Origin of the sequence: Pleomorphomonas sp. T1.2MG-36 (genome assembly GCF_950100655.1) — a bacterium.
Classification (GTDB): domain Bacteria; phylum Pseudomonadota; class Alphaproteobacteria; order Rhizobiales; family Pleomorphomonadaceae; genus Pleomorphomonas.
In genome coordinates this window covers 1-226455 of the sequence record NZ_CATNLY010000034.1, presented here as the reverse complement: position 1 = coordinate 226455, position 226455 = coordinate 1, and the positions used below count along the sequence as shown (strand labels likewise).

Here is a 226455-nt window from a genome sequence, read left to right as displayed (position 1 = left end):
CTGCTTGCCGGCGGGCCGCTCGATCTCGGAGCGCTCGGGAGGCCGGGGGATGGCCTGATACCGAGTGGGGGGGCGCCGGCCGGCGCTCCGGTCTCTTCCTGCCGGCCGGGCCGTGACGGCCGCTGTATTCCCTGACGATGGCGTCAGCGTTTCGTCGACCCGACCGGTGGCAGCTTCGGCGTCCATTGCGTCAGCAGGCCGGCATTGGTCACCACCGAGACGGAGCTCATGGCCATGGCAGCTCCCGCCAGCGCTGGCGTCAGCAGACCGAAGGCGGCGAGCGGAATGCCGATGACATTGTATATGAAGGCCCAGAACAGGTTCTGGCGGATCTTCAGCGATGTCGCGGCGGCGATGTCGAGGGCGGCGGCAACGAGGCGTGGATCGGGGCGCATCAGCGTGATGCCGGCCGTCTCCATGGCGACATCGGTGCCCGAACCCATGGCGATGCCGACATCGGCGGCGGCGAGGGCCGGCGCGTCGTTGACGCCGTCGCCGACCATGGCGAGGCGCCCGCCCGCGGCACGCAGCCCCTCCACCTCGGCGGCCTTGGCCTCGGGCAGAACGTCGGCGCGCCAGTCGTCGAGACCCGCGGCACCGGCAATGGCGCGCGCAGCGGGCGCGCGATCTCCGGTCAGCAGAAGCGTGCGAATGCCTCGCCGACGCAACTCATCGATGGCGGCTGGCGCTTCCGGGCGCAGGGCGTCGGCATAGCCGAAGAGACCGATGGCCCGCCCGTTCTCGGCGACGTAGGCCAGGGTCATTTCCGGCTGGAGGCGGCCGAGCCCGGCTTTGTCGATGTCGGTGTGGTCGATGCCATGCTCGCTCATCAGGGCGGCGGTTCCGATCAGCACGTCGGCGCCGTCGACGCGCCCCACCAGTCCCTTGCCGGGAACGGCCTTCACGTCTTCGGCGGCGCTTGGCGCTACACCTTCCGCGGCGGCGCGGGCCAGCGTGGCACGGGCCAGCGGATGCTCCGAACCGCCTTGGACCGCCGCCGACAATGCCAGCAGCTGGGCTGGCTCGACACCTTGAGCCGTGACGACCTCCAGAAGCTCTGGATGGCCGACGGTGAGCGTGCCGGTCTTGTCGAACACCACCGCGCCGATGTGCGCGGCGCGCTCGAGAACCTCGATGTCCTTGATGAGGATGCCGGCGCGGGCGGCAGCGCCGGTTCCGGCGACCAGCGCGGTCGGCGTCGCGAGGCCGAGGGCGCAGGGGCAGGCGATGACCAGCACCGCGACGGCGGCGGCGAGAGCCTGTTCGAGGCCGCCGCCCAAGGCGAGCCAGAGCACGAAGGCGATCGCCGCGACGGCGACCACGGTCGGTACGAAGACGGCGGCGATGCGGTCGACGAGGCGTTGCACGGGTGCCTTCCCCGATTGGGCGCTCTCGACGAGGCGGGTGATGCGGCCGAGCGTCGACTCCTCGCCGACGGCGCCGACCTCGACCGTGACGGCGCCCTCGCCATTGACGGCGCCGGTCACCACCGGCTCGCCCGTCTGCCGGCGCACGGGCAGGCTCTCGCCGGTGATCACAGCCTCGTCGAAATGACTCTCGCCGTTGAGAATGGTGCCGTCGACCGGCACGCGCTCGCCGGGCCGGACCAGCACGCGGTCGCCCGGCAAGAGGCCAGTCACGGGCACGACGGTCTGGCTGCCGTCCTCGGCAAGCTTCGTCGCCGTTTCCGGCCGAAGCGCCATAAGAGACCGCACGGCGCGGGTGGTGGAGGCCTTGGCGCGCTCTTCCAGGAACTTCCCGAGAAGAACGAGCGTCAGCACGATGGCCGATGCCTCGAAATAGAGATGCTCCTCCACCATGTGGTGGACGGTCGCCATCATGTAGACCGAGAAGCCCCAGGCGGCCGTGGTGCCGAGCGATACCAGAACGTCCATGTTGGCGCCGCCGCCGCGGAGCGCATTCCAGGCACCACGGTAGAAGCGGCGGCCGGCCAGGACCTGAACCGCCGTGGCGAGCGCGAGCTGGACATAGGTCGGCAGGACATGGCCGAAGCCGGCCATCATCGCCACCATGGCGACGATGAAGGGCAGGGTCAGCAGAGCGCAAACCACAAGCAGCCAGCCGGTAAGGCGGCGGGTGCCGGCGGCCTCGACCTCGCGCGCTTCGCGCTCGGCGCGGGCGATGACGGGGTCGTCGGATCTCAGCGTTGCCGAGAAACCGGCTCCGTCGACAGCGGCAACGACGGCTTCAGGAGTGACCGAAGCCTCCACCGCGACGTCGGCACGCTCGAGGGCCAGATTGACGCGCGCATCGAGAATGCCGGGCGTCTTCTTCAGCACGCGCTCGAGGCGGGCCGAACAGGCCGCGCAGGTCATGCCTCGAATATCGAATGAGCGGACGGAGTTTCCGGCGGTTTCGGTCATGTCACACCTCTGCCGACCCTATAGCAGACGATGGCCGCCGGTCGCGTCCCTCCGATTCACTTTGTCGTTTCCGCTCGCCCGAGGCGCCACTCAGCCGCGCCAGTGCCGTCCGTCGAGACGAAGGCCGAAGGTGTTCGGGCGACGGGCGAAATCGACGAGGCCGGCCAGTGCCGGGCGGTCGTGGACGATGATCGCCGTCGGCAGCGATGCCATCAGCCCCTGGTGCGGATACTTGTCCTCGAAGGCGGCGCGGAAGCCGCCCTGCTGCAACACCTTGACGATGCGCGGTGCGATGCCGCCCGCCAGGTAGACGCCGCCATGGGCGAGGAAGGTCAGGGCAAGGTTGCCGGCGATGCGGCCGAGGTGCTCGGCGAACAGCGCCACCGTTTCGACGGCGAGCGGGTCGCCGGCCTCGGCTGCGGCGGTGACGGCGGCCGGCGTATCGCAGGCGGCAAACGACTTGCCGGCGGCGGCGACGGCCCGGTAGAGGCGCAGCAGGCCGGAGCCACAGATGATGGTCTCGCCGGTGACGCGGCCGCCGGCCCGCTCGATGTGCGGCCAGATGTCGTAGTCGCGGGCCGTCACCGGGGCGAGGTCGATGTGCCCGCCCTCGCCGGGAACCGGCACCCAAAGGCCGGCGGCGTCGACGAGACCGGCTGCGCCGAGGCCGGTACCGGGGCCGATCACCACCTTGGTGCCGCGCTCCGGCGGCAGGGCGCCACCGACGGCGACCAGATCCATCGGCTTGAGGCCGGGCAGGCACAGGCCGAGCGCTTCGAAATCGTTGAACAGGATGACGTGCTCAAGCCTGAAGCGCTCGACGAGACGCTTCGGGGTAACGACCCATGGGCAGTTGGTCAGCTGCGTGCTTTCCTCGCCGATCGGTCCGGCCAGCGCGAATACCAGCGATTTCGGGACCGGGGCACCGGCGTCGATCACCGCGCTCTGGATCGCGTCCTCGACGGTCGGGAACAGCCGCGTCTCGACGGTGTCGAAATGGCGGATGTCGCCCTCGGCATCCACAAGGAGGGCGAAGCGGGCGTTGGTGCCGCCGATGTCGGCGAACAGGACCGGAAAGGTGACGACGCTGGAAACGCTCTGGGACATCGTGATCTTCGCTCAGTCGGAGGAAACGGGGGAGAGGTGGGCGAAATCGTCGGCGCGGATCAACAGCTCCGCCGTTGCGCGGTTGAGGGCCATCGGAATGTCATAGACGACCGACAGGCGGGTGAGCGCCTTGACGTCGACGTCGTGCGGCATGGGCGACAGCGGATCGATGAAGAAGATGAGGCCGCTGAGCCGCTCCTCGGCGATCATGGCGCCGATCTGCTGGTCGCCACCGAGCGGACCGCTCTTCAGGCGGGTCACGTCGAGGGTCGGGCAGGCTTCGAGGATGCGGCCGCCGGTGGTGCCGGTGGCGAACAGGCGGAACTCGGAGAGCCGCCGCTCATGGGCGCGGGCGAAGGCGACCATTGCGTCCTTCCTGGCGTCGTGGGCGACGAGCGCAATGGCCGGGGCGATGGCGGTTGCGATGGGCGCGGTCATCGTGTCCTTCGGGTGCAGCAGGGAACTCGCTGGGCACGCTCTTAGCGCCTTTCCCCCTGAAACGGTATTGGTTTTGCGCCTCGCTCCTCGGAAATTTCGGCTGCCGGGGAGATGTTATCCGACTATTCTAAGGGCAAATACGTAAAGTTGGTATGGATGGTCGGCCCGCCGCGCCGGCTCGGGACGACCGGCGTCGCCACCAAAGCGGCGCGATCCCGCCTTTGCTGGCGCGTGAACCGGCACTCTCTGCCTCCCCCGAAAGCGTTGTGCATCAATATTGTCCATTTGGTCAAAAACAGAAGAAAGACGATGCAAACGCGTAGAAAGCATGCTTAGGTATGCGCCACTCGGGGGAGGGGCATATAGGGATTTCCTCCGCCGACCAGCCCGAACGGGGGCTCCTTCCAAAAGGGGTGAGGAACACGATGATCAACAAACTGATCGGCGCTACCTTTGTCGCAGCCATGATGGCGAGCACCGCTATGGCCGCTGACGTCAAGCCGGCGCTTGTCTATGGCACCGGCGGCAAGTTCGACAAGTCCTTCAACGAGGCGTCATATGCCGGCGCCGAGAAGTTCAAGGCCGAGACCGGTATCGAATACCGCGACTTCGAACCGACCGGCGATACCCAGGGCGAGCAGGCGATCCGCAATTTCGCCTCCAAGGGCTTCAACCCGATCGTAGCCGTCTCCTTCGCCTGGACTTCGGCCATCGAGAAGGTGGCAACCGAGTTCCCCGACACCAAGTTTGTCATCGTCGACGCCGTCGTCGACAAGCCGAACGTCCGTTCGGTTGTCTACAAGGAAGAGGAAGGCTCCTACCTCGTCGGTACGGTTGCCGGCCTGTTCTCGAAGACCGGCAAGGTCGGCTTCGTCGGCGGCATGGACATTCCCCTGATCCGCAAGTTCGAATGCGGCTACGACCAGGGCGCTCGTGCGGCCAAGGCCGGTAACGAGGTGTTCCAGAACTACGTCGGCACCACCGGCGCCGCCTGGAGCGACCCGGTGCGCGCCGGCGAGCTCACCAAGGGCCAGATCGACCAGGGCGCGGACGTCATCTACGCGGCGGCCGGCGCCTCCGGTATCGGCGTACTGCAGACGGCTGCCGACCAGGGCAAGTTCTCGATCGGCGTCGACAGCAACCAGAACTACCTGCATCCGGGTTCGGTGCTGACCTCGATGGTCAAGCGCGTCGACCTCGCGGTCTACAATGCCTTCGCCGATGCCAAGTCCGACAAGTTCACGGCCGGCGTGCAGGCGCTGGGCATCAAGGAAGACGGCGTCTCCTGGGCCTATGACGACAACAACAAGCCTCTGATCACGCCGGAAATCCTGGCGGCGGTCGAGAAGGCCAAGGCCGATATCGTCTCCGGCGCGGTCAAGGTGCACGACTACATGTCGGACAACTCCTGCCCGAAGTGATCTCACCGTCATGAGGGCGCAAGGCATGGCCGATTTTCGGGCGTGCCTTGCGCCTTTTTCGTATCCGGAGCCGTCAAGCCGTGAGCTCAACACCGACCGCAGCGCCCGCCATCGAACTGATCGGCATCGACAAGAAGTTTGGCGCCGTTCACGCCAACAAGAACATCAACCTTACCGTCGCCAAGGGCTCGATCCACGGCATCATCGGCGAAAATGGTGCCGGCAAGTCGACGCTGATGTCGATTCTCTACGGTTTTTACCATGCCGACGGCGGATCGATCCGCATCAACGGCAAGGACACCGTCATCCATGACAGCCAGGCGGCCATTACCGCCGGCATCGGCATGGTCCACCAGCACTTCATGCTGGTCGAGAATTTCTCCGTGCTCGAAAATGTCATTCTCGGCGTCGAGGGAGGAGCGTTGCTCGGCCGCGGCGTGTCCGAGGCACGGTCGGCACTGAAGCGCCTCGAAGCCGACTACGGGCTTGAGGTCGATCCCGACGCCATCATCGAAGAGCTGCCGGTCGGCCTGCAGCAGCGTGTCGAGATCCTGAAGGCGCTCTATCGCGGCGCCGAGATCCTGATCCTGGACGAACCCACCGGCGTACTGACGCCGGCCGAGGCCGACCACCTGTTCAAGATCCTCGGCGTGCTGCGCGACCAGGGCAAGACCATCGTTCTGATCACCCACAAGCTCCGCGAGATCATGGCGATCACCGATACGGTGTCGGTGATGCGGCGCGGCGAGATGGTGGCGACCCGCAAGACCCTAGAGACGACGGTGGAAGAACTGGCCGAGCTGATGGTCGGCCGCCGCGTTCTGCTGCGCGTCGAGAAGGGGCCGGCGGCGCCGAGCGACGTCGTGCTGTCGGTCCGAAACCTCACCGTCAAGGATGGCCGTGGCGTCACCATGGTCGACAACGTCTCCTTCGATGTGAGGGCGGGCGAAGTGGTCGGCATCGCCGGTGTCGCCGGCAACGGCCAATCGGAACTCCTGGAAGCGATCACCGGCATCCGCAAGCCGGCCTCCGGCGAGATTCTGATGCATGGCCAGCCGGTGACGGGGTTCGACTCGGCCCGCCTCAGGCAGCTCGGTCTCGGCCACATTCCCGAGGACAGGCACCACATGGGCCTCGTGCTGGGGTTCGAGGAAAGCGAGAATTCGATCCTCGGCTACCATCGAGACGCCCGCTACGGCCGAGGCCCGATGCTCGACCTCGACGCCTGCCGCGACGACGCCAAGGCCAAGATCGAGAAATACGACATTCGGCCGCCCAACTGCCGGCTGAAGACCGCCAATTTCTCCGGCGGCAACCAGCAGAAGATCGTCGTCGCCCGCGAGATCGAGCGCGATCCGGCACTTCTGGTGGTGGGGCAGCCGACGCGCGGCGTCGATATCGGCGCCATCGAGTTCATCCATCGCCGGCTGATCGCCATGCGCGACGCCGGCAAGGCGGTGCTCCTGGTGTCGGTGGAACTCGACGAGATCCGTTCGCTTTCTGACCGCATTCTCGTGATGTTCGCCGGCCACGTGGTTGGCGAGAAGACGCCGGATACCGGCGAACAGACACTCGGCCTGATGATGGCCGGCATTGCCGCGTGAGGCCGAGATGAGCACCGCGTCCGTTCCGCTTCCCAATTGGATCACCTACGGCCTGATGCCGTTCCTCAACCTTGTGGTCGCCTTCCTGATTTCCGGCGCCGTCGTCTGGTTCATCGGCGAAAGCCCGCTCGATGCCGTGACGCTGCTGCTGCAGGGCGCGCTCGGCAATGGCGAGGGCATAGGCTTCACGCTTTATTACGCCACCAACTTCATCTTCACCGGTCTGTCGGTGGCAGTCGCCTACCACGCCGGCCTGTTCAACATCGGCTCGGAAGGTCAGGCCTATGTCGGCGGCCTCGGCGCGGCACTCGCCTCGCTCGCTCTCGACCATTACGTGCCCTGGTACGTGACGATGCCCTTCGCGGTGGTGGGCGCTGCGATCTTCGGCGCCGCCTGGGCGCTGATCCCGGCCTGGCTGCAGGCCAAGCGGGGCAGCCACATCGTCATCACCACCATCATGTTCAACTTCATCGGCGCGGCGATGATGGTCTATCTGCTCGTGCACGTGCTCATCGTGCCGGGCAAGATGGCGCCGGAAACCCGCGTTTTCCTCGAAGGCGGCCAGTTGCCCAAGCTTGACTGGCTGATCGCCATGTTCGGTGGAAAGCTCGGCGCGGCGCCGTTCAACGCGTCGTTCCTGATCGCGCTCTTCATGTGCTTCGCGGTCTGGATGCTGATCTGGCGGACCAAGCTCGGCTATGAGATCCGCACCCTCGGCGCCAGTCCGACGGCCGCCGTCTACGCCGGCATTCCCTATGTGAAGACGGTGATCATCACCATGCTGATCTCCGGCGGTCTCGCCGGCATGATGGCGCTCAACCCGGTGCTCGGTGCTTCGGCCCGCCTGCAGGTGGAGTTCGTCGGCGGCGCCGGCTTCGTCGGCATCGCCGTGTCGCTGATGGGACGCAGCCACCCGATCGGCATCGTGCTCGCCGCCATCCTGTTCGGCGTGCTCTATCAGGGCGGCGACGCCCTGTCCTTCGACATGCCGAAGATCACTCGCGACATGATCGTCGTCATCCAGGGTCTGGTGATCCTGTTCGCCGGCGCCCTCGAATACCTCTTCCGCCCGGCCATCGTCCGGGTCTGGCAGCGGTTCGGCAAGGCCTGAGGAGGAGATCCATGGAAAACCTCGACCTCATCTCGATCCTCGGCTCGACCATTCGTTTGTCGATTCCGCTGATCTTCACCGCACTGGCGGGTCTGTTCACCGAACGGGCCGGCGTGTTCGACATCGGTCTCGAAGGCAAGATGCTGTTTTCGGCTTTCGCCGCCGCCGTCGCCGCCTTCATGACCGGTTCGCCCTGGCTCGGCCTGCTCTCCGGCATAACCGTGTCGGTGCTGATCTCGCTGATCCACGGCTTCGCCTCGATCACCAATCGCGGCAACCAGATCGTCTCGGGCGTCGCCATCAACTTCCTGGCCTCCGGCCTGACTGCGGTGCTGGGGCAGGCCTGGTTCAGCCAGGGAGGCCGCACGCCACCGCTCGCCGCCTCGGCGCGGTTTACCGAGATCATCTTCCCCTATGCCGCCGAGCTCCGGGACACCGGCTTTCTCGGCCGCTTCTATGCCAACGTCATCTCGGGTCACAACATCCTGACCTATCTTGCCTTCATCGCCGTGCCGGCGTCCTGGTGGGTGCTCTATCGCACCCGCTTCGGCCTGCGTCTCCGCGCTGTGGGCGAAAATCCGGGTGCGGTCGACACCGCCGGCATCTCGGTCACCTGGTTGCGCTACCGCGCGACGATCTGCGCCGGCATCCTCTGCGGCTGCGCCGGCAGCTATCTCGCCATCGCCCAGTCGGCCGGCTTCGTGAAGGACATGTCGGCCGGCAAGGGTTACATCGCGCTCGCCGCGCTGATCTTCGCCAAGTGGCGGCCGGTTCCGGTGATGCTGGCCTGCCTGCTGTTCGGCTTCCTCGATGCCTTTGCCAACTTCATGCAGGGCAAGGACGTGCCGGGCATCGGCGAGGTGCCGGTGCAGATCTTCCAGGCACTGCCCTACGTGCTGACCTGCGTGCTGCTCGCCGGCTTCATCGGTGTGGCCCGGCCGCCGAAGGCCGGTGGCGTGCCCTACGTCAAGGAGCGTTGAGATGGCCGATTTCGACACGCTGTTCGCGGCGGCAAGCGCCGCTCGGGCCAAGGCGCATGCGCCCTATTCCAACTATGCCGTCGGCGCGGCGCTGCTTGCCGACGATGGCAACATCTATGCCGGCTGCAACGTGGAGAACGCCGCCTTCCCCGAGGGTTGGTGTGCCGAGACGACGGCCATCGGCCATCTGGTGATGGGCGGTGCCAAGCGCATCGTCCGCGCCGTGGTGGTGGCGAGCCGCATCGACGGCGAACGCGTCCCGGGCGGTCGCTTCTGCACGCCCTGCGGCGGCTGCCGCCAGCGCCTTTCGGAGTTTGCGGCCTCGCCGTCCATCGAGATCTGGGCCGCCGACCCCGACGGCGCCAGCCAGCGTTTCACCATGGCCGAGCTGTTGCCGGCCGGTTTCGTTCTGGAGGAGTGAACGAACATGTCCGAGATTTCCAACGCTGCCCGCGCGGCGGCGATGATCGCCGCCAAGACGGATCTGAAGCCGGTCGTCGGCATGGTGCTCGGCTCCGGTCTCGGCTCGTTCGCCGATAGCGTCGAGGATGCGGTCCGCTTCTCCTTCGCCGATCTGCCGGGCTTTCCGGTGTCCACCGTCTCCAGCCACAAGGGCGAGCTGGTCATCGGCCGCATCGCCGGTCAGCCGGTGGCGGTGCTGTCCGGCCGCGCTCACTATTACGAGCACGGCGAGGCGGCGATCATGAAGACGCCGATCGAGGTGCTGAAGCTGATCGGCTGCAAGGCGGTGATCCTGACCAATGCTGCCGGTGGCCTGCACCTTGAGGTCGGCCCGGGCGAACTGATGCTGATCACCGACCACATCAACTTCACCGGCTCCAACCCCCTGGTCGGCGAGCTCGGCGACGATCGTTTCGTCGGCATGTCGCAGGCCTACGATCTTCGCCTGCAGGCGCTGTTCCGCGAGGCCGCCGCCGCCGAGGGCATCACGCTGCATTCCGGCGTCTACGTCTGGTTCACCGGCCCGTCCTTCGAGACGCCGGCCGAGATCCGCGCCGCCAAGATTCTGGGTGGCGACGCCGTCGGCATGTCGACGGTGCCGGAGGTGATCCTCGCCCGTTACATGGGGCTGGAAGTCGCCGCCGTATCCACCGTCACCAACCCCGCCGCCGGGCTCACCGATCAGGAGCTCAGCCACGAGGAGGTGAAGGAAGCCGCGCCGAAGGGAGCCGACAAGCTCCGCCGCATGCTGCCGCGCGTCATCGCAGCCTATGGAGCATCCGCATGAGCTTCCTGCCGCAGGAAATCATCCGCCGCAAGCGCGATGGCGCCGTGCTCAGCCGTGAAGAGATCGCCTTCATGGTCCAGGGATTGACGGCTGGCTCAGTCACCGAGGGACAGGTGGCGGCCTTCGCCATGGCGACCTTCTTCCGTGGCATGACCACCGAAGAGCGGGTGGCGCTGACGCTCGCCATGCGCGATTCGGGCACCGTGCTCGACTGGTCCGACCTACCGGGTCCGGCACTCGACAAGCACTCGACCGGCGGTATCGGCGACACCGTGTCGCTGATGCTGGCGCCGGCCATCGCGGCCTGCGGCGGTTATGTGCCGATGATCTCCGGTCGCGGTCTCGGGCATACCGGCGGCACGCTCGACAAGCTCGATGCGGTGCCCGGCTACAGGACGCAGCCGGACAATGCGCTGTTCCGCAAGGTGGTGCGCGAGGTCGGTTGCGCCGTCATCGGCCAGACCGCCGATCTCGCACCGGCCGACAAGCGGGTCTATGCCATCCGCGACGTGACCGGCACGGTGGAGAGCATCGATCTCATCACCGCGTCGATCCTCTCGAAGAAACTCGCCGCCGGGCTTCACGGCCTGGTGCTCGACGTCAAGACCGGTACCGGCGCCTTCATGGCGACGCTCGATGACTCGCGCGCCCTGGCCGAAAGCTTGGTCAGCGTGGCCAACGGTGCCGGCCTGCCGACCGTCGGCCTCATCACCGACATGAACGAGCCGCTCGGCACGGCCGCCGGCAACGCGCTGGAGGTTCAACTCGCCGTCGACTTCCTGACCGGCAAGCGCATCGATCCCCGCATGTGGGACGTGACGGTGGAACTGTCGGCGGAAATGCTGGTGATCGGCGGCCTTCGTCCCGACCTCGCGGAAGCGCGGGTGGCGATCGAGGAAGCGTTCACCTCGGGACGGGCGGCAGAAATCTTCGGCAGCATGATCAGCGCGCTCGGCGGTCCGATCGATTTCGTCACCAAGGCCGACAGCTACCTTGCCAAGGCGCCGGTGGTGAAGCCGGTCCATGCGCCGGAAGCCGGCACCATCGCTGCCGTCGATGCGCGAGCGATCGGCGTTGCCGTCGTCGGGCTCGGCGGTGGCCGTACCCGGCCGCAGGATGCCATCGATCCGTCCGTCGGCTTCTCGTCGCTTGCCGGTCTCGGCGAGGACGTCGGTCCCGACCGGCCGCTCGGATTCGTGCATGCGGCGAACGATGCCGCGGCCGACGCCGCCTCGGCGGCGCTGATTGCCGCTTATCGGCTCGGCGACCGGCCGGAGCGTGGACCGTCGGTGATCGAGCGGGTCGAGGGATAGCCCTTCCCCGGGGCGGTTGCGGACGGCGCCGCCCCAGGACTGACTGATGAGGATGAGGCGCCGCTCGGGCGCCGGGGAGGACATATGAAGCGGGCCATCATCATCGTGCTCGATAGCTTCGGCATCGGCGGTGCGCCGGATGCCGCCCGTTTCGGCGACGAGGGCGCCGATACGCTTGGCCATATCGCCGCCGAATGCGCGGCGGGGCGGGGCGATCAGGATGGCCTGCGGTCAGGGCCGCTTTCTCTTCCCAATCTCGAACGGCTTGGCCTTGGGCTTGCCGCCGAACTTGCCACGGGTCGGAAGCCGGCCGGTTTCGTCCGGACCGCTGCCGAGGGGCGCTATGCCGCACCGGCCGAAGTGTCGAGCGGCAAGGACACGCCGTCCGGCCATTGGGAGATTGCCGGCGTGCCTGTGCCCTTCGAGTGGGGCTATTTCCCGCCGGAGCCGCCGAGCTTCCCGGCCGAACTCATCGATGCCTATGTGCGCGAGACCGGCGTGCCGGGCATCCTCGGCAATTGCCACGCGTCCGGTACGGCGATCATCGACCGTTTCGGCGAGGAGCACATCCGCACCGGCAAGCCGATCGTCTACACCTCGGCCGACTCGGTGTTGCAGATCGCCGCCCACGAGACGCATTTCGGCCTTGCCAAGCTGCTGGCCGACTGCGAGATCGCCCGCAAGCTGGTCGATCGTTACCGCGTCGGGCGGGTCATCGCTCGTCCCTTCGTCGGCGAAAGCCGGGAGACCTTCAAACGGACCAGTAACCGGCGTGACTACGCCGTGCCGCCGCCGGAGCCCACGCTGCTCACCCGCGTAGAAGCGGCTGGCGGCAAGGTCTATGGCATCGGCAAGATCGGCGACATCTTCGCCCATCAGAACATCACCATCACCCGCAAGGGCAAGTCCAACGACGGCAACCTCGATCTCGGCATCGCCGCGCTCGGTGAGGCCGGCGCCGGCGATCTCGTCTTCGTCAACCTTGTCGACTTCGACACCGAATACGGACATCGGCGCGATGTTGCCGGCTATGCCGCCTGCCTCGAAGCCTTCGACCGGCGGCTGCCGGAGGTGGAGGCGGCGATGGGCGAGGGCGACATGCTGTTGATCACCGCCGATCATGGTTGCGATCCGACCTGGCGCGGCAGCGACCATACGCGCGAACGCGTGCCGGCGCTGTTCGCCGGCCAGGGTGTGCTGCCCGGTTCGGCCGGACGGCCGGACACTTTCGCCGACATGGCCGAAACCCTTGCTGCGTGGCTTGGCCTTGCGCCCGGCCTGCATGGCCGCTCACTGCTCTGAAAGACGATCCATGACCGAACCGACCGCCGTGCCTTCGGTGCCGAAGGCCGAACTTCACGTACATCTCGAGGCCGGTGCCGCGCCCGAGCTCGTTCGCCGCAACGCCGCTCGCTATGGAGTGGACGTGTCTCGCCTGTTCGACGACGAAGGACGCTATCTCTGGACCGATTTCTCGGCCTTCCTCGTTGCCTACGATCTCGCCGCCTCGGTGTTCCGCACGCCGGAAGATTTCGCCGAGATCGCCGAGGTCTACCAGCGGCAGGCCGCTGCCGCTGGATCGATCTACACCGAGTTCTTCGTGTCGCCGGATTTCGGCGAACGCTCCGGCCTCGGCTACCGTGCGTACCTCGACGGCATCGTCGAGGGGCTGCGCCGGGCCGAAGCGGCAACCGGCATCGTCGGGCGGGTGATCCCGCTCGTTGAGCGTCACTACGGGCCCGAGCGAGGTGTTGAGGCGGCACGGGCTGCAGTGAACAACCTGGTGCCGGAGGTCGTGGGCTTCGGCATGGCCGGCGAAGAGCGCCTCCATGCGCCGCATGAGTTCGCCGCCGCATTCCAGATCGCTTCCGAGGCAGGGTTGGCGCTCACATGCCATGCCGGCGAGTGGTGCTCCTGGGAAGGGGTGGCGGCGACGATCGACGCCATTCCGGTGAAGCGAATCGGCCATGGCGTGCGCGCCGTCGAGAATGCCGACCTCGTTCGCCGCATTGCCGAGGAGGGCATCCACCTCGAGGTGTGCCCGGTGTCCAACGTCACCCTCGGCGTCTACGAAAGCTACGATCGCCATCCGTTGCGGGCGCTCAGGGCGGCGGGCGTGCGCCACTCGCTCAACACCGACGATCCGCCGTTTTTCTGGACGTCGGTCGGCCACGAATATGGCGTGGCGCGCGACGTCTTCGGCCTGACCGAGGCGGAGCTGACCGCGGTGACGCGTGTCGCGATCGAGGATGCCTTCTGCGACGATGCAACCAAGGCGCGGCTTTTCGCCCGGCTGTAAGCGGAATTCTGGTGGAGATCGGGGAAAATGCCGGTTTCGGAGGCGGCTTCAAGTCTCTATGGTCGCCAAAACCCAAAGCCCGCGAGGAACCAATGAGCGTCAAGGTCATCGATCATCCGCTGGTGCAGCACAAGCTCACCATCATGCGCAAGCAGGAAACCTCGACAGCGAGCTTCCGGCGGCTGTTGCGCGAGATCTCGACTCTGCTCTGCTACGAAGTCACGCGCGATCTGGCGTTGACCGAGGTGGAAATCGAGACGCCGCTCCAGACGATGGTGGCGCCGACGCTTGAAGGCAAGAAGCTGGTGTTCGCCTCGGTGCTGCGCGCCGGCAACGGTTTACTGGAAGGCATGCTCGATCTCGTGCCGGCGGCTCGCGTGTCGCACATCGGCATCTACCGCGACCATGAGACGCTGCAGCCCGTCGAGTATTACTTCAAGGCGCCGGCCGATCTGTCCGACCGTCTCACCATCGTGGTCGACCCGATGCTGGCCACCGGCAATTCGTCGATCGCCGCCGTCGACAAGCTGAAGGAACGCGGCGCCCGCGACATTCGCTTCGTCTGCCTTCTCGCAGCTCCCGAGGGCATCAAGAACTTCACCGATGCCCACCCGGACGTGCCGGTGTTCACGGCGGCGATCGACAGCCACCTCAACGAGAAGGGCTACATCGTGCCCGGTCTCGGCGATGCCGGCGATCGCATGTACGGCACCAAGTAAGCGTCGCACAGGTCAGGACAAGAAAGAGCCCCGGCGGTCTGAACTGACCGCGCCGGGGCTTTTTCGTTTGCGAAGGCACCGCCTCTACAGCGAGCTGATCTTGATGATGGCCGGCGCCATGATGACGGCGAACAGCACCGGCAGGAAGAAGACGATCATCGGCACGGTCAGCTTGGGCGGCAGTGCCGCCGCCTTCTTTTCCGCCTCGTTCATCCGCATGTCGCGGTTTTCCTGGCTGAGGACGCGCAGAGTCTGGCCGAGCGGCGTGCCGTAGCGCTCGGACTGGATGAGCGCGAGGCAAACCGCCTTGACGCCGTCGAGGCCGGTCCGGTTGGCTAGATTTTCGTAGGCCTGCCGGCGATCGGGCAGGAAGGACAGTTCGGCCGTGGTCAGGCTGAGCTCCTCGGCCAGCGCCAGCGACTGGCTGCCGATTTCCTCGGAGACGCGGCGGAAGGCGTGCTCGATCGACATGCCGCTTTCGACGCAGATCAGCAGAAGATCGAGGGAGTCCGGGAAGGCGCGCTTGATCGACTGCTGGCGCTTCTGCAGGGCGTTGGAGACGAAGATGATCGGCAGATAGAAGCCGACGTAGGCGATGACCAGGCAGATGCCGAGCTTGAAGGGCAGGGGGCGATCGATCTTCAGGATGACGAAAACATAGAAGATCGCCAGGATCAGAAAGCCGAAAGGCAGCACGAAACGGGCGAACAGGAAGGTCGTGGTGGCTGCCTCGCTGCGGAAGCCCGCCTGCTTCAGCTTCTCTTCGCCCTTCTCGTCGAGCAAGGCCTTCCTGAGCGACAGCCGTTCGACAAGACTGCGCATGTAGACCCTGGATTCCTTGCTGCGCAGTGAGCCGCGCCCTTCCTCGGCAAGGCGGGCGCGCTCGCGCTGGCGGATCTTTTCGCGTTCGTCGGCCACCGCGCGCATGCGCGCCGGCAGCCGGTCGCTCGACAGGAGCGGCAAGGCAAGGCTGACGATGGTGGCGAAGATGGCGAGCGAGACCAGAATGGCCATCAAGGCCACCGGATCGCGCAGGGTTTCGACGAGCGCGCCCATGATGACCTCTCAGAAATCGAAGGCGATCATGCGCTTCATGACGAAGACGCCGATCAGCATCCAGAGGAGGGAAATGCCGAGGACGATTTGCCCGATCGGCGTGACGAACAGAACCAAGATGTAGTCGGGGCTCGTCAGGTAGACGAGGACGGTGACGATGACGGGAAGCGAACCGATGATGCCGGCCGACGACTTGGCCTCCATGCTCATGGCCTGGATCTTGGCGCGCATCTTCTTGCGCTCGCGCAGCACCTTGGCGAGGTTGCCGAGCGCTTCGGAGAGGTTGCCACCGGCCTTCGATTGGATGGACAGCACGATGCCGAAGAAGTTGGTCTCCGGCAGCGGAACGCGTTCGTACATGCGGGTTACCGCCTCGTCGATCGGCATGCCGAGCTGCATCGCCTCGATGACCAGACGGAACTCGCTCTTAAGCGGTTCCTTGGCCTCGCTGGCGATCATCCTGAGGCAGTCGTTGAGCGGCAGACCGGCCTTGACCCCTCGGACGATCACCTCGACCGCGTTGGCGAGCTCGTCGATGAAAGCGGCGTGGCGGCGCTTGCGGATGAAGTCGACCAGAAAGCGCGGCAGACCGACGACTCCAACGAAGCCGGCGCCCAGCACCAGAAGGATCGGCAGGCCGACGATGAAACAGATCACCATTATGAAAAGGCCCGTCAGGGCGCTGTAGATATAGAAACGGGTGATGGAAAGGTTGAGTCCGGCCTGTTCGAGCCGCAGCTGCATCGGTGGGTTGGTGGACTTCGACGCCTTGTGCTTCTGCTTGATCTCAAGATCCTTCAGCGTCTCCTGAACGTTGCGGCGGCGAGCGCTCGGGGTGGTGGTCGCCTTGGAACGCTCGACATCGACCGATGGCGCCGCCACCAGCGTCCGCCGCCGCTCCGTCGACGCCTGTCGCTGGATCCGACCGTAGAGGAAGCCGTAGAGCAGGGCGGCGATCGAAAAGCCGACGAGGCCCATCATCGCAATGACGCGGATGTCGATCTCCATGCTCTCTCTCCCATGTTGCTGCCGGTTGATCAGCCGTAGGCGCCGGTCGGCGCCTGCGCTTCGGAAGCGTCGAGGGCGGCGGCGAGCCGCCGTTCCTCGCCGTAGTAGCGGGCACGATCCCAGAACCGCGGACGGCCGATCCCGGTGGACCGGTGCCGGCCGATCAGCCGGCCGTCGGCCTCTTCGCCGACGATATCGTAGACAAACAGATCCTGGGTGATGACGACGTCGCCCTCGAGACCCATCACCTCGGTGATGTGGGTGATGCGACGCGAGCCGTCCCTGAGGCGCGCCGCCTGGATGATGACGTCGATCGATGTGACGATCATCTCGCGCACCGTCTTGGACGGCAGTGTGTACCCTCCCATGGAGATCATCGATTCGATGCGGGAGATCGCTTCGCGCGGCGTGTTGGCGTGCAGCGTGCCCATCGAGCCGTCGTGGCCGGTGTTCATCGCCTGCAGGAGGTCGAAGGCCTCGGGTCCACGAACTTCGCCGACGATGATCCGCTCGGGACGCATGCGCAGGCAGTTCTTCACGAGGTCGCGCATGGTCACCTGCCCCTCACCCTCAAGGTTGGGTGGGCGCGTTTCAAGGCGGACGACATGCGGCTGCTGCAGTTGCAGTTCGGCGGCGTCTTCGCAGGTGATGATGCGTTCGGTCGGCTCGATGTAGGCGGTGAGGCAGTTGAGCAATGTCGTCTTGCCCGAGCCGGTACCGCCTGAAATCAGCACGTTGCAGCGGCAGCGACCGATGATCTCGAGAATGGTGGCGCCTTCGGGCGTGATCGAGCCGAACTTGACGAGCTGCGGCAGCGTCAGCTTGTCCTTCTTGAACTTGCGGATGGTCAGCGTCGGACCGTCGATGGCGAGCGGCGGGGCGATGACGTTGACGCGGCTGCCGTCGGGAAGGCGAGCGTCGCAGATGGGCGAGGCTTCGTCGACGCGACGGCCGATCTGGCTGACGATGCGCTGACAGATGTTCATCAGCTGCACGTTGTCGCGGAACCGCACGCCGGTCTTGACCATCTTGCCGGCCACTTCGATGAAGGTGGCGTTGGCCCCGTTGACCATGATGTCGGCGATGTCGTCGCGCGCCAGGAGCGGCTCGAGCGGACCGTAGCCGAGCACGTCGTTGCAGATGTCGTCGAGCAGTTCTTCCTGCTCGGAGATCGACATCACCACGGCCTTCAGCGAGATGATGTCGCCGACGATGTCGCGGATTTCCTCGCGCGCCGTCTCGACGTCGAGCTTGGCGAGCTGACTGAGATCGATGGTCTCGATCAGCGCCGAGAAGATCGAGGACTTGGTGTCGTAGTAGGTATCGGACTTGCGGCGTTCCTGCATCTCCGGCGCCGGAGGCGGCGCGGAGCGGACGGGGGCAGGCGCCGGCTTGGCCGCGGACGCGACGACGGGTGCCGTCTCGACGGCCCGCGTTGCCGGAGCCGCCGGTTTCTCCAGTGCCGTACCGAAAGAGCCACGCTTGCCAAAGGACATTGAACCTCTCCGCGTCCTGACCGTCAGCGCGCCCTGAGGAGCGGCAGGCGGGCGAGCAGGGGAATGAGCGCCGATTTGCGGCCGCCGCGCACGGTGGTGCGCCCGGTGAGCCGCGCGGCGAGCGTTTCGAAGATCTGGGCGATCGGCGATCGGGCATTGATCTCCGAAATCATCTGGCCGTTGTTGGTGGCCGTGCCGAACAGGGCGGCATCGAAGGGGATGATGGCCGCGGGATCGAGTTGCAGGGCCTTCTGAAAGTCGGCCGGCTTGATTTCCGGACGTTTCGGCAATCCCACCTGATTGATGACGAGACGTGGCGCTTCGTCGTTGGGGCGGGCGATCTTCAGTTGGTCGATGAGATTCTTGGCGTTCCTGAGCGAGGCGAGATCGGGCATGGCGGTGATCACCACCTCGTCGGCGGCGCCGAGCAAACGGCGGGCCCAGGCCGTCCAGACGTGCGGCAGATCGAGGATCACTGCCGGCGCGCTGACGCGGGCAGCGTCGAGGATCGCCTCGAAGGCCATTTCGTCGTGATCGAAGGAGCGGTCGAGCGTCGCCGGCGCGGCAAGCAGACTCAGATTGTCGGCGCACTTGGCCAGAAGACGGTCGAGGAAGACGTCGTCGACCCGTTCGCCGGCAGCAAGCGCATCGGCCAGCGTTTGCGTGGGTTCCTGGTTGAAGTCGAGGCTCGCGGTGCCGAACGGCAGGTCGAGGTCGGCCAGAACGACACCCCCGTCGAAGTTTCGCGATAGGGCGAAGGCCACGTTGTGGGCGACGGTGGAGGAGCCGGCGCCGCCGCGCGCACCGACGAAGGCGATGGTCCGTCCCACCGGCTTCACGTCCGGCGCGAGATAGATCTCGCCGATCTCGCGGATGACGTCATAAAGGTCGAACGGCGCGACCATGTATTCCGACACGCCGCGGCGCATCAGGTCTCGATAGAGCGCGACGTCGTTGTGGTGGCCGATCAGCACCACCTTGGTGCCGGCATCGCAGACGGTGGCTAGCTGATCGACCTGCTCAAGCACCTGCTCGTGCCGCTCGCGCGTCTCCACGAACAGAAGATTGGGCGTCGGCGCGGCGGTGTAGAAGTCGAGTGCGGCTGCGACGCCGCCCTGATGGACCTTGACGTGTGCCTTGGCCATGCGGCGGTCGGCGGCCGCCTGTTCCAGCACGTCGGCGATTTCCGGCGTTTCGCAGAACGCCTGGATGGCGATGCGCGGCACGGGCTTCAGCCCATCGGCATTGGAAGATGTGGGAACGAGCGGGTCGTCGGTGGTCATGTCCGTCGATTCCTAGAACGTCGAAGTCGGGTAGGTAGCCGACGGGCTCGATCCCTTGGCTGCCTTCTGCAACATGTCCCAGCGCTGCCAGCCGCGCACCGGCGTTTCGGCTCGGGGCATCAGGAGGTCGTTCGGATTTTCCACCATGGCCGCAAGATTGGCCTGGGTGGAGCAACCGAACTCGGCGCCGTCGTCCCCCTTCTGATTGTCGGGCATGATGCCTGCCGTCCAGCGGCCACAGGGCGGGCTGACCGCCTTGATGCGGGTGAAGCCGAGCCGGATTGGCGCGGGAACGCGCGCATCGGCGACGGCATAGGTTTGTGCTCTCATGTAGGCGGGCGCCACGCCCGACTGCTTGAGCACTGTCCGGATCTGGCGCGCGAGATAATCGGCCGCGGCCTGGTTGATCGACCCGGCCGGCGTCATCACGACCACCGGCCCGGTGGCGTTTCGTGCCGCGTCGGCGCCGAAGTCGGCAACGACTGCCCGGAGTTCGGGGGAAAGACCGCCAGTGCCGGTACCGACGGGAATGTCCAGTGTCTGCGGCGCCTCGGTAACGGCGATCGGGTAGGCGCTCCGGTAACCGTCGGTGGGCAAGCCATCCGTCAGCGCCTGACCCTTCTGGTTGCAGGCGGCCAGCGCGAGCGCCAGGACGATCACCGCCGGCCTGACGGACCGGCGCAAGAGCGTTTCACGGCTGATAAGGGGATTCATCGCCTGCATGGCACTCCTCCGATGCGCCGGCTCATTCATAGGAGAAGCCGTAGCGGCCCTGGTAGGAACCGGAAGCGGCGCCGTTGACGCGGTAGATGCGATTGATCTGGTTCAGGAAATAGCTCTGGGCATCGGCCTGGAAGTTGAGGTTCTGGTCGGGCCGGGTGATCGCGGAAGGGGCGACCGGCTTCACGAGATAGGGCGTCACGAAGACCACCAGCTCGGTCTGCTGGCGCTGATAGGCGTCGCTCTTGAACAGTGCGCCGAGAATCGGCAGGTCGGACAGGCCTGGCGTTCCGTTGATCGTCTTGGAAATGTTGTCGCGCAGAAGACCGCCGATGGCGATGGCGCCGCCCGACGGAACTTCGACCGTGGTCTCGGCGCCGCGTTTCTTGAGCGCGGGCACGCTGGAACTGAGCGAGGTGTCGATGTCGCTCACCTCGGTGTTGATGTTGAGGCTGATGCGCCCCGAACTCAGAACAACCGGCGTGAACTTCAGGATAACGCCGTATTCCTTGAAGTTGACGGTGTTGCCGTTGTCGCTGATGATCGTGTAGGGGATCTCGCCTCCCACCACCACCTTGGCCGGCTGGCCGGAGATGGCAGTGACGTTCGGCTCGGCCAGCGTCCGCACCACGCCCTGCGTCTTCAGGGCGTTGATCATCATGGCGAAGTTGTCCGTGCCGATGTTGACCGCCGAGCTGGCGGCGCCGTCGGCTATTCCGAACAGCTTGGTGGACTTGGCCGACAGCCCCGCCAGATTGTAGGCAAGATTGTTGGGCGAGCTCGCTGCGGCGACGGCGCCCACCGTGCCGGCCATGTCGATGCCAAGCTTCCTGACGGTGTTCTTTTCCACTTCGGCGATGACGACGCGAAGATTGACCTGATCGGAACCGGAGACGTTGATCGAGTTGACGATCTTGTCGGGCGAGCCGATGAACTTGGCCGCGATGTTGGCGGCCGTCGCCGCCGCTTCCGGAGAGGTGACGGTGCCCGACAGCACCAGCGAGTCGCCGAGCGACTGCGCCTTGATATGCGAGTCGGGAATGACCTGGGCGAGCGTGTTCTCGAGGCCGACGGTATCGCGGCCGATTACCAGCTCGAAATGGGCGATCTGACGGTTGCCGTCGCCGAACAGGAAGACGTTGGCCTCGCCGACGCTCATGCCGATCAGGTAGATCTTCCGGTTGTTGCGCACGACCGCGTCCGCCACCGTCGGATTGGAAACCAGAACGTCACGGATGTCCTCCGGCAGGTCGATCACCATCGACTTGTTGAGGCCGAGATTGACGACCCGCCCCTCGATCTCGCTCACCGAACGGATGGAGGCGGGATCGGCGGCCTGGGCCGGCATGCTGGCGAGGCCGGCGGCAAGGAGGCCCGCGAGAGGAAATATCAGCGCTAGGCAGCGGTTCATGACCGGGGTTCCTGAAGTTGCGGTCGGTCGGGGCTTTCGGATCATGGCGCTTGCTGGGCCGTGACGCGGGAGACGACGCCGAATTTCACCACGGCGATGCCGGTCGGCTTGCGTTGGCGCGAGGCGGGCTGGTTGGCATCGACAAGAGGGCGCAGCGCCAGCGAGATCGAGCCGATCTGCTGAGCCTGGGTGACGAGTTCGGTCTGGTCGGGCGTGAGCTCCAGCGTTGCCGTGTTCTGCGCGACCATCGACGGCTGCTTGTCGTCGCCGGTCTGCTGCACCGACTGGTCGATGGCCAGCACCCTCACGTCGGTAAGGATGGTCTCGGCCACCGCCTCGTTGGCGTCCTTCTGGCGCACCAGCAGGATGTCGACGCGATCTTCCGGCAGAATGAAGCCGCCGGCCGTCGAGGCGGCGTTGACGCGGACCGCTACCGCGCGCATTCCCTCGGGCAGGACGGCGGAAAGGAAGCCTCGATCGGACCGCACCAGCTTGGCCTTGCGGATCGGTTCGCCGGCCAGGATGGGGCTGCGCGCCAGCATGCCCTTGAGGTCGGTGACGGCGTCGGGCTCGCCCGATCGCTGGATGTAGCCCTCGTTCAGCCCGTCCTTGGGCCAGGGCTTCCAGGTGAGGCTGTCGGCATCCACACCCTTGCCGATGCCGATATCCTTGGCGGCGACGAGAACGTCCTCAAGGGCCATCGGAGGTTCGGCCGGCTGGACCGCCACTTCCTGCGGCACAACGGCGTCGCGGGTCCCGATCCGGGTCGCGATGAGGCCGGCGCCGGCGGCGGCGGCACCAGCGACAAGCAGGATGACCAGTTGGATCGGGCGCATGATGTTGCCTCGTGACACAGGACGACGAACGGTTCACTCGACGTCCAAGTACACGGGGTAACGTTGAATTTATGGTTAATGAGGTGTTTGAAATCGTCTCAGTTTGTTTCGACCGTTCAGGAATCGTCAGCAATTGGCGTCTGGCGTCACTTCGCTGCGAAGACCGCGAACCAAGGGGTGTCGGGGAAAACCATCAGCGCGGCGGCGGCGATCGCCACGCCATAGGGAATGCCGGCGCCCTTTTCGTGCAGGCGCGAAGCCGGCATCCAGCCGAGCAGGAAGCCGGGCAACGGCATCGAGCGAAAGCCCAATATCACGAGCGACAGTGCGCCGCCGAACAGGGCGGTCAGGATCAGGAAAGGTAGAGCCTGTTCAATGCCCACCCAGAGCGCGATGGCCGAGGCGAGCTTGGCGTCGCCGCCACCGAGGTAGCCGAAGGCGAAGAGCGCGAATGTGGCGACCAGAAGCCCGAGGCCGGCGAGCAGATGGAACCCTATGGCCGGAAGCGGCAGGCCGCTCAGCAGCGCCAGCGCGAGAAAGGCGATCGCAAGCGCGGCAGGAAACCGATTGGGGATTTGCATGGTGAGGAGGTCGTAACAAGCGGCGACCGTGACCACGATGGGAAAGATGGCACTGAGGAGGGTGGCGATGATATGCAAGGCGGCTTGTCTCCGGGTGCCTTTCGGAAGAAGGGGAACAAGCAAGACTAGCCAAACAGGGTAAATGGCGCCTGAACGATGGCCGATACCTCTCCAGAATCGAAAGGGGAGGCCGTCCTGGCCTCCCCTTTGGGATCATAATCTCAGCACGTCAGCTGTGATCGCTGAACACGAGCGCCTTAGGACGCCTTGGCAGCAGGCTTGATCTGCTCGGAGATCGAGTTGAACGTCGCGCTGATGTTGCCGCCGAGGGTGGTGGCCGCGGTGATGATGGCAACGGCGATCAGCGAGGCGATCAGGCCATATTCGATGGCGGTGGCGCCGGACTCATCATTGAGGAAACGCGAAACGAGAGCCTTCATTTGAGGTACTCCTAAGCTCACATATCTGACAGCACAGGTTCGATGGTCTATTTTCGCCTGACCCGTCTGAACCGCCGTCAATCTAGACCGTGAGCTGTTTCCAGCGAGTTAAGGTGATCGTAGAAACTCGCCCCTATCTGCGGAAGTCGCTGGATGGTTAAAGTTAACTGAACCGCCGGGCAAAAAACTCTTCCTTTACCTTCTGCCGGAAGCAGTAAAGGTCAAAGCGGCCCAGAAAAGGTTTCTTTTCACCGCATCGCGAGGGGAAACGCCAGGTTCATTTTGATACGCTCCCGGTGCCCTCGTCGGTCCGTCGCGATCCGGTCCGCGAAGAAGCGCCATAGCGTTGGCGCTTTGTTTACCAACTTTCGGGATGATCGCGGTGAACAGATGGTTACCGGAGCGTCCCATGTCTTCAAGGCTCGTTCGTTCGGCTCTTCTTGCGGCCGTAACGGTCGGCGCGCTCTTTGCGCCGGTCGCAGGCCGCGCCGCCGACATGGTGAAGGTCGAACTCGACCAGGCGCGAATCTATCGTCTCGCCGCCCCGGCGAGCACGATCATCATCGGCAATCCGGCCATCGCCGATGCGACATTGCAGGACGCCCAGACGCTGATCGTCACCGGGCGGGCCTATGGACAAACCAACCTCATCGTTCTCGATGAGCAGGGCGAGACCATCACCGACGTTCAGCTCGCCGTGCTCGCTGCGACGGAAAATCTGATCACGGTCTACAAAGGCCCCAAGCGGCAGTCCCTGAGCTGCCTGCCGGACTGCCAGCCTGCCGCTGTGCCGGGCGACGATTCGCAACACTTCGGCGGCATTCTCGGGCAGGTTTCCCAGCACAACGGTTCGGGCAGTGGCTCCCCCACCACCACGACGACCGGAGCAGCCGGCAGTTCCTCGGGCGCGTCGGTCCCCGCCGCCCCGAACAGCCAATAGTTCACGATCGGTTACACCGCTTGGTAAGGTGTTCGGGGGCACACTCCTTTCTCGCGAGCATCTTCGCAGCGGGAGACGCCTCATTGCACCTGATCTGGCCCTTCCATCGCATCCGCCCCGTCGCCCCGGTCGGCGATCACGTACCGCCGCGCGCGCGGCTTCTTGCCGACCGCCGCGGTGCGGTGGCCGTGGAATTCGCCATCGTCTCGATTCCGTTCTTCCTGCTGCTCTTCGCCATTCTCGAAATGGCGCTGATGTTCTTCGTCGGCCAGGTGCTCGATACCGCCACCGTGTCGGCCTCTCGCCTGATCCGGACGGGTGAGGCCAAAGCGTCGTCGCTTTCCCAGGACAATTTCAAGACCAAGGTCTGCGAGGGCATGGTCAATCTCGTCGACTGCCAGAGACGTCTCTACGTCGACGTGCAATCCTACTCGACCTTCGGGGCCTACGCGCCGACGAGTCCGCTCGACAAGGACGGAAACATCACTTCGACGAGGTACACCAACGGCAACAAGAACGAGATCATCGTGGTTCGCAGCTTCTACGCCTGGCCTGTCCTGTTCAACATGCTGGCGCGCAGCAGCACGAGACTGGCGAACGGCGATCAGTTGCTCGGCGCCGTCGTCGCCTTTCAGACGGAGCCCTTCCCATGGTAGCGCGGTTCGGACAATCGGGCGCGCGCCTTGGCCGGCTCGTTCGCCGCTTCGCGGTCGAGCGCCGGGGCGTGTCGGCGGTTGAATTTGCGCTGATCTTGCCGCTGATGCTGATTATCTATGCCGGTTGCGGCGAAGTGACGACGGCACTGATCGTCGATCGCAAGGTCAGCCGCGCTGCCAGTACCATTTCGGATCTGGTCGCCCAACAGAGCTCGATCAGCGCGGTGGCGATGGAGGGCATATTCGACGCGACGACGGCCATCCTCGAGCCATATGACGTCTCGGTGGCCAAGGTGGTGTTGGTGGTCGTCGACATTACCTCGTCGGGGCAGAAGGTCGCCTGGTCCAAGGCGCGTCGCGACACCGCCGCGACGATCAATGTGGCTCCGCCCGCCGGGCTTGCGGTTCCGAGCACCATTGCGACGGTCGGCGACGAGGTCGTGGTCGGGCGGGTCACCTATACTTTCACATCGCCCTTCGCCAACGTCATGAAGAGCGTCACCGGCAATCCCGTCTACAATCTCCAGCACGTCTTTTATCTGAAACCGCGCCAGGGAAAGACGATCGCATTTACCGGCTAGCGCTGCTGCCGGTGCAACCTTCCCTGGGCGGGGAAGGCGATGCCGCGGTTAACGAGCCGGCAACACGGGACTGCTAGGATCGCCGGGAAAGTGCGGTCTGGCGCCCTTCTCCGAGAGAACATGTTCCGTGGCATCCGCGGCCTTCCACATTTCAACGATTCTGAGGCCGTCGATACTGGCGTTCGGCGCGGTCCTTGCCGCCCTTCTCTCGATCACAAGCGTCGTGCGCGATCACGACGACGAGCGCTACCTCGAACGGCGCTATGCCGACGTCGGCAAGATTCTGTCGGCGGCGATCGACCCCCGTTTCCAGAGCAAGGCTGACGAGATCACCCGCGTCGCCGAACGGCTGGTGGTGATCGGCGCCATCCGCGGCGGCGGCCTTTATGACGGCTCGGGGCACGAACAGCAGGTGTTCGGCGAGCGCGTCGAGGCGAGCTTCAACGCCGTCATGCGCACGGGGCGCACCGTGTTCCGGCCGGCCGGCAGCGCCAAGGCCGACTTCTACTATCCGCCCGAGGCATCGCTTACGCCGTTTCATATCTTCCTGAGGGTGGACGTCGGAGAGATGACCAGCCTCGAGACCGTTCGTGACGATCGTGCGATCACCATCGCATTCGGAGGTGGCGCGGCGGCGGCTCTGATCACCGAACTGGTCATGATGATGATGGTCTGGTGGCCGCTACGTCGGGTCAGGGCGGGGGTCGAGGCCATGCTGCACGATCCCGCCTCGGCCGATCGCGGCCAGCCGCTTCGATCCTGGGGCGGCGAGGTCGGCAAGCTAACCTTCGCCTTCGAGTGCCTGCGCTCGATGCTTGCCGACGTTTGGCGGACGCGTGTCATGGTGGCCGACACCATCATCGAGTCCTCGCCCTTCGCGGTGCTGCAGGTCAACACCGACGGTCATCCCTTCTTCGCCAATCCCTCCTGCGCGCGCCTGTTCGGCCGCGACATTCTGCGGACCAACGAAGTGTCACCGCTGATGTTCCGCGACGTGACGAGCGGCGCTCGCCATGGGCTGAAGGCCTATGTCGAAACCTACAAGAGCGGTATCCGGGCGGTGGAGTTTCCGACGCCGAACGGGCCGAAACAGGCACTGATGGCTTCGCTGGTGCTCGGGGCTGAAACGCGGGCGCCGGTCAACGTCCTGGTCGGCGTCGACATCAGCACGCTCTACGGCGCACGGCTCGCGGCGGAAGCCGCGCTCAAGTCCGGCATGGACGAGGTCAACCGATCCACCGTGCGGGTGTTCGAGTACAAGCAGATGCTGGAGGCATGTCTCGCGCTGATGGGAGGCGCCAAGAAGGGGCGCGAACACGTGCAGGTCGCCAACTTTGCGCAGGAGTGGCTCGACGCGGCGACCGAAGCGGGCGCCGTGCAGATCTCCGAGGTTGAGGGCGATGATCCGGAGTTGGCCGGTGGCACGGACAATCTGCGGTCCGTGGTGCGCTTTGCCGCCTTCGCCGCCTATACCGAACTCGGGACGCTACCGGTCGACATGAAGATCGACGTCAGGGGTGTCGACTTCGAGACCGCCGGCCTGCAGGTTCAGGTGCGAGCCGCCGCCGGTGCCAAGGGAGCTTGCGCCGCCGACAGCAATCTGGCGCTCGCCGCACTCAAGGCCGCTGTCGCGCGTGTTGACGGTCAGCTGTCCGGATTGGAAAAGGACGACAGCGGCACGGTTCTGGTGAGAATCATGCTGCGCGGCGCGGCCGAGCGCATGCAGACGGCGATGAAGGCGAAGGCCGCCGAGCAGTAGCCCTCGCGCTTGCGATGGACCGCTCCCGTCCCGACGGCCGGGGCGTTCCGGTCACTGGCTGAGGACCAGTCGCCCGTTCTCGATGGAAAAGGCCTTGAGACGGCCGAGAAAGCTCATTCCCAGCAGATTGGTGGCGAGCCGCTCATCGGAGAGCACCAAGGCATCGACGTCCCTGATGCGGATGTCGCCGACCTCGATCTCCGAGAGGCGAACGCGCGCGGCCTCGGCGACGCCACCGGCGGTCGACACCTTCGCCGTGTAGTCGCCCGGCAGGACGATCAGCCCGGCAGTCCGGGCGTCGGAGGCGCGCAGGGCCACCAGGGTCGCACCGGTATCGGCGAGCATGGAAAGCGGCCGGCCGTTGACGCGGCCGGTGAAGACGAAGTGGCCGCGCGCGTCGGCGGTGATCTCGGCTCTGCCGAATGTGACTACGGGCTTCGGCTTGGACGCCGGGGCAGAGGTCTCGCTGGCCTCTGGCAGCGTCGCAAATCGCTGCAGCTCCGGGGCGAAGAAGCCGATCACCACCGTTGCCGCCAACACCCACAAAAGGAGACGGAACATCTTGCCCTCCGGCCGGCCGCATCGGCCGCGCGGACAGCCTAGAAGGCGGCCGTTCCCAAAGCCTTAAGCTCCGAGCAGGCAATCACCTCGCGGCGGCCAGGCTTGCCTTGGCCAAGGCCGCCCAAACGGCGGCGCCTGGCGCGATGGCGTCGTCCGCGAAATCGTAGGCGGGGTGGTGAAGGCCGGCCGAAGGACCGTTGCCCATGAAGAAATAGGCACCGGGGACGCGCTCGAGATAGTAGGAGAAATCCTCGGCGGCCATCAGCGGCGCTCCGGCCCGATCGATGGCTTTGCCGCCAAGCAGATCTTCGATGGCATCGCCGACCCGCGCTGCTGGTTCTGCGTGGTTCACGGTCACCGGATAGCCGCGTTCGTAGGCGATGCGGGCCTCGGCGCCGAAGGTTGCGGCCACGGCCGTCACGATGCGACCCACCGACGCTTCGAGATCGGCGCGGACCTTCTCGTCGAGCGCCCGGACCGTACCCGACAGACGGGCGGTCTGCGGAATGACGTTATCCGTGTTGCCGGCGTGGAAAGTGGTCACCGACACCACGCCCGAGGCCAGCGGATCGGTGTTGCGCGCCACGATCGATTGAAGGGCGGTGACCAACTGGGCGCCGACCAGAATGGGATCGATCGTCTCGTGCGGACGGGCGGCATGTCCGCCCCGACCGAGAATGTCGATGTAGAAGCGGTCGGTCGAGGCCATGATGGCGCCGGGCCGCACGGCGAAGCGGCCCACCGGCAGACCCGGCAGATTGTGGATGCCGTAGATCTCGTCCACGGGGAACCGTTCAAACAGGCCATCCTCGATCATTGCCCGGGCACCGGCGCCACCCTCCTCCGCCGGTTGGAACACGAAGACGACGGTGCCGGCAAAGTCGCGCTCGGCGGCGAGATGGCCGGCGGCGGCGAGCAGGGTCGCCGTGTGGCCGTCGTGGCCGCAGGCATGCATGGCACCCGGCTTCATGGAGGCCCAGGGCGCGCCTGTGATTTCCTCGATCGGCAGGGCATCCATGTCGGCGCGCAATGCCACGGCGCGGTTCCCCGACCGCCCTTTCAGTACGCCGACGACGCCGCTGCCACCGACGCCGGTCACCACCTCGTCGAGACCGAAGGCCCTGAGCTTTTCGGCGACAAAGGCCGAGGTCTCGTCGAGAGCGTAGAGCAGTTCGGGACGGCGATGCAGATCGCGGCGCCAGAGCACGGCCTCCCCGGCGATCTCTTCAAGGGCAGACAAGGGTTGACCTCTCTACGGACAATTGCGGAGGAGCTTCAGCCTAGCATGCCGGCAACGACGAAGGCGAGAGCCAATCGGTGGCGTGGATGAGCCCGGGAATTTGCCGAAATTTAACCATCCGTTCGTGTTCTTGGTGGCAAATCCCACTCGCCGATCGGTCAGCCGATCGGGCCATCATGGAGATTTCCCGTGTCCGGACGCGCCTTCGCCCTCTTGCCGCTTTGCGCGGCGCTGTTTCTCGCCGCCTGTCAGAGCGCGCCGCCGCCGCCGGCCAAGCCGGCCTTCTACGAGGACCTTGCCTCGCCGACGGCGCGGGTCGACGAAAACAAGGCGCTGTCCATGCTCAACCAGTATCGCGCGCAGTCGGGCATCGCACCGCTGACGCTCGATCCGCGTCTCAGCCGCATCGCCGAGGACTATGCGAGGAAGATGGCGGCGGCCGACAAGATGGGCCACAACGTGGATGGCCAATCTCTGCTCGGTACCCGCCTCAAGGGTTACGGCTATCCGTTCTCCAACGCCGGCGAGAACGTGGCGGCCGGGTATCACACGCTGGCCGAGGCCTTCTCGGGTTGGCGGCAGTCACCGCCGCACGACCGCGGCATGAAGGATCCGGAGATGAGCCTGATGGGCATCGCCACGGCCTACAACCCGAATTCCAAGTACAAGGTGTTCTGGTGCCTGATCTTCGCCCATCCGCCGGTGGTCACCGCCGGGGGAACGCTGATGGGCGCAACGGGCGGCTTCGCACCGCCGGTCGGCCTGACGATCAGGTGATCGCTGCTGGCGCTGCCGGATCGGCTCAGGCCTCGGCGGCGCCGTCTCCCTTGCCGGAGAAGGCGGTGGCGAGCGCCGCGTAAAGCTCTCGGGGCGTGAAGGGCTTGCGCAGCGTCGCGGTGGCGCGCAGGTCGGTCGGCATACGCGCAGAGGCGCTGACCATGACGACCGGCGGCAGCCCGCCGGAGAAGCGGGTTTCAAGGGCGTCGAGCACGTCGGTGGCCGTCTCGGCGCGCAGCGTCCAGTCGACGATCACCACGTCCGGACGACAGGTGGCGACGACGGCCTGTGCCTCCGCGCTGCCGCCGGCCTCGAACACGTCGACTTCGAAGGATTCGAGTATGCTGGAGATCAGCATGCGGGCGATGGGGCTGTCGTCGATGACGAGCGCCACCGGACGGACTTCGTCGGCCGTGGCGTCGTTGCCGTCGCCGACGTCAGCCGGTGGCGTTGCACGCCGCCCCAGAAGATGCCCGACGATGCGGCGGCCGCCGATGATCGCCTGGGCGCCGCCGGCAGTGGCGAACGGAGAGGCTGAGGACGGTCGCATGGGCATGGGTGCTTTCCTGGCGAATGATAATTTTCAACACTATGCGCCGGACCTTTCCGCCTTGTTAAGCACGGCGCTTGGCTTGCAAAGCTCTTCGAGAAGCGATCTTTTTCCGATCGCCCGTTGACGGCCGACAGCCGGCCGCTATATTCCGCCTCCGCTGCCCCAGTGGCGAAATGGTAGACGCGGCAGACTCAAAATCTGTTGTTCGCGAGAACGTGCTGGTTCGAGTCCGGCCTGGGGCACCAATTTCCTTGATCTTGCGTCTTCTCGGATCGTGCCGGGCGCCCATGGCGAATGTTGGGCGGGAACGTGCCGCCTCCATGACCTCTCGCCGTGTTTCTCTTTCGGACCCGACCTGATACATCGGACGCACACCTCACGATCGCTCCGCAGGCCAATGTCCGACATCGCGCTCAGCCAGACACCCCTCATCCAGTTTCTTCGCGGTGCTCTCGATCGGCATTCGAGCGGCGTCATCTATCGCGATCTCGCCGCCGCGCTCAGGCAGGCGATTACCGAGGGGGTGCTGGGCACCAGCGACGTTCTGCCCGGCGAACGGGATCTCGCCGAGGCGATCGACGTGTCCCGCACCTCGGTGCGCAAGGCCATCGAGGCGCTGGTCGGAGACGGCGTGCTGATTCGCCGCCACGGCGCGCGTACCGCCGTGGCCGAGCGGGTCGAGAAGCCGCTGTCGGCCCTCACGTCCTTCTCCGAGGACATGCGCTCGCGCGGCATCGAGCCGGGCATGATGTGGATCAGCCGCGAGGTCGGGCCCGCCTCTCCATCGGAGATCATGGCGCTGCACCTGTCGGTGGGCGCCCGCGTCTGCCGCCTGAAGCGCCTTAGGACCGGCGACGGCATGCCGATGGCCATCGAGCACGCCGTGGTGCCGGCCGATGTGCTGGACGACCCGGAAGTGGTCACCGGTTCGCTCTACGACGTGCTGGCCGAGCGGGATCGCCGGCCGGTCAGGGCCTTGCAGCGACTGAGGGCCGCCGTGGCTGGGGTCGAGGATGGCCGGCTGCTTCATCTCGACGTCGGCGCCCCGTTGCTGGTGGCCGAGCGGCGCTGCTTCACGGCCGACGGCACGCCGGTGGAGTTCACGCGCACCTATTATTGCGGCGAGCGCTACGATTTCCTCGTCGAGTTGCGCGCGCAGGACTGAACGTGATCACTTTGATACCAGTTGAGCAAATTATAGGCCTTTAGTCCAAACTGGTTGCTAACTGGTTCTGTCGCTGCTACCACTAACCCAGTGAACAGCAGCGAGGAAACCGTGTCCGACTGCCTCCAACGCTTCGCCTCATCACTTGTCGTTTCCTGTCAGCCCGTGCCGGAAGGGCCGCTCGATCATCCCGATCAGGTGGTTGGTTTCGCGCTTGCGGCACTGGCCTCCGGTGGGCGCGGACTTCGCATCGAGGGCATCGCCAACCTCAAGGCGGTCAGGGCGGCGACGGATGCGCCGATCATCGGCCTGATCAAGCGCGACCTCGATACCTCACCGGTGCGCATCACACCCTTCCTGGACGACGTCATCGCGCTGGCCGACGCCGGCGCCGACATCATAGCCTTCGATGCGACCGATCGCGTTCGCCCCGTGTCCGTCGCCGATCTCTGCAAGGCCGTGCATGCCCGCGGCAAGCTCGCCATGGCCGACATCTCGACCATTGAAGAAGCGAAAGCGGCGGTGGCGCTCGGCGTCGACGTCGTGGGCACCACCATGGCAGGCTATACCGGCGGTCCGGAACCGTCGGAGCCCGATTTTCCATTGCTCGCCGCCGCCGTGCGGCTCGGTCGCCCGGTGATCGCCGAAGGGCGCATTCGCGTGCCGGAGCAAGCGGCCGAGGCGATCCGGCTCGGCGCCCATGGCGTCGTCGTCGGTTCGGCGATCACCCGCCCCGAGCACATCACCCACTGGTTTGCCGACGCCATCGGAGCAGCCCGCGCGGCGTCCGCCCAGCCGGCGCTGGCCTTCGATCTCGGCGGCACCAAGACACTGGTGGCGCTGGTCGACGGTGACCGCGTCATCGAGGCGCGCGAGCGGACCACCGACAGGCACCTCGATCCGGATGACTGGTGCGACGCCATCGCCGAACTGGCCGCCCCCTGGCAGGGACGATACGGCGCGGCGGGCGGCGCGGTCACCGGCGTCGTGCATGAGGGCCGATGGTTCGCGCTCAACCCGGGCACGTTGCCTGTGTCGTCGAACTATCCGCTGGCCGACGCGCTGGCGAAGCGCCTCGGCAGGCCGGTGGTGCTTCACAACGACGCGCAGGCCGCCGCCTGGGGCGAATATCGCTTCGGCGCCGGTGCCGGCCGCGACCTTCTGTTCGTGACCGTCTCGACGGGTATCGGCGGCGGCGCCGTCATTGGCGGGCGGTTGCTCGTCGGTCGCGGTGGTGTCGCCGGCTCGGTCGGCCTTACTCAAGAAACGACCGACGTTCCTCTCGAAACGCTGGCGAGCGGCCGTTTTCTGGCCGATGCCGCCGCGGCGCTGGGCCATTCCGTCGATGCACCGGCCGTCTTCGCGGCTGTAGCCCGTGGCGAGGCGTGGGCCTCCGCCGTGGTCGACCGCTCGGTCGAGGTGGTCGCGCGGCTTCTTCAGAACCTGCAACTGCTGTTCGATCCGGCCGTCATGGTCGTCGGCGGTGGCGTCGGCCTCGCCGACGGCTACCGCGCGCGCCTCGAAGCGCGACTGGCGCACTTGCCGCCACACTTGAAGCCCGAGATCCGCGCCGCGGCTCTCGGAAAATCCGCTGGCGTGATCGGTGCCGCCGACCTCGCCCGTCGCACATTATAGAATCCAAGGGGACACAAAATGACGCGACTGAGAACCCTTCTGACCAGTGCCGCCTTGTTCGCGGCGTTGGGCGTGACCGGAGCCATGGCCGAGGTGACCGTGCTCGGGTGGCCGGGCGGGCCGGAGGAGGCCGGTCTTCGCAAGGCGGCCGATGCCTATAACGCCACCGCGGCCGACGCCGACAAGGTGAAGCTGATCTTCTTCAACCGTGACGGCTTCTTCGACAAGCTGGCCGCCGACCTCGCTGCCGGCTCGACCGATTTCGACATCAACCTTCTGGCTACCTATGCCCTCGGCCGCTATGCGCCGTTCATGGACCCGATCACCCTGCCGGACGCTTCCAAGGCGACCTTCCCCGAGAAGGTGCTGGCGACCATGCAGTATGACGGCAAGCAGTATGGCATCCCGACCGACCTGTCGCTGCACTTCATGTACTATCGCAGCGATCTCATCGAGAAGCTGCTGTCCGACGCCGACTGGAAGGCGAAATACGGCGAGATCTCCGAGAAGTACCTCGGCAAGAAGCTCGACCCCAAGGATCCCGACGCCTGGACCTGGGAAGACTGGATGGCGACGGCGCTGTTCTTCACCAAGTCGATCAATTCGGACAGCCCGACCCGCTACGGCACGGTTCTTCAGATGAAGAATCTGTTGTTCAACATGATGGTCTGGCAGTCGGTCGCCCGCGCCCACGGTGGCGACTGGATGAACGACAAGGGCGAGATCACCGTCGACAGCCCCGCCTATCGCACGGCGCTCGACATCTACAAGAAGCTCTATGACGAGGGCACGTCGCCCAAGGACTCGACCACCTACGAGTTTGCCGAGTCCAACGCCGCCTTCGGTGCCGGCCAGGTGGCCACGATGGTGCAGTGGAACGCCGCATTCGGCGACCTCGACAACAAGGACAAGACGCCGGCCGTCGCCGGCAAGATCGGCACCGTCGCGCCGCCCGCCGGTCCGGAAGGCCGCTTCACCCACATCCACGGGCTCGGTCTCGGCATCAACAAGGCCTCCAAGAACAAGGAAGGCGCCGTCAAGTTCCTGAACTGGCTTGGTGCGCCCGACGCCATGGAGATCTATGCCAAGGCCGGCGGTTCGCCGGCGCTCAGCGACGCGGTGGTGGCCAAGGTCAGCGCCGAACGGCCCGACCTCGTCAAGCTCGGTCAGTTCGCCGGCGCCTACGGCTTCGTGATGCATGGCGGAACGGCCGCCAAGGCGTTGCAGGTCTACGAGTTGCAGGCCAAGGAGTTCACTGCCTACTGGGCCGGCGACAAGTCGCTCGATGACGCGCTCGCCGCGACCAAGTCCGGCATGGCCGATCTCCTGAAGCCCTGATCGCATCTGGACGGGGGCGGCGCTGCCGCCCCTGTTCCAACTCCGGCGGATTGCGGTAGACTCGACAGTTGAGCCAGCAGCGCCGCGCCGCCATTCCGCGCGCCGGTCTCTCTCCGGCCGGCGTGCGGCACCTTTCCGCCGTCGCCGATCTTTCGAGGACGAGACCCGTATGCCGCGGACTTCCCGTTTCGAGGGGCGCCTTCTGATCGCCCCGCTCACGGTCTTTCTCATCGCCCTTCTGGGGTTTCCCCTCGTTCTCGACATCATCTATTCGATCTCGCGCGTCGGCTTCGAGAACATCCGCGCGCCGGAACCGATCGGTCTGTCCAACTATGCGAAGGCGGTGGCCGATCCGGAGTTCTGGGGCGCCGCGTGGTTCTCCCTGCGCTTCGGGCTGATCGTTTCCGTCATCCAGGTGGTGGCCGGCCTCGCGCTCGCCGTGTTTCTGGCGCCGCTGTTTGCCAAGCGGCCCTGGCTGATCGCGCTTCTGATGCTGCCGATGATGGTGGCGCCGGCTCTGGTCGGCCTGATGTATCGGCTCATCCTGCATGAGTTCGTCGGGGCCGTGCCCTACTACCTTCTTGAGTGGTACGGCGACTTCCCGGCCTTCCTGGGCCGAGACTGGGCCTTCACGACACTGGTGACCGTCGAGACGCTGCAATGGACGCCCTTCGCGCTCTTGATCCTGCACTCGTCCTACGCGGCGATCTCGCCGGATATCCGCGAGGCGGCGGCGCTTGACGGCGCGCGCGGGCGGCGCCTGTTCGTCAACATCGACTTGCCGCTGATGCTGCCGGCCATCGGCATCACCTTCTTCATCCGCTTCATCGACAGCTTCCGGGTGTTCGACAATCTCTACACCCTGGTCGGGCCGGGCGCCGGTGGCTCCACAACGTCGATGAGCATCTACATCTACCAGGCCTTCTTCAAGGTGGGCGACATCGGCCTCGCCGTTGCCGCCTCGATGCTGCTCCTGGTCGCTTCGTTCGTCGTGCTCTGGGTCATCAACGGTCTGACGGCCAGGAAGGCGCCGCTATGAGGAAAACCCTCGTCAACACCCTGCGCTGGCTGGTGTTCGTTGCCGCCGTCGTCATCCTGAACTTTCCGGTGATCGCCACGCTGGTGACCTCGCTGAAGAGCGAGGCGGAGATCATGACCAACGCCTCGCTGATCATCGAGGCGCCGACGCTCGACAATTACGCGGCCGTGTTCGCCATGGCCGACCGCTTCGATATCCTGCACTTCCTGACCAACAGCCTTGTGGCCTCGCTGATCGGTTCGGTGCTGGCCATCGTGCTGGCCTTCCCCGCCGCCTACGCCATGGCGCGGTTCGGCGTGGGGCGCAACTGGCTGCTGCCGCTCGCCGTCAATCTCCGCGCCGTGCCGCTGATCATCTTCGCCATCCCGATCTACCTGATGTACCAGCAGGTCGGGCTGCTCGACACGCGCTTCGGCCTCGCCCTCATTCTCTGCCTCGTCAACGTGCCGCTGGTCCTGGTGCTGTTTGTCTCGTCGATCGCCGACCTGCCGCTGGAGATCGAGGAAGCCGGCCGCGTCGACGGCGCTGGGACGCTGCGGCTTCTCATCTATGTCGTGGCACCGATGTCGCTTAACGTCGTCGCGGCCTCCTCGGTGTTGGCCTTCATCTACTCGTGGAACGAGTTCCTGTTCGGCCTGATGCTGACCACTAACAACGCGACGCCGGTGTCAGTCGGTGCATCCTTCTTCTTCGCGGCGTCCGGCGGCGGCGTCCGCTGGGGTGTGGCCGCTGCGGTCATGATCCTGGCAACCCTGCCGCCCCTCGTTCTTGGCCTCCTGATGTACCGACAGATCGGCCGGTCGATGACCGCCGGCGCCGTCAAGGGCTGACCCAACCTTTACCGCTCGAGATTTCCGGGAAACGACCATGGCCGAGATCGAATTCAAGTCCGTTGCCAAGTCCTTCGGCAAGGTTGGCGTGATCGCCGGCCTCGACCTCAAGGTCGACGATGGCGAGTTTATCGTCTTCGTGGGGCCATCGGGCTGCGGCAAGTCCACCGCGCTCCGGATGATCGCCGGCCTTGAGGAAACGACATCGGGCGACATCCGCATCGGCGGCCGATCGGTGACCGGCCTTGCGCCCTCGGACCGCAACGTCGCCATGGTGTTTCAGAGCTATGCGCTCTATCCGCACATGACGGTGGCCGGCAACATCGGCTTCCCGCTGAAGATGGCCGGGCGGCCCGCCGCCGAGATCGCCGAGCGGGTCAAGGAAGCCGCCGACATTCTCGACCTCGGCCCCTATCTCGACCGCCGCCCCGCGCAACTCTCGGGCGGGCAGCGCCAGCGCGTCGCCTTGGGGCGGGCGATCGTCCGGCACCCCGAGGTCTTTCTGTTCGACGAGCCCCTGTCGAACCTCGATGCCGATCTCCGGGTGTCGATGCGCGGCGAGATCATGCAGCTTCGCGAGCGCATTCGCGCGACCATGATCTATGTGACGCACGACCAGACCGAAGCGATGACCATGGGGGACCGGATCGCCGTCTTCGCACCGCTCAAGGACGGTCATGGCCGAAACCTGATGCAGGTCGGAACGCCGGAGGAGCTCTACGAGCGGCCTGCCAATCTTTTCGTCGCCCGCTTCCTGGGTTCGCCGAAAATGAACATGATCGAGATTGCCGAAGGGCAGGCACCTGCCTTCGGGACCCTTGATCTCGGAGCGCGTCCGGCCGGTCACGCCGGCAGGCTGCTCCTGGGCGTCCGCCCGGAAGACATCCGCATCGCCGACGCCGGAGCGCCGGGGCTCGCCGGGCGCATAGGCCTGGTCGAGGCCCTCGGCGCCGAGTATTACGTCCACGTCGAGACGGTGGCCGGCGAACTGATCGCGCGCGTGATGGACAAGCGGCTTCGCCCCACGTCCGGCGACGCCGTTGCCCTGCAGCCGGCGCCCGGCGCGTTCCACCTGTTCGACGAGGCGACGGGTAGCCGCATCGCCTGATGCAGCGGCTACTCGGCTACGCCGACCGTGGCGGGGCGCCCGCGCAACATGCGCGTCAGCGTAGGTTCGCGCCAAAGGTAGGCGTGAGCGAGCGCCATGGCGATGTGTCCGAGCGTTAGCGCCAGCAGTGCCCAGCCGAGAAGGCCGTGCGCGGCATTGGCAGGCGCCATCAGCTCTGGAATGCGCTCGCCGCCACCGGCGAGCACTTCGATGCCGAACACCGACAGGCCCCTGCCGCTGCCATAGGCCCGGAGCACGGCGAGCATCGGCACCGCCAGCATCAACAGGTAGAGGGCGAGGTGCCCCAGGCGCGAGGCGAGGCCAAGAAAGCCGGTGGCATGGGGCGGCCGTTTGCCGAGGTTGACGAGCGCCCAGGCGCCGCGGATGACGACGGTGACCAGCAGCAGGAAGCCGATCGACATATGCCAGGACCAGAAGAAGCGGGTCACCGGCAGGTCGCGGTCGACGGCATGCAGAACGGCCGAGAGGAACTGCCAGGCAAACAGCGCCGCCATCAGCCAGTGAAGAGCTCGGCTGACCGCGCCATAGCCCTCGGGGTGGTCGAAGAGCGTCGATTGATCCTTGGTCAAGGCAGGTCTCCCGTCATACAGTGAGGTAGGGCGATCGTTTAGGTGATTATGCGTAGTCCGCCTGCGGCTTGCCAACCGCAAATTCGCTTCCGAAGCGGATCTCGGCGCCACCACCGGCTCAAAATTCCGTGACACGGGAACAAAGCGAGGGGGGCGGATCGGGCGAGACCCCAAGGTTGCCTCGGCCTCCGCCTTCCTCTAGTTTCGGAAAATGCCGGGGTTCAGCGCTACGATGAAGGGCGCCGCCGGTCGTGGCCGGTGGCTGGAGGATTGATGAAGCGCGTTTCCGACCTAAATCACCCCTTCTATAGGCCGCTTTGGCGCCGCGTTTTGCTCGTGGCGGTGACGGGGGCGTGGGCCTGCTACGAGAATTTCGTGATCAAGGATCCCATGTGGATGGTCCTGACCGCCGGCGTCTTCGTCTATGCTGCCTGGGTGTTCCTGATCAAATGGGTCGATCCGGTAGACAAGCCGCTGGAAATCTCCGACGGGCGCGCGTCCGGCGCCGCCGATGAGGATGCCGACAAGCGCTGACTTGCGATTCGTGCTAGGGGTTCCCACGTAGGAAGCGGCATTGCCGCCGCTTGCAGGAGCTCCCGATGACCGTCGAAACTTTTCCTGTCACCCGCACCGACGAGGAGTGGCGGAGCCTGCTCACTCCGGAGCAGTACCGCATCATGCGTGGCCACGGCACCGAGGCGCCGGGCAGTTGCGCGCTGCTTTACGAGAAGCGGCGTGGCGTGTTCCATTGCGCCGGTTGCGATACGCCGCTGTTTGCAGCGCACGACAAATTCGAGAGCGGCACCGGCTGGCCGAGCTTCAACGAGCCGGAGCCGGGCGGCGTCGAGACGTCGGTCGATCGCAGCCATTTCATGGTGCGGACCGAGGTGCATTGCGCTCACTGCGGCTCGCACCTCGGCCATGTGTTCGACGATGGGCCGCCGCCGTCCGGTCTGCGTTACTGCATCAACGGCGTCGCGCTGGTCTTCCGTCCGCAGGAGTGAGGATGGCGGCCGATGGCTGCCATCACTGCTCTACTTCTCAGCGTCGGTCTTACCTTTGGCAATCGCGGCGAGGATCAGCTCCGCCGCTTCACTGACGCCGCCCCAGCCGATCACCTTCACCCATTTGCCGGGTTCCAGATCCTTGTAGTGCTCGAAGAAGTGCTCGATCTGGTGAACCGTGATCTCGGGCAGGTCGTCGATCGTCTTGATCTTGGAGTAGCGGGTGGTCAGCTTGTTGGAGGGAACGGCGATGATCTTCTCGTCGTGGCCGCTCTCGTCCTGCATCTTGAGAACGCCGATCGGGCGGCAGTTCATGATGGCGCCCGGCACGATGGCGCGGGTGTTCACCACCATCACATCGATCGGGTCGCCGTCGTCCGACAGGGTGTGCGGAACGAAGCCGTAATTTCCGGGATAGTGCATCGCCGTGTAGAGGAAGCGGTCGACGTACATGGCGCCGGCTGCCTTGTCCATCTCGTACTTGATCGGCTCACCGCCGAGAGGCACTTCGATAATGACGTTGATGTCCTCGGGCGGATTGTTGCCGATAGGAACGGCGTCGATGCGCATGATTAATCCTTGAAAAGAAACAAAGTCGCGAGCACGTGTTTATCCGTAATGGTGGGGCGAAAGCAAGGCGGAGCGAGCGCGGGCGGGGTGGCGAACTGCCCGATTTTCAGCCTCTTCCGACCGGCGGCCAGGCATAGACGACGACCGGTACCAGACGGCCGGCGATCTCTTCGCTCGAGCCGACCACCTCCTGACCTCCAAGTCGCTCGTAGAAGCCGACCCCAACGGCATTGGCGGCGAGGACGCGAATGACGAGACCGTCGAGGTGCATGTCGGCAAGGGCCGCCCGTGCCTCCTCGAACAGCCGCCGTCCCAGGCCGACGCCGTGCATGTCGGGGTGAAGATAGAGCTCGTAGATTTCGCCCCGGAAGGGAAGGGCGCGCATGCGGCTCGGTCCCAGCGTCGCATAGCCGGCCACTCGCCCCTCGACCTTGACCACCAGCACGGCGACATTGCGAGCGATAGCCTTGGCCCACCAGTGGGGACCGCGCCGTTCGATCATCCGCTCGAGTTCGACGCCGTCGAGAATGCCCCGGTAGGCGTAGCGCCATGCGGCATCATGGACGGCCGCGATTTCCGCGGCATCCTCCACGGCGGCGCGCTGGACGTCGATCGAAAGGGTGCTCATGGAGGGAGCTTAACCCGGTTCCCCCCAAGAGCGGAAGGCAAAAAAGGGCGCACCGAGAACGCCGTTTATCGGCGTTCGCGACGGCCGGCCGCTCAGAACCAGTTGCCGATGCGGTCGAGAATGCTCTTGTCCGCTTCCGTCGGTGCGGCGGCCACGGCCGGGCACGGCGGAGTGCCGGGGGGAACCGCGACGCCGGGCATGGCGCAGACAGGCTGCGGCGCAGCCGAAGGCGCGATCGCGCCGGGCTGGCTCGCTCCGGACGGAGACGGTCGACCGGGCAGTGGGGGAATGGGTGCGGCGACCGTGGGCGCGGATACGACCGGACCGGGCGGCGCCGGCGAGGCAGGTGCTGCCAGGGCGCCGGGCGCCGTGGCCACGGGGGCGGTCGGCGGGGCGACGGGAGCCGCTTCGGTCTTGTCCCCGCCGGTCACGAAGGAGAACAGGCGGGAAATGGCGCCGGCCCGTTCCTGTTCGACGGGCTCGGTCATGGCCACGGCGTGAATCCGAGGACCGCGCGGATCGGCGATCGGCACCGGCGCGCCGGTCGGCGGCACGATCACCGGTCCCACCGTGATGCCCGCGTCCGGGTTGGGTTCGGCGCCGAGCAGGCGGGCGAGAGCACCCGGATTACGCTCGGCTTCGATGCGGGCGGCTTCGGCGTCGGCCTGCGCCTTTTCGGCATCGGCCTTGCGTTTCTCGGCGGCAAGCGCCACCTGAACGCGCTTGTCTTCCTCAGCCTTGCGGTCTTCCTCGAGCTTGGCGAACAGCACCTCGGCCTCGGCATAGTCCGACTTGGCCCTCGTCTGAAGCGAGGCAACGAGTTCCTTGGGCTGTCCCAGGTCGGCGGGACAGGCGGCGACCGTGTCGAGCGGCTGGGCCGGATTGGCGTTGAACACGTACTTGCGACCGCAGACGTCCACCTTCGGCTCCATACGGGTCATCTCGAAGGTGTCGTAGCCCTCCTTCAGCATCTTCCAGAAGGCCATGTTGGGGTCGTTCCAGTGCTTGGCCATGTTCTTGCCGTTGAGGCGGAAAGGGAAGGCTTGCAGCTGGAACGCCTTCTGGCCGCCGCGGAAGGCTTCGCGCGCCAGGGCGTAGATTTCCTGGATCTGCTGGTCGGTCATGGCGTAGCAGCCGCGCGACGAGCAGGAGCCGTGCACCATCAGCGCCGAACCGGTGCGGCCGTTGGCCCGGTCATAGGCATTGGGGAAGCCGGTGTTGAAGGCGAGATACCAGTCCGACTTGGGATTCATCAAGCCGGGCGAAATGGCGTAGAAGCCTTCCGGCGCCTGCCTGTCGCCTTCCCTGACCTTTGGCCCGAGATCGCCCGACCAGCGGCAGATGTCGTAGCTCTTGAGCAGGTCGTAGCGCCCGCTCGCATTCATTTTCCAGACTTCGAACTTGTTCTCCTCCTTGAAGATGCGCATCAGCACCGGGGAGGAGAGTTTCATGTTGAGCTTCTTCATGAGCTCAAGCGTCTTCGCCGACACCGGGCGCTGGTCCTTGGGGCCATAGCCGTAGCCGATCTCGTCGGCCTGGCAGGCGGCCAGAAGCGCGGCGAGACCGAGGGCGACCGCAAGTCGCGCAAGGCGGCCGGCGATGGAAATGCCTGGAGAGGGCTGGTTCGGGCGGAACGAGGTCATGCTCTCCGTTTCACTCATGGTCACCGCGGCACCTTCCGGGTCCTGGCGGGGGCTGTCTGGCCGTCCCCCCGGGCGCCGGACAGCATATCATGGAGCGATCCTCGACGGTCAGGGTTACCGAATGGTTACCACCGCATCAAGGCCGAACCGGTGCGCCGGAGACCGGCGCATCCGTTCATCGAGGCCGCCGGCTTCTCATTTCCAATGGAAACATGAGAAATTCATGGCAAGGCGACCGGAAAAATGCAGGGCGGTCCGGCCTCAGACCTTGAGGTCGCGGCCGATCGCCAGGAACTTGCGGCGCCGATCGGCGCGGATGTCGTCGCGACTCTTGCCGTCGAAGGTGGCAAATGCCGCCTCGACAACGCCGCCGACGGCCTCGATCACCTGGTTCGGCGCACGATGGGCGCCACCGACGGGCTCGTCGATGATGCCGTCGATGATGCCGTAGCGAACGAGATCCTGGGCGGTGATGCGCATGTTCATCGCCGCGTCCTGGGCCTTGGCCGAATCCTTCCACAAAATGGAGGCCGCGCCCTCGGGCGAGATCACCGAGTAGATGGAGTGCTCGAGCATGAAGACGCGGTTGGCGGTGGCGATGGCAATGGCGCCGCCGGAGCCGCCTTCGCCGATGACCACCGAGACGATCGGCACGCCCAAGCGGAGGCAGGCCTGCGTCGAACGGGCGATGGCTTCGGCCTGGCCGCGTTCCTCGGCGCCGATGCCGGGATAGGCGCCAGCGGTGTCGACAAGCGAGATCACCGGCAGATTGAAGCGGTCGGCCAGTTCCATGATGCGGATGGCCTTGCGGTAGCCCTCCGGACGCGCCATGCCGAAATTATGGCGGATGCGCGTCTGGGTGTCGTGGCCCTTCTCCTGACCGATGACGGCCACCGGACGGCCACGGAAACTGCCGAGGCCGGCCAGGATCGCTGCGTCTTCGCCAAAGTTGCGGTCGCCGGCGAGCGGCGTCCAGTCGGAGATCAACCGTTCGATGTAGTGGGCGGCATGCGGCCGGTCGGGATGGCGTGCGACTTGCGCCTTCTGCCAAGGCGTGAGGCGAGCGTAGATGTCGGCCAGCGCCTGGGCGGCGCTCGTCTCGAGTTTGGCGATGTCGTCGTCGATGGGAAGGGCGGCTCCGCCGTCGGCCAGGGCTTTCAGCTCCTGAACCTTGCCCTCAAGGTCGGCGATGGGTTTCTCAAAGTCGAGATAGCTTCTCATCCGGCTCTCTTCATGGTGCCCCGGCCGCCGTCTTAATCCCGAGGGACAACCAAAGGTGCGGCGACCGCGCACACTTGGCTTCCGATCGACGCCTTGTCAACGCCAATCGCCGCAAATGCCGGCAATTCTGTGATCATCTCCGTGCCATTACCAAGGCGATTATCGCTCGGACAGTGGGTGATGATCGGCGACAAGCGCGGCGAGACGGTGCTCGAGAACGTGCGTGTAGATCTCGGTCGTGCCGATGTCGGCGTGGCCGAGCAATTCCTGGACGATGCGAAGGTCGGCTCCGTTCTGGAGCAGATGGCTGGCGAAGGCATGTCGCAGGACGTGCGGCGACACCTTGTCGGGCGATATGCCCAGCCGAGCGGCGGCGTCCTTGAGGTCGCGGGCGAAACTCTGGCGCGTCACGTGGCCGGTTTCGGAGTTGGCCGGAAACAGGAAGGGGCTACCGGCGTGCCGGCCGCTTGCCTTGAGGAGGCTGCGATAGGCGATGACGGCGGCGCGGGCGGTGTCGCCGATCGGCACCAGCCGGTCCTTGGAGCCTTTGCCGCGCACGGTCATGGCGGCCGTGCCCTCGCGGATGGCGCCGGCCGGCAGGCCGACGAGCTCGGAGACGCGCAGGCCGGACGCATAGAGCGTTTCCAGCATGGCCCAGAAGCGGGTACGGCGCAGCGCTTCGGCCCGATCCTCGACGGGCTCGGCGGCCGTGGCGGCGGTCGCGTCCATCAGTCGGCCGACGTCCTCGACGGAAAGTACCTTGGGCAGCGGACGGCGGGTACGGGGGCGGTCGACCCGCGCGGTGGGGTCGTCGGCGCGTCGTCCCTCCGTGTAGAGGAACTTGTGCAACTGGCGGACGGCGGACAGGCGGCGGGCCTGCGTGGCGGCGGCGTAGCCCTCCGCGGCGAGCCCGGCGACGAAATCCTCGACATCGTCCGTCGCCGCGTCGAGGAGGCCGCGCCCCCGACCGGCAAGAAAACCGATGTAGAGATCGAGGTCGGCGCGGTAGGCGGCGAGCGTGTTGTCGGAGGCGGCATTCTCGATGCTTGCCGCCTCGAGATAGGTCTCGACCAGCGTGGCGTCACTGACGCTCATGGGGCGTTGGCCGGTGGGCCGGCAGGGTCGATCTCGACCGATCCGGTCGTGGCCGGATCCGGCATGGGGGCGGCTGGCGGCGGCGACAGGGGGCGGGCGCCCGAGAGTACCGAAGCATCGATCGGGACGGTAAAGGTGCGCGGCTCCGGCGTGACCAGATAGGCCAGCGCCAGCACGGCGGCCATGGCGATGGCGGCCAGAACGAAGAGAAAGCCGAGAAAGCGTGTGACGGTTGGCATGGTTCCACTCGCGGGTGTGGTCCGGCGAGGCCGCTCGGCAGCGCTAACAGCTTGACAGATGCGCCGCCCCAACCCATGAGACTTCTCATGACCGACGTCAAGACCAGCCGCAGCCGCGATCACGACGCCGCCCATCGGCGCGCCAGTGCCAATGCGCGTATCGTCGAACTGCTCGGCGGCCGCTCGGTGGTGCTGGTGGGCATGATGGGGGCTGGCAAGACGTCGGTGGGCAAACGCCTCGCCGGCCGGCTCGGCCTCACCTTCATCGACGCCGACACGGCGATCGAGGAGGCGGCCAAGAAGACGGTGTCCGAGATCTTCGCCGAGCATGGCGAGGACTACTTTCGCCAGGGCGAACGGCGGGTGATCGCCCGCCTGTTGCGCGAGCCGGGCCATATCATCGCTACCGGCGGCGGCGCCTTCATGAACGCTGAGACGCGGGCGGCGATCCGGAGCGCGGGCATATCGATCTGGCTCAGGGCCGACTGGGAGCTGCTCTACGAGCGGGTGCGCCGCCGGCCGACGCGGCCGCTTCTTCAGACGGCCGATCCCGAGGGCACGCTGAGGGCTCTCGTCGAGGCACGTTATCCGGTCTATGCCGAGGCGGATCTGGTCGTCCAGTCGGTCGACGTGCCGCATGAGGCGATGGTCGACGCGGTGGTTGCCGCGCTGGAAGCCTGGCTCATGGAAGACGCTGGACCTGAACGAGAGGCGCCGTGACGGCGCCGGGGCCGAAAAAGGGCGGGGGGACGATATGACGACTGAAGGGGAAACGGACGGCATCGTCAAGGTGCCCGTGTCGCTCGGCGAGCGGTCCTACGACATCCTGATCGGCGAGGGGCTTGTCGCCGACGCCGGCAAGTGGTTCCGTGCCGTGCTGCCGAAGGCGCGCGCCTGCATCATCACCGATTCCAACGTCTCGGGCCGGCATCTCGTCGCGTTCGAGAAGTCGTTGCGACGGGCCGGCGTCACGGCCAGCGCCGTCGTCATTCCGGCGGGCGAAGCCTCCAAATGCTTCGACGTGTTCGAGCAGGTGGTCGACCAGGTGGTTGGCGGCCGCTATGAGCGCGGCGACGCGGTGGTGGCCCTGGGCGGTGGCGTGGTCGGCGACCTCGCCGGCTTCGTGGCCGGCGTCGTCCGGCGCGGCATGCGTTTCGTGCAGGTGCCGACGACGCTTCTTTCGCAGGTGGATTCGTCGGTGGGCGGCAAGACCGGCATCAACAGCCGCCATGGCAAGAACCTCGTCGGCGTGTTTCATCAGCCCGATCTGGTGATGGCCGACACCAGCGTGCTCGACACGCTGCCCGAGCGCGAGTTCCGCGCCGGCTATGCCGAGGTGGTCAAATACGGCCTGATCGACAATGCCGCCTTCTTCGCCTCGCTGGAGAAGACCTGGCGCGACGTGTTCGCCGGCGGGCCCGCGCGGATCGAGGCGATCGCCGTTTCCTGCCGTTCCAAGGCGGCCATCGTCGCCCGCGACGAACGCGAGACCGGTGACCGCGCGCTGCTCAACCTCGGCCATACCTTCGGTCACGCCATCGAGACGGCGGCCGGCTACAACGGCACCGTGGTGCATGGCGAGGCGGTGTCGCTGGGCATGGTGCTCGCCCATGACTTCTCCGTACGCCTCAACCAGATGTCGGCGGACGACGCCGGACGGATCCGCGCCCACCTTGCCGAGGTCGGGCTTCCGACCAAGCTCTCCGACATTCCCGGCGGGGCGCCATCGGTCTCCACCTTCATGGAGCTGATCGGCCAGGACAAGAAGGTGCAGAACGGCGCCCTGACCTTCATCCTGAGCCGGGGCATCGGCGAGGCCTTCATTGCCAAGGACGTGCCGGCCGAAGCCGTGCGCGGCTTCCTCACCGACAAGCTCAGCGAAGGACAGGCCTGATGGGCGGACGGGGCGGGGCGCTGGCCGATCTCGTGTTAGCCGGCGTGCCGGTCGCCCTGTTCGTCGTCATCACCGTGATCCTGTCGGCGGCCGGGTCGGCCTTGCTCGCCTCCAACCGCACCAAGCTGCATCACATGGAGCGGCTTGGCGACCGCCGCATCAAGCGCCTCGTCGAGCTGACCGCCGAGCGGGCGCGGGCGGTGTCGGCCATCCGTCTGGCGCGCCAGGTGTCGACGGTGGCGCTGACCATCTTCGCGACGCGGGCGGTGCTGTCCCTCGAGACCGATCCCGTGCGCCTTGCCGTCTGGGCGGTCGGCGGCGTCATTCTTGCCATCCTGCTCGACGCCGTGCCGCGCGTGATTGTGTCGCTGAGGCCGGAACGATCGGCCTTCGTTCTCCTGTCGGCGATCGAGATTCCGGCCCGTCTGCTGGGGCCGCTGATTGCCGGCATCGAGAAAGCGGTGATCGCCCCCCTGAGGCTGGTCAGCAAGGCGCCGCGCGAGGCGGCCTGGACGGCGCATGAGGAAATTCGCGAGGCGGTCGACCTGCTGCATCGCGAGGGCGGCGTGGTCAAGGACGATCGCGACATGGTCGGCGGCGTGCTCGACCTCAGCGAGCTACCGCTGTCCGACATCATGGTGCATCGCACCAAGATGCGTACCTTCGACATCGACATGCCGGTCGGCGATCTCCTGAAGGCGTTGATCTCAAGCCCGTTCACGCGCCACCCCTTGTGGCGTGACGAGCCGGACAACATCGTCGGCGTCCTGCACTCCAAGGAGCTGATGCGCGCCATCGACCGCGCCGACGGCGATCCCGCCAAGGTTTGCGTCGAGACGCTGATGACGCCGCCCTGGTTCGTGCCCGACACGACGTTGGCCGCCGACCAGCTCAGGGCGTTTCTCAAGCGCAAGGTCCATCTCGCGCTGGTCGTCGACGAGTATGGCGAAGTGCAGGGTCTCGTCACCCTCGAGGATATTCTCGAGGAGATCGTCGGCGAGATCGCCGACGAGCAGGACGTGGTGGTGCAAGGCGTCCGTCCGTATCCCGACGGTTCGGCCTCGGTGGACGGGGCGGTGCCGATCCGCGACCTCAATCGCATGATGGACTGGCGTCTGCCCGACGACGAGGCGACCACCATTGCCGGTCTCGTCATTCACGAGGCGCGGATGATCCCCGACCCCGGCCAGTCCTTCACCTTTCACGGTTTCCGCTTCCGCGTGCTCAGGCGACAGCGGAACCGCATCACGGCGCTGAAGGTCGGACCGGTTGACGACGCGTTCCGCGCCTGAAATCACTCTCCGGGTGCGCGAGCGGTGACGGACAGGGCGTGCAGGCCGGTGTCGAACTCCGCCTTCAGCGCATCCATGACGAGACGCTGGCGGGCGAGGCGGCTCTTGCCCTCGAAAGCCGCCGATACCACCTCTACGACGAAATGGGTCTCGCCGCCCTCGCGCCAGCCGCCATGTCCGCGGTGGCGCTCGCTGTCGTCGATCACGTTCACATAGGACGGCGACAGCTCGGCGAGGAGCGCCGCCTCGATGCGGTTCTTGCGGGCGGAAACGGGCGGGGTCGTCGAAGTCATCGGGCATCCTCGGCGGTTGGCGCGGGCGAAGCAATCTGGCATCTGGCGACCATGCGAGGCGATTGTCAACGCCTTGCCGGCACGCTTTCGAGTGCCCATAATCGGCGGATCATGGATTCCTATTCCAAGCTCTTCGACAAACTCCGGATCAAGCCGGACAAGGAAAGCGTCGCTCGCGACCAGTTCCCGCCTTGCGATTGGGACGGGTGCGAGAGCGCTGGCGCCTATCGCGCGCCGAAAGGCCGGGGTCGCGAGGGGCAGTATCATCACTTCTGCCTGGAGCATGTGCAGCTCTACAACAAGTCCTACAACTACTTCTCGGGCATGGGAGACGACGATGTCATCGCCTTCCAGAAGGACGCGCTGACCGGCCATCGCCCGACCTGGACGGTATCGGTCAACCGCTGGGGGCAGACCGACCCCAACGCCGGCCATCACGGACGGCCTGCCGAGCCGACCTACAACGATCCGTTCGGCGTGTTCCACGGGTCGCGGTCGGGCGGCATGCGGGCCGAGCCCGAGGAGCCGCGCCGGCGCGTGTCGCCGATGACACAGCGCGCCTTCGAAACGTTGCACCTTGAGGTTGGCGTCTCGAAGGAGGAGATCAAGGCGCAGTACAAGGTCATGGTCAAACGCCACCATCCCGACGCCAACGGCGGCGATCGGTCCTCAGAGGAACGGTTGCGGGAGATCATCCAAGCCTATAATTACTTGAAGACTGCCGGTTTCTGTTGATCGGCCGCATTTTCCCGATTCGACGGAGCGACTTTTTCCTCCGCTTGGTCGCTCCAGGAGGTCTTATGGCTCAGCAGACGTATGACGCGCCGCTGCCCGATATCCGGGTCTCGGTCCGCGAGGTGTTCGGTATCGACACCGATATCGAAGTGCCCGCCTATTCCAAGGCTGACGAACACGTTCCCGATCTCGATACGGACTACCTGTTCGATCGTGCCACCACTCTCGCGATCCTGGCCGGCTTCGCGCACAATCGCCGCGTCATGGTGTCGGGCTATCACGGCACTGGCAAATCGACGCATATCGAACAGGTGGCCGCCCGGCTCAACTGGCCGCTGGTGCGCGTCAACCTCGACAGCCACATCAGCCGCATCGACCTCGTCGGCAAGGACGCCATCGTGCTGCGCGATGGCAAGCAGATCACCGAGTTCCGCGACGGCATCCTGCCCTGGGCGCTGCAGAACAACGTGGCGCTGGTGTTCGACGAATATGATGCCGGCCGTCCCGACGTGATGTTCGTCATCCAGCGCGTGCTGGAGGTGGCCGGCAAGCTGACGCTGCTCGACCAGAACCGCGTCATCCGCCCGCATCCGGCCTTCCGCCTGTTTGCGACGGCCAACACCATCGGCCTCGGCGACACGTCCGGCCTCTACCACGGCACGCAGCAGATCAATCAGGGCCAGATGGACCGCTGGTCGATCGTCACCACGCTCAACTATCTGCCGCACGACCACGAGGTCGGCATCATCGCCGCCAAGGCCAAGTCGTTCACCGGTCCGGAAGGCCGCGACACGCTGTCGAAGATGGTGCGCGTCGCCGACATGACGCGCTCGGCCTTCGTCAACGGCGACATATCCACGGTGATGAGCCCGCGTACGGTGCTGACCTGGGCCGAGAACGCCTCGATCTTCGGCGACGTCGGCTTTGCCTTCCGTCTCACCTTCCTCAACAAGTGCGACGAGACCGAGCGGGTGCAGGTCGCCGAGTTCTACCAGCGTTGCTTCGGCAAGGAATTGCCGGAGAGCGCCGCGAACATGGTGCTCACCTGAGGCGACGATGGCCAGCGAGCGGAGCTACAGCGGCAGCTGCCAGTGCGGCAACATCAGGTTCTCGGCCGAACTCGTGCTCGGCGAACTGGTGGCCTGCAACTGCTCCCGCTGCCGCCGCGTTGGCCACCTTCTCGCCTATCTGCCGGAAAGCGATTTCCGGGTGACGATCGGCGAGGCCGGCGTCTCCGAATATCGCTTCCACACCGGACGGATCGCCCATCGCTTCTGTCCGGTGTGCGGCATCCAGCCCTATGCCACCGGTACCGCGCCTGACGGTACGCCGTCCATCGCCGTCAATGCCCGCTGTCTCGACGGGGTCGATCTCGACACTCTGCCGATCAAGCGGTGCGACGGAGCTTCCTACTAGGGAACGGAGCATCGTGTCCTCCTCCAACCAGGCCAAAGGCAAGGAAATCGCCATCGAGCCGCTCAAGAAGGCGGTGACGACGGCGATGCGGGCGATTTCGGGCGACGGCGAGCTGGAAGTGGTGTTCGCCGCCGACCGGCCGTCGCTCAACGGCCACAAGGCGCGCGTGCCCGATCCGCCGCGTCGGCCGTCCGCCTTCGACGTTGCCGTCACCCGTGGCGCCGGCGATGCGCTGGCCCTGCGCCTTGCCTGTCACAACGAGACGGTGCATCGCACCTTCGTGCCGGAGGGACCGCGCGCCAAGGCGGTGTTCGACGCCATGGAGCAGGCGCGGTGCGAGGCGCTCGGCGCCCGCGTCATGCCCGGCGTCGCCGGCAATCTCGCCGCCATGCTCGAGGAGCGCTACCTCCGCGCCAATCTCCAGCACATCGAGAACCGCGACGATGCGCCGCTGTCCGAGGCGGTGGCATTGATGGTGCGCGAGAAGCTGACCGGCGCGCCGCCGCCGAAAAGCGCCCAGGCGCTGATGGACGCTTGGCGAGACTTCATCGAAGAACGCGCCGGTGACGACCTCGCCGACCTCGCCGATGCCATGTCCAGCCAGCAGGCCTTCGCCCGCGCGACGCGCAATCTTCTCGTCAACCTCGAAATGGGCGACGAGCTGGGCAGCGACCCCGATCAGGACGACAACCAGGACGGCGAGCAGCAGGAGGCCGAAGACAGCGAGGCGTCCGCCGAGCCCGCCGACGACGCCGATGCCGACCAGACGGCGGCTCGCGAGCGCGAGGTCGCCGGCGAGGATCAGGAGTCCTCGGAGGGCGACTCCGAATCGGAGATGTCCGACGATCCCGGCGACTTCGATGAGGAAGACGATTCAAGCGACCCCGGCGAGGCCAAGCGTCCGGAACTGCCGTTCACCAACCAGCCGCCGGTCAGCGACTACAAGGTGTTCACCACCAAGTTCGATGAGGTGACACGGCCGGAAGACGTCTGCGACGGTGCCGAACTGGACCGTCTGCGCGGCCTTCTCGACAAGCAGCTCGCCAATTTCGCCGGCGTGGTGGCGCGGCTCGCCAACCGCTTGCAACGTCGCCTGATGGCGCAGCAGAACCGTGCCTGGGACTTCGACATCGAGGAGGGCATCCTCGATACGGCGCGCATCACCCGCGTCGTCACCGACCCGCTGGCGCCGCTCGCCTTCAAGATGGAGCGCGACACCGACTTCCGAGACACGGTGGTGACGCTTCTCATCGACAATTCCGGTTCGATGCGCGGCCGGCCGATCACCGTGGCAGCCGCCTGCGCCGACATCCTCGCCCGCACGCTGGAGCGGTGCGGCGTCAAGGTGGAAATCCTCGGCTTCACCACCAAGGCCTGGAAGGGTGGGCAGGCACGCGAGACCTGGCTTGCCGCCGGCAAACCGGCCGGTCCCGGCCGCCTCAACGATCTGCGTCATATCGTCTACAAGCCGGCCGATGCCCCGTGGCGGCGGGCGCGGCGCAACCTCGGCCTGATGATGCGCGAGGGGCTTCTCAAGGAGAACATCGACGGCGAGGCACTCGATTGGGCGCACCAGCGCCTGCTCGCCCGTTCGGAGAACCGTCGCATCCTGATGATGATCTCCGACGGTGCGCCGGTCGACGACTCGACGCTATCGGTCAACCCTGGCAACTACCTTGAGCGCCACCTGCGCTACGTCATCGAGGAGATCGAGGAGCGTTCGCCGGTGGAGCTGATCGCCATCGGCATCGGTCACGACGTGACGCGTTTCTACAAACGCGCGGTGACCATCGTCGACGTCGAGGAACTGGCCGGTGCGATGACCGACCAACTGGCGGAACTGTTCGAAGAGCAGCCGACCCAGAAGGCGATCCGGGCGGGCAACAAGCCGAGGCCCAGGCGCGTCTCGACGCTGGGGCTTTCATGACGGGCGGGCGGGCGCTTCTCTCCGCCGTGCTTGCCCTGTCCCTACTGGCGATCGACGCCTCCGCAGCAGACATTGCGGCGCGCATCACCGCGCGGCAGCTGCCCGGCTTTGCCGTGAGCGATCCGTCGCGGGTTCGCTTTGGCCGTCTCGACTATGTCGGCGGCTTTGAGGTCCGCGCCGACCGGCGGGAAGTCGGCGGCCTGTCCGGGCTGGTGATCGGCGATGGCGGCCGGCGCTTTCTTTCGCTCAGCGACGATGGCCTGATGGTCAAGGCGCAGATTGAGCGCGACGCGCGCGGGCGGCCGGTCGGGTTGTCGTCGGCGGTGGTCCGGCGTCTGCGGACGTCCAAGGGTGTGCTGTCGCGCGACAAGGCCCAGTCCGACACGGAGTCGCTCGACGTTTACGTCGGCGATGGTGGCCGGTCATTCGGTGTCGTGTCCTTCGAGGGGCGGCCGACGGTGATGGTCGGGCCAATGGATGCCGACGGTTTCGTCGGGCCGATGACGGCCATCGATCTGCCGAAGGAAACTCGGCTGCTCCAGGCCAACCGTGGTCTCGAGTCGGTGGCCGCGTTGCCGGCCGGCAACGGTCTCGGCGGGCGCTTCATCATCCTGGCCGAAGAGGCCGAGCGGGGTGCCAAGACCGACAATCAGCCCGGCTGGGTGGTGGGAGGCAAGTCTCCCTATTCCTTCCGTGTCCGCCGCACCGACGGCTACGACCTTACCGATGCCAAGGTCGGCCCGGACGGGCGTCTCTATGTTCTCGAACGAAGCTTTTCCTTTCTGACGGGGATCCGCTGCCGCATTCGCGTCTTCTCCCTCTCCGACATCCGGCCAGGGGCCGTGATTGATGGCGAGACGCTGCTCGAAGCGAGCATGTCGGAGGAGATCGACAACATGGAGGGGCTGGCAGTCTGGAGGACCGCGGGGGGCGAAACCCGGATATCCCTGATCTCCGACGACAACCGCGCTTTCTTGCAGCGGACGCTCTACCTAGAGTTCCGCCTCGGTAGCCCATGAGCGATCGTCGTCTTCCTTCAGCCCTCTCTGCCGCCGTAGCCGAGCGCGTCCGGCCGGAGCGGCTTGGAGCGGCGGCGGCGCGGTTGTCGGCCGGCTATCGCGCCAATCTGTCCTCCCGCCACGCCGTCCCCGATGCCGCCGGCGTCGCCGCCTACGCGGCGAGCCGCATGCCCGCCACCTATGCGGCGGTAGCGGCCGCGCTCGACCGTCTTGCGGCTGCGCGGCCGGATTTGTCGCCCTTGAGAGTACTCGACCTGGGCGCCGGTCCGGGTACGGCGAGCTGGGCGGTGGCGGCGTTGTGGCCGGCGGTTGCATCGCTGACCATGGTGGAGGCCAGCGCCGATTTTCGGGCGCTTGCGTCCGATCTGGCGCGCGCAGGCCCTCCGGTGCTCAACGCTGCCGATATTCGCGGCGGCGATATCGCGCAGCCGTCGGGTCTGCCGGACGGATCCTTCGATCTCGCGATCATCGCCTATGCGCTGACCGAACTCGATCTCGCGGCCGCCGAGCGGCTTGTTGGCGGCCTGGTCGGCCGGGCAGGCCGTATCGTCATCGTCGAACCGGGGACGCCGCGCGATTATGGGCGGCTGATGGCCGTGCGGCAGGCGGCGCTGGCCGCCGGGGCCCGCATCCTTGCACCCTGTCCGCACGCGGGCGCCTGTCCTCTGCCGGCGGACGATTGGTGCCATGCGTCGGTACGCGTCGAGCGGAGCCGCGCCCACATGCGTCTCAAGGGCGGAACGGTGCCTTTCGAGGACGAGCGCTACGCCTATCTGGTGCTGGAGTCGCCGTCGTTGACCGATCACGCCAACGAGAGCGGCGGCCGCATCCTGCGCCCGCCGCGTGCTTCCAAGCATGAGATCGTCTTCAGCCTCTGCCGCGCCGACGGCACGATGGGCGAGACCGGGATCGCCAGCCGCGACCGGAGTGCCTTCAAGGCGGCCGGCAAGCTCGGCTGGGGCGACTTCCTTCCCGACGACCTTTCGAGCTGACTGGTCAGCTGCGGATCGTCTGATAGGGCTTCACCCAGTTCATCAGGCTGGCGTAGGGCAGGAGCGACGCGATCGCCACCAGCATCTTCACCGAGAAGTCGCCGAGCGCCCAGGTGGTCCATGGCAGGCCAGAACCGGCAAAGGCGATGGAGAAGAAGATCGCGGTATCCAGCGCCGAGCCGATCGAGGAAGATACCAGCGGCGCCCGCCACCAGGAACCGGTCCGCAGCCGATTGAACAGCGTCACGTCGAGAAGCTGGGCGCAGAGAAAGGCCGTTCCCGAGGCGAGCGCGATGCGCGGCTCGGACAGCCAGACCGACAGCAGCACGGCGATGGCGAAGCCGACGTAGACGACGCGGCGAGTCTTCACCGGCCCAAACCAACGGTTGGTGAGGTCGGTCACCAGGAAGGCGAACGGGTAGGTAAAGGCGCCCCATGTGAGCAGGTCGCCAAGCCCGAAGGGCGTGAAGGGATATTGAACGAGGATATTGGATGCGACGACGGTAGCGACCATCGCCAACACCGAAGGGGTGAGGCGTCTATCGAACATTCCAGAAGGTCTCCGGCAGAACAGACCAGGCTTTTGGAGCTATGAAACGAAACCAGACCGCGAGGTCGCGATTTCGCATGTCGTGTACCATTTCCGGCACACATAAATAAAGCCGCGACGCCGTTTTCAGGCGTCGCGGCTGAATTTGAACTGCTCTGCCCGAAACTCAGGCGGCAGCGACCTCGGCGGCCTTCTTGGCGATCTGCTTCTTGATCAGCCGGGCGCGCGTCGACAGCTCGTCGTCGCTCGCCTTGGCGAGGTAGGCATCAAGACCGCCGCGATGCTCGACCGAACGCAGGGCGTTGGCGGAGATGCGCAGGCGCACCGACTGACCGAGCGTATCGGACAGGAGCGTCACAGCCAGGAGATTCGGCAGAAAACGCCGCTTGGTCCTGTTGTTGGCGTGGCTGACGTTATTACCCGTCAGAACGGCCTTGCCGGTAAGTTCGCAGCGCCGGGCCATCGGGATACCCTCTTTTTCTGTTGGCGCGGGATCGAGGCCTTGCGGCCGCTCCTCGCGATGAAATAAGCCAAGGCGCCGCTTGCATCTGCCGACGGCGCCGTTTCAAGTCGCGTTCCTATAGTCGGTCGGCATTGGCCCCGTCAACCCCGGAAGCGAGCGGAAGCCGGCAAAAATGCCGTTGGGCGCCGGGAGGGCTCGGCGGATGTCTGCCGAAATTCCCAAGGTTGGAACAACGAGGCTTTCGTCGCGTTAACCATCCGGTTACCATGACAGTCGATCATTCGGCGGACGGTGATCGGCCGAAGGGTTGCCGGTCTTCCCGCCGGCAGGTGCGTCGCCCGCCGGAATGTTCTTCCAGACGTCGTTCCGGCCGCTTGGTGGCGGCCGAGGGTGAGGACGGCTTGCCGTCCGCAAACGGAGGTTCCGTGGTGGTTCGTGTCGAAACTCTCCCGCGTCGTTTGAAAGGCGCCATGGCCGCAGCGGCCTTTGTCGCAGCGCTGTCCGCCGTGCCGCCTTCCGGTGCGGCCGCCGCGCGCGAGGGCGAGGTGCAGGCGCTCTATTCCGCCTCTTTCATGGGCATCGGCATTGCCAAGGGATCGCTGTCGATCAAGGTGGATCGAGGCGCCTATGCCGCCAAGCTTCATATTTCGACCGCCGGTCTTGCCCGAATCGTGAGCTCGGAAGAGAGCTACATCGACGCCAAGGGCTACGTCGGCCGGTCGCTGGTGCCGTCCACCTACGAGTTGATGAGCCGGGGTGACACGGTGACGCAGGTCTCGATGGCGCTCGGTGGCGGCAATGTCCGCAGCCTCAAGGCCATACCCGAACTCATAGAGCGCGAGGACAGGGTGCCTGTGACGTCGGCGTCCAAGCGCCGCGTCGTCGACCCGCTGTCGGCGGCGATCCTGCCGGTCACCCGCGACGACAAGGATGTCTGCGACCGTACGCTGCCGATCTTCGATGGCTGGACGCGCTACGACATCAAGCTCAGCTACACCAGCACCGACCCCGTCGACATCCCCGGCTACAAGGGCGACGCTGTCCATTGCTCGGCGAGATGGGTGCCGGTGGCCGGTCACCGCGAGGGCACCAAATCCACCGAGTACATGCGCGACAATCGCGACCTCGACGTCTGGTTTGTTCCGATGGCCGAGGGGCGGGTGATGGTGCCGAGCAAGATTTCGGTCAAGACGATGCGGGGCATGCTTCTGGTGGTCGCGACCCAGTTCGGCGAAAACGCCAAGCTCGGCAAGGTGGAACAGGCATCCAACTGAACGGCGGAAATCCCGCACGATGAAAAAGAAGCGCCTTCCGGGGCGCTTTTTTGTTGCCGGTCCTCATGGGGACGGGTACCGGTCGTCTCAATTCGAGACAGATACGTTAACGCTTCGGTGACCGGCGCGCGCGATAAGGTCGGCGGCGGCTGGACATCTAGTGGGTCCGGTTGAAGCGAGCGGAATATCTGGTGAGAGCAAACCGAGAACATCGGCCTGTCAGCGATTCGCCCCACCTTCGTTCCCGCTCCGTTGAAATGATTAACGCAGTTGCCGTTCTACTTTCAGTCTTCAGTATAAATTGTTAACCATGATCCCGCTTTCGAGTCTTGTGCGTGATCTGGTCTTGACATCGATTCTGGCTGAGAATCGAACGACTCGGGGTCCCGAGTCTCCGGATTCAACATAGCGCGGCAAAGACTCTGGTATCCGCCATATCTTGTAGGGAACGAATGCGGAATCTCTTTGAAATTGCGATTCGTCCCGTTTCTGTTCTCGTTTGATTCCTTTTGTAGGGCGATTGCCTTGCTTCCGCCGGTTTTCTCTGGCCTCTCGGCCTGACTTTCGTATAGGGAAAGTCACGGCCTCATCGCGCAATCGAACGGGACCTCATGAATATCGTCCGAGCGGCTCCCATGTTCTCGCCCGCCCGTGCCCGGGCTGTGACGGCGGTGCTGGGGCCGACCAACACCGGCAAGACCCATCTCGCCATCGAGAAGATGCTGAGCCATGGCTCGGGCGCCATCGGCTTGCCGTTGCGTCTTCTCGCGCGCGAGGTCTATGGCCGGATCGTCGCCCGCGTCGGGGCTGGCGCGGTGGCGCTGGTCACTGGCGAGGAGAAGATCGTGCCGCGCGACGCCCGCTACTGGGTGGCGACGGTGGAGGCGATGCCGCGCGATCTCGACGTGGCCTTTGTGGCCATCGACGAGGTACAGCTCGCCGGCGACATCGAACGCGGCCACGTCTTCACCGACCGCCTGCTCAACGTGCGCGGCCGGCAGGAGACCATGCTGCTCGGCTCGGCCACGGCGCGGCCTCTGATCGAACGCCTCTTGCCGGGAGTCGCCGTCACCTCGCGGCCGCGCCTCAGCCATCTCGCCTATACGGGTGCGAAGAAGATCACCCGTCTGCCGCCCCGGTCGGCCATCGTCGCTTTCTCGTCCGAAGAGGTCTACGCCGTTGCCGAACTGATCCGCCGCCAGAGGGGCGGCGCGGCGGTGGTGATGGGCGCGCTGTCCCCCCGCACCCGCAACGCGCAGGTGGCCCTGTTCCAGAACGGCGAGGTCGACTTTCTGGTGGCGACGGACGCTATCGGTATGGGCCTCAACCTCGATGTCGATCACGTCGCCTTCGCCCAGGCGCGCAAGTTCGACGGTTATCAGTATCGTGGCCTGACGGCGGCCGAGCTCGCCCAGATCGCCGGCCGCGCCGGCCGCTATCTCAACGACGGCACCTTCGGCGTCACCGGCCGGGTGATGCCGTTCGACGAGGATATCGTCACGGCTATCGAAGGGCATGATTTCGAACCGGTGCGCGTCTTCCAGTGGCGCACCGGCGACCTCGACTTTTCCTCGGTCGATGCGCTTCGGGCCTCGCTTGAGACCTTGCCGGGCGTCGAGGGACTGACGCGGGCCCTGCCGTCCGATGACCAGCGGGCGCTCGACTTCGCACTGAGGGCGGAGGATGTGGCGGCGGCGGCTCGTGGCCGCGAACGGGTTGAGCTTCTCTGGGACGTCTGCCAGGTTCCCGACTTCCGCAAGATATCACCGGCGCAGCACGGTGATCTCATCGTCGCACTCTATCGATTCCTCATTGCAAAAGGCGTGATTCCAGACGATTGGTTTGCACGGCAGGTCGGGTTGTCTGACAGGACAGATGGCGATATCGATACACTGTCGCGGCGCTTGGCAGACATCAGGACTTGGACCTTTGTCGCCAATCGGCCGGACTGGCTGTTTGCGCCCGGCCATTGGCGGGAGAAGACGCGCGCCATCGAGGACAGGCTGTCGGATGCGTTGCATGACCGGTTGACCCAGCGTTTCGTGGATCGCCGGACATCGGTATTGTTAAAGAGATTGAGAGAGAACACCATGCTCGAAGCTGAAATCACCGGTACCGGCGGCGTGCTCGTCGAAGGGCAGGCGGTCGGGGAGCTGCACGGCTTCCGCTTCGTGCCTGACTCGGCAGTGGGCGGCGACGGTTCCGAGGCCAAGGCTCTGAAAGCCGCGGCGCAGCAGGCGCTCTCCGGCGAGTTCGACAAGCGCGCCGACAAGATTTCCAAGGCCCCCAACGAGGAAATCGTCCTGTCCACGGATGGCAGCCTGCGCTGGCTCGGCGAGCCTGTGGGGCGGTTGGTCGCCGGTGATGACACGCTGGCACCGAAGGTGATGCTGCTCGCCGACGAGCAGCTTGCCGGTGCCGCCCGCGAGAAGGCGCAGGATCGGCTCGACCTCTGGGTCGGAGCCCATATCCAGACGCTTCTGAAGCCGTTGTTCGATCTGCGGACCGCCGCCGATCTCGAAGGTATCGCGCGCGGGGTCGCCTTCCGCATGGTCGAGGCGCTCGGTACCGTCGAACGGCATGACATTGCCGATGACGTCAAGGCGCTCGACCAGACGCAGCGCGCCGTCATGCGCAAGTACGGCGTTCGTTTCGGTGCCTATCACATCTATGTCCCGGCGCTTCTGAAGCCGGCGCCGGCCGCGCTGGTCGCCCAGCTCTGGGCGTTGAAGCATGGTTCGCTCGACATGCCGGGCCTTGCCGAGCTGCCGCAGCTCTCGGCTTCCGGCCGCACCTCGATCAAGGTCGATCCGGCTTTCGACAAGACGCTCTATCGTCTCGTCGGTTTCCGTGTCGCCGGCGAGCGGGCGGTGCGTCTCGACATTCTCGAACGCCTCGCCGACATCATTCGTCCGCTGATCGCCTTCAAGTCGGTCGATGGCGCCACCCCGCCCGAGGGCGCACTGTCGCAAGGCGGCGGCTTCACGGTGACGGTGGCCATGACCTCGCTGTTGGGCTGCTCCGGCGAAGACTTCGCCTCGATCCTGCGCGGGCTCGGCTATCGGTCCGAGAAGCGGACGATCAAGGTGCCGGTCAAGGTGCAGAAGGCCGAGGCGCCGGCCGAAGGCGCCAGCGCCGACGCTGTTCCCGCCGATTTGGGAGCTGTCGAAGCCCCGGCCGAGACGGCATCCACCGAAGCGGTTGCCGTCGATGCGCCGTTCGTCGAGGCCGCGCCCATCGAAACGCCAGCCGCCGAGACGCCATCCGTCGAGACTGCGGCTCCTGAGGCCGGCCCCGAAGTGGCGGCCGACGCTGTCACCGCGGAAGCCGCTGCCGAGCCGGGCGAAGCCCTGGAAGACCGCGAAGTCGATGTCTGGCGGCCCGGTCGTGGCGATCGGCCCCGGCACGGCGAGCATAGGGGCGAGCAGAGGCAGGACCATCGCGGCGAGCGTCGTGGCGGTCAGCATCGCGGCGCATCTCCTCGGGCGGGTGAACCCGGCGAAGTCGTGGCATCCGAAGGGCGGGGCCAGCGTCCGCAGGACGATCGTCGCCAGGATCGGCGCCCGCAGGGCGACCGGCGCGAGGAGCGCCGTTTCGGCGACCGCCGGGATGGCCGTCCCAATGACCGGAACGCCGAACGCTCGGCCGATCGGGCGCCGCGCAAGGAGAAGGTCGCCGACCCCAATTCGCCGTTCGCTGCGCTGGCCGCCCTCAAGGCGTCGCTCGAGCAGCAGAAGAAGAAGTAGGAGCACGGGCGAGCGTGTCCGAGGAACGAGGCTCCGACCGGCAGCGGATAGACAAGTGGCTGGTCTACGCGCGGGTGGTCAAGACGCGAACGCTCGGGCAGGCTCTTGCCGCTTCCGGTCATGTGCGCCTCAACGGGCGCAAGATCGACGACCCCGCCCAGCCCGTCAGGGCTGGGGACGTCCTGACAATCGGCCTGCATGGCGGGGTCAGGGTGCTGAAGGTGCTCGACTTCGCCGAGCGGCGGGGATCCTTCTCGGTCGCATCCGAACTTTACGAGGATATGACCCCGCCACCGGTCGTCGAGGCCGCCCCGCCGACTGTCGGCGCGGGGGAAGGGCGGCCGACAAAGCGCGATCGCCGCCGCTTCGAAAAGCTGACCGATCCAGACCAGAATTGACAGATGATCGGCCTTGAATGGCCGGTGGAAGTCCGCTACGCCAGCAGGCGCCTCGCCTGTGGATATCAGGGTATTCGCTCATGACCTATGTCGTCACCGACAACTGCATCGCCTGCAAGTACACCGACTGTGTGGAAGTCTGTCCGGTCGATTGTTTCTATGAAGGCGAGAATATGCTCGTCATCCATCCCGACGAGTGTATCGATTGCGGCGTTTGCGAACCCGAATGCCCGGCCGAGGCGATCAAGCCGGACACCGAGCCGGGCCTCGACAACTGGCTGAAGCTCAATGCCGAGTATTCGGCGGTTTGGCCCAATCTTGCCGCGCGGCGCGATCCTTTGCCGGATGCCAAGGAAAATGATGGAGTGGAAGGCAAGCTTGCTGCCATGTTCTCTCCCAAGCCGGGCAAAGGCGGCTGAGAAAAACCCGCCATAGAGTCTGCGGAATAGGCAATGCAGCCATGTGACGACGCATTTTGCGGCGCGGCGCGTCTTATTGCTTTGTTTTTTGTGGTTTTTGTGCTATAGCTAAACTTGACAGTCGACGAATTCTTCCGGTCGCCAGCGGGACCCTGCACGGGGTCTTTTTTATGACCTTCATGGAGGCATTGGCCTTTATGTCGGTGTTCGCATGCGTGCAGTCAGTACGCTGTGATCGGAAGCGAAACCCCAGATCGACTGGAAACAACGCGAAAGCGTGCCGGCGGAGCGAACCTGTGGGTTCGCAGTTCTAATCGACCCTTGCTAACTTGCTGCCTCCCGGCAGGAGAGGGTGATTTTGTCGTCGCCGGCACTGAGGAGTGGATGGACTGAATGGCCACTGCGAAGAAACCCGCTGTCCGTAATGGGTTCAAGACCAACGAGCACATCGTCTATCCGGCCCATGGGGTCGGCCAAATCGTCGCCGTCGAGGAGCAGGAAATCGCCGGCATGAAGCTGGAGCTGTACGTCATCGTCTTCGAGAAGGACAAGATGACCCTGCGTGTCCCCATGGCGAAGGCCGAGCAGGTAGGCATGCGCAAGCTTGCCGAGGACGATACCGTCGACAAGGCGCTTGAGATCATCAAGGGCCGTGCTCGCGTCAAGCGCACCATGTGGAGCCGCCGCGCCCAGGAATACGAAGCCAAGATCAACTCTGGCGATCTGGTGGCCATTTCCGAGGTGGTGCGCGATCTGCACCGCGCCTCGAGCCAGCCCGAGCAGTCCTATTCCGAGCGTCAGCTTTACGAAGCCGCGCTCGACCGCATGGCGCGCGAGATCTCGGCGGTGTCACGCATTACCGAGACCGAAGCCATCCGTCGCATCGAGGACAGCCTCAACAAGAGCCCGAAGCGCATCGCCGCGCGTGGCGATGCTGCCGAGGATGTGGCCGACGAGAGCGAGGACGAGGCGGAAGCCGCCTGATAAGCGTCGCCGGCGCTTTAGTCCGTTTCTTTTTCAAGGCCCGGCGGGGAAACCTGCCGGGCCTTTTGCCATTCGCTCGGGGGAGCGCCGAGTGACGGTCCTTGGGGGGAGAATATGATGAGGCGATCTTGCCTGTGGCTGACCTTGGCCATTCCGGCGATGTCACTCCCGACGGCGGGGTCATCTGCCGCTGGAGACAACGGAGCTATCTTTCGCTCGGTGGCGGTGGGGGATTGCGCTTCGGCCGATCAGGATAAGGTTTGCCTGACGGCGCCGCTCGTTTCGGGGGCGACCACGACGGCGCTCGACGTCCTGCACGACATCTATCCGGGCCTCGGGACGGATGGCATCGGGCACCGGTTTGCCGGTGCGGACGCCGTCGAGGCCGCCAGCGATCCCGACGCCGGCCAGCCCGTGGACCGTGGCGTGGAGATCGCCGCCCAGGACTACGCCGAAATCGCGGTGATCGAGGCGGGCAGGAAAGCGTACGCCGCCGCCGTCAGCGGCGGTGTGGTGACCGTGGCGGAGGTCAAGCCAGCCTACAGGCCGCTCGGCCGACTCCTGGTCGCCACCGATCCCGGCGGACCGACCGGCGGCTATCGGCTGCCGCTCGCCGCATCCGACAGTCCGGTGGCGGTGACGCTCAGCAGCCATTTCAATTCCCAGGAGGGCTTCGATTCCTTCCATCTGGTCGGCGTGGTCAGTGGCGAACTCGTCGACCTCTACGACGGACCGTATCTCTATTCGCTGGGCGAGGAGACCGAGCAATGCGAGACTCTCGACCATCGCGAGACGCCCTCGGTCTTCGAGACACGGACGCAGAAGCACCGCGGCCTCGCCGACTTGGACATTGCCATCGATTACACCGCCACCTGTGTCAACGGCGACGCCAGCCAGCAGGTCGAGGCGAAGTCCTTCCCGATGCGGCTCGTCTTTGACGGTGCCCGCTATGAAGGCGATACGTCGGCGCTCGACGATTTCAATGCCAAGTTTGCCGAATGAGCGCCGCCGCCGATGTTGTTGGACGGCGGCGCTTTCCTCTGTCCTCAGCGGGCCATGTCGAACAGCAGGATCTCGGCATCACCCTTGGCGACGACCGACAGGTTGGACAGCCGCTCGATGGCAGCACCGTCGCCCTCTTCCAGGTCCTGACCGTTGATCGTGACGCTGCCGCGCGCCACTTGCAGCCAGCCCAGCCGGCCCGTGGCAAACGCGTGGTTGGCCTCGGTGCCGGCCTTGAGGCGTCCGGCATAGAGATCCACGTCGCGGTGGAGCGTCAGCGCACCGTCTCGGCCGTCGCGGGAAGCGACCAGCCGCAGGCGATCTCCGAGTTCGGCATCGCCAAAGCTCTTCTGCTCGTAGGACGGCGCGAAGCCATCCGCTTCCGGCAGGATCCAGATCTGCAGGAAGTGCACCGGATCGGTTGACGACGCATTGAACTCGCTGTGGCGGATGCCGGTGCCGGCGCTCATGCGCTGAACGTCACCGGGCCGGATCACCGAACCGGTCCCGAGGCTGTCGCGGTGCTGCAGGGCGCCCTCGAGCACGTAGGAGACGATCTCCATGTCGGCATGCGGATGGGGCGGGAAGCCGCCACCGCCGGCGACGCGGTCGTCATTGATGACGCGAAGGGGACCGAAGCCCATGGCGGCGGCATCGAAATAGTGGCCGAAGGAAAAGCTGTGGTGGCTGTCGAGCCAGCCGGCGTCGGTATGGCCGCGCTCGGCGGCCTTGCGGATGGTGATCATCGCGGGTCTCCCTGAACGGGGCGAAGATGTATCGCCCGCTTGGTGACCCGAAGATGGAACCGTGCGCCCGTTTTGTCAGGACCGCGTATTGCCGCCGCACTGTTCTCGAAAGGTGAACAGTGGCGGAATCTCAGCGATCGACGATGATCTTGACGCGCGTACCGGGGCGAGGCTGCTCGCTGGCCGCCAGACCATTGAGCGCCCTGAACAGGACGACACCGCGATCCATCGACACCATGCGCCGCGTGAGCGACTCGGCCGTGTCGCCTGCGGCCACCGTGACGACGCGGATGCGCAACGGGGCAAGCGAGGCTTTCTCGCCTTCCGACAGCGACCGGAAGGAAGCGACCGTGGAGGCGAAGGTACTGTCGAGCGCGGCGGCATCGCCCCGCGTCGCGAACAGGAAGCGGAAGGCCTGGTCGTTGAAACGGATGACGGCGATGCGGTAGGTGAAACCGCGCGCCGCGGCGGAGGCAACGGCGGCCGGGAGGCCGGCGATCGATACGGTGCGCACCGATTGCCTGTCGAGGCCGTTGACCCAGCCCGAGGTGAGATATTCAACGAGGTCGCTGCCGGCGGCGATGGTGGCCCCGTCGAAGCGCATGGCAACGCCGTCGGCATTGGTGGCCAGCACCGCCTTCGACGTGTTGTCGATCATGAACCCTTGGGGGACCTCGAAGCCAAAGCCCAGCTTGGCATGCAGGAACTGGCGGCCGCGCACATAGCCTTCGTTCGGATCGTCGCCATACATGATGCCGTCGATGCGCGAGAGATAGCCGTCGCGGTCGACCTCGCCGTCGGTAACGCCGGTGGCCTTCGCGACTTCCTGTGCCTGAGCGAGGCGCTCGGGGGTCGACGGATGCGAGGACAGGAAGTCGATGGCGCCGGTGTCGTCCTCCGGCAGCCCGTTCTTCCAGGCGGCGAGTCGAGACATCGAGGTCAGGAAGCGTGGCGAGCCGAATGGATCGAAGCCGGCCTTGGCCAGCGTTGCGATGCCTACCCGATCGGCCTCGAGCTCCTGGATCTGGGAGAATCGGGCCAGCGACACCTGGGTGGAGGCGAGGGCCACGCGTTGCACAGCCGGGTCTTGCACGACGTCCTGCACGGCCTGGCTGGCCACGGCGGCGGCCTCGGCCTTCTGGGCGCGCAGGAAGGCGTGGCGCGCGGTGACGTGGGCCATCTCGTGGGAGATGACGGCGGCCACTTCGGCCGTGTCGCTGGCGAGCGCCAGGAGGCCGCGCGTCACGTAGACGTATCCGCCCGGCAGGGCGAAGGCGTTGACGGCGGGCGAATTCAAAATGGTGACGCGATAGCTGCGCCAGGGCTCGGGGCTGGCGGCAACCAACCGCCCGACCACGCTGGCGATTGCCAGCTCGGCTTCGCGATCCTCGTAGGTACCGCCGAAGGCGGCGACGATCTTGGGGTGCTCGCGCTCGGCAATCGCCACCTCGTTGGGGTCGACCTTGCCTTGCGGAACGGTGGCGGACGCCATCTGCTCGGCTGAAATGCCGCCGTCCTCGCCGGACAGCCCCATGCAGCCGGCGAGCGACAGCGCGAGCGCCAGCATGGCGGCTCTCGATGAGAACCAGCAGACAGTGCCTGTCATACCCATCCGTCCGACCATGCTGCCCTAGTCCGTTCCCTTATCCGTCGCCTCGTCCCACAGCCGCAAGGCTGCCGGCGTATCGAGTTCCAAATCGAGGCCGTCGCGCCAGCGAGCCCAGCCGCGAACCTCGATCATCCGTCCGGAGAGACTCTCCGGTGGTCGCCCGGCAGCGACAAGTGACGACGTCAAGGCCTCTCGAAGGCGCACCGTGGCATCCGTCCGGAAGTTGTCGCCGAAATTGATATAGGTGGTTCGGCCCGATCGGCCAACCGAGGCAACCTTGCCGCGGCCGAGCACGAAATCGGGCAGGCCAGTCGCCGCCGCGTTCAAGTCCGTCCATATCCGGCTTTGCCGCCAAACGCCACGTTTTTCCGCGCGCGCCTGGGCTTCGGCGGCAAGAAAGCGGTCCGCGCAGGGCGCAAAGGACACATCGGCAAGGCCTGCTCCGGCGTGAAGAAGCCGCTCACCGAGGCCGTCGCCTCCCTCGAACTGGACGGTGCCGCGCCGCCGTCCGTGACGGTCCGGCGCCTCGTCCGACGCGACGAATGTGGCGGGCGTGTCACGGAGGCCGGCAAGGACACCGGTCTGGATCGCGCGGGCCGCGGCCCCCGCCCTGGCGGGCAGGACGACGCCCTCAAGGACGACCATAAGCGTGGGGGCGTCCGCCTGAAGCGGGATCAGCGTCACCACCGGACGGATGGTCGCCGCCGGCAGCGGGATCGGCGCCCCTATCCGATGGGTCGGCGTCACCGAACCATTGCCGCAGGTCTCCTGCGCCTCTGCCGGCAGGGCGGCCGGCATGGACAGGACAAGGCAGAGCACGATTGATCGGACGCTGGACATGACAGGAACTCTGAGGCATCCGACTCTAGCGAACGCCGCGCCTCTCGCCTATCCGCCCGATGGCAAGGCTGCCTTCCCCTGAGGGCATGCGGTCCGTCGAAAAGGGCTGTCAAAGCCGCCATTGATTTGATAGATGAGCCGAAGCGGCCGGACGCTTGGTCCGGCCGCACCGCGTCCCGGTAGCTCAGCAGGATAGAGCAACGGTTTCCTAAACCGTAGGTCAGGGGTTCGAATCCCTTCCGGGACGCCACTTTCCAACTGTGAGATTCGTTATCTTCTGACGGCCCTGACGACGCCGACCAGAATGCAGGCGCCGACGACGCCGGCGATCAGATAGCCGATCCAGCCGCCGAACGAGATGCCGAGGATCCCGAACAGGAAACTAGCAATGGCGGCACCGATGATGCCGAGCACGACGTTCAGGAAAATGCCCGTGTCGGTTTTCATCAGGCCTGAGGCAATCCAGCCCGCGAGGCCGCCGATAATGATGGCTGCGATCCAGCCGATGCTTGCGTCGTTCATCTTCTCACCTCGCGCGATCCATTCATAGTGAAGGACCCAGCATCGACTGCCGAGGGTTTTGTCCGGCAGCCGAGTCAGGGCGACGAGGAAACAACGAAGTATCGGCGGAGCAGTTCCCGCGAAAGCCGTCGTTGGCGTTCCCGCAGGCTTGCCGCGCTCAGGGGAAGCGGGCGCGGAAGTCCGCAAGTGTCGCGTAGGAGCGCTGGGTACCGCGCCTGGTGATCGAGTCGGCGGCGTATTTGGCCGCTTCCGTCAGGGCTTCGAACACCGGCAGCCCCTCGGTGCAGAAGTGGGCGAACGACCCGATGAAGGCATCGCCGGCGCCGGTGGTGTCCACCGGTTCCACCTTGATCGGTGCGATGCGGCGGGTGCCGCCGGCATCGACCAGGAGGGCGCCACGTCCGCCCATGGTGACGACCACCGTGCCGATGCCGCGGGCGGTGAGCGAGCGTGCAGCCACTTCGGCCTCGTGCTCGTTGCCGACCGGCAGGCCGGTCAGCGTCGCGAGCTCGGTTTCGTTGGGGGTGAGGAAGGCGAGGTCGGCCAGGCGCGCCACGTCGAGGTCGGCGGCGGCGGGCGCGGGGTTGAGCAGCGTCGGCACGCCGAGTTCCTTGGCCTTGCGGACCGTGTAGTAGACGGTCTCGACCGGCACTTCCATCTGCATCAGGATCAGCTTGCAGTCCTTGAGAGCCGGGGTGGCGGCGTCGACGTCGGCCGGCGTCAGGTCGGCGTTGGCGCCCTTGACGATCAGGATGGAGTTCTCGCCCGAGGGCTCGACGAAGATCGGCGCCACGCCCGACGAGCGGCCCGGCGTGCGCAGCACGTGGGTGGTATCGATGCCGTTGCGCTGGAAGTTGGCAATCGTCGCATCGGCGAAGGCGTCGTCGCCGACGCGCGTCACCATCGCCACCTTGGAGCCGAGCCGGGCGGCGGCGATCGCCTGGTTGGCGCCCTTGCCGCCATGACCCATCTCGAAGGTCGGTGCCTCGATGGTCTCACCGCGCAGTGGCATGCGATTCACGTAGGTGATCAGGTCCATCATGTTGGAGCCGACAACGGCGATCTTCGACATCTGTTCCTCCGGTGTCCGCCGCCCGCCAGGGAGCGCGGCCGATTGTTCCTCGCGCGACGTTCAGCCGGCGATGTGCTGAGTTTCCCGCCGGCATTCCTCTGCATCGAGGTGGCCGAGCTCCACGGTGAAGCGAGCCGTCTCTCCGGCCGCAAGGCTGCGGACGTTGCCCTTCTGCTTTTCCGCCGTGTAGCCTTCCGGCTCGCAGGTCGACGGCAGCGCGAAGGCCGCCACCTGCTGGTCGTGCCCGGCGAGGATCCAGCGCACCGTCTTGGGGAAATCGGTGGTGTTGTAGCGGGCGAAGAAGGCGTCGCCCTCCGGCCGGCGCATCATCAGGCGCGTGTCGCCAGCGGCATCGGTGCCGAGACCGCGCAGATAGAACACCTGCTCGGGATCATAGCCGTCGGCCCTGCGAACGATGCGACTGCCGGCGGGATCGGCGGCCAGCGCGGCGACGCGCGCGAGATAGTCGGGGTTGGGGCGGACATGGGCCGGCACCGCACTGCGCGTCACCGTGCGGTCGGGCGTGAAGGGCGCCTGCTGAAGGATCTCGGCGCCTTCGCTGAAGGCGTAGTTGACGTGGCACATGTACATGAGGTCCATCGGATCGCCGGCCGACAGGTTGGTCACCTCCATCGCCATGTCGAAGCGAGCCGAGCCGGCCCGCAGCGTCACCGACGGCCGCGCCTCGTAGTGCGAGCCGAAGCCCATGGCATATTCGTACCTGCCGACGACGCGCAGATAGTCGCCGCGAGCGTCGCTGCCCGTCTCGATGCCGGCCCAGTCCATGGCGGCGCAGGGCATTTCGCCATGCGAGGGGTGGGTGTCGGTGGGGCCGGGGACGCCGTTGCGCAGGAGCCCCGAGTGGAAGGCGAAGCAGCCATAGGTCTCGCCGATGGTCGGCACGCGGCGCGGCGCCTTGAAGATGCTCTTCATGGTGAGGTCGACGCCGTCGAAGGCTGCCTGCCAGATCATCTGTCCGAGATAGGGCAGGACGATGAGGGCGCCACGGGCATTCTCGAGACGGATCGCCTCGACGCCCGTCGGGTAGCGGAACAGGCCGGCCTTGAGGGAGCCGTGCTCGACGGCCGGACGCTCGACTTCGTCGAAGGCGGCGCGAGAGAGGTGGAAAGTGGTCATTTGCCGCGATTCCTCAAAACGTTGATCACCATGACGAGCAGCAGGAAGCCGCCCCAGATGAAATCGATGAGGTGGTTGGAGAAGCGCATCATCTGGAAGCCGGAGGCGAGCAGCATCAGGGCGATGACGGCGATGGAAACGCCGAGCACCGTGCCCTTGCCGCCGGCGGGATTGGTGCCGCCCAGCACCGAGATCAGCACCGCCTGGAGGAGGTAGGAGGTGCCGTAGTCGGACTTGGCGGCGTTGGTGCGGCCCGAGAGCACGATGCCGGCCAGCGCGGCGAGCGTGCCGCTCAGCATGTAGGAGTAGAGCACCATGCGCTCGGTCCTGAGACCGGCGAACACGGCGGCGCGCGGGTTGGTGCCGATCAGGAACAGGTTGAGGCCGAAGGGCGTCCGCGTCAGCATGACAGCGATTGCCACTGCCACCAGCAGGAACAGGACCAGCGGCACGGCGATGCCGAGGATCTTGCCGTTGCCGATGAAGCCCCACCAGGCGGGAAACCCGACGATGGCCGGGCCGCCGGTCAGCACCATGCAGAAGCCGGTGAAGATCTGGCCGGTTCCGAGCGTGGCGAGGATCGGCGTAATCCTCACCTTGGCGATCAGCAGGCCGTTGAGCGTGCCGGCAATCAGTCCGACCCCCAGCGCCAGGGTCACACCGGCAGCCACCCGCATCAGCTCCGCCGCCGTGCCGGCGTCGGGGGAGGCCGGGTAGAGGCGGGTGAAGAACACGCCGGCCAGGATGCCGGCGAGGTTGGCGATGCCGATTACCGACAGGTCGATACCGCCGGTCAGCATGGCCAGCATCATGGCGATGGCGACGATGCCGAGCTCGGGAAAGATGAAGCTGATTGATTCGAAGTTGTAGTAGCGCAGGAACTTGTTCGGCTCCAACGCCGACATCAGCAGGAAGATCACCGCGGTGATGATCAGGAGCTGGACGATGTTGTTGTCGCGGTTGATGAAGCGACGGAGGTCGGTGAGCTTGTTCATGGATCTGGCTTTCACACGAGCGCCTTGCGGTCACGCCAGGCGGTGAGGGCCGTGGCGATGACGATGACACAACCGACGACGACGCCCTGCCAGGTGTTGTCGATGCGCATGATGATCAGGCTGTTCTTGATCAGCGTCAGCATGAAGACGCCAAGGATGGTGCCGAATACCGAGCCTCGGCCGCCGAAGATCGACGCACCGCCCAGCACGACGGCGGCGATGACGTCGAGCTCGTAACCGACGAAATCGCGCGGGTTGGCAAGCCAGATCATCGAGGAATGCAATAGGCCGGCAAACCCCGCGAGCGCTCCGGCGAGCCCGTAGACCAGATAGACCGTGCGGCGGGTGTTGAAGCCGACGCGCTTGGCCGACTCGGCGTCGTCGCCATAGGCGAACACGGCGCGGCCGGCCATGGTGCGCGTCAGGAACAGCCACATCAGCACCGCGATGCCGATGTAGATGAAGATCATCAGCGATAGCTTGCTGCCGCCGATGCCGACGGTGCTGCTGCCGAAGGCGATCAGCGACGGCGGCATGCGATCGATGTTGATGATCGACGTGCCGACGAGGCCGAGCAACAGGCCGCGCACCACCGATGCCGAACCGAGCGTGACGATCAGCGGGATCATGCGGAAGGTGTGGATGAAGAAGGCATTTGCCAGACCGCAGATCAGGCCGATCAGCGTGGCGCCGATGAACGGCAGCACCACCCCCTGATAGCCCATCGCGTTCATGGCGATCACCGTCAGGTACATGGCGGCGACGGCGAAGGCGGGGAAGGAGACGTCGATGCCTCCCGAGATCATGACGATCAGCACGCTGAGCGCCATGATGCCGATGACGACGTTGGCCCTCAAGAGGTTGAACAGGTTGTCGGCCTGCCAGAAGGCCGGATTGATCACGCCGATCACGATCATCACGACGATGAGGATGGCGAGCACCGCCGTTTCGGACCGGCGCAGAAGTTTGGAAACAGAGGTCATCAGCGCAGACCCTTCAGGCGGCCATGGATGTCGTCTTCCTCGACGCTCCGGGCGTCGAGCCGGTCGACGATCTCGCCCCGGTGCATCAGCAGGATGCGGTTGCAGTTCTGAATGAGTTCGGGCACGTCGTCAGAAATCATCAGCACGGCGAGACCGGTGCTGGCGGCCAACTCGCGGATGCGCCGATGGATCTCCGCCTTGGAGCCGACATCGACGCCGACGGTGGGGCCGTTGAGAATCAGAACCTTGGGATTGGTGAGCAGCCAGCGGCCGATGACGACGCGCTGCTGATTGCCGCCGGACAGCTGCCCGGCGTGCTTTTCGATGTCCGGCGTGGCGATGCGCATGTCGGACACGATCTGCTCGGCTAGGCCGTTGAGCCGTTCATGGTCGAGGAACGGACCGCGCGTCGCCCTGCCGATGGCGCTGGCGATGACGTTGCGGGCGATCGGCTGCCGCATGAACAGCCCTTCGGAGAGACGATCCTCGGGCACATAGGCGATACCGGCGGCAACGGCGTCCTGCACGCTCGCCAGACTGAGTGGCGTGCCGTCGAGACGGATGTCGCCGCTGTGCGGCTCCATGCCGAACAGCGCCATGGCAAGTTCGGTGCGACCGGATCCGAGGAGGCCACTGAGGCCGACGATCTCGCCTCGCTGAAGGTCGAGGTCGACGCCACGCACCGTTTCGCCGACAGAGAGTCCGCGCACCGAAAGGCGGGGTGTCGCGCCGTCGTCGCCGGTCCAGACGTGCCGCTCGTGGCCGATGTCGTGGCCGGTCATGGCGCGGGTGATGCGCGCCTCGTTGAACTCGCCGGTGGGGCCTTCCTCAACCTTGCGACCGTTGCGGAAGACGGTGATGCGTTCCGAAATCTCCAGCATCTCGCGCATCTTGTGGCTGACGAACAGCACGGCGATGCCCTTGGCCTGGATCTCGCGGACGATGGAGAACAGGCGATCGACCTCGCGGCCGGTCAGCGCTGTGGTCGGCTCGTCCATGATCAAAAGGCGCGTGTCGCTCATCAGTGCGCGGGCGATGGCGACGATCTGGCGGTCGGCGGTGGAAAGGGTTCCGACCGTGGCGTCGAGATCGATGGCGACGTCGAGCCGGGCCAGCGCCTCGGCGCCAAGCTCACGACGGCGCTTGGGGTCGACGAAGGCCCTGCCTTCGCTGAGCAGCCGGTTGAGGGCAAGGTTCTCGGCCACCGTCAGGCTGGGGAACAGCGAGAAGTCCTGGTAGATGACCTGAATGCCGGCGGCGATGGCGGCGCGCGGGCCGAAGTCGGCGACGGGCTTGCCGTCGACCAGAAGTTCGCCTTCGTCGAAGTCGTAGACTCCGGAGACGATCTTGATGAGGGTGGACTTGCCGGAACCGTTCTCGCCGGCAAGGCAGACGATCTCAGCAGGGAAGATCTGGAAGTCGACGCCGTCGAGCGCCTTCATGCCAGGAAAGCGCTTTGTGACGGCGCGGAGTTCGATCAGGGGGTCGGCCATGGTGTGCGCTTCGATTTCCGAACGGGAACGACCTTTGGGATGGATGACATGACGATCGACCGCGATGGCCGGCCGGATGGGCCGCCCCGTCGATCCGTGATCGTCACGCAAGGTATGGGGAACGGCGGCTTGCCGCCGCTCCCCACATCGTCCGTCAGAAGTTGTAGTCGGCCATGTTGTCCTTGGTGACGCCGACCCAGCCCTGGCCATAAAGCAGGTTGGGGGAGGCACCTTCCGGCGTCGTCAGGCTCTCGTAGCCCTTGAGGCCGAGGTTGAGACCGGCCTTGATCTCATCCTTCTTCTCGTTCAGCGCCATGACGGCGAGAGTGTTCATGGCGTAGGCGGCAACGGCCGGATCCCAGAACTGGATGTACTGGATGTCGCCGTCCTGCAGGTACTTGCCAGCCACCGACGGCAGGCCCGTTCCGGCAAAGAACACCTTGTCCTTGAGGCCGCGTTCGGCGATCAGACGACCGGCGCCGGCCGAGGTCGGCATCGGGCCGCCGACGATGCCGGTGACGTCCGGATAGGTCGTCAGGGCTTCCGACAGGCGGTTGTAGTCGGTGTTGGCGTCGTCGTAGGTCTCGAGGCGCTCGGTGGCGAGCGTCATGTCGGGGAAGTGTTCCTTCTGGTAGGCGATGGCGCCGTCGATCCACTCGTTCTGCGACTGCGAGGTCAGGCTGCCGACGGTGGCGAGGTACTTGCCCTTGCCGCCCATGGACTTGCCGAGCACTTCCATCAGCTTGGCGCCGTAGGCCTTGTTGTCGAAGGCTTCAAGCACGTAGTCGGCGTTCTTGAGGTTGGAGGCCTCGTGGGCGATGACCACGATGCCGCGATCGCGGGCCTTCTGCAGCACCGGCTCGACGGCTTCGACCGAGAAGGGGACGACGCAGATGGCGTCGACGCCCTGGGCGATCAGGTTTTCGATCAGCTGCACCTGGGCAGCCGCGTCGGCCTGGCTCGGACCAACCTGCCAGACGTCATGGCCGGTATCTTCGCCGAACTGCTTGACGCCATCGCGCATGCGGTCGAACCAGGCGATGCCGTCGACCTTGACCACCGTGGCGATCGAGAAGGTCTTGCCGGCGGCGTCGGCGGAGATGTCCTTGCGGGCCTGGCTCACGTCGACCACGCCGGCCGCGAAAGCCGGCAGTGCCAGCAAGGAGAGGCCGGCGGCTAGCGATATCAGTGTCTTCTTCATTGTGTCGTCTCCTCCCAAGAGATCGATTGTCAATGGCCCGTCAGTATCCTGCGGGGCCTCCCTTACCGGCGCCGCCAACAATGGCGATACTGGCGCTGGCACCTATGCGCGTGGCGCCGGCTTCCACCAGGGCCCACGCAGTCTCGGCGGTACGAACACCGCCGGAAGCCTTCACTCCCATGTCCGGCCCCACGACCCGACGCATCAGCGCGATGTCCTCAACTGTCGCGCCACCCGACGAGAAGCCGGTGGATGTCTTCACGAAATCGGCGCCAAGGTCCTTGGAGATCCGGCAGGCCGTCTCCTTCTGGGCGTCGTTCAAGAGGCAGGTCTCGATGATCACCTTCAGCACCTTGCCGGCCGTCGCTCGTCTTACGGCGGCGATGTCGGCGCGGAACCGGTCGAGATCGCCCTCACGCAGGGCGCCGATGTCGATCACCATGTCGATTTCGTCCGCCCCGTCGGCGATGGCGCGCACCGCCTCGTCGGCCTTGGCGGCGGCACCCGAGGCGCCGAGCGGGAATCCGACCACCACGCAGGTCTTCACCGCGCTGTTCTTCAGGCGCCCGGCCACGAAGCCGGCGTGCACGGCGTTGACGCAGACCGAGGCGAAGCCATGAGCGATCGCCTCGTCGCAGAGGCGAGCCACTTCGGCCCTGGTCGCTTCCGGCTTCAGAATCGTATGGTCGATCATCCCCGCGAGAATCTGCGAATTCCTGACAGAATTATGTTTCAATTCTTCCACTTTCAGGCCTCCGTTCGGCCGTTATGTTATGATTCTAACAAGAATTGTTCGGAAGGTTCCATATCCGTCTTGACGAGTCAAGGGGAAAGGTGGATTGAAAGTTCGGGGAACGGCGAGGGTGCTCCGTGAAGAAGGCCGAACGCATAGAACGTCTCGAGGACAGGCTCAAAGAGGCGGGCGTGCTGCATCTCAGCGACGCCGCCGGCCATCTCGGTGTGTCGGAAATGACCGTACGGCGGGATCTCGCCTCGGCGCCGCACCTGTTCAGCTATCTCGGCGGCTATATTCTGCCGGTCGGTGGCGAGCGCACCACCTATCGCTTCGACGCGGAAGCCGACACCCATGCGGAAGCCAAGGAGCTTGCCTGTCGCAACGCCGCGCGCCTCGTCGAGCCGGACGACACCATCTTCATCGATTGCGGCACTACGACGCCGCGGATGACCGAGTACCTGCCGACGTCCGGCAACCTGACGGTCATCACCTATGCGATGAACGTCGCCGAGCGCATCATGAAGCGCCCGAATACCAATCTGGTTCTGCTAGGCGGCCTGTTTCACGCTTCGTCGCAGAGCTTCTCCGGCGATGAGGCGCTGAGATCGGTGGAGCGGCTCGGCATCGGCAAGGCCTTCCTGTCGGCCGGCGGCCTGCATGCCCAGCACGGCGCCACCTGCTCCAACTTTCACGAAGTGCCGATCAAACAGGCCGTGCTGGCCCGCGCCGGCGTGAGCTACCTGGTGATCGACACAAGCAAGCTGGAAAAGATAAAGCCGGCGTTCTTTGCGAGCGCCGGCCAGTTCGATGAAGTCATCACTGAGTGACGGTGGTCCGGCGGTGATGGGCCGCCTGAAACCTGATCAGGCGAGCGCCGCGACGGCGGTCTTCAGCTGATCCAGGGCGGCAACCGCGCGATCCTTGGCCTCTTCGCTCTTCGCCTCGGCGAGAACAGCCTCGGCGGCGGCTACTTCAGACGCGGCGATCGCCGGGCCGAACTCGGCCTCCGGCACCGCCTTCTCGGCCAGAACGCTGAGGCCCGACGCGTTGACGTCGGCAAAGCCGCCGCGAACGTAGATCCGACTCGATACGCCGCCGGTCTTCACGGTGACGATGCCGGTCTTCAGCGTGGTGAGAAACGGCGCGTGGCCGGCAAGCACGCCGAAGTCGCCCTCGCTGCCGGGCAGGTCCACCTGATCGGCGTCGACCGACAGAATCAGGCGCTCGGGGCTGACGAGCTCGAACTTGAAGGTTGCCATCCGGCGCTCCCCACGGTGTTTTTCTGGCAGATCCCGACAAGGACGCGTTCGCCCTCTGGGGATTGCTATGGCCCGTTCGGGCCGGTCACGTCTCAATTCCGGCGTGGCGAACGCCGGAGGCGCGGGCGGCTTGCCGCCCGATCCCGGATTGGCGATCAAGCCGCCTGGGCGGCAAGGCGCTGGGCCTTCTCGACGGCGTCGTCGATGGTGCCGACCATGTAGAAGGCGGCTTCCGGCAGATGGTCGTAGAGACCTTCGCAGAGGCCCTTGAAGCCCTTGATGGTGTCTTCCAGGGCGACGAGCTTGCCGGGCGAGCCGGTGAACACTTCGGCGACGTGGAAGGGCTGGCTCAGGAAGCGCTCGATCTTGCGGGCGCGCGCCACCGTCAGCTTGTCCTCTTCGCTGAGCTCGTCCATGCCGAGAATGGCGATGATGTCCTGCAAACCCTTGTACTTCTGCAGGATCTGCTGCACCAGACGGGCAACGCCATAGTGCTCTTCACCGACGATCTGCGGGTCGAGCATGCGCGAGGTCGAGTCCAGCGGGTCGACGGCCGGGTAGATGCCCTTCTCGGAGATGGCGCGGTTCAGAACCGTCGTCGCGTCGAGGTGGGCGAAGGAGGTGGCCGGCGCCGGGTCGGTCAGATCGTCGGCGGGCACGTAGATGGCCTGCACCGAGGTGATCGAACCCTTGTTGGTGGTCGTGATGCGCTCCTGCATGGCGCCCATGTCGGTGGCGAGCGTCGGCTGATAGCCCACCGCCGAGGGAATGCGCCCGAGCAGAGCCGACACTTCCGAGCCGGCCTGGGTGAAGCGGAAGATATTGTCGACGAAGAACAGCACGTCCTGGCCCTTGTCGCGGAAGTGCTCGGCGACGGTGAGGCCGGCCAGGGCGACGCGGGCACGGGCACCCGGCGGCTCGTTCATCTGGCCGTAGACCAGGGCGCACTTGGAGCCGTCGGTCGAACCGCCGTGCTCGCGCGGGTCCTTGTTGACGCCGGACTCGATCATCTCGTGATAGAGATCGTTGCCTTCGCGGGTGCGCTCGCCGACGCCGGCGAACACCGAGTAACCGCCGTGCGCCTTGGCGACGTTGTTGATCAGCTCCTGGATCAGCACGGTCTTGCCGACGCCGGCGCCGCCGAACAGGCCGATCTTGCCGCCGCGGGCGTAGGGGGCCAGCAGATCGACGACCTTGATGCCGGTGACCAGGATCTCGGCTTCCGTCGACTGATCGGTGTAGTCGGGCGCTTCCTGGTGAATGGCGCGCCTGCTTTCGCCGACGATCGGACCGACTTCGTCGACCGGTTCGCCGATGACGTTCATGATGCGGCCGAGGCAGCCGTCGCCAACCGGTACCGAGATCGGCGCGCCGGTGTCGACCACTTCTTGGCCGCGCACGAGACCTTCGGTGGTATCCATGGCGATCGTGCGGACGGTGTTCTCGCCGAGGTGCTGGGCGACCTCAAGCACGAGGCGGTGCTCGCCGTTCTTCGTCTCGAGCGCGTTCAGGATCGCCGGCAGATGTTCGTCGAACTTGACGTCGACGACGGCGCCGATGACCTGGGTGATCCGTCCGATATGCGTTTCAGCCATCGATGTGGTCCTTGATCGAGTTACGGTCAGAGCGCCTCGGCGCCCGAAATGATTTCAACGAGTTCGGTAGTGATCTTGGCCTGACGCGTGCGGTTGTAGGTGATCGACAGACGGTCGATCATCTCGCCGGCATTGCGCGTCGCGTTGTCCATGGCCGTCATCTTGGCGCCCATCTCTCCGGCCGCGTTCTCCAGAAGGGCGGAGAACAGCGTGACCGAGATATAGCGCGGCAGCATGGTTTCAAGGATTTCGGCCTCGTCGGGCTCGAACTCGTAGTCGGTTTCCAGGGCGGCGGCCGGGGCATCCACCTTGACCGGCAACAACTGCTTGGCCGTGGGGACCTGCTGGATGACCGACTTGAATTCCGAGTAGAACAGCGTGCAGACGTCGAACTCGCCGGCCCCATAGAGATCGACGAGCCGCTTGCCGAGATCGACGGCGATGTCGAACCCGACGGACTTGACGCCACGCAGCTCGACACGGTCGATCATGCGGTCGCTGTGCTCGCGCTTCAGGGCATCGGCGCCCTTCTTGCCGACGGTGAGAATCTTCACCGTCTTGCCTGCGGCGAGCAAGCTGGCGGCGTGTTCGCGCGCCAGACGGACGATCGACGAATTGAAGCCGCCGCAGAGGCCGCGTTCGGCTGTGCAGACGACGAGAAGATGCACTTCGTCGCGGCCGGTGCCGGCGAGCAGCAGCGGTGCGTCGTCGCGGCCGGCCATGGCGCCGGCAAGGTTGGCAACCACGGCGCCAAGGCGGCGAGCGTAGGGACGGGCAGCGATCGCCGCCTCCTGCGCACGACGCAGCTTCGCCGCGGCGACCATCTGCATCGCCTTGGTGATCTTCTGCGTCGCCTTCACCGAAGCGATGCGGTTCTTGAGTTCTTTCAAGCTGGCCATATCGGCTCCTGCCCAGCGGGCATCGGGGCGCGGGAGAGGAGGGCGGATCCCGCCCTCCCGGGTTCATCCGGCGTTGGCGTCAGGCAAAGCTTCTGGCGAAATTGGAAATCGCCTCGTGAAGCTTGCCGCGAAGCTCGTCGGAGAGCTGCTTTTCGGCCCAGATGCGTTCGAGGATGTCGGCGTGCTTCTCGCGCAGGTAGCGCAGCAGCCCTTCCTCGAACGGACGGACCTTGCTGAGCGGCAGCGGATCGAGGAAGCCCGACACGCCGGCGAAGATCACCGCGACCTCTTCCTGCGTCTTCAGCGGCGAGAACTGCGGCTGCTTCAGGAGCTCGGTGAGGCGGGCGCCGCGGTTGAGCAGGCGCTGGGTGGAGGTATCGAGATCGGAGCCGAACTGGGCGAAGGCGGCCATCTCGCGGTACTGGGCAAGCTCGCCCTTGATGGTGCCGGCGACCTGCTTCATCGCCTTGATCTGGGCGGACGAGCCGACGCGGGACACCGAGAGGCCGACGTTCACCGCCGGGCGGATGCCCTGGTAGAACAGCGAGGTCTCAAGGAAGATCTGGCCGTCGGTGATCGAGATGACGTTGGTCGGAATGTAGGCCGACACGTCGTTTGCCTGGGTCTCGATGACCGGCAGGGCGGTGAGGGAGCCGGAACCATTCTCTTCGTTGAGCTTGGCGGCGCGCTCGAGCAGGCGGGAGTGCAGATAGAACACGTCGCCGGGGAAGGCCTCGCGTCCCGGCGGGCGACGCAGCAGCAGCGACATCTGGCGGTAGGCGACGGCCTGCTTGGTCAGGTCGTCGTAGGCGATCAGCGCGTGCATGCCGTTGTCGCGGAAATACTCGCCCATGGCACAGCCGGCGAACGGGGCGATGTACTGCATCGGCGCCGGATCGGAGGCGGTGGCGGCGACGACGATCGAGTACTTGAGCGCGCCGGCGTCTTCCAGCTTCTTGACGAACTGGGCGACGGTGGAGCGTTTCTGGCCGACGGCGACGTAGACGCAGTAGAGCTTGTGCTTCTCGTCGTCACCCTCGTGCAGAGACTTCTGATTGAGGAAGGTGTCGAGGATGATGGCGGTCTTGCCGGTCTGGCGGTCGCCGATCACCAGCTCGCGCTGGCCGCGGCCGATCGGGATCATCGCATCGATGGCCTTGAGGCCGGTCGACATCGGCTCGTGCACCGACTTGCGCGGGATGATGCCGGGCGCCTTGACGTCGACGCGGGCCCGCGTCTCGTACTCGATCGGGCCCTTGCCGTCGATCGGGTTGCCAAGGGCGTCGACGACGCGGCCGAGCAGGCCGCGGCCGATCGGCACGTCGACGATGGCGCCGGTGCGCTTGACCGTGTCGCCTTCCTTGATGTCGCGGTCGGAACCGAAGATCACGACGCCGACGTTGTCGCTTTCGAGATTGAGCGCCATGCCACGGATGCCGCCCGGGAACTCGACCATTTCGCCCGCCTGGACGTTGTCGAGACCGTAGACACGGGCGATGCCGTCACCGACGGAGAGAACCTGGCCGACCTCGGATACCTCGGCATTGCGGCCGAAGTTCTTGATCTGCTCCTTGAGGATTGCGGAAATTTCCGCGGCGCGGATATCCATCAGCCGACCTCTTTCAATGCAATCTTGAGTGCGTCGAGTTTCGTTTTGAGCGACGTGTCGATCATGCGCGAGCCGAGCTTGACGACGAGACCGCCGATCAGCGACGGGTCGACGTCGAGTTCAACATGAACCGACTTGCCGGATATGTCGGCCAGAGCGCGCTTGACGTCGGCGAGCTGGCCGTCGGAAAGGGGGATCGCCGAGACGATGCCGGCCGTCACTTCGCCACGGCGGTCAGCGAGCAGCTGACGGAAGCCGCGGAACATGTCGGCCATCACCGAAAGGCGGTTGTTGGAGGCGACCAGCTTGATGAAATTGCTCACCGTGTGACCGAGGCCGGCAGCCTCGACCACGGCGCCAATGGCCCGGGTCTGATCCTCGTTGCTGAAGACCAGCGACTTCATCAGGCGGCGAAGGTCTGCGCTTTCGCGGCGGAGGGTCTCGAAACGGGCGATGTCCGCCTCGACGATTTCAAGCTCACCGGTCTCGCTCGCCAACTCGAACAGGGCCGTGGCATAACGTTCGGCGACCCCGAAGACCATCGTTTCCGCTTCGCTCACGTAAGAACCCCTCATCGGTGCGAACCATCAAAGGTTCACCCGTTTGAACGCTTTGAAGAAATTCGCAGAAAAGAATACGACGGCGGCACGGCGCACGGCCCCGCAGCGAACTTGGCACCCTCTATCACAGGACTTTCCCTCACGCAACGCGTTCACTGGATTCAGGAATTCCGCGTTTTGCGCGGATATCCTTAGGTAATTGGCCGCTTGGGACATCCCCTTAAAAAAACCTCATCCTAAAGTCGAATAGTTTATCGTTTTAGATGGGGTTTTGCCGATATTTCGGCGGTGCGAGCCACCACAACGTCCGGCTGTCAGAGGAAGTTCTGCGGGTCGACGTCGACATAAGCCTCGACGCCGCGCGTCGGCCGGTCTGCGGCGGCGATCCAGGCGCGCATGTAGGCGGAGAGGTCGGTATCGCGGCCCGAATGGGCGATGAGGCGGAAGCGGTGGCGGCCACGCACCACGGCGAGCGCCGCCTCGGCCGGCCCGAGCACCTCCACGGCCGGATCGCGCGGCGCCATGCGGGCGAGGTGGCGGGCGTGGTCCTCGGCGAGTTCGCGGCTCGGGCCGGACACCAGGATGGCGGCAAGGCGGCCGAAGGGCGGCATGACCGACCGTTCGCGTTCGGCCAGTTCGGTGCGGTAGAAGCGTTCGGCATCGCCCGAAACCAGCGCCTCGATCACCGGACTCTCCGGTGCGTAGGTCTGGAGCAGACCAAGCCCCTTGCCGATGACGCGGCCGGCGCGGCCGGTGACCTGGGCGAGGAGCTGAAAGGTGCGTTCGGCGGCACGCGGATCGCCTTGCGACAGGCCGAGGTCGGCATCGACCACGCCGACCAGGGTCAGCTTGGGAAAGGTGTGTCCCTTCGCCACCATCTGGGTGCCGACGACGATGTCGCACTGGCCCTTGGCGACCGCCTCGAATTCCGCCCTAAGGCGCTGGACGCCGCCGCCGATGTCGGACGACAGAACCACGGTGCGCTTGTCGGGCAACAGCGTCTGCATCTCCTCGGCGATGCGCTCGACGCCCGGTCCGCAGGCGACGAGGCTGTCGAGCGTGCCGCAGGAGGGGCAGGCTTCGGGGCGGGGCACCGTGTGGCCGCAGTGATGGCAGACGAGCCGCCCCCGAAAACGATGCTCCACCAACCAGGCCGAACATTGCGGGCACTGGAAGCGGTGGCCGCAGGACCGACAGAGCGTGAGCGGCGCATAGCCGCGCCGGTTGAGAAACAGCATCGCCTGTTCGCCTCGCTCGGTCACCTCGCGGATGGCGGCGACGAGGCCGGGCGCCAGGAAGCGGCCGCGCGGCGGACCAGCCTTCCGCATGTCGATGGCATAGAGGCTGGGCAGCTCGCGCCCGGTGGCACGGGCCGGTAGAATAACGTGCCGGTAGCGGCCGCGCTCGGCATTGACGCGGCTTTCGAGCGACGGCGTCGCCGAGGCGAGGATGACCGGAATCTTTTCCAGTCGACCGCGCACCACCGCCATGTCGCGAGCGTGATAGCTCGCCCATTCTTCCTGCTTGTAGGCGCCGTCGTGCTCCTCGTCGACGACGATCAGGCCGAGGTCGCGGAAGGGCAGGAACAGGGCCGAGCGGGCGCCGACCACCACGCGGGCCTCGCCGAGAGCGACGGCACGCCAGGCGCGGGCGCGCATCTTCGGGCCGACGTCGGAATGCCATTCGGCCGGCAGGGCTCCGAAACGCTCGGAGAAGCGCTCGAGAAAGGCCCTGGTCAGCGCGATTTCCGGCACCAGGATCAGCGCCTGTCGGCCGGCTCTCAGCGCATCGGCCACAGCTTCGAGATAGACCTCCGTCTTGCCCGAGCCGGTGACGCCGTCGATCAGCGTCACGCCGTCGTCCGGCGCCTCGCGCAGGCGGGCGACGGCGGCGGTCTGGTCGGGCGTGAGCTCGATGGGATTGAAATCGGGATCGGGCGTCCGAAACGGCCGGCCGGGGGGCAGTTGCACTTCGGCCAGCGCACCGGCGGTTACCAGTCCTTCGACCACGGAGGGGGAGACGCCCGCCGCCGCCGCGAGGCCAGCACGCGTCCAGGCTTGCCCCTCGTTCTCGTCGAGCAATGCCAGGACCCGGCGGCGGGCGTCGGTGAGGCGCTCCGGCGGCGCGCTAGTCGCCACAAGGCCGCGAAGCGGCGGCTCCGGTTCCAGCCCATCCGGCGCCCGCAGCACCATGCGCATCACCATGCCGCGTGGCGTCAGCGTGTAGCGGGCGACCCAGTCGACGAAGGTGAGCATCTCCGACGTCAGCGGCGGTGCGTCGAAGGCGATCTCGATGGGGCGCAGCCGGTTCGATGAGGCCTGCAGTTCGGCCGGTTCCGCCGTCACGACCCCCACCACCTTGCGCGGACCGAGCGGCACCTGAACGATCGAGCCCGGTCCCACCCGCATCCCGTGCGGCACGCGATAGGAGTAGGATAGATCGAGACCGACCGGGGTGAGTACCTGCACCACTTCGCTGCCGGACGCCGGGCGGGGCGCGGCTTCTCCGAACAGATCGTGGAGCGAGGAAGTGGGTTTTTCGGTCGGCATCGGCTGATTCGAGATGTACGGAGAACGATCATAGGCTAAACGGAGGACCGCCGCCTCGCCAAGCCATGGCCCATATGGAAACGCCGCCGACCATGAGCCGTCCCGCCGTCATCGTTCTTTCCTCCTTCGTTGCCCGCGGATCGGTGGGTGCTCGTGCCGCCTTCGCGCTGGAGCGGCTCGGCCATCGCGTCTGGACGTTGCCCACGGTCATTCTGCCCTGGCATCCCGGCCATGGCCGCGCCCATCGCATGGTCCTGCCGGAGGACGATTTCGCCGCGCTCTGCGCCGATCTTGCCCGGGCGCCCTGGCTGTCCGAAGTCGGCGGCATCATCACCGGATATCTCGGCTCGCCCGGGCAGGCGGACGCTGCCGCCAACCTGGTCGCCGCCGTCAGGGCGGCCAACCCGGAAGCGCTGCATCTCGCCGACCCGGTCATCGGCGACATGACCACCGGCGGCACGGGCGGTCTCTACGTGCCCGAACCCGTCGCCATCGCCCAGCGCGACCGTCTGATCGCCATCGCCGACATCGCCACGCCCAACCGCTTCGAACTCGGCTGGCTGACCGGCCGGCCAGTCGAAACGCTGACCGAGATTGCCGTGGCAGCCCGGGCGCTCGGGCCAAAGCGGGTCGTCGTCACGTCGGCGCCCGCACTGATGACCGGCAAGATCGCGGCGGCGCTCGTCACCGCAGGCGAGGCCATCGTTGCCGAGAACCAGATGATCGAGGGCGCCCCCAACGGGACGGGCGATCTGTTCGCGGCCCTGTTCCTGTCGCGGCTGATCGGCGGCGCGTCCGAGGAAGCGGCGCTGGCCGCCGCGTCGGCCTCCACCTTCGAGATCATCGCCCGGTCGGTGAAGGCGGGCGGACGCGAGTTGGAACTCGTGGATCAGCAGGAGGCGCTGGTCCGGCCTATGGCCATGGTCGACATTCGCCGGCTCGCCACGCCGCGCCGGCCCGTTGCGCGTCCCTCCGGAATCGAGACCTTGTGAACTGTGCGATGATTGACGTTAATAAGTAGACTTCCTTATAACGCCCCGGCGGGCCCCATCCGCCGCTCCACCCCTCCAGCCGGATATCGCCAATGACCGAACCGAAAGCGCCTCTTCGTCCGAAGCTCCCCGCCTCCTTTCCGGGGCGCCTGACGACTGGCTACGAGGCCTTCCGAGACGGTCGCTATCCAAGCGAGAACGAGCGTTACAAGCGGCTGGCCGCTGAGGGGCAGAAGCCGCAAATCATGATCATCGGCTGCTCGGACAGCCGCGTATCGCCGGAAGTGATCTTCGACGCCGGTCCGGGCGAGATCTTCGTCGTCCGCAACGTCGCCAACATCGTCCCGCCCTATACGCCGGACGGCGAGACGCACGGCACGTCGGCCGCCCTCGAGTTTGCCGTGATGGCGCTTGCCGTCCGGCATATCGTGGTGATGGGACACGGCCGCTGCGGCGGCATCGCGGCGGCGCTGGGCAGCCGCGACCCGCTGACGCCGACGGACTTCATCGGCAAGTGGGTGTCGGTGCTGGACGAGACGGCCGAGCGGGTGCGCTGCGACCATTCCATCGCCCCTGGCCTTCGCTACACCGCGCTCGAGCACGAGGCCGTCAAGTCCTCGCTCAAGAACCTGCTTGCCTATCCCTTCGTGAAGACGCGGGTGGATGCCGGCTCGTTGGCGCTGCACGGCGCCTGGTTCGACGTTGCCGAGGGGGAGCTCCGCGTGCTCGACCCCGACAGTGGCGCCTTCACCGTCCTCTCCGGTACGCTTGCCCCTTGAACCTTGACGGCAAGGCGATTACGGCTAACCGCCGAAGCCGGCCGGATGAGGCCGTGCGCCCTGCTTTCAGTTCTTGAGGATGCGACGATGGCAAAGAATTCGCTGTTCCTGCTGCCCGGCGATGGCATCGGCCCGGAAATCATGGCCGAGGTCGAGACGATCATCGCCTTCCTGAACCGCAAGGGGCTCACCGATTTCTCGCTCGATCGCGGTCTCGTCGGCGGCTCGGCCTATGACGCCCACGGCGCTGCCATTTCGGAAGCCGACATGGCCAAGGCGCTTGCCGCCGATGCGGTGCTGTTCGGCGCGGTCGGCGGTCCCAAGTGGGACAGCGTTCCTTATGACTGCCGGCCGGAAGCCGGTCTCCTGCGCCTTCGCAAGGATCTCGGCCTGTTCGCCAATCTGCGTCCGGCCATCTGCTATCCGGCGCTGGCCGACGCCTCGTCGCTGAAGCGCGAGGTTGTCGAAGGCCTCGACATTCTGATCGTGCGCGAGCTGACCGGTGGTGTCTATTTCGGCGAGCCGAAGGAGATCGTCACGCTGGAGAACGGCGAAAAGCGCGCCGTCGACACGCAGGTCTACACCACGCACGAGATCGAGCGCATCGCCCGCGTCGCCTTCGACCTTGCCAAGGCGCGCAACGGCCGCGTTTCCTCGGCCGAGAAGCGCAACGTCATGAAGTCGGGCGTTCTCTGGAACCAGGTGGTGACGAAGATCGGCAAGGACGAATATGCCGACGTCAAGCTCGACCACATCCTCGCCGACAACTGCGCCATGCAGCTCGTCCGCTACCCCAAGCAGTTCGACGTCATCCTGACCGACAACCTGTTCGGCGACGTTCTCTCCGACATCGGCGCCATGCTGACCGGTTCGCTCGGCATGCTGCCGTCGGCTTCGCTCGGTGCCCCGGATGCCGCCACCGGCAAGCGCAAGGCGCTCTACGAGCCCGTCCACGGTTCGGCGCCGGATATCGCCGGCACCGGCGCGGCCAACCCGATCGCCATGATCGCTTCCTTCGGCATGGCTCTGCGCTACTCCTTCGGTCTGATCGATCTCGCCGGCAAGCTGGACGAGGCGATCGCCCGCGTGCTGGGCAAGGGGCTTCGCACGAAGGACATCGCCCAGAAGGGCGAGGCGACCGTCGACACCCGGGCCATGGGCGCGGCCATCCGGGCCGAGTTCGAGGCGCTGGTCGGCTGACGCATTCGACTTTCGGCGATCGGAGGGCCGCTCACGGGGTTGTTAACTCCGCCGCTCTTGTTTCCGAGGGGTGCCGCACCAAATCATAGTCATGACGGCATCGCCCATCAGGCACTGCCCCCCGTCTCGCCAGCGGCGGTGACCGTCGGTCGGGTTCCCCTCCCGGCTCGCGCTGATCCCTAGCGCCGCGCCCAGCCTTCCCCCGAGGCTGGGCGCTTTCATATTGGTGTTCCAGAGTTGCCGAGACGATCGATGCCGGAAGATCGACGATTGTCGGCGCCCCGGTTTTTCAGTATAGAGCGGGTCATGAACGCGAAGCCGCAGATCACGCGCCTGCCGACGTCGGCCGACTACTTCCCGGCCCACGATCACGCGCGCCTGCCGTGGCGGTTTTTGGCGCGGCAGACCGGCGACAGCCGACTCCGGCCCTGAGATGACGGCCGGCACCGCCGGACCCTTCTACTGTTTTCCAGATAGATCAGGGGCGTGGTTCGCCCGCCCCACGGAATCGAAAGTTCGATCATCATGACCGCCAAGTCCCGCACCCTCTACGACAAGATCTTCGACGACCACGTGGTCGAGACGCAGGCAGACGGCACGTCACTTCTCTACATCGACCGTCATCTCGTGCACGAGGTGACCAGCCCGCAGGCCTTCGAGGGCCTGAGGACGACCGGCCGCAAGGTGCACCAGCCGGGCAAGACGCTTGCCGTGGTCGACCACAACGTGCCGACCACCGACCGCAGCAAGGGCATCGAAGATCCGGAGAGCCGCGAGCAGGTGGCGCAGCTCGCCATCAACGCCGCCGAATTCGGTGTCGAGTATTACAACGAGCTCGACCGCCGGCAGGGCGTCGTTCACGTGGTCGGTCCCGAGCAGGGCTTCACGCTGCCGGGCATGACCATCGTCTGCGGTGACAGCCACACCTCGACCCACGGCGCCTTCGGCGCGCTCGCCCACGGCATCGGCACCTCCGAGGTCGAGCATGTGCTCGCCACGCAGACGCTGATCCAGAAGAAGGCGAAGAACATGCTGGTGCGCGTCGACGGCAAGGCGCCGGCCGGCGTCACCGCCAAGGACATCGTGCTGGCGATCATCGGCGAGATCGGCACGGCCGGCGGCACCGGTCACGTGATCGAATATGCCGGCGAGGCGATCCGCGACCTCAGCATGGAAGGCCGCATGACCGTCTGCAACATGTCGATCGAGGGTGGCGCCCGCGCCGGCCTGATCGCGCCCGACGAGACGACCTATGCCTACATCGCCGGCCGTCCGAAGGCGCCGGCGGGCGAGGCGCTGGAACGCGCCAAGGCCTATTGGCAGACGCTCTTCACCGACGAAGGGGCACATTTCGACAAGGTGGTGACGCTCGACGCCGCCAGCCTGCCGCCGATCGTCACCTGGGGCACGAGCCCCGAGGACGTCGTGTCGATCACCGGCATGGTGCCCGACCCCGATACCATCGCCGACGAGACGAAGCGCACCTCCAAGTGGCGCGCGCTCGACTACATGGGTTTGAAGCCCGGCCAGAAGATGACCGACATCGCCCTCGACAAGGTGTTCGTCGGTTCCTGCACCAACGGCCGCATCGAAGATCTCCGGGCCGCCGCCGCGGTGGCCAAGGGGCGCAAGGTGGCCTCCTCGATCAAGCTCGCGATGATCGTGCCGGGGTCCGGCCTCGTCAAGGAACAGGCGGAAGCCGAGGGCCTCGACAAGATATTCATCGAGGCGGGCTTCGAATGGCGCGAGCCGGGCTGCTCGATGTGCCTTGCCATGAACCCCGACAAGCTGGCCCCGGGCGAGCGCTGCGCGTCCACCTCGAACCGCAACTTCGAGGGGCGGCAGGGATACATGGGCCGCACGCATCTGGTGTCGCCGGCCATGGCGACTGCGGCGGCCATCGCCGGCCACTTCGTGGATATCCGCGACTTCAAGTGACCCGGCGCCCCGGCGCGGAGAGTTCAAGGGCCGGAGCCGATCGCTCCGGCCTTTTTCATGTGTTCCCGAGCCAGCGCAGCCAACGCCCGTGGAAGTCGCCGCGCGCCAGAACGTGGTGCTCGCCAGAAGGAAACAGCGTGACGAGGAGGCCGGCGCCGGGCGTCTGGCCGTCCGCCTCCAGCCGCAGCCAGGCGAGCGGCTCCGTCTCGGCGGCCCTGAGCATGGCCGTCTGGATGCCGAGCCGGGCCGGATCGGCGAGATACTGCCAGAAGATCGAGTGGACGACGACGCGCAGCGTTCCCTCTTCGGGCGGCGCTGCCAGTTCGCGTGCGAGGAACTCCGCGGCGTCGGCGGCCTCGACGCGTTCGGGGCGGGCCGCGGCGTGATCGAGGGCGGCGACGAGCCGGGCTTTGCGGTCGGTCTGGTCGGCCCAGACATAGGACAGCAGCCGCGTGCGGTGCTCGGCATCCGCCGGGTCGAGGGGGGCGAGATCGCAGGCCCTGCGGTGCACCACCTCGACGGTGGTATCGAGCGGTGGCGGCGTATCGCACTCGGGCGCGAGCTCGATGGGCGCTTTGGTCTTCCCCCAGCGGGCGGCTCCATAGCGATAGGCGTACTCGTCCCAGTGAAGGTTGAGCCCGGCGCTGGCGCCGATTTCGAGAATGTCCAGTTTCGGCCCGAAACGCCGAGCCAGCCACAGAAAGCCGGGCAGTAGCATGGCCGACCGGCCGACCTCGTTGGTCTGCGGCGGGCTCATCAGGATGTCGTGCAGTTCGTGGTCGTGCCGGGCGATGGCGGCGCCGACCGCGGCGACGAGCGTGTCGTCCGACACGTCGGTCGGTGGATAGGCAGCGACGAGCCCGGCATCGCGCCGGGTCAGGACCAGCCGATGCAGGCCGCCAAACAGGCGCAGGGGCACGGCATCTTCTCCGGCGTGGCCGTTCCAGGTGAGGATGCGGCGGCCGGTCAGCGTCGTCCGATCGAGAAAGCGCGGCGCGAGGTCGGCAAGTCGGGCGGTGAACGGGGAGCCCATGGTGCGGCAGGCCTCGGCCTGGCGATGGAAGTGGTCGAAGATGTCGCTCATCGCGGCTTGCCCCCCGGCGTTCCCGAATTTGTCGCGACGATAGCGGCGGGGAACGGCAATGACCAGCCCGGAGGCCGTCACGCCGGCGTGAGCGGGTGACGCGCGCTTCCAGATCAAAAATTGCAACTCGCTTCGTCTCAGCCTTGCCCAAGCCGCCGGCATGGGGCAAGTAATGCGGGTGTCACGCGTAAGTGTCGCTTTTCCGGGGGACTTTTGACCATGTCGCTGACGATTGCCGCTGTCACCCAGGCGGACGCCCACAAGCTGGCGCCGATCATCGCCGCCTATGCCCAGGCAATGAAGCGCGGGGCGCCGCGCCGCCCGGACGAGTATTATGCCGAGCTTCTCGCCGTCGATCCGGCAACGGAAGTGCTGGGCGCCTTCGTCGACGAGGAACTAATCGGCTTTGCCGTGTTCTTCGATCTGCCGGACACCATGTCGGGCCACCGGGTCGGCCATCTCGAAGACATCTACGTCCTGCCCGCGTTCCGCAATCGCGGCATCGGCCGCAAGTTCGTCGAAGTGCTGAAAGTCGAGGGGCAGAGCCGCGGCTGGGATCGCCTGCGCTGGGTGGTGCCGCCGCCGGTCGACGCCGCCGCCACCGGCCTGCCGACCGATACCGCGCTCTACGAGGAGATCGCCACGCCGTCGACCTCCAAGCTCTACGACATCATCATCGACCCTCTGTCGCGCAAATCCTGACGGATTGCCTACAAAGCGAGCAGGTATAGCCCAAGCTCAGGGCTTTCCCGGATGGCCGTTTCGCCCTTAAATGCGGTCGCGCTCGACGCGACCGCAGGGAGAGATGATGGCTGTCCTGACCAAGCTGACGCACGTCACCCGCTATGTCTACGACAAGCCGGTCGTTCTCTCTCCGCAACTGGTGCGTCTCAGGCCCGCACCGCACAGCCGGACGGCCGTGCCGGCCTATGCGCTGAAGGTCACGCCGGAGAATCACTTCGTCAACTGGCAGCAGGATCCGCACGGCAACTGGCTGGCCCGGTTCGTCTTCCCCGAGCCGACGTCCGAGTTTTCCGTCAGCGTCGATCTGCTTGCCGAGATGGCGGTCTACAATCCGTTCGACTTCTTCATCGAGGATTACGCCGAGCACTGGCCATTCGCTTACGCGCCGGAGCTCGCCAAGGATCTGGCACCCTTCCTCGAATGCGAGGGGGAGGGAGACCTCTTCGAGGCCTATCTTGCGACGATCCCGCGCGATCGCAAGCAGACCACCGATTTCGTGGTGGCGGTGAATCAGGCACTGCAAGGGCACATCGCCTACGAGATCCGTCTCGAACCCGGCGTGCAGAGCCCGGAGGAGACGCTGTCGCGCCGCGCCGGTTCCTGCCGCGACAGCGGCTGGCTGCTGGTGCAGCTTCTGCGCCGGCTCGGCCTCGCTGCCCGCTTCGTTTCCGGCTACCTCATCCAGCTCAAGCCCGACGTCAAGGCACTCGACGGCCCGTCCGGCACGGAGGTCGATTTCACCGACCTGCACGCCTGGGCGGAGGTCTATATTCCCGGTGCCGGCTGGGTCGGTCTCGACCCCACCTCGGGCCTTCTGACCGGCGAGAGCCACATTCCGCTCGCCGCCACGCCGCATTATCGCTCTGCGGCGCCGATTGTCGGCTCCTACAGCGGGGCGCCCGACACCAAGACCGAATTCTTCTTCGACATGAAGATAGCCCGCATCGACGAGCGACCGCGCGTCACCTGGCCGTTTTCCGAAGAAGCCTGGGCGAGGCTCGACGCAGTGGGGCAGGTGGTGGATGCCGATCTTAGGGACGGCGACGTGCGCCTGACCATGGGCGGCGAGCCGACGTTCGTCTCCATCGACGACTATCAATCGGAGGAGTGGAACACGGCGGCGGTCGGTCCCACGAAACGTGGCATTGCCGACGACCTGATCCGTCGCCTTGCCGCTCGTTTCGCGCCGGGCGGTTTTCTGCATTACGGACAGGGCAAGTGGTATCCCGGCGAGAGCCTGCCACGCTGGACCTTCTCTCTCTACTGGCGCAAGGACGGCAAGCCGATCTGGCGCAATCTCGATCTCGTCGCGCCCGAGCGGCAGCCGACGCCGGCCGACGCCGAAGCGGCCTGCGCGCTGGCGCGCGGCGTCGCCAGACGGCTCGGCGTGTCCGGCAAGTGCGCCGTTCCGGCCTACGAGGACCCGGCCTACTGGATTCTGAAGGAAAGCGGCCTGCCGGACAACGTCACCACGGAAGATAGCAGGTTGGATGACCCGGAAGCGCGTGCTCGCATTGCCCGGGTTTTCGAGCGCGGCCTCGGGACTCCCAGCGCCTATGTGCTTCCCGTGCAGCGCTGGCAGGCCAGCGCAGGCAGGACCTGGGTGTCGGAGGTCTGGAATTTCCGGCGTGGCAAACTCTATCTGGTTCCGGGCGATTCGCCGGCTGGCTTCCGCCTGCCGCTTGCGGCGCTGCCATGGGTGCCGCCGGCCGCTTATCCCTTCCACGTCGACCGCGACCTGATGGGCGACCTGCCCGATCTGCCGGATCCGGATCAGCTCGCCACTGCCTACGAGCATTCGCGCGAACAGGCGGCTGACGATCCGCGTGTCGATCAATGGATGACTGGCGTCGGTGCGGTCCGCACGGCCATGAGCGTCGAACCGAGGAATGGCCGGCTCTGCGTGTTCATGCCGCCGGTCGCCGGTGCCGACGACTATCTGGAGCTGCTCGCCGCCGTGGAATCGACGGCCGAGGATCTCTGCCTGCCCGTCCATATCGAAGGCTATCCGCCGCCGCACGACCCACGCCTCAACGTCATCCGCGTGGCGCCCGACCCTGGCGTCATCGAAGTGAACATCCATCCCGCCGCCGGCTGGAAGGACTGCGTCGCCATCACCTCGGCCGTCTACGAGGAGGCGCGGTTGTCCCGCCTCGGTACCGACAAGTTCATGATCGATGGCCGCCACACCGGTACCGGAGGCGGCAATCACGTCGTGGTGGGTGGCGAAACGCCTGCCGACAGCCCATTTTTGCGCCGTCCCGACCTTCTCAAGAGCCTCGTCCTCTATTGGCAGCGCCACCCGTCGCTGAGCTATCTGTTTTCCGGCCTGTTCATCGGGCCGACCAGCCAGGCACCGCGCATCGACGAGGCGCGGCACGACGGTCTCTACGAACTGGAAATCGCGCTCGCCCAGGTGCCGGCGCCGGGCAAAGGGGGCGCGCCCTTGCCCTGGCTGGTCGATCGCCTGTTCCGCAACCTTCTGACCGATGTCACCGGCAACACGCATCGCTCGGAAATCTGCATCGACAAGCTGTTCTCGCCGGACGGCCCGACCGGTCGGCTGGGCCTCGTGGAGTTCCGGTCCTTCGAGATGCCGCCGGACTCGCGCATGTCGCTCGCCCAGCAGCTCCTGCTCAGGGCGTTGATCGCCTGGTTCTGGAAGGAGTCGCTTGAGGGTGGCTTCACGCGCCATGGTACGGCGCTGTTCGACCGCTTCATGCTGGAGCATTTCGTCTGGCAGGACTTTCTTGAGGTGATCGCCGACCTCAACCGGGCGGGCTTCCCGATGGAATCGGTCTGGTACGATGCCCAGCGCGAGTTCCGCTTCCCCTACTTCGGCACGATCAGCCGGCAGGGCGTCTCGCTGGAGCTCCGCGGCGCGCTGGAGCCATGGCACGTCACCGGCGAGCAAGGCGGGGGCGGCGGCACGGTGCGTTTCGTCGACAGCTCGGTGGAGCGGTTGCAGGCCCGCGTTTCCGGCTTCGATCCGGCGCGCCACGTGCTGGCCTGTAACGGCCGGCGTGTGCCGGTGGCTGCGACCGGCCGCAGAGGCGATTATGTCGGCGGCGTTCGTTTCAAGGCCTGGCAGCCGGCCAGCGGCATTCATCCGGTGTTGCCGGTCAACGCGCCGCTGACCTTCGAGATCGTCGATCGCTGGTCCAAGCGCTCGCTGGGTGGGGCCACCTACTTCGTTGCCCATCCCGGCGGCCGCAACTACGATACCTTCCCCGTCAACGCCTATGAAGCGGAAGCGAGGCGGTTGGCTCGCTTCCAGGACTTCGGCCACTCTCTCGGAATGATGAGCCTGCCGGATGAAGAAACGTCCGGGGAATTTCCCACCACACTCGACCTCCGGCGGCCGGCCGGCATCTGATGCCTTGTCGACTGGCGGACATCTTGGCGATGTCCCGTCTGTCTGCTTAACTCGCGGCGCCCCCGCCCGCCGTCCATGCCGGAACTCCGATGAGTCAGTTGCAGCCCGATCCGATCCCCGCCGGACAGAAAGCCGAGCCCAAAGCCGGACTGGGTTTGCTGACGCGGGGGTATAAGCCGCTCGCGGGCGCCTATGACGAGATGATGGCGCCGGACGGCTCGTTGCGCGGCCCTTGGCCGTCGTTTCTGCAACGGTTGGCGGACCTCGGCGAGGAGGGCGTGCGGGAGGCCTTTGCCGGCGCCGAGCAGCAGCTCAAGAACTCCGGCGTGTTCTTCCGCGTTTACGACGATCCGGCGGGCGCCGAGCGCCCCTGGCCGCTGGCGCCGGTGCCGCTGCTCATTTCTCAGTCGGAATGGACGGCGCTGTCAGCTGGCGCCGTCCAGCGCGCCCGGCTTGCCGAGGCGCTGCTTGCCGATGTCTATGGTTCGGGACGGCTTGCGCGCGACGGGGTTCTGCCCGCCGCCGCCATAGCCGGCAACCCGGATTTCCTGCGGCCGTTGGTGGGCGTCGTGCCGAAGGGCGGCCGCTTCCTGCGCTTTTTTGCCGTCGATCTCGGTCGTGGCCTCGATGGTCGGTGGTGGGTGCTTTCCGATCGTGCCCAGGCCCCCTCGGGTGCCGGCTATGCGCTGGAAAACCGGCTGGCGGTGACGCGGGCGCTGCCGGAAGTGGCGCGTGGCCTCAACGTCGAGCGTCTCGCGCCGTTCTTCCAGGCTTTCCGCGACGATCTCGCCGCCCTCAACGCCGGTGCCGAGGCGCGCGTCGGTCTGCTGACGCCGGGCCGGCTTAACGAGACTTATTTCGAGCACGCCTATCTCGCCCGCTACCTCGGCTTCCTGCTGGTGGAGGGCGGCGATCTGACGGTGCGGGGCGATGCCGTCTACGTGCGCACCGTGTCCGGTCTCAAGCGCATCGACGCGCTGTGGCGCCGCCTCGACGGCGATTTTGCCGATCCCCTGGAACTGCGCACTGCTTCGGCGCTCGGCGTGCCGGGCCTCGTCCAAGCCGTTCGGTCCGGGCGCGTCGATGTCACCAATGCGCTCGGCTCCGGCGTTGCCGAGTCGCGGGCGCTGATGGGCTTCACGCCGGCCCTTTGCCGGCACCTCCTTGGCGAGGAGCTGGAACTGCCGAACCTCGCCACATGGTGGTGCGGACAGGAGGCGGAGCGGCGGGCGGTGCTCGGCGGCTTCGATCGCATGGCCATCGCCTCGGCCTTTTCCGGGCCGTTGCCGGGGCTGCCCTTCTGGAGCAAGCTCGGCGCGGCGATGAACAAGACCGAGCGTCAGGCGGCCCGGACGCTGATCGAGACGCGCGGTCTCGACGTGGTCGGTCAGGAAAATGTCGGTCTTTCCACCATGCCGGTGTGGGACGGCAATCGTCTTGTGCCCAAGCCCTTCGTGCTGCGCCTGTTCGTGGCGGCCGTCGGCGACAGCGACTGGGTGGTGATGCCCGGCGGCTTCTGCCGCATTTCCGGGTCGAGTGACGCGCGCCTCGTGTCCATGCAGCAGGGGGCCGAGACGGCCGACGTCTGGGTTCTGTCCGATGCGCCGGTCAGGGAAGTCTCGTTGCTGCCGCAGCCGGATCGTGCCTCCATTCGGCGCTCCACCGGTACGCTGCCGTCGCGCTCGGCCGACAACCTCTATTGGCTGGCCCGCTATCTGGAACGGTCGGAGGCGACGCTGCGCCTTCTGAGGGCGCTGATCAACCGCCTGGTGGACGCGGGCGGTGACGCCGACCAGCCGATCGTCCGGGCGCTGACCGATCATTTGCGTTTTATTGGCGCCGTCGATCTCGAGCGCAAGGGCACGCCGGTCGAGCTTGTCGCCGCCGCCCTCAGCGATCCGGCCTCGCCCTCGGGCCTGCCGGCGCTGACCGGCGCGGCGCGCGCCGCCGGTTCGGCCATCCGCGATCGTCTGGCGCCGGATGCCTTCCGGGCGGTGACGGAAATCGCCGTTCTGTTCGAAAGCATCGGGCGTCGTCGTCTCACGCCGGCTCAGATGCTCGACGAGGTCAATCACGGCCTGCGCCGCATCGCCGCCTTCGCAGGTCTCGCCGCCGAGAACATGAACCGAGCCATGGGCTGGCGCTTTCTCGACCTCGGTCGTCGGATCGAACGGGCTCTCGCAACGGCGGCCGTGGTCCGCCGCTTCGCACTCGATGCGCCGTCGACCGAGGCGCTCGATCTGGCACTGGAAGCGGGCGACAGCCAGATCACCTATCGTTGGCGCTACGTCATGCGGCCGGCGCCTCTGCCGGTGATCGACCTGTTGATGCTCGACGATGCCAATCCACGTTCCGTCGCCTTCCAGACGGCGCGTATCGTCGAGCATCTGGAAGCCTTGCCGGCCACCCGCCTCGACGGGCGCCCGGTGGAACTCCTGCGCCTTGCCCGCAAGCTCGATGCGCGGCTTGCCAACACGGCGGCCGAGAAGATCGAGGCGCGCGATATCGACAAGATCAACGGCCGGCTGTTGCGGCTGTCCGGGCTCGTTACCGATCGCTTCTTCACCCAGCGGCCGAGTGAAGCGCAGCCGGAGGAGCTGGAATGATCTACGAGCTCCGCCAGCAAACGCGTTATCTCTATACGGCGGCGGTTCCCTATTCGAGCCATGTCGCCCGCCTCCTGCCGGTGGATCGCAAGGGGCAGGTAGTGCGCCGGGCGGCGCTGTCCATATCGCCCGCGCCGGCCGAACGGCGCGAGACCGTGGATTTCTTCGGCAACCGCATCTGCCATTTCGCCCTCGACCGGCCGCACGACGAGTTGGTCGTTCGCCTGGAGGCGGAGGTGGAGGTGGCGCCGACCGAGCCCTACCTCGCCGCGTTGACGCCGCCGGCCGAGGAAATCCGCCTGCTCGCGGTGGCGAGTGGCGACCCCGGCCCCGATTCCCCCGTGCACGGCCTTTTCGCCTCGCCGTCGGTTCCGCTCGATGCCGCCATCACCCGCTATGCCGCGCTGTCCTTTCCGGCCCGGCGACCGGTGCTGGAAGGGTCGATCGAACTCATGAAGCGGATCAAGGGCGACTTCGCCTATGTGCTCGGGGCCACCGATGCCGACACCAGCCCGTCGGATGCCTTCGTGGCGAAGAAGGGCGTCTGCCAGGACTTCGCTCACGTGATGATCGCCGGTCTGCGCGGCCTGGCGCTGCCGGCGCGCTACGTCTCCGGCTATCTTCGCACCGAACCGCCGCCCGGCCGGGAAAGGCTGGAAGGAGCCGACGCGACCCATGCCTGGGTGGAGGTGTGGTGCGGCGGCGAGGCTGGCTGGGTGGGGCTCGACCCCACCAACGGCATCGTGGCGGGCGAGGATCACCTCGTGCTCGCCATCGGTCGCGACTATTCCGACGTCTCGCCTCTCGACGGCGTCATCGTCGCCTCCGGCGCCCACAGCCTGACGGTGGCCGTCGACGTCATTCCCTTGTCAGGAGCATCCGGAAAGCGGCCTCTTCGCGTGGTCGAATGATCCGTCAGCTCCTGGCGAAAGCCAGACAGGCAGCAAGCACGGCCCGAAGCGTTTCCCGCGTCGGCGCGGCGAAGACCGGATCGAAGGCGACCGGCCAGTTGGCCTCGTCGACAGGCCCCAGGCTTTCGCGGATATACCCCCGGCAGGCCAGCTCCATCTGCAGGGCGTGGATGCCCTTCTCGGGCTGACCGTAATGGCGGGTGATGTAGCCGCCCTTGAACCGTCCATCGACCACGTGGCTGCGGCCGGAGCCGGCGATCACGCCGGAGACGCGCTCGACCAGCTCAGGATCGGCCGACGCACCGCTGTTGGTGCCCAGGTTGAAGACAGGTAGTTTGCCGGCAAACAAACGAGGAATGGCGGAACGGATGGAGTGGCAGTCGTAGACGACCACGCGATCCCAACCTTTCCGTAGCCGGCTAATTTCTTTGCTCAACGCCTCATGGTAGGGACGATAGTAGAGCCCGACGCGCGCTTCGATTTCATCGGCACCGGGCTCCTTGCCCTGACGATAGAGCGGCTCGCCGTCGAAGGTTTCGACAGGGCACAGACCGGTGGTGGCCTGTCCCGGATAGAGCGAGACGCCGGTCGGATCGCGATTGAGGTCGATCACCGTGCGCGACCAGTGGGCGCGGACGATGGTGGCGTCGAGCTCGCCTGCGAACGCATAGAGCTGATCGATCCACCAGTCGGCATCCTTTCTCGCCAGCCACGGCGAGACGAGATTCGCCTCGATATCCTCGGAAATGGCCGTGCCGACATGCGGCAGGGAAAGAACGAGTGGCGCCGCGCCGCGCCGGATCACCGGATCGGGTGTCGCTTCGTTCATTCGTGCACCAGGGCCGGCAGGAGGCCGTCTCCGATCGCGGCGGCAAGCCGCCCGGATGTGACGAGGCGGCTGGCGGCGTCGATGTCGGGGGCGAAGTGTCTGTCATCGGCGAGCGGCGGCACGTCGGCGCGCAACAGATCGATGGCGGCGGCCAGAGGCGTGGACGTGCCGAGCGGCGCGTGGAACCCGATGCCCTGCGCGGCGGCGAGATATTCGATGCCGATGACGTGGGCGGCGTTCCTCGCCATGGCCTGGAGGCGACGGGCGCCGTGAGCGGCCATGGACACGTGGTCTTCCTGGTTGGCCGACGTCGGGATGGAGTCGACCGAGGCAGGATGGGCCATCTGCTTGTTTTCGGAAACGAGAGCCGCCGCCGTCACCTGCGGGATCATGAAGCCTGAGTTGAGGCCCGGCTTGGGCGTCAGGAAAGCCGGAAGTCCGCTGAGTGCCGGGTCGACCAGCATGGCGATGCGGCGTTCGGCGATCGAGCCGATCTCGCAGAGGGCGAGGGCGATGATATCGGCAGCAAAGGCAACCGGCTCGGCGTGGAAGTTGCCGCCGGAGATCACCTCGCCGGTGTCGGTGAACACCAGCGGGTTGTCGGACACGCCGTTGGCTTCGTCGTTGAGGGTCACGGCGGCCTGACGCAGCAGGTCGAGGCACGCGCCCATCACCTGCGGTTGGCAGCGCAGGCAGTAGGGGTCCTGCACGCGGCCGTGGTCGTCGAGATGCGAGGCGCGAATGGCCGAGCCGGACAGCAGGGCGCGCAAACCGGCGGCGACGTCGATCTGGCCCTTGTGGCGCCGCAGCAGGTGAATGCGCGGATCGAACGGACCGTCGGAGCCCTTGGCCGCGTCCACCGACAATGCGCCGGTGACGAGCGCCGCCTGGAAGACGCGCTCGGTCTCGAACAATCCAGCCAGCGCCAGCGCCGTCGACACCTGCGTGCCGTTGAGGAGCGCCAGCCCTTCCTTGGGGCCAAGCACGAGCGGCTTGAGGCCGTTCGCTTCCAGCGCGGCGGCGGCATCGACGGGGCGCCCTTCGACGAACACCTGCCCGACGCCCATCAGGGCCGCCGTCATGTGAGCGAGCGGGGCGAGATCGCCAGAGGCGCCAACCGACCCTTGCCCCGGAATGACCGGGATCAGGCCACGCTCGAGACAGGCTGCGAGTTGCTCGAGCGTCGTCCAGCGTACGCCAGAGGCACCCTGAGCAAGGCTCGCGAGCTTCAGCGCCATGATGAGGCGGACGACCGATATGGACAGGGGTTCGCCGACGCCGGCCGCGTGCGACAGCACGATGTTGCGCTGGAGCGTTTCCAGATCGGCGGCGTCGATGCGCACCGAGGCCAGCTTGCCGAAGCCGGTGTTGACGCCGTAGACCGGGTCGCCCTTGCCGATGATCGCCTCGATGGCGGCGGCGGCCTTGTCGACCGGGCCGCGCGCGGCGGCGTCGATGGTTGCGCCGTCACCGAAATAGATGGCGCGCCAGACGGACAGCGGTACCTCGCCGGGGACAAGACGATGGAGGATCGGGGTATCTTTCATTCACCTCTCCAATAGCGGGCGGCGAGCGGGTTGAAGCCGATGCGGTAGACGAGCTCGGCCGGGCGGTCGACGTCCCAGACGGCGAGGTCGCACCATTTGCCGGAAACGATCGATCCGGTGTCCCCGGCAAGGCCGAGGGCGGCGGCGGCGTGGATGGTCATGCCGGCGAGACATTCGGCCACCGTCAGTCGGAACAGCGTCGCCGCCATGTTCATGGTGAGCAGCGGCGAGGTCAGCGGCGACGTGCCGGGGTTGCAGTCGGTGGCGATGGCGATCTTCGTGCCATGCTTGCGGAACAGGTCGACCGGCGGCAGCTTGGTCTCGCGGATGAAGTAGAAGGCGCCGGGCAGCAGCACGGCGACGGTGCCGGCGGCGGCCATGGCAGAGGCGCCTGCCTCGTCGGTATGCTCGAGATGATCGGCCGACAGCGCGCCGTGGCGGGCGGCAAGCGCCGCGCCACCGAGATTGGACAGCTGGTCGGCGTGCAGCCTGAGCTTGAGGCCGAGGTGCCGGGCGGCGGAAAACAGGTCGTCCACCTCATCGGGCGAGAAGGCGATGGTCTCGCAGAAGGCGTCGACGCAGTCGGCCAGTCCTTCCGACGCCATGACCGGCAGCATCTCATCGCGGACGAGCGCCAGATAGCCGGCGCGGTTGTCCTTGAACTCGGGCGGCAAGGCATGGGCGCCGAGGAAACTGGTGCTGACCGTGACCTTTCTTTCGCCCGCAAGGCGGCGGGCGGCGCGCAACTGGGCGCACTCGCCGTCGAGGGTGAGAGCATAGCCCGACTTCACCTCAACGGTGGTGACGCCCTCGGCGATCAGGTGATCGAGCCGGGGCAGGGCGCCGGCCAGAAGGCCCTCCTCGCCGGCCGCCCGCGTGGCGGCAACGGTCGAGACGATGCCGCCGCCGGCACGGGCAATCTCCTCGTAGCTGGCGCCGGCAAGTCGCAACTCGAACTCGTGGGCGCGGTTGCCGCCGTGGACGAGATGGGTATGGCAATCGATGAGCCCCGGCGTGACCAGACGCCCTTCGAGGTCGATAAGCTCGGCGTTCGGCGCGGTCTTCGGCATGTCCGCTTCCGGGCCGGCATAGGCGATGCGGCCGTCCACGGCGAGGATCGCCGCCTTCTCCACCGGATCGATGCAGGCGGGATCGGCCATCGTGACGAGGCGAGCATTGCGGAACAGGCGGGTGGCCATCGCGATACCTGAGGTGGATGTTTCGCTCATATGTATAGACAACCTCGACTGCGATGCAAGCCGTTCGCAAGCCAGACCATCAAGCTGACCGGCAACTTGCGCAAGACAGCTGCGCGAATTCCGAATGAGCTATCGAAATTCGGCATTACGTCTCTGGACATCATAGCCTGGAAATGGTGCATTGCCGGCCGCATTGTCCGACCGCTCCCTGAGAGGGTCGCCGCATCCCGATCACGCCGGAGTTTCCCATGTCGCCGCTCGCTCTCTTCAATCTTGAAGGTCGCAAGGCGCTGGTGACCGGGGCGAGTCGCGGTATCGGCCAGGCCCTGGCCGTGGCGCTGGCCGGTGCCGGCGCCGATGTGGCCGTCACGGCCCGCGATGCGGCCTCGCTCGGCGAGACCGCCGCCGCGATTGCATCGCTGGGACGGCGTGTCGTGCCGCTCGCCCAGGACGTTCGCGACGTGGCCGGCAGCCGGGCCGTGGTGAAGCAGGCGGCGGACGAGTTCGGTGGGCTGGATATCCTGATCAACAACGCCGGCTATGAGGAAGTGACGCCGTCGCTGGATATCGAAGAGGCGGTGTGGGATCGGGTGGTCGACACCAATCTCAAGGGGGCCTTCTTCATGGCGCAGGCGGCGGCGCGACAGATGCAGGCCGCCGGCCGAGGGGGCTCTATCGTCAATCTCGCCTCGCTCACCAGCTATGTCGGCGTACCGACCGCCGTGCCCTATGGTGCCTCGAAGGCCGGCATTCTCGGTATGACGACGGCGCTTGCCACCGAGTGGGCGGGCCTCGGCATTCGCGTCAACGCCGTGGCGCCGGGCTATTTCCGCACCGCGATGACCGATGTTTTCTATCGTGACGACGCCTGGCAGGCGTCGATGCTGGCCAAGATCCCGCTCGGTCGGTTCGGGGCGCTGGGCGATCTTGCCGGCGCGGTGATTTTCCTGTCGTCCGATGCTTCCGCCTATGTCACGGGCCAGTGCATTCCGGTGGATGGAGGGTATCTTGCCTCAATTTAAGGCATGCACATAAGTGATGCGAAAAGCGGATGACGACCTGTCTAGGGATGTATATGGTACTGCGGCGCGTTCATGCGCCCGGGGGAGCGGAAACGCTGGGGTTGTAAGGGGTCAGAGAGTAAGGGGATGACGGAAACGATAGCAGCCGATGCGCCGTTCGCGGTGTCGGTCCGCGACGTCAACATGGTGTTCGACGGCGTGCATGCGGTGCGCGACGCCACGTTCGATCTGGAAAAGGGGCGCTTTCTCACCATTCTCGGGCCGTCGGGCTCGGGCAAGACGACGCTGCTCCGGATGATCGCCGGCTTTGGTCGGCCGACGTCGGGCGAGGTGTTCATCAATGGTCTCGCCGTCGGCAGCGTGCCGCCGCACAAGCGCTCGATCGGCATGGTGTTCCAGAAGCTGGCCCTGTTTCCGCATATGACGGCGGCCGAGAACGTCGCCTTTCCGCTCAGGATGCGCCGGTTCGACGCGCGCACCATTCCCGACCGCGTGCATCGCTATCTCGATCTCGTCAAGCTGGGGAAGCTGGGCGACCGCCGCATTCACGAGCTTTCCGGCGGTCAGCAGCAGCGCGTCGCCATCGCCCGCGCCCTCGTCTTCGAACCGGATCTCCTGCTGCTCGACGAGCCGCTCGCCGCGCTCGACCGCAAGCTGCGCGAGGAGATGCAGCTTGAGTTCCGCCGTATTCAGCGCGAGCTCGACGTCACCACTATCAACGTGACGCACGACCAGCGCGAAGCTCTGGTGGTGTCGGACGAGATCATCGTCATGGATCACGGCCGCATCCAGCAGAAGGCCCGGCCCGAAGCCACCTATCGCCAGCCGAAAAATGCCTTCGTCGCCAACTTCATCGGCGTCACCAACTTCATCGACGGCGTGGTGGCGAGCGTCGACGGCGACCTGATCGCCTTCGAACGGTCCGGACTTGCCGGTCGGACCGGCAACGGTTTCCGTCCGGCGGCCGGTGTTTCGGCACGCGGCGCGCTCCGGGCCGAGCAGATCCGGATCGGCGGTGGCCGCGAAGCGCTCGGGGATGTCGACACGGTGTTCGGCGGGACCGTCACCGATGCGATCTTCGAGGGCGAGCGCGTCGTCTACGAGGTGGCGGTGGCCGATCTCGGGGGAACGACGCTGCGCGTCTTCGACCACGACCCCGTGGCCCACAGCCAGCACGACGTCGGCTCGCCGGTCGCGCTGGGGTGGAACGTGCAGGACGTGCTGGTCTTCGGGGAATGAGCGGACCGGCCCCGAAGAACCGGACCGAAGCTGAAGCCGCTCTTCGAAAATCGAATGCAGTAACAAGAAACTGAGCCAGAGGAGAACGACAATGACTGGACCGACCAAGCCCTTCCTCAATCTCGGCCGTCGCCGTTTCCTGCAGGGCGTCGGCCTTGCCGGTGCCGCCGGCCTCGTCGGTATGCCGTTCGGCCGCGCGTTTGCGGCCGAGCCGGAGAAGCCCAAGGAGATCATCGTCCGCGCCTGGGGCGGCTCCTGGGTCGACAGCCTCAAGAAGGGCGTCTCCGACCCCTTCACCAAGGCCACCGGCATCGCCGTCCGTCACGACCTGACCGAAGACAACGAGATCCAGCCCAAGGTCTGGGCTGCCGTGGCGCAGAAGCGCGTGCCGCCGATCCACATCAACTGGGACACGACGACCAACGCCACCAAGTCGGCGCTGCGCGGGGTGACGGAAGACCTTTCCGATCTGTCCAACCTCGCCAACGTGACCGAACTCGCCAAGCCCGTCGGCCTCGATGGCTATCCGATCGTCAACACCTACGGCTACGTCTACGTTCTGGCCTACCGTCCGAGCGCCTTCCCGAACGGCGCGCCGAAGTCGTGGAAGGACGTGCTCGATCCGAAGTTCAAGGGTCGCATCGCCCTCTACAACGACGGCATCGGCTTCCACTTCCCGGCCCAGGTGGCCGGCGGCGGCAAGCTGGAAGACATTCCCGGCAACATGCAGCCGGCCTGGGACTTCATCGCCAAGGTGAAGGAGCAGTCGCCGCTGCTCGGCGAGGACCCCGACTTTACCGCCTGGTTCCAGAAGGGCGAGATCGACGTGGCCTGCACCATTTCCACCAACGCCCGCGAAGCCAAGGCGAACGGCGTCGACATTGCGTGGACGGTGCCGGAAGAGGGCGCCAAGTACGACACCGATGGCCTGTGGATCCCCAAGGGGCTGCCGGAGAACGAACTCTACTGGGCCAAGCAGTACATCAACTTCGCCATCACCAAGGATGCGCAGCAGGTCTGGCTCGACGGTCTCGGCCTGCCGGGCGTGGTGCCGGGCGTCAATCCGCCGGCCGATCTGGTGGGCGATCCGTCCTACCCGACCACCGAAGCCGACTTCAAGAAGCTGATCCGCATCTCCTCCAAGGTGCAGGTCGAGCACGAGAGCGAGTGGTTCGGCAAGTTCAAGGAAATCATGCAGGGCTGACCGCCGCCGTTCTCGAACAGGTTCGCCGCCCGTCGGCGGCGAGCCTTCCTTTCAGAAGACCAGACAGACAATGCGTCCGAGCCGTACTTCCTATCCTCTCTCCTGGCGCCTGATGGACGCCCTCGAGGCGGTGGCCGCCGCCCTTTGGCCGCGCAGCTTTTCGGCGGCGGTGCCCTGGCTGATGCTGATGCCGGCCGTCGTCCTGGTCGGCCTCCTGGTCCTTGGCCTGTGGGACATGGCCGACGGCTCGTTCCGGACGCTCGACACCGCGACCTTCCTGCCATCCGACGACTATTCGCTTTCCAACTACGATCGCGCCTTCACCGAGAAGCTGTTCTTCACGGTGGCGAGCCGCAGTCTGATCGGCTCGCTGATCGTGACGGTCGTCACGCTCGTCTTCGCCTTCCCCTATTCCTACGTCATGGTGCGGACGCGCTCGGCCGCCTTGCGCAAGTTCCTGCTGATCGCCCTGTTCCTGCCCTTCTTCATCGGCCAGGTGGTGCGCGCCTATGGCTGGCTGATCATCCTGGGCTCGCAGGGCATGGTCAACGAGGCGCTCGGGCTCGTCGGTGTGGCGCCGATCCGCCTCCTCTACAACTATCCGGCCGTCTTGTTCGGCCTCGTGCAGTACATGCTGCCGTTTGCCGTGCTGATGCTGGCGCCGGCGCTCACCGCCATTCCCGAGGAGATGGAATCGGCGGCCGGCTCGCTCGGCGCCAACTGGGTGCGGACCTTCATCCACGTGGTGCTGCCGCTCGCCAAGCCCGGCTTCGTCGGCGCCGGCCTCGTCGTGCTGACGCTGTCGCTGACCGATTTCGCCATTCCGGCCATTCTTGGCGGCGGCTCGCAGGACTTTATCGCCAACGCCATCTACGACCAGTTCTTCCGCACCTCCGACCAGGGCATGGGCGCAACGCTGGCGCTGCTCTTGGTGGCCGTCGGCTCGATCATGGTCGGCGTTGTGTTTGCGTTGTTTGGGGCCGGCACCTTGGCCATGGGGAGGTCGAAATGAAGGGCGACCGTTCCAAGGCCGTGACGCTCTGGGCCTTTGTTATCGTCGCGCTGGTCATGCTGTCGGCGCCGACGCTCGTCGTGCTGGGCGCTTCGTTCACGGCCGGCAACATGCTCACCTTTCCGCCCGAGGGGCTGTCGCTCAAGTGGTATGCGCAGATCGCCGGGGCCACTGACCTGCGCGATGCCTTCCTGCGGTCGCTGATCGTCGCCTCTATCTGCACCGCGATCTCCATACCCACGGGAACGCTGGCCGGCATCGCCCTTGCCAAGTATCGCGTGCGCTTCGCCTGGGGTGTTCAGGTCTATTTGCTGTTGCCGTTCACCGTACCGCTGATCGGCTCGGGCATCGGCCTGATGCTGATCTTCGGCAAGTGGGGGCTGCTCGGCCAGCTCTGGCCGGTGGGCGTCGCCTGCGCGGTGATCAACCTGCCGTTCATGATCTGGGCGGTGACGGCCAGCGCCGCCAGCCTCGATCCCGATCTCGAACTCGCCGCCGCCAACTGCGGCGCGCCGCCGCTCTCCACCTTCCTGGCGGTGACCGTGCCGGCGGTGACGCCCGGCATCATCACCGGCGCGCTTCTGATGTTCATCCTGGCGCTCAACGAGTTCCTGGTGTCGCTGCTCTTGGTCGACGCGCGCATCGTCACGCTGCCGGTGCAGATCTACAACTCCATCCGCTCGATCATCACGCCCGATCTCGCTGCGATTTCCGTGGTGTTCATTGCCGTCGCGGCGATCGCCATCGCGCTGCTCGACTGGCTGGTCGGGCTGGATATCTTCCTGAAATCGAAATGAAGGCGTGAAAAACGCCCTGCCGTTCAAGGACTGCTGCCATGACCGACGTTTCCTTCCACGACTACGCCAAGCTTGATGCCGAGGGCCGCGCCGCCCTGCTCAAGCGCTCGGAAACCGACCTCACCTTCTTCCTCGACAAGGTCGGCCCGATCATCGAGGCGGTGAAGACGGAAGGCGATGCGGCGCTCTACCGCTTCGCTCGTGATCTCGACAAGGCCGAGGTGAAGCCCGGTGCGCTCAAGGCGTCCGAAGCCGAGTTCGACGCCGCCTTCAAGGCGGTGGAGCCTGAGGTGGTAGAGGCGATCCGCTACGGCATCGAGAACATTCGCTCCTTCCACGAGGAGCAGAAGCCTGAGGCGATGTGGCTGAAGGAGATCCGCCCCGGCGCCTTCGCCGGCGACCGGGTGACGCCCATCAAGTCGGTGGCGCTCTACATTCCGCGCGGCAAGGGCGCCTTCCCGTCGGTGACCATGATGACGGCCGTGCCGGCCGTGGTTGCCGGCGTGCCGGATCTCGCCATCGTTACCCCGCCGACGCCGGATGGCTCGGTCGACGCGGCGACGCTGGTTGCCGCCCGCCTCGCCGGTGTCGAGACGGTCTACAAGGTTGGCGGCGCGCAGGCCGTCGCGGCTGTCGCCTTCGGCACGGAGACGGTGAAGCCGGCGCTGAAGATCGTCGGCCCCGGCAGCCCGTGGGTGGTGGCGGCCAAGCGTCTGCTGTCCGGCGTCATCGACGCGGGCCTGCCCGCCGGTCCGTCGGAAGCGATCATCTTCGCCGACGATACGGTGCATGGCGGTCTCGCCGCCCTCGACGTGCTGATCGAAGCGGAGCATGGGCCGGACTCGTCCGCCTATATCGTCACCCACTCGCGCCGGGTTGCCGAGGAGGCATTGGCCGCGCTACCCGAGCACTGGGCGCGCATGACGCCGCAGCGGGTCGAGTTCTCCAAGAAAGTGCTCGGCGGCGCCTTTGGCGGCATCATCCTGACCTCCTCGGTCGAGGAGAGCCATGCCTTCGTCAACGCCTATGCGCCGGAGCACCTTGAGATCCTGTCCACCGACCCCTATGCCCATCTCGGCAAGATCACCGAGGCGGCGGAGATCCTGATGGGTCCGTATACGCCGGTGTCCATCGCCAACTTCGGCCTCGGCCCCAATGCGGTGCTGCCGACCAGTCGTTGGGCGCGCACCTGGGGCCCGCTGTCGGTGTTCGACTTCGTCAAGCGCTCGTCGATCGGCTACGTGACGGCCGGCGCCTATCCGGAACTCGCCCACACCGCCCGGGTGCTTGCCCGCTACGAGGGCTTCTCCTCGCATGAACAGGCGGTGTCGTCGGTGCGCGACGCCTATCTCAAGGGCTGAGCGATGACGGCACCGAGCCGCACCGCCGAGATCCGGCGCCTTGCCGCCAGTGACGAGAGCGCTGCCGAGGCGGCGCTCGCGGCGCTGTTCGCCGACCTGTTCGGCCTTGCAGCCGAGGGCGTCGCCATCAACCGCGATCAGTACAGCCTCAACTCGCTGAACGGCTTCTTCTCGGCGGGCGGCGCCGACTATTTCTTCAAATTCCATCAGGAGGACGGCGAGGAGGCGATGACCGGCGAGTATTATCGCGCCGACATTCTCGCCCGCGCCGGCCTGCCGGTGGACATGCCGGTGTTCGTGTCCAACCTGCCGGGCGAGCAGGTGCTGGTCTATCGCCGCCGCTCCGATCCCCGTTTCTCGGATGTGCTCAGGGCGCTCGACATCGCCACGCTCGATGGTCGTCGCGATCTGGCCGGTGAAGCGGCCGCCGTCGCCGCCGAGCGCGGCCTCGATACGGCGATCGCACGGGTCTATCTCAAAAGCCTGCATCCGGTCACGCCTGTGGAGGCTGCGGCCGAACCGATCCACCGCCTGTTTCACGATCGCCTTGTCGACATGCCGGGGCGGCGCTTTCCCGGTGGCCGTCTTTCGGGCTTCTATCTCGGCAAAACCGTGCGTCTGCCGGGCGTGGAGCTCGGCTGGAACGATTTCGCGACCCGGCGCCTCGTGATCAACGGACGGGCCTACCGCCGGACGATCGGCGAGCTGTTCGAAATGGCCGGTCGGCGCCTGAGCCCCCATATGCTGGCCGATGCCGGCGGCGTGGTGGCGCATGGCGATGCCCATAACGCCAATGTCTGGTGCAGTCAGGGCACGGATGGGCCGATGCTCAGCTTCTACGACCCGGCCTTCGCCGGCGAGCACGTGCCGGCCCTGATCGCCGAAGCCAAGGCCACCTTCCACAATGTGTTCGCCCATCCGCTCTGGCTCTACGATCCGGCGGAGGCGACGCGGCGATTTTCGGCGGTCGCGCGGCTTGGTGACGGCACCCTGGCGATCGAGACCGACTGGGCGCTGACGCCGGTGCGGCAGGCGTTGCTCTCTGCCAAGGCGGAGCTCGTCTGGAAGCCGCTGCTCCTCGATCTCAAGGCGTGTGGCTTACTGCCGGCCGACTGGCGGGAGGTGATCCGCCTTGCGCTGTTCCTCTGCCCGACGCTGGTCATGAACCTGAGGGCAGGGGCGGCGACGCATACCGAGACATCCTCGGCGATCGCCTTTGCCGTTGCCGCCATGGTGGGCGCCGAGCCCGAGGCCGGCGAGGACGAGATGTCCGCCTTCCTTGGCGCCATCGATCCCGACCGCTGATCCCCAAAAGAAAAGGGAGCGGCGCCGATGGCTTCCGCTCCCCCTCGATGTCGTGGGAAGGCGCCGATGGCGGCGCCTTCCGAAAAGCAGCCTCAGGCGGCAGCCTGCATGCAGGAGCCCGACGGGCAGACTTCGGCGCACTGCTGCGTGTCGAAGTGACCTTCGCACTCGGTGCACTTCTTGGCATTGATCGAGTAGACCTTGCCCTTGTGGCTGATCGCCTTGTTCGGGCATTCGTCTTCGCAGGCGCCGCAGGAGGTGCAGGTGGAGGTGTCAATCATAAAGGCCATGGGTGTCACTCCTCTTGGTTGTCCAACGGGGCGCGGTTGTCCGTTTTGTGTGCCGCCCCGATTTCGGTTTGCCGGGAGCAATCGGATTGCATCCTTGCTCTCGGCAGAGTTTTCGCGTTTTTGCGTGATCAGGAAAGTTGGCAACTTCCCTGATGACCGTCCTCAGCGTTCCGTGCAGGAAAGGCAGGGGTCGATGCTGTTGACGATCATGGCGATGTCCGCGATCTTGGCGTCCTGCAGCATGAAGCGCAGGCTGTCCCAGTTCATGAACGTCGGCACGCGCCACTTCACGCGTTCCGGCTGCGGCGTATCGTTGGTGCGGAGATAGTAGATCACTTCGCCGCGCGGCGCTTCGCTGCGGGTCACCGCCTGTCCGGGCGGGATGTCCGGGCGGTCGTTGATGTTGACCGGGCCGCCGGGCAGGTCGCGCAGGCAGACGCGCAGCAGGTCGATCGAGGTCAGGATTTCCTCGAGACGGACCATGGCGCGCGACCAGACGTCGCCGTCGGTCAGCGAGTGCACGACCAGCGGCAGGCGATCGTAGGCGGCGTAGGGCGCTTCGCGACGCACGTCGTAATCGACGCCAGACGCGCGGGCCACCGGGCCGACGACGCCACAGGTGATGGCGTCGGCATGGGTGAGCACGCCCACGCCCTTGGTGCGGCGAAGGATCGAGCCATTGGTCTTGAAGGTCTTGATGATGTCCTTCGTCTCGGCCTCGATCTTGTCGATCGCGCCCTTGATGTAGGCGATCGACTTGTCGTCGAGGTCGTAGCGGACGCCACCGATGCACATAGCGCCGATGTCCTGGCGGTTGCCGAAGATCGACTCCAGCATGTCCTGGCCGATCTCGCGCACCTGCATCATGTGCATGAAGTAGGTTTCATAGCCGACGAGGTGAACCAGGAGCGCCACGTTGAACAGATGCGAGGTGACGCGCTTCAGTTCGTCGGCGACGGTGCGCAGGTAGATGCCACGCTCGGGCACCTCGATGCCGGCGATTTTCTCGGCCGCCATGGCGAAGGTCTGCGGGTGGCTGTTGGAGCACAGCGAGCAGATGCGTTCGGTCAGCACCACGTTCTGGTACATCGAGCGCTTGGTCGTCAGGTACTCGATGCCGCGATGGGCATGGCCGGCATTGATGTCGATGTGGCTGACGGTTTCGCCCTGCACATCGATCTTGAAGTACATCGGCTCCTCGAGGGCCACATGCAGCGGGCCGACGGGAATGCTGAAGGTCTCGGGTACGTTGTGCGTGCTCATGCTGCACCCTTCTTTCCGGCGATGAGGCGTTCCCACAGGCCCTTGGTGCTGGCGGCATTGACCAGCGTCGAGAACGGAATCAGCCGCTCGAGAACGGCGCCGTCGACCGAAGCGTCGAGGAACAGGCGGCGCGGATCGGGATGGTCGGTCACCTTGACGGCGTAGAGTTCCATCATCTCGCGCTCGTGCCAGTCGGCATTGCGGAACAGCGGCGTCAGCGAGGCGATGGAGCCGCCCTGCGGCACGTAGGCGATGATCGTCAGCGCGTCGCCGGCGATGTCGAAGTGATAGTCGATCTCGTAGGAGGTGCCGTCGAGCAGCGTGCCACCGAAGGACTTCGGCGTCTCCTTGGGCTCGGCTTCGGCCTTTTCCTCGCCGTCGTTATCCTCGTCCTCGTCTTCCTCCTCCTCTTCGGGGGCGGAAGGCTGGGTGCAGGTAATCATCGACAGGCGCGCGCCCATATCCTTGAGCAGGGCGGCGACGGGCGACAGATCGGCAGCGCTGGCGAGGCCCAACCAGGCGACGGTAACGCCGTACTGGTCGGTTTCGGCCGAGTACTCGACGCCGGCCGGCGCCGCTGCGGTGAGGCGGGCTTCCAGGTCTTGCGGTAGGCGGCTCATGCTGGGACCTTCCGGTTCTTGAGATACTTGGCGCGGCACTTCGGGCAGCGCGCGCGCAGCTCAGTATATTCCTCGGCGTTGAGCGGCGGCTTGGCATTCTTCACCATCGGTGCGGTATTCAGCGCGGTAGCGCCGCACTCGACACACTTCTGGTTGGGAATGAGGCCATGCTCGACCATGTCGAACTTGTCGGCATTGACATGGGACAGGTCCCAGTCGTTGGTCTGATGGATGGCGTCCGTCGGGCAATAGAACTCGCAATTGCCGCAGAACACGCAGGTGTTGTGCCAGCAGTCGAAGGTCATGCCATCGGGCGTCTTGGCGAAGCGGATGGCATTGGCCGGGCAGACGCGCTCGCAGATGCGGCAGCCTTCGCAGCTCTCCGCCTTGAACTCGATGCGGCCACGCAGGCGCTCGGGCGTGAAGGCCGGTCCCAGGGGGAAGGCCTCGGTCTGGGGACCCTGCCTCAGGTTGCGGGCGAAAATCGTCAGGAAGTTCATCTTGGGACCTTTCCTCAGAGACGCTCGCGCCAGATGGCAATGGCCTTGGCGACGCCGGCGATGATCGCCTGCGGCCGGGGCGGACAGCCGGGCACGTTGACGTCGATCGGAATGTACTGGTCGATCGGCGCCAGCACGGCGTAGCTTTCGCGGAAGATGCCGCCGGAGATCGGGCAGACGCCGACCGCCACCGTCACCTTCGGATCGGGGATCTCTTCGTACATGCGCAGCACCGCATCCTTGACGCGGACGGTGAGCGGACCGGAGATCAGCACGATGTCGGCGTGCTTGGGGCTGCCGCAGTACTGGCAGCCGAGACGCTCGATGTCGTAGCGGGGGATCAGCGCGGTGGTCGCCATCTCCACGTCGCAGCCGTTGCAGGAGCCGGCGTTGATCCGGTAGATCCAGGGCGAGCGCGTGGCGATCTTCTTGAAATCGGGTATCAGGCCCATCTAGCCCTCCTCAGACCACGACGACGACCGCAAGGCTCGCCACGGCGAGCAGCAGGGGCCACTTCAGGAAAAACACAAAGGCCTGGTCGATGCGCATGCGGCCCATGGACAGGCGGACCGCGGTGATGCCGACCAGCATCAGCACCGCCATCTTGATCAGCCACACCAGGAAGCCGCCGACGATGCCCGCGGGGGCCGCCGGGAAGAACAGGGCGATGCCGAGGCTCAGCACGACCACCTTCTTCAGCGCCGACATGATCTTGAACAGCGCCAGCACCGGGCCGGAGTATTCAAGCAGCGGGCCTTCCAGCACTTCGGTCTCGGCCTCCGGAATGTCGAAGGGAACGATGCCGAGATTGGCCGGGTAGAAGAAGCAGAAGGCGGCGACCGCCGGCCACATCACCGGGTCGAACAGGAAGGAGCCGTGGGTCTGCTGATAGGCGATGATGTCGTTCAGCGAGAAGGTGGCCCAGCCGCCCATGCCCATGCCGGTACGGATGGCGACGGCGGCGGCGATCAGCACCAGCGGGCCTTCGTAGGCGATCATCAGGGCCATCTCGCGGGAGAAGCCGATGGCGCCGTAGGGCGAGCCGGAAGCCGAGCCGGCGATCATCAGCACGATGCCGGGGATCATCAGCAGGTAGAGCAGCACCAGAAGGTTGCCGATGGCGGCGTCCGGCGCATAGACCGAGGCGATCGGCACCAGAGCGGCGGCGATCAGCATGGACACGACGCCGACGAGCGGGGTGTAGAGGAACACCGTCTCATTGGCGGCGGCCGGCACCATGGTGCGCTTGAAGCCGAGCTTGATGATGTCGAAGAACGGCTGCAAGAGCGGCGGTCCGACACGGCTCTGGAGGCGGGCGGCGACGCGGCGGTCGACACCCTTCATGGCAAGGCCGAAAGCGAGGGCGAAGACTCCACCTGGGAAGAGGAGCACCGCCAGCAAGATTGCGATCTGGTTGGACATTTTGAGTCTCTCCTCTCCCGTCAGTGCTGTTCTTTGGCCTTGGCGGGCTTGGCCGCCAGGAGGCTGCGGATGGCAGCGGTCGGGGACTCGAACAGGTTGACGGCGCCGACACGGCCGCCGGCTTCCGGCAGGAAGTCAGTGGGCGTGGCGCCGGCGAAGTGCAGGCCGCTCTTCTGGATGCCGCGGTGAGCCAGGCGCATCCAGGGGATGAAGGCCGCCGCGACGATCAGCACCAGGAGGCTGAGGGCGAGCGGGCTCCAGCCACCGGCACCCGGCAGCGGGCCGAAGATCGAGGCGTCGATCGGGGTGAGCCCGAGTTCGGCCTGCATCTTGGCGATCGGCACCAGGGCAAGACCCGGGAAGAAGCCGAGCAGGACGCTGGCGCCCACCAGGATGCCCATCGGCACCAGCATGGACATCGGCGCTTCCTCGGCCTCGAGGGCCTTCGCCGTCGGCGCGCCCATGAAGGCGGCGTGGGCGAACTTCAGCACGGCGGCAAGGGTGAACAGCGACGACACCATGGCACCGGTGGCAAGCGCCCAATGGCCGCTCTCGAAGGCAGCGGAGAAGATCATCCACTTCGAGGAGAAGCCGTTGAGCGGCGGCACGCCAGCCAGCGACAGGCCAGCGAACAGGAAGAAGCCGAAGGTGATGGGCATCTTCCGGCCGAGGCCACCCAGTTCGTCGAGCTGGCTGGCATGGCTCTTCACCATGACGGCGCCGGCCACGAGGAACAGGGTGTCCTTCAGGAACATGTGGTTGACGAAGTGGAACAGGCCGCCGGCGACGCCGAGCGAAGTGCCGAGGCAGAGCGCCATCAGCACGTAACCGAGCTGGCTGACCGTGGAGTAGATCAGCAAGAGCTTGATGCCGTTCTGAACCACCGCCATGGCACCGGCGTAGACGACGGTGATGCCGGCGATGATGGCGATGACGTCCATCAGAGCCGGAACGCCGCCGATCTCGCCACCGAGGCGCAGGAACACCGCGCTGCCGCCGAACAGGCTGAACAGCTTCAGCACGCCCCACGGACCGGACTTCAGCAGAACGGCCGAGATGTAGCCGGAGACCGGCGTCGGGGCGGCGGCGGGATGCATCTGCACGTCGATGCGGACGGGCAGCATGGCAGCCTTCATGACGAGGCCGATGAACACCGGGACGATGCCGATGGCCAGCGTGGCAAGCGGCATGTCGAGCGCCTTCTGGCCGATCTCGACGAGATCGAAGGTGCCGGCATGGGCCGCGAGCACCGCGACGCCGAGGAACATGAAGGAGGCGCCGACGGTGTTGAAGAAGAAGTACTTGAAGCCCTCCTTCCGCGCGACGTCGGATTCCTCATGGATGATGGCCGCCCAGAGCGCCCAGCTCGACATCAACTCCCAGAAACCGAAGAAGGTGAAGATGTCTTTCGCCGCCGTCATGCCCAGGAGGCCGGCGATCATGATGCCGAAGGCAGCAAAGAAGCGCGGCTGGGCGTGGTTGTGGGCGAGATAGGCGGTGGCGTGCAGCATGTTGAGCGCGCCGACGCCGGCGATCAGCACCGCGAACCAGAAGGACAACGTGTCGTAGGCCGGGGCGGTGAAGATTACCGCCAGGAAGGCTGCGACAAGCACCGCCACGGCAAGCCATCCGGCCTGCTGTACCGACTTGCGGCCAACCAGCCAGACCGCCACGGCGCCGAGGAAGGCGATGGTGGCAGGCAGCGTCCAGGTCATGACGAGGCTCGGCAGCGCCGCCGCGGCGAGACCGCTGCGGGCAGCCACCTCAGCGCCGACGGCACCGACGAGGTCGAGCTGGAACGAGGGCACGAAGCCGCCGAAGATGATCGCGGCGGCGAGAACGCCGACGGCGATCAGCATCGGAAGCGGTGCTTCCTTGACGCCGGCTTCGCCCTTCCAGGGACGGAAGAACAGCATGCCGACGACGCGGAGATAGTAGACCACGGCGATGATGCCGCCGACCAGCAGGCCGATGGCCACCTCGTAGTGGCCGGCTTCAGCCGCCGCGTAGACCATCAGGAACTTCGAGACGAAGCCCGAGAAGGGCGGCAGGCCCATGATCGACACGGTGGCGAGCGCGTAGCAGCCGGCCGTGAAGGGCATGACGCGGCCGACACCGGCGAGGTCGGCGATGTTGCGCCGGCCGGTCTGCATGATGAAGGCGCCGGCTGCGAAGAACAGCAGGGTCTTCATGACCGCGTGGTTGGTGACGTGCAGCAGGCTGGCGTCGGTGGCGAGCGCCGTGCCGATGCCGAGAACCGCGACGATCTCGCCAACCTGGGCAAGCGTCGAGAAGGCCAGCATCCGCTTGATCTCGGTTTCGAGAAGAGCGCGGATTTCGCCGTAGAGCAGGGTGATCAGGCCGAGACCGATCAGCACCACTTCGAGGCTGAGGCCCCAACCGGTGAAGGTGGAGAGCGCCGGCACGCCGATGACGATGAACAGCACCTTGACGAGGCCGAACACGCCGGCCTTGGTCAGAATACCGGACAGCGGACCGGAGATGGACGACGGCGCGGCCGGATGGGCGATCGGCAGCCAGCTATGGACCGGCCACACGCCCGCCTTCACCGCGAAACCGGCGAAGAAGCACAGCGCGATGACGAGGCCGGACAGCGGCGAGATCATGCCCACCTTCTCGGCCAGGGTGGCGAATTCGAACGAGCCGATCTCGGCATGCGTCAGCAGGATGCCGAAGTGCATCAGATAGGCGCCGGAGGCGCACATCATGAAATAGATGAGGCCGGCGCGGAGCGACTTCTGGTTCTGCTCGTGAATGACCAGGAAGTAGGAGGTCCAGGTCATCAGCTCCCAGTAGACGTAGAAGTTGCCCATCTCGTGCGCGGTGGTGAGGCCGAGCAGCGAGCCGATCATCAGGAAGGCGAAGAAGTAGTAGCGGTTGGTCCACTCGGCACGGGCCATGTAGCCGATCGAGTAGACGATCATCACGGCGGTGATGCCGGCGAAGACCAGCGCGAAAACGCGGGACGCCGGATCGAGGCTCGTGTCGAACACCACGAGGGCCAGCGTCGCGACGGCGAGGACCACGGCGCCGATATCGCGGGCGCGGGTCGAGACGTGGCCGAGGCCGTAAACGGCGAAGGCGCCGATGTAGGGCACGAGAACCAGCAGCGCCCAGGGCGACTCGAACTCGGGAACGCCACCCACGGCGCCGGCCAGAGCTTCGGCCGCATGCTGGAAGGGCAGCGGGAACACCGAGATCAGCGCGGTGACGGCGGCGAGAGCCCAGGCGATCGGCAAGGCAAGAGCCGGGGCGCTGTTGAGCTCGACGCGGCGCGCCGGATGCTCGAGGCAGACGCGCTGGATCACCACCAGATAGTAGTAGGCGGCGACGATCGAGGCGGCGGTGCCGATGAGCGCGATGGCCCAGTGACCCTGCTCGATGGCGGCATAGAGCACCAGGAACTTGGAGAAGGATCCCTTGAACGGCGACAGCCCCATCACGGAGAACAGGCCGAAGCCGAACAACGTGGCTGCCACCGGCATGCGGTGACCCGAGCCTGCGAGATCGTCGAGGCGCGAAGAGCCGGTGCGGCGGATGATGTACCAGCCGGCGGCGATCACGAGGCCACGCATGATGACCTGATAGCCAAAGTGCATGTAGGCACCGGTCAGGCCGGCTTCGCCGCCGAGACCGACACCGATCAGAATGTAGCCAATCTCGGCGACGGTCGACCAAATGACGACGCGTACCAGACTCGGCAGGCTCATGAGAGCGGCGACTTCACCGAAGAACAGGAAGATCGCGCCCATCCAGGCCAGCGCCATCGGGTCGATCTGAGTGAGGGAGAGCATGAGAGGAGATCCTTCCGCAGGCATGCATCTTGGCTGTCATGGATGACGTTAATCACAGCATCCACTAGGGTATGTCGGCTAGCCGACATATACGCATTCCCACGACGCCAATGCTTTGTCGCTGGAAGTAAAAATGATATTTACATTCATATTATTGTCGGGATATAAACGATAATAAAATCAGTTGTTTGTTTCGTTATCTGCCGTTCGGGCCCGTCTCGAATCGCGCGCTTCAAAAGGATTTAAGTGGCGATTTGAAGGCGCTTTCTAAGTAGTATGTCCGATACAGCTTTGTGCATTCCCGCCATGCAGAATCCAAGGGATTCCCCTTTGTTGCGAGCGGTTTGCAATAAAAGGCCGGAAAATTCGTCATTTCACGCACAAGTATTCCCACCGAGGCATCGATTGGGATAGATGAACCGACAGACTAGAGAGGACGTGTCGATGCATGAAACCGCGGTCGTCGAAGGGCTAATGCGCATCCTGACCGATCACGCCAAGCAAAATGGCGTCGATCGGGTGGTGGCCGTTCGACTGAAGATCGGCAAGCTGCGCGGCATCGACAGCCGGCAGATCCGGCTGGCTTTCGAGATCTTCGCGGAAGGCACCCTGGCGGAGGGCGCGCGGCTCGACATCGATGAGGTCGGCGTGACGGCGAAGTGCCGCACCTGCGGCACCGTGTTCGCGGTGGAGAAGTACCAGTTCGTCTGCTCGGGCTGCGGCGGTTCGGACGCCGATGTGCTGACCGGGCGCGAACTCTATATCGAGAGCTTCGAGGCCGCGAAGGGTTGACGGGTGGTGTTGCACTTGTCCGCAAGGTCGATCTTCACTATATTGCTAGCATGAATAGCAAGCACAAGAGGACTCTGGTCTCGGTTTTCGCCGAACCCGTCTCGGGCACGATCGCTTGGGCCGATATTGAGGGGCTTCTTGTTGCGGTGGGCTGTCGTGTGATCGAGGGTGCCGGCTCACGGGTCAGGTTCGAAAGGGATGGCGTCATCGCCAGCTTTCATCGGCCTCACCCGGAGAAGGAGGCCAAGAGATACCAAGTGCGGGATGCCCGCGAGTTTCTGTCGAAGCTGGGAGTCGAGCCATGAGCGGCATGACCTACAAGGGCTATCATGCCCGTGTCGAATTCGACGCTGCCGATGAGATCTTCGTGGGTCGCGTTGCGGGACTCAGCGATGTCGTCGGGTTCCACGCGGAAACGGTTGAAGACCTCAAGGCAGCGTTCCGAGACGCGGTCGACGACTATCTCGAAACCTGTCGGACGATCGGTAAGGCGCCGCAGAAACCTTATTCCGGTCGGGTGATGTTCCGCATCTCTCCGGAAGTTCATGCCAAGGCGGCCACCGCCGCCGAGCTCTCGGGCAAGAGCCTCAACGAGTGGGCGGAAGCCGCTCTTGCGGAGGCGGCGGCAAAGCTGGTCGCGTGACCGAAACGGAGACTCGCTCAGGAGCGCCCCATCGCCTGCCGCCGCTCGGCAAGGCGATCGACGATCCATTGCGTCCAGGCATCGAGGCCGGCGCCCTTCTTGGCGGAGACTTCCAACACCGGGCCGGGGCCATGGACACGGCCGATGGCGGCGCGGGCGCGCTCCGTCGAGAACTCCTCGATGGCCGGCAGCAGGTCGGTCTTGGTGAGTAGCACCAGGTCGGCCTTGCGGAAGATCACCGGATACTTGTCGGGCTTGTCGTCGCCCTCGGTCACCGAAAGCAGCACGACGTCGTGGTGCTGGCCGACGTCGAAGTCGGCGGGGCAGACGAGGTTGCCGACGTTCTCGACGAACAGCACGTCGATGTCGTCGAGGTCGAGGACGTGCAAGGCGTCGTGGATCATCACCGCGTCGAGATGACAGGTGACGCCGGTGGTGATCTGCACCGCCGGCACGCCGTGGCGGCGGATGCGGTCGGCGTCGTTTTCGGTTTCGAGGTCGCCTTCGACGACGGCGACGCGGATGCCCTTCGGCAGCGCGGCGATCGTCGCTTCGAGAAGCTGCGTCTTGCCCGAGCCGGGCGACGACATCAGGTTGATCGACAGCACGCCGTGGGCATTGAGGTGCTCGCGGATGTGAGCGGCGATCCGGTCGTTCTCCGACAGAAGATTCTCGACGACGGGAATGGTGGTGGTGGCGGCCTTGCTGCCGCAGCCGCAATCGCTGCACATGGTCGGAAACTCCTGAAATAGGGTCGTTAGAGCGGCGGACGCCCGGACATATCCGTGCTGCCACTCTAACCTTTTATTCAAGCACCAGATTTTCCCGAAAAGCGGCCCTACTTTTCGGTCCGATGCTCTAGAGTTTTTCCGGTGAACTCTGGTTCTCCGGAAAAACTCTATTTCTTTGTCAAGACGCCGTTCCGGACGCAAAACCGGTACCCACTTTTGCTGGAACGGCTCTAGCGGACGTCGGCGAGCTCACGGCGCAGGCGGCTGAGATCAGAGATCACCATCGAGCCGCCGCCGAAGCGGTAGAGGATGCCCGAGCGGACCAGCTCGGCGATGACGGTTGAGACCGACTGCCGCGTGGCGCCGATCTGCATGGCAAAATCCTCGGCGTTGGGCAGGTGGTCGATGACGATGCCTTCCTCGGCTGGCCGGCCGATCCGGTCGGCGGTGTCGCACAACACGCGGATGAGACGGTGCTTGACGCCGTGAAAGGCGATGTCCTCGATCATGCGGATCGACTTTTGCGCCAGACGATCGAGGGCGGGCAGCACGGCCAGTGCCAGCTCCGGCTCGGCGAGTGCGAGCTGGCGGAAGACGGCCGGAGAGGCGAGAAGGACGTTGGCGGCGTTGCGCACTTCCAGCATGGCGCCACCACGCAGATAGATGGCATCGCCCGCTTCCAGCATATAGAGCGTCAGCTCCTTGCCCTCGAAGGACGTGAAGCAGCGCAGCCGGCCGGAGCGGACGATCAGGAGATCGCCGTCGGTGCTCTCGTCGCCGCCATAGACGATCTGCCCGGCGCGCAACGACCGCTGGCCGAACAGACGGCCGTGGCCATCCTTCAGGAGTCGTTCGACGATTGCGCTGAGTGGATTGTCGGTCTGCATCTGGGTCCCAGTGGCCGGCCTGAAAGCGCTTCAGGTCGGTATTGCCTGCGAGAAGCTAGGTTCTTCCTATCGCCGAGAATAGGCCAAAGCGAGTCAACTTTTCAAGTTTGACTATATCCTTCAAGACGTTGGTTTTTTATGGTCTGGGTTGCCCTATTTGCATGGTAAGTGTTTCAACGCCTTTATAAGTTCGTTTGGCTTATACTTTGGTCGCTGGCGTCGGCCAGACCGCACCGCGCAGCGTGAACAGAATGTATCCCAGGAAGGCTGCCGCCCAACTCCAGCGGGCAAGCGGGATCAGCGTGTCGTAAAGCTCGACGTCGATGGCGGCACCGACGCGGGCGATGGCGGCGCCGGCAATCGCCACGTAAATGAGATCGGCAAGCAGCGAGGGCATCAGCGATCGCTTGTCCTTCTTGCGGACGATGGAGGTGGCAATGCCGATCGCCAGCGTCGCAAGGCCGCCCACGGCGAAGGCGTGGATGACGGCGAAAGGCGAGATGTTGGCGATGCCGAGGTCCATCAGCGCCAGCATGAGAAAGGCCAGCCGTTTCCAGACGAGGCCGACCGCCAGGATGACGCATCCGGCGTAAGGCTTGATGCGCCAGGGCTCGATATGAATGAGCCAGGCCATGCCGAACAGGAAGGCGGCCAGCGCCGGCCAGCCGGCGTTCCAGCCAAGTCCCCACAAAGCGAGCGCCAGGATGGTGAAGGCGCGTTGCGGCACGGCGATGATGGCCGGGACGGGCTTGAGCTTGGGGTAGCCCGCCCGCTCGCGCGCCACCGCCAGCACGGCGATGCCGATGCGGTTCGACACCTCGATGCAGATCAGCACGATGATCGCGAGGCCGGCCATGGTGGCCTCGGGCCATCCATACAGGAAGGCGGGGATGGCGATGAGGCCATGCAGGGCGGCAAGGCCGAGGATCGGCAGCGTTTCGGCCGTCTTGCCGGCTGGCGTCACCGACAGCAGGAGAATGACGCCGCACAGCGTCACCAACGCCCGCAGCAAGCCGGCCGGTTCCGGGTCGACGCAGCCCCAGAGGAACGTTGCCGCATGGGCGACGAGAACGGCCCAGAGCATGGGAGCCGGCGTGATCGGCCGGCCGATCCAGCGTGGCAGTGCCACGGTCAGGAAGCCGAACAGCTGGATGCCGAAGAAGCCGAAGATCAGTTCGTTCGGGTGGGTGGCAATGTCGCCGATCCCAGGAGCTATATCTGGGCCGATGGCCCTGAGCGCCGTCAGCGCCGCCAGGACGAAGGCGACGCGGAACGGATCCGGCCTCGTCATGCCATCTCCACGCGGGCACTCCCAGGCTGGCCACGCGTGAAACCGTCGACGAGTTCGCCTGGAAGGTTCAGCCCCTTCAGCGCGGCGAGCGTTTCAGCCCGGCTGGCGCGGCCGTCGAGCAGCGCACGGTAGAGACGGCTGACCGCCACCATGTCGACGGTGTGAGGGGAGAGCCGCAGGCGGCGGACGCCGAGCTTGCCGAGTTCGTCCGGCGTCGGGCAGAAGGCCTCGACGCCGTTCGACAGCGTCTGAATGCCGTTGATGGCGAGAAACTGCTGGCCATCCAGCGTGTCGACCGGCAGGCCGTCCGGATCGCGATCGCAGACGAACTGGCAGCCGTCCTTGTGCAGTCCGTGCAGGCGGGCATGGTAGCAGCGGCCGGACAGGGCGAGCGGCAGGCGGCCGAAGGCGAAGAGCTCGAACTCCACCTCGGGCAGTGCGCCGGCAATGATGGAGACCGAAGCGATCGGCAATTCCACCGGCAGGCAGATGCCGGTGGCGCCGCGACCGGCCAGGAAGCGGGCGGCGCCCTCGTTGTAGACGTTGACGAAGGGGCCGACGATGAAGGGCTTGCCGGCGACGCTCGGCAGAGCCGTGAGATCGTTGATCTCGACGATCTCACCCACCTCACAGAAGTCGGTGACGGCTTTGCGTTCGCGCGGGTTATAGGGCAGGGCGAGCGTCGAGAGGACGACTTGCTTGCCTGCCGCCTGCAGGCGCTCGATCAATTCCGGCCAGAGACCGTCGGTGAAAGGCTGACGCTTGCCGCAGATCACTTCGCCGAGGTGGACGCGGTCGACCTCCGCCTCATCGGCGATGCGGGCGTAGAAATCGCGAAGCCGGTCGGGGGACCAGTTGAAGAGAACGGGGCCGAGGGTGAGGCCGGTCTTGGTCATCTTAGTCGACTTCTCTGTTCCGGGTATCAGCGCCATGTCTTCTTGTAGGCGCCCGAGGTCTGCCGGCCGCCTTCGACGAGGCCGGCGAGCAGACGCCCGACCTCGACCTCGGTGCCGCCGGCATCGATCGCATCGACGGCGGCTCGGAAGGTGCGCACCACTTCCGTGACGTAGCCCTTGCCGCGTTGGCGCCCCTCGATCTTCAGCGCCGTGATGCCGGCCTTGGCGAACGCGGCGATCAGGCTGGCTGCGTTGAGACTGACCGGATCCTCGAAGAGATAGGATGTCTTGCCGCCGGCTATGAAGCGTCCCTTGCAAAGCGTCGGGTAGCCCGCCTGCTCGCCGGCGCCGAAGCGGTCGATGGTGAAGCCGTTGAGGCGCGTTGCCGTGCCGTTCTTATCCTCGGAGTAGGCGACGTGCTCCGGCGGCGAACAGACGCCGGTGAGGTTGGGCGACTTGCCGGTGGCATAGGACGACAGCGAACAGCGCCCCTCGGTCATCGGGCAGAGGCCACCGAACACGAAGGCTTCGGTCTCCACGTTGATCGCCGCGTTGAGCTTGGCGATTTCCTCGACGGAGAGGACGCGCGGCATGACGACGCGCTTGACGCCGAAGGTGTCGGCATAGAAAGCGATCGCTTCCGGCGTCGCCGCGGCGGCCTGGACGGAGAGGTGCAGGCGCAGGTTGGGATGGTGCGTCGCGGCGTGATCGAGCACGGCGAGGTCGGCCAGAATCACCGCGTCAGCGCCGGCTTTCTCGGCATTGGCAAGCGCCGCCTTCCAGGCGTCCATGGAGCCGGCCTTGGCGAAGGTGTTGATGGCCACCAGCACCTTGGCGCCATGCGCGTGGGCGAAGCGGACGCCCTCGATCATCTCGTCGGGCGAGAAATTGAGGCCGGGGAAATTGCGGGCGTTGGTCTCGTCGCGGAAGCCGCAATAGACCGAATGGGCGCCAGCCTCGACGGCGGCGCGCAGTGCCGACGGCGTGCCGGCGGGGCAGACCAGTTCGAGACTCATGACGGCTCTCCAGGAATCGGCGAGCCGGTGAAGCGGCGGGCAAGGCCGAGGCCACCGATCACCGAGCGGTCGACCAGCTTGCCAAGGCCGCCGGTGGCGCCGACGAAATCGGCCGGCGTCAGCTCGGCGTCCTCGATGGCGTTGCGCAGCGCGACGAGGGCGTCGGTGCGTCCGGAGACCGAGATTGCACGGTTAAAGAACATGGCGTCGCCGTCGAGGGTGCCGTCGAGCAGGCCGAGCAGAACGAGGAGGGGCGCCCGCACCGTCACGTCCGCCGGTTGGGTGGCCCGGCGGCGCATGCATTTCACTTCGGCGCGCACGCCGTCCGGAACCATCAGGAAGCTGAAATCGAGGTCGGACGGTTCGATCAGGAACGAGCATTTGCCGTAGTCGCCCAGCCGGTCGAAGACCGCCGGCTTGCGGCGTGCGAATCGGCGAACGGCCAGCGTCAGCGCTGGCCCCAGCGGCAGAAAACCGGCCGGCATCGCCAGAATGCGGAGAAGTCTGGGCAGTTCGCCCCGGAAATGTTCGGCCATCACGTTATCCATTTCGAAGACGGTCAGCTTAGGACAGACCGCTGCTCATGTTTTTGTCATAGCTCAAAGACGCACCGGTTTTTCCTGTGGCAATCTGCCCGATTGGCAAAAGGGTGTTATGTGTCGGCTCTGCCCGGTGCCAGTGGGGAACGACCGAAGGCCCCCGGGCAATGCGAACGAAAGGTCGGGAAAATCGAATGTTCAGCCGCAGCCTGCCGCGCTTTCCCGATCTCACGAGCTTTCTCGATTTCCTGGACAAGCAGGGCGATGTCCGCGATGTGGCGGCGCCGGTCGACATGCGGCTGGAGGTCACGGAAATTCATCGGCGGGTGATCGAGGCAGGCGGACCGGTTCTCCGGTTTTCCGCGCCCACCGTTGGCGGCAAACCGTCGGCGATGCCGGTCGTCGCCAATCTGTTCGGCACCCGCGCCCGCGTCGCGGCCGGTCTCGGCACCGATGAGGCCGGTCTTGCCCGGCTCGGCCGGATGATGGCCTTCCTGCGTTCGCCGAAGCCGCCTCGCTCGCTGGGCGAGACGGCCAGTCTGTGGCCGGTCGCGCGCGCGGCGCTCAACGCCCGGCCGAAGATCGTTGGCGATCGCGGCCGCTGGCGCGACCTTCCGGTCGATCTCTCGGCGCTCCCCATCCAGACCTGCTGGCCCGGGGATGCCGGCCCGCTCATCACCTGGCCGCTGGTGGTCACGCGCGCGCCTGGCGCCGACGATCTCGGCAGCTACAATCTTGGCGCCTACCGCATGCAGGTGCTCGATAAGACGAGCGCGATCATGCGCTGGCTGCCGATGCGCGGCGGTGCGCAGCATCATCGGCAATGGTTGAAGGCCGGCGAGAGCATGCCGGTGGCCGTGGTCATTGGCGCCGACCCTGCCACCATTCTCGCCACCGTCATGCCGGCGCCGGAAGGGGTGACGGAACTGTCGCTCGCCGGCCTCATTGCCGGGGCGCGTCTTGCCGTGACGCCTTGCCGCACCATTCCACTGCATGTGCCGGCTTCGGCCGAAATCGTCCTCGAAGGTACGATCACCGCCGGCGACACGGCGATGGAAGGGCCGTTCGGTGATCATACCGGCTACTACAATCCGCCGGAGCGGCATGTGGTCTTCCGTCTCACCGCGATGCGCATGCGCGAGGGCGCGCCCTATCTCACCACCTTCACCGGGCGGGCGCCGGACGAACCGGCAGTGATGGGCGATGCGCTGGCCGACGTGTTCAAACCTCTGCTGATGGAGGCGATACCGGAAATCCGCGACCTCTGGCTGCCGCCGGAGACCTGTTCCTACCGCGTCGCCGTCATCGCCATTGACAAGCGCTTTGCCGGTCAGGCGCGACGGGTGATGATGGGCTTCTGGTCGTTGTTGCCGCAGTTCACCATGACCAAGATGGTGATCGTCGTCGACGACGACATCGACGTGCGCTCATGGTCCGACGTGATGTGGGCGGTGGCAACGCGCGCCGATCCGGCCCGCGACACGCTGGTGCTCAACCGCACGCCCATGGACCATCTCGATTTCGCCTCGCCGCTCGAAGGGCTCGGTGGCAAGATCGGCATCGACGCCACCAACAAGATCGGCGCCGAGACCAGCCGTGAGTGGGGACGGGTGATGACGATGGACGAGGCGGTGAAGACTTCGGTCGACGCCCGTTGGGTAGAGCTGTTCGGAGCGGCGCCATGAAGATCGTCGTCGGTATCAGCGGCGCTTCCGGTGCGACGCTTGGTCGCGAGGTGCTACGCCAGCTCAGTGCGGCCGGCGCCGAGACGCATCTGGTCGTTACCCCCGGCGGCGAGCGGACCATCACCCACGAGCTCGGGCCGGCGGGTATCGACGAAGTGCGCCGGCTTGCCGCCGTCGTGCACGACATCGGCAACCTCGGCGCTTCGATCGCCTCCGGCTCGTTCGGCGCCGAGGCCATGGCTGTCGTTCCCTGCTCTATGCGGACGCTTTCGGCGCTCGCCCATGGCTTCGGCGACAACCTCTTGACGCGGGCCGGCGACGTGATGCTGAAGGAACGGCGTCGGCTGGTGGTTCTGCCGCGCGAGGCGCCGCTAACCGAGGCGCATCTCAATTCGATGCTGATGCTGACCCGCATGGGCGCCGTTGTGGCACCGCCGGTGCCGCCTTTTTACAGCAAGCCGGAGACCATCGACGACATGGTCCGCGAAATGGCGGCGCGCGTTCTTTCCTGGCTGGGTGTCGATCCTGGCGCCGCTTTGACGCGATGGCAGGGTATGTGAGCCCTTGTCAGGTCGCATTTCTACGGGTATAGCCCTTTCTATGACCACGACGCACGACATCTCGCGCCATATCTCCGCCGAGGGCACCGCCCCCGGGGACCGCGCACGGATGCTCGGCTCGCTTCTTCGTCTCGGCCTTATCAGCGGTTGCCGGGTCCAGTGAGGGAGCGCCCGGCGGCCGATAGCCCGCCGCTGGCCATGAGCTCTCTCGTTCTCAACCCAACGTGTGACCAATTGTGCCTGATGCCGTGTTCTGACGTCGATGAGCGACGCGACCGGCCCATGGTGCCAGCCAGAGACGAGTGACGCCATCATGACCGATACATTTCAGAACGGGACGAGCCGCGACAGGGTGGGCATGCCCATCGCTTCCACCAAGTATCGCCCCTTCACGCCCATCAACCTCAGCGATCGCACCTGGCCGGGCAAGGTGATCGACAAGGCGCCGATCTGGTGCTCGGTCGACCTGCGCGACGGCAATCAGGCGCTGGTCGACCCCATGGGTCACGACCGCAAGGCCCACATGTTCCGCCTGCTGCTGGAGATGGGCTTCAAGGAAATCGAGATCGGCTTTCCCTCGGCCTCGCAGACCGACTTCGACTTTGCCCGCTGGTGCGTGGAGGAGGGCGGCGCGCCCGACGACGTGTCTCTGCAGGTGCTGGTGCAATGCCGGCCGGAGCTGATCGTCCGCACCTTCGAGGCGCTGCAGGGCGCCAAGCAGCCGATCGTCCATTTCTACAACTCGACCAGCAGCCTGCAGCGCCGCGTGGTGTTCGGCAAGGACGTCTCGGGCATCAAGCAGATCGCCGTTGACGGCGCCAAGCTGATCGCCGACATGGCGGCCAAGGCCGGCGGCGGCTTCCGCTTCGAGTATTCGCCGGAAAGCTTCACCGGCACCGAGCTGGAAGTGGCTCTGGAAATCTCCAACGCCGTGATCGAGATCATCGATCCGACGCCCGACAACAAGCTGATCCTCAACCTGCCGTCCACCGTCGAGATGGCGACGCCCAACGTCTATGCCGACCAGATCGAGTGGATGAGCCGCAACATCGACCGGCGCGACTCCGTGCTGATCTCGCTGCATCCGCACAACGATCGCGGCACCGGCGTCGCCGCTGCCGAACTGGCGCTGATGGCCGGTGCCGATCGCGTCGAGGGCACCCTGTTCGGCAACGGCGAGCGCACCGGCAACGTCGACGTCGTCACCATGGCGCTCAACATGTTCACGCAAGGGATCGATCCCGGCCTCGACTGCTCGCACATCGAGCACATCCGCGACGTGTTCGAGTATTCCAACCAGATGAAGGTGCCCGAGCGCCATCCTTATGTCGGCGAACTCGTCTACACCGCCTTCTCCGGTTCGCACCAGGATGCCATCAACAAGGGCCTCAAGGCCATGAAGGCGTCGAACACCGGCGTCTGGGAGGTGCCCTATCTGCCGATCGATCCGCAGGACGTTGGCCGCTCCTACGAGGCGATCATTCGCATCAACTCGCAGTCGGGCAAGGGCGGCATCGCCTATCTCATGCAGAACGACCACGGCATCAACCTGCCGCGCGCCCTGCAGGTGGAGTTCCGCGAGGACATCCAGTCGATCACCGACCGCGAGGGCCGCGAGCTCAGTTCGCAGCGCATCTACGAGCGCTTCATGCAGCTCTACGTCGACCAGCCGGAAGGACGGCTCAGGTTCGTCGACCACCACACCTTCCCCGATCCGGACGTGAAGGGGCGGCGCATTTGTGTCGCCGAGATCGTCGACGGCGGCGTTTCGCGTAGCATCGAGGGGCACGGCAATGGTCCGATCGACGGTTTCGTGCATGCGCTGTCGGTCTATATCGGCATTCCCGTGTCGGTGGCCGACTACTCCGAGCACTCGCTCCAGCAGGGCTCCGATGCCTCGGCCATCGCCTATGTCGAGCTGAAGCACCCCGGCGGCAAGCTGCATGGCGTCGGCATCAACACCAACATCGTCACCGCGTCGCTGTCCGCCGTGGTGTCGGCGGTCAACCGGGTACTGGCACTCAACGCCGGCTGACCTGATCTTTCCGTGACGAGAAGAGCCCTCGATCCTGCGGTCGGGGGCTTTTTGCATCTGCCGGTGCCGCTTGACTTCGGCCGCGCGGGGCGTGCAAGCATGGCCCATGTCTTTGCCCGACGATCTTGCGAACTGCCTCGTGCTCAACACCGTTGCGGCGGCGCGCGCGCTGGTTCGGCGCTACGATGCCGAGCTGAAGCCGTTCGGTGTCACGGTGCAGCAATTCTCGCTGCTTGCCGCCATACGCTACAACCCCGGCGCCACGGTTGGGGTGTTGTCGTCCCGCATCCATCTCGATCGCACCAGCCTGATCCGCAACCTCGACCGGCTCGAAGCAAAGGGACTGGTGCGGCGGACGGACAACGGCGGCGGCAACACGCGGGTGAGCGAACTGACCGAGGAGGGGGAGGTTCTGCTCGACCGTTTGATCGTCGAATGGCAGGCGGCGCAGGCGGCTCTCAAGGGGAGCAGCTCACCGGAAGAGACCGAGACCTACCTCAAGATCAGCAAGCGGTTCTCGCGCTGACGATCACGCGACTTGTCTCATACTCCGATAGTGTATATGCACGGTGCTTCTACACATGGAGGCGGACATGCAAGAGCCGATCGTTGTGACGGGTATGGGTGCGGTGTCGCCGCTGGGCGCCGGTGTCGAGACCATCTGGAAGCGACTGATCGCCGGTGACAGCGGCATCCGGCGAAACGACCGGTTCGATACCGATGGCTGGAAGTGCCGCATTGCCGGTCTCGTTCCCGGACGTGACGAGCCAGGCGGCTTCGATCCGGAATCCGCCATGGACCCGCGGGAGCTGCGACGTACCGATCTGTTCATCCACTACGCCATGGCGGCAGCGTCCGAAGCGCTCGCCCAGGCGGGCTGGCATCCTGAAAGCGAAGCCGAGCGGATGCGTACGGCGACGGTGATTGCCACCGGCGTCGGTGGCGTGCCGGCGATCACCGCAGCCAGCGAGACCTTGCGGACGGACGGCGTTCGTCGGCTGTCGCCCTTCGTTGTCCCGTCCTTTCTGCCCAACCTTGCCTCTGGTCAGGTATCGATCCGCTTCGGCTTTCGTGGCCCCTCTGGCGCGCCGGTTACCGCCTGTGCGGCGTCGGCCCAGGCCATCGGCGACGCCATGCGCTTGATCCGGAACGGCGAGGCGGACATCGCGCTCTGCGGCGGGACCGAAGGCTGCGTCGATCCCGTGGCGATCGGCGGTTTCACGGCGGCCAAGGCGTTGTCTTTCAATTTCAACGACGAGCCGACCAGGGCGTCGCGGCCGTTCGATGCCGATCATGACGGCTTCGTTCTGTCCGAAGGCGCAGCGGCGCTGGTCATCGAGAAACTGTCGCATGCCGAGGCGCGCGGGGCGGTGCCTCTCGCCATCGTGTCGGGTTATGGCACGACGACCGACGCTCACCACGTTACCTCCGGTTGGCCGGACGGACGGGAAGCGGCGCGCGCCATGCGGCTGGCGTTGGGAATGGCCGGCCTTGAGCCGGGCGCCATCGGTTATGTCAACGCCCACGCCACCTCGACGCCGGTAGGCGATGCGGCGGAGCTTGCCGCTCTCACATCGGTGTTCGGTGTGGCTGGCGGTGGTGTGCCCGTGAGTTCCACCAAGTCGGCGACTGGTCACATGCTGGGCGCCGCCGGCGCCATCGAGGCGATCTTCTCGATCCTGGCGCTGCGCCACCAGACATTGCCCGCCGGCCTCAACATCGAGCGCCCGATGGCCGAGGCGGAGGGATTCGATCTGGTCGCCGGGGCAGCCCGGCCCGCCGCCATCGATCACGTGCTGTCCAACGCTTTCGGCTTCGGCGGCGTCAACGCGGCCCTGGTGTTTTCGCGGTTTGCTTGAAGCCCAATAAAAAACCGGGCGGCAGGTTGGCCCGCCGCCCGGTCTCGATTGTCTCGGAGCGCCCGATCTCAGTAGATCATGGTGCTCATCTTGATCTCGCCCCAGATCTCCTTGACCGTCAGTTCCAGCTCGGCCTTGCGGTCGTTGTAGAACGTGTGGAGGAGGTGATGCGCCTTCTCGGAGTTCGGCGAACCCAGGAAGTCGCGGTAGAGGGCCTTGACCTGCTCGTTGTTGTGCGACTGGCGCACCTTGGCCTTGCGGTCGATGTTGAACATCGTCTCGCGCCGCTTCAGGGCGTAGGGCAGGTACTGCTTCTTGGAGCGGAGCGTGCCGCCGCCGTCGACGCAGCCACCCGGGCAGGCCATGATCTCGATGAAGTCGAAGTCGGCTTCGCCGGCCTTGATCGCCTCCATCAGGGCGCGCGTCTCGCCGAGGCCATGGGCCATGGCAATCTTCACTTCGCCGATGTTGCCGCCGAGGTCGACGGTGGCGGAGCGAACGCCCTCGAAGCCGCGCAGCTGGGTCAGCTCGATCTTGTCGAGTTCCTTGCCGTTGACGACCTTGTAGACGGTGCGCAGCGCCGCTTCCATGACACCACCGGTGGTGCCGAAGATGACGCCGGCGCCGGTGTACTCGCTCATGTAGGGGTTGTCGAAGGTCGACGGCTCGATCGTGTTGAGATCGAGGCCTTCGCGCTTCAGAAGGCGAGCGAACTCGCGCGTCGTCAGCACCACGTCGACGTTCGGCATGTCATCGTCGGCGAGCTGCGGCCGGACGATCTCGTCCTTCTTGGCCGTGCAGGGCATGATGGAGATGACGCGGATCTTCTTGGGATCCAGGCCCATCTTGACCGGCAGATAGCTCTTGGCGATGGCGCCGACCACTGCCTGCGGCGAGCGGGTGGAGGAGAGCAGCGGCAGCAGCTCGGGGTAATGGACCTCGGCGAAGTTGATCCAGGCCGGGCAGCAGGAGGTGATGGTCGGACGCTTGCGTTCGCCGAGGCGATGCAGCAGTTCGGTGCCTTCCTCCATGATCACCACGTCGGCGCCGAAGTTGGTATCGAGCACGATGTCGATGCCGAGCTTGCGGGAGGCGGCGATGATCTGGCCCTCGACGTTGGTGCCCGGCGCCATGCCGAACTCCTCGCCGAAGCCGACGCGGATGGCCGGCGCGAACTGGAGAACGGTGGTGATCTCCGGATCGTAGATGTAGTCGAGGACGCGATCGGTCTCGTCCTTCTCGGCAAGAGCGCCGGTCGGGCAGACGAGGACGCACTGGCCACAGGTGACGCAGGTGGAGTCCTTCTGGTTCTTGCCGTGACGCAGGCCGATCGCCGTGTCGAGGCCGGTGCCGGTCACGACCAGCGCATCGACTTCCTGGTAGTTGCGGCAGACCGTGACGCACCGCTGGCAGCGGATGCACTTGGTCATGTCGCGAACCATGGCGGGCGACGAACGGTCGATCTCGCGGGTGGCGACGCGGATCGGGTCGAAGAAGCGGTTTTCCTTGAGGCCGACGAACTGGGCGACGTCCTGCAGCTCGCACGAGCCGTGCCGGATGCAGGTGGCGCAGTCCTGAAGATGGTCGGCCATCAGGAGCTCGACCTGCAGCTTCTGCATGTCGCGCACCTTCTTGGTACGCGTCTCGACGGCAAGTCCTTCCTTAACCGGCGTGTTGCAGGCCGTCACCATGTGGGTGCTGGCCTGGCCCTGCATCTGGATCTCGACCAGACACACGCGGCAGGTGCCGGGGGTGTGGTCGATGTCCGCCAGCTCGCACAGCGTCGGAATGTAGAAGTCGTGCCGGCGGGCGGCCGAGAGGATCGTCTCGTTCGGATAGGCCGTCAGGGCCTTGCCGTTGATCTTGAAGCCGATGGTGGCCTCGGCGCCGACGGGGATGAGGGTTTCGACGTTGCACATGGTCTCACGCCGCTCCTTCGGGGATGGAGTGTTCGGTGATCACGGAGTAGATGCGGTAGCAGCGCATGCAGCGCATGGACTCCTTGTAGGCGTCCTCCGAGCTGATGATCTGCTCGACTTCCCCGAACATGGTCTTGCGCACTTCCGGCGACAGTTCCGGATGGTGGACGCGGTACTCGTTCTTGACCGGCACTTCGATGCAGTCGTTGGAGAACAGCTTGTTGTTCTCCAGGATCTTGCGCATGCGGGAGCGCGGGAAGAAGCGGGTCGAACCCCGACGCAGGTAATCGTCGATGTTGCGGGCAGCCTTGAGGCCGTCGGCCATGGCGGCGATCAGCGTCGACGGGCCGAGGTAGCAGTCACCGCCGGCGAACACGCCCGGACGCGACGTGGCGAGCGTCTCCTTGTTGGCGACCACCCAGTTCCACTTGCTCATCTCGACGCCGTCTTCGGGCTTGACCGAACCGGTATCGACCTGCTGGCCGATGGCGGCGATCACCACCGAGCAGGGCATGACATACTCGCTGCCGGGGATCGGCCGCACGTTGCGGCGACCCTTGGCGTCCATTTCCGTCTGCTCCATCTTGGTGAGCTTGACGCCGGTGACCTTGCCGTTCTCGGAGATGATGGAGAGCGGGTTGGTCAGAACATGGAACTCGATGCCTTCTGCATGGGCGGCCACGACTTCCTCGTGGTCGGCCGGCATGTCGGCCTCGGTGCGGCGGTAGACGAGGTGAACCTTCTTGGCACCCATGCGGATGGCCGAGCGGACGCAGTCCATGGCGACGTTGCCGCCGCCGACGACGACCACTTCGCCATCGATGTTGTGCGTCTTGATGCCGGCCACGTGGTCGTGGACCTTGAGCAGGAAGCCGATGCCGGACTCGTAACCTTCAAGGCTGGTGTCTTCGTTCTCGCAGCCCATCTTGGTGCCTTCCTGGCAGCCGAGGGCAAGGAACACCGACTTGTAGCCGCGCTGCATCAGGTCATCGACGGAGAAGTCGGTGCCAAGGCGCTGGTTGAAGAAGAAGCGACCGCCGAGCTTGGTGATGGCGTTCATCTCGTTGAGAAGAACGTCCTTCGGAAGACGGTAGGACGGGATGCCGATGGCGGCCATGCCGCCCATCTCGCCCTGTGCTTCATAGACATCGACGTGGTAGCCGCGCATCAGCAGATGGTAGGCGCAAGAGACGCCCGCCGGGCCGGCGCCGACGACGGCGACGCGCTGGTCTTCCGGCAGGACGTTGGCGATCATCTCCTTGGAGAACACCAGCGGATGCGGGCCGGTCTGATACTCGGCGACGTAGCGCTTCAGGATCTTGATGCCGACCGCCTCGTCGACCATTTTGCGGCGGCAGGCCGCTTCGCAGAAGCGGACGCAGACGCGGCTGCAGGTGGCGGCCATCGGATACTTCTGCAGGATGACGCCGAGCGAGTGCTCGGGCTTGCCGTCGCGGATGTAGTCGATGTAGCGGGGGACGTTGACCTTGGACGGACAGGCCTCGATGCAGGGCGCCGTCATGTAGCTCATGGCGTGCTGCTGGCGGGCCGGCTCCTTCTTGGCGAGTTCGGCCTCGAACTCGTCGCGGAAGGCGGCGATGGCCTTGCCGAGCGCGGTGCCGCAGGATTGGCCGAGACCGCAGAGCGAGGTGGCGCGCATCTGCTCGGCCATGGTTGCGATCTCGTCGAGGCCGAGGTCGGCATCGAGACCGCGACGCATGGCGCCGAGAGCGTCGCGCACCAGCACGGTGCCCATGCGGCAAGGGGTACACTTGCCGCAGGACTCGTCGGCAGCCTTGCTGAGATACTGCCAGAATGTGTCGATGAGGTTGACCTTCTCGTCGAAGACGAAGAAGCCGCGATCGGCCACGAAGGCACGGATCGGGTTGTTGTCGTCAAATACCTCGAAGTCCTTGAGGTCGGGAGGCGTCGCGCCCTCCACGGCCTTTCCCTGGCGATAGTCGTGGACGACGCCGTCCCACACGCCATAAACAACCTGTGCCATGCTCCATCCCCACTTGGTTGGGCGTTCCCCATAAGTCTGTCACAGGCGAGCGACCCTCGGGGAAATGTGTCCGTATCATGCGTTCCATAGGCATCTGCCATGCAAACAGCAATGATGAAAGTCAAACGTCGCGGGCTACGTAGTTGCTTTTTCTCTTTTTCGATTTAGATGCTTATGGTTCTCAGCTTTCGTGTTACGCGTTATCGCGTATGAAGGTGAAGCCCTATCCGTAAATCATCGGAATAACTTGGTTTCCAGTTCGTTGTTCCTCCGGTTCGGAGGCTCGGCTGGCGATTTCCCCGGCGACCAAATTGGTCTAGTGTAATGAGAACTCCTCTCAGGAGGCGGCCATACCGCCGATCTCAGGTTCCGCCATGACAGATTTATCCATGCCTGTCGGCATGAGCCGCCGCCGCTTCATCGAGTGCGCAGCCATCGCAGCCGGTCTTGTCGGGTTACCAGCTCTGGCAAGGGCCGAGGCTGCGGCCCTCGACCGCCTGACGGTCTGGGGCATGCCGGCGTCACCCTCGGTCGTGCTGGCGCGCGCCGTGGCCTCGGGTGCATTGGCGCCGCTGGTTGGCGATGCAAGCTTCGAGGTCTGGCGCACGGCCGACCAGATGCGCGCGGGCGTGGTCTCGGGCGATATCGCCTTGTTCGCGGCGCCGACCTATGCCGCCGCCAACCTCTTCAATCGCGGCGCCGGGGTCCGGCTCGTCAACGTCCTGACATGGGGACTGCTCTACGTCTTTGCCGGCCAGGGCGTGCGCCTTGACACCGTCGAGGATCTCCGCGGCAAGACGCTGCTGGTCGGCGCCAAGAACGACGCGCCGGATCTTCTCACCCGCTTCGTGCTCAAGTCGGCCGGGCTCGATCCGGACCGTGACGTCACTCTTTCCTATGTCGGCACGTCGGCCGAGGCGGTGCCCCTGCTCCTTGCCGGCAAGGCCGACGCCGCCGTACTGCCGGAGCCGGCGGCCAGCGCCGCCGAGATCAAGGCGAAGCAGGCGGGCATTTCCATCGCCCGCGCCCTCGATGTGACCGAACTCTACGCGACCCGCAGCGGCCGGCCGGCTGGCATTCCGCAGGCCGGCCTCGCGGTGACGGAGACCTTTCTCGACGCACACCCCGACGTCGTCTCGGCGCTGCATACCGCGTCGGTCGCAGCGGCGGGCTGGGTCGCCGATAACCGGAAGGCGGCGGCCGCGCTGATCGCCGATCCGCTGAAGCTGCCGGCACCCATCGTCGAGGCCTCGTTGCCTCGCTTTCGGTTGAAAGTCGCGTCGGCGCTCGAAGCCAAGGTCGACCTTGAAGCCTATTTCAGTGCCCTCATGACGCTGTCGCCCGACATCGTCGCCGACCATCTGCCGGCAACCGCCTTCTATTGGGGGCCGTAGAGGATGGCCAGCACCTCCTGGCGCCGGCTTGTCGGCGGCGGCGAACGCCGCTGGGCGGCGTTGGGGCTCGCCGTGGTCGTCGCGCTGTGGGAGGTCGGCCATCGCGTCTATGGCGACTTCGTGCTGCCGTCACCTCTCTCCACGCTGGTCGCCCTTGGGCGCATCGTCGCCAGCGGCGATCTTTGGCCGGCCGTCGTCACGACGGCGCGCGACGCTCTATCGGGGTTTCTCGCGGCAACCTTGGCCGGCTCGCTCCTGGGTGGGATCGCCGGTCGTTCGATGCCGGTCAGGGCCATGCTGCAACCGATCGCCACCATGCTGATCGGCGTACCGGCCATCGCCTGGGTGGTGCTGTCGCTGCTGTGGTTCGGCGGCTCGGGCCTCGCGGCCACCTTCTCGGTGGCGGTCGCCGCGGGACCGGTGGTGTTCGCCGCGGCAACGCAAGGTACGCGGACGGTCGATGGTGGGCTCCGCACCATGGCCCGCGCCTTCCGCGTGCCGCTCGGGGCGATGATCGCCGACGTCTACCTGCCGCACGTACTCTCCTATCTGCTGCCGGCTCTTGGCACGGCGCTCGCCATGAGCTGGAAAGTGGCGGTGATGGCCGAGCTTCTGTCGGGCGCCGGCGGCATCGGTGACGGCCTGGCGGCGGCCCGCGCCGAAGTCGATACCGCCAAGACCATGGCCTGGGTGATCGTGGTGGTGGCGCTGCTGCTCGTCGTCGACCGCCTCGTCATCGAGCCCGTCCGCCGGCATTTCGAGACGTGGCGGCGCGGTTTGCCGGGGGAGGCCACATGAGCCAGGAGGGTGCGCTCGCGGCAAGCGGCATCGGGCACGGCTTTGCCGGCGCGCGGGTGCTCGACGACATCGAGTTTAGGGTGCCGAAGGGGGAGGTCCTTGCCATTCTCGGTCCGTCGGGGACCGGCAAGACAACCTTGCTCCAGATCCTGGGCGGTCTTCTCGTCCCCGATGCCGGCCGCGTCGAACGGCCGTTCGAGCGTTCCGCCTTCGTCTTTCAGGATCCGCTCCTCCTGCCTTGGCGGACGGCGCGCGGCAACGTCGCCTTTGGCCTCGCCGGCACGCGGCTGGCGCGCGCCGACCGGCTCGCGCGGGCGCGCTCGATGCTGGTCAAGGTGGGGCTCGGTCACAGCGAGGCCGGCCTTTATCCGCATCAGTTGTCCGGCGGCATGAAGAAGCGGGTGGCGCTGGCACGGGCTCTCGCCGTCGAGCCGGATCTGCTGCTGCTCGACGAAGCCTTCTCGGCGCTCGACGTCGGCCTGTCGCGCGAGATGCAGCAACTCGTCCGGCTCGATGCGCAGGAGCGCGGTGTGACGGTCGTGCTGGTAACGCACGACCTGTCCGAGGCGGTTCGGTTGGCCGATCACGCCGTGGTTCTGTCCGGCCGTCCGGGCCGGATCGTCGCCCGCCTCGCCATCGAGCGTCCGGCCCGCCTCAGGGACGACGCCTTCGTCGAGGCCGAAATTCGCCGCATCGCCGGTCTGGAGGCGATCCGTGACGCTTTCCGGCCGACGCTGTCGATCTGACGTCGTCGGCTTTGCGCGCCCGCGAGGCGGCTTCGCTTCGGTGGGCGCTTGTCAGCCGCTATTCCAGATTGGCGTGGCGGGTGAACATCTCTTCGCTGATCACGCCGCGCCGCGCCATCAGCTCAAGGATGACGGCATCGAGGAACAGCAGGACTGCCTGTTCGAAGAGCGAGCCCATAGGCTGGACCGACCGGACCGTTTCACCGGCTTTCGCCTTTGGCGACGGTGCCGGCAGAGTCAGGCGCCGGTCGGCGAGCCTGCCGATGCTGGACTCGGGAACGATGGTGACCAGCGCGATCTTGCCGCCGATCCGTCGCGCCTTCTCCGCGATGGACACGAGGCTCCCCGTTTCGCCCGATCCGGAGCAGACAACGAGTAGGTCATCCGCCGAATAGGCCGGGGTAGCGATCTCGCCGATCACGAAGGCATCGAAGCCGAAGTGCATCAGGCGCATGGCGAAGGCGCGTCCGGCGAGGCCGGATCGTCCGGCACCGGCCACGAAGATCCGTCTTGCCGACAGGATGTCGGCGACGAAGGCGTCGGCCTCGGCCGCTGGGACTCTCGACAGGACAGAGCGCAGTTCGTCGAGGATCGTGCCGGTGAAGTCGGCTATGCTCATGATCTCTTCCCTTTCCTCTGTCGTCGTCAGCGCCGCGCCAATCGGGCAAGCTCCTCGGCGGCGCTCACCGGGTCGGGGGCATGCCGGATGCCGCTCCCCACGATGGCGACGTCGGCGCCGAGATCGATGTATCGGGACAGCGTCGCAGGGGTGATGCCACCGGCCACGAACAGCTCGGACTGCCGCGACGCCTGCTTCATCACTGCGAGTTCGTCGGCCGGCGTACGACCGGCGGCCTGCTGGTCGACGCCGGTGTGGACCGCCAGGGCCTTCATGCCGAGGTCCTCCAACTGCCGGACCCGCTTCGGCAGATCCTCGACGCAGATCATGTCGGCGACCACCGTGCCGCCGAACTCGGCCGCCACCTCAAGGCATCCCTTGACGGTCAGGAGATCGGTGACGCCGAGAACCGTCACGTAGGCGGCACCGGCGGCAAAGGCCTGTCGAGCCTCGTAGTGGCCGGCATCCATGATCTTGGCGTCGGCCAGCACGGGCAGGTCCGGATAACGGGACCGGAAGAGCCGTACGGGTCGCAGTCCCTCCTCCAGCAGGAACGGCGTGCCGACCTCGACGATGTCGATGAACGGATGCACGCGATCGAGCAAAGCCAGGGCCTCGTCGGTCGAAATGTCGTCCAGCGCGAGCTGAAGCTTCATGTTGCTTGTCCTCCTGGCTCCGAACCTCCTCCGGAGCTTAAATGTTGCGTGGAACGCGACCCGTGGTCCGCTTCAATGAGCTCGATCCCATTTGTCTCAACGGTCGGTCGTCATCCCTCGCCGAGCCAGGGCCGGCGCCTCATCTCTCGTCCGCTCCGAAAGCTCGACTCGTAGTCTAGCGTACCTCCAAAAGTCGTAGAAGAGGTCGACTACATAGATATTTCATCAGTATTGACAGCGCAGAGTGTCTGTGACAATTTCACTCGCAAATGAGATCGTTCTCATCCGCCGATGCGGGCGGTTTGTCCGTATCAGTCAGGGAGACGAGGGTATGGATGACGGCAAGTCCGGCGATATCGGCGATGGTGCGCGCAAACGGGCGCGGCTGATCGACGTCGCCCAGCGTGCGAACGTGTCGCGCGCGACTGCCGCCCGGGCGCTTGGCAACTACGGCCTGGTCACGAAGGAAACTCGGGCCAAGGTGCTGGCCGCCGCCGAGGCACTCAACTATCGGGTCAACGAGTTGGCCCGTTCCATGCGGTCGGGGCGCACGTTGACCATCGGCGTGGTTGTCGCCGATATCTCCAACTCCTTCTTCAGTACGTCGATCCGCGCCATCATCGATACCGCCGCTTCGTCCGACTACCAGATCCTGGTGCTCAACACCGGCGACGATCTCGAGGCTGAGCGCGACGCCATTCGCGTGCTGGTGGAAAAGCGCGTCGACGGCATGGTGGTGGTTCCCTCCTCCCGTCGGCACTTCAGCCATCTCCAGCCCGAGGAGGGCGGCCTCTCGGTGCCGATCGTCCTGCTCGACCGTTATGTCGAAGGGCTGAAGATCAGCTCGGTCACCACCGACGACTTTGCCGCTTCGCGCGAGGCGGTTCGCCACTTCGTCGCCTGCGGCCATCGCCGCATCGGCCTGATGGTGGCGACGGCGGCGGCCGTTGGTCACACCACCAAAGAGCCTCCGGATATTGTCTGGACGGCGGAAGCACGCATGCATGGCGGTACCGTCGGGCTGGCCGAGGCCGGAATCACTCCCACGCACAAGTGGCTGCGCTACAGCCGGGGCGAGTTCCAGCACGCCAGGGCGGCGGCGATGGCAATCCTCAAGGACGAGCCGCGGCCGACGGCCATTTTGGCGACCAACGAAGAGATGGCGATCGGCTGCATCGCCGCTGCAAGAGAGATCGGTCTCGAAATCGGACGAGATCTGTCGCTGATCCTGTTCGACGACCCGCCATGGGTATCGGTGTTCACGCCGCCTCTGACCGTCATACGGCGCCCAACCTATGAATTGGGCCGTTTGGCGATGAATCTGCTGCTGGCCGAGATCAATGGCGAAGGCTCCTCCCAAGCCGCGATGCTTCGGACGGAGATCGTTCATCGGCAGTCGGTGCGAGCCCTTCAAGGGGCGGAGGACGACGGGCGGTAAATCTCTTTTTATATTGTGTAAACTTGAACAAAACGCGGCCGTAGGTCGCGCTAAACTGATTCTTTGACGTATTGTACTTTAGTTTATTTCAGATTCTTTTTGTTTTTGTATTGCGAATACACAAATTGGTGCTATATGTCTTCGTCGCGTGCCGGGGAGGTTCGGTACGCCGCCAGACGGTGAGGTTCCCGTGAACGGCACGGGACGACCTGTCACTATCCGCGATCTTTGGGAGGTTCTTCGATGAAGAAATTCGTCACGGCGGCGCTTGCTGCCGTCTTCATGCTGCCTGTCGTCGCGCAGGCCGCTGACAAGTTCACGGTTGCCGGTATCGTCTTCCAGGAAGACCAGTTCATGAAGACGACGCTGCTCGGCATGAAGTCGGTGGCCGAGAAGGAAGGCGTCAACCTGTTGACGTCCAACACCTCGAACCAGATCAGCAAGGAAGTCGAGGTGGTCAACACCTACGCCGCGCGCGGCGTCGATGCCATCGCCATCACCTATCTCGATCCGGCTGCCGCCTCGATCCCGGCCGTCAAGGCCGCCAACGACAAGGGCATCAAGATCGTCAGCTTCAACAACAAGCTGGCTGCCGACTTCCCGGTGTCCACCGTAATGTCGGACAACACCCTGCTCGGCGCCGGCAGCGGCAAGGAAGCTGCCGCCTACATCAAGGCGCACTACGGCGACAAGAAGGAGATCAAGGTCGCCATCATCAACTACAAGGCCCAGCTCCCGCCGGAAAGCAACGCGCGCCAGGACGGTTTCTGGAACGAAATCAAGGATATTCCCGGCGTGACGCTTGTGGCCGAGGCTTCTTCGCCCGTCGCGGAGGAGGCCATCAAGAAGGCCGCCGACATTATCACGGCTCATCCTGATATCGATCTCATGTACGGCTGCAACGCCGGCGGCCTGATCGGCGCGGTTCTCGCCGTCAAGAACTCCGGCAAGAAGATCCCGGTGTTCGGCATCGATCTCGACAAGCAGATCGTCGGCTTCCTGAAGTCGGACGACAACATCCTCCAGGCTTCCACCGCCCAGGACCCGTTCAAGATCGGCGCTCTGGCCATGGAAAACGCGATCAAGTCGCTGAAGGGCGAGGCGGTCGACAAGGAGATCATCGTTCCCGGCCTGACGCTCTCTCGCGCCAACCCCGAGGCGGTTGCCGAGTACGCCAAGACCGTCAAGTAACCGAGGTTAGGAACGGATGATGGGACCCGCAAAGCTTGAAATCAGCAATCTGACGAAAGCCTATCCCGGGGTCCTCGCTCTCGACGACTTTTCCGCCGCCTTCGACGGCGGAAAAGTCTACGCCCTCCTGGGCAAGAACGGGTCGGGAAAGAGCACCTTCGTCAAATGCCTGTCGGGAGCGGTCGTCCCGACATCCGGCGAGATCCGGATCGACGGCGTCGAGGCCCGGTTCAAGGGGCCGGCGGATGCCAATGCGGCCGGCATCGCCGTCGTCTATCAGGAACTCAGCCTGATCCTGGACTTCACGGTGGCCGAGAACATCATGCTCGGTCGTTTCCCCACCATGGGGCCGGGCGACATTACCGTCGATTGGAAGAAGACCAACGCTCACGTCCAGGACATCCTGACATCGCTCAGGATCGACATACCCGTCACGCGGAAAATCTCCGAGCTCTCCGTCGGTCAGCGCCAGGTCATCGAGATCGCCAAGGCGATGTCGCTCAATCCGCGCGTCCTGCTTCTGGATGAGCCGACCTCCGCGCTCGCCCGCCATGAGATCAACAGCCTGCTCGAAGTGGTTCGGTCGCTGCGCGAGAAGGGCGTGGCGATCATCTTCATCACCCACAAGCTGAACGAAATTCGCAGCGTTGCCGACTACGTGACGGTGCTGCGCGACGGCCGACTGGTCGGGACCGTGCCGATCGACGTCGCCACGCCGAAAGTCATCGTCGACATGATGTTCGGCGAAACGACCCTCCAGAGCCGGCCGGCCGACCTCAAGGTTGGCGAGGAGATCCGCCTGAAGGTCACGGACCTTCACCGCAAGGATAAGTATGAGGACATCAGCTTCGATCTGCGCGCCGGAGAAATTCTCGGTATCGCCGGCATGCTCGGCGCCGGTCGCAGCGAGTTGCTGCGCGGCATCTTCGGCGCCGACGCCATCGACGGGGGCACCATCGTTCTGAACGGAACCGAGGTGCGGCGACCGACGGTGACCCGCATGAAGAAGCTCGGCCTCGCCATGACGATGGAAAATCGCAAGGAGGAAGGCCTCATCCAGATCATGTCCATCGAGGACAATCTGTGCCTGGCCAGCCTCGACGAAGTCGGCCAGCGAGGCTTCCTCAGCCACTTCCTGCAGGCGCCGGTCGCCGAGAAGTGGATCGGGCGCCTGCAGATCAAGGTGTCGGACGCCTTGCAGGAAGTACAATCCCTGTCGGGCGGCAATCAGCAAAAGGTCGTCGTGGGCAACTGGCTCAACACCAACCCCAAGGTGGTGTTCTTCGACGAGCCGACGCGCGGCATCGACATCGTCGCCAAGCAGCAGATCTTCCAGATCATGTGGGACTTGTCACGCCGCGGGCTGAGCGTCGTCTTCGTATCTTCCGAACTCGAGGAGCTGCTGGAGGTCTGCCATCGCATCCTGATCATGGAGGCGGGGCGCTTCATCGGCGAGGTCCGGGAGCCGGAGAACACGCCGATCGAGACATTGTACGCCATGTGCATGGGAGAGATGGCGAAATGACCACAAGTGATACCACCGGCAAGGCCAAGGGCAGCTTCGCGCCCCTCGCCGCCACGCGCCGGCCCTTCTTCAAGTTGTCCGATTTCGTCCTCGAAGCCATCTTGCTGGTGATCATCCTGCTGCTGGCCTTTACGGCTCCCGGTTTTGCGACCTGGGACAACTGGATGAACATCCTGCGCAACGCGGCCATGACCGGCATCATCGCCTTCGGCATGACGTTCGTGCTGATCCTCGGGGAAATCGACATCTCCGTCGGGTCAGGGCTGGCCTTCTTCGGCTGCCTGCTCGCCGTGGTCACCGACAGCCTGACAACGGCGGGTTGGTCGGCCGAGATCTCCATCGTCATCGGCGTCGTGCTCTGCTTCGGCATCGCCATCCTCGCCGGCATGTTTACCGGCTGGGTGCGCCATGTGCTTTCCGTGCCGACCTTCATCACCACGCTGGCCTGGATGGCCGCCTTCCGCGGCGGCGCCTATCTCCTGACCGGCAGCTTCCCGGTGACGCCCTATCCGGATTGGTTCTTCTTCTTCGGCTCGGGCGCCATCTTCGGCATTCCCTTCCAAGCCTTCGTCTTCCTGCTGGTCTTCATCGTCACCTGGTTCATCTCGCGCTACACGGTCTTCGGCAAGTCGGCCTACGCGGTCGGCGGCAATGCCGAGTCGGCGCGACTCTCGGGCATCAACGTGCTGGGCGTCCGCATGGCGGTGATGTCGATGATCGGCATCTTCACCGTGCTGTCCGCAATCATGGTGTCGAGCCAGATCCAGGCCGGCAACCCGACGGTCGGCGTGACCTGGGAGTTCACCGTGATCACTGCCTGCGTCATCGGCGGCGTCAGCCTGATGGGCGGCAAGGGCCGCGTCTGGGGCACCTTCGTCGGCGTGCTGTTCCTATCGATCATGCTCAACGGCATGACGCTGCTCAACATCGACGAATACTGGCAGTACGTCGCCCGCGCCCTGCTGATCCTCGGCGCCGTGCTGATCTATCAGGTTCAGGCCATGAACGCCCGGCGGGGCTGACCCCGCCGGCGACGGGGCACGGCGCGCCTCTCCTCCGCTCCGCCGTGCCCTCTCCCTTCAAGTCGAACTCCATCGGAGAAACACCGTGCAACCCTATGAAAGCGTGTTCCGCGACACCTCGCATCTGGTGGTCGAGGAGCTTTCCCGGACGCTCGACCGGATCGATCCCGCCCAGGTTCAGGCCTTCGTCGACGCCTTGCTCGCCGCCGACAAGGTCTTCGTGGTGGGTGTCGGGCGCGTGCTCCTGGCGCTGCAGGCCATGACCAAGCGCTTCGCCCATCTCGGCATCGCCATCACCTACGTGGGCGCCATCACCGAACCGGCCATTACGCCGAAGGATCTCCTGATCGTTGGCTCGGGCAGCGGGTCGTCGCTGTTCCCCGTGGCGATCGCGCGCAAGGCCAAGACGGTCGGGGCGAAGGTGGTGCACATCGGCTCCAATCCGCAGTCGGACATGCGGGAGGTCGCCGATTTCATGGTGCGCATTCCCGTCCGCACCAAGCTCTATCTCGATGACGAGATCGATTCCCGGCAACCGATGACCTCGCTGTTCGAGCAATCGCTGCTTCTCTTCGGCGACATCGTCGCCAAAATGATCATCGACGAGCGCAAGCTCGACCTGAAGGGGCTGTGGCAATACCACGCCAACCTCGAATGACCATCCTTTCCAAGCGAGACATGCTGGCTCGGATGGGCAGCATGCAACAGCTGGCGTCCGTCCGCCCTCTGACCTACCGCGAGGGAAAGGCCGACGGCCTCACCGCTTACGCAGTCCGGAATGGACCGCTCGCCTTCGACGTGCTGGCCGACAAGGGGCTGGATATCGGCGACTTCAGCTATCGCGGGGTCGGCTTCAACTTCCTGTCGAAGCCGGGGCTGATCGGCCGGACCGCTTACGACACGCATGGTGCGGAAGCTCAGCGGTCGATCATGGGCGGCATGCTCTTCACGGCCGGCTATGAGAACATCTGTGCGCCTTGTACCTTGGACGGCAAGGACTACCCGATGCACGGGCGCATCCGTACGACGCCGGCCGAGCATCGGTCGGCCGACGCCTTCTGGGATGGCGACGACTATGTAATGCGCGTGTCCGGCGAGATCCGCGAAGCCGAGTTGTTCGGCGAGAATCTCGTGTTGCGGCGGTCGATCGAGACCCGTCTTGGCGAACGCATCGTCCGGATCGTCGACGAAGTCGAGAATCAGGCGTTTCGCCCCGAACCGTTGATGCTGCTCTATCACTTCAATGTCGGCCACCCATTGCTGTCGGAAGCGGCTCGCCTGGTCCTGCCGGCGCTGGACACGCGCCCGCGTGACGAGACCAGCCGGCCGCACCTGGACGATTGGGCATCGGTGGCGGCGCCTTCGGAAAACGAGCCGGAGTACGTGTTCCTGCACGAGCTGGCCGCCGACGCGGCGGGCAACACCTTCGCTGCCCTCGTCAACCCCGAGCTGAAGCTCGGTGTCCGCCTCGACTTCAATCGCAAGGCGCTGCCCTACTTCATGCAATGGAAGTCGATGGCGGCCGGCGATTACGCCATGGGCCTGGAGCCCGCCAACTCGTCGGTCTACGGCCGGCCGCATCATGTCTCCGCCGGCGCTCTGCACATGCTTCCACCGCAGGCCAAGGAAACCTTCGAACTGACCATCACCGTGCTCGACGGCGATGAGGATATCGACCGCGTTCAGAATGAAGCACGTCGGCTGTCGCGCCGATGAACTGGAGGACCTCCCGATGAAAAGATCCGAAATCAACGGCGCAATCCGCCGTATGGAGCAGATGCTCGGCGACTACAGGTTCGCGCTGCCGCCGTTCCTGCATTGGACGCCCGAACAGTGGAAGACGGCCGGACATGAGTATGACGAGATCCGCGACAACATGCTCGGCTGGGACGTCACCGACTATGGTATGGGCAAGTATGCGGAACTCGGCATTGCGCTGATCACGCTGCGCAACGGCAACGTCAAGAACAAGAAGTACACCAAGACCTATGCCGAGAAGATCATCATGATCGAGGAGGGGCAGGTATCCCCGATGCACTTCCATTGGTCGAAGATGGAGGACATCATCAATCGCGGGGGCGGCAACCTGATCTTCCGTCTCTACAACGCCACCAAGGACGGCGCGATGGCCGATACCGATGTCGAGATCAACCGCGACGGTCGCCGTTACACGGTGAAGGCCGGCGAGGACATCCTCATCAAGCCGGGCGAGAGCCTTACCTTCTACCCCTACTACTACCACGAGTTCATCGTCGAGCCAGGTACGGGGTCGGTACTGATCGGCGAAGTCTCCATGTGCAACGATGACAACACCGACAATCGCTTCCTTGAGCAGTACCCGCGCTTCCCGAAGATCGAGGAGGACGAAGCGCCCTATCGGCTGCTGTGCACCGAGTATCCGCCGGCTGCCTGACAATCTTTAGCTGGACCGACCCGACATCATTTTCCCTTGGCCGGTTCCGTGAGGACCCGGCCAGAGGATTAGCATGGCCGTAAGTCCGGCATCCTCAGACGAGTCCGGTTCCGTCCGATCCCGGGACGCGGGGGCTTGTTCAAGAATCTGGCCAAAAGGCCAGAGGAGTGTGGCTTGTGGATCTTCTTTGCATCGGCGAAATGGTCATCGACTTTCTTCCCGGCTCGGAGCCAGGCAGCTATCTGCGCAATGCCGGTGGCGCGCCCGCCAATGTCGCCATCGCCGCGATGCGGAGCGGGGCGTCGGCCGCCTTTCTCGGTTTGATGGGCAATGACGATTTCGGCCGCTTCCTGGTGGCGACGCTCGAAGAGAACGGCGTCGAAGTGGCGCTAAAAAGATTGACCGATGACGCAGTGACGACAATGACCTTCGTCACGCTCGGCAAGGACGGGGAGCGCAGCTTCACCTTCGTTCGAAAGCCGGGCGCCGACATGCTGCTCACCCCCGCCGACATCCGCCCCGAGGTGGTCGACGCAGCGACAATCGTTCACATCGGCTCGTGCTCGCTGTCCCGATCGCCATCCGCCGAAGCGACGCTCGAGGCGCTGCGCCTCGCCCGCGCGCACGGCAAACTCGTATCCTTCGACGTCAACTATCGGGCGCCGCTTTGGGTTTGCGAACGCGATGCCACGGTGAGGATCGGCGAGGCGCTGCCCTTCGTGGACCTCCTCAAGGTGTCCGAGGAAGAGGTCCATCTGGTCGGTGGGGCGGCGGGACTCGCCGATTGCCTGAAAACGCAGGGCATTGCTGTCGCCGTCGAAACGCTGGGTGCGCGCGGCGCGCGCTGCCACTTCGCCGGTGAGACCATCCATGTGCCGCCGGTGCCGGCCGTGGCGGTAGACGCAACCGGCGCCGGCGATGCCTTCTGGGGTGCCTTCCTGTCGCATCTCGTCAATCACGGCGTGTCGCGTGTCGCTGACCTCTCTCTCGATTTGTTGCGCGACGCCGCCGCCTATGGGGCGGCGGCCGGTTCGCTCTGTGTGCGCCGCAAGGGAGCGATCACAGCTTTGCCGACGCGCGACGAAATCCTGTCCCTCATCATAACGGAAGGTGTCCTATGACCTTTTCCTGGCGCAATTCCTGCCTTGTGGCGCCCTCTCTGATCTGTCTCGACCTCTGCAACCTGGAAACCCAGGTGAGGGCCTGCGAGGCGGCCGGCATCGAGGTTCTGCATGTCGACATCATCGATGGTCATTTCAGCCCCAGTCTGCCGCTCGGCCTCGAGACCGTCCGTCGTCTGCGCCAACTCACCAAGCTGAAGTTCGATGTGCATCTGATGGCGACCGACAATGACTATTTTGTCGACGAGCTGATGGACATCGGTGTCGAGCAACTGATCTTCCACCTGGAGTCGGAGCGTCATGTCGACAACCAGCTCAACCGCATCCGCGCCAAGGGCGTCAGGGCCGGCGTGGCGCTCAAGCCCGCGACCCCGGTGAGCATGCTCGATTGCGTCATCGAGAAGTGCGACGCCGTTCTGCTGATGCTGATCAATCCCGGCTATGCCTGGAACAAGGGTGAGAAGCAGGCCGCTTTCGCAGACCGCAAGATCCGCGAGTTGCGCGGGCTGATCGATGCGCGCGGCTGCGACACGGCGATCAGCATCGATGGTCGGGTGTCCACGCAGAACATCTGCGACTATGGCAGCGGTCTTGTCGATATCTTCGTCGGCGGCACAACATGCATCTCGCGCGACGACATCGCCGGCAGCGTCGGCAAGCTCAACGATCTGCGCAAGACGCTGTCGGCCGCCTGACATGCTTGTGAGTGGGATAGGGCCGCTCAAGAGAAAGCGGCCCTAGTAGCTGGGTCTACGTTTCGACAGGGGCGGCCGGCGTCGGCTCGTCGGCCCTTTCCTCGCGGATGCGGAACCAGGTGACGTAGAGCGCCGGCAGGAAGATCAGCGTCAGGGCCGTGCCGACGATGATGCCGCCCATCATGGCAAAGGCCATCGGTTGCCAGAACACCTCGTTGGCGATCGGAATGAGGCCAAGGCTGGCCGCCAGTGCCGTCAGCACGATGGGCCGGAAGCGGTGGCCGGTTGCCTCGACCACGGCGTTCCACGCCGGCATGCCATCGGCCCTTAACCGCTCGATCTGGTCGACCAGGATCACCGAGTTTCGGATGAGGATGCCGATCAGCGCCAGCACGCCGAGAATGGCGACGAAGCCAAGCGGTGCGCCCGTCGGGAGAAGGGCAGCGACCACGCCGATCAATGCCAGCGGCGCCACCGCCACCACCAGCACCAGGCGGCTGAAACTCTGGAGCTGGATCATCAACACCGTGAGCATGATGAAGGCCATCAGCGGCACGACGTCGACGATGGGCGCCATCGCCTTCTGCGACTCCTCGGCCGAGCCGGCCGTTTCCACCTTGTAGCCAGCCGGCAGCGTGGCGGCGAAGGCGTCGATATCAGGCCGAAGCTGGGCAACGATGGTGTCCGCCTGGGTCGCGTCGGCGCGAGCTGCCCGGATGGTGACGGTGGGTAGACGGTTGCGGCTCCACACCACCGGCTGTTCGAGCTCGTAGTGGAGATTGGCGACGGCGGCGAGCGGTACGCTCGATCCGGTCTGCGTGGCGAGCTGCAGGTTCTTCAGGGTCTCGATGGAGTTGCGCTCTTCGGGCACCGCGCGGCCGATGACGTCGATCTGGTAGATGTCGTCGCGGATCTTGGTAACCGTGGCGCCGCCGATGATGCTGTAGAGGGCGTTGGAGATGTCCTGCGAGGAGACGCCGAGCAGCCGCGCCTTGTCCTGCATGACGTCGACCTTGACGACGCGCCCCGGCTCGCCCCAGTCGGCCACGACGTTGTCGACGTGGGGATTGGCGGCGACGATGGCGGCGAGACGGCCGGAGGTTTCGCGCACGCTTTCGATATCCGGCCCTGAAAGACGGTAGGCGACGGGCCGCCCGACTGGCGGGCCGATTTCCAGCAGGCGGACGAAGCTGTCGACGCCGGGGAAGGCGCGGCGAAGATAGTCGGAGAACTCGGCCCTGAGGTGGTTGCGCGTCTCCTCGTCGCGCGTGACCACGACGATCTGGCCTAAATAGGGGGCGGACGGTTCCTGGTCGAAGGTGAGCAGGAAGCGCACCGCGCCGCGCCCGATATAGGATGACCAGTGGTCGACGCCATCCTTGCCGGCCAGCATGTCCGTCTCGAAACGGGAGATCACGCGGGCGGTTTCCTCAATGGCGGCGTTCTGCGGCAATGTGAAATCGACGATCAGCTCGGAACGGTCGCTGTCGGGGAAGAACTGCTGCTGGACACGGGTGAGCCCATAGAGCGACGCGCCGAAAGCGAGCAGCGTCAGAGCGATGACGATGAAGCGGTTGCGGAGGCCGATGACCAACAGGCGCTCGAAGCCGCGGGTGAAGCGCGTCTTCTCAGCTTTCTGATGCTTCAGCTTCGCCGGCAGCACCGTGACGCCGATCAGCGGGGTGAACACGACGGCGACGATCCAGGACACCAGCAAGGATACGGCGATGACGACGAACATGGTGAAGGTGAACTCGCCGGCCATCGACGAGTTGAGACCGACGGGAATGAAGCCGGCCACCGTGACCAGCGTGCCGGTCAGCATCGGAAAGGCGGTGGATGTATAGACGGCGGTGGCCGCCTTCCTGAGCGAGTCGCCCTTCTCGAGACGCGCGACCATCATCTCGACGGCGATCATCGCATCGTCGACCAGGAGACCCAGCGCGATGATCAGCGCGCCGAGCGACACGCGTTGCAGCGAGATGGCCGAGGCCTCCATCACCATGAAGGTGATGGCAAGCACCAGTGGAATGGATAGCGCCACCACCACGCCGGCCCTGAGGCCGAGGCTGAGGAAACTGACCAGCAGGACGATGGCGACCGCCTCGAACAGCGCCTGGGTGAAGCCGGATACCGCCTTCTCAACCAGTTTCGGCTGGTCGGCGACCTGATGCACGGCGATGCCGACCGGAAGCTCGGCCTCGACTTTTGCCATCTCCGCCCGGAGCGCGTCGCCGAACTTCAGGAGGTTGGCGCCAGCCCGCATGCCGATGGCGATGCCGATGGCCGGTTCGCCGTTGTAACGGAACAGCTCGGTCGGCGGATCGGCATAGCCACGGCTGATCTTCGCCACGTCCGACAGGCGGAAGAAGCGCCCGTTGACACGGAGATTGACCGCCTCGATGCTTTTTTCAGAGCGGAACTCGCCGGACACTCGCACCGACACGCGTTCGGAGCCGGTCTCGATGGTGCCTGACGGATTGACGGCGTTCTGTTCGGCCAGCGTGGTCAGCACCGCCTTTTCGTCGACGCCGTAGGCCGCGAGCTGCCGCGGCGAAAACTCGAGGTAGATCACCTCGTCCTCGGCGCCGACGATGTCGACCTTGCCGACATTTTCGACGGAGAGAATGCGGGTGCGAATGGCCTCGGCATAATCGCGGAGCTGGCGCGGCGTGAAGCCGTCTGCCGTCAACGCGTAGATGTTGCCGAAGACGTCGCCGAAATCATCGTTGAAGAAGGGGCCGACCACGCCATCCGGCATCTCGGCCCTGATGTCGGAGACGAGATTTCGCACGCGCACCCAGGTGCCGTCGACCTCGGCGGCCTTGGTGTCGTTGCGCAGGTTGACGAAGACGGTGGTGACGCCGGGCCGCGTCAGGTTGCGCGTGAAGTCGAGGTTCGGCAGCTCCTGCAGCTTCTTCTCGATGCGGTCGGTGACCTGCCGGGTCATTTCGGTGACCGAGGCGCCCGGCCAGTAGGCCTGAACCACCATGGTCTTGATGGTAAAGGAGGGATCTTCTTCCCGGCCGAGATTGATGTAGGAGAACACGCCGAACAGCGTGAAGACGATCATGAAGTACCAGACGAGGGACTTGTGATCGAGCGACCAGTCGGAGAGATTGAACCTCTTCACGATGCGTCTCCCTCGGAGCCCCTAGTGCCGTCCGCCGGCACGAGGACCTTCTGGCCGTCCTGAAGGCTGTGAACGCCGGCGATCGCGACCCGCTCACCGGCCGAAAGACCGGAGACGATGTGAAGACGCCCCTGATCGGCCGGCGCGGTGGTTACCTGCCTCAGGGCCACGGTGCCTTCGCGTTGCGCCGAGCTACCCGTCTCGTTGACCGTTATGACCCACACGAAGGTTCCGCCATCGCGCGTCAGCACGGCAGCCTCGGGCAGGGTGATGGTCGGGCTTGCCCGTCGATCGGTCCTGACCTCGACGGTGGAGCCGAGGCGGAACAGGCTCGGCGGGTCCGTCAGCGCGATCTTGAGGCGGCGGGTCCGGGTGAGGGGGTCGGCGTCCGGTGCGATCTCGCGTAGCTGGCCGACGATGGTTTGGTCGGGCGCGATCTGCGGAGCGATGGCGAAAGACACCGCCGATTTCAGGGTGCCGACCAGCCAGTCGGGTACGTCGATGACGGCGTCGCGGGGATCGGGCTTGGCGATGGTGACGATGCTCTCGCCGGCGGCTACAGTCTGGCCGGGCTCGGCACCCGTTGCGGTGACGATGCCGTTAAAGCCTGCTCTGAGTTCCGCATATCCGAGAGCGTCGCGCGCTTTGGCAAGATCGGCTTCCGCCTGGCGAACGGCGGCATCCGCGGCGTCGTAGGCGGTGCGGGCGTCCTCGAGGCTGGCTTCCGCTGCCGTGCCGGTCGCGCGTAGCGCCTCGACACGCGTGACGGTGGCGGCCGCATTCTCGCGTTCGGCTCGCCTGTTGCCGAGTGCAGCCTCGGCGGAGCGGACGGTGAGATCGAGCGTGGTGGGGTCGATGGTGGCGACAACTTCGCCGGACCGGACCACATCGCCGACATCGACGGTTCTCGTCAACAACCGGCCGAGCAGCTGGAAGCCCAGATCGACCTTGTCGCGTGCCTCGACCGTTCCCACGAAGGATTGCGGACCGGCCTCATCGACGGCCACACGGGCCGACAGGACGGGCCGCACCGCTGTTGGAGGCGCCGTCTCCTCCTGGCAGGCGGCGAGCAGGAGGCCGGCGAAGGCTGCAAACACCAGATGGCGGTTCATGGTGCCTCCTCCCCGACGATCTCCACGGTGGCTCCGGGGCGAAGAAGCTTGCCGCCGTCGATGACGACGCGATCACCGTCGGCGATACCGGTGCCGATCACGATGTCCTTGGTCGTATAGCCGGCAATGCCGACCGGGCGAAGTTCCGCGCTCGTGCCGTTGGCCGTCACCACCCAGACCGCGGCGGCGTCGTTCTTTTCCGCCAGCGCACTGGACGGCAGCAATACCGCCGGCATTTTTCGCCCATCGATGCGACCGGTGACCGGTGCGCCGAGGCTCATGACGACAGGCGGCGTGCCGATGTCGACCTTGACGCGCACCGTGCCCGTTCGCGTTTCGACGGTGGGCGATATCTCCCGCACCTTGCCCGATACCGAGACGGACGGATCCTTGACGAGGCCGACCGTGATGTCCGGAAGCTCGGTGAGAGACAGGAACAACTGCTCGTAGACATCGAAGACGGCATCACGCGGACCATCGACGGCGACCACGAAGACCGGGCGAACGGCGGCGACGATCTCTCCGGCATCGGCTGTGCGGGCGGTAACGGCGCCATCGGTGTCGGCGTGCAGCTCTGTGTAGGCGAGATTGGCGCGAGCGATATCGAGAGCCGCCTTGGCCGCATCGACGGTGCCGGCGGTCGTCCGTACCGCCTTCGTGGCGGCGTCAAAGGCCGATTGCGTGGTGAAGCCCTTGTCAAGCAGGGCCTTCTGGCGGTCGAAGGCCGACGCGGCCTGGCGCGCGCCGGCTTCCGCGGCCGCGAGAGCTGCCTCCGCGTTGGCGACGTCCGCCTGCTGCTGGCTGGGATCGAGACGGGCGAGAAGTTGTCCCGCCTTGACGTGGTCGCCAACGTCGACGAAGCGTTCGGCAATCCGTCCCGAGACACGGAAGGACAGCTGAGACGAGGTGCGCGCGCGAACTTCACCGGTCAGAACCAGTGTTTCGGCGTACGGCTCGAGCTTGGCGGTGGTTGTGCGGACGGCGATCGGGCGGCTTCCGGGGCTCGGCGGATCGCCGGCAAGAGCGGACGACGAAACGATGGAGCACGCGACGATCAGGGGCAGCAGAAGCTTCACGGGAGGCTCCGTCAAGCGTGGGGATGCCAAGCTCTAGTCTCGACAGTCCCCGAGGTCAACGAAGGACGGTGAGGCGCGGCATTCGGGCAAGGCCATGGCAAACGGACTCTCAAGGAATCCGCTGCCAGAACCGGTGGTCGAAGCTCCTTGGCTGAGCGCCATCAGCTTTCGGGAGCGTAATAGTAGTAGCTGTTGTACTTGTTCCGATAGGACCCGACGCCAAGCTCGGCCTTGGATAGCACGGCGGCGATGGGGAGGTCCTCGCCGGCGGTCGTCCTGAGGTCGTTGATGGCGGAACGGACGTCGCGTTGCGAGGTGGAGGCCCAGTGAACGACCAGCGTCACGATGTCGGCGCGGGTGGCAAGATACTGGGCATCGACCACCGGCAGGATCGGCGGCGTGTCGAGCACGATGATTTCGAAGCGCTCCTTGGCAAGTTCCATCAGGAGATTGAACTGAGCCGTTTCGATCAGGCTGTCGGTCGACGTCCTGTGGGTGTTCTTGCCGACGATCATGTCGAGGCCCGGCACCTTGTCCTTGGTGACGAACTGACGAATGGACTGGGAATCGAGCGAGAGCGTCAGGTAGTCGGAAAGGCCGTTTTCCGGCGTCAAGCTCAGTGCCGGGGCGATCGACGGCCGCCGGAGATCGCAATCGACGAGCAGGACGCGCTTGCCCGACAGCGCGAAGGCGCGGGCGATGGCAATGGCCGTGGTGGTCTTGCCCTCGCCGGGGATGGCAGAGCCGACCATGACGATCAGGCCGCCTTCGCGAGACTTGTCCTGCAACTTGCGTCTCAGCATGTTCTCAAGGCCGAGGCGAATCCGCCGGATCGACTCGCTGTAGGCAGTGAGAGGGTGGTCGAGAAGCTCGCTTGCCACCTGCGATCGTTCCGTTATCGAGCGCCCAGCTCGCGACAGAAGCGGAATCGACGAGATGACGGGCACGCCGAGCACCGCCTCGAACTGCTGGTCGGAGGTGAAGCCGCCGATGAAGTTCTCGTTGAGGAAGGCCAGTCCCAAGCCCAGGCCCAGGCCGGCGACAAGAGCCAGCATCAGGATCAGCTTGGTCTTCGGGGCGCTGGGCGCGTCAGGGGGCAATGCCGAGGATACGATACGGCTGTCGGCAAGCTGAAGGTCGGCCTGCGTTTCCACGCCGCGCAGGCGCTGCAGCAGGTCCTGATAGAGCGTCTTGGCAACCGACGACTCCTGCTGGAGTTCGTAGATCTTGACCATGACGTCGTTGGTAAGGTTGCTGGACAGTACGGTGTCGCGGATGGACGTGCGCAGGCGGTCCTGTTCCTGTTGCGCCGTCTTGACACGATCGGACAGCGTGCCGAGCTCGACGTTCACCTGATCGGCAAGGCGCTTGTCGAGTTGGGAGAGGCTGGCGCGCAGGTTGCTCTCGCGATTCGAGCCGGCGGCGGCATTGCCGATGTCGGCCAGCACCTTGTCGCGTTCGGCCTTGATCTGGCTGACCGTATCCGACCGCAGTTGGGCGGCGATGCCGTCCCAGTCCTTGTTGGCGGCAAGGGTGGAAACGCTCGCCTGCAGCGACTGCGCCGATATGCTCTCGGCCTTGAGCGATTCAAGACTGGATCGCATGGCCGAGATGTCGGCGCGGGTGCTCTCGTTCGAAACCTTCTCGATGTTCTCGTTGACGAAAGCGTCGATGCGGTTCTCGTTTTCGTTGATGGTTGTCGAGGCCTGGACGAGGCGGCGGTTGAGGGCGTCGCGCACGCTCAGCGCATTGGAGATCTTGGCGTCGACCTGGGCGTCGATATAGGTCGACGACAGTGTGTTGGCGATCAGTGCCGCCTTGGCGGGATCGGAAGAGGTGGCGGATACGCTGATGACGTAGGTCAGGCCACGCCGTGCGATGGTGACGTTGTTGGAGAAGCGGGTCAACACCGCGCGCAATTGAGCGTCGGTATCGGCCAGCAAGTTCTCCGTCGACTTGATCTTGAAGAAAACCATCAAGCGGTCGACTGTGCTGAGTTTGACGCCGAATTCTGGATCCTTGACCAGCCCAAGGCGGGAAATCGCTCCGATCTGGGTCGAGGGGGACTTCAGGATTTCGACTTCGCTTTCCACCCGCGCGTTGTCGGTGGGAAGAAGTGACATCTGGCTTTCCGGGTCGAGGGCGTTCTTCTGCCGGGGATCGACCAGGATCAGCGTCGAGGCGGTATAGGTTGGCGTCTGCAGGAAAACGTAGACGGCTGCCAACCCGACGATAATCAGAACTGTTGAAAGAATGAGCCAGATCTGGCGACGGACGAGACCAATTGCATTGCGAACATCGAACTCGGATGAATCCATTTGAAGAAAACTTCCTTGAACCTACTCCCGCGCGACCACTATGACCGAAATCGCGCCGCCGACCAAGCGACACTGAGCGAAATGCAGTGCTGTCATGCGAGAAAAATGCGCGAAATTTAGTCCCACACGGAAGAGGCTCGGCCCCGAAAAAGATGCTCTGCCAGCCACAATATCAGTGGCAGCCCAAGCCCGGAACCACCACCCCATCCATCAGATCGACATTCAAAAACCGCGGCCCTATGTTTCGAGAGCCACGGTTTTCAGGATGGCGTGAAAGCCTATTTGGAAGCGGCTAACTCGATCAGGCGCCGGGGCTGGCCGGATTGTCATCGGGGTTCACGGAGCCCGTGACCTGAGACGAGCCGAGCGAGGCGAGCGTGTCATTGAGGCTGACCAACTGGGGGCTTGCCACGACGTCAGCGCGGCTACCGGCGGTGGTCGTCACATACTCGGTGACCTGAGCGATCACGCTGGCGGGCAGATTGGCGGGCAGGGCTTTCAGAAGTGCCTGAAGCGCCAGAATGCACTCAGAGGCAGTGCCAGAGGCACAGGAGCTCTGAGCGGCCGTCACATAGGCAGTGTCAACGCCGGTTCCCTGAAGCTCGTCGACCAAACCAATTGCAGTGGTCGCTGCAAAACCGCTCGCGACCGACGAAAACGCCATTACCGTCCCAAGGGAAGCAGAAAGGAAAAATCTGGTCATATTGATTGTCTCCTATAAAGTTGCATCAAATTGGAGCGCCTAGCCCCACCCGTCGCCACATTTTCCGATAGTTTACATTAAGTAGTTGATGGCGTGCAAGCGGAGTTTTCTCCCGTCTGCGTGTTTTTCCTAGGTGGGGCCGACATGCATCGATTCGGCCTCGATCGCTCTTCGGAACGCGCTGAATTTCGGCATTTTTCGTCCCTGACTCGGCAGCCAGATCTTCCCATTCGCCATACCTGTCACGGCGAGAGGCGGCTCTATCACGCTGCGGAAATTCGGGAACACGGTTAACACTGCCGGCAGAGTTTTACTTAAAATTTGAATTGTATTTGCTTCGATTTATCCGCTCGACATCACGAACTTGTTGCCCACGCTAACTAACAGAATCTCAAAGGAAATATGGTCTACTGAACCCACTTAAGGCTTGGCGGAGTTTGTTGTCATGAACAAGTTGATCCGGACGCTGGTGGTTTCGGCTGTTGTTTGTCTCTTTCCTCACGTGGCGTCGGCTGGCTTTCTGAATGTTCCCAAGCAGAGCCTGGATTTGCCAGTCGCCGGGAAGGTCAATGCCAAGGGCCCGACGCTGGGTCCGAGCGGCTTTTACGTGATGTGCGCGACCGTCCCTTCCGCTTGCAAGGTTCAGCGGGCGCGCAATGTGTCGGCGTCCGCCGGCAGCATTCGGTTGACCATCGACACGCTCGGCTTGATCGATCGTATCAATCGCGAAATCAATGGTGCGATGCGTCCGCAGGCCGAGTCCGGAACGGTCGATGTCTGGAAGATCGGCGGCTCCTCGGGTGACTGCGAGGACTATGCGTTGACCAAGCGAGCCGCATTGATGCGCAAGGGCTTCCCCAGTTCTTCCCTCTTGATGACGAGCGTCGTTACCCGGCGAGGCGAGTCGCATGCGGTCTTGATGGTGCGCACCGACCGCGGCGACTTCGTGCTGGACAATCTCAACTCTCTGGTCAAACCCTGGAGCGCCACGGGCTATCGGTTCATATCCATGCAGTCGCCGGACAATCCGCGCATGTGGGTTCGCCTGTAGAGCGTTCGCTAATCGAGCCGCGTTGCTCTGGCAGCGCCTCGTCGCCGAAAGGCGGCGGGGCGCTTGCGCATCCGATACCTCGAGCAACTCCAGCAAAAGTGGGAACCGGTTTTGCGTCCGTAGTTGCGTAAAAACAAAGAGATAGAGCATGTCGGCGAACCGAAGTTCGCCGGACGCGCTCTAGAAACCCTTGCCGCGCAGGATCTCGTTGATCACGGTGCGGAACAGAATGCGGATGTCCAGCCAAACCGAAAAGTCGCGAATATACTCGATGTCGCGCACGACCCGCATGACCGAGGGTTCTACCTCGGAGGTCGGGCCGCGCAGGCCGTTGGCTTGGGCGAGCCCGGTGATGCCGGGGCGCATGGCGTGGCGACGCTCGTAGCCGAGGACCAGCTCTTCATAGCGGACGCCGGCGGCCAGCATGCCCGGCACGTGCGGCCGGGGGCCCACCAGCGACATGTCGCCCCAGAGGACGTTGATGAGCTGCGGCAACTCGTCGATGTTGGTCTTGCGAATGATCCGGCCGATCGGCGTTACACGGGGGTCGTCGGCGATCGTCTGGGCCACGCCGGAGATATCGCAGCGGTCGGTATACATCGACCGGAACTTGAGAATCTGAAAGGGCTTGTTGCCCAGTCCCGTCCGTTCCTGGCGGAAAAACACCGGTCCGACACTGGTGAGCTTGATGATTGCCGCAACCGCTATGAGAAGCGGCGACAGGAGGAGCAGGCCGAAGGCTGCTCCCAATATGTCGATCAGCCGTTTCGCGGCGAGATGGGCGGGGCGCCAGTTGACCGCGACGGCCGCTTCACCATCGTCGATGGTGGCGCCGCCGTAGGACGCCAGCGCAACCGTCTGTCCAGCCGAAAAGGCCGACGTCGACGTCACGCGCATGGTGCCTGAGGCCAAGAAGCGAGCGGAAGAACTGCCCTCGGCTGGCGTCAGATCGCGCAATCCAGACGAGCTTTCGGCGCCACCCTTGGAAAAATCATGGGTAAGGTCCGTTAGACGCATTACATCCCCCGAAACTGAAAAACTAAATTCTAAAAAACCTTCGGAAACAGTCCGGCTCAAAATCGCCGCAACGATCACTCCGAAATAACGAAACATTTACCAAAGTAATGGATTTCCCCTAATCCCGCAAGCTGCGTTGCCTCCTGGAAAAGCGGAAAGCCCATGCATACAGCGCAAAGCTCAACCTGCTAACAGGCCGATATGCAAACCTCGTGCCATGCGGAATTCGTCGCCAATGGTCCGAAATCGTACACCATGGTCACGACACTCCCAGCCTTTGCACCCTCTCCATAGTTAATTTTGATTAAACTTATATCACACCTGCCTGCCGGCAAATCGAATCCTTGGTCGTGGGTATTTTCGCCGTCCGTCGGTCTCGCGGAACTACTTCAGCCTGAGCGGCAGGCCGGCGGCGACGAACCAGGCCTCGTCGGCGAGGGCGGCGACTTTCTGGTTGAGGCGGCCGGCTTCGTCTCGAAACCGGCGGGCAAGGGCGTTTTCGGGGACGATGGACAGCCCCACTTCGTTCGACACCAGCACGACCGGTCCGGCGGCGGTGTTTAGGCCGACGGCCAGGGACTCGTACTCTGCCTCGAGATCGGCGTCGGCGAGCATGCGGTTGGTCAGCCATAGCGTCAGGCAGTCGACGAGGATGGCTCGGTCGTCGCTCGCTTCGGCGGACAAGGTCTCGGCCAGCCGGTGCGGCGCCTCGATCGTCCTCCAGCCGGCGCCTCGCCGCGCGCGATGGAGGTCGATCCGGCTTTCCATTTCCTCGTCATGGCACTCGGCGGTGGCAACGTAGACCTTTTCCTTCGCCGCGAAGGCGCAAGTCCGCTCCTCGGCAAAACGACTCTTGCCGGAACGGGCCCCGCCCAGGACGAATATGATCGGCGCCATGAGCCGCTCCTTCGATTGCGTCAATTTATCGGCTAGCTGCCGTGCGGTCCTTGCGCAAGCGGAGACCAAACGGCTATTGGCCAAAAGTAGCATGATCCTTGCACAGAGACCCCCAGCTTCCGCGCTCACCGTTCGCAGGGACCTGCTTCGGCGGGGAACGGGTACCGGCTTTAAATCCGTATCGAGCGCGTGGAGCCAAAAAAGAAAAGGGGAACTCGATGTCCACGTCTGAAGGGAGCGTCAGCTACAAGAAAGCTGACGCCAGTTATTTCGAGCAGCGGCACCTGTCGCGTTACGCCGGCATCTGGTCGCTATGGGCGCTCGGCGTCGGCGCCGTGATTTCCGGCCATTTTTCCGGCTGGAACTTCGGATTTTCCACCGGTGGCTGGGGCGGCATGATGGCCGCCGGCGCCATCATCGCCGTCATGTATCTCGGCCTCACCTTCTCGATCGCCGAGATGAGTCCGGCGCTGCCGCACACCGGCGCCGCTTATTCCTTCGCCCGCACGGCGATGGGGCCGTGGGGCGGTTTCATCACCGGTCTCTGCGAGAACGTGGAATATGTCATCACGCCGGCGGTGATCGTCACCTTCATCACCGCCTACGTGAACTCCATTCTCGGCCTCGACGCTGCCTATTCGCCGCTCGTCTGGATCGCTTTCTATGCGATCTTCCTCGGGCTCAACGTGTTCGGCCTTGAACTGTCGTTCAAGGTGACTCTGGTGGTGACGGTGTTGTCGCTGGCCGTCCTGGTGTTCTTCTGGGTCAGCGCCATTCCCAACATGGACTTCTCGCGCTGGGCGCTCAACATCGGCGTCGGTTCCGACGGGGCGGCCGTCGAGCTGCCGGATGGCGGTGGCGAATGGTTCCCGTTCGGCTTCTCCGGCGTGCTCGCCACGCTGCCGTTTGCCGTCTGGCTGTTCCTCGCCATCGAGCAACTGCCGCTGGCCGCCGAGGAATCGGTCGATCCCAAGCGCGACATGCCCAAGGGCATCATCCTCGGCATTTCCACGCTGATCCTCTCGGCGTTCATGATCGTGCTTCTCAACCCGTCGGTCGCCGGCGTCGGCGCCTTCCATCTCGGCTCATCTCTTGAGCCGCTGCTGGACGGCTTCCGTGCCGTCTATGGCGATGGTGGCGTCGTGCTGCTCGGCATCGTGGCGCTGACCGGCCTGATCGCCTCCTTCCACACCATCCTCTACGCGCAGGGCCGGCAGGTCTATTCGCTGTCGCGGGCCGGTTATTTTCCGACCGCGCTGTCGCTGACCCACGCCAAGTACAAGACGCCGCACGTCGCCATGGTCACCGGCTCCATTGCCGGCCTGCTGGTGATGATGGTGATCTGGTTCGCGCTCGGCGCGGCCGAAGGCGGGGCAGCGATCGGTTCGGTACTGCTCAACATGGCGGTATTCGGCGCCATGTTCTCCTACATCATGCAGGCCATTTCCTTCATCATGCTCCGCATCAACCAGCCGGACATCGAGCGCCCCTACAAGAGCCCGCTCGGTATCCCCGGCGCGGTGCTGACGATCGTCATCGCGGTGGTCACGCTCTACTATCAGGTACAGGATCCGAACTTCTCCAAGGGCGTGCTCTGGGTGGCGGTGTGGTTTGCCGCGGCGATCGCCTATTTCGCGCTCGTCGGCCGTCACAAGCTGATCCTGTCGCCGGAGGAAGAGTTTGCCATTGCCCACGCCAATGGCGGTGGCGGGCCCGGCACGGAGGAGCCTGCTCCGGCCGAGTAAGCCCTCTTTCTTGATCAGATAAACGCGGGGCGCCTTCATCGGGCGCCTCGTATCATTTCGAATGCCGTCCTTGATTGGCGGGAGCCGGCATGCAGAGATGAAGTCAGTGCTTTGCCATATGTCGTTCAGCGCCGAAGGGAGCCACTCCACCATGTCCGACGTCATGACGCTCGTCTCCCCCGTGGACGGATCGGTCTATGCCGAGCGATCCATCGCCACGGAAGCGGAAATGAACCGCGTGTTCCGGCTGGCTCGCGATAGCCAGAAGGCATGGGCAAGGTTGCCGCTCGATACTCGCGTCGGCTATTGCCTCCAGGCGCTCGATGCCCTGCTCGCCATGCGACCGCGCATCGCCGAGGAACTGACCTGGCAGATGGGCCGGCCGATCCGCTATACGCCCTTCGAGCTCAATGGCGTCGAACAGCGCACCCGCCACATGGCTCGGATTGCCGCCGAAAGCCTTGGTACCCTCGACAGCGGCCTGGAGCATGGCGACCATGGCGCCCACCGCTTCATCAGCCGCGAGCCGCTTGGCGTCGTCTTCGTGGTGGCGCCCTGGAACTATCCCTATCTCACCACCGTCAACTCGGTGATGCCGGCGCTGATGGCCGGCAACACGGTGGTGCTGAAGCACTCCGACCAGACGCTTCTGGTCGCCGAGCGTTTCCAGGATGCCTTCGATGCCGCCGGCTTGCCGGAGGGCGTGTTCCAGCACATCGTGCTTTCCCACGATCAGACGGCAGCGGCCATCGCCGCGCGAAAGGCCGACATGGTGGCTTTCACCGGTTCGGTGGCCGGTGGCGCCGCCATGGAGCGGGCGGCGGTGGGAACCTTCATCGCCATCAATCTGGAGCTCGGCGGCAAGGATCCGGCCTATGTGCGAGCCGATGCCAAGCTCGATTTCGCCATCGAGAACGTCGCCGACGGCGCCTTCTTCAATTCGGGGCAGTGCTGCTGCGGCATCGAGCGCGTCTATGTGCACGAGAAGGTCTACGACGACTTCGTCTCCGGCCTCGTCGACCTGACGAAGAAATACGTGCTCGGCAATCCCACCGATCCCGAGGTGACGCTGGGGCCGATGGCACGCGCCCGCGGCGCGGCAACGGTTCGCGAGCAGATCGCGGCAGCGCTCAGGGGCGGCGCCGTCGCCCACATCGATCCGAAGCTGTTTCCCGCCGACAAGGAGGGTACGCCCTACATCGCGCCGCAGGTGCTGACATCGGTCAATCATCAGATGGTGTTCATGAACGAGGAAACCTTCGGCCCGGCGGTCGGCATCATGAAGGTGCGGGACGACGCCGAGGCGCTCGGGCTGATGAATGACTCGAAATACGGCCTCACCTGCTCGCTGTGGACCGAAGACCTCGATGCTGCCGAGGCGATCGGCCGCGATCTTGAGACCGGCACCGTCTTCGTCAACCGGTGCGACTATCTCGATCCCGCTCTCACCTGGACCGGCGTCAAGGATACCGGGCGTGGCGCGGCGCTATCGCCGCTCGGCTTCCATGGCCTGACGCGGCCGAAGAGCTGGTATGTGCGAAAGGCGCCGGCTTAAGAACGCCCGACAAGCGTCGCCGGATGGTCACGTAGGGAGAGCGCCGGCTCACAAGGGAGGCGCCGGATTGCTTCGTCCGGTGTCGTGCCGCATCGCTTTCGCGGAAAACCGGTTCCCACTTTTCCGCGCGATGCGCTATATCGCCTGCCAAACCCCGCCGGAGACCTCGCCATGTCCGTCATATCCTTCGCCGACCGTTTCGAGACGATCGCCGACCGCCGCTCGCCGCTCACCGTTGGCATCGATCCGGCGCCGGAGGTGCTGAAGGCTTGGGATCTGCCCTACAATGCCGAGGGCGTGCGCGTCTTCGGCCTGGAGATGGTCGAGGCGGTGGGTGATATCGTCGGCGTGTTCAAGCCGCAGATCGCCTTCTTCGAGCGCTTCGGCTGGCAGGGCCTCAAATCCGCCGCCGAAGTGATCGGCCATGCCCGCTCGGCCGATGCGCTGGTCATCGCCGACATCAAGCGGATGGATATCGGCCACACCATCGAGGCCTATGCCGGCGCCTGGATCGGCGAGGATGCGGGGACGCCCGTCGATGCCATCACGCTTGGCGCCTACATGGGCTCGGGATCGCTGGAGCCGGTGGTGAAGCGGGCCGCCGAGCATGGGGCCGGCCTCTTCGTCGTCGTCCGTTCGTCCAACCCGGACGGCATCCTGCTGCAGACCGCCCGGCAGAAGGACGAGCGCACGGTTGCCGACGCGCTGGCCGATGATCTCACCGCCTTCAATCGGGGGGTGCTCGGCAAGACGGGCAACGGTCCTTGCGGCGCGGTGGTCGGTGCGACACTCGACGACGCCGACGAGGTACTGGAGCGGCTGCCGACCTCGCTGATCCTTGCGCCCGGCATCGGCGCGCAGGGTGCCACCATGGCCGATCTCAAGTCTCGCTTCGGACGGGTGGCATCCAGGCGCACGCTGCCGAACGTATCGCGGCAGGTGGCGGCGGCCGGCCCGTCGAGGATGGCGCTGCGCGAGGTCGTCGAGCGCCTTGCCGACGAAGCCTTCGCGTTGCGCAACTGACGGAGACGATACCGGATATGGCCTCTCCTCCAGTTCTGTTTCTCAAGAACATCCACCTTACCTTCGGTGCCACGCCGCTTCTGACCGGCGCCGACCTGACCGTCGGCGAGGGCGACCGCATCACGCTGGTCGGCCGCAACGGCTCGGGCAAGTCGACGCTGCTCAAGATCGCCGCCGGCCTTGTCGAAGCCGACGATGGCGAACGCTTCTTCCAGCCGGGCAAGACAGTGCGCTACCTGAGGCAGGAGCCCGATCTCTCGGCTTTCGCGACGACGCTGGAGTATGTCGAATCCGGACTTGCTCCCGGCGACGACCATTACCGGGCGCTCTATCTGCTCAACGAACTCGGCATGACCGGCAACGAGTCCACATCCTCTCTGTCCGGTGGGGAGATCCGCCGGGCGGCGCTTGCCCATGTGCTCGCTCCCGAGCCGGACATCCTGCTGCTCGACGAGCCGACCAACCATCTCGACCTGCCGGCCATCGAGTGGCTGGAAAGCGAACTCAAGTCGATGAAGTCGGCACTGGTGCTGATTTCGCACGATCGCCGGTTCCTGGAAAACCTGTCGCGCGCCACCGTCTGGCTGGATCGGGGCGTGACGCGCACGCTCGATCGCGGCTTTTCCCATTTCGAGGCCTGGCGCGACCAGGTGCTGGAGGAAGAGGAGCGCGACCTCGTCAAGCTCGACCGCAAGATCGAGGCGGAAGAGCACTGGATGCGCTACGGCGTCACCGCCCGCCGCAAGCGCAACGTCCGCCGTGTCGATCTCCTGGCCGATCTTCGCACGGCAAAGCGCGAACACCGTGGACCGCAGGGCGCGGTGAAGATGGCGGCGGCCGAGTCCGAAGCGTCGTCGAAGCTGGTGATCGAGGCGAAATCCATCTCCAAGTCGTTCGGCGATCGGCCGATCGTCAAGGATTTTTCGATCCGCGTGGCACGCGGCGACCGCATCGGCATCGTTGGTCCCAACGGCGCCGGCAAGACGACGCTGCTCAGGCTCCTCACCGGCGATCTCGTGCCGGATAGCGGCACCGTCAAGCTCGGTCTGTCCCTCGACATGCAGACGCTGGAACAGAAGCGCGACAGCCTCGACCCCGAGACGACGCTCGCCGACGCACTCACCGAGGGCAAGGGCGATTGGGTGGTGATCGGCGAGGAGAAGCGCCACGTCATCGGCTACATGAAGGACTTCCTATTCTCGCCCGAACAGGCGCGGACGCCGCTATCGGCGTTGTCGGGCGGCGAGCGCGGCCGGGTGATGCTGGCCCGTGCCTTGGCCAAACCGTCCAACATGCTGGTGCTGGACGAGCCGACCAACGATCTCGACCTCGAAACGCTCGATCTTCTGGAAGAACTGCTTGGTGACTACAAGGGCACGATCATCGTCATCAGCCATGACCGCGATTTTCTCGATCGCGTCGTCGCCTCGGTGGTGATGAGCGAGGGGGATGGGCGCTGGCTCGAATATGCCGGCGGCTATACCGACATGTTGGCGCAGCGGGGCAAGGGTGTCGAGGCGAGGAAGACGGAGAAGTCCGCTCCCGCGCCGAAGAAGGAAACCTCGGCCGCTCCGGCGCCGAAAGTGCGCTCGAAGCTCAGCTTCAAGGACAAGCATGCCCTGGAGACGCTGCCCGGCCGCATCGATGCCCTGTCGGAAGACGCCAAGCGCCTTCATGCCGTGCTCGACGATCCCGCTCTCTACGCACGCGATCCCAAGCTGTTCGCCTCGGCGACCGAAAAGCTCACCGCCACCGAAGCGGCGCTGGCCGCGGCGGAGGAAGAATGGCTGCGGCTGGAGATGCTGCGCGAGGAACTCGAGGGCTGATGGTACGTTGCCCCGAGTGGCCGGCTTGCGCACTGCCCTCTTTTGGGCAAGACAGGGGGGCAGTTTGGCCGAATGATCCAACGAATCATGCCCATATTCCGCTTCCTTGTCCTGGTCGTCGCTCTCGCGCTTCCTTTCGGCGCATCGGCGCAGACGGTTCCTTCCTTGCCGCAAGTCGCGGTTCCGGCCCAACCGGCTGCGACGGGAGAGGGCGCGACGGCCGGTCCGCCCGCGACGTCTCCTGGGGCGGCGAAAGCCCTGATCGACATCCTGAAGGACGATGCCGCGCGCGCCGTTCTGATCGGCGAGCTCGAAAAGCTGGCCCAGCCGGCGGTGGGCGATGCCGCCGCATCCTCGAGCGATGCGACGACGACGACGGACGCTGCAGACAGGCCAGCCGTGCCGCTTGCCCGTGAAATCGGATCGGTGACGCAGGATCTCTCTCGGCAGGTGGTCGAGGTGGTGCTGAAGATCGGTCGCGGTCTCGGCAATCTGACGCGGCTTTTCGACGGTAGCGCGGCGGTCAACTGGGAAGGTGTGCAAGAGCAGGGCCTTGCGCTTGCGATCATCATCGTCTTTGCCTTCGCCACGCTGAACGTTGCCCGTTTCATCGCCCGCTTTCCGCTTGGCGCCGTCGAACGGATGGCCAAGGACAAGCCTTTTCCGCGCCGGGTCGTCTGGAGCGGCCTTGCCCTCCTGATCGACTGGGCCGTGATCGGTCTCGCCTGGTTCGGCACGTCGGCCTACGCCATCGCCGCGTCAGGCGGCGCCCGCATCGACCTGATGCAGAGCCTGTTCATCGACGCCTTCGTGGTGATCGAGTTCCTGAAGAGCTGCCTTGCCGCCGTCCTGCAATATCGCCGGCCGGCGTTGAGGGTGTTCAATCTCGAACCGGCGACGGCGCGCTTCTGGTACCTCTGGCTCAGCCGCCTGATCAGCTTCCTCGGCTATGGCGTGCTGGTGGCACACCCGCTGGTCAACAAGGCGATCGGCTTTTCCGTCGGCATCGGTTTCCGCCTTGCCGTGGTGTTGATCACGCTCATCGGCGCCACGATACTGGTGACCGCCAAGCGCGACGATGTGAGAAACGGCCTGTTCCCTTTGCTGGAGCCGGTGAAAAGCTCGGTCCTGCGCACGATCCTGGCGCTTCTCATCCACGGCTGGCACGTCATCGTCATCGTCTACCTCGCCGTGGCGTTCGTTCTCTGGGTGAGCCGTCCGTTCGACGCGGTCGACTACATGGCCTGGGCGACGGTCGAGACGGTCTTCGCCGTCATCATCGGCGGGCTGGTCGACAGCTTGCTGTCCCATGCCATCTCCGGCGGCGTCCGCCTGCCGGCCGACGTCAAGAAGACGCTGCCGCTGCTCGAAGCGCGGCTCAACATGATGGTGCCGCTGTTCTTCCGCGCCATGCGCATGCTGCTGGTGGCAATCGTGGTGGCGACGCTGCTGCAGAGCTGGGGCGTCCTCAACCTCATCGCCTGGTTCCAGTCGGATGGCGGTACGGAAGCGGTCGGCCGCATCCTTTCGGCCGTCATCATCCTGCTTGCTGCCGGCGGCATATGGCTCGCCGCTTCGAGCTGGGTGGAGTATCGGCTCAACCCGTCGCTCGGCCGGATCACCAATGCGCGGACGCGCACGCTGCTGTCGCTGTTCCGCAATGCGTTCTCGATCGTCCTCGTCATCATCGCCGCCATGCTCACGCTGTCCCAGCTCGGGGTGGATATAGCGCCGCTGGTCGCCGGTGCCGGCGTCGTCGGCCTTGCCGTCGGTTTCGGCTCGCAGAAGCTGGTGCAGGACATCATCACCGGCGCCTTCATCCAGTTCGAAAACGCCATGAACGAGGGTGATGTCGTCACCGTGGCCGGCCTCACCGGCGCCGTGGACCGGCTGACCATCCGATCGGTCGGCATCCGGGATGCCGACGGCGTCTACCACATCATCCCCTTCTCGTCGGTGACCAGCGTCTCGAACGCCATGCGCGGCTTCGCCTTCGCCACGGCGTCGGTCAACGTTGCCTACGCGACCGATCTCGAAGAGGCGAAGTCCGCCATGCGGGAGGCGTTCGACCGGCTGATGGACGGGCCGAAGGGCGCCGTCATACTGGAACCGCTCGATATTTGGGGGGTTGTCTCGTTCTCCGCGGCGGGCGTGGTGATGAAGGCCCGCATCAAGACGCTGCCGGGAGAACAGTGGGGAATCGGCCGCCTTTACAATGAGCTCGTCAAGAACGTGTTCGACGAGCGCGGTATTACCTCCTCGTTCTGACCATGATGGGCGCCGCCCTGGCGGCAAGCCGTTGACTGGTCAATTGTTGAAAAAGACATTTGCGTTTAACGGTCGGCGTTCTAAATGAAGGGCCTGAGACGGGGCTGCGCCCCGTTCGCCTCCCAGATGGAGATGACCGGACTTGAGCTCCCCCACCGATGACGACACCAGCGAGGAACTGCCAACGAGGCGGTTTGCGCTTGCGGTGAGGTGGGTTGGGCCGATCATCGCGGTGGTGTTGATCGCCGGCGCCGTCTGGGTGCTGTGGGACATGGCGACCAGGATGTCGTTCGCCGACGTCCACGATGCCGCGCTGGCGCTGCCGGCCCACCGTTTCGTGCTGGCCTTCGTCTTCACCTTCTGCGGCCTTGCCGCGCTTGCCACCTACGATCTTCTGGCGCTGCACGCGCTCAACTACACGAGTTCGGTCAGTCTGGCGCGGGCGGTGTTCGGCGGCCTCATCGCCAACGTTTTCGCCAACACCCTGGGCTTTCCGCTGCTGTCGGGCGGTGGAGCCCGTTATCGCATCTACTCCATGGTCGGCGTCAGCTTCTCGGTGGTGGCGAGGCTGATCATCATGAGCTGGCTGACCATGTGGTCCGGCATCCTGTTCGTGCTCGGACTGGCGCTGACGCTGGAGCCGACGACGCAGTACCCGGTGTTTCCCCACCACTACATCGACCGGCTGGTCGGGATTGCCGTCCTCGTCGCGCTGTCGAGCTTCATCATCTGGCTGGCGCGGAAGCGACGGGCCATCCGAGTGAGCGGCATGGTGGTGCGCATGCCCAAGGCCAAGCCGGCATTCCTGATGGTGCTGGCCGGGGCGTTCGATCTGCTCGCGGCCTGCGGTACGCTCTATGTCCTGCTGCCGCCCGATGCGGTGCCGGATGCCGCCCGCTATCTCGTCACCTATTCCATCGCCTTCCTGGCCGGCATGGCCGCCAACACCCCCGGCGGCGTCGGTGTGTTCGAGGCGACGGTGGTGACCGGCCTCGGCATTGCCCATCGGCCGGATGTTGCCGCCGCGCTGATCCTGTTCCGCCTCATCTACTTCGTGGTGCCGCTTTTCTTCGCTCTGGCGCTTCTCGCCTTTCTGGAAGGGCGGCACAGGCTCGCGGTGCGGAGGGCGCGGCGCGAGGAAGTGTGAAACGGTCGAGACGGCACAGCAACCGAACTGCAAGACGCCTTCGGTGACTTGTTCGGCGCTCCGTTCTGGATCACAAGTCACCGTCCGTCACTCCCGAGCCGCGGTGCCCGAGCGACCCCATGAGCCATCAGCCCTCGCCGAACGCCTTTGCCCACCGGCCGTATCTCCTCTACTGGCTGGCCCGCCTGTTCGCCACATTCGCCATTCAGATCGTCGTGGTCGCCGTCGGCTGGAAGGTCTACAACCTCACCCGCGATCCGATGGCGCTCGGCTATGTGGGGCTGATGCAGTTCCTGCCGGCTTTCCTGCTGGTGCTCATCACCGGCACGGTGGCCGACCGCGTTTCGCGGCGCCTGATCATCATCGCGTGCTTCGGCGTCGAAGCCGCCGCCGCCGTCTGGCTGTTCGCCCTGTCCTGGACGGCGTCGCCGAGCGTCGCGCCGATCTACATCATCCTCCTGGTGATGGGCATTGCCCGCGCCTTCATGGGGCCGGCCATGCAGTCGGTGGTGCCGAACCTCGTGCCGCGCGAGGCGCTCGCCAACGCTATCGGCTGGGTGTCGTCGTCCTGGCAGGTAGCGGCCATCGGCGGGCCTGTGGCCGGCGGTCTGCTCTACGGTATTTCCGAGCTCGCCGCCTTCGGCACGGCGGTGGCGCTGCTTGCCGCCGCAGTGGCGCTGATGCTGGCAATGCCGCCGATTACCGTGAAGCAGGGAGAGAAGGAGCCGGCCTGGCAGGCGGTTTCGGCCGGCTTCCGCTATGTCTTTTCCAACCGGCTCGTGCTCGGCGCCATCTCGCTCGACCTGTTCGCGGTGCTGCTCGGCGGCGCCGTCGCGCTGATGCCGGTCTATGCGTCCGACATCCTGGTGCTCGGTCCGGCCGGTCTCGGCATGATGCGAGCAGCGCCCGGCATTGGCGCCATCCTGGTGGCAGCCTTTCTGGCGCGCTTCCCGATCCGGGCTATGGCCGGCGTGAAGATGTTTCTGGGCGTCGCACTGTTCGGCCTTGCAACGGTGGTGTTCGGCGTTTCGCTGACGCCGTGGCTGTCCATCCTCTGCCTCGGCCTGATGGGGGCCGGCGACATGATCTCGGTCTATGTGCGCGAGACGCTCATCCAGCTCGCCACGCCCGACGAGCTGCGCGGCCGTGTTTCGGCGGTCAACATGGTGTTCGTCGGGGCCTCCAACGAGCTCGGCGAGTTCCGCGCCGGCAGCATGGCGGCGCTGATCGGCACCGTGCCGGCGGTGGTGTTTGGCGGCGTCGGCACGCTCGCCGTCGCGGGCCTGTGGTCGGTGATCTTCCCCGACCTTCGCCGGGCCGAGAAGCTCGACGGCAGCTGACGACGGATCGCAGGTATTTGGCAAGATGCGGCCGTCGCCGGGGAGGTTGTGGCGAGCCGGTCGGGTAGGGTTCAGGGAGGACACGGATGTATATCGGGATCGACTGGGGCGGGACCAAGATGGAGGTGATCGGCCTCGATGCCGGGGGCGCCGAGCTCATCCGGCACCGCATCCCGACGCCGCGCGAGGATTATGATGCCTCGATCCGGGCGGTGGTCGATCTGGTGGCCCATGTCGAGACGGCTTCCGGCGAACGCGGCAGCGTCGGCATCGGCCTGCCGGGCAGCCCCAATCCGCTCACCGGCCTCATCCGCAACTCCAACGCCTTCTGGCTGAACGGCAAGCCGCTCGGCCGCGACCTCGAGGCGGCGCTCGGCCGGCCGGTGCGCCTCGCCAATGACGGCAACTGTCTCGCGGTCTCCGAGGCGGTCGATGGCGCTGGCGCCGGTCTCGACGTGGTGGTCGGCATCATCCTGGGCACCGGCCATGGCGGCGGCATCGCCATCAAGGGCAAGAGTCACAACGGCTTCCAGGGCCTGGCTGGCGAGATCGGCCACTATTCTTTGCCCTGGCCCAAGGAGGGCGAGTATCCCGGTCCCAAGTGCTGGTGCGGCCGGCACGGCTGCCTGGAGATGTTCTGCTCGGGCACCGGCTTCGAACTCGATTATCGGACGACGACCGGCGTCGCCCGCAAGGCGTCGGAGGTGATCGCACTGAAGCGGGCAGGCGACGCCACCGCCGTCCAAGTCTACGATCGCTATGTGGATCGTCTTGCCCGGTCGCTGGCGCTGATCATCGACCTCGTCGACCCAGACGTGTTCGTGCTCGGCGGCGGCATGAGCAACGTCGACGAGCTCTACGACGACGTGCCCAGGCAGCTCTCGACCCGCACCAACCTCTGGGATGGCGAGGGCAGCCGGCTCGTCTTCTCGGATAGCGTGGCAACGCCGATCCGCAAGGCTCGGCACGGCGACAGCTCCGGCGTCCGAGGCGCCGCCTTCCTCTGGAAGGAATAGAAGGGGATGGGGGCGGCGATTGCCATCCGCCCCCTTGTTTCCTTACAGGCTGACCCAGCGGCCGGTCTTGCCGGACTCGACGATGGCGTCGAGGATCTTCATCATCCTGACGGCGTCGTGCTGGTCGTAGGGCAAGGGCTCGACGCCACGGATCGCCTTGGCGAACGCCTCGCCCTGCAGGCCGTACTGGTCGCAGGCCGGCAGGCGAATCTCCTCGATCTGCGCATCGCCGAGCGCCGCGCCGCGATCGAGGCGAATCACGGTCTCCTGCATCGGCGGGGCGTTGAAGGGGATCAGCACCTCGATGCGGCCGGTGGAGCCGACGACGTTGACGCGCTGGTGCGGCACGGTCTGCGTGCCGACGGTGAACGTCAGGTGGCGTCCCTCGCCGAAATCGAGAATCGCCGAGGTCAGCACGTCGGTGCCGAACGTCTCGTCCAGCTCGATCAGGCCGATCACCCGTTTCGGTTCGGCGTCGAACACGAAGCGGGCGGTGACGATCGGATAGACGCCGATATCCCACAGGCCGCCGCCACCGTTCTCGGGCTTGTTGCGAATGTTGGCGGGGTCGTCGAGGAAATAGGAGAAGAAGGACTGAGCAGCGGCGACACGGCCGATGGCGCCGGCGCGGACGAGCTCCCGGGTCTTCAGCCACTGCGGATGGTAGCGGACCATGAAGGCTTCGAGATAGACGATGCCCGGCGGCAGCGCGGCGAGGCGCTCGGCGTCCTTGGCGTTCATCGCCGCGGGCTTCTCGCAGAGCACATGCTTGCCGGCACGGGCGGCGGCGAGCGTCAGGTCGACATGGCTGTCGTTGGGCGTCGGGATATAGACCGCCTCGATGGTCGGATCGGCGAACAGCGCCTCGTAGGAGCCATGGGCGACGGGAATGCCCAGAGCATCGGCCGTCGCCTTCGCCGTGTCGGCGTTGCGCGAGGCGATCGCCGCCACCTCCAGCCAAGGCGTGGTGCGGAAGCCGGGGATCACCTTCTCACGGGCGATCTTGGCGGTGGAAACGACGCCGATACGAACCGGCTTGTGCGTGGACATGTGCGCCCTCCCTAAGTTTTGTACGATTTATAGGGGAGGGCCTTCGGGAAGGGAAGCGGTCAGCCCTCGGACGATCGTTCGGCCGAAGACGCCAATGCGGCATGCAGATGGGCGAGTTCGCCGTTGGTCAGCGCTCGCTTCCGTTCGGTCGCGGCCCGCCGGACCTCCTCGACGAGCGGTGCGGCGAGTTCAGGGTCAAGGGCGATGCCGCAACGTGCGAGGACGTGGGCCAGCGCCTGGGCGCCGGAGTGCTTGCCGACGACGACCGAGTGGTGTCGCCCGAGCAGCCTGGGATCGAGCCCCTGATAGGTCTCGGCCTCCTTGAGAAGACCGGCGACGTGGAGGCCGCTTTCGTGGGAAAACACGTCGCGTCCGACGACGGCCTTGCCGGGCGGCACGCCACGTCCGGCCGCGCTGGCGACCAGTTCGGCAAGCGGTTTCAGCGACGGCAGGTCGACGCCGGTCGACCGTCCATCGAGACGCAGTAGGGCGACGGCCACCTGTTCCAGCGCCGCGTTGCCGGCTCGCTCGCCGAGGCCGAGCACGGTGACGGACGCTTCGGCGCAGCCGGCGCGCAGGGCGGCAAGGGTGTTGGCGGTGGCGAGACCGAGGTCGTCGTGGCCGTGAAACTCCAAGGCGAGCGACGTGCGGGCCTTCAGGGCCGATACCAGCCTCGCCGTCGACAGCGGATCGAGCACGCCGACGGTATCGGCAAGCCGCAACCGCCAGCCGCCAGCGCGCTCCACGGCTTCGGTCATGGCGGCGAGGTGATCGGGATCGGCACGCGAGGCATCCTCGGCACCGACCGAGACCGAAAAGCCGAGGTCGAGAGCCAACGGCACGAAGCGGGCGATGCGGGCGAGCGCCTCGCGCCGGTCGATGCCGAGCTTGGCCGCGAGCTGCAGGTCGGACGCGGGGATGGACAGGTTGATGGCCGGTGCGCTGCTTCGGACGGCGGCGGCGATGTCTTCGTCGCGCATCCGGCACCAGACAGCGACGCGGGCCGGCAGCGCCAGGCCGACGATGGCGGCGATGGTGTCGATCTCCTCATCGCCCATGGCCGGCGTGCCGGCTTCGATCTCGGCGACGCCGGCCGCAGCCAGTGCTTCGGCAATGGCCAGTTTCTCGATGCGGGTGAAGGCGACGCCCGGCGCCTGTTCGCCGTCGCGCAGCGTGGTGTCGTTGAGGCGGGCGCCGATCATGCCACGGTCTCCAGGATGCGGGCTTCGCGCGCGATCGCCGGCAGCAAAACCAGAAGGCGTTCGATGTCGGCGTCGGTGTTGAAGCGCGATAGCGAGAAGCGGATGGTCGAACCGGCGAGGTGCGTCAGCCCCATGGCGGCGAGCACATGGCTCGGTGCGGCTTCGCCGGTGGCGCAGGCGGACCCGGAGGACGCGGCGATGCCGGCCCGATCGAGGCGGTGCAGCATCATCTCGGCGTCGATACCCGGAAATGCGAGGCAGGCGGTGTTGGCAAGGCGTGCCTGCGGGTCGCCGAGGACGCGCGTGCCGGGAAGAGCCGCGACGACACCGCTTTCGAGGCGGTCGCGCAAACGGGCGATGCGCTGGGCATGGCAGTCCGCAAGGGCGACACGAGCGGCGACACCGAAGCCGACGATGCCCGGCACGTTCTCGGTGCCTGCGCGGCGTCCCTTCTCCTGACGGCCGCCGACGATCAGACCGGCGAAGGGTTTGCCGGCACGGACATGGAGGGCGCCGACGCCTTTCGGGCCGTGCAGCTTGTGGGCGCTGAAGGAGGCCATGTCGACGCCGCTGGCGGCGACCGAAAGAGCGACACGACCGGCGGCCTGCACGGCGTCGGTGTGGAAGAGGGCGCCGGCCGCGTGGGCGGCAGGCACGAGGTCGGCGATGGGAAACAGCGTGCCGGTTTCGTTGTTGGCGGTCATCAGCGTCACCAGCGCTGTGCCGGGACCGAGGGCGGCGCGGTAGGCGTCGAGGTCGAGCCGGCCGCATTCGTCGACGGGAAGGCGATGGATGTCGATGCCGTCCGTTGCCGCGAGGCGATCGAGCGCCGCATGGACCGACGCGTGCTCGACGGTGGACGTCACCACCTCGCGACGTCCGGGGCGGGCGGCGAGCGCGGCACGGATGGCCGTAACGTTGCTTTCGCTGCCGCCAGAGGTGAAGACGACCTCATCCGGCCGGTCGGCGCCGATCAGCCTCGCGACGTCGCGCCGGGCGGCCTCGATCGCGCGCCGCGCGTCACGGCCGGCGGCGTGAGCGGACGAAGGATTGCCATGCAGGCCGGTCAATGCCGCCAGCATGGCCTCGGCCACGCGCGGGTCGACCGGCGTGGTGGCGTTGGCGTCGAGGTAGACGGCCGAATCTGCGACCATGGCGATCCCTCGCGATCAGGCGGCGGCGATGGCGCGGCCGAAACGCGCGGCGTAGATCTTGCCGACAGCCGCCTCGATGTAGTCGAAGGCATGGGCATCGGTGACGGTGATGCCGGCGGCCAGAAGCGCATCGCGCGGGCAGTCGCCCACCTTGGCGCACAGCACGGTGTCGATGCCGTTCAGGGCGGCGATGGTGGGGGCGAGGGGCGCGTCCTCACCGAAGCCACCCATGCAATAGGCGTCGACCTTGCGATGGCCGACGAGCGTGATGCCGTTTGGCCCAGCCTCGTAGACCTGGAACTCGCGGGCATGGCCGAAGTGCTCGTTGACGCGGGCGCCGCCCTTGGTGGCAACGGCGACGAGGAGGCGGGCGTCGTCGGCTACCGCGCCGATGCGCCGCATGGCGTCGTCGCGGGCGGCGCCCCGGTCGCCGCGCTCGGCGGCGACGAAGGCGCGATAGGCATCGCGAGCGGCTGGGTCGTAGGTGGCGATCTCCGGCAACCGGTCGAGAGTGAACTCCTGGCCACGGTCTTCGCCGAGAAGGCCGATGGCGTCGGCGCGGCATTGGCGGCAGTGGCGCATCAACTTGGCGCCACCGTCCAGCTGGTCCTGCACCGCCTTGAGTTCGGCTGGTGTCGGGCCCCGCTGGCCGGTGAGGCCGAAGTGGGTGCCATGGGCGGGGTCGGAAATCAGCGGCATGACGTTGTGCAGGAAGGCGCCGCCCGCGCGCACCGCCTTGTTGACCTCGGCAAGGTGATGGTCGTTGATGCCGGGGATCATCACCGAGTTGATCTTCACGAGAATGCCGCGCGCAGTCAGCATTTCGAGGCCGAGCATCTGCCGCTCGAGAAGGATCGTCGCGGCTTCGAGACCGGTGCGGCGCTTGTGGTCGAAGAAGATCCACGGGTAGATCCTGGCGCCGATCTCCGGATCGACGGCGTTGATGGTGATCGTCACGTGGTCGATGGCCATTTCGGCGATCTCGTCGACATGGTCGGGCAGGGCAAGGCCGTTGGTGGAGAGGCAGAACTTGAGGTCGGGAATGACCTTGCGCACCGCTTCGAAGGTGGCGCGGGTGTTCTTCCAGTCGTGCAGCGCGTCGCCCGGACCGGCGATGCCGAGCACCGACAGCTCCGGCACGGCGGCGGCCACCGCGACGACCTTCCGCACCGCTTCCTGTGGCGTCAGCCGTTCGGACACGACGCCCGGCCGGCTCTCGTTGGAGCAGTCGTATTTGCGATTGCAGTAGTTGCACTGGATGTTGCAGGCCGGCGCTACGGCCACATGCATGCGCGCGAAGTAGTGGTGCGCCTCTTCCGAATAGCAGGGGTGATCCTTGATCCTCTCCCAGGTCGTGGCATCGATGCCGGCGGGGCGGGGCGATGTGCCGCAGGACGACGACGTGCAGCCACCGCGCCGCGGGCTTGGCGTGACCGTCGGGCTGTCGAGGGAAACGATCTGCGAGGACATGGCACTCTCCGGACGAAACGAGGTCGTCCGGTGCAGCGCAAGCGACATGCCAGATTGAAATTCACTTCATATCAATGAGATAGGAGGGTGTGCGACGAAGACGACAGGGCAAGTGACAGGCTTTGTCGGAGTTACGACACGCCTTCGCCACGGGTGCCGTGTGCCCGAACGCCCGGCGAAACCGCGCAGTGGCGCATCCCCGTGCGGTTAGGCGGAAAATATCAGTGAAACCCCTTAATTATCAAATACAAGTGACCTACATTAAAATGCCTCTAAGAAAGGCTTGCATTTCCGGCCGGAGTTTCCGATAGTGCCGGCCGTCCGTTTCAAAACCCACTCGTAATGAGGATATTCGACATGCTCGGTATTGGCGACAAGCTCCCCTCCTTCACCGTCACCGGTGTGAAGCCCGGCTTCAACAATCACGTCGAGGGGGGCGTCTCCGCGTTCGAGGAAATCACCGAAGCGTCCTTCCCCGGCAAGTGGAAGGTGATCTTCTTCTATCCCAAGGACTTCACCTTCGTCTGCCCGACCGAGATCGCCGAGTTCGCCCGTCTCTCCAAGGACTTCGAAGATCGTGACGCCGTCGTGCTCGGCGGTTCGACCGACAACGAGTTCGTCAAGCTGGCCTGGCGGCGCGATCACAAGGATCTCGACAAGCTGCCGATCTGGTCGTTCGCCGACACCACCGGTTCGCTGGTCGATGGTCTTGGCGTTCGTTCGCCGGCCGGCGTTGCCTACCGCGTGACGGTGATCGTCGATCCCGACAACACGATCCAGCACATCTACGGCACCAACCTCAACGTCGGCCGCAACCCGAAGGACACGCTGCGCGTCCTCGACGCGCTGCAGACCGACGAGCTCTGCCCGTGCAACCGCGAGGTCGGCGGTGACACGCTGAAGGCTGCCTGATGTCCATCGCCAGCCTGCAGGACAGGTTCCCCGCCTATGCGCGCGATGTGAAGCTGAACCTCTCGGCGATGGCCGAGGACGACAGCCTGACACCGCAGCAGAAGTACGGTCTGTTCGTGGCCTGTGGTCATGCGACGCGCAACGCGGACGTCGCGGCGGCGCTCGAAGGGGAGGCGGCGAGCCACCTCTCCGCCGAGGCGCTGGACGCGGCGCGCGGTGCCGGCGTGCTGATGGGCATGAACAACGTCTACTACCGCTTCCTGCACCTCACGTCGAACCCGGAGTACCGGACCATGCCGGCCCGGCTGCGCATGCAACTGATCGGCAAGCCCGGCGTCGACAAGGTGGATTTCGAGCTGTGGTGCCTCGCCGTTTCGGCGATCAACGGCTGCGGAATGTGCATGGACAGCCACGAGAAGGTGGTGCGCGAGGGAGGCCTGCCGGCCTCGGCGGTGCAGACCGCCGTTCGCTTCGCCGCCATCATCCAGTCGGCGGCGGTTGCGCTCGAGACGGCGGCGGTCGTCGCTGCCTGAGCCGCAGGTCGCCTGATCAAGCTTGAACGCCCGGCCGGACAATCTCCGGCCGGGCGTTTCGTTACCAGCGATCGGCCGGCGGTAGCCCGTCGAACAGCTCCGAAAGGCGGCGGCGCGTGGCGGTGGTCGTCCCCTCCGGCAGGCCGTCCAGCGTGAAAAGGCCGAGCTCGGCGATCTCGCGATTGGCGCGGAAGGCACGGCGCAGCACGCAATCCGGCACATGATAGAGCGCCACGTGGTCGCGGCCGGCCATGGCCGGATTGAAGTAGAGGCCGAGGAAGCGGGCGGGTGCCGAAGCCTCGTAGCCGGTCTCCTCGAAGAGCTCGCGCCGGGCGGCGGCTTCGGCCGTCTCGCGCGCATTCACGCCGCCTCCGGGCAGGTGCCAGCCGGACACGTAGGTGTGGCGAACCAGCAGCACGCGCCCCTCGGTCAAGGCGACGGCGCGCACCCCCAGCGTCGTTCCGCCCCACAGGCGAACGGCCAGGGATCGGGCTTGTGCGACAAGGGGTTGCACGGCATCGAGCAGGCGAGTTGCGCTCACGAAATCCTCACGCGGCGACCGGTTTGAAAGTCGATGAGTCATCGGTCGGACAATTTAGCCTTTCGTATAGGTTATACTTTGGGTTAACCAATTCTACCTCAAAGGAAAGCTCAGTGTTTCGCCTCATGGCAAAAACATTGTGCATTTGCTATAGCTTTGGTGTGAAAGAGAAGTCGCTTGTGATTTCTCTCAACAACCTCAGAAGAAGGCTATCATGTTTTCCCTCTTCCGCCGTCGCTTCAACCGTGCTCAGCGTTATATTTGGGTGTCGGCCGTCGACGCGAACAATCCCCATGTCGTCGCCGCCGTGCTGACATTCTGGGGGCGTTAGTCCGGTCCGGACGCGCAACGGTTCGAGGCGTGAACCAACTTCGTGAGCATACCATTCGGGGCGGGTCGCCGGGCGGCGATCCGCCCCTTTTCTTGATGGTGGGGCCGTTCATCTTTACCGGCGGGCGTGCATCGGTTACCCAAGGATCATGTTCCGCCTGATCCATATCTCAGACCTGCATCTCGGGCCGCTGCCGTCGGCGCGCATTCGCGATCTCGCTTCCAAGCGCATCCTCGGCTACGTCAACTGGCGTCGCAACCGGTCGCGTGCTTTCGGCGACGACGTCGAGGCGGCACTGATCGCGGCGATCGCCGCAGAACGGCCCGATCACATCGCGGTCACCGGCGATCTCGTCAATATCGCGCTGGCCGGCGAGTATGCCACGGCCTCCGCCTTTCTCGGGCTGATCGGGTCGGGCGAGGTGGTGAGCGCCGTTCCAGGCAATCACGACGCCTACGTGCCCGGCGCGGCCCGGCGGGCGCGGAAAGCCTGGGCCGCCTACATGACGGCCGATGCCGGCGAGGCCGACGGCTGGCCTTATGTGCGGCGGCGCGGCGACGTGGCGATCGTCGGGGTGTCTTCGGCCGTTGCCACCGGTCCCTTCATGGCGACGGGCAGCTTCTCCGAGACGCAGGAAGAGCGGCTGGCGGCTGTCCTCGACAAGCTTGGCCGTGCCGGCCTTTGCCGCGTGGTGCTGATCCACCATCCCCCCGTGAAAGGTGCGACGGCGTGGCACAAGCGTCTTTCCGGCGCCGCGCGCTTCCGCAAGGTCATCGCGCGCTACGGCGCCGAACTGGTCCTGCATGGCCATACCCATCAGCCGACGCGGTTGTCGCTTGCCGGCCCGAGGGGTAGCGTGCCGGTCATCGGTGTGCCCGCCGCGACGCAACGCCCGGACGGCCGTCATCCCGCCGCCGGTTTCAATCTGTTCGACATCGAGAGGGTCGATGGTCGGTTCCGGATGCATCATCGCTTGATGCAGGCGGTGCCTGGGGGGGCTTTCGTGGAGACGCGCGCCGAGGAGATCGTCAGCGATGACCGTCAGCCCGGCACCATGAACCAGGCATAGGCCACGAGGCCAAGTGCGCCGACGGCAAATCCGGCGAGAAAGACGATCAGCGCCCAGATCAGCGTCGAGCCGCGATCGCCGGCCCGTTCGCGAGCGGCCTCGCCGCCCTCGCGGCGGTCGAGTGCCACGGTCCGCAGCTTGCTGACAAGCGCGTCGCTTTCGACGGCCCGATCGCGCTCGATCAGCCGCTCGGCGATGTAGTCGGTCACTGCGTCGGCGGTCTCATCGAGGTCGGCGCTCTCGTGAAGCGTCAGGCGGCCCAGCCGCGTGTCCTTCAGAAAGCGATAGGAGCGGCGGTCGCGCGCCATTACCACATGGGTGGTCGGATCGATCCAAAGGCGCGGCGGTGTCGAGCCGGCCACCTTGCAGATGAAATAGGCGTCGTCGGCGGGAAGCTCGGAGAATACGCCGGCCAGCTCTTCGGCCAGCAGGTCCAGCCGCGCTCGATCGCCTTCGTGCAGGTCGGCGTAGGCGTCGGAACGCTCGCTCTCGGCAATTCGCACGCGCCGTACGGCGTCGGAAAGCCGCCGGACCTTGCCATCGCTGATCTTGTTGTCGCCCGCTTCGCCGCCTGCCATGGTTCATCCTGTCGGTTGGGGCCGCTTTGAGCCACCTTTCCAAAAGCATACAGCGATGGCGGAATTAGGACCAGCTTAACCATATCTCGCCCACAGCGGACTGCGTCATCTGGGGAAAGAGCCCTGCGGCATTCCTCAAGAAGGGCTTGCGGCAGGGGCGGCCGTGGTGTTTGAAGTCGGGCAGTGATACGCGTTCCGCTTGATCCGGACTCATCCGGCTCAAGCGGGTGTCGGCCTGACCGGCCGGCGCCCGGTCGGGCGCTTCCGCTTCCTGTCAGGTTCCGACCGAAAGGTCGAAACCCGACGGAAACGGTATGATGCCCCGGCGCCGCGCGGTGGCCGGCGAGGAGGAAGACCATGAAGCCCGTTTTCATCCAGTTGCAGTGCGCGCCCGGTCAGACCTATGCCGTGGCGGACGCCATCTATGCCCTAGAAGTCGCCTCTGAACTCTACTCGACGTCGGGCGAATACGATCTGCTGATGAAGATCTACGTCGACGCGTCCACCCACGAGGACATCGGCAAGTTCATCAACGAGAAGATCTCGTCGATTCCCGGTATCGTGCGGACCTTGACGACCCTGACCTTCCGGGCATTCTGAGGGTGTAGGTTCGTTCGGGCTGACGTGGCTTCGAGAACCGAAGCGCGGATGATTCTCGACAGGTTCAGCTACCGTTCCGGTTCGCCTGTGCAAGAAACGGGTGGTTCACGACCTCGAAAGGCATGATTTTGCTCCGCACCAACAGCGGAGATCGATCATGTCGTTTCGTATCACGGGCATTTCGCCGAGCGCCTACCAACCGCTTTATGGACTGTCCGATGAGGAACTCGCGGTCCGTGGCGCGATCCGCTACGTCGTAGACCATAAGCCGGGTTACCCGGACCGGGTGGAAATGCGCGAGGGAGAGGTTGGTGAAACGGTCTTGCTCGTCAACCATTTCAGCCAGTTGGCGGACAATCCCTATCGTGCCTCGCACGCAATCTTCGTTCGCGAAGGTGCCGTGGCGGCCTATGATGCCGTTGACGAAGTGCCTGAGGTCATGAGGGGGCGCCTGTTGTCGCTCAGGGCGTTCGATCAATACGACATGATGGTGGACGCTGATGTGACCGACGGCAATCACATCGAAACGACGATCGAGCGATTCTTTTCGAATCCGGCGGTGAGGTACATCCACGTTCACAACGCAAAGCGGGGATGCTACTCGGGTCGCGTTGATCGCTGAGAGGCGAAAGAGGCATTCTTCCGCCAAGCCGCATCACCGCAGCCTGGGCAAAGCGATCAGCTGGAGCCGCCGCTCTGGAGGGCCAGCCGGGTGGCGCCGATGATCGGCCCGGGCAGGCCGTTCTTCCTGGCTTGAACGACGACGGCAAGGCCGGCGGTGCCCTCGGGCGCCACTTCGGCGAGGGGCAGTTCCAGCGTCATCGCTTCGCCCGACCACAGGCCGATCACCTGCATTCGGTCGACGACGTTGACGTAGGTGATGGCGAGGTCACGATTCTCGCCCGAGCCGATGTCCACCGTCTTGGGGGGCAGATAGCCGGCGATCCAAACCGAGGCTTCGCCGTCGTAGTTCTTGGCCGGAAGATTGACGACGATACGGTCGTCACTGATGCGGGCGCCAACGGCGAGGTCCGGTGTTTCGCCATTGTCGCGCATGACGTCGAGGGAAGCGCGAATCTCGCCCTCGCGGCTGCCGATCGCCGCCTCGCGGCCGTTGAGAACCGCCTGCGGCGTGAACACGGCATGGTCGGTACGCGCCCTGGCGTACTCTCTCTGGCGACGGGTGAACTCGGGTTTGGCGTAGGTGTCGCGCCAGCCGAGATAGTCCCAATAATCGACGGCGAAGGTGAGGGCGACGGTGTTGGGATCCTTAGCGAGCTTAGCCAGGACCTTGTCGGCCGGCGGGCAGGCGGAACATCCTTGACTGGTGAACAATTCGACGACGTCGGCCGCAACAGCGCTACTGCTTCCGACTGCCAATGCGACACAGCAGGATGCCATGCCGCGAGCAAATCCCCCGAAAGTCCCCCGCCATAATAAGGTATCCAAGGCCCACCTCTTCGCCTTTGTTCTTTGCTGATCCAAGGAATACGCCAGCGGCGGGCGGCGATCCACTCACGAGTGCTTGACCGAACCAATCGGTCAACGCATCGTCATGGCCGATGACCTCGACGAATCAAGCCGGATTCCGCAGGGCGGTGGCTTCGATCTCGATCTTCATTTCCGGGCGAATGAGGCCGGCGACAATCATCGTGGCCGCGGGACGGATATCCGCGAACCAGCGCCCGACGACGGAGAACACCGGGTCGGCATAGGCGGCGTCGGTGACGATGTAGCGAACGCGAACCACGTCGGACAGCGAAAAACCGGCATCTTCAAGGGCTCGCGCGATGGTGGCCATGGCGTTTTCCGCCTGTGCCGAGACATCGTCCGGCATGGTCATGGTCGCGTAGTCGTAGCCGGTGGTGCCTGAGACGAAGCACCATGAACCGTCGGCAACGGCGCGCGAATAGCCGGCGACGGTTTCGAAGGGCGAACCGGTGGAAACGAGCTGGCGCATGGTCAGCCTCCGGTGGGCACTCTCCCCGGCGGGGAGAGCGCGTCCGGCATCAGGCCCAGGGGCGGACGGTGGCGTTCTGCGCCTCGAAGGCGGCGATCTCCGACGCCTTCTCGAGCGTCAGGGCGATATCGTCGAGGCCGTTCAGGAGGCAATGCTTCTTGAACGGGTCGATGTCGAAGGATACCTCGCCGCCATCCGGCCCCTTGATCACCTGGTTGGCGAGATCGACGGTCAGCGTGGCGTTGGCGCCGCGCTCGGCGTCGTCCATCAGCTTCTTCAGATCGTCGGGCGAGACGATGATCGGCAGAATGCCGTTCTTGAAGCAGTTGTTGTAGAAGATGTCGGCGAAGCTGGTGGAGATGACGCAGCGGATGCCGAAGTCGAGCAGCGCCCAGGGGGCATGCTCGCGCGACGAGCCGCAGCCGAAGTTGTCGCCGGCCACCAGGATTTCCGCCTTGCGCCAAGCGTCCTTGTTGAGGACGAAGTCGGGATTTTCCGAGCCGTCCTCGCGGTAACGCATCTCCGAGAACAGGCCCTTGCCGAGACCGGTGCGCTTGATGGTCTTGAGGTACTGCTTGGGGATGATCATGTCGGTGTCGATGTTGAGGATCGGCAGCGGCGCGGCCACGCCGGTGAGCACGTCGAATTTCTGCATGATCTTTCCTTTCCCGAAGCGACATGCGTTCCGGTGAACGCGATGTCGACCATTTTCTTGTTGTCGCATCGTTCTCGCGGAAAACCGGTTCCCACTTTTCCGCGCGATGCTCCAGGCGATCAGGCGGGGACGAGGCCGGTCGCGGCCGGCCGTCCCAGCATCAGGTTGAGGTTCTGCACGGCGGCGCCGGAGGCGCCCTTGCCGAGGTTGTCGTAAAGCGAAACGATCAGCGCCTCGTCGCCGGCGGCGTCGGCGAACACATGCAGGCGCAGCTCGTTGGTGCCGTTGAGGGAGCGCGGATCGAGGCCGGCAAGCCGTTCGCTGGCCTCGAAGGGCATCACCTTGACGAAGGCTTCGCCAGCATAGCGGTCGGCCAGCAGCTCGTGGATCGCCCGAGCGGAGAGGCCGGGCGCGACGGACCAGAGGCGAAGCGGCACGAAGGTCAGCATGCCCTGCGCGAAATTGCCCACCGCCGGCTGGAACTGCGGGGCGTGGCTGAGGCCGGTGTAGGCAGACATCTCAGGCAGATGCTTGTGCTTGAAGGTCAGGCCATAGGGCATGAACGGCGAGGGATCGGCGGCCGAGACATAGTCCTCGACCATCTTGCGCCCGCCGCCGGAATAGCCGGAGACGCCGTTGTAGGTGAGAGCCGCATCGGCGGGCAGCAGGCCGGCATCGATCAGCGGACGAATGCCGGCGATCAGGCCCTGCGGCCAGCAGCCGGGATTGGCGACGCGTTTCGACTTGGCAATCGCCTCGGCCTGGCCCTTGGTCATCTCGGCGAAGCCGTAGGCCCAGCCGGGCGCGACGCGATGGGCGGTGGATGCATCGATCACCGCCGTGCGGTCGTTGTCGATGAGGCTCACCGACTCCTTGGCGGCGTCGTCGGGCAGGCAGAGGATGGCCACGTCGGCTTCGTTGAGAAGCCGGCGGCGCTCGTCCATGTCCTTGCGCTTGTCGGGGTCGATGGTTAGCAGGTCGATATCGTCGCGGGCGGCGAGACGGTCGCGGATCTGGAGGCCGGTGGTGCCCGCTTCGCCGTCGATGTAGATCTTCGCCCGCGTCATAATCGTTGCCCGGAATTGGCCGGCCGTCGCCGGTACGTGTTGGAAAGTCCGCCGCGGCGGGACGCCGGGCGGAGTGCCGAGAGGCTTTACCATCATCGGCCGCCGCTGTCATGCGCCTTGACGCATGCGCCTCGGGCAAGTGCGCCGGGCTCAGACGGGCAGAATATAGGTGACGGCGAGATAGGCGAACAGGCCGATGGCCAGTACAACGGCCAGCCCCCGCGCTATCTTGCGCGCGAAGATGACATCGGGATCATCGTTGTCATTGGCGGGATCGTCGAACTGCATGGCTCCGGCCTGTTGCGTGTTTCGCCTGTATATAATCGCGCCATTGGCCGGGCCAAGCGAACAAAAGGGCTTGCATCGGGGTTGACCTTTGGTCGACCCTTGATTGCTCCTTCCGCCCCGGTCCGACGATTCCTCTCCGGAGGGCCGCGCCCCGGGCGGCAACGCCGATGAGGTTGCCATGGCCAGGCTGTTCACCGCCCTCGAAGTCCCCGCCGCGGCCGGCTTCCACCTGTCACTCCTGAAAGGCGGCCTTCCCGGCGCCCGTTGGATCGATCCGGCCAATTACCATGTGACGCTGCGCTTCATCGGCGACATCGACCACCGGACGGCCGACGAGGTGGCCGCCGCGCTCGACCGCGTCTACCGGCCCCCCTTCGAGCTCAGCCTCAGAGGCTTGCACTGCTTCGCCTCGGGCCGGGTGCCGCATTCGCTGGCGGTCAAGGTGGAGCCGACCGACCAGTTGATCGAGCTGCAAGCCGAACATGAGCGCATCATTCAGCGGCTGGGCCTGCCGGCCGAGGGACGGCGCTACATTCCGCACGTCACCCTTGCCCGCTTCAAGGGCACCACCTCGACCGACGTCGCCCGCTGGCTGTCCGAGCACGGCGATTTCATCGGTCCGCGCTTTCCGGTCGATCGCTTCGTGCTCTATTCTTCGCGCGCCTCGGTCGGCGGCGGGCCCTATCTCGTCGAGGAAGCCTATCCGCTCGCGGCCTGAGCCGCGTCAGGCGCGCAGCTTTTCCAGGAAGGCGCGGGCGGCGCGGTCGCAGAGATCGAACACGGCGTCGAAGGCCCTGTCGTCCTCGTAGTAGGGGTCGGGCACCTCGTCCGGACGGCCGAGCGCTTCCGTCAGCCAAAGCCCGATGCGCGCGGTCGATTGCTTGGGGGCGAGGCGGCGGAGATCGTCGACGTTCTGCCGATCCATGCCGACGATCAGGTCGAAGTCTGAAAAATCGGTCTTCCTGACCTGGCGGGCGCGCAGCGGCGTCAGGTCGACGCCGTGTTTGCGCGCGGCGGCGATGGCGCGGCGGTCCGGCGGCTCGCCCGCGTGCCAGCCGCCGATGCCGGCACTGTCCACGCGGATGCGGTCGGCAAGGCCGGCAGAGGCAAGATGGTTCAGCATCAGCCCTTCGGCGGTTGGCGAGCGACAGATGTTGCCGAGACAGACGAACAGGATGGAACGCAACGGTTGGGTCCTTCTGAGGAGAGGCGGTTTTCGCTGCGTCGCGGCTTGCGGTCAAGATGGCCCGAGCCATAGTGTCGTCCATCGCACCAGCGGAGTGTGCCGAATGGATATCCTGCCGACCGGCGGCGTGCTTGCCGCCTATACCCTGGCCGTCCTGGCGCTCAACTACACGCCCGGACCGGACATGGCGATGTTCGTCGGCACGACGATCACTCGTGGCCGGCGCGCCGGCATCGCCGCCTTCCTCGGCACGAACACCGGCATTCTGGTCCACACGCTTCTGGTGACCTTCGGCCTCGCGGCACTGCTCGCCGCCTCGCCTGTTGCCTTCGACGTGCTGAAGATCGTCGGCGCGCTCTATCTGCTCTATCTGGCCGTTGGCGCCATCCGTCACGGCAGCCATTTCGCGCCGGACGGCGGCGCTCTGCCGCCCGAGCCTGCTGCCCGGCTCTATCTGAAGGGCCTTGCGATCAACGTGCTGAATCCCAAGATGGCGCTGTTCTTCCTGACCTTCCTGCCGCAGTTCGTCGAGCCGGGCGATCCGGCTGTTCGCGGCAAGCTGCTGTTTCTCGGCTTGTGGTTTCTTCTGGTGTCGACGCTGTCGACGCTGCCTCTGATCCTTGGCGCAAGCGGCGTCGCCGCCTTTCTCAAGGCCCGGCCCAAGACGATGCGCTGGATCGACTATGTGTTCGCCGGCGTGATGGGCGCCTTCGCGGTCCGGCTGGTCACTGCCCGTCTTTAGGCTCGCGCGGCCGGGTCAGGAACACGCCGTCGATGCCGGCCATGCGGCCGGCCGACAGCCAGTAGACGAAGCCGCCGACGAAGCCGGCGGCGACCAGGATGGCGATCTCACGCGGTCCACCGTCGAATGAGCGCATCATCGGTGCCAGCCCGAGTGAGGGCAGGACACCGAGAAAGCCGCCGGCAACGAGATAGATGAGGGCCGTGCGCAGGCGAAACACCTCGGTGACCAGGATGACCACCGCCCAGGGCGCAAGCGCCATGGCGCCCAGATAGCTGGCGGTCAAGGCGGTGCCGACGCCGAAGTTGCCCCAGAACCACAGGCTTTCGGCCGGGTCGGCGGGCGCGAAGCCGACCGAGGCGGCCAGCATGAACACGGCGGCGGCGATCACCGCCAGGATGAAGCCGATCAGCGCGGCGAAGATCCGGCCGATCGCCCGCATCAATCCTCTCCGTGGCCGGCCACCATGGCGCGCATGGCGAGATCGGCTTCCGTGAGCCCCATCTCCAGCTTGAGCCGTTCGGTTTTCCTCAGCCGCTCGCTTTCGCTCTTCAGCTGGCCGCAGGCGGCGGCGATGTCGCGGCCGCGCGGCGTGCGGATCGGCGAGGCATAGCCGGCGTCGTTGACGAACTGGGCGAAGGCCTCGATCGTCTCCCAGTCGGAACACTCGTAGACGGTGCCCGGCCAGGGATTGAAGGGAATGAGATTGATCTTGGCCGGAATGCCCTTCAGGAGCTTCACGAGGTCGCGGGCGTCTTCCAGGCTGTCGTTGACGCCCTTCAGCATCACGTATTCAAAGGTGATGCGGCGTGCGTTCGACAGCCCCGGATAGGCGCGGCAGGCGTCCATCAGCTCTTTCAGCGGATACTTCTTGTTGATCGGCACCAGCACGTTGCGAAGATCGTCGCGCACAGCGTGCAGCGAGATGGCGAGCATGCAGCCGATCTCGTCGCCGGTCCGCGCGATGTTGGGAACCACGCCGGAGGTGGAAAGCGTGACGCGTCGCTTCGACAGCGACAGGCCGTCGCCGTCCATGATGATGTGGATCGCCTGCTTGACCGCGTCGAAATTGTAGAGCGGCTCGCCCATGCCCATCATGACGACGTTGGAAACGAGGCGGCCCTCGCTCGGAATCGCCGCTTCGGCATTGGGCGTCACGTCCGGGTAGTCGCCAAGCCGGTCACGGGCGATCAGCACCTGCGCCACGATCTCTTCGGCCGTGAGGTTGCGCACCAGCATCTGCGTTCCGGTATGACAGAAGGCACAGTTGAGCGTGCAACCGACCTGCGAGGAGACGCAGAGCGTGCCGCGACCTTCCTCGGGAATGTAGACGGTCTCGACCTCCACCGGCTTGCCGGCGCCGCGCGAGGGGAAGCGCAACAGCCACTTGCGGGTGCCGTCGGCCGAAACCTGCTCGGCGACGATTTCGGGCCGCCCGACCGTGTAGGCGGCGTCGAGCCGGGCGCGCAGGTCCTTGGCGACGTTGGTCATCGCCGAGAATTCGCGCACGCCGCGCACATAGATCCAATGCCAGAGCTGGGTGACCCGCATCCGGAGCTGACGCTCCTCGACGCCGATGGCGAGGAGTGCCTTGGCCATCTCGATACGCGTCATGCCGACAAGCGACGGCTTTTCGGGAGCGGCGGCGGGAGAGGCGGCAACAGGGCTGTGGTCGATGAGGGTCGACATGGGCGTTCGATGGGTCCTGATGGGATGGCGAGGCGGACATGTCCGCACGAAAAGCAAGAACGGCCGCGGACGTGACCGTCCCGACCGTTCCCGGTTATGCGAACCTATATCAGAAATCAGCGGAAAGCCAAAACCGGCGGCGGCAAAGCTGCCGTTCCGCCAGCGCGAGTCTCTTTTATTGAGCCTCAGTCGCCGGCAGGCCTCCGGCCTTTGGCTTTCGCGCTCCGCGCGGGCGCCGCTTGGCGCCGGAAGCCGCCTTTCGGCGACTTCGGATTGACCTGGCCTCAGTCGCCGGCAGGCCTCCAGCCTTTGGCTTTCGCGCTCCGCGCGGGTGCCGCTTGGCGCCGGAAGCCGCCTTTCGGCGACTTCGGATTGACTTGGCCTCAGTCGCCGGCAGGCCTCCGGCCTTTGGCTTTCGCGCTCCGCGCGGGTGCCGCTTGGCGCCGGAAGCCGCCTTTCGGCGACTTCGGATTGACTTGGCCTCAGTCGCCGGCAGGCCTCCGGCCTTTGGCTTTCGCGCTCCGCGCGGGCGCCGCTTGGCGCCGGAAGCCGCCCAGGGGCGGCTTCAAGCCGTTTGCGGTTACTGGCACTCGGTGTCGATGCGCTTCAGCGCGGCACTGACACCCTTCAGCGAGTAGGTGTCGATCGTGACGGTGCCGCGGCGCGACGTGCCGGTGATCACCATGTCCGAACCGGCCTTCATGGCATTGATGAAGCGGCTTTCCTCGGCGGCGTTATCGACCCAGGCGCCCTGGTCCTTGGTGTACATGCTGAAGGTGGCGTCGCCGATCTTCACCGTCGTCTTGGAGCCTTCCTTGTAGGGATAGCCGGTGATCACCGAGATCTCGTGCTTGACGCCTTCCTTCGGACGATTGGTGATGAACATGAACACCGGATCGCGGTTGACGCCCTGAGGCTGGGTTCCGGAAGGCTGGGTCGCGGCGTAGCAAACTTTGGCGCCGGCATTGTTGTAGGTGTAGGTGGCCCAGCGCTCGAACGTCTGGAGAGGCGTGGGCGCCTTGGTCTGCTGTTGCTGGGCGCCAGCGAGGGTCGTCGCGCCGAGCAGCAGTGCGACGGCCAAGCCGAGGGTGCGTGCGTTCGTCATCTAATCACCTTGGGTCTTGTCGTGGGACACGGATGCGCCCACCGAAGCGGTCCGCATGAAGCCTAGGGAAACGTTAAGGCGTCATGGTTACCAAATGGTTGCTCCGGCGTACCGATCTGTCGGACAAGGGCAACCATGGACGCTTCACGTTGTCGCGGCGCGAGGCTTGGCCGGAAATCGGGCGACAATGCGGCCGGCCGGCCTTTGGCGTTGTGCTTCCGGGAGTTATCCGGTCTTTTCGGCCGCGAGGCGATCGAGTGCGGCACGGGCTGCGAGGCGGTGCCGCTCGCCAATGTGGCGGCGAACCAGGCCGATCGCCGTGACCAGCACGGTGATGTCGTCGGAAAAACCGAGCCCGAGCACGAAGTCCGGCACGATGTCGAGCGGTACCACGAAGTAGGCGAGCGCGGCGAAGAGCGTCGCCCGTACCGATGCCGGCGTTTCCGGGTCGAGCGCGCAGTAATAGGCGGCCACGACCTCGTCGATGAAGGGAATGGAGGCGACCGCCTTCCTCACTGTCTTCCAGAAGCGCGAGCGAACGCGGGCCTCGTGGCCTTCGGCCGGGCCGATGATTTCGGGGTCGGGATAATGGGCTTTGCGCATGGGGTCGAAATGGGAACCGAAGTCCCCTCTGTCAACGGTCGATCCGGTAGATCGGCATGCGGCCATCATTTGCCGTGAAGATGCGGGTTTCGAGTGCGCCGAGAGGCTCGATGCGCTCCGGCTCGATGCCGAGCGTAGCCGGGTCGACCTCGGTGACCAGAAGCGCCGGCCCGTGCACGGCGGGATCGTAGGGTATGGTCATCTCGAACTGATCGGCCGGCGCGGCGCCGGGGGCGACATAGGCGCGAACGACAAGCCCGCTGTCGCGCAACTCGTAGAGCGTTTCCGAGCTCATCGGCCGCCCGACGGTGACGACGGTGTTGGTGCCGGCTGCCCGGGCGGCGGCGACAAGCTTTTCGCCGTAATCGGACCAGTACAGCAGCCGATGAAGCTGCGCCGGCTTTTGCGGCAGCGCCACGTGACCGACGAGGCTGGTACCGATGGCGAGACCGACGGCCGCCGCTGCGTTGATGGCGGCCGACAGCTTCAGCAGGCCGCGCCAGCGACCATCGACGAGCACGGCGCTGGCGAAGATGACGAGAGCGGGGAAGGCCGTCGCCGCCCAGTTGCCATGCAGCTTGGCGAAGGCGGCGTTGACGCCGATGACGATCAGGATCGGCAGGCTCTGCCACATCATCAGCCGGTCGGCGGCCGGTTTGGTCGAGCGCCAGCCGAGAACCGCGGCGAGGACGGCCACGGCGAACAGGATCGGTCCGGGGATGGCGGCCTGTCCGCCGAGATACTCGAAGATCTTGCCAAGCTTGAAGCCGATCGCCTCCCAGCCGGCGTTGTCGCCGGTGTGGTGGAAGGTGACGAAGCCGTTCTGGGCATTCCAGATCAGGTTTGGCAGGAAGCCGGCGAGGCCGCCGAGGAGCGCCACCCACGTGGTGCCGCTCCGCAAGAGCGGGCGCCGGTCGGCCGCCACCAGGAAATAGACCAGCAGCGAGGCCGGCAGGTAGATCATCGCATATTTGGCGTTGAGGCCGATGGCGACCGTGCCGGCGAGATAGAGGGCACGGGAGAGCGAGGGTCTTTCGACGAACAGGGCCGTCGCATGCAGGCCGACGCACCAGAAGAAGAGCAGCGGCACGTCCGTGTTGAGAATCAGCGACGACAGGCTGACGGCCGGCATCGCCACATAGGCGAGGGCGCTCCAAAAGCCGACACGGGAATCGTAGAGCCGGCGGGCGGCGAGAAAGACGAACCATGCGGCCGCCGCGTGCAGGATCGGCGCCGGCGCCCGCACGCAGGCGACGCCGTTGCCGCAGACCTCGGTCGTGCCGCGGATCAGCCAGGCAATGAGGCCGGGCTTGGTGAAGTAGCCGAAGGCGAGGCTGCGGGACCAGGCCCAATACTGGGCCTCGTCGTAGGTGAGCTCGAAACCGCTCAGGAGGAGGGCGATGAGGCGAAGGGCCAGGAAGGCGGCGATGACCAGAAGGGTCAGCTTCGTCCAGTCGCGGTCGGAAGTCAGGCGGGGCTCGGTCATGCTCGGCTCGGCTCGGCTAGTTGGGCGGCCGGTTTATCAGCTGCGATCATGGCCGGCAAATGACGAATCTCCAGCCTTGCGCGGCTGCCATAGTCGGTTAAATTGCCGGCGATCGTTTTGAGCCGCCGGCCAGCCTCCCACCGACCGCCGCGGCTTTCACCTCCACGGAGTTTCCATGAAAAAGGGCGAAGTCAAGAAAGTCGTGCTGGCCTATTCCGGTGGTCTCGACACGTCGATCATCCTCAAGTGGCTGCAGACCGAACTCGGCGCCGAAGTGGTCACCTTCACCGCCGATCTCGGCCAGGGCGACGGCGATCTCGAGCCGGCCCGCAAGAAGGCCGAGATGCTGGGCATCAAGGAGATCTTCATCGAGGACGTGCGCGAAGAGTTCGTCCGCGACTTCGTCTTCCCGATGTTTCGCGCCAACGCCGTCTACGAAGGCGTCTACCTGCTTGGCACGTCGATCGCCCGTCCGCTGATCTCCAAGCACCTGATCGACATCGCCAAGAAGACCGGCGCCGACGCCATCGCTCACGGCGCCACCGGCAAGGGCAACGACCAGGTGCGCTTCGAGCTCTCCGCCTACGCGCTCAATCCGGACATCAAGATCATCGCTCCCTGGCGCGACTGGTCGTTCAAGAGCCGCACGGATCTTCTCGACTTCGCCGAGAAGCACCAGATCCCGATCGCCAAGGACAAGAAGGGCGAGGCGCCCTTCTCGGTCGACGCTAACCTGTTGCACTCGTCCTCCGAGGGCAAGGTGCTGGAGGATCCGTCTCAGGCGGCGCCTGAGTACGTCCACATGCGCACGATCTCGCCCGAAGACGCGCCGGACAAGCCGACCATCATCACCGTCGGTTTCGAGAAGGGCGACGCGGTCTCGATCAACGGCAAGCGCATGAGCCCGGCCGAACTGCTGACCGCGCTCAACAAGTATGGCCACGACAACGGCATCGGCCGCCTCGATCTGGTCGAGAACCGCTTCGTCGGCATGAAGTCGCGCGGCGTCTACGAGACCCCCGGCGGCACCATCCTGCTGACCGCCCACCGGGCGATCGAAAGCATCACGCTCGACCGGGGCGCCGCCCACCTGAAGGACGAGCTGATGCCGCGTTACGCGGAGCTCATCTACTACGGCTTCTGGTTCGCCCCCGAGCGCTACATGCTGCAGGCGCTGATCGACAAGAGCCAGGAGAACGTCGAGGGCGAAGTGACGCTGAAGCTCTACAAGGGCAACGTCATCGTCACCGGCCGTTCGTCGCCGAAGACGCTCTATTCGTCGACGCTGGTCACCTTCGAGGACGACCAGGGCGCCTACGACCAGAAGGACGCCGCCGGCTTCATCAAGCTCAACGCGCTGCGCCTGCGCACGCTCGCCAAGCGCGATCGCGGCTGAGCCGCTCCGAGCTTCGCATAAAGAAAAGGCCCGCTCCGATGTCCGTCGGAGCGGGCCTTGTTCGTTTGCGGGCGGATGCGGCGCCTATGCCGCGCGCAGGCTGTCGACGAACTTGCCCACTTCGCTCTGAAGGTCGGTGGACTGGTGCTCCAGGTCGGCCGACAGCGCCATCAGGTGGGTCGAGGCACGGCCGGTCAGTTCGGCGGCCTCGCCGACGCCGGCGATGGAGCCGGTCACCGTCTGCGTGCCTTCGGCGGCCCGCTGGGTGTTCTGGGCGATCTCGTCGGTGGCCGCGCCCTGTTCCTCGACGGCCCCGGCGATCGAGGCGGTGACCTCGCGGATCATCGAGATGGTCGAGGTGATGCGGCCGATGGCCGTCACCGTCTCGTTGGTCGCTTCCTGGATCTCGCCGATCTTGGAGCCGATCTCGTCGGTGGCCTTGGCCGTCTGGGCGGCGAGTTGCTTCACTTCCGAGGCGACGACCGCGAAGCCCTTGCCGGCGTCGCCGGCCCGCGCCGCCTCGATGGTGGCGTTGAGAGCGAGGAGGTTGGTTTGTTCGGCGATGGCCCGGATGAGGTTGACCACGTCGCCGATGCGGACGGCGGCGTCGGTCAGGGCCCGCACCTTCGCCTCGGTGCGGGACGCTTCAGCTGCGGCTTCCTCGGCGACGCCGGCCGATTTCGAGACCTGCACGTTGATCTCGCGAATCGACGCGGTGAGTTCCTCGGTGCCGGCCGCCACCGTCTGCACGTTCGACGCGGCGGTCTCGGCGGCGCCGGTCACCGACTGGGCCCGGCCGGAGGTGGCGTCGGCGGTCTCGGACAGTTCGCGGGCGGCTTCCGCCACTTCTGCCGACGAGCGGGCGAAGCGATCGGCCAGCGCGCCCATGGTCGACTGGAAGGCATCGGCCAGCGCTTGCCGCTCCTGAAGCTGACGCTCGGCGGCAAGGCGATCGTTCTCTCCCTGCTCGGCCCGGAGCCGCTCGGTTTCCGACAGCCCCTTGGCGAACACGTCGAGCGTCCGCGCCATGTCGCCGACCTCGTTGCGGTGGTCGGCATAGGGAATGACCACGTCACGGTCGCCGGCGGCGATCGCCTTCATGGCGGCGGTGATGCGGGCGATCGGCTTGACGATGCCGCGGGCAAGCAGCCAGCCGAACACCAGCGTCATCGCCATGATGGCGCCGAAGACGACCATCAACTGGTCCCGGGCGTCGCGGCGAGCACGGATCTCCGAGGTGGAGGCGGCCGTGTCGACGCTGCGAATCATCGAGACCAGGTTGTCGAGCTGCGGTTCCAGCGTCTTGTAGCCATTGGACAGCTGCTCGTAGATGCTGAGGAACTTCTGCTGCAACGCCACCCACTGGCCGACGCTGGCGGTGTATTGCTCCATCGCCTTGCCGAGGGCGGCCTTGGCATCGGCGCCGAGCGAGCTGCGCGCCAGCGCCCGGGTGAAGTCCATGGAGGTCTTGCCGAAGGCGGTGAAAGCCTGCGGGTCGCTTTTCAGCATGAAGTCCTTTTCCTGGGTTCGCATGGTCGCGAACAACGCCGCGAGTTCCGGCGACGGATTGGCGGCGAAGAGATCGGCCACCGCCTGGCTGGATTTCAGGAGCGCCCCGTTGACGCCCTGCTGCGGGTAGAGACCGAGCTGCTTCTTGATATCCAGGATCGCCTTGAAGGAAGAGCCGTATTCCTCGAGGCCGGTCCTGATCTCGGCAACGTTGCCCGCCTTGGTCGGGTCGGTCGCCTTGATGCGCGTTTCGAGCTGCTGGATGGTCGAACCGGTCATGCGGGTGAGGTCGCCATGCAGGCCGGAGTAGCGCTCATTGCCGGTGAACAGGAACTCTATCTCGGAGCGGCGGAGCTGCAACATGGTGGTTTGCAGCGTACCGGCAAGGTCCGCGTTGATGCGGGCGCTGGCGGCGCTTTGGCGATAGGCGTTGGCGTTGATGTCCTGCGTCATGTAGAGCCCGCCGATCACGGTGAGGCCCAAGAGCGAGAACAGTCCGAAGGCGAACACCTTCGTGGCGATGCGGAATCGCGATCCGATCGCGAATCCCTTGAGCCTGAGCTTTGGCATTTGAACGCTCCCCGAGTGAACCGGCTCCGCGTCGCGCCGCGGTTGGCGCGCCGTCTCCTCCAGGACCGGCTTTCATCGGTTCAAGCATCGCCTTCGCCGATTAATTGCGGGTAAAACGCATTGACGAAAATAACGCGAGTCAGCGCAAACCAGCGATGGCAGGAATGCCTATGCCCGTTGCCTAGCTTATCGGCACGGCGGCGATTGCGCGGCAAGCGAAATTGCGGGAAGCTCCGCCGTCTCCCGCCAGAGGGCTCGTCGTCTTCCATGCCGCTTTCGCTTCTTCTTTCGGCCTTCGTCGCCGCCTTTCTCTATGTCGTCATTCCCGGTCCGGCCTTCATCGCGCTCCTCGGCATCGGCGCCGGACAAGGGCGGGGCGCCGGCGCCCGCTTCATCGTCGGGCATCTGGCCGGCGACACCTTGTGGACCAGTCTTGCGCTGATAGCGCTGGTCGGCGCCCATGTCGTGGGGCCGATGGTGTTCGATCTGCTCGGCTGCATCTGCGGCGCCTATCTCGCCTTCATCGGCTGGCGGGCCTTCCGCGCCCAGCCGAATGGCGAGGGGCGGGCGGTGATGGCGGTCGAGCGGCCGTTCCGGCGCGGACTGATCTTCGGCCTCACCAATCCCAAGGGTTATCCGGTGGCGCTCGCCACCTTCACGGCGCTGGTCGGCGGCGTTGCCGACACGCTGTCCTTCTCGAGCCTGCCGGCACTCATCGCCGCATCTTTCTTCGGTTTCCTCGTCGCCGACGTGGTGATGATCGCCATCATCGGCGCCGGCGCGGTGCGCCGTTTCTACCGGGCGCACGAGCTCGCCATCGTCAGGGGCTCGGGGCTGCTGTTCATGGGCTTTGCCGCGCAGGCCTTCTGGCATTCCGCGCCGGGACTTCTGGGCTTCCGCCGTGCCTGATGCCGGTTCCGTCGGGTTTCGACCTTTCGGGCGGAACCTGACGGAAGCGGAAGCGCCCGACCGGGCGCCGGCCGGTCAGGCCGAAACCCGCTTGGGCTGGATGCAGCCAGATCAAGCGGAACGAGTATGAGGCGGTCAGCCGGGTTCCCGTTCGACGAACCCGAGCAGCAGCGCGGCGAGCGTGACGGTCGGGATCACCGTGGCAAAGGCGACCGGCGGCGAGCCGATCAGCGCCACGGTGCCGGAGTCGACGAAGCCGCTGCCCATCTGCGCAAAGCCGAGAAGGGCCGCGGCCGCCCCGGCTTTCTCGGGAAAGGCGGCCATGGCGCGGGTGGTCAGGTCGGGCGTCACCATGGCCAGCGCGAAGGCGAACACGGCGACCGGTGCCATCACGGTCAGATAGCACGGCGGAAAGAGGGCGATCGACACGGTCATCGTCAGCGCACCGGCGGTGGCGAGCACGAGACCGGGCAGCACCAGATCGCGGGCCGGAACGTGCTTCAGCAGTGCCTTTGTAAAGATGCCGCCGAGGATGTAGGCGCCGGTTTGGGCCAGCATGCCGAAGCCGAAGGCCTGCGGGCTGAGGCCGGCGGTGTCGATCAGCAGGAAGGGCAGCGTCGAACTCAGCGAGTAGAAGCCGCCGAACACCAGCCCCATCATGAGGGCCGGAAACAGGAAGCGGCTGTCGCCGGCCAGAGCGGCATAGGCGCGCAGGAGGCCCGAGGGTCTGGCGCGAGCGGGATCGGGCGTTCGGTTGGTCTCCGGCAGGAAGCGATGGACGGCGACGAGGAGAACCCCGCCATAGATCACCATCAGCACGAAGATCGCTCGCCAGTCGAAGGCCAGCATGGCGAGGCTGCCGAGCGTTGGCGCTATGGCCGGGCCGATGGCAAGGAAGATGCCGATGGTATTCATCACCCGCGACGACTGTTCGCCGGTGAAGTTGTCGCGAACGATGGCGCGGGCAACCGAGATCCCCACGGCGGCGCCGACGCCTTGCACGAGGCGGGCAACCGTCAGCGCGTGAATGGTGGGCGCCAGCACGGCGCCGACCGAGCCGAGCGCATAGAGCGCCAGGAAGGCCAGCGCGGCAGGGCGGCGGCCATAGGCGTCGGACAGGGGGCCGCAGATCAGCTGGGCCAGCGCGAAGCCCGCGAAATAGGCGGCGAGCGTCGCCTTCACCGCCGGATAGGTCGTGGCGAAGTCGGTGACCAGCTCCGGCATGGCCGGCGTGTAGAGGGCAAGCGAAACCGGCCCGAGTGCGATGAGGAGTGAGCCGATCGCCGCGACGTGGCGCTCGGTCATCGGGGCATGCTGCATGGATCGTCCCGAAAGTGAAGGCCGAAGGCGGCGCTTTTAGCAGAGACTAGCAGGCGCTGTTAAGTGTCGCTGCGCTTTGCATGGCTGATGATCGGCGCAATAATCAGGTTTTTCTTGCTACCGTCACATTCATTTGTATAGTGCGCGCCAGAATGACGGTCCGGAGGCTCGCTTCGGGCCGTCTGTCTTTTCCCAACCGAGTACGCCCATGCAAATGCGCAACATCGCCATCATCGCGCACGTCGACCATGGCAAGACGACCCTGGTCGACGAGCTTCTGAAGCAATCCGGCACCTATCGCGAAAACCAGAAGGTCGCCGAGCGCGTGATGGACTCCAGTGACCTCGAGAAGGAGCGCGGCATCACCATCCTTGCCAAGGCGACTTCGGTGGTCTGGCACGGCGTGCGGATCAACATCGTCGACACCCCCGGTCACGCCGATTTCGGCGGCGAAGTGGAGCGTATCCTCAATATGGTGGACGGCGCCATCGTGCTGGTCGACGCCGCCGAGGGGCCGATGCCGCAGACCAAGTTCGTGGTCGGCAAGGCGCTGAAGGTTGGCCTGAAGCCGATCGTCGCCATCAACAAGGTCGACCGCCAGGATGCCCGCATCCACGAGGTGGTGGACGAGGTGTTCGACCTGTTCGCCAACCTCGACGCCACCGAAGAGCAGCTCGACTTCCCGATCCTCTACGGTTCGGGCCGCAATGGCTGGTTCTCGACCTCGCCGGAAGGCAACGAAGCGGAAGGCATGACGCCGCTGTTCGATCTGGTGCTGCGTCACGTCGATCCGCCGCACGTCGAGAAGGACGCGGCGTTCCGCATGATCGGCACGCTGCTCGAAGCCAATCCCTTCCTCGGTCGCGTGGTTACCGGCCGCATCACCTCGGGTTCGGTGAAGACCAACCAGACGATCAAGGTGCTCGACCAGGACGGCAACGTCGTCGACCAGGGCCGCGTCTCCAAGCTTCTGGCCTTCCGCGGTCTCGAGCGCACCGCCATCGACGTCGGCGAGGCGGGCGACATCGTGGCGATCGCCGGCCTGACCAAGGGTACGGTGGCCGAAACCTTCTGTGCGCTCGAAGTGACCGAGCCGCTGCACGCCCAGCCGATCGATCCGCCGACCGTCACCATGACCTTCCTCGTCAACAACTCGCCGCTCGCCGGCACCGAGGGTGACAAGGTGACGAGCCGCATGATCCGCGATCGCCTGCTGCGCGAGGCGGAGGGCAATGTGGCCCTGAAGATCGAGGAAAGCACCGAGAAGGATTCGTTCTTCGTTTCGGGCCGCGGCGAACTGCAGCTTGCCGTGCTGATCGAGACCATGCGTCGCGAAGGGTTCGAACTGGCCGTGTCGCGCCCGCGCGTCGTCTTCCGCAAGGACGAAGCGACCGGAGAGACGCTGGAGCCGATCGAGGAAGTGGTGATCGACGTCGACGAGGAGTACTCCTCGGTGGTCGTGCAGAAGATGAGCGAGCGCAAGGCCGATATGGTGGAGATGCGCCCGTCCGGCGGCAACCGCCTGCGCCTGGTGTTCTTCGCGCCGACGCGCGGCCTGATCGGCTACCAGTCGGAGCTCCTGACCGACACGCGCGGCACGGCGGTGATGAACCGTCTGTTCCACGACTACCAGCCGCACAAGGGCGAACTGCCCGGTCGGCGCAACGGCGTGCTGATTTCCAACGATATCGGCGAGGCCGTCGCCTACGCGCTTTGGAACCTCGAGGATCGCGGCCCGATGATGATCGAGCCGGGCTGGAAGGTCTACCAGGGCATGATCGTCGGCGAGCACACGCGCGAGAACGACCTCGAAGTCAACGTGCTCAAGGGCAAGAAGCTGACCAACGTCCGCTCGGCCGGCAAGGATGAGGCCGTGCGCCTGACGCCGCCGATCCGCATGACGCTGGAGCGGGCGCTGGCCTGGATCCAGGAAGACGAACTGGTCGAGGTGACGCCCAAGTCGATCCGCCTCAGGAAGACGACGCTCGATCCGATCGAGCGCAAGCGCGAGCGGTCGCGCGACGCGGCGGCCTAAGCCACGCTTCGAGAATTCAAGGAAAGGGCGGTGCCATGCGGCGCCGCCCTTTTTGCATGTGGCGTCGCGTCGTCCAGTCCTGAAACGAAAAGGACCGCGTCGGTGACGACGCGGTCCTCAGGGAAAGTCTTGTCGGTTGGTTGCGCAGGCCTCAGCCTTCGCCGCCCTCGGTGCTGCCTTCGGTCGTCGCCTTGGCGCGGCGGGTGCGCGGGCGGGTGGTCGAGGCGATCGGGGTGCCGATGGTGGTGGCGCGACGGCGAGGAACGCGCTTGCGCGGCGCCTCGTCCTCGGCTCCTGCCTCGGCCGGAGCGGCGGCTACCGGTTCCGGTGACGGCTCGCGGACCGGTTCGGCGGCGGGGCGCTCGGCGACCGGAGCGGGACGCTCCGCAGCCGGCGCAGGCGCGGGCCGTTCGGCCACCGTCACCGGGGCGGGGTCGGAAGCGCGCGGCTGACGATCGAGAAGGAAGGCGGGCAGGCCAGCCTCCGTGGCGACCGGTGCCGGACGCGGCTCGCGCTCGGCGCGGACGACTGGCTGCGGCGAATCGGGGAAGCTGACGTCGGGCTGCGGCGCATCGGCCAGCGTCGGCACCATGGCCGGCTGCTGCTGGCGCTCGCCGCCACGGTTGTCCTGGTTCTGCCCCTGCCGATCGCCGCGATTGTCGCGGCCGAAGCGGTCGAAACGCTGGCGGCGGTCGCGGCGGTACTCGTTGCGGTCCTGCTGCTGGCGGTCGCCATTGTCGCCGTTGTTGCGGTTGGCATCGCCGTTGCGATTGGCGTCGCCGTTGTTGCGATTTGCGTCGCCGCTGTTGCGGTTGGTATCGCCGTTGCGGTTGTTGTCGCCGTTGTTGCGATTGTTGTCGCCGTTGCGGTTGTAGTCGCGCTGCTGACCGTCGCGGTTCTGGTAGCCGCCTTCGCGTTGCTCGCGCGGCTCACGCTGCTCGTTCGGCTGGCGATTGTTGGTGTCGAACTGGCCGGGTTGGCGGATTTCGATCTGACGCGGTTCGAAACGGTCGGATCCGATCGGCTCGAAATCGTCGTCCTCGCTGTCGTCCTCGCGCCCCTGCGCGGCGGCGGCCTGCGCGGCCTGCGCGGCGGCGATGATGCGGTAATAGTGTTCGGCGTGCTGGAGGTAATTCTCCGCCATCACCCGGTCACCGGCCGACGACGCGTCGCGGGCGAGCTGCGTGTACTTTTCGGCGATGTGAAGGGCGGTGCCTCTGATCTTGATGTCCGGGCCGTTGGAATCGAACGACCGGGTCAGCGGATTGGGAGCCTTGCGGTTGGGCCGGCCGCGCATCCGTTGCTTGTTCTGCTGGTTCTGCCTCATATGTCCGCTATCTCTTGCCTTCGCGGGTCAGAAAAGCACGAGGCGCGAGGCCGCGGGTCTCGTTGACTGCGGGGTTCCCATGAGGGACCGGCGAAGTCGCGGCGCCAGGTGCAAACACATCATCCGTCAAGAACGACCGTCAGATCGGGCGCTTACAGCCCATGACGGTGTCGCCTCAGCATCCTCTACGTTTGATCGTATCGAGAACGGGTCTGAGCGGGATCGTGGCCCACGCCTTGGCTCTGCCGGCAACCGGACTTTGTGAGCGAGCTCCGACTGCTCATCCGCCAAGGCAAGAGGTCATGCCTCCCGAATACGGCTTTTCGACGGTGACGTCAAATACAGCCGATTCTCTACGGAGGACCGTAGCTGCTTCGATGCGACTTTCCAAGCTGAATTTTGGCGTCAAGGTCAATAAAGCGAGGGAATCTCAGTCAAATTGCATATTACGCCGGCCCGAGACCACCCGGTCGCGGCCGCCGAGGTCGCGGTGGACTTCGATTTCCATCAGTCCCGCCGCCCTGAATAACGCCGCGACTGCTTGGCCCTGATCCCAGCCGATCTCGACGGCCAGCAAGCCCCCGGCGGCAAGATGCTCGTCGATGCCGGCGAGAATCGCGCGGTAGGCGTCGAGCCCGTCGGAGCCGCCGTCGAGGGCGAGCCGGGGATCGTGCAGACGCACTTCGCGGTCGAGGCCGGCGATGACGTCGCTCGCGATATACGGCGGGTTGGAAACGACGAGATCGAAGCTGCCGTTGACCGCGGCGAAGAAATCGCCGAGGGCGAAATCCAACCGGCCGCCGACGCCGTTGCGGGCGGCATTCGTCCTGGCGACATCCAGGGCGCCGGGCGCCAGATCCGTGGCGATGCCGCTTGCTCCGGGCATCTTGGCGAGCAGCGCCACGGCGATGGCGCCCGTGCCGGTGCCGAGGTCGAGCAGGCGGAGGCCCGTGCCATCGGGCGAAGCGCCGGCGATGAGGCCCGTGCGGACGGCGGCCAGCGCCACTTCGACCAGCGTCTCGGTGTCGGGGCGCGGCTCCAGCGTGTCCGGACCGAGCGCGAAGTCGAGGCCGTAGAAGGACGTGGCGCCGAGAATGCGGCCGACCGGCTCACCGGTGGCGCGACGGTCCACCCAGCCGTCGAGACGGGCGGCGGCCTCGGCCGCGACGGTGCGATCGGCGGCGGCGAGAAGGTCGAGCCGGCTGGCACCGGTGGCCGCTTCGACGAGCAGACGGGCGTCGATTGCCGCCGTGTCGACGCCGGCCATCGTCAGGCGTCGACGGGCGTCGGCGAGCAGGGTCGCGAGGGTCGGGAGCCCGTTCATGCTTCCGCTTCGGCCAGCAATTTGGCCTGATGATCGGTGATCAGCGCGTCGACGACATCGTCGAGGTCGCCCTCCATCACCTGCGGCAGCTTGTAGAGCGTCAGGTTGATGCGGTGATCGGTGAGGCGGCCCTGCGGGAAGTTATAGGTGCGGATGCGTTCGGAGCGATCACCGGAGCCGACCTGGCCGCGCCGATCGGCGGCGCGGGCGCTGTCGGCCTTTTCGCGCTCCATTTCGTAGAGACGGGAGCGCAGCAGCTTCATCGCCTTGGCGCGGTTCTTGTGCTGGGACCGCTCCTCCTGGCAGGCGACGGCGAGGCCGGTGGGGATATGGGTGATGCGGATGGCGCTGTCGGTGGTGTTGACGTGCTGGCCACCAGCGCCCGACGAGCGGAAGGTGTCGACGCGGAGGTCGGATTCGTTGATGGCGATATCCACCTCCTCGGCCTCCGGCAGCACGGCCACGGTGGCCGCCGAGGTGTGGATGCGGCCCGAACTCTCGGTGACCGGCACGCGCTGTACCCGGTGGACGCCGGACTCGAACTTCAGCCGGGCGTAAACGCCAGTGCCGTCGATCGAGGCGATGATTTCCTTGTAGCCGCCCAGTTCGGCTTCCGAAACGCTCATCACCTCAACGCGCCAGCCGCGCGTCTCGGCGTAGCGCTGGTACATGCGGAAGAGATCACCGGCGAATAGCGCCGCTTCGTCCCCACCGGTGCCGGCGCGCACCTCCAGGATGGCGCTCTTGTCGTCGGCACGGTCGCGCGGCAGCAGCGCCAGCCGGACGTCCTGTCTGAGGGTCTCGACCCTTTCGAGCAGCTCCGGCCGTTCGGCCTCGGCGAGCGCCCGCATGTCGGGATCGGTGGCGGGATCGGCCAGCATCGCCTCGATGTCGTTGAGCTCGCGGTCGGCATCGCGCAGGGCGCGGATGCGGGCGACCAGCGGCTCCAGTTCGGCGTAATCGCGCGACAGGCGTACGAAGGTGTCGGCATCCGGGTTGCCGGCAAGCCGCGCTTCAAGAATGGCGAAGCGGTCGAGGAGGGCCTCGAGACGGGCGTCGAAGGGAGTCATGCCTAGGCGGGAGCCTTGATCGGGAGCCGGGTCAATTGAGCGGGATATCGCGCGACTCGGCAAAGTCCTGCAGGAGCTTGCGAATCGGCGGACCGTCGGGGCGGTTGAGGGCCGGCGCCAGCAGCGCTTCCAGCTCGCCGAGGTTGACCGAGCGGATCATGTCCTTGACGGGGCCGACCGAGGTGGCCGCCATGGACATCGACCGGAAGCCGATGGCCATCAGCGCCATTGCGGTCAGCGGCGTGCCGGCCAACTCGCCGCACAGCGTGGCCGGCTTGCCGTATTCGGCCGACTTGCGCGCGATGGTGCGGAGCGCACGCAGGAAGGACGGCGCGAGCGCGTCGAAGCGTTGGGCCACCTTGGCGTTGCCGCGGTCGACGGCAAGCATGAACTGGAACAGGTCGTTGGTTCCGACCGACACGAAGTCGACCACCGACAGCAGCTCGTCGAGTTCGAACAGCAGCGCCGGCACCTCGATCATGGCGCCGAGCTTCAGCGACGAGGGCAGGGCATGGCCGTGCTTTTCCAGGAAGCGCTGCTCGCCCTTCACCAGTTCCTTGGCCCTGACGAATTCGTCGACCGTCGAGATCATCGGGAACATGACGCGCAGTTCGCGACCACCGGCCGCCTTGAGAAGGGCGCGTATCTGTGTCCTGAGAATGACGGTACGGTCGAGCCCGATGCGGATGGCCCGCCAGCCCATGGCCGGGTTCTCTTCCTGCACGGAGCGGGTGAGGTAGGGCAGAACCTTGTCGCCGCCGATGTCGAGCGTGCGGAAGGTGACGGGCCGGCCGGTGGCACCGTCGAGAATCTTGGAATAGAGCTCCGCCTGCTGGCCCAGCTTGGGGAAAGTGGGCGCGATCATGAACTGCAGTTCGGTGCGGAACAGGCCGATGCCATCGGCGCCCGACTCGTCGAAATGCGGCAGGTCGAACAGCAGGCCGGCGTTGGTGTTGAGGGCGATACGCACGCCGTCGAGCGTCACCGGCGCCTTGAAGCGCAACTGGCGATACCGTTCCTGCCGGCGAGCGCGGAAGCGTACCTTGGTGACGTAGGCCTGCTCGACGTCGGCCGGCGGCCTCAGGTGCACGTAGCCGCTCTCGCCATCGATGATGATGCTGTCGCCGTTCTCGGCCAGCGACACGACGTTGGCGAGCTGGCCGACGGCCGGAATGGACAGGGCACGGGCGACGATGGCCACATGGCTGGTCGAGGTGCCTTCCTCGAGCACGAGGCCGCGCAGCTTGGAGCGATCGTAGTCGAGGAGCTCGGCGGCGCCCATCGAGCGCGCCACGACGATGGCGTTCTCCGGCAGTTCGGTGTTCTTGTCCTTGCCCATCAGCTCGCGCAGCAGGCGATAGGTCAGGTCGTCGAAATCGTGCAGGCGCTCAAGCAGGTAGGGGTCGGTCTGCCGCTGCATGCGGGCGCGGGTATCGGACTGCACGCGCTCCACCGCCGCCTCTGCGGAGAGGCCCGAGCGGACGATCGCCTCTTCCATGCGCCGCGTCCAGCCGCGGTCGTAGGCGAACATGCGGTAGGCTTCGAGCACGTCGCGATGCTCGCCGTGATGGGCGACCTCGCCGCTGTCGATCATGTCGTCGATGGACAGGCGCAGGTTGGCGATGGCGGCGGTGAGCCGCTTCACTTCCTGCTCGGGGTCCTCGGCGATGAAATTGGTGACGACGACGCGCGGCTCGTGCAGCACGACATGTCCGAGGCCGACGCCGTCCGACAGCACGATGCCGGGCACGTGCATGGGCCGGTTGAGGTCGAGCACGGTCTGCTGGGCGGCGGCAAGGCCCAGCACTTCGCCCGAGGCGATGATCTCGGCAATGATCATGCCGGTGGTCTGAAGCGCCTCCTCCTCCTCCTCGGAGTAGGTCTTGCGCACGCGGTTCTGCACCACCAGGACGCCGAGCGTCCGGCCCGAACGCAGGATCGGCACGCCGAGGAAGGAGTGGTAGGCCTCTTCGTCGGTGCCGGGAATGTAGGAGAAGGCGGGATGTTCCTGGGCGTCGGCGAGGTTGAGCACGGCCGCCTCGGCGGCGATCAGGCCAACAAGGCCCTGGCCGACCCGGAGCGACGCCTTGTGGACGGCGTCGCGGTTGAGGCCCTCGGTGGCAAACAGTTCAAGCACGCCGTCGGCACGCAGGACGTAGAGCGAGCAAACCTCCGCGACCATGTTGGCCGCGATGGTAACGACGATCTTGTCCAGTCGCTCCTGGGCGCTGATCGGCTCCGCCATCACCTCGCGGAGGCGGCGGAGCAGAACGCGCGGTCCGGAAAGGCCTCCCCGCATCGTCGGCTTCCTGCTCTCTCCCGCGGGCCGGAACGGCGCCAGGCCGGCCGACGGGTTCATCCACTCCATATTGCCAGCCCTAGCGCTTTTTGCGGCCGGCTTGAAGCCATCAATATGGCAGCATCTCCTTGCGGACGGCTGCCGGAAAACGGATGGGCTCCAGCACGTTGATAAGGCCTCGCCGTTCGGTCGGCGAGGCCCTTTTCCGTGAGCGCTCGACAAATCGGCGTGAGCGCGTCGGCTGGGCAGGTCGGCTCCGGGGCCTCTCCGGCGCCGGCAGGCCGTGTCAGGCCTTGTCGAGTCCGTAGACCGAATGCAGGGTGCGAACGGCGAGCTCGGTATAGGCCTCGTCGATGAGCACGGAAATCTTGATCTCGGACGTGGTGATCGCCCGGATGTTGATGCCCTTGTCCGACAGCGCCTTGAAGGCCTGGGCGGCGACGCCGGCGTGGCTGCGCATGCCGACGCCGATCACCGACACCTTGCACATGCCGGTGGTGCCTTCGAAGGTCTTGTAGCCGATCTCCACCTTCTTGTCGTTGAGCACGGCGGTGGCGCGCTCGTAGTCGGCGGCCGGCAGCGTGAAGGTGATGTCGGTCTCGGCCCCGTCGGCGGAGATGTTCTGGACGATCATGTCGACGTTGACGTTGGCGTCGGCCAGCGGTCCGAACACGGCGGCCGCGACGCCCGGCTGGTCCGGCACGCGGCGGATGGAGATCTGCGCCTCGTCCTTGGAGTAGGCGATACCGGTGACGACTTCCTGTTCCACGATCTCGTCCTCATCGCAAATGAGCGTTCCGAACGGGTCGCCGTTCGGCATGGTCTTGGGGTTGTTGGGGTCCTCGAAGGACGACCGCACAAAGGTGCGGACCTTGTGGACCATGGCGAGCTCGACGGAGCGCACCTGAAGTACCTTGGAGCCGAGGGAGGCCATCTCCAGCATCTCCTCGAAGGAGACCTTGTCGAGACGGCGGGCCTTCGGCACGATGCGCGGGTCGGTGGTGTAGACACCGTCGACATCGGTGTAGATGTCGCAGCGGTCGGCCTTCACCGCCGCGGCGATGGCGACGGCCGAGGTGTCGGAGCCGCCGCGGCCGAGCGTCGAGATGCGTCCGTCCGGGCCGATGCCCTGGAAACCGGCGACGACGGCGACGCGGCCGGCCTCCATCTGCTCGATGACGCGCGTACCGTCGATGGACTGGATGCGCGCTGCGCCATGGGCGCCGTCGGTGACGATCGGCAACTGCCAGCCCTGCCAGGAGCGGGCATCTACGCCCATCGCCTGCAGCGTGATGGCGAGGAGACCGCTCGTCACCTGCTCGCCCGAGGCCACGACGGCATCGTATTCGCGGGCGTCGTGCAGGGCGGAGGCGCCACGGCAAAGAGCGACCAGTTCGTTCGTCTTGCCGGCCATGGCTGATACGACGACGGCGACCTGATGGCCGGCGTCGACCTCGCGCTTCACGTGGGCCGCGACATTGCGGATCCTATCGAGATCGGCGACGGAGGTGCCGCCGAATTTCATCACCAATCGAGCCATTTTCCGACGTCGTTTCCTGAGGGGCGGTAACCCCATTGCGAGAGGTGAAAATGCGGGGAACCGAATGGTACCCGCAGGGCCGCGCCCTCAATACAGGAAGGTGCGCCGCCGGGCAATCGCGGAGGCGATTGCTGTTCTATTCTTTCCTGCCTCAGTCGCAGGCGGGCCTCCGGCCCTTGGCTTTCGCTCCGCTTTCCGTCTTTCGGGGCTTCGTCCTGAAAGACTCGCTCCGCGCGGCGCCGCTTGGCGCCGGAAGCTGCTTATGCAGCTTCAGCTTTGTTCTTGGCCTCAGTCGCCGGCGGGCCTCCGGCCCTTGGCTTTCGTGCTTCGCACGGGCGCCGCTTGGCGCCGGAAGCCGCTAGACGCGGCTTCGGGTGCTGTTCCTGCATTGTCAGTGGTGTTCAGAGGCGGAAGATGGCGCGGGCCCAGGTGACGAGGTGTTCGAAGAAAGGCGTTACGGCGCGCAGGCGGCCGTAGTCGCCGGCGCAGCCGTGGTTCAGGCCCTCGTAGCGGCGGAAATCGAGCGTGACGCCAGCGGCGGCGAGGCGGCCGGCATAGGCTTCGCCCTCATCGCGCAGCACGTCGCAGCCGGCCGTCAGCAACAGGGCCGGCGGCAGGCCGGCCAGGCTCTCGGCACGCAGGGGCGAGGCGTGCGGATGGGCGCGCTCGGCCGGGTTGGGCACGTAGTGATCCCAGAACCAGGCCATGTCGTCGGCGGTCAGGCCGAAGCCATCGGCGAACTCGGCGTAGGACGGGTGGCCGGCGGCGATGTCGTCGGTCACCGGATAGATGAGCATCTGACCGGAGAGGGCCGGTCCGCCCTCGTCGCGGATGCGCAGGGTGGTGACGGCGGCGAGGTTGCCGCCGGCACTGTCGCCGCCGACGATCAGCTTGGCCGGGTCGATGCCCAGGCTTCCGGCGTGGCCGGCCACCCAGCGGACGGCGGCGAGGCAATCGTCGCTGGCCACCGGGAAGCGATGCTCGGGCGCCATGCGATAGTCGATGGACACCACCACGGCGCCGACGGAGGCGCAAAGGTTGCGGCAGACGTTGTCGTGGGTGTCGAGCGAGCAGAGCACCCAGCCGCCGCCGTGGATGTAGACGATGCCGGGCAGAACGTCGTCCTCGCCGAACGGGCGATAGACGCGGGCGACGATGGTGCTGCCGCCAACGGGAATGGAGACGGTCTCCACCGCCTTCACCGGTGCGCCGGCAACGCGCGGTTCGGCCTCGGCGCGCGCCCGCGCGACCTGAGCCGACAGGTCCTTGAGCGGCGGTTCGCCGCGCGCGGCGGCTGCGGCGAGATCGGCGGCGATTTCGGGGTGAAGCGGCATGACATCCTCCAACGCGTATTTTTCACGAGTGAAGCGCTTCAGCGCGGCGCCGGAAAGAGTGCTTTTCCGCTTATGACCAGAATTCGTGGGTTCGTCGGCGGTCGAAGGCGAGGGTTGACTTGACGGCCGGGCGGCTCGAAAAGTCGGGAGCCTATCCCGGCAACAGCCTTGCGGAGAATCCCATGACCGAGGTGAAGCGTGACAGCGTCGATCAGGCCGAAGTCGATCGCTTCTCGGCGATGGCCAGAGAGTGGTGGGACCCGAACGGCAAGTTCAAGCCGCTGCACCGGTTCAGTCCGGTCCGGCTCGCCTATATCAAGCGGGAGGTTTGCCGGCATTTCGGCCGTGACGAGCGCGCCGCCGATGCCTTTGCCGGCCTCGGCTTCCTCGACATCGGTTGCGGCGGCGGCCTCGTCTCCGAGCCGATGGCCCGGCTTGGTGCAGCCGTCATCGGCGTCGATCCCTCGCCCGTCAATATCGAGGTGGCGCGCCTGCACGCCGCCGAGACCGGCGTGACCGTGGATTATCGGGCGACCACCGCCGAAGAGTTGCTCGCTGCCGGCGACCGCTTCGACGTCGTGCTGGCGCTGGAAGTGGTCGAGCACGTCGCCGACGTGCCGGCGTTCCTCGCCACCGTGGCAGATCTGGTGAAGCCCGGCGGCCTCGTCATCGCCGCCACGCTCAACCGCACGCTCAAGGCTCTCGGCCTTGCCGTGGTCGGTGCGGAGTACGTGCTGCGCTGGCTGCCGCGCGGCACGCACGACTGGAAGAAGTTCGTCAAGCCGGAGGAACTGGAAGCGCCGTTGCAGGATGCCGGTCTGACGCTGCTCGACCGGCGTGGCGTCGTGTTCGACCCCATTCGCTTTGCCTGGAAGGAAAGCGACGACACCGACGTGAACTACATGGTCCTGGCGACGCGACCGGCCGTCTCTTCCTGAAGTTCGAGTGCGGCGACAGTCGAAACCGGCGCTCCGGTCGCGGGGCGTCGTGCTCGGACGCTAGCGCGTATCGCAGGGCGCGATCTCGATGCGCTCTTCGTCGTCCTCGAGCGGTTCGAAGCGGCTTTTCAGAACCTCAAACGTGTTCGGAGCGATGAAAAGGCTTCCGGTGAGACTGCGGTTTCGCGTGCTGACGCGCTCCCAGGCCATGTCGTCGGTGCAGTTGAGACGATAGAGAACGGCCTCGCCGCCGTGCTCTGCGACGACAGCCCGGGTTCGCTCCCGTTCCGCCCGCGTCCAGAACCCAAAGTCCAGGATCACGCCGGTTCCCAAATCAAGGCAGCGCGTCCAGGTGGTTTCCATGACGTTGAAGACGCGGCGGGCATAGTCCGGAAAGCGCTCCGCCGGAGGGTCCTCGCCATAGAGCTGGTTCATCCACTCGTCGTGGGTAAAGCGAAGAGCCATCTCCGCTTTCTCCAGACGTTTGGCGAAGGTCGTTTTCCCTGCCCCGACGAAGCCATGGAGTAGGAAAGCTTTCGGCTTCTGTTTCATGGCTTGTCCGGAACGGTGGCGCCTCGGGCCGGCGTCGGGAAATGCCGATCTCGGCCACGCACCTCGGCTTAATTGCGCTCGCCGGGCAGAACGGGCAGCGGCAGGATGTCGATGCCTTCCTCGACGAGCGCGCGGGCATCCTCGGCCGTGGCTTCGCCGTGAACGGCGCGAACCGGCGCTTCGCCGAAGTGAATGCGGCGCGCTTCCTCGGCGAAGCGCTTGCCGACATTCTCGGAGCCGTCGAGCAGCGCGGCCTTGATTTCCTTCAGCTTCTCAATGAACTCGCGGGCTTCCGGCGGGACGGCGACGAGTTGCTTGTCCTGCGGGGCAGCCGGAACGACGGCCTTGCTTTCCGATGTCGTGACGTTCGGCCGCATCAGTGCCTTGCTGACCGACGTCGAGCCGCACTCGGGGCAGGCGCAAAGACCGGCCGACGACTGGACGTCGAAATCCTCCGAGGAGCGGAACCATCCCTCGAATTCATGGGCATTGGAACAGACGAGCGAATAGCGGATCATGAGTTTCAACATGGCGCGCCGGCTTTGCTATCGCAAGACCGGTGCTGCTTTTTTGCGGTTACGCGGTGGGGGACGGGCAAACAAACGCCACGCTATTGCACAATACCCTCGTTCAGGCGTCCATCTCGCTTCTTGCAGAGCAGGCGCCGTGTCTCAGTCAGTTTGATATCGAATCCGGGAAGCGGGATGAAGCGACTTTTGGGTAGTTTACTGCTGCTGGTCCTTGGAGGGGCCGCCTATCATATCGGCATGGCGCGCTTCGGCTCGGGCTCACCGCCTCCCATGGCACCTGTGGAACAGCAAGCCGACCTGGTCGAGGTGAGCAAGGCGCATCGGACTTTGACGCTCGTCAGGGGCGGCATGCCGATCGCCACCTTCCCGGTCGCCTTGGGTGCCGCCGCCGATGCAGGGCCTAAGCGCCAAGAGGGAGACGAGCGAACACCGGAAGGCCAATATCGGATCGATTGGCGAAATGCGCGATCATCCTACCACCTTAGCCTGCACATCTCGTATCCTGATGCTAGCGACCTATCCGAGGCACGCCAGCGCGGCGTTCCGCCGGGCGGGAATGTGATGGTCCATGGACTACCCAATGGTTGGAGCTGGTTTGGCTCCGTCCATCACCTCGTCGACTGGACCGACGGCTGTATCGCTGTCACAAACGCCGAAATGCGCGAAATCTGGGCTCGGGTGCCTGACGGCACGCCGATCCGGATCGATCCCTGAGTGAAATTACTCCGCCAGCGTGAACCGGCGCTCGTTCTCCAGCGAGGGGATGCGGGCGCGGGTGAGTTCCACTTCGTCGAGATCGATGTCGGCGACGACGACGCCGGGGTTGGCGTGGTCGGCCTCGGCGATCACCTTGCCCCACGGGCCGACGATCAGCGAATGACCATAGGTTTCGCGACCGTCCTCATGCGTGCCGCCCTGGGCGGCCGACACCATGAAGCAGCCGTTCTCGATGGCGCGGGCGCGCTGCAGCACGTGCCAATGCGCTTCGCCGGTCTGGCGGGTGAAGGCGGCCGGCGCCCCCATGATCTCGACCTCGGAGTGGCCATAGGCGCGGAACAGCTGGGGAAAGCGCAGGTCGTAGCAAATGGCGAGGCCGATCCTGGTTCCCGCCGCGTTCACGACGATGGCGCTCTCGCCCGGCGTGTAAGCCGCGCTTTCGCGCCACGTCTCGCCCATGGGCAGGTCGACGTCGAACATGTGGATCTTGTCGTAGCGGGCGAGGAGATCGCCGGCGGGACCGAAGACGTAGGCGCGGTTGGCGATCTTGCCATCGTCGCGTCGGATGGCCAGCGAGCCGAAGTGCAAGGTGATGCCGAGTTCGCGGGCCAGCTCGGCGCCACGGGCGACAAAGGCGTCCTTCGCCTCGATCTCGAGCTTGCCCAGCATGTCCGCCCGGTCGCGTTCGATGATGTTGGTCATCTCGGGCGTCTGGACGTAGGTGGCGCCGGCGGCGGCAGCGTCGCGGACGAGCGCCTCGACCTCGGGCAGGTTCTTTGAGGGATCGCGGCCGGATCGAAGCTGCACGGCGGCGACGCAGAGCGGACGCGTCATCTTGCCTCCTTGGGCATTTTCGAGCGAACCAGCAGGGTTCGCATGATGAAAATGCATCGACTCAATAAGGTATGCTCTCTCGCGCTCTATCCGGCGAGGAGGGCGTCGAGGCGCCCTTCGGCATCGAGCGCGTAAAGATCGTCGCAGCCGCCGACATGCGTGTTGCCTAGGAAGATCTGCGGGAAGGTGGAACGGCCGGAGCGCTGCATCATCTCCGCCTTGAGGGCGCGATCGCTGCCGGCGTCGATCTCGGTGAAGGCGGCCCCCTTCTTGTTCAGGAGCGCCTTGGCCCTGACGCAATAGCCGCAGCCTTCTCGGGTGTAGATGGTGACGGGAACCATGGCTGGCCTCCTCGAATGAACGGTTTCGATATGAATCTATAGCCCGCTTCAGCTCGGCGCCACAACCCGCGCCAGCGTCAGCACGTCGACGGCCGCGGCCCCGGCGGCAAGCAGCGCACGGGTGGCGGCTTCCAGGGTGGCGCCGGTGGTCAGCACATCGTCGACGAGGATGGGCCGGCGGCCGGCGAGCGCCGCTTTCCTCGCCTCGGGCACCATGAAGGCGCCGCGCATGTTGCGTTCCCGATCCTCCCGCCCAAGCCCGACTTGCCGTGGAGTGCGGCGCGTCCGCAGGAGCAGGCGCGTGGCGACCGGCAGGCCGGTGAGGCGGCCCACGTGCTGGGCGAGCAGGGCCGCCTGGTTGAAGCGGCGGCTGGCGAGCCGCCCCCAGTGCAGCGGCACCGGCACCAGCAAGTCGGCGTCGCCGACGAGTTCGTGCGCCGCCCGCGCCATCCAGGCGCCGAGCATGGGGGCGAGATCGGTACGATCGGCGTATTTCAAGGCGTGGACGAGGTCCGGTACGGGGCCTTCGTAGGAGACTGCCGAGCGGGCGCGGGCGAAGGCCGGAGGGTCGGCGACGGCGGCTGCTGAGAGTATGCCGGGGCCAAGGTCGATGGGAAGCGGCGTGCCGAGCCGTTCGCACCACGGGCGCTCCAGGAAGCGCACGCCCTGCCAGCAGTCGGGGCAGAGACCGCCGGCACTGCCGAGGCGAACGCGGCAGACCGGGCAGGCCGGTGGCAGCATGAGGTCGGCAATCCCGCTGAAGGTGGCTCGAACCAGGCGCTGCGTGGTTGCCAGGGCATTGAGTTTTGTCGCCCGCCGGCGTGACGCACCGGCAGCAAGGGGGAGCCAAGGATCGGAGTCTGCGGCCATGGTGAGTTCGCCGGTTGCAGGGGGAATAAAGCACGCGCAATCGGCTGCTGCCAGAGGGGGATGCCACCTGCGATTTGACCTCTCGGCGCTGCCCGCCTACATCCTGTCGACCCCTTGGCCCGAGGTTTGCCGATGACTGCCGTGATCTTCGACCGCTCTCTGTTCGCGCGCCGCCGGGCGCGAGCGCTCGCCGAGCGGCGTACGGGCGCCGATTTTCTCCTGACGCTGGCGGCGGAAGATCTGGCCGATCGCCTCGCTGCCGTCGACCGGCACTTTTCGCGGGCACTGGTCGTCGGCGACCCGACCGGTACGCTGGCGTCGCGGATCGCTGCAGGCCGGGTCGACGCAGTGGTGCGCGCCGACCTTCTGGTTTCGGGTGTCGATGGTGGCGGCGCGGTGGTGATCGACGACGAGGCGTTGCCCTTTGCCAGCGGTGCCTTCGATCTCGTCGTATCCTCGCTGGCCCTGCAATTTGCCAACGACCTGCCGGGTGCGCTGATCGAGGCGCGGCGTGTGCTGCGGCCCGACGGCCTGTTCCTGGGCGTGCTGGCCGGCGGCGAGACGCTCACCGAACTCAGGCAGGCTTTCCTGACGGCGGAAAGCCGTCGCACCAGTGCCAGCCCGCGTGTCGCGCCGATGGCCGAGGTGCGCGACCTCGGCGGGCTGCTGCAACGGGCCGGCTTTGCACTGCCGGTGGCCGATCAGGACCGGCTGACGCTGCGCTACTCCAGTGCGCTGGCGCTGATGGACGATCTCAAGGCCATGGGGGCGACCAGCGTTCTGGTCGATCGTCGACGCGGCCTGACCGGACCGGCGCTGTTTGCCGAGGTGGCGGCGGCCTATCAGGAGATGTTCGGCGATCCCGATGGGCGCGTTCGGGCCAGTCTTTCGCTGGTGTCGCTATCGGGCTGGGCGCCGCACGAGAGCCAGCAGAAGCCGCTTCGGCCGGGCAGCGCCAAGATGCGCCTCGCCGATGCGCTGAAATCCCCGCCCGAGACGGGGGACGGCTGATTACGTCGACATCTTGCTGGCGAGATACTCGAACGTGTTGCTCATGCTGCCGGAGACGTCGGTCAGCGTCATCATCCCGATGAGGGCCAGGCCGATCATCATCACTAGGATGCCATATTCGATGGCGGTCGCGCCCTCGGTATTGCGCAGGAAGGCACTCGGCCGGCGCTGTCGCTGTTCCGGGCGCTTCGTCGCCATTCTGTCGCCTCATCCTTCAGGGAACGCAATGATTGACCTGCCGCGCGGCCAGCCGCGTGCGCAGGGTTCATTCTTGCCGGGAAATCGTGATGATTTCGTATATGTCGGTTACGAAAGGTTGCCGGAAAGCGGCGACAGGAGATCCTGAAGGTGTGGGATCAGCGGCTCATCGGCCGGCGGCATGGGATAGTCGCGCAGCTTCTGAGGCCGGACCCAGGCCAACGCCTGCCCTTCGCGACCGGCCACGTCGCCCTCCCAGCGGCGACAGACGTAGAGCGGCATCAACAGGTGGAAATCGTCGTAGGCGTGGCTGGCGAAGGTGAGCGGGGCAAGGCATGCGTGCTTGACGGCGATGCCGAGCTCTTCCTGGAGCTCGCGGATCAGCGCGTCCTCGGGCCGCTCGCCAAGCTCCAGCTTGCCGCCGGGAAACTCCCAAAGGCCGGCGAGCGTCTTGCCCTCGGGCCGCTGGGCCAGCAGGATCCGTCCGTCGGCGTCGACGAGCGCGCAGGCGACGACCAGCACCATTTTCATCGGCGGCTCTCCGGCGTTTGTTTCCCGCAACCGAATGATCCGAAAAGCCCACGACTTTTCGAGCGGAAGCCTTAGCTGCGATAGTCGCCGTTGATGGCGACGTATTCCTTGGTGAGGTCGCAGGTCCAGACGGTGGCCTGCCCGGCGCCGAGACCGATGTCGGCCCGGATGACGATCTCGTCCTTGCGCATGGCGGCCGAGGCGGCGTCTTCGGAATAATCGGGGTCGCGCTCGCCCTCGACGGCAACGCGGATGCCGCCGAAGTAGATGGCGAGACGGTCGCGGTCGGCCGGTTCGCCGGCCTTGCCGACGGCCATGACGACGCGGCCCCAGTTGGCGTCCTCGCCAGCAACGGCGGTCTTGACCAGCGGCGAGTTGGCGATGGCAAAGGCGATGCGCTTGGCGGAGGCGTCGTCGACGGCGCCGGTGACGTTGACCTCGATGAACTTGCGGGCGCCTTCTCCGTCGCGCACCACCATCTTGGCAAGGTCGAGCAGCAGCCCTTCAAGGGCGGCACGGAACGCGGCAAGGCGCGGGTCGGCCGGGTCGGCGATGCGCGGCGCGCCGCGTCCGGCCGCCTTGCCGGTGGCGAACAGCAGCAGCGTGTCGGAGGTCGAGGTGTCGCTGTCGACGGTGATCGAATTGAACGACTGCCGGGCGCCCTTGGAGATGAGATCCTGCAGCACCGGGGCGGCCAGCGGGGCATCGGTGAAGATGAACGACAGCATGGTCGCCATGTCGGGCGCGATCATGCCGGCGCCCTTGGCCATGCCGTTGATCGTCACCTCGACGCCGCCGAGATCGACGGTGGCGGTCACCACCTTCGGGAAGGTGTCGGTGGTCATGATGGCGCGGGCGGCATCGATCCACGGCGCTGGCGCGAGCCGGCCGGAAAGCTCGCCAAGCACGGCCTCGAACTTCTTGGGCTCAAGCGGTTCGCCGATGACGCCGGTCGATGCGAGAAATACTTCGCCGGCCGGAATGCCGAGGGCGGATGCGACATAGGCGGCGGACGCTTCCACCGTCTCGCGGCCCTTCTTGCCGGTAAAGGCGTTGGCGTTGCCCGAGTTGACCATCAGCGCGCGGGCCTTGCCGACGGGAAGGTTGGCGCGGCACCAGTCCACGGGGGCGGAGGGGCACTTGGATGTGGTGAAGACGCCGGCCACCTCGGTTCCCTCGTCGAGGGAGACCAGCAGCACGTCGGTTCGGCCCTTGTACTTGATGCCGGCGGCGGCGGTCGCAAAGCGCACGCCCTCCAGGGCCGGCAGCTCGGGATGGGATTTGGGAGCGAGCGGGGACACGGTTCCGGACATCTTCGGCTCTTCACGAAAGGCTGCGGGCGGACCCCGGCCGACGAGCGCGGCCGGGGGGAGAACCAATCACTTGGCGGGAGCGGGCGTCGCCGGAGCGGCGGCCGGATCGGCCGGGGCCGCGGGCGGCGGCAGGATCTCGACCTTGGCCGTCTCGCGCATCTTGGCGAGGATCTCCTGATACTTGTCGCGCTGGACCACCTGGGTCACCTGCTCGCGCACCTGATCGAGGCTCGGCATCGGCTGGGCGCGGCGTTCCTCGACCTTGATGATGTGGTAGCCGAACTGGGTCTTGATGGCCTTGGTCGAGGTCTCGCCGGGCTTCAGCGAGAAGGCTTCCGCCTCGAACTCCGGTACCATCTGGCCCTTGGTAAAGAAGCCGAGATCGCCACCGGTCTGCTTGGAGCCGGGGTCTTCGGACTTTTCCTTGGCGATGGCCTGGAAGTCGCCGCCGTCGGCCAACTGCTTGAGGACGGCGTTGGCCTCGTCCTCGGTCTTCACGAGGATGTGACGGGCGTGCACCTCCTCGGGGGCGACGTAACCGGCGGTATCCTTCTCGTAGCGGGCCTTGATATCGTCCTCGGTGACTTTGGCCTGCACCTCGTCCTCGACATAGGTGTTGCGCAGGGCCTGCGCCTCGAGGAACGCCATGCGCGCCTTGTATTTCGGGTTGTCGGCAGTGCCGGCGGCCAGCGCGGCGTCGGCCATCACGTGCATGTCGACCAGGGCGTTGACCAGCATCGCGCGGCGCTGCGCTTCGGGAATCTGGGCAAGCTGGTCGCCGAACACGTCGGAAGCCATCTGGAGCTCGGAGGCGGTGATATCCTTGCCGTTGACACGGGCCACCACGTCTTCTGCCGAGGCGGGCAGCACGGAAAGCGGCAGCGCAATGAGGGCGGCGAGAAGACCGAGGCGACCGCGAGCGCCGGCGGCGGGAGCAAAGTTCATCGGGACGATCCTGTCTTCGGTCCGCGCCCGGATATCGAGCCGGCACCGTAATGGCAGCCCCTATAGCGCGCTCGGCGCGCGGCGGCAAATTCTCCGTGACGACAGAGGCAAAAAACAACCGTTCGGAAACTCGAAGGGGCGGTGGCAAAAAAGTCAGAAAGCGGGTGGTTCGAACGGCCGCGAGAAGCGCCGATTTCTGCCATCGGTATGGGGCCAGCGTTGACATATCTCCGACCCCGCCATAGATGGAGCGTGGCTCGGCAGGTCGGGCGAACGGTCGGCCCGGAACCAAACTCCTGGCGCCGCCATTCCCCCTTCCAACGTCTGTACATTGAATTTTGATCGAAGGGATGGGCTGCCATGGTCGGCCTCGGCGGATTAGCACGCAAGATTTTCGGTTCGGCGAACGATCGTCGCATTCGCTCCTACCGCCCCGCCGTGCAGGCGATCGGCGCGCTCGAGAAGGAGATGGAGGCGCTTTCCGACGAGGCGCTCGCCGGCAAGACCGTTGAATTCCGCGAGAAGCTCGCCGCAGGAGCCGAGCTCGACACGCTCCTGGTCCCCGCCTTCGCGGTGGTGCGCGAGGCGGCCAAGCGCGCCCTCGGTCAGCGCCACTTCGACGTGCAGCTGATCGGCGGCATGGTGCTCAACGACGGCGACATCGCCGAGATGAAGACCGGCGAAGGCAAGACCCTGGTGGCGACGCTCGCCGTCTATCTCAACGCGCTGCCGGCCAAGGGCGTTCACGTCGTCACCGTCAACGACTATCTCGCCCGCCGCGACGCCGAGTGGATGGGGCGCGTCTATCGCTTCCTCGGCCTTTCGGTCGGCGTCATCGTTCACGGCCTTTCCGACGACGAGCGTCGCGAGGCCTATGCCTGCGATATCACCTACGGCACCAACAACGAGCTCGGCTTCGACTACCTGCGCGACAACATGAAGTACGAGAAGGCGCAGATGGTCCAGCGCGGCCACCACTACGCCATCGTCGACGAGGTGGACTCGATCCTGATCGACGAGGCGCGCACGCCGCTGATCATTTCCGGCCCGCTCGAAGACCGTTCCGAATTCTACAACACCATCGACACCTTCATTCCCGGCATCGCCGACGAGGACTTCGAGGTCGACGAGAAGCAGCGCACGGCCATCTTCTCCGAGATCGGCACCGAGCGGATGGAAGAGCGCCTGCGCGCGGCCGGCCTTCTCAAGGGCGGTTCTCTCTATGACGTCGAGAACGTCTCGGTCGTCCATCACCTCAACCAGGCCCTCCGGGCGCACAAGCTGTTCCAGCGCGATCGCGACTACATCGTCAAGGACAACGAGGTGGTCATCATCGACGAGTTCACCGGCCGCATGATGCCGGGCCGCCGCTATTCGGACGGCCTGCACCAGGCGCTGGAGGCCAAGGAGCACGTGCGCATCCAGCCGGAGAACCAGACGCTTGCCTCGATCACCTTCCAGAATTACTTCCGCATGTACGCGAAGCTGGCCGGCATGACCGGCACGGCCTCGACGGAAGCGGACGAGTTCGCCGACATCTACGGCCTCGAAGTCGTGGAGGTTCCGACGCACCGGCCGATCTCCCGCATCGACGACCATGACGAGGTCTACCGGACCGTCGAGGAAAAATACGCCGCCATCGTCGAGACCATTCGTGCCTGCAAGGAAAAGGGCCAGCCCATCCTGGTCGGCACCACCTCCATCGAGAAGTCCGAGCAGCTCGCCGAGCTCCTTCAGAAGCGCGGCTTCCAGCAGAGCGATCCGGACGTGCTGATGGACGGCGACAAGCCGGTGTTCCAGGTGCTCAACGCCCGCTACCACGAGCAGGAAGCCTACATCATCTCGCAGGCCGGCCTGCCGGGCGCCGTGACGATCGCCACCAACATGGCCGGTCGCGGTACCGACATCCAGCTCGGCGGCAACGCCGACATGTTGATCGCCCGCAAGCTTGCCGACGTGCCGCCGGGACCGGAGCGCGACGCCCGAGAGGCGAAGATCCGCGAAGACGTCGTCCGTCTCAAGGACAAGGCGCTGGCCGCCGGCGGTCTGTTCGTGCTCGGCACCGAGCGCCACGAAAGCCGCCGCATCGACAATCAGCTGCGCGGCCGTTCCGGCCGCCAGGGCGACCCCGGCCAGTCGCGCTTCTACCTGTCGCTTCAGGACGACCTGATGCGCATCTTCGGCTCCGACCGCATGGACGGCATGCTGCAGAAGCTCGGCCTGAAGGACGGCGAGGCCATCATCCATCCGTGGATCAACAAGGCCCTCGAGAAGGCGCAGCAGAAGGTCGAGGCGCGCAACTTCGACATCCGCAAGAATCTTCTCAAGTTCGACAACGTCATGAACGATCAGCGCAAGGTGATCTTCGAGCAGCGCATCGAGCTGATGACGGAAGAGAGCGTCGCCGACACCGTCGCCGACATGCGGCGCGAGGTGATTTCCGCTTTGGTGGCGCAGCATATTCCCGAGAACGCCTATGCCGAGCAGTGGGACGTCAAGGGGCTGCATGACGCGGTGATCGAGACCTTGAACATCGAGGCCCCCATCGCCGACTGGGCCAAGGAAGAGGGCATCGCCGACCAGGAGATCGAGGAACGCCTCATCGCCGCGGCCGACGCCGACTTCGCAGGCCGCGAGGAGCGCGTCGGTCCCGAGCTGATGCGCCGGGTCGAAAAGGCCATCCTGCTGCAGACGCTGGACAACCTTTGGCGCGAGCATCTTGCCCATCTCGACCACCTGCGTTCGGTGGTCGGCTTCCGCGGCTATGCCCAGCGCGATCCGCTCAACGAGTACAAGACCGAGGCATTCTCGCTGTTCGAGACGCTGCTCAACGACCTGCGTAAGCAGGTGACGGCGAACCTCTGCCGCGTCGAAGTGCGCCAGGCGCCGCCCGAGACGCCGGCCTTCGACGATCGGGCGCTGTCGGCCCACCATGCCGATCCCGCGACCGGCCTCGACGAGGAACCGATCGGTGCGGCATCGGCTTTCGCCGCAACGCCGGTTGTCCGCGATACCAACGATCCCTCGACCTGGGGGCATGTCGGCCGCAACGAGCCGTGTCCCTGCGGCTCGGGCAAGAAGTTCAAGCACTGCCACGGCCAGTTCGCCTGAGGGCTGTCCGACAGGCCCGTCCGGAGGTCGGCGATTTCCGGACGGAAGGGGTCAGGCATAAACAATTCGTCGATATTGTTGCCTGAAAGGCCATTTGGAAAAGCTGATCAGCAATAGCACGAATTATGTCGGCAGCTTCAAAGGCGCATGCTGGAACTGAACGATTAATCTTGACTTTTAGTGTCAGCTCTTTAATCAGATGGTGTCATGCGCCTTACCCAAGCCACCAATTACTCGATCAGGGTGCTGCTCTATTGCGCGGTGAATCCCGACCGCCCGAGCCGCGTCGCTGACATCGCCGCCACCTTCGACATGTCGGAGACGCACCTTTTCAAGATTCTGAAGGTGCTTGTGGATCACAAGTTCATCGAGACCATCCGCGGTCGTCACGGCGGGTTGAAGCTCGGCCGTCCGGCGGAAGAGATCAAGCTCGGCGACGTCATCGCCGCCACCGAGGAAAGCTTCCAGATGGCGGAATGCTTCTCGGAGGATGGGCGCAAGGACTGCCCGCTGATCCTTTCCTGCGAGTACAATCGCGTGCTGCGCGAGGCGCTCGGCGCCTTCTTCGCCGTGCTCGACCGCTACACGGTGGCCGACATCGCCAAGGACCGCTCCATGCTGCGCGGTGCGCTCGGCATCGACGATCTCCTTCATCCGGCGCTTGCCAGCGCCTGACCCGGTTTTGCATCGGCTTTGGCCCGCCCGGCGGATTCCGTCGCGGCGGGCCTTGTCTTTTGAGCGGCCCCTTTTCGACGCTCGCCTCGGTCCCCATATTGGTCGGCGAGGAGCAAGGGCCGTGGCCTAAGCTCAAGATATCCAGACGCTTCCGCCGGGCTTCGGACGGTGGACGCGGGCTCCAGGAAAGGATGTCCAGATGAATTTCGAAAAGTATACCGAGCGGGCGCGTGGCTTCGTCCAGTCGGCCCAGACCATGGCGCTTGGCCGCGGCCACCAGCAATTCGCGCCGGAACATCTTCTCAAGGTTCTGCTCGATGACCCCGAGGGTATGGCCGCCGGCCTGATCGCCGCCGCCGGTGGCGACGCCGGCCGGGCGCTTGCCGCGGTCGACCGGGCGCTCGATGCCATGCCGCGTGTTTCGGGCGGCAACGGCCAGCTCTATCTCACGGCGCCGACGGCCAAGGTGTTCTCCACCGCCGAGGCGCTGGCCGACAAGGCCGGCGACAGCTTCGTCACCGTCGAGCGGCTGCTCATCGCGCTCGCCATCGAGACGGAAGCGGGGACGGCCAAAATCCTGAAGGATGCCGGCGTCACCGCCAACGCGCTCAACGCGGCGGTCAACGAGATCCGCAAGGGCCGCACGGCCGACAGCGCCTCGGCCGAGAGCGGCTATGACGCGCTGAAGAAGTATGCTCGCGACCTGACCAAGGCGGCGCGCGACGGCAAGCTCGACCCGGTGATCGGCCGCGACGAGGAGATCCGTCGCACCATCCAGGTGCTGAGCCGCCGCACCAAGAACAATCCTGTGCTGATCGGCGAGCCGGGCGTCGGCAAGACGGCCATCGCCGAAGGCTTGGCGCTGCGCATTGTCAACGGCGACGTGCCCGAGAGCCTGAAGGACAAGGAGCTGCTTGCCCTCGACATGGGCGCGCTGATCGCCGGTGCGAAGTATCGCGGCGAGTTCGAGGAGCGTCTCAAGGCGGTGCTGTCGGAAGTGACGGCGGCCGAGGGCGGCGTCATCCTGTTCATCGACGAGATGCACACGCTGGTTGGCGCCGGCAAGGCCGATGGCGCCATGGATGCCTCCAACCTCCTGAAGCCGGCGCTGTCGCGCGGCGAGCTGCACTGCGTCGGCGCCACCACGCTCGACGAATATCGCAAGTACGTGGAGAAGGATGCAGCGCTGGCCAGGCGTTTCCAGCCGGTGTTCGTCGCCGAGCCGACGGTGCCCGACACCATCTCCATCCTGCGTGGTATCAAGGAGAAGTACGAGCAGCACCACAAGGTGCGCATCACCGACGCGGCTCTCGTCGCGGCGGCGACGCTCTCCAACCGCTACATCACCGACCGTTTCCTGCCCGACAAGGCGATCGACCTCGTCGACGAGGCGGCGTCTCGCCTGAGGATGCAGGTGGATTCCAAGCCGGAAGAGCTCGACGAGATAGATCGGCGGGTGATCCAGCTCAGGATCGAGCAGGAGGCCCTGAAGAAGGAAACCGATGCCGCTTCGCGCGATCGGCTGGAGCGCCTTGAGCGCGAGCTTGCCGAGCTCGAGCAGGAGTCGGCGGCCTTGACCGCCCGCTGGAAGGCCGAGAAGGACAAGCTCGGCCACGCGGCGGAGCTGAAGCGGCGGCTCGACGAAGCACGCAACGACCTCGCCATTGCCCAGCGCAAGGGCGAGTATCAGCGGGCCGGCGAGCTCGCCTACGGCGTCATCCCGGGCATCGAAACCGAGCTGAAGGCGATCGAGGCGGCGGCCGGGCAGGGCGACGGCATGCTGGAGGAGGCGGTGACGCCCGATCACGTGGCGCAGGTCGTCTCGCGCTGGACCGGCGTTCCCGTCGACAAGATGCTGGAAGGCGAGCGCGAGAAGCTGCTCAGGATGGAAGACGAACTCGCCAAACGCGTCGTCGGCCAGGCCGAGGCGGTGCATGCCGTTTCAACGGCCGTCCGCCGCGCCCGCGCCGGCCTTCAGGATCCGAACCGGCCGATCGGCTCGTTCATGTTCCTTGGGCCCACCGGCGTCGGCAAGACCGAGCTGACCAAGGCGCTCGCCGCCTATCTGTTCGACGACGAGCACGCCATGGTGCGCATCGACATGTCCGAGTACATGGAGAAGCATTCGGTTTCGCGGCTGATCGGCGCGCCTCCGGGCTATGTCGGCTATGACGAGGGCGGTGCGCTGACCGAGGCCGTACGGCGCCGCCCCTACCAGGTCGTGCTGTTCGACGAGGTGGAGAAGGCGCACCCGGACGTGTTCAACGTGCTCCTGCAGGTGCTCGACGACGGCCGTCTCACCGACGGTCAGGGCCGCACGGTGGACTTCAAGAACGCGCTGATCATCCTGACGTCGAACCTAGGGTCGGAGTATCTTGCCAATCAGAAGGAGGGCGAGGACGTCGACGCGGTGCGCGAGCAGGTGATGGGCGTGGTGCGCTCCGCCTTCCGGCCGGAGTTCCTCAACCGGCTCGACGAGATCGTGCTGTTCCACCGCCTGAAGCGGTCGGAAATGGGCGCCATCGTCGACATCCAGCTCAAGCGTCTCGAAGCGTTGCTGGAAGACCGCAAGGTGACGCTGACGCTCGACGACAGCGCGCGGACCTGGCTTGCCGACAAGGGCTACGACCCGGTCTACGGCGCGCGGCCGTTGAAGCGGGTGATCCAGCGCCAGCTCCAGGATCCGCTGGCCGAGCGCATTCTGGCCGGCCATGTCCGCGACGGCGACACCGTGGCGGTGACCGGCGGCAGCGACCGGCTGCTGTTCTCGGAGATCCGGGATGTCGCGGCATAATCGACCGCGAGCGTGACTCTTTCAGCCGGCCGGGGAAACCCGGCCGGTTTTGTATTCAGAACGCCATCGACCACAGCGCCGACACCGGCATGGCGATGATGAGGCCCGGCAGCATGTTGCCGATCGGGAACATCTTGATGCCGCAGATGCGGAGGCCGGTGGCCAGCATCATAACGCCGCCCGTGGCGGAGAAGTCGGCGACCATCGCCGGTGTCGTCAGCGGCATCAGCAGGGTGGCGCCGAAGGCCAGCGCGAGCTGGATCGCCATCTGCGGGATGGCGATGGTGGCGACCGATAGGCCGAGCGTCGTCGCGAAGATGGCGGCGGTGGGCAGGTCGAGGAAGGCCTTGGCGATCAGTACGCTCGGATCGTGCGTCATGCCTTCGTTGAGCGCGCCGAAGATGCCGGCGCCGGAGGCGCAGAACAGCACGAGAATGGCGACGAAGCTCTCGATGAAGGCCTCGTGGGAAATGCCGCGTGGCGTCGTCGCCACCTTTTCCACCAGCCGCTTGGCAAGGCCGCCGATGAGGGCGAGGCCGTCTTCGATGCGGATGAGCTCGCCGATGAGCGCGCCGAGCACGGTGGCGATCACCATCACCGGCATGTGGGCGACGTGGGCGATCAAGACGACGCCCATGGCCATCGACGATACGCCAAAGGCGAGGGGCATGCCGATCCGGAGCCGTTCCGGCATGCGATGGGCGACGAGCGCGCCGCCGAGGGTGCCGAGGATGATGGCGGCACCGTTAATAAAGGGTCCTATGATCATGAGGCCGTTCCATTAGGGTCGGCCTTCTATAGCGCTCCGGCTGGCAACTGCCAGCCGGCTCACTCCGAATTGATAATTCCATCAGCTGTTTGCGGTGGGCAAGGTTTTGGCTTCCTGCCGTGTTTTGAGAAGGCTCACCACGACACCTCCGGCGATCAGCGCGAAAGTGACGCCGAGCGAGACGGCGGCCGGGAATTTGTCGAGCCCCATCAGTTCGGCCACGAACACCTTGCTGCCGATGAACACCAGCACCAGGGCCAGCGCCGGCTTCAGGTAGCGGAAGCGGTGGATCATCGCGGCGAGGGCGAAGTAGAGCGCGCGCAGGCCGAGGATGGCGAAGATGTTCGACGTGTAGATGACGAAGGCGTCGGTGGTGATGGCGAAGATGGCCGGCACGGAGTCGACGGCGAAGATGATGTCGGCCGCTTCGATCAGCACCAGGGCCAGGAACAGCGGCGTCGCGTGCAGCGCCAGGCGACCGCTGCCGGCGAGCGGTCTGCGCACGAAGAAGCGGTCGCCGTCGAGCTCGTTGGTGACGTTGAGACGGCGGCGCAGGAAGCCGACCAGCGGGTTCTTGTCGAGGTCGGGCTCCTTGTCCTCGGTGAACAGCATCTTGATGCCGGTCAGCACCAGGAAGGCGGCGAAGAGGTAGAGGATCCAGTGGAACTCGGCGACCAGGGTGGCGCCGGCGCCGATCATGATGCCGCGCAGCACGATGACGCCGAGGATGCCCCAGAACAGCGCCCGATGCTGGTAGCGCCGGGGAATGCCGAAGAAGGAGAAGATCAGCGCGATGACGAAGATGTTGTCGAGCGCCAGCGTCTTCTCGATGACGAACCCGGTGAGGTAGGCAAGGCCGGATTCGGCGCCGATGTGCCACCAGACGAAGGCGCCGAAGGTGAGGCCGATGACGATGTAGCCGCTCGACAGCACAAGGCTCTGGCGGATGGAGATCTCCTCCGACTTGCGGTGGAGAACGCCGAGGTCGAAGGCGAGCAGCAGGGCGACGAGGCTGAGAAAGGCCAGCCAGAGGTAAAGCGGCGTGCCGAGCCACGGGGTGGCGAGGAGGGTAAGGTCCAAGGTTGCGAACTCTGCCGGCGGAATGCGTCGACAAAGGTCCGACATCGCAGACGCGCCGGCGGCTTCTGCCAGAGGGGCCCGGACCTACGGGTCGGGCCTGAAATGGGGCGACTCTCGCCGTCCTTCAAGAGGGGGCCAAGTGTTGCCCGTATGAATCTTGAGGAGCCGTCCGGTCAGCCGCCGCTGGCCGGGGTGGCGGCGCGGGCGGTCTGGCTTTCTCCGGCAAGCAGCGTGTCGACACGGTCGCGTTCCGCCTGGAAGGCGGCGAGCACGCCGCCGTCCAGCGTGCGGCCCTGCGGCAGCTTGATGCGGAGCGGATCGACCGGCGAGCCGTTGACGTGCACTTCGTAATGAAGATGCGGACCGGTGGACAGGCCGGTGGTGCCGACATAGCCGATCACCTGGCCCTGCCGGACGCGCACGCCCTCCTTGATGCCCTTGGCAAAGCCGGTCTGGTGGGCATAGGCGCTGGCGTAGCCGTTGGTGTGCTGGACCTCGATGTAGTTGCCGTAGCCGTTCTTCCAGCGGGCATAGGTGACGATGCCGTCGCCGGCCGCCATGATCGGCGTGCCGCGCGGTGCCGCCCAGTCGACGCCGGTGTGCATGCGAGTGACGCCGAGCAGTGGATGGTTGCGGGCGCCGAAGCCCGAACGGAAGGTGCCGCCCGACATCGGCTTGCGCATCAGGAACTTCTTGGCGCTCTTTCCGCTGTCGTCATAGTAGTCGATCGTGCCGTCGTCGGGTGCGCGATAGCGGTAGAAGCGACGCTCCTTGCCGCCGAGCGTGATCGAGGTGAAGACGATCTCTCCGTTGACGGTCTCCTCGCCGTCGTCGCCGAGGGTGTAGACCATCTGGAAACTGTCGCCCGGCTGGATGCGGGTATTGAGGTCGAGGTCGAAGGAGAAGACGCGCACCAGCTCGTCGATGAGCGCCGGTGGCACTCCGTTCTTGAGCGACGTCTCGTAAAGGCTCTCGTAGAGGCGCGGCCGGGGACTGTTCTCGTCGCCGTCATTGCCGGCGACCGCCTGCTCGGCGGCGGGAGGCTCGTCGACCGCGATGTAGGAGCCGTCGTCGCCGAGGCCGACCGAGCCGAGATGGCCGCCATCGCGATAGACCGAGACGAGAATCGGCCGATAGCGCGCCGTCTCGTCGTCGGGGTCGGGCGCGAGGCGGATGTGAACCTCGTCGCCGATCTTCAGAAGACGCAGACGGTCGGCCTTGTGGAAGGCGAGCACGATGTCGCCGGCTTCGTCGTCGGTCGCCTCGTTGTCGGTCAGCAGCTGTTCGAGCGGCTCGTCGGCCTCGACGGCGACGCGCCGGTCCTCGAAGGCGTTGCCGGAGCCGGAGGACGCCGGTTCGGCCGTGCTGGTCGGCACGAAGGACACGTTCTCGGGGATGATGCGAACCCCGAACTGATCGAGCGACGACGGTTCGGCAAAACCGAAGTCGAAGCGCGACTGGTCGATCGGCGACAGCGAAGCAGTCTTGACGTTGGTGCCGTTGAGGAAGCTCGCCGCTTCGCGCACGATCCGCTCGGTCTGGGCGATGTCGAGCGGAATGGACGCCTCGAGCGTCGGATCGTTCACCGGGAAGTCGGCGACCTTCATCATCATGTCGCTCTCGACGGCGGCGCCATAGAGCGTCGCTTCGCCACCTTCCGGGCTGCCGGCGTTGGCGTCGGCGAAGATGCGGAGCGGATTGTAGGGTGGAATGGGGTCGGTAATCTCGGCCATGTCCGAGACCAGGGCCGTCGACACCTTGGCGAAGGGCTTCAGACGGATGATGTCGTGCTCGCCGTCCTTGGCGATGGTCGACACCTTGAGAATTTGTCGGGCCGGCTCGAGATTGGCCTCGACGACCGGGAAGTCGCTCTTGGCGATCAGTTCGTTGTCCGGGGTCGGTATCACCAGGGCGGACCGGGTGACGGTGCCGGAGGGCTCGGCGATGGTCTCCCGGCCATCGAAGGCGGCATAGAGTGCGCCGCCCATAAGGAAGGTGGAGGCGAAGGTGGCGAGCACCGTGCCGGTCAGCCAGCGGATCGAAATGCCGCGCCGGTCGGGCAGCCCCCGGGCGCCGGACGTCAGAAGCGGCGGCAGGTCGCCGAGATCGACGCTATCGTTCCGGTGCAGGGGACGCGCGGCATTCATGGATGGTGTCTTGCTTCCGCCCGTTGATGGTGGAGCGCTTGGGTCTTCTCCGCGGATATGCCGGCGGACCCGGGCGCCTTCCTTGAATTTGGCGGTGACTTTGCCGCCCGGTGTCGCGGCTTGTCAATGTCGGCTCCACCGGTGGTGCCGCTTCTCCGGAGAAAAAGCGTCCGCCACCTCATTCCGTCGGTGAAAAATGGGGCGGGAGTTGGGCATCGAGACGACGAATGGCGGGTTTCCGGGGGTGTTGGGCAACTGGTGAAAAATAAGGCAGAGAAAAGTTCGCTGAAAATGTCGGCAACTTATCCGGCTTCGATAGATAACCGTCAAAAAAGTCCCGGAAATCAGCCGAAAGTCGACTATCGCTGCCGAAAAACGCGTGTCACAAGACCGTGTTGACAGCCAGATCGGTGGTCCCTATAAGCACGTTCATCGACGGCGGCGCTGCAGCGACGTGGTGCCGGCGAGTTTCTGTTGCCTGAAGCTGGTGCTAAACCGGCGGTCTGAGGCGGCGGGTTTGAGGGGCTGGTTCTCCTCGGTTCTTTGACAAGTGAATAGGAAGAAAGAGAAACGTGGCCGGCGCTTAGGGCTCGTCGGTACGGGATCTGTCCTTCGGGATAGGGTCGTACCAAGAAGAGCTAAAGAACCGG

The 226455-nt window shown here is 65.7% G+C and carries 208 protein-coding genes and 2 tRNA genes (1 of these 210 only partly in view); 103 read left to right on the top strand and 107 right to left on the bottom strand.

Annotated elements, in window-relative coordinates:
- On the top strand, nt 1–135 hold the 3' portion of the coding sequence (locus tag QQZ18_RS16845) for an AsmA family protein (protein WP_284542111.1). 2808 nt of this gene lie to the left of the window's left edge; 135 of the gene's 2943 nt are visible here — the last part of the coding sequence; its start codon lies beyond the left edge, outside the window; the stop codon is at nt 133–135.
- 8 nt (nt 136–143) lie between these two features.
- On the opposite strand, the gene QQZ18_RS16840 is transcribed toward QQZ18_RS16845, so the two are convergent.
- From QQZ18_RS16840 to QQZ18_RS16830, 3 genes are all read right to left on the bottom strand, one after another.
- Nucleotides 144–2384, bottom strand: a complete 2241-nt coding sequence (locus QQZ18_RS16840; protein ID WP_284542110.1) for a heavy metal translocating P-type ATPase — start codon at nt 2382–2384, stop codon at nt 144–146.
- 90 nt (nt 2385–2474) lie between these two features.
- Nucleotides 2475–3491: a glucokinase gene (gene glk, locus QQZ18_RS16835; protein WP_284542109.1), complete on the bottom strand. Its 1017-nt coding sequence runs from the start codon at nt 3489–3491 to the stop codon at nt 2475–2477.
- 12 nt (nt 3492–3503) lie between these two features.
- Nucleotides 3504–3929, bottom strand: a complete 426-nt coding sequence (locus QQZ18_RS16830; RefSeq protein ID WP_284542108.1) for a methylglyoxal synthase — start codon at nt 3927–3929, stop codon at nt 3504–3506.
- A 425-nt stretch (nt 3930–4354) separates the two neighbouring features.
- Here QQZ18_RS16830 and QQZ18_RS16825 point away from each other — a divergent pair, with 425 nt between their 5' ends.
- From QQZ18_RS16825 to upp, 10 genes are all read left to right on the top strand, one after another.
- Nucleotides 4355–5350, top strand: coding sequence for a BMP family lipoprotein (locus tag QQZ18_RS16825; protein ID WP_284542107.1), 996 nt, complete (start codon nt 4355–4357; stop codon nt 5348–5350).
- A gap of 80 nt (nt 5351–5430) precedes the next feature.
- Nucleotides 5431–6954 (top strand): ABC transporter ATP-binding protein, encoded by a 1524-nt coding sequence (locus QQZ18_RS16820; RefSeq protein ID WP_284542106.1) that lies wholly within the window; start codon nt 5431–5433, stop codon nt 6952–6954.
- A 7-nt stretch (nt 6955–6961) separates the two neighbouring features.
- On the top strand, nt 6962–8065 hold the full coding sequence (locus QQZ18_RS16815) for an ABC transporter permease (RefSeq protein WP_284542105.1): 1104 nt from the start codon (nt 6962–6964) through the stop codon (nt 8063–8065).
- Between the two features lie 11 nt (nt 8066–8076).
- Nucleotides 8077–9045: an ABC transporter permease gene (locus tag QQZ18_RS16810; protein WP_284542104.1), complete on the top strand. Its 969-nt coding sequence runs from the start codon at nt 8077–8079 to the stop codon at nt 9043–9045.
- 1 nt (nt 9046) lies between these two features.
- A complete protein-coding gene (gene cdd / locus QQZ18_RS16805; RefSeq protein WP_284542103.1) occupies nt 9047–9466 on the top strand; it encodes a cytidine deaminase in 420 nt (139 codons plus the stop codon).
- A gap of 6 nt (nt 9467–9472) precedes the next feature.
- Nucleotides 9473–10294, top strand: a complete 822-nt coding sequence (locus QQZ18_RS16800; protein WP_284542102.1) for a purine-nucleoside phosphorylase — start codon at nt 9473–9475, stop codon at nt 10292–10294.
- Nucleotides 10291–11607: a thymidine phosphorylase gene (gene deoA / locus QQZ18_RS16795; protein ID WP_284542101.1), complete on the top strand. Its 1317-nt coding sequence runs from the start codon at nt 10291–10293 to the stop codon at nt 11605–11607. Before QQZ18_RS16800 ends, deoA begins: the two co-directional genes overlap by 4 nt.
- Before the next feature lie 84 nt (nt 11608–11691).
- Entirely contained in the window at nt 11692–12909 is a 1218-nt protein-coding gene (locus QQZ18_RS16790; protein ID WP_284542100.1) for a phosphopentomutase, read from the top strand.
- Nucleotides 12910–12919: 10 nt separating this feature from the next.
- Nucleotides 12920–13906: an adenosine deaminase gene (gene add, locus QQZ18_RS16785; protein ID WP_284542099.1), complete on the top strand. Its 987-nt coding sequence runs from the start codon at nt 12920–12922 to the stop codon at nt 13904–13906.
- Between the two features lie 92 nt (nt 13907–13998).
- Nucleotides 13999–14625 carry a uracil phosphoribosyltransferase gene (upp, locus tag QQZ18_RS16780; RefSeq protein ID WP_251729091.1) on the top strand — a complete coding sequence of 209 codons (627 nt, stop codon included), beginning with the start codon at nt 13999–14001 and terminating at the stop codon, nt 14623–14625.
- An 84-nt stretch (nt 14626–14709) separates the two neighbouring features.
- Here upp and QQZ18_RS16775 read toward each other — a convergent pair whose 3' ends face one another.
- From QQZ18_RS16775 to QQZ18_RS16735, 9 genes are all read right to left on the bottom strand, one after another.
- On the bottom strand, nt 14710–15684 hold the full coding sequence (locus QQZ18_RS16775) for a type II secretion system F family protein (RefSeq protein WP_446728673.1): 975 nt from the start codon (nt 15682–15684) through the stop codon (nt 14710–14712).
- A gap of 6 nt (nt 15685–15690) precedes the next feature.
- Nucleotides 15691–16689, bottom strand: coding sequence for a type II secretion system F family protein (locus QQZ18_RS16770; protein ID WP_284542097.1), 999 nt, complete (start codon nt 16687–16689; stop codon nt 15691–15693).
- 29 nt (nt 16690–16718) lie between these two features.
- On the bottom strand, nt 16719–18185 hold the full coding sequence (locus tag QQZ18_RS16765; RefSeq protein ID WP_284542096.1) for a CpaF family protein: 1467 nt from the start codon (nt 18183–18185) through the stop codon (nt 16719–16721).
- Between the two features lie 23 nt (nt 18186–18208).
- The gene (locus QQZ18_RS16760) at nt 18209–19468 is read right to left on the bottom strand and encodes an AAA family ATPase (protein ID WP_284542094.1); all 1260 of its coding nucleotides are present in this window, start codon (nt 19466–19468) and stop codon (nt 18209–18211) included.
- A gap of 12 nt (nt 19469–19480) precedes the next feature.
- Nucleotides 19481–20191, bottom strand: a complete 711-nt coding sequence (locus QQZ18_RS16755) for a CpaD family pilus assembly protein (RefSeq protein WP_284542093.1) — start codon at nt 20189–20191, stop codon at nt 19481–19483.
- Nucleotides 20192–20213: 22 nt separating this feature from the next.
- On the bottom strand, nt 20214–21599 hold the full coding sequence (locus QQZ18_RS16750) for a type II and III secretion system protein family protein (protein ID WP_284542092.1): 1386 nt from the start codon (nt 21597–21599) through the stop codon (nt 20214–20216).
- A gap of 41 nt (nt 21600–21640) precedes the next feature.
- Nucleotides 21641–22435: a Flp pilus assembly protein CpaB gene (gene cpaB, locus QQZ18_RS16745; RefSeq protein ID WP_284542091.1), complete on the bottom strand. Its 795-nt coding sequence runs from the start codon at nt 22433–22435 to the stop codon at nt 21641–21643.
- Nucleotides 22436–22581: 146 nt separating this feature from the next.
- A complete protein-coding gene (locus QQZ18_RS16740; protein WP_284542090.1) occupies nt 22582–23094 on the bottom strand; it encodes an A24 family peptidase in 513 nt (170 codons plus the stop codon).
- Nucleotides 23095–23273: 179 nt separating this feature from the next.
- Nucleotides 23274–23456: a Flp family type IVb pilin gene (locus QQZ18_RS16735; protein WP_284542089.1), complete on the bottom strand. Its 183-nt coding sequence runs from the start codon at nt 23454–23456 to the stop codon at nt 23274–23276.
- A gap of 409 nt (nt 23457–23865) precedes the next feature.
- Here QQZ18_RS16735 and QQZ18_RS16730 point away from each other — a divergent pair, with 409 nt between their 5' ends.
- From QQZ18_RS16730 to QQZ18_RS16715, 4 genes are all read left to right on the top strand, one after another.
- Nucleotides 23866–24396, top strand: a complete 531-nt coding sequence (locus QQZ18_RS16730; protein ID WP_284542088.1) for a pilus assembly protein N-terminal domain-containing protein — start codon at nt 23866–23868, stop codon at nt 24394–24396.
- Between the two features lie 83 nt (nt 24397–24479).
- A complete protein-coding gene (locus QQZ18_RS16725; protein ID WP_284542087.1) occupies nt 24480–25052 on the top strand; it encodes a TadE/TadG family type IV pilus assembly protein in 573 nt (190 codons plus the stop codon).
- Nucleotides 25046–25633: a TadE/TadG family type IV pilus assembly protein gene (locus tag QQZ18_RS16720; RefSeq protein WP_284542086.1), complete on the top strand. Its 588-nt coding sequence runs from the start codon at nt 25046–25048 to the stop codon at nt 25631–25633. Before QQZ18_RS16725 ends, QQZ18_RS16720 begins: the two co-directional genes overlap by 7 nt.
- Before the next feature lie 127 nt (nt 25634–25760).
- Nucleotides 25761–27392, top strand: a complete 1632-nt coding sequence (locus QQZ18_RS16715) for a hypothetical protein (RefSeq protein WP_284542085.1) — start codon at nt 25761–25763, stop codon at nt 27390–27392.
- Between the two features lie 51 nt (nt 27393–27443).
- Here the strand turns inward: QQZ18_RS16715 and QQZ18_RS16710 are convergent, their stop codons facing one another.
- Together QQZ18_RS16710 and QQZ18_RS16705 are read right to left on the bottom strand one after the other, a co-directional pair.
- Nucleotides 27444–27953 (bottom strand): retropepsin-like aspartic protease family protein, encoded by a 510-nt coding sequence (locus QQZ18_RS16710; RefSeq protein ID WP_284542084.1) that lies wholly within the window; start codon nt 27951–27953, stop codon nt 27444–27446.
- Between the two features lie 82 nt (nt 27954–28035).
- Nucleotides 28036–29193: an amidohydrolase gene (locus QQZ18_RS16705; protein ID WP_284542083.1), complete on the bottom strand. Its 1158-nt coding sequence runs from the start codon at nt 29191–29193 to the stop codon at nt 28036–28038.
- A 189-nt stretch (nt 29194–29382) separates the two neighbouring features.
- Between QQZ18_RS16705 and QQZ18_RS16700 the strand changes: the two genes are divergently transcribed.
- Nucleotides 29383–29970, top strand: a complete 588-nt coding sequence (locus tag QQZ18_RS16700; protein ID WP_284542082.1) for a CAP domain-containing protein — start codon at nt 29383–29385, stop codon at nt 29968–29970.
- A 25-nt stretch (nt 29971–29995) separates the two neighbouring features.
- Here the strand turns inward: QQZ18_RS16700 and QQZ18_RS16695 are convergent, their stop codons facing one another.
- Nucleotides 29996–30526 carry a response regulator gene (locus QQZ18_RS16695; RefSeq protein WP_284542081.1) on the bottom strand — a complete coding sequence of 177 codons (531 nt, stop codon included), beginning with the start codon at nt 30524–30526 and terminating at the stop codon, nt 29996–29998.
- Between the two features lie 156 nt (nt 30527–30682).
- Here QQZ18_RS16695 and QQZ18_RS16690 point away from each other — a divergent pair.
- The 7 genes from QQZ18_RS16690 (at nt 30683) to QQZ18_RS16660 (ending at nt 37638) form a co-directional block, all read left to right on the top strand.
- Nucleotides 30683–30768, top strand: a tRNA-Leu gene (locus tag QQZ18_RS16690).
- 152 nt (nt 30769–30920) lie between these two features.
- A complete protein-coding gene (locus QQZ18_RS16685) occupies nt 30921–31688 on the top strand; it encodes a GntR family transcriptional regulator (protein WP_284542080.1) in 768 nt (255 codons plus the stop codon).
- A 111-nt stretch (nt 31689–31799) separates the two neighbouring features.
- On the top strand, nt 31800–33323 hold the full coding sequence (locus QQZ18_RS16680) for a putative N-acetylmannosamine-6-phosphate 2-epimerase (RefSeq protein ID WP_284542079.1): 1524 nt from the start codon (nt 31800–31802) through the stop codon (nt 33321–33323).
- A gap of 18 nt (nt 33324–33341) precedes the next feature.
- The gene (locus QQZ18_RS16675; protein WP_284542078.1) at nt 33342–34661 is read left to right on the top strand and encodes an ABC transporter substrate-binding protein; all 1320 of its coding nucleotides are present in this window, start codon (nt 33342–33344) and stop codon (nt 34659–34661) included.
- A gap of 169 nt (nt 34662–34830) precedes the next feature.
- Complete coding sequence (locus tag QQZ18_RS16670) at nt 34831–35700, top strand: carbohydrate ABC transporter permease (protein WP_284542077.1); 870 nt, start codon at nt 34831–34833, stop codon at nt 35698–35700.
- The gene (locus QQZ18_RS16665) at nt 35697–36530 is read left to right on the top strand and encodes a carbohydrate ABC transporter permease (RefSeq protein ID WP_284542076.1); all 834 of its coding nucleotides are present in this window, start codon (nt 35697–35699) and stop codon (nt 36528–36530) included. Before QQZ18_RS16670 ends, QQZ18_RS16665 begins: the two co-directional genes overlap by 4 nt.
- Before the next feature lie 37 nt (nt 36531–36567).
- Nucleotides 36568–37638: an ABC transporter ATP-binding protein gene (locus QQZ18_RS16660; RefSeq protein ID WP_284542075.1), complete on the top strand. Its 1071-nt coding sequence runs from the start codon at nt 36568–36570 to the stop codon at nt 37636–37638.
- A gap of 8 nt (nt 37639–37646) precedes the next feature.
- Here the strand turns inward: QQZ18_RS16660 and QQZ18_RS16655 are convergent, their stop codons facing one another.
- Nucleotides 37647–38228 (bottom strand): cytochrome b, encoded by a 582-nt coding sequence (locus QQZ18_RS16655; RefSeq protein WP_284542074.1) that lies wholly within the window; start codon nt 38226–38228, stop codon nt 37647–37649.
- A 273-nt stretch (nt 38229–38501) separates the two neighbouring features.
- Between QQZ18_RS16655 and QQZ18_RS16650 the strand changes: the two genes are divergently transcribed.
- The gene (locus QQZ18_RS16650; RefSeq protein WP_284542073.1) at nt 38502–38762 is read left to right on the top strand and encodes a DUF3329 domain-containing protein; all 261 of its coding nucleotides are present in this window, start codon (nt 38502–38504) and stop codon (nt 38760–38762) included.
- A 65-nt stretch (nt 38763–38827) separates the two neighbouring features.
- Nucleotides 38828–39232, top strand: a complete 405-nt coding sequence (gene msrB / locus QQZ18_RS16645) for a peptide-methionine (R)-S-oxide reductase MsrB (RefSeq protein WP_284542072.1) — start codon at nt 38828–38830, stop codon at nt 39230–39232.
- Nucleotides 39233–39262: 30 nt separating this feature from the next.
- Here msrB and ppa read toward each other — a convergent pair whose 3' ends face one another.
- The 6 genes from ppa to QQZ18_RS16615 all read right to left on the bottom strand — a co-directional run bounded on the left by ppa (nt 39263) and on the right by QQZ18_RS16615 (nt 44628).
- Nucleotides 39263–39802 (bottom strand): inorganic diphosphatase, encoded by a 540-nt coding sequence (gene ppa / locus QQZ18_RS16640; RefSeq protein WP_284542071.1) that lies wholly within the window; start codon nt 39800–39802, stop codon nt 39263–39265.
- A 106-nt stretch (nt 39803–39908) separates the two neighbouring features.
- On the bottom strand, nt 39909–40430 hold the full coding sequence (locus QQZ18_RS16635) for a GNAT family N-acetyltransferase (protein ID WP_284542070.1): 522 nt from the start codon (nt 40428–40430) through the stop codon (nt 39909–39911).
- 92 nt (nt 40431–40522) lie between these two features.
- Entirely contained in the window at nt 40523–42073 is a 1551-nt protein-coding gene (locus QQZ18_RS16630) for a L,D-transpeptidase family protein (protein ID WP_284542069.1), read from the bottom strand.
- Nucleotides 42074–42334: 261 nt separating this feature from the next.
- Complete coding sequence (locus QQZ18_RS16625; protein WP_284542068.1) at nt 42335–43294, bottom strand: acetyl-CoA carboxylase carboxyltransferase subunit alpha; 960 nt, start codon at nt 43292–43294, stop codon at nt 42335–42337.
- Between the two features lie 159 nt (nt 43295–43453).
- Nucleotides 43454–44389, bottom strand: coding sequence for a site-specific tyrosine recombinase XerD (locus QQZ18_RS16620; protein ID WP_284542067.1), 936 nt, complete (start codon nt 44387–44389; stop codon nt 43454–43456).
- Nucleotides 44386–44628, bottom strand: coding sequence for a hypothetical protein (locus QQZ18_RS16615; protein ID WP_284542066.1), 243 nt, complete (start codon nt 44626–44628; stop codon nt 44386–44388). The genes QQZ18_RS16620 and QQZ18_RS16615 overlap by 4 nt, the downstream gene beginning before the upstream one ends.
- Nucleotides 44629–44715: 87 nt before the next feature.
- Here QQZ18_RS16615 and QQZ18_RS16610 point away from each other — a divergent pair, with 87 nt between their 5' ends.
- The 3 genes from QQZ18_RS16610 to QQZ18_RS16600 are packed head-to-tail and all read left to right on the top strand — an operon-like array spanning nt 44716 to nt 47814.
- Nucleotides 44716–45348, top strand: a complete 633-nt coding sequence (locus tag QQZ18_RS16610; RefSeq protein ID WP_284542065.1) for a shikimate kinase — start codon at nt 44716–44718, stop codon at nt 45346–45348.
- 34 nt (nt 45349–45382) lie between these two features.
- Nucleotides 45383–46522: a 3-dehydroquinate synthase gene (aroB, locus tag QQZ18_RS16605; RefSeq protein WP_284542064.1), complete on the top strand. Its 1140-nt coding sequence runs from the start codon at nt 45383–45385 to the stop codon at nt 46520–46522.
- Nucleotides 46522–47814, top strand: coding sequence for an HlyC/CorC family transporter (locus QQZ18_RS16600; RefSeq protein WP_284542063.1), 1293 nt, complete (start codon nt 46522–46524; stop codon nt 47812–47814). The genes aroB and QQZ18_RS16600 overlap by 1 nt, the downstream gene beginning before the upstream one ends.
- Before the next feature lie 2 nt (nt 47815–47816).
- On the opposite strand, the gene QQZ18_RS16595 is transcribed toward QQZ18_RS16600, so the two are convergent.
- Nucleotides 47817–48107, bottom strand: a complete 291-nt coding sequence (locus QQZ18_RS16595; protein ID WP_284542062.1) for a BolA family protein — start codon at nt 48105–48107, stop codon at nt 47817–47819.
- A gap of 111 nt (nt 48108–48218) precedes the next feature.
- Here QQZ18_RS16595 and QQZ18_RS16590 point away from each other — a divergent pair, with 111 nt between their 5' ends.
- The 6 genes from QQZ18_RS16590 to QQZ18_RS16565 all read left to right on the top strand — a co-directional run bounded on the left by QQZ18_RS16590 (nt 48219) and on the right by QQZ18_RS16565 (nt 54196).
- A complete protein-coding gene (locus QQZ18_RS16590; protein WP_284542061.1) occupies nt 48219–48842 on the top strand; it encodes a J domain-containing protein in 624 nt (207 codons plus the stop codon).
- Nucleotides 48843–48907: 65 nt separating this feature from the next.
- A complete protein-coding gene (cobS, locus tag QQZ18_RS16585) occupies nt 48908–49891 on the top strand; it encodes a cobaltochelatase subunit CobS (protein ID WP_284542060.1) in 984 nt (327 codons plus the stop codon).
- Between the two features lie 7 nt (nt 49892–49898).
- Nucleotides 49899–50258 carry a GFA family protein gene (locus QQZ18_RS16580; RefSeq protein ID WP_284542059.1) on the top strand — a complete coding sequence of 120 codons (360 nt, stop codon included), beginning with the start codon at nt 49899–49901 and terminating at the stop codon, nt 50256–50258.
- 13 nt (nt 50259–50271) lie between these two features.
- Entirely contained in the window at nt 50272–52185 is a 1914-nt protein-coding gene (gene cobT, locus QQZ18_RS16575; protein WP_284542058.1) for a cobaltochelatase subunit CobT, read from the top strand.
- Nucleotides 52182–53204 carry an esterase-like activity of phytase family protein gene (locus QQZ18_RS16570; RefSeq protein WP_284542057.1) on the top strand — a complete coding sequence of 341 codons (1023 nt, stop codon included), beginning with the start codon at nt 52182–52184 and terminating at the stop codon, nt 53202–53204. The genes cobT and QQZ18_RS16570 overlap by 4 nt, the downstream gene beginning before the upstream one ends.
- Nucleotides 53201–54196 carry a small ribosomal subunit Rsm22 family protein gene (locus tag QQZ18_RS16565; RefSeq protein WP_284542056.1) on the top strand — a complete coding sequence of 332 codons (996 nt, stop codon included), beginning with the start codon at nt 53201–53203 and terminating at the stop codon, nt 54194–54196. Before QQZ18_RS16570 ends, QQZ18_RS16565 begins: the two co-directional genes overlap by 4 nt.
- Nucleotides 54197–54200: 4 nt before the next feature.
- Here the strand turns inward: QQZ18_RS16565 and QQZ18_RS16560 are convergent, their stop codons facing one another.
- Both QQZ18_RS16560 and rpmB read right to left on the bottom strand, forming a co-directional pair.
- Nucleotides 54201–54746: a queuosine precursor transporter gene (locus QQZ18_RS16560; RefSeq protein WP_284542055.1), complete on the bottom strand. Its 546-nt coding sequence runs from the start codon at nt 54744–54746 to the stop codon at nt 54201–54203.
- Between the two features lie 166 nt (nt 54747–54912).
- Nucleotides 54913–55209 carry a 50S ribosomal protein L28 gene (gene rpmB / locus QQZ18_RS16555; protein WP_284542054.1) on the bottom strand — a complete coding sequence of 99 codons (297 nt, stop codon included), beginning with the start codon at nt 55207–55209 and terminating at the stop codon, nt 54913–54915.
- Between the two features lie 470 nt (nt 55210–55679).
- On the opposite strand from rpmB, the gene QQZ18_RS16550 reads away from it, so the two are divergent.
- From QQZ18_RS16550 to QQZ18_RS16525, 6 genes are all read left to right on the top strand, one after another.
- On the top strand, nt 55680–56483 hold the full coding sequence (locus tag QQZ18_RS16550) for a DUF3108 domain-containing protein (protein WP_284542053.1): 804 nt from the start codon (nt 55680–55682) through the stop codon (nt 56481–56483).
- 635 nt (nt 56484–57118) lie between these two features.
- Nucleotides 57119–60229 (top strand): helicase-related protein, encoded by a 3111-nt coding sequence (locus tag QQZ18_RS16545; protein WP_284542052.1) that lies wholly within the window; start codon nt 57119–57121, stop codon nt 60227–60229.
- Between the two features lie 14 nt (nt 60230–60243).
- A complete protein-coding gene (locus QQZ18_RS16540) occupies nt 60244–60627 on the top strand; it encodes an RNA-binding S4 domain-containing protein (protein WP_284542051.1) in 384 nt (127 codons plus the stop codon).
- Nucleotides 60628–60707: 80 nt separating this feature from the next.
- Nucleotides 60708–61046, top strand: a complete 339-nt coding sequence (gene fdxA, locus QQZ18_RS16535) for a ferredoxin FdxA (RefSeq protein WP_284542050.1) — start codon at nt 60708–60710, stop codon at nt 61044–61046.
- A gap of 393 nt (nt 61047–61439) precedes the next feature.
- Nucleotides 61440–62030, top strand: a complete 591-nt coding sequence (locus tag QQZ18_RS16530) for a CarD family transcriptional regulator (protein ID WP_101290558.1) — start codon at nt 61440–61442, stop codon at nt 62028–62030.
- A gap of 117 nt (nt 62031–62147) precedes the next feature.
- Nucleotides 62148–63032, top strand: a complete 885-nt coding sequence (locus QQZ18_RS16525) for a hypothetical protein (protein WP_284542048.1) — start codon at nt 62148–62150, stop codon at nt 63030–63032.
- A gap of 44 nt (nt 63033–63076) precedes the next feature.
- On the opposite strand, the gene QQZ18_RS16520 is transcribed toward QQZ18_RS16525, so the two are convergent.
- The 3 genes from QQZ18_RS16520 to QQZ18_RS16510 form a co-directional block, all read right to left on the bottom strand.
- Nucleotides 63077–63778 carry a pirin family protein gene (locus QQZ18_RS16520; protein ID WP_284542047.1) on the bottom strand — a complete coding sequence of 234 codons (702 nt, stop codon included), beginning with the start codon at nt 63776–63778 and terminating at the stop codon, nt 63077–63079.
- 130 nt (nt 63779–63908) lie between these two features.
- Entirely contained in the window at nt 63909–65384 is a 1476-nt protein-coding gene (locus QQZ18_RS16515) for a M48 family metalloprotease (RefSeq protein ID WP_284542046.1), read from the bottom strand.
- 24 nt (nt 65385–65408) lie between these two features.
- Nucleotides 65409–66227 (bottom strand): thermonuclease family protein, encoded by an 819-nt coding sequence (locus tag QQZ18_RS16510; protein ID WP_284542045.1) that lies wholly within the window; start codon nt 66225–66227, stop codon nt 65409–65411.
- Nucleotides 66228–66400: 173 nt separating this feature from the next.
- Between QQZ18_RS16510 and QQZ18_RS16505 the strand changes: the two genes are divergently transcribed.
- A tRNA-Arg gene (locus QQZ18_RS16505) sits at nt 66401–66477 on the top strand.
- 20 nt (nt 66478–66497) lie between these two features.
- On the opposite strand, the gene QQZ18_RS16500 is transcribed toward QQZ18_RS16505, so the two are convergent.
- The 8 genes from QQZ18_RS16500 to deoC form a co-directional block, all read right to left on the bottom strand.
- Nucleotides 66498–66749, bottom strand: coding sequence for a GlsB/YeaQ/YmgE family stress response membrane protein (locus QQZ18_RS16500; RefSeq protein WP_284542044.1), 252 nt, complete (start codon nt 66747–66749; stop codon nt 66498–66500).
- Between the two features lie 157 nt (nt 66750–66906).
- A complete protein-coding gene (gene rbsK / locus QQZ18_RS16495; RefSeq protein WP_284542043.1) occupies nt 66907–67821 on the bottom strand; it encodes a ribokinase in 915 nt (304 codons plus the stop codon).
- 60 nt (nt 67822–67881) lie between these two features.
- Nucleotides 67882–68958 carry an aldose 1-epimerase family protein gene (locus QQZ18_RS16490; RefSeq protein ID WP_284542042.1) on the bottom strand — a complete coding sequence of 359 codons (1077 nt, stop codon included), beginning with the start codon at nt 68956–68958 and terminating at the stop codon, nt 67882–67884.
- Nucleotides 68955–69953: an ABC transporter permease gene (locus QQZ18_RS16485; RefSeq protein ID WP_284542041.1), complete on the bottom strand. Its 999-nt coding sequence runs from the start codon at nt 69951–69953 to the stop codon at nt 68955–68957. The genes QQZ18_RS16490 and QQZ18_RS16485 overlap by 4 nt, the downstream gene beginning before the upstream one ends.
- Before the next feature lie 11 nt (nt 69954–69964).
- Nucleotides 69965–70936: an ABC transporter permease gene (locus QQZ18_RS16480; protein WP_284542040.1), complete on the bottom strand. Its 972-nt coding sequence runs from the start codon at nt 70934–70936 to the stop codon at nt 69965–69967.
- Nucleotides 70936–72429, bottom strand: a complete 1494-nt coding sequence (locus tag QQZ18_RS16475) for a sugar ABC transporter ATP-binding protein (protein ID WP_284542039.1) — start codon at nt 72427–72429, stop codon at nt 70936–70938. Before QQZ18_RS16475 ends, QQZ18_RS16480 begins: the two co-directional genes overlap by 1 nt.
- 154 nt (nt 72430–72583) lie before the next feature.
- Nucleotides 72584–73630 carry an autoinducer 2 ABC transporter substrate-binding protein gene (locus tag QQZ18_RS16470; RefSeq protein WP_284542038.1) on the bottom strand — a complete coding sequence of 349 codons (1047 nt, stop codon included), beginning with the start codon at nt 73628–73630 and terminating at the stop codon, nt 72584–72586.
- Nucleotides 73631–73670: 40 nt separating this feature from the next.
- Entirely contained in the window at nt 73671–74324 is a 654-nt protein-coding gene (gene deoC / locus QQZ18_RS16465) for a deoxyribose-phosphate aldolase (protein WP_284542037.1), read from the bottom strand.
- A 176-nt stretch (nt 74325–74500) separates the two neighbouring features.
- Here deoC and QQZ18_RS16460 point away from each other — a divergent pair, with 176 nt between their 5' ends.
- A complete protein-coding gene (locus QQZ18_RS16460) occupies nt 74501–75193 on the top strand; it encodes a DeoR/GlpR family DNA-binding transcription regulator (protein ID WP_284542036.1) in 693 nt (230 codons plus the stop codon).
- A 36-nt stretch (nt 75194–75229) separates the two neighbouring features.
- Here the strand turns inward: QQZ18_RS16460 and QQZ18_RS16455 are convergent, their stop codons facing one another.
- The 6 genes from QQZ18_RS16455 to QQZ18_RS16430 form a co-directional block, all read right to left on the bottom strand.
- A complete protein-coding gene (locus tag QQZ18_RS16455) occupies nt 75230–75625 on the bottom strand; it encodes a F0F1 ATP synthase subunit epsilon (RefSeq protein ID WP_284542035.1) in 396 nt (131 codons plus the stop codon).
- A gap of 155 nt (nt 75626–75780) precedes the next feature.
- Nucleotides 75781–77220: a F0F1 ATP synthase subunit beta gene (atpD, locus tag QQZ18_RS16450; RefSeq protein WP_284542034.1), complete on the bottom strand. Its 1440-nt coding sequence runs from the start codon at nt 77218–77220 to the stop codon at nt 75781–75783.
- Between the two features lie 26 nt (nt 77221–77246).
- The gene (locus QQZ18_RS16445) at nt 77247–78119 is read right to left on the bottom strand and encodes a F0F1 ATP synthase subunit gamma (RefSeq protein ID WP_284542033.1); all 873 of its coding nucleotides are present in this window, start codon (nt 78117–78119) and stop codon (nt 77247–77249) included.
- Between the two features lie 79 nt (nt 78120–78198).
- Nucleotides 78199–79728: a F0F1 ATP synthase subunit alpha gene (atpA, locus tag QQZ18_RS16440; protein WP_284542032.1), complete on the bottom strand. Its 1530-nt coding sequence runs from the start codon at nt 79726–79728 to the stop codon at nt 78199–78201.
- Nucleotides 79728–80288: a F0F1 ATP synthase subunit delta gene (locus QQZ18_RS16435; protein WP_284542031.1), complete on the bottom strand. Its 561-nt coding sequence runs from the start codon at nt 80286–80288 to the stop codon at nt 79728–79730. The genes atpA and QQZ18_RS16435 overlap by 1 nt, the downstream gene beginning before the upstream one ends.
- A 314-nt stretch (nt 80289–80602) precedes the next feature.
- Complete coding sequence (locus tag QQZ18_RS16430) at nt 80603–82837, bottom strand: primosomal protein N' (RefSeq protein ID WP_284542030.1); 2235 nt, start codon at nt 82835–82837, stop codon at nt 80603–80605.
- 92 nt (nt 82838–82929) lie between these two features.
- On the opposite strand from QQZ18_RS16430, the gene pdxY reads away from it, so the two are divergent.
- The 5 genes from pdxY (at nt 82930) to leuC (ending at nt 87746) form a co-directional block, all read left to right on the top strand.
- Nucleotides 82930–83829, top strand: coding sequence for a pyridoxal kinase (gene pdxY, locus QQZ18_RS16425; RefSeq protein ID WP_284542029.1), 900 nt, complete (start codon nt 82930–82932; stop codon nt 83827–83829).
- Between the two features lie 92 nt (nt 83830–83921).
- Nucleotides 83922–84608: a carbonic anhydrase gene (locus QQZ18_RS16420; RefSeq protein ID WP_284542028.1), complete on the top strand. Its 687-nt coding sequence runs from the start codon at nt 83922–83924 to the stop codon at nt 84606–84608.
- Nucleotides 84609–84695: 87 nt separating this feature from the next.
- Nucleotides 84696–85808, top strand: a complete 1113-nt coding sequence (gene leuB, locus QQZ18_RS16415; protein ID WP_284542027.1) for a 3-isopropylmalate dehydrogenase — start codon at nt 84696–84698, stop codon at nt 85806–85808.
- 252 nt (nt 85809–86060) lie between these two features.
- Nucleotides 86061–86240, top strand: a complete 180-nt coding sequence (locus QQZ18_RS16410; protein ID WP_284542026.1) for a hypothetical protein — start codon at nt 86061–86063, stop codon at nt 86238–86240.
- A gap of 93 nt (nt 86241–86333) precedes the next feature.
- Nucleotides 86334–87746, top strand: coding sequence for a 3-isopropylmalate dehydratase large subunit (gene leuC, locus QQZ18_RS16405; protein ID WP_284542025.1), 1413 nt, complete (start codon nt 86334–86336; stop codon nt 87744–87746).
- A 55-nt stretch (nt 87747–87801) separates the two neighbouring features.
- Here leuC and QQZ18_RS16400 read toward each other — a convergent pair whose 3' ends face one another.
- Nucleotides 87802–88830: a DUF2332 domain-containing protein gene (locus tag QQZ18_RS16400; RefSeq protein ID WP_284542024.1), complete on the bottom strand. Its 1029-nt coding sequence runs from the start codon at nt 88828–88830 to the stop codon at nt 87802–87804.
- 219 nt (nt 88831–89049) lie between these two features.
- Here QQZ18_RS16400 and QQZ18_RS16395 point away from each other — a divergent pair, with 219 nt between their 5' ends.
- The 4 genes from QQZ18_RS16395 to QQZ18_RS16380 all read left to right on the top strand — a co-directional run bounded on the left by QQZ18_RS16395 (nt 89050) and on the right by QQZ18_RS16380 (nt 96467).
- Nucleotides 89050–89532, top strand: coding sequence for a GNAT family N-acetyltransferase (locus QQZ18_RS16395; protein WP_284542023.1), 483 nt, complete (start codon nt 89050–89052; stop codon nt 89530–89532).
- A 106-nt stretch (nt 89533–89638) separates the two neighbouring features.
- On the top strand, nt 89639–92950 hold the full coding sequence (locus QQZ18_RS16390; protein WP_284542022.1) for a transglutaminase family protein: 3312 nt from the start codon (nt 89639–89641) through the stop codon (nt 92948–92950).
- An 89-nt stretch (nt 92951–93039) separates the two neighbouring features.
- Nucleotides 93040–95556 (top strand): circularly permuted type 2 ATP-grasp protein, encoded by a 2517-nt coding sequence (locus QQZ18_RS16385; RefSeq protein ID WP_284542021.1) that lies wholly within the window; start codon nt 93040–93042, stop codon nt 95554–95556.
- Nucleotides 95553–96467 carry a transglutaminase family protein gene (locus QQZ18_RS16380; protein ID WP_284542020.1) on the top strand — a complete coding sequence of 305 codons (915 nt, stop codon included), beginning with the start codon at nt 95553–95555 and terminating at the stop codon, nt 96465–96467. The genes QQZ18_RS16385 and QQZ18_RS16380 overlap by 4 nt, the downstream gene beginning before the upstream one ends.
- A gap of 4 nt (nt 96468–96471) precedes the next feature.
- Here the strand turns inward: QQZ18_RS16380 and hutG are convergent, their stop codons facing one another.
- Genes hutG through hutI form a run of 3 tightly spaced genes read right to left on the bottom strand, consistent with a single transcriptional unit; the run spans nt 96472 to nt 100072 of the window.
- Complete coding sequence (gene hutG, locus QQZ18_RS16375; RefSeq protein ID WP_284542019.1) at nt 96472–97296, bottom strand: N-formylglutamate deformylase; 825 nt, start codon at nt 97294–97296, stop codon at nt 96472–96474.
- Nucleotides 97293–98843: a histidine ammonia-lyase gene (gene hutH, locus QQZ18_RS16370; protein ID WP_284542018.1), complete on the bottom strand. Its 1551-nt coding sequence runs from the start codon at nt 98841–98843 to the stop codon at nt 97293–97295. Before hutH ends, hutG begins: the two co-directional genes overlap by 4 nt.
- Nucleotides 98840–100072: an imidazolonepropionase gene (hutI, locus tag QQZ18_RS16365; RefSeq protein WP_446728667.1), complete on the bottom strand. Its 1233-nt coding sequence runs from the start codon at nt 100070–100072 to the stop codon at nt 98840–98842. The genes hutH and hutI overlap by 4 nt, the downstream gene beginning before the upstream one ends.
- Nucleotides 100073–100290: 218 nt before the next feature.
- On the opposite strand from hutI, the gene QQZ18_RS16360 reads away from it, so the two are divergent.
- From QQZ18_RS16360 to QQZ18_RS16330, 7 genes are all read left to right on the top strand, one after another.
- Entirely contained in the window at nt 100291–101064 is a 774-nt protein-coding gene (locus tag QQZ18_RS16360) for an SDR family NAD(P)-dependent oxidoreductase (protein ID WP_284542017.1), read from the top strand.
- Between the two features lie 126 nt (nt 101065–101190).
- Nucleotides 101191–102303, top strand: a complete 1113-nt coding sequence (locus tag QQZ18_RS16355) for an ABC transporter ATP-binding protein (protein ID WP_284542016.1) — start codon at nt 101191–101193, stop codon at nt 102301–102303.
- Between the two features lie 91 nt (nt 102304–102394).
- Nucleotides 102395–103507 carry an ABC transporter substrate-binding protein gene (locus QQZ18_RS16350; RefSeq protein WP_284542015.1) on the top strand — a complete coding sequence of 371 codons (1113 nt, stop codon included), beginning with the start codon at nt 102395–102397 and terminating at the stop codon, nt 103505–103507.
- 70 nt (nt 103508–103577) lie between these two features.
- Nucleotides 103578–104519 carry an ABC transporter permease gene (locus QQZ18_RS16345; RefSeq protein WP_284542014.1) on the top strand — a complete coding sequence of 314 codons (942 nt, stop codon included), beginning with the start codon at nt 103578–103580 and terminating at the stop codon, nt 104517–104519.
- On the top strand, nt 104516–105316 hold the full coding sequence (locus QQZ18_RS16340; protein ID WP_284542013.1) for an ABC transporter permease: 801 nt from the start codon (nt 104516–104518) through the stop codon (nt 105314–105316). The genes QQZ18_RS16345 and QQZ18_RS16340 overlap by 4 nt, the downstream gene beginning before the upstream one ends.
- Before the next feature lie 38 nt (nt 105317–105354).
- Complete coding sequence (hisD, locus tag QQZ18_RS16335) at nt 105355–106677, top strand: histidinol dehydrogenase (protein ID WP_284542012.1); 1323 nt, start codon at nt 105355–105357, stop codon at nt 106675–106677.
- 3 nt (nt 106678–106680) lie between these two features.
- Entirely contained in the window at nt 106681–107982 is a 1302-nt protein-coding gene (locus QQZ18_RS16330; RefSeq protein ID WP_284542011.1) for a hypothetical protein, read from the top strand.
- Between the two features lie 92 nt (nt 107983–108074).
- Here the strand turns inward: QQZ18_RS16330 and QQZ18_RS16325 are convergent, their stop codons facing one another.
- The 7 genes from QQZ18_RS16325 to QQZ18_RS16295 form a co-directional block, all read right to left on the bottom strand.
- A complete protein-coding gene (locus QQZ18_RS16325; RefSeq protein ID WP_284542010.1) occupies nt 108075–108272 on the bottom strand; it encodes a 4Fe-4S dicluster domain-containing protein in 198 nt (65 codons plus the stop codon).
- A 162-nt stretch (nt 108273–108434) separates the two neighbouring features.
- Nucleotides 108435–109535 (bottom strand): hydrogenase large subunit, encoded by a 1101-nt coding sequence (locus QQZ18_RS16320; protein ID WP_284542009.1) that lies wholly within the window; start codon nt 109533–109535, stop codon nt 108435–108437.
- Nucleotides 109532–110155, bottom strand: a complete 624-nt coding sequence (locus QQZ18_RS16315; RefSeq protein ID WP_284542008.1) for an NADH-quinone oxidoreductase subunit C — start codon at nt 110153–110155, stop codon at nt 109532–109534. The genes QQZ18_RS16320 and QQZ18_RS16315 overlap by 4 nt, the downstream gene beginning before the upstream one ends.
- Nucleotides 110152–110655, bottom strand: coding sequence for a 4Fe-4S binding protein (locus tag QQZ18_RS16310; protein ID WP_284542007.1), 504 nt, complete (start codon nt 110653–110655; stop codon nt 110152–110154). Before QQZ18_RS16310 ends, QQZ18_RS16315 begins: the two co-directional genes overlap by 4 nt.
- A 14-nt stretch (nt 110656–110669) precedes the next feature.
- The gene (locus tag QQZ18_RS16305; RefSeq protein WP_284542006.1) at nt 110670–111107 is read right to left on the bottom strand and encodes an NADH-quinone oxidoreductase subunit B family protein; all 438 of its coding nucleotides are present in this window, start codon (nt 111105–111107) and stop codon (nt 110670–110672) included.
- 10 nt (nt 111108–111117) lie between these two features.
- Nucleotides 111118–112077 (bottom strand): respiratory chain complex I subunit 1 family protein, encoded by a 960-nt coding sequence (locus QQZ18_RS16300; protein WP_284542005.1) that lies wholly within the window; start codon nt 112075–112077, stop codon nt 111118–111120.
- Between the two features lie 20 nt (nt 112078–112097).
- Nucleotides 112098–115892, bottom strand: a complete 3795-nt coding sequence (locus QQZ18_RS16295; protein WP_284542004.1) for a proton-conducting transporter transmembrane domain-containing protein — start codon at nt 115890–115892, stop codon at nt 112098–112100.
- A 444-nt stretch (nt 115893–116336) separates the two neighbouring features.
- Here QQZ18_RS16295 and hypA point away from each other — a divergent pair, with 444 nt between their 5' ends.
- The 3 genes from hypA to QQZ18_RS16280 are packed head-to-tail and all read left to right on the top strand — an operon-like array spanning nt 116337 to nt 117327.
- Nucleotides 116337–116684, top strand: coding sequence for a hydrogenase maturation nickel metallochaperone HypA (gene hypA, locus QQZ18_RS16290; protein ID WP_284542003.1), 348 nt, complete (start codon nt 116337–116339; stop codon nt 116682–116684).
- Between the two features lie 50 nt (nt 116685–116734).
- Nucleotides 116735–116989 carry a type II toxin-antitoxin system HicA family toxin gene (locus QQZ18_RS16285; RefSeq protein WP_284542245.1) on the top strand — a complete coding sequence of 85 codons (255 nt, stop codon included), beginning with the start codon at nt 116735–116737 and terminating at the stop codon, nt 116987–116989.
- Complete coding sequence (locus QQZ18_RS16280; RefSeq protein ID WP_284542002.1) at nt 116986–117327, top strand: type II toxin-antitoxin system HicB family antitoxin; 342 nt, start codon at nt 116986–116988, stop codon at nt 117325–117327. Before QQZ18_RS16285 ends, QQZ18_RS16280 begins: the two co-directional genes overlap by 4 nt.
- A gap of 17 nt (nt 117328–117344) precedes the next feature.
- Here the strand turns inward: QQZ18_RS16280 and hypB are convergent, their stop codons facing one another.
- The 6 genes from hypB to ubiT all read right to left on the bottom strand — a co-directional run bounded on the left by hypB (nt 117345) and on the right by ubiT (nt 122684).
- Entirely contained in the window at nt 117345–118058 is a 714-nt protein-coding gene (gene hypB, locus QQZ18_RS16275) for a hydrogenase nickel incorporation protein HypB (protein ID WP_284542001.1), read from the bottom strand.
- 230 nt (nt 118059–118288) lie between these two features.
- The gene (locus QQZ18_RS16270) at nt 118289–118945 is read right to left on the bottom strand and encodes a Crp/Fnr family transcriptional regulator (RefSeq protein ID WP_284542000.1); all 657 of its coding nucleotides are present in this window, start codon (nt 118943–118945) and stop codon (nt 118289–118291) included.
- Between the two features lie 199 nt (nt 118946–119144).
- Nucleotides 119145–120236, bottom strand: coding sequence for an NnrS family protein (locus QQZ18_RS16265; RefSeq protein WP_284541999.1), 1092 nt, complete (start codon nt 120234–120236; stop codon nt 119145–119147).
- A complete protein-coding gene (gene ubiV / locus QQZ18_RS16260; protein ID WP_284541998.1) occupies nt 120233–121132 on the bottom strand; it encodes a ubiquinone anaerobic biosynthesis protein UbiV in 900 nt (299 codons plus the stop codon). Before ubiV ends, QQZ18_RS16265 begins: the two co-directional genes overlap by 4 nt.
- A 26-nt stretch (nt 121133–121158) precedes the next feature.
- Nucleotides 121159–122148, bottom strand: a complete 990-nt coding sequence (ubiU, locus tag QQZ18_RS16255) for a ubiquinone anaerobic biosynthesis protein UbiU (RefSeq protein WP_284541997.1) — start codon at nt 122146–122148, stop codon at nt 121159–121161.
- Nucleotides 122145–122684, bottom strand: a complete 540-nt coding sequence (gene ubiT, locus QQZ18_RS16250; protein ID WP_284541996.1) for a ubiquinone anaerobic biosynthesis accessory factor UbiT — start codon at nt 122682–122684, stop codon at nt 122145–122147. The genes ubiU and ubiT overlap by 4 nt, the downstream gene beginning before the upstream one ends.
- A 197-nt stretch (nt 122685–122881) precedes the next feature.
- Here ubiT and QQZ18_RS16245 point away from each other — a divergent pair, with 197 nt between their 5' ends.
- The 5 genes from QQZ18_RS16245 to fabF all read left to right on the top strand — a co-directional run bounded on the left by QQZ18_RS16245 (nt 122882) and on the right by fabF (nt 128826).
- Nucleotides 122882–124372, top strand: a complete 1491-nt coding sequence (locus QQZ18_RS16245; RefSeq protein ID WP_284541995.1) for a UbiD family decarboxylase — start codon at nt 122882–122884, stop codon at nt 124370–124372.
- Nucleotides 124369–124932 carry a UbiX family flavin prenyltransferase gene (locus tag QQZ18_RS16240; RefSeq protein ID WP_284541994.1) on the top strand — a complete coding sequence of 188 codons (564 nt, stop codon included), beginning with the start codon at nt 124369–124371 and terminating at the stop codon, nt 124930–124932. Before QQZ18_RS16245 ends, QQZ18_RS16240 begins: the two co-directional genes overlap by 4 nt.
- Nucleotides 124933–125245: 313 nt before the next feature.
- Nucleotides 125246–126967, top strand: coding sequence for a 2-isopropylmalate synthase (leuA, locus tag QQZ18_RS16235; protein ID WP_284541993.1), 1722 nt, complete (start codon nt 125246–125248; stop codon nt 126965–126967).
- A 106-nt stretch (nt 126968–127073) separates the two neighbouring features.
- On the top strand, nt 127074–127493 hold the full coding sequence (locus QQZ18_RS16230) for a MarR family winged helix-turn-helix transcriptional regulator (protein WP_284541991.1): 420 nt from the start codon (nt 127074–127076) through the stop codon (nt 127491–127493).
- A gap of 67 nt (nt 127494–127560) precedes the next feature.
- Complete coding sequence (fabF, locus tag QQZ18_RS16225; protein WP_284541990.1) at nt 127561–128826, top strand: beta-ketoacyl-ACP synthase II; 1266 nt, start codon at nt 127561–127563, stop codon at nt 128824–128826.
- 68 nt (nt 128827–128894) lie between these two features.
- Here fabF and QQZ18_RS16220 read toward each other — a convergent pair whose 3' ends face one another.
- Together QQZ18_RS16220 and QQZ18_RS16215 are read right to left on the bottom strand one after the other, a co-directional pair.
- Entirely contained in the window at nt 128895–130745 is a 1851-nt protein-coding gene (locus QQZ18_RS16220; RefSeq protein ID WP_284541989.1) for a [FeFe] hydrogenase, group A, read from the bottom strand.
- Between the two features lie 4 nt (nt 130746–130749).
- On the bottom strand, nt 130750–132750 hold the full coding sequence (locus QQZ18_RS16215; RefSeq protein WP_284541988.1) for an FAD-dependent oxidoreductase: 2001 nt from the start codon (nt 132748–132750) through the stop codon (nt 130750–130752).
- Nucleotides 132751–133124: 374 nt separating this feature from the next.
- Here QQZ18_RS16215 and QQZ18_RS16210 point away from each other — a divergent pair, with 374 nt between their 5' ends.
- From QQZ18_RS16210 to QQZ18_RS16200, 3 genes are read left to right on the top strand one after another with little or no spacing between them, the layout of a single operon-like run.
- Nucleotides 133125–134144 (top strand): ABC transporter substrate-binding protein, encoded by a 1020-nt coding sequence (locus QQZ18_RS16210; protein ID WP_284541987.1) that lies wholly within the window; start codon nt 133125–133127, stop codon nt 134142–134144.
- A 3-nt stretch (nt 134145–134147) separates the two neighbouring features.
- Nucleotides 134148–134942, top strand: coding sequence for an ABC transporter permease (locus QQZ18_RS16205; RefSeq protein ID WP_284541986.1), 795 nt, complete (start codon nt 134148–134150; stop codon nt 134940–134942).
- Nucleotides 134939–135688, top strand: coding sequence for an ABC transporter ATP-binding protein (locus QQZ18_RS16200; RefSeq protein WP_284541985.1), 750 nt, complete (start codon nt 134939–134941; stop codon nt 135686–135688). The genes QQZ18_RS16205 and QQZ18_RS16200 overlap by 4 nt, the downstream gene beginning before the upstream one ends.
- Before the next feature lie 58 nt (nt 135689–135746).
- Here QQZ18_RS16200 and hxlB (QQZ18_RS16195) read toward each other — a convergent pair whose 3' ends face one another.
- Nucleotides 135747–136307 (bottom strand): 6-phospho-3-hexuloisomerase, encoded by a 561-nt coding sequence (gene hxlB / locus QQZ18_RS16195; RefSeq protein WP_284541984.1) that lies wholly within the window; start codon nt 136305–136307, stop codon nt 135747–135749.
- Between the two features lie 26 nt (nt 136308–136333).
- Nucleotides 136334–136963 (bottom strand): 3-hexulose-6-phosphate synthase, encoded by a 630-nt coding sequence (gene hxlA / locus QQZ18_RS16190; RefSeq protein WP_284541983.1) that lies wholly within the window; start codon nt 136961–136963, stop codon nt 136334–136336.
- Nucleotides 136964–137294: 331 nt separating this feature from the next.
- Between hxlA and QQZ18_RS16185 the strand changes: the two genes are divergently transcribed.
- From QQZ18_RS16185 to QQZ18_RS16145, 9 genes are all read left to right on the top strand, one after another.
- Nucleotides 137295–138401: a LacI family DNA-binding transcriptional regulator gene (locus tag QQZ18_RS16185; protein WP_284541982.1), complete on the top strand. Its 1107-nt coding sequence runs from the start codon at nt 137295–137297 to the stop codon at nt 138399–138401.
- A 243-nt stretch (nt 138402–138644) separates the two neighbouring features.
- The gene (locus QQZ18_RS16180; protein ID WP_251728831.1) at nt 138645–139592 is read left to right on the top strand and encodes a substrate-binding domain-containing protein; all 948 of its coding nucleotides are present in this window, start codon (nt 138645–138647) and stop codon (nt 139590–139592) included.
- A 16-nt stretch (nt 139593–139608) separates the two neighbouring features.
- Complete coding sequence (locus QQZ18_RS16175) at nt 139609–141117, top strand: sugar ABC transporter ATP-binding protein (RefSeq protein ID WP_284541981.1); 1509 nt, start codon at nt 139609–139611, stop codon at nt 141115–141117.
- Entirely contained in the window at nt 141114–142139 is a 1026-nt protein-coding gene (locus QQZ18_RS16170) for an ABC transporter permease (protein WP_284541980.1), read from the top strand. Before QQZ18_RS16175 ends, QQZ18_RS16170 begins: the two co-directional genes overlap by 4 nt.
- An 85-nt stretch (nt 142140–142224) precedes the next feature.
- Nucleotides 142225–142797 carry a 6-phospho-3-hexuloisomerase gene (hxlB, locus tag QQZ18_RS16165; protein ID WP_251728825.1) on the top strand — a complete coding sequence of 191 codons (573 nt, stop codon included), beginning with the start codon at nt 142225–142227 and terminating at the stop codon, nt 142795–142797.
- 41 nt (nt 142798–142838) lie between these two features.
- Complete coding sequence (locus QQZ18_RS16160) at nt 142839–143855, top strand: aldose 1-epimerase family protein (RefSeq protein WP_284541979.1); 1017 nt, start codon at nt 142839–142841, stop codon at nt 143853–143855.
- A gap of 16 nt (nt 143856–143871) precedes the next feature.
- The gene (locus QQZ18_RS16155; RefSeq protein WP_284541978.1) at nt 143872–144552 is read left to right on the top strand and encodes a D-lyxose/D-mannose family sugar isomerase; all 681 of its coding nucleotides are present in this window, start codon (nt 143872–143874) and stop codon (nt 144550–144552) included.
- Nucleotides 144553–144728: 176 nt separating this feature from the next.
- Nucleotides 144729–145673, top strand: a complete 945-nt coding sequence (locus QQZ18_RS16150) for a carbohydrate kinase family protein (protein WP_284541977.1) — start codon at nt 144729–144731, stop codon at nt 145671–145673.
- Nucleotides 145670–146368, top strand: coding sequence for a ribulose-phosphate 3-epimerase (locus QQZ18_RS16145; protein WP_284541976.1), 699 nt, complete (start codon nt 145670–145672; stop codon nt 146366–146368). The genes QQZ18_RS16150 and QQZ18_RS16145 overlap by 4 nt, the downstream gene beginning before the upstream one ends.
- Nucleotides 146369–146423: 55 nt before the next feature.
- Here QQZ18_RS16145 and QQZ18_RS16140 read toward each other — a convergent pair whose 3' ends face one another.
- The 5 genes from QQZ18_RS16140 to QQZ18_RS16120 all read right to left on the bottom strand — a co-directional run bounded on the left by QQZ18_RS16140 (nt 146424) and on the right by QQZ18_RS16120 (nt 154710).
- Nucleotides 146424–149501, bottom strand: coding sequence for an efflux RND transporter permease subunit (locus tag QQZ18_RS16140; RefSeq protein WP_284541975.1), 3078 nt, complete (start codon nt 149499–149501; stop codon nt 146424–146426).
- Nucleotides 149498–150613: an efflux RND transporter periplasmic adaptor subunit gene (locus QQZ18_RS16135; protein ID WP_284541974.1), complete on the bottom strand. Its 1116-nt coding sequence runs from the start codon at nt 150611–150613 to the stop codon at nt 149498–149500. The genes QQZ18_RS16140 and QQZ18_RS16135 overlap by 4 nt, the downstream gene beginning before the upstream one ends.
- Complete coding sequence (locus tag QQZ18_RS16130) at nt 150610–151689, bottom strand: efflux RND transporter periplasmic adaptor subunit (protein ID WP_284541973.1); 1080 nt, start codon at nt 151687–151689, stop codon at nt 150610–150612. The genes QQZ18_RS16135 and QQZ18_RS16130 overlap by 4 nt, the downstream gene beginning before the upstream one ends.
- Before the next feature lie 161 nt (nt 151690–151850).
- Nucleotides 151851–154007 carry a GumC family protein gene (locus QQZ18_RS16125; RefSeq protein WP_284541972.1) on the bottom strand — a complete coding sequence of 719 codons (2157 nt, stop codon included), beginning with the start codon at nt 154005–154007 and terminating at the stop codon, nt 151851–151853.
- Between the two features lie 301 nt (nt 154008–154308).
- Entirely contained in the window at nt 154309–154710 is a 402-nt protein-coding gene (locus QQZ18_RS16120) for a hypothetical protein (RefSeq protein ID WP_284541971.1), read from the bottom strand.
- A gap of 445 nt (nt 154711–155155) precedes the next feature.
- Here QQZ18_RS16120 and QQZ18_RS16115 point away from each other — a divergent pair, with 445 nt between their 5' ends.
- Nucleotides 155156–155761, top strand: coding sequence for a transglutaminase-like cysteine peptidase (locus tag QQZ18_RS16115; protein WP_284541970.1), 606 nt, complete (start codon nt 155156–155158; stop codon nt 155759–155761).
- Nucleotides 155762–155941: 180 nt separating this feature from the next.
- On the opposite strand, the gene QQZ18_RS16110 is transcribed toward QQZ18_RS16115, so the two are convergent.
- Together QQZ18_RS16110 and cobU are read right to left on the bottom strand one after the other, a co-directional pair.
- A complete protein-coding gene (locus QQZ18_RS16110; protein ID WP_284541969.1) occupies nt 155942–156778 on the bottom strand; it encodes a sugar transferase in 837 nt (278 codons plus the stop codon).
- A 384-nt stretch (nt 156779–157162) separates the two neighbouring features.
- Nucleotides 157163–157675, bottom strand: coding sequence for a bifunctional adenosylcobinamide kinase/adenosylcobinamide-phosphate guanylyltransferase (gene cobU, locus QQZ18_RS16105; protein WP_284541968.1), 513 nt, complete (start codon nt 157673–157675; stop codon nt 157163–157165).
- Nucleotides 157676–157893: 218 nt separating this feature from the next.
- On the opposite strand from cobU, the gene QQZ18_RS16100 reads away from it, so the two are divergent.
- From QQZ18_RS16100 to QQZ18_RS16065, 8 genes are all read left to right on the top strand, one after another.
- A complete protein-coding gene (locus QQZ18_RS16100) occupies nt 157894–159420 on the top strand; it encodes an amino acid permease (RefSeq protein ID WP_284541967.1) in 1527 nt (508 codons plus the stop codon).
- Nucleotides 159421–159571: 151 nt separating this feature from the next.
- Nucleotides 159572–160975, top strand: a complete 1404-nt coding sequence (locus tag QQZ18_RS16095) for an aldehyde dehydrogenase family protein (RefSeq protein WP_284541966.1) — start codon at nt 159572–159574, stop codon at nt 160973–160975.
- A 171-nt stretch (nt 160976–161146) separates the two neighbouring features.
- Nucleotides 161147–161998: an orotidine-5'-phosphate decarboxylase gene (pyrF, locus tag QQZ18_RS16090; RefSeq protein ID WP_284541965.1), complete on the top strand. Its 852-nt coding sequence runs from the start codon at nt 161147–161149 to the stop codon at nt 161996–161998.
- A 17-nt stretch (nt 161999–162015) separates the two neighbouring features.
- Nucleotides 162016–163824, top strand: a complete 1809-nt coding sequence (locus tag QQZ18_RS16085; protein WP_284541964.1) for an ABC-F family ATP-binding cassette domain-containing protein — start codon at nt 162016–162018, stop codon at nt 163822–163824.
- An 87-nt stretch (nt 163825–163911) separates the two neighbouring features.
- Nucleotides 163912–166092, top strand: a complete 2181-nt coding sequence (locus QQZ18_RS16080; RefSeq protein ID WP_284541963.1) for a mechanosensitive ion channel domain-containing protein — start codon at nt 163912–163914, stop codon at nt 166090–166092.
- Nucleotides 166093–166234: 142 nt separating this feature from the next.
- Nucleotides 166235–167239 carry a hypothetical protein gene (locus QQZ18_RS16075; RefSeq protein WP_284541962.1) on the top strand — a complete coding sequence of 335 codons (1005 nt, stop codon included), beginning with the start codon at nt 166235–166237 and terminating at the stop codon, nt 167237–167239.
- 119 nt (nt 167240–167358) lie between these two features.
- Nucleotides 167359–168579 (top strand): MFS transporter, encoded by a 1221-nt coding sequence (locus tag QQZ18_RS16070; protein ID WP_284541961.1) that lies wholly within the window; start codon nt 167359–167361, stop codon nt 168577–168579.
- A gap of 86 nt (nt 168580–168665) precedes the next feature.
- Nucleotides 168666–169595 carry an ROK family protein gene (locus QQZ18_RS16065; protein WP_284541960.1) on the top strand — a complete coding sequence of 310 codons (930 nt, stop codon included), beginning with the start codon at nt 168666–168668 and terminating at the stop codon, nt 169593–169595.
- 42 nt (nt 169596–169637) lie between these two features.
- Here the strand turns inward: QQZ18_RS16065 and QQZ18_RS16060 are convergent, their stop codons facing one another.
- From QQZ18_RS16060 to nifB, 4 genes are read right to left on the bottom strand one after another with little or no spacing between them, the layout of a single operon-like run.
- On the bottom strand, nt 169638–170645 hold the full coding sequence (locus QQZ18_RS16060) for a Gfo/Idh/MocA family protein (RefSeq protein ID WP_284541959.1): 1008 nt from the start codon (nt 170643–170645) through the stop codon (nt 169638–169640).
- A gap of 59 nt (nt 170646–170704) precedes the next feature.
- The gene (gene nifV / locus QQZ18_RS16055) at nt 170705–171847 is read right to left on the bottom strand and encodes a homocitrate synthase (protein ID WP_284541958.1); all 1143 of its coding nucleotides are present in this window, start codon (nt 171845–171847) and stop codon (nt 170705–170707) included.
- Nucleotides 171844–173001, bottom strand: a complete 1158-nt coding sequence (locus QQZ18_RS16050; protein ID WP_284541957.1) for a cysteine desulfurase family protein — start codon at nt 172999–173001, stop codon at nt 171844–171846. The genes nifV and QQZ18_RS16050 overlap by 4 nt, the downstream gene beginning before the upstream one ends.
- A 15-nt stretch (nt 173002–173016) precedes the next feature.
- Complete coding sequence (gene nifB, locus QQZ18_RS16045) at nt 173017–174471, bottom strand: nitrogenase cofactor biosynthesis protein NifB (protein WP_284541956.1); 1455 nt, start codon at nt 174469–174471, stop codon at nt 173017–173019.
- Between the two features lie 357 nt (nt 174472–174828).
- Between nifB and QQZ18_RS16040 the strand changes: the two genes are divergently transcribed.
- Together QQZ18_RS16040 and QQZ18_RS16035 are read left to right on the top strand one after the other, a co-directional pair.
- A complete protein-coding gene (locus tag QQZ18_RS16040) occupies nt 174829–175383 on the top strand; it encodes a peroxiredoxin (protein ID WP_284541955.1) in 555 nt (184 codons plus the stop codon).
- Complete coding sequence (locus tag QQZ18_RS16035) at nt 175383–175916, top strand: carboxymuconolactone decarboxylase family protein (RefSeq protein WP_251728771.1); 534 nt, start codon at nt 175383–175385, stop codon at nt 175914–175916. The genes QQZ18_RS16040 and QQZ18_RS16035 overlap by 1 nt, the downstream gene beginning before the upstream one ends.
- 61 nt (nt 175917–175977) lie before the next feature.
- Here QQZ18_RS16035 and QQZ18_RS16030 read toward each other — a convergent pair whose 3' ends face one another.
- Nucleotides 175978–176457, bottom strand: coding sequence for an NUDIX domain-containing protein (locus tag QQZ18_RS16030; RefSeq protein WP_284541954.1), 480 nt, complete (start codon nt 176455–176457; stop codon nt 175978–175980).
- A 479-nt stretch (nt 176458–176936) separates the two neighbouring features.
- Here QQZ18_RS16030 and QQZ18_RS16025 point away from each other — a divergent pair, with 479 nt between their 5' ends.
- Nucleotides 176937–177857 (top strand): metallophosphoesterase family protein, encoded by a 921-nt coding sequence (locus tag QQZ18_RS16025; RefSeq protein WP_284541953.1) that lies wholly within the window; start codon nt 176937–176939, stop codon nt 177855–177857.
- Here the strand turns inward: QQZ18_RS16025 and QQZ18_RS16020 are convergent.
- Nucleotides 177830–178435 (bottom strand): hypothetical protein, encoded by a 606-nt coding sequence (locus QQZ18_RS16020; RefSeq protein ID WP_284541952.1) that lies wholly within the window; start codon nt 178433–178435, stop codon nt 177830–177832. The genes QQZ18_RS16025 and QQZ18_RS16020 overlap by 28 nt on opposite strands.
- A 357-nt stretch (nt 178436–178792) precedes the next feature.
- Between QQZ18_RS16020 and QQZ18_RS16015 the strand changes: the two genes are divergently transcribed.
- Nucleotides 178793–179035, top strand: a complete 243-nt coding sequence (locus QQZ18_RS16015; protein ID WP_284541951.1) for an Lrp/AsnC ligand binding domain-containing protein — start codon at nt 178793–178795, stop codon at nt 179033–179035.
- Between the two features lie 157 nt (nt 179036–179192).
- Complete coding sequence (locus QQZ18_RS16010) at nt 179193–179657, top strand: DUF1203 domain-containing protein (protein ID WP_284541950.1); 465 nt, start codon at nt 179193–179195, stop codon at nt 179655–179657.
- Nucleotides 179658–179713: 56 nt separating this feature from the next.
- Here QQZ18_RS16010 and QQZ18_RS16005 read toward each other — a convergent pair whose 3' ends face one another.
- The 5 genes from QQZ18_RS16005 to QQZ18_RS15985 form a co-directional block, all read right to left on the bottom strand.
- A complete protein-coding gene (locus tag QQZ18_RS16005; protein ID WP_284541949.1) occupies nt 179714–180370 on the bottom strand; it encodes a DUF1223 domain-containing protein in 657 nt (218 codons plus the stop codon).
- Between the two features lie 241 nt (nt 180371–180611).
- Nucleotides 180612–180995, bottom strand: a complete 384-nt coding sequence (locus QQZ18_RS16000) for a RidA family protein (RefSeq protein ID WP_284541948.1) — start codon at nt 180993–180995, stop codon at nt 180612–180614.
- 49 nt (nt 180996–181044) lie between these two features.
- Nucleotides 181045–181650 carry a 3-isopropylmalate dehydratase small subunit gene (gene leuD, locus QQZ18_RS15995; RefSeq protein WP_284541947.1) on the bottom strand — a complete coding sequence of 202 codons (606 nt, stop codon included), beginning with the start codon at nt 181648–181650 and terminating at the stop codon, nt 181045–181047.
- A 119-nt stretch (nt 181651–181769) separates the two neighbouring features.
- Nucleotides 181770–182717 carry an N-acetyl-gamma-glutamyl-phosphate reductase gene (gene argC / locus QQZ18_RS15990; RefSeq protein ID WP_284541946.1) on the bottom strand — a complete coding sequence of 316 codons (948 nt, stop codon included), beginning with the start codon at nt 182715–182717 and terminating at the stop codon, nt 181770–181772.
- Between the two features lie 150 nt (nt 182718–182867).
- Nucleotides 182868–183005, bottom strand: a complete 138-nt coding sequence (locus QQZ18_RS15985) for a hypothetical protein (protein ID WP_284541945.1) — start codon at nt 183003–183005, stop codon at nt 182868–182870.
- A gap of 178 nt (nt 183006–183183) precedes the next feature.
- Between QQZ18_RS15985 and thpR the strand changes: the two genes are divergently transcribed.
- Nucleotides 183184–183723 carry an RNA 2',3'-cyclic phosphodiesterase gene (gene thpR, locus QQZ18_RS15980; protein ID WP_284541944.1) on the top strand — a complete coding sequence of 180 codons (540 nt, stop codon included), beginning with the start codon at nt 183184–183186 and terminating at the stop codon, nt 183721–183723.
- Between the two features lie 6 nt (nt 183724–183729).
- On the opposite strand, the gene QQZ18_RS15975 is transcribed toward thpR, so the two are convergent.
- The gene (locus tag QQZ18_RS15975) at nt 183730–184191 is read right to left on the bottom strand and encodes a low molecular weight protein-tyrosine-phosphatase (RefSeq protein ID WP_284541943.1); all 462 of its coding nucleotides are present in this window, start codon (nt 184189–184191) and stop codon (nt 183730–183732) included.
- A 103-nt stretch (nt 184192–184294) separates the two neighbouring features.
- Here QQZ18_RS15975 and QQZ18_RS15970 point away from each other — a divergent pair, with 103 nt between their 5' ends.
- A complete protein-coding gene (locus QQZ18_RS15970; protein ID WP_284541942.1) occupies nt 184295–184933 on the top strand; it encodes a LysE family translocator in 639 nt (212 codons plus the stop codon).
- Here QQZ18_RS15970 and QQZ18_RS15965 read toward each other — a convergent pair.
- The 5 genes from QQZ18_RS15965 to QQZ18_RS15945 all read right to left on the bottom strand — a co-directional run bounded on the left by QQZ18_RS15965 (nt 184917) and on the right by QQZ18_RS15945 (nt 189816).
- Complete coding sequence (locus QQZ18_RS15965; protein WP_284541941.1) at nt 184917–185375, bottom strand: hypothetical protein; 459 nt, start codon at nt 185373–185375, stop codon at nt 184917–184919. The two genes, QQZ18_RS15970 and QQZ18_RS15965, sit on opposite strands and share 17 nt — an antisense overlap.
- The gene (gene rlmN / locus QQZ18_RS15960; RefSeq protein ID WP_284541940.1) at nt 185375–186622 is read right to left on the bottom strand and encodes a 23S rRNA (adenine(2503)-C(2))-methyltransferase RlmN; all 1248 of its coding nucleotides are present in this window, start codon (nt 186620–186622) and stop codon (nt 185375–185377) included. The genes QQZ18_RS15965 and rlmN overlap by 1 nt, the downstream gene beginning before the upstream one ends.
- Nucleotides 186623–187202: 580 nt before the next feature.
- Nucleotides 187203–187727, bottom strand: a complete 525-nt coding sequence (locus QQZ18_RS15955) for an invasion associated locus B family protein (protein WP_284541939.1) — start codon at nt 187725–187727, stop codon at nt 187203–187205.
- Nucleotides 187728–187952: 225 nt separating this feature from the next.
- Entirely contained in the window at nt 187953–188330 is a 378-nt protein-coding gene (locus QQZ18_RS15950) for a YkvA family protein (protein ID WP_284541938.1), read from the bottom strand.
- Nucleotides 188331–188361: 31 nt separating this feature from the next.
- On the bottom strand, nt 188362–189816 hold the full coding sequence (locus QQZ18_RS15945) for an ArnT family glycosyltransferase (protein WP_284541937.1): 1455 nt from the start codon (nt 189814–189816) through the stop codon (nt 188362–188364).
- 175 nt (nt 189817–189991) lie between these two features.
- Between QQZ18_RS15945 and QQZ18_RS15940 the strand changes: the two genes are divergently transcribed.
- Entirely contained in the window at nt 189992–191212 is a 1221-nt protein-coding gene (locus tag QQZ18_RS15940) for an argininosuccinate synthase (RefSeq protein ID WP_284541936.1), read from the top strand.
- Between the two features lie 84 nt (nt 191213–191296).
- Here the strand turns inward: QQZ18_RS15940 and QQZ18_RS15935 are convergent, their stop codons facing one another.
- A complete protein-coding gene (locus tag QQZ18_RS15935) occupies nt 191297–193291 on the bottom strand; it encodes a methyl-accepting chemotaxis protein (RefSeq protein ID WP_284541935.1) in 1995 nt (664 codons plus the stop codon).
- A gap of 267 nt (nt 193292–193558) precedes the next feature.
- On the opposite strand from QQZ18_RS15935, the gene QQZ18_RS15930 reads away from it, so the two are divergent.
- Nucleotides 193559–194200 carry a LysE family translocator gene (locus tag QQZ18_RS15930; protein WP_284541934.1) on the top strand — a complete coding sequence of 214 codons (642 nt, stop codon included), beginning with the start codon at nt 193559–193561 and terminating at the stop codon, nt 194198–194200.
- A gap of 135 nt (nt 194201–194335) precedes the next feature.
- Here QQZ18_RS15930 and QQZ18_RS15925 read toward each other — a convergent pair whose 3' ends face one another.
- Entirely contained in the window at nt 194336–195520 is a 1185-nt protein-coding gene (locus QQZ18_RS15925) for a multidrug effflux MFS transporter (RefSeq protein ID WP_284541933.1), read from the bottom strand.
- Nucleotides 195521–195728: 208 nt separating this feature from the next.
- On the opposite strand from QQZ18_RS15925, the gene typA reads away from it, so the two are divergent.
- Entirely contained in the window at nt 195729–197555 is a 1827-nt protein-coding gene (gene typA / locus QQZ18_RS15920; protein ID WP_284541932.1) for a translational GTPase TypA, read from the top strand.
- Between the two features lie 151 nt (nt 197556–197706).
- Here typA and QQZ18_RS15915 read toward each other — a convergent pair whose 3' ends face one another.
- From QQZ18_RS15915 to QQZ18_RS15890, 6 genes are all read right to left on the bottom strand, one after another.
- Nucleotides 197707–198882 (bottom strand): DUF4167 domain-containing protein, encoded by a 1176-nt coding sequence (locus tag QQZ18_RS15915; RefSeq protein ID WP_284541931.1) that lies wholly within the window; start codon nt 198880–198882, stop codon nt 197707–197709.
- A gap of 430 nt (nt 198883–199312) precedes the next feature.
- Entirely contained in the window at nt 199313–200206 is an 894-nt protein-coding gene (prmC, locus tag QQZ18_RS15910) for a peptide chain release factor N(5)-glutamine methyltransferase (protein WP_284541930.1), read from the bottom strand.
- Complete coding sequence (gene prfA, locus QQZ18_RS15905) at nt 200203–201276, bottom strand: peptide chain release factor 1 (RefSeq protein ID WP_284541929.1); 1074 nt, start codon at nt 201274–201276, stop codon at nt 200203–200205. Before prfA ends, prmC begins: the two co-directional genes overlap by 4 nt.
- Before the next feature lie 31 nt (nt 201277–201307).
- On the bottom strand, nt 201308–203575 hold the full coding sequence (gene ptsP / locus QQZ18_RS15900) for a phosphoenolpyruvate--protein phosphotransferase (RefSeq protein ID WP_284541928.1): 2268 nt from the start codon (nt 203573–203575) through the stop codon (nt 201308–201310).
- Between the two features lie 286 nt (nt 203576–203861).
- A complete protein-coding gene (locus tag QQZ18_RS15895; RefSeq protein ID WP_284541927.1) occupies nt 203862–205115 on the bottom strand; it encodes an aspartate kinase in 1254 nt (417 codons plus the stop codon).
- Nucleotides 205116–205516: 401 nt separating this feature from the next.
- Nucleotides 205517–206449 (bottom strand): alpha/beta hydrolase, encoded by a 933-nt coding sequence (locus QQZ18_RS15890; protein ID WP_284541926.1) that lies wholly within the window; start codon nt 206447–206449, stop codon nt 205517–205519.
- Nucleotides 206450–206631: 182 nt separating this feature from the next.
- On the opposite strand from QQZ18_RS15890, the gene ubiG reads away from it, so the two are divergent.
- Nucleotides 206632–207387, top strand: coding sequence for a bifunctional 2-polyprenyl-6-hydroxyphenol methylase/3-demethylubiquinol 3-O-methyltransferase UbiG (ubiG, locus tag QQZ18_RS15885; protein WP_284541925.1), 756 nt, complete (start codon nt 206632–206634; stop codon nt 207385–207387).
- 60 nt (nt 207388–207447) lie between these two features.
- On the opposite strand, the gene QQZ18_RS15880 is transcribed toward ubiG, so the two are convergent.
- Entirely contained in the window at nt 207448–207939 is a 492-nt protein-coding gene (locus QQZ18_RS15880; protein ID WP_284541924.1) for an AAA family ATPase, read from the bottom strand.
- Between the two features lie 68 nt (nt 207940–208007).
- On the bottom strand, nt 208008–208469 hold the full coding sequence (locus tag QQZ18_RS15875; protein ID WP_342398929.1) for a DUF1178 family protein: 462 nt from the start codon (nt 208467–208469) through the stop codon (nt 208008–208010).
- A gap of 174 nt (nt 208470–208643) precedes the next feature.
- Here QQZ18_RS15875 and QQZ18_RS15870 point away from each other — a divergent pair, with 174 nt between their 5' ends.
- Nucleotides 208644–209183 (top strand): L,D-transpeptidase family protein, encoded by a 540-nt coding sequence (locus tag QQZ18_RS15870; RefSeq protein ID WP_284541923.1) that lies wholly within the window; start codon nt 208644–208646, stop codon nt 209181–209183.
- Nucleotides 209184–209189: 6 nt separating this feature from the next.
- On the opposite strand, the gene QQZ18_RS15865 is transcribed toward QQZ18_RS15870, so the two are convergent.
- The 3 genes from QQZ18_RS15865 to QQZ18_RS15855 all read right to left on the bottom strand — a co-directional run bounded on the left by QQZ18_RS15865 (nt 209190) and on the right by QQZ18_RS15855 (nt 211231).
- Nucleotides 209190–210020 (bottom strand): carbon-nitrogen hydrolase family protein, encoded by an 831-nt coding sequence (locus QQZ18_RS15865; RefSeq protein WP_284541922.1) that lies wholly within the window; start codon nt 210018–210020, stop codon nt 209190–209192.
- 86 nt (nt 210021–210106) lie between these two features.
- On the bottom strand, nt 210107–210361 hold the full coding sequence (gene grxC, locus QQZ18_RS15860) for a glutaredoxin 3 (RefSeq protein WP_284541921.1): 255 nt from the start codon (nt 210359–210361) through the stop codon (nt 210107–210109).
- A gap of 48 nt (nt 210362–210409) precedes the next feature.
- Nucleotides 210410–211231, bottom strand: a complete 822-nt coding sequence (locus tag QQZ18_RS15855; RefSeq protein ID WP_446728666.1) for a ComF family protein — start codon at nt 211229–211231, stop codon at nt 210410–210412.
- 126 nt (nt 211232–211357) lie between these two features.
- Between QQZ18_RS15855 and QQZ18_RS15850 the strand changes: the two genes are divergently transcribed.
- Entirely contained in the window at nt 211358–212242 is an 885-nt protein-coding gene (locus QQZ18_RS15850) for a methyltransferase domain-containing protein (RefSeq protein ID WP_284541920.1), read from the top strand.
- Here QQZ18_RS15850 and QQZ18_RS15845 read toward each other — a convergent pair whose 3' ends face one another.
- The 4 genes from QQZ18_RS15845 to QQZ18_RS15830 form a co-directional block, all read right to left on the bottom strand.
- Entirely contained in the window at nt 212243–212440 is a 198-nt protein-coding gene (locus QQZ18_RS15845) for a Flp family type IVb pilin (protein ID WP_284541919.1), read from the bottom strand.
- Nucleotides 212441–212548: 108 nt separating this feature from the next.
- Nucleotides 212549–212971 carry an 8-oxo-dGTP diphosphatase MutT gene (gene mutT, locus QQZ18_RS15840; protein WP_284541918.1) on the bottom strand — a complete coding sequence of 141 codons (423 nt, stop codon included), beginning with the start codon at nt 212969–212971 and terminating at the stop codon, nt 212549–212551.
- Between the two features lie 71 nt (nt 212972–213042).
- Nucleotides 213043–214284 carry a bifunctional glutamate N-acetyltransferase/amino-acid acetyltransferase ArgJ gene (gene argJ, locus QQZ18_RS15835; RefSeq protein WP_284541917.1) on the bottom strand — a complete coding sequence of 414 codons (1242 nt, stop codon included), beginning with the start codon at nt 214282–214284 and terminating at the stop codon, nt 213043–213045.
- Between the two features lie 66 nt (nt 214285–214350).
- The gene (locus tag QQZ18_RS15830) at nt 214351–215229 is read right to left on the bottom strand and encodes a peptidylprolyl isomerase (RefSeq protein WP_284541916.1); all 879 of its coding nucleotides are present in this window, start codon (nt 215227–215229) and stop codon (nt 214351–214353) included.
- Between the two features lie 360 nt (nt 215230–215589).
- Here QQZ18_RS15830 and secA point away from each other — a divergent pair, with 360 nt between their 5' ends.
- The 3 genes from secA to clpB all read left to right on the top strand — a co-directional run bounded on the left by secA (nt 215590) and on the right by clpB (nt 221809).
- A complete protein-coding gene (secA, locus tag QQZ18_RS15825; RefSeq protein ID WP_284541915.1) occupies nt 215590–218340 on the top strand; it encodes a preprotein translocase subunit SecA in 2751 nt (916 codons plus the stop codon).
- Between the two features lie 207 nt (nt 218341–218547).
- Nucleotides 218548–219015 (top strand): iron-responsive transcriptional regulator RirA, encoded by a 468-nt coding sequence (gene rirA, locus QQZ18_RS15820; RefSeq protein ID WP_284541914.1) that lies wholly within the window; start codon nt 218548–218550, stop codon nt 219013–219015.
- Between the two features lie 199 nt (nt 219016–219214).
- The gene (gene clpB, locus QQZ18_RS15815) at nt 219215–221809 is read left to right on the top strand and encodes an ATP-dependent chaperone ClpB (protein WP_284541913.1); all 2595 of its coding nucleotides are present in this window, start codon (nt 219215–219217) and stop codon (nt 221807–221809) included.
- A gap of 55 nt (nt 221810–221864) precedes the next feature.
- Here clpB and QQZ18_RS15810 read toward each other — a convergent pair whose 3' ends face one another.
- The 3 genes from QQZ18_RS15810 to QQZ18_RS15800 form a co-directional block, all read right to left on the bottom strand.
- The gene (locus tag QQZ18_RS15810) at nt 221865–222578 is read right to left on the bottom strand and encodes a DUF554 domain-containing protein (protein WP_284541912.1); all 714 of its coding nucleotides are present in this window, start codon (nt 222576–222578) and stop codon (nt 221865–221867) included.
- 81 nt (nt 222579–222659) lie between these two features.
- Nucleotides 222660–223658: a TerC family protein gene (locus QQZ18_RS15805; RefSeq protein ID WP_284541911.1), complete on the bottom strand. Its 999-nt coding sequence runs from the start codon at nt 223656–223658 to the stop codon at nt 222660–222662.
- Nucleotides 223659–223831: 173 nt separating this feature from the next.
- Complete coding sequence (locus tag QQZ18_RS15800) at nt 223832–225805, bottom strand: M23 family metallopeptidase (RefSeq protein ID WP_284541910.1); 1974 nt, start codon at nt 225803–225805, stop codon at nt 223832–223834.
- Between the last annotated feature and the right edge of the window lie 650 nt (nt 225806–226455).

Coding starts and splice junctions, on each gene's coding strand:
- QQZ18_RS16340 (WP_284542013.1), top strand. CDS start 104,516: ATGAAGGGCGACCGTTCCAAGGCCGTGACGCTCTGGGCCTTTGTTATC.
- QQZ18_RS16020 (WP_284541952.1), bottom strand. CDS start 178,435: ATGGCAGGCGGCGAAGCGGGCGACAACAAGATCAGCGATGGCAAGGTC.
- cobU (WP_284541968.1), bottom strand. CDS start 157,675: ATGGCGCCGATCATATTCGTCCTGGGCGGGGCCCGTTCCGGCAAGAGT.
- QQZ18_RS16035 (WP_251728771.1), top strand. CDS start 175,383: ATGTCCATCGCCAGCCTGCAGGACAGGTTCCCCGCCTATGCGCGCGAT.
- QQZ18_RS16520 (WP_284542047.1), bottom strand. CDS start 63,778: ATGATCACCATCCGCAAGGCCGCCGAGCGCGGCCATACCGACGCCGGC.
- QQZ18_RS16100 (WP_284541967.1), top strand. CDS start 157,894: ATGTCCACGTCTGAAGGGAGCGTCAGCTACAAGAAAGCTGACGCCAGT.
- QQZ18_RS16305 (WP_284542006.1), bottom strand. CDS start 111,107: ATGGGCCTGATACCCGATTTCAAGAAGATCGCCACGCGCTCGCCCTGG.
- QQZ18_RS16010 (WP_284541950.1), top strand. CDS start 179,193: ATGTCGTTTCGTATCACGGGCATTTCGCCGAGCGCCTACCAACCGCTT.
- QQZ18_RS16800 (WP_284542102.1), top strand. CDS start 9,473: ATGTCCGAGATTTCCAACGCTGCCCGCGCGGCGGCGATGATCGCCGCC.
- deoA (WP_284542101.1), top strand. CDS start 10,291: ATGAGCTTCCTGCCGCAGGAAATCATCCGCCGCAAGCGCGATGGCGCC.
- QQZ18_RS15935 (WP_284541935.1), bottom strand. CDS start 193,291: ATGCCAAAGCTCAGGCTCAAGGGATTCGCGATCGGATCGCGATTCCGC.
- QQZ18_RS16720 (WP_284542086.1), top strand. CDS start 25,046: ATGGTAGCGCGGTTCGGACAATCGGGCGCGCGCCTTGGCCGGCTCGTT.
- QQZ18_RS15855 (WP_446728666.1), bottom strand. CDS start 211,231: ATGGCCGCAGACTCCGATCCTTGGCTCCCCCTTGCTGCCGGTGCGTCA.
- QQZ18_RS16050 (WP_284541957.1), bottom strand. CDS start 173,001: ATGGTCGCAGATTCGGCCGTCTACCTCGACGCCAACGCCACCACGCCG.
- leuA (WP_284541993.1), top strand. CDS start 125,246: ATGACCGATACATTTCAGAACGGGACGAGCCGCGACAGGGTGGGCATG.
- typA (WP_284541932.1), top strand. CDS start 195,729: ATGCAAATGCGCAACATCGCCATCATCGCGCACGTCGACCATGGCAAG.
- QQZ18_RS16550 (WP_284542053.1), top strand. CDS start 55,680: ATGGCCGCAGCGGCCTTTGTCGCAGCGCTGTCCGCCGTGCCGCCTTCC.
- QQZ18_RS16660 (WP_284542075.1), top strand. CDS start 36,568: ATGGCCGAGATCGAATTCAAGTCCGTTGCCAAGTCCTTCGGCAAGGTT.
- ubiV (WP_284541998.1), bottom strand. CDS start 121,132: ATGACCAAGACCGGCCTCACCCTCGGCCCCGTTCTCTTCAACTGGTCC.
- QQZ18_RS16750 (WP_284542092.1), bottom strand. CDS start 21,599: ATGAACCGCTGCCTAGCGCTGATATTTCCTCTCGCGGGCCTCCTTGCC.
- QQZ18_RS15940 (WP_284541936.1), top strand. CDS start 189,992: ATGAAAAAGGGCGAAGTCAAGAAAGTCGTGCTGGCCTATTCCGGTGGT.
- QQZ18_RS16735 (WP_284542089.1), bottom strand. CDS start 23,456: ATGAAGGCTCTCGTTTCGCGTTTCCTCAATGATGAGTCCGGCGCCACC.
- QQZ18_RS16245 (WP_284541995.1), top strand. CDS start 122,882: ATGTTCAGCCGCAGCCTGCCGCGCTTTCCCGATCTCACGAGCTTTCTC.
- QQZ18_RS16580 (WP_284542059.1), top strand. CDS start 49,899: ATGGCCAGCGAGCGGAGCTACAGCGGCAGCTGCCAGTGCGGCAACATC.
- QQZ18_RS15870 (WP_284541923.1), top strand. CDS start 208,644: ATGAAGCGACTTTTGGGTAGTTTACTGCTGCTGGTCCTTGGAGGGGCC.
- QQZ18_RS16270 (WP_284542000.1), bottom strand. CDS start 118,945: ATGCAGACCGACAATCCACTCAGCGCAATCGTCGAACGACTCCTGAAG.
- QQZ18_RS16410 (WP_284542026.1), top strand. CDS start 86,061: ATGCCGGAAGATCGACGATTGTCGGCGCCCCGGTTTTTCAGTATAGAG.
- QQZ18_RS16790 (WP_284542100.1), top strand. CDS start 11,692: ATGAAGCGGGCCATCATCATCGTGCTCGATAGCTTCGGCATCGGCGGT.
- QQZ18_RS16825 (WP_284542107.1), top strand. CDS start 4,355: ATGATCAACAAACTGATCGGCGCTACCTTTGTCGCAGCCATGATGGCG.
- ptsP (WP_284541928.1), bottom strand. CDS start 203,575: ATGCGGGGAGGCCTTTCCGGACCGCGCGTTCTGCTCCGCCGCCTCCGC.
- QQZ18_RS15845 (WP_284541919.1), bottom strand. CDS start 212,440: ATGGCGACGAAGCGCCCGGAACAGCGACAGCGCCGGCCGAGTGCCTTC.
- QQZ18_RS16510 (WP_284542045.1), bottom strand. CDS start 66,227: ATGTCCAGCGTCCGATCAATCGTGCTCTGCCTTGTCCTGTCCATGCCG.
- cdd (WP_284542103.1), top strand. CDS start 9,047: ATGGCCGATTTCGACACGCTGTTCGCGGCGGCAAGCGCCGCTCGGGCC.
- QQZ18_RS16210 (WP_284541987.1), top strand. CDS start 133,125: ATGACAGATTTATCCATGCCTGTCGGCATGAGCCGCCGCCGCTTCATC.
- QQZ18_RS16325 (WP_284542010.1), bottom strand. CDS start 108,272: ATGGCCTTTATGATTGACACCTCCACCTGCACCTCCTGCGGCGCCTGC.
- QQZ18_RS16595 (WP_284542062.1), bottom strand. CDS start 48,107: ATGACTTCGACGACCCCGCCCGTTTCCGCCCGCAAGAACCGCATCGAG.
- QQZ18_RS16610 (WP_284542065.1), top strand. CDS start 44,716: ATGACCGACGTCAAGACCAGCCGCAGCCGCGATCACGACGCCGCCCAT.
- QQZ18_RS16280 (WP_284542002.1), top strand. CDS start 116,986: ATGAGCGGCATGACCTACAAGGGCTATCATGCCCGTGTCGAATTCGAC.
- hutI (WP_446728667.1), bottom strand. CDS start 100,072: ATGAGCGAAACATCCACCTCAGGTATCGCGATGGCCACCCGCCTGTTC.
- QQZ18_RS16155 (WP_284541978.1), top strand. CDS start 143,872: ATGAAAAGATCCGAAATCAACGGCGCAATCCGCCGTATGGAGCAGATG.
- QQZ18_RS16420 (WP_284542028.1), top strand. CDS start 83,922: ATGACCGAACCGAAAGCGCCTCTTCGTCCGAAGCTCCCCGCCTCCTTT.
- QQZ18_RS16200 (WP_284541985.1), top strand. CDS start 134,939: ATGAGCCAGGAGGGTGCGCTCGCGGCAAGCGGCATCGGGCACGGCTTT.
- hisD (WP_284542012.1), top strand. CDS start 105,355: ATGACCGACGTTTCCTTCCACGACTACGCCAAGCTTGATGCCGAGGGC.
- QQZ18_RS16765 (WP_284542096.1), bottom strand. CDS start 18,185: ATGTCCTTTGGCAAGCGTGGCTCTTTCGGTACGGCACTGGAGAAACCG.
- QQZ18_RS16310 (WP_284542007.1), bottom strand. CDS start 110,655: ATGAACTTCCTGACGATTTTCGCCCGCAACCTGAGGCAGGGTCCCCAG.
- clpB (WP_284541913.1), top strand. CDS start 219,215: ATGAATTTCGAAAAGTATACCGAGCGGGCGCGTGGCTTCGTCCAGTCG.
- QQZ18_RS16120 (WP_284541971.1), bottom strand. CDS start 154,710: ATGACCAGATTTTTCCTTTCTGCTTCCCTTGGGACGGTAATGGCGTTT.
- glk (WP_284542109.1), bottom strand. CDS start 3,491: ATGTCCCAGAGCGTTTCCAGCGTCGTCACCTTTCCGGTCCTGTTCGCC.
- QQZ18_RS16475 (WP_284542039.1), bottom strand. CDS start 72,429: ATGGCCGACCCCCTGATCGAACTCCGCGCCGTCACAAAGCGCTTTCCT.
- QQZ18_RS15950 (WP_284541938.1), bottom strand. CDS start 188,330: ATGCGCAAAGCCCATTATCCCGACCCCGAAATCATCGGCCCGGCCGAA.
- QQZ18_RS16230 (WP_284541991.1), top strand. CDS start 127,074: ATGTCTTTGCCCGACGATCTTGCGAACTGCCTCGTGCTCAACACCGTT.
- QQZ18_RS16600 (WP_284542063.1), top strand. CDS start 46,522: ATGGGCGGACGGGGCGGGGCGCTGGCCGATCTCGTGTTAGCCGGCGTG.
- QQZ18_RS16620 (WP_284542067.1), bottom strand. CDS start 44,389: ATGAGCGTCAGTGACGCCACGCTGGTCGAGACCTATCTCGAGGCGGCA.
- QQZ18_RS16070 (WP_284541961.1), top strand. CDS start 167,359: ATGAGCCATCAGCCCTCGCCGAACGCCTTTGCCCACCGGCCGTATCTC.
- hutG (WP_284542019.1), bottom strand. CDS start 97,296: ATGAACGAAGCGACACCCGATCCGGTGATCCGGCGCGGCGCGGCGCCA.
- leuC (WP_284542025.1), top strand. CDS start 86,334: ATGACCGCCAAGTCCCGCACCCTCTACGACAAGATCTTCGACGACCAC.
- nifV (WP_284541958.1), bottom strand. CDS start 171,847: ATGATCGGCGCCCGCCTCAACGACACCACGCTGCGCGACGGCGAACAG.
- hxlA (WP_284541983.1), bottom strand. CDS start 136,963: ATGAAGCTTCAGCTCGCGCTGGACGACATTTCGACCGACGAGGCCCTG.
- QQZ18_RS16570 (WP_284542057.1), top strand. CDS start 52,182: ATGACGGGCGGGCGGGCGCTTCTCTCCGCCGTGCTTGCCCTGTCCCTA.
- QQZ18_RS16485 (WP_284542041.1), bottom strand. CDS start 69,953: ATGAACAAGCTCACCGACCTCCGTCGCTTCATCAACCGCGACAACAAC.
- QQZ18_RS16355 (WP_284542016.1), top strand. CDS start 101,191: ATGACGGAAACGATAGCAGCCGATGCGCCGTTCGCGGTGTCGGTCCGC.
- QQZ18_RS16625 (WP_284542068.1), bottom strand. CDS start 43,294: ATGAGAAGCTATCTCGACTTTGAGAAACCCATCGCCGACCTTGAGGGC.
- QQZ18_RS16040 (WP_284541955.1), top strand. CDS start 174,829: ATGCTCGGTATTGGCGACAAGCTCCCCTCCTTCACCGTCACCGGTGTG.
- QQZ18_RS16110 (WP_284541969.1), bottom strand. CDS start 156,778: ATGCGTCTAACGGACCTTACCCATGATTTTTCCAAGGGTGGCGCCGAA.
- QQZ18_RS16830 (WP_284542108.1), bottom strand. CDS start 3,929: ATGACCGCGCCCATCGCAACCGCCATCGCCCCGGCCATTGCGCTCGTC.
- QQZ18_RS16565 (WP_284542056.1), top strand. CDS start 53,201: ATGAGCGATCGTCGTCTTCCTTCAGCCCTCTCTGCCGCCGTAGCCGAG.
- thpR (WP_284541944.1), top strand. CDS start 183,184: ATGGCCAGGCTGTTCACCGCCCTCGAAGTCCCCGCCGCGGCCGGCTTC.
- QQZ18_RS16000 (WP_284541948.1), bottom strand. CDS start 180,995: ATGCGCCAGCTCGTTTCCACCGGTTCGCCCTTCGAAACCGTCGCCGGC.
- QQZ18_RS15930 (WP_284541934.1), top strand. CDS start 193,559: ATGCCGCTTTCGCTTCTTCTTTCGGCCTTCGTCGCCGCCTTTCTCTAT.
- atpA (WP_284542032.1), bottom strand. CDS start 79,728: ATGGATATCCGCGCCGCGGAAATTTCCGCAATCCTCAAGGAGCAGATC.
- upp (WP_251729091.1), top strand. CDS start 13,999: ATGAGCGTCAAGGTCATCGATCATCCGCTGGTGCAGCACAAGCTCACC.
- QQZ18_RS15830 (WP_284541916.1), bottom strand. CDS start 215,229: ATGAACTTTGCTCCCGCCGCCGGCGCTCGCGGTCGCCTCGGTCTTCTC.
- QQZ18_RS16390 (WP_284542022.1), top strand. CDS start 89,639: ATGGCTGTCCTGACCAAGCTGACGCACGTCACCCGCTATGTCTACGAC.
- QQZ18_RS15970 (WP_284541942.1), top strand. CDS start 184,295: ATGGATATCCTGCCGACCGGCGGCGTGCTTGCCGCCTATACCCTGGCC.
- QQZ18_RS16685 (WP_284542080.1), top strand. CDS start 30,921: ATGTCCGACATCGCGCTCAGCCAGACACCCCTCATCCAGTTTCTTCGC.
- QQZ18_RS15810 (WP_284541912.1), bottom strand. CDS start 222,578: ATGATCATAGGACCCTTTATTAACGGTGCCGCCATCATCCTCGGCACC.
- QQZ18_RS16160 (WP_284541979.1), top strand. CDS start 142,839: ATGCAACAGCTGGCGTCCGTCCGCCCTCTGACCTACCGCGAGGGAAAG.
- QQZ18_RS16470 (WP_284542038.1), bottom strand. CDS start 73,630: ATGAAGAAGACACTGATATCGCTAGCCGCCGGCCTCTCCTTGCTGGCA.
- add (WP_284542099.1), top strand. CDS start 12,920: ATGACCGAACCGACCGCCGTGCCTTCGGTGCCGAAGGCCGAACTTCAC.
- QQZ18_RS16060 (WP_284541959.1), bottom strand. CDS start 170,645: ATGTCCACGCACAAGCCGGTTCGTATCGGCGTCGTTTCCACCGCCAAG.
- fabF (WP_284541990.1), top strand. CDS start 127,561: ATGCAAGAGCCGATCGTTGTGACGGGTATGGGTGCGGTGTCGCCGCTG.
- QQZ18_RS16445 (WP_284542033.1), bottom strand. CDS start 78,119: ATGGCCAGCTTGAAAGAACTCAAGAACCGCATCGCTTCGGTGAAGGCG.
- QQZ18_RS16760 (WP_284542094.1), bottom strand. CDS start 19,468: ATGACCACCGACGACCCGCTCGTTCCCACATCTTCCAATGCCGATGGG.
- fdxA (WP_284542050.1), top strand. CDS start 60,708: ATGACCTATGTCGTCACCGACAACTGCATCGCCTGCAAGTACACCGAC.
- QQZ18_RS16670 (WP_284542077.1), top strand. CDS start 34,831: ATGCCGCGGACTTCCCGTTTCGAGGGGCGCCTTCTGATCGCCCCGCTC.
- argJ (WP_284541917.1), bottom strand. CDS start 214,284: ATGTCCGGAACCGTGTCCCCGCTCGCTCCCAAATCCCATCCCGAGCTG.
- argC (WP_284541946.1), bottom strand. CDS start 182,717: ATGACGCGGGCGAAGATCTACATCGACGGCGAAGCGGGCACCACCGGC.
- hxlB (WP_284541984.1), bottom strand. CDS start 136,307: ATGAGCATAGCCGACTTCACCGGCACGATCCTCGACGAACTGCGCTCT.
- QQZ18_RS16560 (WP_284542055.1), bottom strand. CDS start 54,746: ATGTTCGATAGACGCCTCACCCCTTCGGTGTTGGCGATGGTCGCTACC.
- QQZ18_RS15925 (WP_284541933.1), bottom strand. CDS start 195,520: ATGCAGCATGCCCCGATGACCGAGCGCCACGTCGCGGCGATCGGCTCA.
- ubiT (WP_284541996.1), bottom strand. CDS start 122,684: ATGGCCGAACATTTCCGGGGCGAACTGCCCAGACTTCTCCGCATTCTG.
- QQZ18_RS16455 (WP_284542035.1), bottom strand. CDS start 75,625: ATGGCAACCTTCAAGTTCGAGCTCGTCAGCCCCGAGCGCCTGATTCTG.
- pyrF (WP_284541965.1), top strand. CDS start 161,147: ATGTCCGTCATATCCTTCGCCGACCGTTTCGAGACGATCGCCGACCGC.
- QQZ18_RS16345 (WP_284542014.1), top strand. CDS start 103,578: ATGCGTCCGAGCCGTACTTCCTATCCTCTCTCCTGGCGCCTGATGGAC.
- QQZ18_RS16240 (WP_284541994.1), top strand. CDS start 124,369: ATGAAGATCGTCGTCGGTATCAGCGGCGCTTCCGGTGCGACGCTTGGT.
- QQZ18_RS15915 (WP_284541931.1), bottom strand. CDS start 198,882: ATGAGGCAGAACCAGCAGAACAAGCAACGGATGCGCGGCCGGCCCAAC.
- QQZ18_RS16590 (WP_284542061.1), top strand. CDS start 48,219: ATGGATTCCTATTCCAAGCTCTTCGACAAACTCCGGATCAAGCCGGAC.
- hutH (WP_284542018.1), bottom strand. CDS start 98,843: ATGAAAGATACCCCGATCCTCCATCGTCTTGTCCCCGGCGAGGTACCG.
- QQZ18_RS16180 (WP_251728831.1), top strand. CDS start 138,645: ATGAAGAAATTCGTCACGGCGGCGCTTGCTGCCGTCTTCATGCTGCCT.
- QQZ18_RS16080 (WP_284541963.1), top strand. CDS start 163,912: ATGCCCATATTCCGCTTCCTTGTCCTGGTCGTCGCTCTCGCGCTTCCT.
- QQZ18_RS15965 (WP_284541941.1), bottom strand. CDS start 185,375: ATGCGGGCGATCGGCCGGATCTTCGCCGCGCTGATCGGCTTCATCCTG.
- hypB (WP_284542001.1), bottom strand. CDS start 118,058: ATGTGCAGCGATTGCGGCTGCGGCAGCAAGGCCGCCACCACCACCATT.
- QQZ18_RS16395 (WP_284542023.1), top strand. CDS start 89,050: ATGTCGCTGACGATTGCCGCTGTCACCCAGGCGGACGCCCACAAGCTG.
- QQZ18_RS16360 (WP_284542017.1), top strand. CDS start 100,291: ATGTCGCCGCTCGCTCTCTTCAATCTTGAAGGTCGCAAGGCGCTGGTG.
- QQZ18_RS16350 (WP_284542015.1), top strand. CDS start 102,395: ATGACTGGACCGACCAAGCCCTTCCTCAATCTCGGCCGTCGCCGTTTC.
- aroB (WP_284542064.1), top strand. CDS start 45,383: ATGACGACTGAAGGGGAAACGGACGGCATCGTCAAGGTGCCCGTGTCG.
- QQZ18_RS16315 (WP_284542008.1), bottom strand. CDS start 110,155: ATGAGCCGCCTACCGCAAGACCTGGAAGCCCGCCTCACCGCAGCGGCG.
- QQZ18_RS16205 (WP_284541986.1), top strand. CDS start 134,148: ATGGCCAGCACCTCCTGGCGCCGGCTTGTCGGCGGCGGCGAACGCCGC.
- QQZ18_RS16300 (WP_284542005.1), bottom strand. CDS start 112,077: ATGTCCAACCAGATCGCAATCTTGCTGGCGGTGCTCCTCTTCCCAGGT.
- QQZ18_RS16710 (WP_284542084.1), bottom strand. CDS start 27,953: ATGTTCCGTCTCCTTTTGTGGGTGTTGGCGGCAACGGTGGTGATCGGC.
- QQZ18_RS15880 (WP_284541924.1), bottom strand. CDS start 207,939: ATGAAACAGAAGCCGAAAGCTTTCCTACTCCATGGCTTCGTCGGGGCA.
- ubiG (WP_284541925.1), top strand. CDS start 206,632: ATGACCGAGGTGAAGCGTGACAGCGTCGATCAGGCCGAAGTCGATCGC.
- QQZ18_RS16065 (WP_284541960.1), top strand. CDS start 168,666: ATGTATATCGGGATCGACTGGGGCGGGACCAAGATGGAGGTGATCGGC.
- rbsK (WP_284542043.1), bottom strand. CDS start 67,821: ATGTCGAAGATCGCCGTTGTCGGCTCCAACATGATGGACCTGATCACC.
- QQZ18_RS15945 (WP_284541937.1), bottom strand. CDS start 189,816: ATGACCGAGCCCCGCCTGACTTCCGACCGCGACTGGACGAAGCTGACC.
- QQZ18_RS16630 (WP_284542069.1), bottom strand. CDS start 42,073: ATGACCTCGTTCCGCCCGAACCAGCCCTCTCCAGGCATTTCCATCGCC.
- leuB (WP_284542027.1), top strand. CDS start 84,696: ATGGCAAAGAATTCGCTGTTCCTGCTGCCCGGCGATGGCATCGGCCCG.
- QQZ18_RS16430 (WP_284542030.1), bottom strand. CDS start 82,837: ATGCCGACCGAAAAACCCACTTCCTCGCTCCACGATCTGTTCGGAGAA.
- QQZ18_RS16675 (WP_284542078.1), top strand. CDS start 33,342: ATGACGCGACTGAGAACCCTTCTGACCAGTGCCGCCTTGTTCGCGGCG.
- QQZ18_RS16285 (WP_284542245.1), top strand. CDS start 116,735: ATGAATAGCAAGCACAAGAGGACTCTGGTCTCGGTTTTCGCCGAACCC.
- nifB (WP_284541956.1), bottom strand. CDS start 174,471: ATGTCCTCGCAGATCGTTTCCCTCGACAGCCCGACGGTCACGCCAAGC.
- cobS (WP_284542060.1), top strand. CDS start 48,908: ATGGCTCAGCAGACGTATGACGCGCCGCTGCCCGATATCCGGGTCTCG.
- QQZ18_RS16665 (WP_284542076.1), top strand. CDS start 35,697: ATGAGGAAAACCCTCGTCAACACCCTGCGCTGGCTGGTGTTCGTTGCC.
- QQZ18_RS16220 (WP_284541989.1), bottom strand. CDS start 130,745: ATGTGCAACGTCGAAACCCTCATCCCCGTCGGCGCCGAGGCCACCATC.
- QQZ18_RS16545 (WP_284542052.1), top strand. CDS start 57,119: ATGTTCTCGCCCGCCCGTGCCCGGGCTGTGACGGCGGTGCTGGGGCCG.
- QQZ18_RS15985 (WP_284541945.1), bottom strand. CDS start 183,005: ATGCAGTTCGACGATCCCGCCAATGACAACGATGATCCCGATGTCATC.
- rlmN (WP_284541940.1), bottom strand. CDS start 186,622: ATGTCGACCCTCATCGACCACAGCCCTGTTGCCGCCTCTCCCGCCGCC.
- QQZ18_RS16330 (WP_284542011.1), top strand. CDS start 106,681: ATGACGGCACCGAGCCGCACCGCCGAGATCCGGCGCCTTGCCGCCAGT.
- QQZ18_RS16170 (WP_284541980.1), top strand. CDS start 141,114: ATGACCACAAGTGATACCACCGGCAAGGCCAAGGGCAGCTTCGCGCCC.
- QQZ18_RS15955 (WP_284541939.1), bottom strand. CDS start 187,727: ATGACGAACGCACGCACCCTCGGCTTGGCCGTCGCACTGCTGCTCGGC.
- QQZ18_RS16635 (WP_284542070.1), bottom strand. CDS start 40,430: ATGAGCACCCTTTCGATCGACGTCCAGCGCGCCGCCGTGGAGGATGCC.
- pdxY (WP_284542029.1), top strand. CDS start 82,930: ATGAGCCGTCCCGCCGTCATCGTTCTTTCCTCCTTCGTTGCCCGCGGA.
- QQZ18_RS16380 (WP_284542020.1), top strand. CDS start 95,553: ATGATCTACGAGCTCCGCCAGCAAACGCGTTATCTCTATACGGCGGCG.
- QQZ18_RS16695 (WP_284542081.1), bottom strand. CDS start 30,526: ATGCCCATGCGACCGTCCTCAGCCTCTCCGTTCGCCACTGCCGGCGGC.
- QQZ18_RS16525 (WP_284542048.1), top strand. CDS start 62,148: ATGAGGCGATCTTGCCTGTGGCTGACCTTGGCCATTCCGGCGATGTCA.
- QQZ18_RS16125 (WP_284541972.1), bottom strand. CDS start 154,007: ATGGATTCATCCGAGTTCGATGTTCGCAATGCAATTGGTCTCGTCCGT.
- QQZ18_RS16135 (WP_284541974.1), bottom strand. CDS start 150,613: ATGAACCGCCATCTGGTGTTTGCAGCCTTCGCCGGCCTCCTGCTCGCC.
- QQZ18_RS16810 (WP_284542104.1), top strand. CDS start 8,077: ATGGAAAACCTCGACCTCATCTCGATCCTCGGCTCGACCATTCGTTTG.
- QQZ18_RS15800 (WP_284541910.1), bottom strand. CDS start 225,805: ATGAATGCCGCGCGTCCCCTGCACCGGAACGATAGCGTCGATCTCGGC.
- ppa (WP_284542071.1), bottom strand. CDS start 39,802: ATGCGCATCGACGCCGTTCCTATCGGCAACAATCCGCCCGAGGACATC.
- rpmB (WP_284542054.1), bottom strand. CDS start 55,209: ATGGCCCGGCGCTGCGAACTTACCGGCAAGGCCGTTCTGACGGGTAAT.
- QQZ18_RS16815 (WP_284542105.1), top strand. CDS start 6,962: ATGAGCACCGCGTCCGTTCCGCTTCCCAATTGGATCACCTACGGCCTG.
- QQZ18_RS15895 (WP_284541927.1), bottom strand. CDS start 205,115: ATGGCTCGATTGGTGATGAAATTCGGCGGCACCTCCGTCGCCGATCTC.
- QQZ18_RS16215 (WP_284541988.1), bottom strand. CDS start 132,750: ATGGCACAGGTTGTTTATGGCGTGTGGGACGGCGTCGTCCACGACTAT.
- QQZ18_RS16650 (WP_284542073.1), top strand. CDS start 38,502: ATGAAGCGCGTTTCCGACCTAAATCACCCCTTCTATAGGCCGCTTTGG.
- QQZ18_RS16320 (WP_284542009.1), bottom strand. CDS start 109,535: ATGAGCACGCACAACGTACCCGAGACCTTCAGCATTCCCGTCGGCCCG.
- QQZ18_RS16770 (WP_284542097.1), bottom strand. CDS start 16,689: ATGGAGATCGACATCCGCGTCATTGCGATGATGGGCCTCGTCGGCTTT.
- QQZ18_RS16095 (WP_284541966.1), top strand. CDS start 159,572: ATGTCCGACGTCATGACGCTCGTCTCCCCCGTGGACGGATCGGTCTAT.
- QQZ18_RS16115 (WP_284541970.1), top strand. CDS start 155,156: ATGAACAAGTTGATCCGGACGCTGGTGGTTTCGGCTGTTGTTTGTCTC.
- QQZ18_RS16615 (WP_284542066.1), bottom strand. CDS start 44,628: ATGCCAACCGTCACACGCTTTCTCGGCTTTCTCTTCGTTCTGGCCGCC.
- hypA (WP_284542003.1), top strand. CDS start 116,337: ATGCATGAAACCGCGGTCGTCGAAGGGCTAATGCGCATCCTGACCGAT.
- QQZ18_RS16025 (WP_284541953.1), top strand. CDS start 176,937: ATGTTCCGCCTGATCCATATCTCAGACCTGCATCTCGGGCCGCTGCCG.
- QQZ18_RS16490 (WP_284542042.1), bottom strand. CDS start 68,958: ATGACCACTTTCCACCTCTCTCGCGCCGCCTTCGACGAAGTCGAGCGT.
- prmC (WP_284541930.1), bottom strand. CDS start 200,206: ATGAACGGGCTCCCGACCCTCGCGACCCTGCTCGCCGACGCCCGTCGA.
- deoC (WP_284542037.1), bottom strand. CDS start 74,324: ATGATCGACCATACGATTCTGAAGCCGGAAGCGACCAGGGCCGAAGTG.
- QQZ18_RS16085 (WP_284541964.1), top strand. CDS start 162,016: ATGGCCTCTCCTCCAGTTCTGTTTCTCAAGAACATCCACCTTACCTTC.
- QQZ18_RS16385 (WP_284542021.1), top strand. CDS start 93,040: ATGAGTCAGTTGCAGCCCGATCCGATCCCCGCCGGACAGAAAGCCGAG.
- QQZ18_RS16480 (WP_284542040.1), bottom strand. CDS start 70,936: ATGACCTCTGTTTCCAAACTTCTGCGCCGGTCCGAAACGGCGGTGCTC.
- prfA (WP_284541929.1), bottom strand. CDS start 201,276: ATGACTCCCTTCGACGCCCGTCTCGAGGCCCTCCTCGACCGCTTCGCC.
- QQZ18_RS16145 (WP_284541976.1), top strand. CDS start 145,670: ATGACCTTTTCCTGGCGCAATTCCTGCCTTGTGGCGCCCTCTCTGATC.
- rirA (WP_284541914.1), top strand. CDS start 218,548: ATGCGCCTTACCCAAGCCACCAATTACTCGATCAGGGTGCTGCTCTAT.
- QQZ18_RS16265 (WP_284541999.1), bottom strand. CDS start 120,236: ATGACGAGGCCGGATCCGTTCCGCGTCGCCTTCGTCCTGGCGGCGCTG.
- QQZ18_RS16015 (WP_284541951.1), top strand. CDS start 178,793: ATGAAGCCCGTTTTCATCCAGTTGCAGTGCGCGCCCGGTCAGACCTAT.
- grxC (WP_284541921.1), bottom strand. CDS start 210,361: ATGGTTCCCGTCACCATCTACACCCGAGAAGGCTGCGGCTATTGCGTC.
- QQZ18_RS16400 (WP_284542024.1), bottom strand. CDS start 88,830: ATGAGCGACATCTTCGACCACTTCCATCGCCAGGCCGAGGCCTGCCGC.
- QQZ18_RS16515 (WP_284542046.1), bottom strand. CDS start 65,384: ATGACAGGCACTGTCTGCTGGTTCTCATCGAGAGCCGCCATGCTGGCG.
- QQZ18_RS15875 (WP_342398929.1), bottom strand. CDS start 208,469: ATGTTGAAACTCATGATCCGCTATTCGCTCGTCTGTTCCAATGCCCAT.
- QQZ18_RS16840 (WP_284542110.1), bottom strand. CDS start 2,384: ATGACCGAAACCGCCGGAAACTCCGTCCGCTCATTCGATATTCGAGGC.
- mutT (WP_284541918.1), bottom strand. CDS start 212,971: ATGAAAATGGTGCTGGTCGTCGCCTGCGCGCTCGTCGACGCCGACGGA.
- QQZ18_RS16500 (WP_284542044.1), bottom strand. CDS start 66,749: ATGAACGACGCAAGCATCGGCTGGATCGCAGCCATCATTATCGGCGGC.
- QQZ18_RS16755 (WP_284542093.1), bottom strand. CDS start 20,191: ATGCAGGCGATGAATCCCCTTATCAGCCGTGAAACGCTCTTGCGCCGG.
- ubiU (WP_284541997.1), bottom strand. CDS start 122,148: ATGAGTCTCGAACTGGTCTGCCCCGCCGGCACGCCGTCGGCACTGCGC.
- QQZ18_RS16530 (WP_101290558.1), top strand. CDS start 61,440: ATGGCCACTGCGAAGAAACCCGCTGTCCGTAATGGGTTCAAGACCAAC.
- atpD (WP_284542034.1), bottom strand. CDS start 77,220: ATGGCTGAAACGCATATCGGACGGATCACCCAGGTCATCGGCGCCGTC.
- msrB (WP_284542072.1), top strand. CDS start 38,828: ATGACCGTCGAAACTTTTCCTGTCACCCGCACCGACGAGGAGTGGCGG.
- leuD (WP_284541947.1), bottom strand. CDS start 181,650: ATGCAGAAATTCGACGTGCTCACCGGCGTGGCCGCGCCGCTGCCGATC.
- secA (WP_284541915.1), top strand. CDS start 215,590: ATGGTCGGCCTCGGCGGATTAGCACGCAAGATTTTCGGTTCGGCGAAC.
- QQZ18_RS16185 (WP_284541982.1), top strand. CDS start 137,295: ATGGATGACGGCAAGTCCGGCGATATCGGCGATGGTGCGCGCAAACGG.
- QQZ18_RS15890 (WP_284541926.1), bottom strand. CDS start 206,449: ATGCCGCTTCACCCCGAAATCGCCGCCGATCTCGCCGCAGCCGCCGCG.
- QQZ18_RS16730 (WP_284542088.1), top strand. CDS start 23,866: ATGTCTTCAAGGCTCGTTCGTTCGGCTCTTCTTGCGGCCGTAACGGTC.
- QQZ18_RS16175 (WP_284541981.1), top strand. CDS start 139,609: ATGATGGGACCCGCAAAGCTTGAAATCAGCAATCTGACGAAAGCCTAT.
- QQZ18_RS15865 (WP_284541922.1), bottom strand. CDS start 210,020: ATGACGCGTCCGCTCTGCGTCGCCGCCGTGCAGCTTCGATCCGGCCGC.
- QQZ18_RS16295 (WP_284542004.1), bottom strand. CDS start 115,892: ATGCTCTCCCTCACTCAGATCGACCCGATGGCGCTGGCCTGGATGGGC.
- cpaB (WP_284542091.1), bottom strand. CDS start 22,435: ATGCGCCCGATCCAACTGGTCATCCTGCTTGTCGCTGGTGCCGCCGCC.